The following is a 230,686-nucleotide window of genomic DNA, read 5'->3' as shown; positions in this document are numbered from 1 at the left end:
CCACCAGGACCGGGCCGACAGCGCCGCGGGCGCGTCGAGGACCCGCAGCCACAGGGCGTCGCGGACCGGCCCGCTGGTCACCGCGCGTTCGTCGACCAGCAACCAGGGCAGCGGGTCGTCCAGGGGACGGTCGGCCAGCTCGACGGAACGGACCAGGTCGGTCGAGGCGAGGGTCTCGAGGATCCCGCAGTACGCCTCCGGGGTCGCGGCGAGCAGCTGCGGCACGACCATTCGCGCGTTGCTCACCTCGTGGTCCCAGGCGGGGATCCCCTCGCTCAGCGCGTAGCCGTCCGGTTCGCCGTCCTCGTCGCGGTGCAGCACGACCCGGGTGGCGGCCGGGAACCCCCCGGGCCGGGTCGTGTGCTGCCACCAGGCCCGTGACCGGCTCAGTCCGCCGGCCCGTCCGCGCCGGGTCCGCTCCTGCACCGCGCGCAGCTCCGCCCCGACCTCGCCGGGCTCGTGCAGCTCGACGGTCCCGCCCACCGGGGCGTCCTCGCGGAAGCGGACGCGCGGCGAGGCCAGCGTGAGGGGGGCCGACCGCGTCGCGGGCCCGAAGCCGAACCGGGCGTAGATCCCCGCCTCGGCCGCGAACAGCGCCGAGACCGCGACCCCGCGGTCGCGGGCCGCGGCCAGGTCGGCCCGCATCATCGTCGTGAGGATCCCGCGACGGCGGTGCGTCGCGGCCACGGTGACGGCCGAGACCGCGTTCACCGGCAGCGCGGAGCCGCCCGGGAGGGTCAGGTCGGTGTCGAAGGAGCGGAAGGTCGCGACCGTCCGCCCGCCGTCCAGGATCCGGCTGAGCCGGTCGCCCGCCATCAACCGGGACAGGGTCGCGATCTCCTCCGGCGTCCCCAGCGTCTGCAGGAACGTCCGGTCGGCGGCGTGCCGGAACGCGGTCACCGCCTCGCGGTCGGTCGGGTCGAGCGGTTCGGGGCGGAGGGAGCCGGTGGTGCGCACCGCCGGAACGCTACCGGCCCGGCCCGGTGCCCGGTCCGCGCTCGTTACCCTGCACCTCGTGACGGTGGCCGTGCGCGTGATCCCCTGCCTCGACGTCGACGCCGGTCGGGTGGTCAAGGGCGTCAACTTCGCCGACCTCCGCGACGCGGGCGACCCGGTCGAGCTCGCCCGCCGCTACGACGCCGAGGGCGCCGACGAGCTGACCTTCCTGGACGTGACCGCCTCCAGCGGGTCCCGCGAGACGACCTACGACGTGGTCGCCCGCACCGCCGAGCAGGTGTTCATCCCCCTCACCGTCGGCGGCGGGGTGCGCAGCGTCGAGGACGTCGCCCGGCTGCTGCGCGCCGGGGCCGACAAGGTCGGGGTGAACACGGCCGCCATCGCGCGTCCCGAGCTGATCTCCGAGATCGCCGACCGGTTCGGCGCCCAGGTGCTGGTCCTGTCGGTGGACGCCCGGCGCACCCGCCCGGGGGAGCCGACCACGGCCTCGGGCTACGAGGTCACCACCCACGGCGGTCGCCGGGGCACCGGTCTCGACGCCGTGGAGTGGGCGGCACGGGCGTGCGAGCTGGGCGCGGGGGAGGTGCTGCTCAACTCCATGGACGCCGACGGCACCAAGGCCGGCTTCGACCTGGAGATGCTCACCGCGGTGCGTGGTCGGGTGACCGTGCCGCTCATCGCCTCCGGCGGGGCCGGGGCCGTCGAGCACTTCCCGCCCGCGGTCGCGGCCGGGGCCGACGCGGTCCTGGCCGCCAGCGTCTTCCACTTCCAGCAGCTGACCATCGGTCAGGTCAAGGACGCGCTGCGGGCGGGCGGCACGCCCGTCCGTTGAGCCCGGGCCAGCCCGGGCCGGGCCGCGGGCTCAGGCGGTGAAGCGGGCCAGGGTCGCGGGCGAGCCGTCGATCTCCACCCTCGCCCGCTCCCGGCGCCCGAACGCGTGCAGCAGCAGCTCCAGCGGTTCACCGGTGATCGAGACGGCGTCGGCCCCGCGCTTCACGACCACCCGCGGACCCTGCGGGACGACGAGCACCACCCCGGTCGGGGACTTCCGGTAGGAGAGCCGCCCGAGCCGGCTCACCGTGCGCCACAGGGCCTGCTGCTGACCGCGCGGCAGCTCGCGCGGCTCGGCCGCACCCGCCCCGCGGCGGACGTCCTCGTGGTGGACCGTGAACTCGGCGAGGTCCACGAGCTCCGCGACCGGGCCGAACCGGGCCGGTGACCACGCGGGCGGTCCACTGCGCACGAGGTCGACCAGGTCGTCGAAGGGCAGGCCCGCCGGCTTCTCGCGCAGCCGTCCGGCCCGGCGGGCCAGGTGCACGAGCAGGTCGCGGACCGTCCACCCCTCGCACAACGTGGGGGCGTCGGGGCCGGTGGAGCGGGCGGTCTCGCAGAGGGCGGCGCGCTCGCCGGCGACGAAGGTCGGCATGGGCGCGATGCTCGCACGGACCGGGAGGCGGCACCGGTCGGGGCACCGGCGCCCGCCCCGGATGGAAGGATCGGCGGGTGCCCGAGCCCGAACCCGCCTCCGAACCCGCCCCCGAGACCGTCCCGACCCTCGACCCCGCGCTCGCCGACCGGCTCAAGCGCGACGCGGCCGGGTTGGTGTGCGCGGTCGTCCAGCAGCACGACACCCGTGAGGTGCTCATGGTGGCCTGGATGGACGACGAGGCGCTGGCCGCGACCCTCACGACCGGACGGGCCACCTACTTCAGCCGCAGCCGCCGCTCGCTGTGGCGCAAGGGCGACACGTCGGGCCACGTGCAGTGGGTCAAGCGCGCCTCGCTGGACTGCGACGGCGACGCCCTGCTGCTCGAGGTCGACCAGGTCGGCGCCGCCTGCCACACGGGGGAGCGCACCTGCTTCGTCGCCGACCCGCTGCCCGCCGTCGTGGGCGCCCCGGCATGACCCGCTCGGCACCGGGTCGGGAGCGGGCGGTGCTGCTCCTGCTCGGTCTCGCCGGAGCGGTCGTCACGCTCGCGGCGGGCGCGCCGGTGTGGGTGCGCGCCCAGGTCCGTACCGCGGTCGGGGTGGCCGAGGTCGTCGCCGACGGCCGGTCGGCCGCACCCGTGGCCACGGCCCTCGGGCTGGTCGGGCTCGCGGCCGTGCTCGCGAGCCTGATCGGACGCCGGTTCGCCCGGACCGTCGCGGCGCTGCTGCTGCTGGCCGCGGGCGCGGGCGTCGTCACCGCGAGCGCGCGGGTCCCCGGTGAGGCCGCCGCGGCCGTCGCGGGGCCGGCCCGTCAGGCCGCCTCGGTCACCTCCGCCGAGATCTCCGGGCTCCGGGTCGCGCCCTGGCCGTGGGTGTCGGCCGGGGGTGGGGTGCTGCTGGTGCTCGCGGGGACGGGCGTCGTGCTCCGCTCCCGCCGCTGGGCGACCCCAGCACGGGCGAGCCGGTTCGAGCGCGACGCCGCTATCGTCCGGGCGGCCGGGCCGGGTGCCGGCCCCACGGCCGCCGAGGACCCGGCCGCGACCTGGGACGAGCTCAGTCGGGGCAGCGACCCCACCCGCTGACCTCACCCGTCCCGTGCCTGGCCCCACCGGGCCGGTACGGTGGACGTCGTAGCAGGTCCGGCGGTGGTTCCCCCCGCCGGTCGGGGAGCAGAACCGAGGAGCGTCCAGCCGTGAGCAGCCAGTCCACCAGCGGTTCCAGCACCAGCCACGCCGGCTCGAACGGTCCCGGCTCGAACGCGCAGGCCGTCGGTGACGGCCCGGACGGGCACGGCCACGACGAGCTCGGCCACGGCCACAGCATCGCCGCCTGGGCGGGCGTGACCACCTGCCTGGTCGGTTTCCTGATCCTCTCCCTCGCGGTCGTGTTCCCCAGCCTGACCTGGGGGATCATCGGCGGCGTCGTGATCGTCGCCTCGATGGTCGTGGGCGGCGTGCTGGCCAAGATGGGCTACGGCGTCAAGGGCAAGAACACCCGCTGAGCCGCCCGGCCCGCCGGGCCTCGCCGTCCGCCCCGGGCGGTCCCCGCGGTCATGGTCGCCCCGAACCCGGGGCTAGCATCGACGCCGTGACGGTGCTCGACGACATCCTGGCCGGGGTCCGCGAAGACATGGCGGCCCGCCGCGAACGCACCTCCCTGGAGGAGCTGAAGGAGCGCGCCCACCGGCAGGTGCCGGCCAAAGACGCGATCCCGCTGCTGCGGCCCCGCGAGGAGGAGCAGCGCGGCGTCAAGGTCATCGCCGAGGTCAAGCGCAAGAGCCCCTCCAAGGGCGAGCTGGCCGACATCCCCGACCCGGCGGCCCTCGCGGCCCAGTACGAGGCCGGCGGCGCGAGCGTCATCAGCGTCCTGACCGAGCAGCGGCGGTTCGGCGGCAGCCTGGAGGACCTGCGGGCCGTGCGCTGCGCGGTGGACGTCCCGGTGCTGCGCAAGGACTTCGTGGTCTCCAGCTACCAGCTCTGGGAGGCCCGGGCCTGGGGCGCCGACGTGGTGCTCCTCATCGTGGCCGCCCTGGAGCAGGACGCGCTGGTCTCGCTCATCGAGCGCACCCACTCGCTGGGCATGACCGCCCTGGTCGAGGTGCACGACGCCGAGGAGATCGAGCGGGCCCTGGCCGCCGAGGCCCGCGTCATCGGCGTCAACAACCGCAACCTGAAGACCCTCGAGGTCGACACGAACACCTTCCACGCACTCGCGCCGCTCATCCCCGACCACGTGATCCGGGTCGCGGAGTCCGGCGTCTCCGGGCCGCGCGAGGTCGTCGACTACGCCCGCTCGGGCGCCGACGCCGTCCTGGTCGGCGAGAGCCTGGTCAAGGGGGCCGACCCCCGCCGGGCCGTGGCCGACCTCGTGGCCGCCGGGGCCCACCCGGCCGTGCAAGCCGTCCGTCCCTGAGTCTGGAGAGCCACCGTGACCACCCCGACCGCCCCCTCCCTGCAGGACGAGCGCGGCCCCTACTTCGGCGCCTTCGGCGGCCGCTTCGTCCCCGAGGCGCTCGTGGCGGCCCTCGACGAGATCGACGCCGCCCATCGGGCGGCGATGGCCGACGAGGGGTTCCTGGCCGAGCTGGCCGAACTGCACCGCACCTACTCGGGCCGCCCCAGCATCATCACCGAGGTCCCCCGCTTCGCCGCCGAGGCCGGCCCCCGGGCCGCCCGCGTCCTGCTCAAGCGCGAGGACCTCAACCACACCGGCTCGCACAAGATCAACAACGTGCTCGGCCAGGCGCTGCTGACCCGGCGGATGGGCAAGAAGCGCGTCATCGCCGAGACCGGCGCCGGTCAGCACGGGGTCGCCACCGCCACCGCGGCCGCCCTGATGGGGCTGGAGTGCGTCATCTACATGGGCGAGGAGGACACCCGGCGCCAGGCGCTGAACGTCGCCCGGATGCGTCTGCTCGGCGCCACCGTGGTCCCGGTGACCGCGGGCAGCCGCACGCTCAAGGACGCCGTCAACGAGGCGTTCCGCGACTGGGTGGCCACCGTCGACGACACCCACTACATCTTCGGGACGGTCGCCGGACCGCACCCCTTCCCGGTCCTGGTCCGCGACTACCAGCGGATCATCGGGCTGGAGGCGCGCGAGCAGGTCCAGGCCCTCACGGGGCGCCTGCCCGACGCGGTCTGCGCCTGCGTCGGCGGCGGGTCGAACGCCATCGGGATCTTCCACGCGTTCCTCGACGACGCCGACGTCGCCCTCTACGGCTTCGAGGCCGGCGGCGACGGCATCGAGACCGGGCGGCACGCCTCCTCGATCAGCGGCGGCGGTACCGGGGTCTTCCAGGGCGCCCGCAGCTACGTGCTGCAGGACGAGGACGGCCAGACGGTCGAGTCGCACTCGATCTCGGCCGGGCTGGACTACCCCGGCGTCGGCCCCGAGCACGCCTGGTTGGGGGCCTCGCACCGCGCCGAGTACCGCTCGATCACCGACGCCCAGGCCATGGACGCCTTCCGTCGTCTGTGCCGGACCGAGGGGATCATCCCCGCGATCGAGAGCGCCCACGCCCTCGCCGGGGCCCTCGGGGTCGCCCGCGAGCTGGGCCCCGAGGGCCTGGTGCTCGTCAACCTGTCCGGGCGCGGCGACAAGGACGTCGACACCGCCGCGCGCTGGTTCGGCCTGGTCAGCGACGCCGACCTGGTCGCCTCGGAGGTCGAACGGGTCTCCGAGCCCCCCGCAGAGACCGAGGCGTCCGGATGGTGAGCACCGTGCCCGAGAACGACACGACCGCGAACGGGACCGGGCGACCCGCCCGCCGCACGGCCGGGCAGGCGGTCGACGCCGCCCGCGCCGAGGGCCGGGCCGCGCTGGTCGCCTACCTGCCGGTCGGTTTCCCCGACGTCGCGACCTCGGTCGAGGCGGCCCGGGCGGCCGTCGACGGCGGCGCCGACATCATCGAGCTCGGACTGCCCTACTCCGACCCGACCATGGACGGCCCGACCATCCAGCAGGCCGTGGACGTGGCCCGCGCGCGGGGCACCCGGCCGACCGACGTGCTGCGCGCCGTCGAGGCCGTCGCGGCCACGGGGGCCGCCACCCTGGTCATGACCTACTGGCCGCCGGTGGACCGCTACGGCGTGGCCCGTTTCGCCGCCGACCTGGCCGACGCCGGGGGCGCGGGGCTCATCACCCCCGACCTCATCCCCGACGAGGCGGCCGAATGGGTCGCCGCCGCCGACGAGCGCGACCTCGACAAGGTCTTCCTCGTCGCCCCCAGCTCCACCGAGAAGCGTCTGGCGATGACCTCGGCCGCCTCCCGCGGTTTCGTCTACGCGGCCTCGCTGATGGGGGTCACCGGTGCCCGGGCCAGCGTCGGGGCCGGGGCCCGCGGGCTGGTCGAGCGCACCCGCGCCGCCGGGGCGGAGCGCGTCTGCGTGGGTCTCGGCGTGTCCACCCCGGAGCAGGCCGGCGAGGTCGCCGCCTACGCCGACGGGGTCATCGTCGGCTCGGCCTTCGTGGCGCGGATGCTCGAGGCCGACGACCCGGCCGCCGGGGTGCGTGCGGTGGGCGAGCTCGCCGCCCGCCTCTCGGCCGGGATCCGGGACCGCTGATGGCGAAGAGGTCGCGCTCGGGCAACCCGGCGGTCGCGAACCAGCAGCAGGCGCAGGCGGTCGACGCCCGCGAGGCCCGGGCGGCCAAGGCCGCCGCCCTGCGCCAGCGGGAGAAGGCGGCCGAGCGCCGCCGCAAGGTCACGCTGATCACGGTCGCGACGCTCGTCGTGGTCGCCCTGGTCGCGGTCGTCACCGTGCTGATCGTGCAGAACCGCGGCGGCGACGCGGGCGACGGGGCCGCCCCCGCGGCGGCCGCCTCCACCGACGGCGGCATGGTCCTGCCCGGCAGTCCCGCCGCGGGCGCCGCCCCCACGCTCGACGTGTGGCTGGACTACCAGTGCCCGGTCTGCAAGCGCTTCGAGGAGACCGGGGGCGACGCCTACGTCGAACTGGCCTCCTCGGGTTCGGCCCGCGTGGTCGTGCACACCCTGACCTTCCTGGACGACCGCTTCGGCAACGAGGCCTCGCAGATGGCCGCCGAGGGGGCCGCGGCCGCCAGCGAGCAGGGTCGGCTGGCCGAGTACACCAAGGTGGTCTACGCCAACCAGCCCGCCGAGGAGGGGACCGGCTACACGCTGGACCAGCTCGAGGACTACGCCCGGCAGGCGCAGGTCCCCGACCTGGCGAAGTGGCGCTCGCAGGTCCAGGACCGGGTCTTCGAGGCCTACGTGGACCGGGTCGAGGCGACGATGGACGCGCAGGGCGTCCAGGGCACGCCCACCGTCCGGGTCACCCCGGCCGGGGGCGGTGAGCCGACCACGATCCCCTCCGACCAGCTGCTGTCGGCGCAGGCCCCGGACAACCTGCGGCAGGCCGTCGCGGCCGCGGGCGGCACCGTCACCGGCGGGGCCACGGGCACGGCGGCCACACCGACCCCGTCGGCGTCGTGATCACGGCCCTGGCCGGGACGATCCCGAGCCCGACCGTCGCCGTCTGGCACCTGGGCCCGCTGCCCGTGCGCGCCTACGCGCTGTGCATCATCGCGGGCATCGTCGTGGGGGTCTGGCTGACCGAGCGGCGCTGGCGGGCCCGGGGCGGGCGCCCCGACGTGACGCTGGACATCGTCACCTGGGCGGTCCCGCTCGGGGTCGTGGGGGCGCGGCTCTACCACGTGATCTCCTCGCCCCAGGCCTACTTCGGCGAGGGTGGGGACCCCTGGCGCGCCTTCGCGATCTGGGACGGCGGGCTGGGCATCTGGGGGGCGATCGCGCTCGGCGCGCTCGGTGCCTGGATCGGGGCGCGTCGCGCCGGGGTGCGGCTGTCGGCGTTCGCCGACGCCATCGCGCCCGGCCTGCTGATCGCCCAGGCGCTCGGCCGCTGGGGCAACTGGTTCAACAACGAGCTCTACGGGCGGCCCACCGACGTCCCCTGGGGCCTGACCATCCACCAGTGGGACGGATCGGAGGGGCGGGCGGTGCTCGACGCCGCCGGCAACCCGGTCGTCCGGGGCGTCTTCCAGCCCACGTTCCTCTACGAGTCCCTGTGGTGCCTGGCGGTCGCCGCCGTCCTGATCGTGCTCGACCGGCGGCTGCGGCTGCACCGGGGGCAGGTCATGGCCCTCTACGTCGGGCTGTACTGCCTGGGCCGGTTCTTCTTCGAGCTGCTCCGCTCCGACACCGCGACCCTGATCCTCGGCCTGCGGGTCAACACCTGGGTCAGCGGCCTCGTCCTGGTCGCCGGCTTCGTGGCCTTCGTGGTCTCCCGGCGCCGTCACGGGGCGCGGACGGGGGATCTTCCGCTGCCGATGGACGAACTCGTGCTCCCGGGGCGGTTATCCTCGGACTCGTCCCCGGACGCCCACGAGCGCGACGGGGGCGACGCCGGTCCGACCGAATCACCCACGGTGAGCGGGACGGAACGGTCCGCCGATGAGAGTGCCAGGAGATCCCCGGGTTCGTCGGAGTAGTCACGTGACGTACGTGACGTCCTTGTGATGCCCAGGTGAACATCACGAGGTCCTGACCGCATTACAGTGAGCGCAGTCGCGGGCCGCCGTCGCCCCGCGGCTTCCCGTGAGACCCCTCTGTCCACCGAGGTCGTCGCGATCTCCCCCCGAGGACGGTGCACCCGATGTCGCAAGCCCCTGAGGTGATTCCCTCGCCCACGCAGCCGTTGTTCTCCAGCCTTCCGGCCAAGCAGGGTCTCTACGACCCCAGCCAGGAGAAGGACGCCTGCGGTGTCGCCTTCGTCGCCACCATGCGGGGCGAACCCGGCCACGACATCGTCGAGCACGCGCTGACCGCGCTGCGCAACCTCGACCACCGCGGTGCGGTGGGGGCCGAGACGAACACGGGCGACGGCGCCGGGATCCTCACCCAGCTGCCCGACGCCTTCTTCCGCGGCGTCGTCGACTTCGAGCTGCCCGCGGCCGGGTCCTACGCGGCCGGGTTCGCGTTCCTGCCCCTCGACGAGACCGAGCGGGCCGAGACCGTGGCCGGGATCGAGCGCCTCGCCGCCGAGGAGTCCCTCGAGGTGCTGGGGTGGCGCGACGTGCCGGCCACCGTCGACCTCGTCGGCAGCCAGGCGCGCGCCTGCATGCCGCACTTCGCCCAGCTCTTCGTCGCGGGCGCCGGTGAGGGCGCCGGGGCGAGCGGGTTGGACCTCGACCGCCGGGTCTACCCGCTGCGCAAGCGGGCCGAGCGCGACCTGGGCGTCTACTTCCCGTCGCTGTCGGCGCGGACGATCGTCTACAAGGGGATGCTGACCACCGGGCAGCTCGAGCCGTTCTTCCCCGACCTGTCCGACCGCCGTTTCGCGACCGAGCTCGCGATCGTCCACTCGCGCTTCTCGACCAACACGTTCCCGAGCTGGCCGCTGGCCCACCCCTTCCGGACCATCGCCCACAACGGCGAGATCAACACGGTCAAGGGCAACCGGAACTGGATGACCGCGCGCGAGTCGACCATGAGCACGCCGCTCATCCCGGGCGACGTGCAGCGGCTGGCGCCGATCAACGGCACCACCGGGTCGGACTCGGCCAGCTTCGACGAGGTCCTGGAGCTGCTGCACCTCGCCGGCCGCTCGCTGCCGCACGCCGTGCTGATGATGATCCCGGAGGCCTGGGAGAACCACACCGAGATGGACCCGGCCCGCCGGGCCTTCTACGAGTTCCACTCGATGTTCTCCGAGGCCTGGGACGGTCCGGCCAACCTCGTCTTCACCGACGGCACCGTCATCGGCGGGGTCCTCGACCGCAACGGCCTGCGCCCCTCGCGCTACTGGGTGACCGACGAGGGTCTCGTCGTGCTGGCCTCCGAGGTCGGCGTGCTCGACCTCGACCCGGCCTCGGTGGTGCAGCGCGGCCGGGTGCAGCCCGGACGGATGTTCCTCGTGGACACCGCGCGCGGCCGGATCATCGACGACGAGGAGATCAAGTCCGAGCTCGCCGCCCGGCAGCCCTACGCGGAGTGGCTCAAGGAGGTCGTGCACCTCGCCGACCTGCCTCCGCGCGAGCACATCGTGCACACCCACGCCTCCGTGGCCCGTCGTCAGCAGACCTTCGGCTACACCGAGGAGGAGCTGCGGCTCATCCTCGCGCCGATGGCCCGCGCCGCGGCCGAGCCGATCGGGTCGATGGGCTCCGACACCCCCCTGGCGGTGCTCTCCGAGCGTCCCCGGCTGCTCTTCGACTACTTCTCCCAGCTGTTCGCGCAGGTGACCAACCCGCCGCTGGACGCGATCCGCGAGGAGCTGGTGACCTCGCTGGTCACCATCGCGGGCCCGCAGCAGAACTTCCTGGGGGAGAGCCCCCAGCACTGCCACCAGCTGGTGCTGCCCTTCCCGGTCATCGACAACGACGAGCTGGCCAAGATCGTCCACGTCGACCGGGACCGGCGGAACCCGGGCCGCACCACCCACACCGTCCGCGGGCTCTACCGCCTCGCCGGGGGCGGGGCCGAGCTCGCCCGGCGGATCGAGGAGATCCGCGCCGAGGTGTCGCGCGCGATCGCCGACGGCGCGGTCTTCGTCGTGCTGTCCGACCGCGACTCGACCGCCGACCTGGCGCCCATCCCCTCGCTGCTGCTCACCTCCGCGGTCCACCACCACCTCGTGCGCCAGAAGCTGCGTTCGCAGGTCGGGCTGATCGTCGAGGCCGGGGACGTGCGCGAGGTGCACCACGTCGCGCTGCTGATCGGCTACGGCGCCGCCGCGATCAACCCCTACCTGGCCATGGAGACCGTCGAGGACCTGGTCCGCGACGGCGTCATCGCCGGGGTCGACGCGCACACCGCGGTCAAGAACCTCATCAAGGCGCTCGGCAAGGGCGTCCTGAAGGTCATGTCCAAGATGGGCATCTCGACCGTGGCCTCCTACCGCGGGGCCCAGGTCTTCGAGGCCATCGGGCTCTCGCAGACCCTGGTCGACGAGTACTTCACCGCGACCACCTCCCGCCTCGGCGGCGTCGGCCTGGACGTCCTGGCCGAGGAGGTGGCCCGTCGCCACCGCGTGGCCTACCCGGCCGAGGGCCAGGAGCGCGCCCACCGCCGGCTGGAGACGGGCGGGGAGTACCAGTGGCGTCGCGAGGGCGAGCCGCACCTCTTCGACCCGGAGACGGTGTTCCGGCTGCAGCACTCGACGCGCACGCGCAACGAGCAGGTCTACCGGCAGTACACCGCGCGGGTGGACGAGCAGTCCGAGCGGCTGATGACGCTGCGCGGCCTGATGACCCTCAAGAAGGGGGTGCGCGAGCCGGTCCCGGTCGACGAGGTCGAGCCGGTCTCGGAGATCGTCAAGCGCTTCTCCACCGGGGCGATGAGCTACGGGTCGATCTCGCAGGAGGCCCACGAGGTGCTGGCCGTGGCGATGAACCGCCTCGGTGCGCGCTCGAACTCCGGCGAGGGCGGCGAAGACGTCGAGCGCCTCTACGACCCCGAGCGCACCTCGAAGGTCAAGCAGATCGCCTCGGGGCGGTTCGGCGTCACGAGCAACTACCTGACGTCGGCCACCGACCTGCAGATCAAGGTCGCCCAGGGGGCCAAGCCCGGTGAGGGCGGGCAGCTGCCCGGCCACAAGGTGTACCCGAACATCGCCAAGACCCGGCACTCCACGCCGGGCGTCGGGCTCATCTCCCCGCCGCCGCACCACGACATCTACTCCATCGAGGACCTGGCCCAGCTGATCCACGACCTCAAGAACTCCAACCCCGCGGCGCGCGTGCACGTCAAGCTCGTGTCCGAGATCGGGGTCGGGACGGTCGCGACGGGCGTGTCCAAGGCCAAGGCCGACGTGGTGCTGATCTCCGGGCACGACGGCGGGACCGGTGCGGCCCCGCTGACCTCGCTCAAGCACGCCGGGGGACCCTGGGAGCTCGGCCTGGCCGAGACCCAGCAGACCCTGGTCCTCAACGGGTTGCGCGACCGCATCTCGGTGCAGGTGGACGGCCAGCTCAAGACCGGACGCGACGTCGTCATCGCGGCGCTGCTCGGCGCCGAGGAGTTCGGTTTCGCGACCGCGCCGCTCGTCGTGGCCGGTTGCATCATGATGCGCGTCTGCCAGCTGGACACCTGTCCGGTCGGCGTCGCCACCCAGAACCCCGAGCTGCGGGCCCGGTTCACCGGGCAGGCCGAATTCCTGGTGAACTTCTTCGAGTTCCTGGCCCAGGAGGTGCGGGAGTACCTCGCCTCCCTCGGGTTCCGCTCGCTGGAGGAGGCCATCGGCCACGTCGAGCTGCTCGACTCCCGGCGGGCCGTGGCGCACTGGAAGGCCTCCGGGCTGGACCTCGCCCCGATCCTGCACGCCGTCGAGGCGCCCGACGGTTCGGCGCTGCGCTGCACCCAGACCCAGGACCACGGGCTGGAGAAGGCGCTGGACCACGTCCTCATCGAGCGGGCGGCCGACGCGCTGGAGCGCGGGGAAAAGGTGGCCTTCGAGGTGCCGATCCGCAACGTCAACCGCACCGTCGGGACGCTGCTCGGCCACGAGGTCACCAAGCGCTACGGCGAGGCCGGTCTGCCCGAGGGCACGATCGACGTGACCCTCACCGGGTCCGGCGGGCAGTCCCTCGGGGCCTTCCTGCCCCGCGGCGTCACGCTGCGCCTGCACGGCGACACCAACGACTACGTCGGCAAGGGGTTGTCGGGCGGCACCATCGTGGCCCGGCCCGACCGGTCCGCGGTCGGCAAGGACCGCGACATCGTCGCCGGCAACGTCATCGGCTACGGCGCGACGTCGGGACGGATGTTCCTGCGCGGCGAGGTCGGCGAACGGTTCTGCGTGCGCAACTCCGGGGCCACCGCCGTGGTCGAGGGCGTGGGCGACCACGCGCTGGAGTACATGACCGGGGGCGAGGTCGTCATCCTCGGCCGGGCCGGGCGCAACATCGCCGCGGGCATGTCCGGTGGTCTGGCCCACGTGCTGGACCTCAAGGAGCACCGCGTCAACCGCGACATGGTCGACCTCGTCGAGCTCGACGACGAGACCGCCGCGCGCGTGCACGACCTGCTGCTGGCCCACCGCGAGCACACCGACTCCCCGGTCGCGGCCAAGCTGCTGGCCGACTGGGGGGCGGCGCGCGCCCGCTTCACCACGATCGTCCCGCGCGACTACCGCCGCGTGCTGGAGGTCCGGGCCAAGGCCGTCGCCGAGGGTCTGGAGCCGGACTCCGCGACGGTGCTCGAACGCATCATGGAGGTTTCTCATGGTTGACCCCCGCGGTTTCCTCAGCGTGCGCGAGCGCGAACTCCCGCCGCGCCGCCCGGTCCCGCTGCGGCTCATGGACTGGCGCGAGGTCTACGAGGCGCAGGACGCCGAACAGCTCAAGCGCCAGGCCGGACGCTGCATGGACTGCGGCATCCCCTTCTGCCACAACGCCTGTCCGCTCGGGAACCTGATCCCGGAGTGGAACGACCTGGTGGCCCGGGGCGACCTGCGCGACGCGGCCGAGCGTCTGCACGCCACGAACAACTTCCCGGAGTTCACGGGCAAGCTGTGCCCGGCGCCGTGCGAGTCGGCCTGCGTGCTGGGCATCAACCAGCCGCCGGTGACGATCAAGCAGGTCGAGGTCCAGATCGCCGAGGCCGCGGCCGAGCAGGGGTGGCTGACCCCGCGTCCGCCGGAGCGGCTGACCGGCAAGACCGTCGCCGTGGTCGGCTCGGGCCCCGCCGGGCTCGCGGCCGCCCAGCAGCTCACCCGGGCCGGTCACACCGTCGCCGTCTACGAGCGCGACGACAAGATCGGCGGGCTGATGCGCTACGGCATCCCCGAGTTCAAGATGGAGCGCGCCGTCCTCGACCGCCGGCTCGCCCAGATGTCGGCCGAGGGCACCCGCTTCCGGGCCGGGGTGGACATCGGCACCGACATCACCGGGGAGCAGCTGCGCGACCGCTACGACGCCGTCGTCGTCGCCACCGGGGCGACCCAGTGGCGCGAGGTGGACCTCCCCGGGCGCGAGTACGCGGGCATCCACCAGGCCATGCGCTACCTGCCCCCGACCAACCGCATCGCGGTGGGCGAGGAGCGCCCGGAGGACTACATCGACGCCGAGGGCCTCGACGTCGTCGTCATCGGCGGCGGGGACACCGGGTCGGACTGCTACGGCACCGCGCTGCGCCAGGGTGCCCGGTCGGTGACCCAGCTCGACATCTACCCGGCCGCGCCGGGCGAGCGCTCCGAGGAGCACCCCTGGCCGACCGTGCCCAAGGTGTTCTCGGTGTCCTCCTCGCACGAGGAGGGCGGGACCCGGAAGTTCTCCGCCTCGACCAAGGAGTTCGTCGCCGACGAGTCCGGCCACGTCACGGGCCTGCGCCTGGTCGAGGTCGAGAAGATCGACGGCCGGTGGACCCCGATCGAGGGCACCGAGCACGACATCCCGGCCCAGCTGGTGCTGCTGGCCATCGGGTTCAGCGGTCCCGAGGCCGGGGACCTGGTGGGGCAGTTCGGTCTGGGCACGGACTCGCGCACCCGGTTCGTGCGCGACCCGGGGTACGCGACCTCCGTCCCCGGGGTCTTCGTCGCCGGGGACGCCGGGCGCGGTCAGTCGCTCATCGTGTGGGCGATCGCCGAGGGGCGCGCCTGCGCCGCCGCCGTCGACACCTACCTGATGGGGGAGACCAACCTGCCCTCGCCCATCCGCGCCGACGCGGTGCCGCTGACCGCCTGAGGTCGGTCCCGCCCGACCCCGCCGTCCGACCCGCCGTCCACCCCGCCCGACCCCCGTCCCCCCGCGCCGTCCGCGCGGCGGGGGTGGGGGTCGGCGCACGTCGGGGGTCCGGGACGCAATAGGGTCGGAGTCATGCGGAGAGCAAAGATCGTCTGCACCTTGGGGCCCGCCGTGGCCGGTCCCGAGCAGCTGCGGGCGTTGGTGGACGCGGGCATGGACCTCGCGCGGATGAACCTCAGTCACGGCTCCCACGACGACCACCGGGCCAACTTCGAGAACGTGCGCCAGGCCGGCGAGGCCTCCGGGCGCTCGGTCGGCATCCTGGCCGACCTGCAGGGTCCGAAGATCCGGCTCGGGCGGTTCGCGGCGGGCCCGCACGACCTCGCGGTGGGGGACACCTTCACCATCACCACCGAGGACGTGGTCGGGACCAAGGAGCTGTGCTCGACGACCTACAAGGGCCTGCCCGGCGACGTCGCGGCGGGCGACCGGATCCTCATCGACGACGGCAAGGTGTCCCTCGACGTCGTCTCGGTGGACGGCCCCCGGGTCACCACGACCGTGACCGTGCCCGGTCCGGTCTCCAACAACAAGGGCATCAACCTGCCCGGGGTCGCCGTCAGCGTGCCGGCCCTGAGCGAGAAGGACATCGAGGACCTGCGCTTCGCGCTGCAGCTCGGGGTGGACCTCGTCGCGCTGTCGTTCGTGCGCAACGCCGCCGACGCCGCCGACGTGCACCGGATCATGGACGAGGAGGGGATCACCGTCCCCATCATCGCCAAGATCGAGAAGCCCCAGGCCGTCGAGAACCTCCGCGAGATCATCGCCGCCTTCGACGGGATCATGGTCGCCCGCGGTGACCTGGGCGTCGAGCTGCCGCTCGAGGAGGTCCCGCTCGTGCAGAAGCGGGCGATCGAGATCGCCCGCCGTCAGGCCAAGCCGGTCATCGTCGCGACCCAGATGCTGGAGTCGATGATCACCTCGCCGCGCCCGACGCGCGCCGAGGCCTCCGACTGCGCGAACGCCGTGCTCGACGGGGCCGACGCGCTCATGCTCTCGGGCGAGACCTCCGTCGGGGCGTTCCCCTTCGAGGCCGTGCGGACCATGGCCCGGATCATCGAGTCCACCGAGTCGCACGGGCTCGAGCGCATCCCGCCGCTCGGCACCGTCCCGCACACCAAGGGCGGCGCGGTCACCCTGGCCGCGGCCGAGATCGGTGCGCAGCTCGGGGCGAGCCTGCTCGTCACGTTCACTCAGTCCGGCGACTCGGCCCGGCGCCTCTCGCGGCTGCGCTCGCCGATCCCCTTGCTGGCGTTCACGCCCGAGGAGACGACGCGGCGCCGCCTGGCCATCAGCTGGGGGGTGGAACCGCAGTACGCGCCGTTCATCTCCACCACCGACGAGATGGTCAAGGCCGTCGACGCCCGCCTCATCGAGATGGGTCGCTGCAGCATCGGTGACCTCGTCGTCATCGTCGCCGGGGCCCCGCCCGGGATCGTCGGTTCGACCAACGCCGTCCGGGTCCACCGGATCGGTGACGCGACGGCCGGGGTCTCCAGCGCCTACGCCTGATCGCCGCGAGTCCTGACCGGAACGACGGAGGGGGCGGACCGCGAACGGTCCGCCCCCTCCGTCGTCCTCGTCGGACCGCCGGTTCCCGCGGACGCAACGAGCACAAGAGTGCCCTGGGTGGGATTCGAACCCACACTGGATCGAGTTTGAGTCGATTGCCTCTGCCGGTTGGGCTACCAGGGCGTGGGACTACCCTAGCGAAGTCGCGACGGTGCTCCGCCCCCGGTCCCGACACGTTGATCTGCCCGCTGAAGCAACTCCCCAGCCCTAGGATGCCCCCCGTGACCAACCCTGCCGACACCGCCGCGTCCGCCCCGAAGACCGCCCGCCGGGTGGTCGTCGCGGAGGACGAGGCGATCATCCGTCTCGACATCGTGGAGATGCTCCGCGAGGCCGGCTACGACGTCGTCGGCGAAGCCTCCAACGGTGAGGACGCCGTCGCCCTCGCCGAGGAGCACAAGCCCGACCTCGTGGTCATGGACATCAAGATGCCCGTGCTGGACGGGATCTCGGCCGCCGAGCGCATCGTCCGCGCCCGGATCGCGCCCGTCGTGCTGCTCACCGCGTTCAGCCAGGCCGAGCTCGTGGAGCGCGCCCGCGACGCCGGGGCGATGGCCTACGTGGTGAAACCCTTCACCTCCGCCGACCTGCTCCCCGCGGTCGAGATCGCGGTGAGCCGCCACCAGCAGATCGTCCAGCTCGAGGACGAGGTCGCCGACCTCGCCGACCGGTTCGAGACCCGCAAGCTGGTCGACCGGGCCAAGTCCAAGCTGCAGACCGAGTTCGGGATGACCGAGCCCGAGGCGTTCCGCTGGATCCAGAAGACCTCGATGGACAAGCGCCTGACCATGCGCGAGGTGGCCAACACCGTCATCTCGGCGGGCAGCGACCGCGGCTGAACCGGGGTCGGACGAGGAGGGCGGGAGCGATCGGCTCCCGCCCTCCTCGCGTCCGGGCGGAACTCACGATCTGTTCAGTCGTGGTGCCCTTCGTTGGGCGAAGTGGTTGACCGAGGTACCCGTACAGGTAACGACGCGATGAAGAGACGCGTCGGATGCACACATTTCGTGCGTTCGTCGCCTACTGTTCGACCCGACCCGTCGAAACCGGACGGGGTCCGTGGGGCATCCGTACCCGCGCCGTCAGCCCAGGAGGACCGTCTTGCGTTCCATGGTCAAGTTCGCGACCCCCGTCGTCGCGGCCGCCTTCGTCCTCGCCGCGTGCGGCGGTACCACCGACAGCACCGGTGGCGACTCCGGCAGCACCGAGGCCGGCGGCTGCCCCGAGGGCCTCTCCATCGGTTTCGTCGGTGCCCTCACCGGCCCCGACGCCAACCTCGGGGTCAACATCTCCAACGGCGCCCAGCTGGCCGTGGACGAGCACAACGCCGAGTCCGGCGCCTGCCAGGTGACGCTCAAGCCGTTCGACACCCAGGGTTCGCCCGACCAGGCCACGGGTCTGGCCACCCAGGCCATCAACGACGCCAAGGTCGTCGGCATCGTCGGCCCCGCCTTCTCCGGTGAGTCCCAGGTCGCCGACCCGCTGTTCAACGAGGCCGGCCTGGTCTCGATCACCCCCTCCGCCACGAACCCGACGCTGTCGGAGCAGGGCTGGAAGACGTTCTTCCGCGTCCTCGGCAACGACGCCACCCAGGGTCCGGCCGCCGCCAAGTACATCCAGGACACGGTCAAGGCCACCAAGGTCTTCGTCGTCGACGACGCGAGCACCTACGGCAAGGGGCTGGCCGACATCGTCCGCTCCAGCCTCGGCTCGGCCAAGATCGGTGACGACACCGTCCAGAAGGGCCAGACCGACTTCTCCGGGACCGTCGCGGCGATCCGTGCCTCCGGCGCCGACGCGGTCTTCTTCGGCGGGTACTACGCCGAGGCCGGTCTGCTGCTCCGCCAGATGCGCGAGTCCGGGCTGACCACCACGTTCGTCACCGACGACGGGGCCAAGGACGACGGGCTGATCGAGGCGGCCGGCGCGAACAACGCCGAGGGCACCATCATCACCTGCCCGTGCCTGCCGCCGGAGGAGGCCGAGGGTTCCTTCGCCGAGGACTACGAGGCGAAGTACAAGACGGCCCCCGCCACGTACTCCGCCGAGGGCTACGACGCGGCGACGATCCTGCTCAAGGGGATCGCCGACGGCAAGACCACCCGCGAGGGGCTGCTGGAGTGGACCGCGGGCTACGACGAGCCGGGTGTGACCAAGCAGCTGAAGTTCAACGACAAGGGCGAGCCGGCCGACGTGGTCGTCTGGGCCTACAAGGTCGAGGGTGGCAAGATCGTCACCGACCAGTCGATCAGCGCTTCCTGATCCACCCCGGTCCGGCCGGGACGCGAGCAGCGTCCCGGCCGGATTGCTGTCCGCCCCCTGTTCCTTCGATCGACGGTGGTTCGCTTGAACGTCTCTCTCGAGACCGCCATCGACCTGACCTTCTCGGGTCTGGTCGTGGGCGCCATCTACGGGCTCTTCGCCCTGGGCTACACGCTCGTCTACGGCGTGCTCCGCCTCATCAACTTCGCCCACTCCGAGGTCTTCATGTGGGGCAGCTTCGCCGCGGTCTGGGTGATGCTCGCCTTCCACGTGACCGGCCCGACCGGGGTCCTCGCGGCCATCGGCCTGCTGCTGGTCGCCCTCGTCGTCGCCATGCTCACCAGCGGCGGCATCGCCCTGCTGCTGGAACGCGTGGCCTACCGCCGGTTGCGGGAGAAGAACGCCCCGCCGCTGGTCGCCCTCATCTCGGCCATCGGGGCCTCCTTCGTCCTCGCCGAGGTCATCGGTCTGCGCGACAAGATCGCCGGCTGGGTCGGTCTCGACGGGGTGCTGGCGCCCTACGTCGTCCAGGCCCGCGAGAACACCCCGTTCTACAACCCGCTGCCCTCCGGCGTGCTGTTCGAGATCGCCGGTTTCGGCATCCGCTCGACCCAGCTGATCATCCTCGTCGCCGCCCTGCTGATGATGGTCGGCCTCGACCAGTTCGTCCGCCGCTCGCGCCTCGGCCGCGGGGTCCGTGCGGTGTCGATGGATCCCGAGGCCGCCGCCCTCATGGGGGTCAACAAGGACCGCGTCATCCAGCTCACCTTCCTGCTCGGCGGGTTGATGGCCGGGGCCGCGTCGGTGCTCTACCTCATGCACATCCCGGTCACCAAGTACAGCGTCGGGTTCCTCCTCGGGCTCAAGGCGTTCACCGCCGCCGTCCTCGGCGGGATCGGGAACATCCGGGGGGCGCTGCTCGGCGGGTTGATCCTCGGGGTGGCCGAGAACTGGGCCACCCCGTTCTTCGGCACGCAGTGGAAGGACGTCGTGTCCTTCGTGCTCCTCATCGTCATCCTGCTCTTCCGGCCCACCGGGCTGCTGGGCGAATCTCTCGGGAAGGCCCGCGCATGAGCACCGCCGCGAAGTCCGCCCCCGCGCCCGCGAAGCGCTCGCTGGGCGACCGCTGGGCCGAGCTGCCCAAACCCGCCAAGATCGTCGTCTGGGTCGCGGTCGCCCTGCTGTTCTACGCGCTGCCGCTGCTGAACCCGCCGTTCCTCTCCACGCCCGACTCCGACTTCGGGTCGGTCATGTTCACCGTGGCCGCCTACGGCCTGGTCGCCCTCGGGCTGAACATCGTGCTGGGCTACGCCGGTCTGCTCGACCTCGGTTACGTCGGGTTCTACGCCATCGGTGCCTACACGGTCGCGGTCTTCGGGTCCCTGCACGGGCAGTACCCGTTCTGGCTGCTGATCATCCTGGCCGTCACGATCTCGACGGCCTCGGGCCTCCTGCTCGGGGCGCCGACCCTGCGGGTGCGCGGGGACTACCTGGCCATCGTCACCCTCGGGTTCGGCGAGATCATCCGGCTCATCGCGCTGAACTCCGACTGGCTGAACGGGTCCCGCGGCATCACCGGGGTCCCGCGTCCGCCGAGCGTCTCGCTGTTCGACGTCCCGTCGCTGTCCTGGAACGGTCTCGTCGCCACGGTCGACCTGGGCAAGACGTCGACGTTCATGGAGTTCGGGCTGCTCGACGGCGTCCCGTACTACTGGCTCGCGCTCAGCGTCATCATCCTCATCCTGGTCGGCGACATCCTGCTGCAGGACAGCCGGGTCGGCCGGGCCTGGGAGGCCACCCGCGAGGACGAGGAGGCGGCCGAGCTGAACGGGGTCCCCACGTTCCGCTACAAGCTGCTCGCCTTCGCCATGGGGGCGTTCATCGGCGGGCTCTCCGGCGCCCTGTTCGCCGCCCGCCAGGGGGTCGTCAACCCGGAGTCGTTCATCGTCCAGCTCTCCATGCTGTTCCTCGCCGCGGTCGTCGTCGGCGGCCAGGGCAACCGCTGGGGCGTCCTCGTCGGGGCCGTGGTCGTCGCCTACCTCCCGGAGCGGTTCCGCGGGGTCGACGAGTTCCGCGTCCTGGTGTTCGGGGTGCTGCTGCTCCTGCTGGCGAACTTCCGCCCGCAGGGTCTGCTGCCGCCGCGCCGGGCCCGCCGGGCCAAGAAGGCGACGCAACAACTGCGCGCCCTGGAAGGGCAGGAGGACAAGGGCCTTGTCTGAGACCACGACCGACGAGCGCAGCGCCCGCCCCGGGGAACCGGGTCGCGCCCTGCTGCAGATGCAGAACGTCACCCTGCGCTTCGGGGGGGTCGTCGCCCTCAACGACGTCTCGTTCGAGATCCGCCAGGGTGAGATCCTCGGGTTGATCGGGCCGAACGGGGCGGGCAAGACGACCTGCTTCAACGCCCTGACCGGGGTGTACCAGCCGACCGAGGGACAGGTCGTCTTCGACGGCACCCCGCTCGGGCGGCGCAAGCGGTTCCAGATCAACCGGCTCGGGATCGCCCGCACCTTCCAGAACATCCGGCTGTTCCAGAACATGACGGCCCGCGAGAACGTCCTGGTGGGGGCGGACAGCCACCACCGGGCCGGGGTCGTGCAGTCGCTGTTCCGGCTCCCTCGCCACCGTCGCGAGACGCGGGAGGGCAACGCGCTGGCCGACGAGCTGCTGGAGCTCATGGACCTCGGCCACCGGGCCGACGACCTGGCCCGCAACCTCTCCTACGGGGAGCAGCGGCGGTTGGAGATCGCCCGGGCCCTGGCCACGAAACCCAAACTCCTCTGCCTGGACGAGCCCGCCGCGGGGTTCAACCCGGTCGAGAAGCAGCGGCTGATGGACCTCATCCGCAGGGTGCGCGACCTCGGCAACACGGTCCTGCTCATCGAGCACGACATGAAGCTGGTCATGGGCGTCACCGACCGGATCGTCGTGCTGGAGTTCGGCAAGAAGATCGCCGAGGGCCTGCCGGCGGAGATCCGCGACAACCCCGCCGTCATCGCCGCGTACCTGGGCGTCGACGACGCCTCCGAGGAGGAACTCTGATGGTGGCCAGGACGCTGGGCGAGGACCAGCTCGTCGTCGAGGACCTCTCGGTCAACTACGGCCGGATCGAGGCCATCCGGGGGGTCTCGTTCCGGGTCCCCGAACGGGGGATCGCGACCCTCATCGGGGCCAACGGGGCGGGCAAGACCACGACCCTCAAGACCATCTCGGGGCTGCGTGCCGTGCGCACCGGCCGGATCCTGTTCGAGGGGGAGGACATCACCGACATCCCCTCCTACAAGCTGGTCAAGCGCGGCCTCTGCCAGGCGCCCGAGGGGCGGGGGACCTTCGTCGGCATGACCGTCGAGGAGAACCTCGACATGGGGGCCTACACCCGCGCCGACCGCAAGACCAAGGGCTACCGCGACGACCTGGACCGGGTCTTCTCGCTGTTCCCGCGGTTGAAGGAACGCCGGTCGCAGTACGCGGGGACGATGTCCGGCGGGGAGCAGCAGATGCTGGCCATCGGCCGGGCGCTCATGTCGCGGCCCCGGGTGCTCCTGCTGGACGAGCCGTCGATGGGGCTCGCGCCCAAGCTCATCCAGCAGATCTTCTCGATCATCGTGGAGATCAACAACCAGGGCACGACGGTGCTGCTGGTGGAGCAGAACGCGCTGCAGGCCCTGCGCACCGCCGACCACGCCTACGTGCTGGAGACCGGTGAGGTGGTGCGCTCCGGCCCCGCCGACGAGCTCGCCGCGGACGACTCGATCCGGGCCGCCTACCTGGGCGGCGACGTCTGATCACGTCACCCGGACGGGCGCCCGCGGGCGTCTTCCGTCACGGCCGGGCCTCCGCTATCTTTCGGGCAGGTCACGAGGGTGATCTCCCGGGGCGGGGGCCCGGTCCTTTTCGACGAGGAGGACGGCTGTGGCGCGTGCCGCCATCGAGGTGCGGGTGACGGCGCCCGAGGATCTCGACCTGCTGATGGGGCTGTACGCCTCGGCCCGCGTGGACACCACCCAGCTGCGCGCCTCGGTCGACGTCGTGCGGGCCCGCCTGGAGCGGGCGATGCGGGCCGGGCAGGTCCAGGTGCTGATGGCCACGCTGGGTGGGGAACCCGTCGGCTACGCCCTCCTCAGCCACGGTCCGCTGCTGCCGCTCGGCGACGCCGACGGCCCGAGCGTCGAGCACGTGCACGTCGTCCCCGCGCACCGGCGCCGGGGCATCGGCCGGGCGCTGCTCCGCCGGGCGCTGACCCTGGCCGAGGCCGAGGGCGCCGACCAGCTCGCCTGCACCGTCCTGCCGACCGACCGTGACTACACCCGGTTCGTGGCCCGGCTCGGGTTCGCCCCGGTCGTCGTCCGGCGCGCGGTCTCGCTGGCGACCCTGCGGCGCAAGCTCGCGGTCGAGGGGTCGGCCGGCGACGTGCTGGCCCGTCGACGCTCCCTGCGGGCCCGGCTGGCCCGGTCGACCGCCGAGACCGGGGAGCTCCCGGTGATCCGGCCGGAGCAGTCCGCCCGACCCGACCGCGTCGCCGCCTCCTGACCCGGGGAAAACCCCAGGATCTCCCGTCGTCCCTGTCCGCGGGGGACCGACCGTCCTAGGCTCGGGCGACCGATCGGTCCCTCGGGAAGGACGGCCATGCACGTTCCGCGATCCGGCTCCGCCGCAGCGTCCCCCGCACCGTCTTCCGCGCCGTCTTCCGCGCCGTCACCGCTGGACCCCGACGACGACCTGCCCGCCGACGCCGAGGTCGACGCGCTCGTCGTCGGGTCGGGGTTCGGGGCGGCGGTGGCCGCCCTGCGCCTGGCCGAGGCCGGGCACTCGGTGGCCGTGCTGGAACGTGGGTTCGCCTACCCGCCCGGTGACTTCCCGCGCGCCCCGCACGAGTTCGGCCGCAACCTCTGGGACCCCAGCGAGGGGTTGCTGGGCCTCTTCGACGTCTGGTCGTTCCGGCGGATGGACGCCGTCGTCGCCAGCGGGCTCGGCGGGGGCAGCCTCGTCTACGCCAACGTGCTGCTGGAGCTCGAGGAGGAGTTCTTCACCACCGGGGCCGGCCGCGACTGGCCGGTCGGGGCGGGCGAGCTCGCCCCCGGGTACCGTCGCGCCCGCGAGATGCTCGGCGGGACGCCGTTCCCCTACGGCACGGCCCCCGCCCCCACGGGACCGATCCTCAAGGTCCACGCCATGCAGCGGGCGGCCGCCCGGCTCGGGACCACCGCCCTGACCCCCGACCTCGCGGTCAGCTTCGGCGAGGGGCGCGGCCGCCCGCTGCCGGTCGACCCGTGGAACGTCCACGGCATCCCCCGCCGCAGCTGCACGCTGTGCGGCGAGTGCGACGTCGGCTGCAACCAGGGCAGCAAGAACAGCCTCGACCACACCTACCTCTCCCGGGCCCGCGAGCACGGGGCACGGTTGCTGACCGGGCACGAGGTCCGTCGCCTCGACCGGGACGGAGGCCGCTGGCGCGTCGGCTACGTCCGTCGTCGGCGCGGGGCGGACGACGGTTCCGGCGCCCCGACCCCGGCCGACCCCGGCCGCACCGCGGGCAGCGTGCGCGCGCGGATCGTCGTGCTCGGGGCCGGCAGCCTGGGCTCGACGTACCTCCTGCTCGCGAACCGTTGCGGCCTGCCGGGTCTCAGCGCCCGCCTCGGTCACGGGTTCTCCGGCAACGGGGACTTCCTCGGGTTCCTGACCAGCCGCGACCCGGGGTTCCGGGCCTCCCGGGGACCGGTCATCACCTCGGCCATCCCGGTCCGCGGACCGGCGGGCGACGGGGGCCCGGGCGCGGAGTTCTGGGTGCAGGACGGGGGGTTCCCGGGGTTCCTGGACTGGATCGCCGAGAACGCCCTGCCCCTGCGCCCCGCCGCCCGGTTGGTGCGGTTGTTCGCCAGCCGGCGCTGGCAGGACCTGCGCGGGGTCCGGCCCGCCCAGGTCAGCGGGCAGCTCGCGCGACTGCTCGGCCCGGGGCAGCGGGCCGCCGGGATCCTGCCGCTGCTCACCATGGGCCGCGACACCCCTTCGGGTCGGCTGGGCCTGCGCGACGGTTACCTGGACCTGGACTGGTCCCCGGCGCAGTCGCGGGAGTACTTCGCCGAGGTGCGCCGGACGCTGCGCCGGCTCGCGGTCGCCATCGACGCCGAGTACCACGACAGCATCTCGACCTTCCTCAGCCGGTCCGTCACCGTGCACCCCCTCGGCGGGTGCGGCATGGGCCGCGACCCGGGCACGGGGGTCGTGGACGAGCGCGGTGAGGTGTTCGGCCATCCCGGGCTCTTCGTGGCCGACGGGGCCGTCCTGCCCGGGCCGGTGGGTCCGAACCCGTCACTGACCATCGCGGCCCTCGCGGAACTGTTCAGCGGGCGCATGCGCGAGCGGCTCGCCACGAGTCCGGCGGTGGCGGCGTGAGCGGGCCCCGCCGGTCCCTGGTGCTGGCCGGGGGCGGGATGAAGGTGGCCGCGCAGGCCGGGGCCCTGCAGGTGCTGCTGGACGAGGCCGGGCTCGAGTTCGAGCACGCCGACGGCACCAGCGGCGGGGTCCTCAACCTGCTGCTCTGGGCTCAGGGCTTCTCCGGTCGCCGCATCGCCGACGTGTGGCGCCGGCACCGGCCGCTGGCCACGCTGTCGGTGTCCCCGGCGGCGCTGCTGGGTCCGCTCGGCACCTCGGTGCTCACCCTGGGCGCCCTGCGCCGCGTGGTCCGCGGCTGGGGCGTCGATCTCGCCGCGCTGCAGCACGAGGCCCCGGGGACCCGGGCCCGCGCCGCGACGGTCACCCTCCTCGACGTGGGGGCGCAGCGTGCGGTCAGCCGGGTCCTGGCCGACCTCTCCGAGGAGGAGGTCTTCGCGGCGCTGGCCCTGCCGGTGTTCTTCCCCCCGGTCCGCCACCGCGGGCGGCTGCTGGCCGACGCGGTCTGGGCCACCGACGCGAACCTCTTCGCGGGCATCGACCGCGGGGCCGAGGAACTCTGGGTCGTGTGGACGGTGTCGGGACGCGGGGACTGGGGTCGCGGCTGGGTCGGGGGGTACTTCGCCGCTCTGGAGGCGGCGGCCACCACGCGCCTCGAGGCGGACCTGGCCCGGATCGAGCGGAACAACGCGGCGGTGCGTTCCGGGGCCGGCGGGGAGTTCGGGCGCGAGATCCGCGTGCACGTCCTGCGGTTGGAGGTTCCCGTGCACTACCTGTTCACCGTGCGGGCGGGCGCCTTCCCGTCGGCCGTCGAGCAGGGGGTGCGGGAGGCGCGGGCCTGGTGCCGCGACCTCGGCCTGCTGGACCGGCCCGCGGCCGCGGTCCTGCCGCCCGCCGTGCGCCGGGGGGCGATGCTGGAGTTCGCCGAGGTGATGAGCGGCTCCATCGCGTTCGCGGGGTCGCCGCAACGGTTCCCGCTGTCGCTGCACCTCGACGTCACCGTGCCCGACGTCGACGCCTGGGTCCGTGACGAGCAGCACCCGGTCGAGCTGCGGGGGACCGTCCGCTGCGAGGCGCTGGGCGGGGAGCGGCCCGTGCACCGCGGCCGGATTCGGCTGCTGCACCCGGTCACCGGTCCCGACGGGCGTCGACGGCTGGGGATGACCTACGAGATCGACCTCGCCGACCTGACCGGCCGGCTGCTGCACCTGCACGGGCACAAGACGATCCGGGACGACCCGGGGCCGGACCTGTGGGACGACACCACCCGGCTCGCCGTCACGCTGCGGTCGGGCCGGCGGGACGATCCCGAGCCCGGGCCGACGACCGCCGCGGGGGAGCTGCGGCTGACCCCGGGGGCCTTCCTCCGGATCCTCTCGAGCTTCCGGCCCCGCGGGGCGCCCCGGGACGCGGCGACCGCCCTGCCCCGGTTCGTCCGGACCTTCCTCGGGGAGCTCGCGGCCGAGTACCTCCCCCCGACCCCGCGTGAACGCGGGGTGCGCCTCAGCGGTCGGCGAGGACGCGCGCGAGCTGCGTCCGGCGGTTGACCCCGAGCTTCCGGAACACGTTGCCCAGGTGGTACTCCACGGTCTTCACGGAGAGGAACATGCGGGTCGCGACCTCGGCGTTCGAGGCGCCCCCGGCCACGACCATCGCCACCTGCAGCTCCTGGGTCGTCAACGCCGCGGCCGCCCGTTCGGTGCGGGCCAGGCGGATCCCGGTGGCCCGCAGCTCCTGCCGGGCCCGCTCGGCCCACGCGCGGGCCCCGAGCTGCTCGAAGGTGGCGAGCGCCGACTGCAACGGGGGACGGGCCTCGGCCCGGCGCCCGCGTCGGCGCAGGAACTCCCCGTGGTCCAGGCGGGTCCGCGCGGCCTCGAAGGGGACGGGGCTCTGGGCGTGCCACTCGTTGGCCCGCACGAACTCCGCCTCGGCGAGCACCGGGTCGTCGGTGGCGAGCAGGGCCCGGCCGCGCGCGGCCAGCGCGGCGGCGAGCGGACGGCGCGAGGCGCCCGCCTCGGTGCGCAGCAGCTCCACCGTGTCGCGGGCCTCGTCGTGGCGGCCGGCCCGGACCTGGGCCTCCAGCAGGTCTCCCGCCCACGGCAGCAGCGGGGTCTCGCCGAAACCGCCGGCCCGGGCCCCCCGGGCCACCTCGCCCAGCACGGCCAGGGCGGTCTCGTCGTCGTGCTCGGCCAGGGCCAGCACGCCCAGGGCGGATCCGGCCAGCGCCCGGACGGTCAGCAGCCCGGCGGGATCACCGAGCGCCAGCCCCGCGAAGTGCCGGGTCTCGGTGGCCTCGCCCCGTAGCGCGTGGACCCGGGCCAGGGTGGCCCAGCTGTGCGGGAGCTCGGTCAACCACCCGGTGTCCTCGGCCAGTCGGACCGCCTCGCTGGCCTCGGCGAGCGCCCGGTCCCAGTCCCCGGTCCAGAGCGCCAGCTGGGCCGAGCGCGACAACCGGAAGGGCAGCAGTCCCGCGGCCCCCTCGGCGCGGGCGGCCCCGATGGAGGGGTCGAGCAGGGCCCGCGCGGTCCCGAACTCCTCCAGCCCCAGGTGGGCCAGGGCGGCCACCAGGTGCACGTGGTCCACCTCGACGGGGTCGGCCCCGGCCAGCCCGGGCTGCGCGGTCCGCAACCGGGCGGCCGCCTCCTCGGGACGCCCGGCGGCCACGAGCACCAGGGCCCGGACGGCGAGCACCTGCACGTCGTCCCGGTCCGCCGCCCGCAGGTGCTCCTCGGCGGCGGCGGTCAGGTCCACCGCGCGGGCGAGCTCGCCGAGGTTGCCGCTGCTCAGCCCGGCGTTGGCCAGCATCTTGGCCCCCAGCAGCGGGTCCTCGCGGGCCACGCGGGTCCCGAGGTCGGCCAGGGTGTCCCGGCCGGTCCGGGCCTGCCCGCGCCACATCTCCACCCGGCACTGGTGGTAGAGCCCCGCGACGGCCAACCCCTCGTCGGTGCTGCGCCGCAACGCCTGCCGGGACAGCCGGGCCGCGCGTTCGGGTGCCCCCGCGACCTGGGCGGCGTCGGCCGCCGCCAGCAGGTCGCGCGCCTCCTCGTCGCCGGGTGGGGCGAACTCGGCGGCCCGTTCCAGCAACCGCGAGGCGCTCGCGTGCGCCGCGCGGTGCAACGCGGCCCGCGCCGCCCCTCGCAGCACGGCGGCGAGCTCGGGGTCGCGCCCGTGGCCCGCGGCGGCGAGGTGGCCGGCGACCCGGTCGAGCCGGTGCGGGTCCTGCTCGGGGCCCAGCGGGACCGGGCCTCGCAGGGCCCGGGCGACGACCCCGTGCGCGGCCCGCCGCTGCGCGGAGGTCGCCCGTGCGTGCACCGCGGCCCGCAGCAACGGGTGCCGGAAGCGCAGGTGCGGTCCGCGGGTGAGGACGAGTCCGGCCTCCTCGGCCGGGTCCAGCGCGTCCTCGGCGAGCCCCGCCTCCTCGAGCGAGGCCCGCAGCAGGTCGGGCGGGGCGGGGTCGAGGACGGCGAGCAGGCGCAGGGCGGCGCGGGTCGCGGGCGGCAGGGCGGTGAGCTGGCGGCCGAAGGCCCGGGCGACCAGTTCCCCGACGGGAACGGGTTCCTCGGTGTCGGCCCATTCCTCCAGTTCCCGCGCGGTCTGGGTGCGGGCGATCTCCAGCAGCGCCAACGGGTTCCCGTCGGTGCCCTCCAGCAGGCGGTCCACCGCGGGGGGCGTGGGGTCGGCCCCGGCCCGGTGCAGCAGCTCCCGGGCGGCGTCGGCGGGCAGGCCCCCGACGACGACGGTCGCGGCGTCGCGCAGGGCCAGGGGGACCTCGTCGGTCCGGACCGCCCACAGCGTCACCACGCCCTCGACGTCGAGGCGGCGGGTGGCGAAGGCCAGCGCGTCCAGGCTGAACCCGTCGACCCACTGCGCGTCGTCGACCAGCAGGAGCAGCGGGGCGGTCTCGGCCGCGGCCGCGATCACCCCCAGCGTCCCGGCCAGCACGCCGAAGCGGTCCCCGCGCCCGGCGGAGGGCCCCGGGCCGAGCGCCAGGGCGGCCCGCAGCGCCTCCGCCTGCGGGGCGGGCAGGCGGCCGAGGAGGGGCAGCAGCGGTCGGACGACGTCGGCCAGGGCGGCCCACGGCACGTCGGACTCGGCCTCCACGCCGCCGACCGCGAGCACGCGGAAACCTCGACGCGCCCCCTCCGCGGCGGCGTCGTCGAGCAGGGAGCTCTTGCCGATCCCGGCGTCGCCGAGCAGGACCAGGGACCCGCTGGTCCCGCCGGTCGCCAGGTCCAGCAGGCGGTGCGTGCGTGCGGTGACATCGCCTCGCCCGAGGAGCACGCACGCAACGTAGCGAGGCCGGCGGCCGGTGTCACGCCTCGACCGGAACCCGGACCGTGGCCGGAGCCCTCGCGTCTCCCGGGGGTCTCCTCGGGTTTCCCGGGGTTCGCACCGGGGTTCCTCCCGGGGCGGCGCCGGGGCGGCGGCGGGCACCGTGCGGGGATGACCCCGCCTCCCCTGGACCCCCGGCTGCGGCACCCGGCCGAGCGGCCGCGCTTCGTGCTGGCCCTCCTCTCGGCCGCCCTCGCCGTCGCGAGCTACCTCCTGGGCGTCCTCGTCGTGCACGGGTGGGTGGTCGTGCTCCTGCTCACCGCCGGCCTGCTCGGACTCGGCCTGAGCGGTTGGGCCACCTTCCACCTCACCCGGGTGCGTTCCCTCGGGGCCGGGGTGCGGGTCGGTCCGGAGAGCCTGCCCGAGCTGCACGCGGCCGTCGAGGAGGTGCGCGACCGGTTGGGGGTGCGCGAGGACGTGCCCGTCGTCGTCCTGCCGGACGCGCCGTCGGAGGTGCTGCTCACCAGCTGCTTCGGGCGACGTCTGGTCCTGGTCAAGGGTCCGGCGGTGGGCGCGGCCCTGGCCGACCCGGCCCGGCGCGGGGAACTGCTGCACCTGCTCGCGCGCCCGCTGGGGCAGGTGGCGGCCCGGCAGACCCGCGCCGAACCCCTGCTGCCGCTGCTGGAGGCGCTCGGTCTGCTGCCCGGCCTGAACCTGCTGATCCTCCCGTGGCGACGGGCCCTGCTGCTCAGCGGCGACCGCATCGCCCTGGTCGGGTGCGGAGACCCGACCGCCGGGATCGCGGCCGCGCGCACGTGGCTCGTGGGTCAGGAACTCGGCCCCCGCCTGCGGTCGGCGGGGCTCGACACCCAGGTCGCGGCGGCCGGTCGGCACCCGCTGCTGCGGGTGCTCGAGCTGTTCTCCGCCGCCCCCCACCCGAGCACGCGCTACGCCGAGCTCGTGCGTTTCGCCCGGGGCGGTCCTGACCCCCGTCCCCCGCGCCGGGGCACCCCGGTGCTCGCCCTCCTCGCCGTCCCGCTGGCGCTGCTCGGCGGGGCCGGGCTGGCCGTCCCGGTGGCCGACGCGGTCGCCCCCGCCCCGACCCGGCGGGACCTGGCCGGGGTGGCGCCCGTCCCGCGCGACGGGGTCTGCGTCCCCACCGACGTCTCCCGGTTCAGCGGGCGAGCGCTCGCCGTCCGCAGGTGCACGGGCCCGGACCCGCTGCACCCGGAGACCGAGGTGGCGCTGCTGCCCGACCGGACGGCCCTCGACGCCGAACTGGACGACTGGCGGGCCTGGGGAGCGGATTCCTGCCCCGGTCGCCCGAGCAGCGTCTGGCCCGACGACCGGCCGGGGGAACCGCCCCGCGGTCGCGTGCTCTGCGCGACCGACGAGGACGGCACGGCCTGGCTGGTGTGGAGCGAGACCGGGGCGAACGTGCTGGGGGTCTCCTTCTCGACCGGCCACGACGAGTCCGGCCTCTCCGCGTGGTGGTCGCGCCACGGTCCGGCCACGGATCCCGGGGTTTCCCCGGGGGCGCCGGCCACGACCCCGGCGGCACCGTTCTTCCCGGGCCGGCAGGGGGTCGGTCCCGGCAGGCAGGAGGACGAGATGAGCGACGACGAGCAGGAGGTCCGGGCCCGGCTGGCCTGGTTGTCCGCGGCCGGGACCGAGGCCGGCACCCACCTGGTCGAGCAGGCCCTGCTGGGCCACACCCGGGAGGTGTCGTCGTGACCACCGCGGCGGCGGTCCTGGAGATCGCACGGGGCCAGCTCGGCGTGCGGGAGGAACCGGCCGGTTCCAACCGGGTCCGCTACGGCGACTGGTACGGCGTCACCGGACCGTGGTGCGCGATGTTCGTGTCCTGGTGCACGTTCACCGCCGGGGTGCCGTTGCCGGCGAGCACCGCCAAGGGTTTCGCGTGGACCCCAGCGGGCGCCGCCTGGTTCCGGTCCCTCGGACGCTGGACCGCGGACCCGGCCCCGGGGCACGTGGTGTTCTTCGACTTCCCCGCCGACGACGTCGACCGGATCTCCCACGTCGGACTCGTCGAGTCGGTGGAGGCCGACGGGACCCTCGTCACGATCGAGGGCAACACCGACGCCGCCGGCGGACGGACCGGTGGGCAGGTCCTGCGCCGCCGGCGCCGGTCCGGCGTCGTGGGTTTCGGGGTCCCGCCCTACTCCGACTCCGGCTTCGTCGGCGGGGACCCCGTCCCGGTCGCACCCGCCGCCGCCCGCCCCACGCTCCCCGGTCTCCTCGTCCGGGGTTCCCGGGGCCGCCAGGTCCGCATGCTGCAGGCCCGCCTGGTCCAGCTCGGGCACGGACCCCTCGACGTCGACGGCGACCTCGGCCCCCGCACGGCGTCCGCCGTCCGGGCGTTCCAGTCCGCCGCGGGTCTGGACCCCGACGGGGTCGTCGGCCCGTCGACCTGGTCGGCCCTCTGGGCCGGTTGACGGTCCCGGGCCTCCCGCGATCCGGGGAGAACCCGATCCCCATCCATCCATCAGTTCATCCATCCGCGACCCGCTCCCCTGGAGGACGTCATGGCCGACGTGGCCCCCGCAATCCTGGTCAACTCCGTCCTGGGCAAGATCCAGGACGTCCTGCTCAACGGCGACGGGGACGTCGTCCCGCGCAGCGACGACCACTACCTCGCCGTGCTCAACGTGGGGATCCCCATGGACCCCGCCGACTTCGACTACGCCCGGGAGGGTTTCTCGGGCGTGTACCGCCGCAACGTCGACGAGCAGGACCTCGTCGCCTCCACCGGCCCGCAACCCGCGGCGGCGGCCCCCGCCGAGGAGGGTCCGTCGGTGGAGCAGCAGCTCGCCGCGGACGCCCTGCGCAAGTACATGAGCGCGGAGAACTTCGCCACCCTCGTCGACCTGGTCCCCGACACCTCGGGGATCATCGACAACGGGCGGATCACCGTCTGGAACCCCGAGGCCCGGGTCTCCCGCGTCTACGCGACGGCCCTGCAGCACAGCCAGGTGTACGACAACGAACCCGACGCCGAGACGGCGGCCAAGGTCGACCGGTGGCGCTCCAAGCTGGTGACGACGCGCAAGGAGAAGGACGTCGTCACCGAGGAGGAGGTCGAGGTCACCGAGGACGCCCCGCTGGTGAAGGCCTACAACGAGAAGATGACCGCCTACCTGGGTGCGGCCATGGAGTACAACAACACCCGGATCGCCGCCCTCGGCGGCCAGGACCAGGAGGCCGTGCACCGGATGGCGGTCAACGGACCGCTCATGCAGCTCAGGCTGCGGCAGGCGATGGCCGACTGGTCCGGGGCCGGTCACAAGGGCGACTACGAGCGGCTGACCGCGGCCATCCAGTCGGTCGAGGAACGCGCCTTCGTCCTGCTGAAGCAGCGCTACAAGGAGGACTTCCTGCGCAGCATGCTCACCAACCCCTCGACGAACACGAACTTCCCCTGGAGCGCGCCCGCCTCTTCGGCGTTCGCCTCGTCGGACTCGGGGTGGACGGAGTTCTACTTCAACTCCAGCTCCTTCGAGAGCAACCACACGTTCCGGTCGCGGTCGACCAAGGCGGGCGGTGGTTTCAGCGTCGGTGCGTTCACGGTCGGCGGCGGGGGACAGGTGACGCACCAGGAGTTCGACCGGACCTTCGAGTCGACCCGCTTCTCGATGAGCTGCAAGCTGGCCCGGGTGCCCATCTCCCGTCCCTGGCTGGCCCTGGACTACCTGCTGAGTTCCTTCTGGCGTTTCGACGCGAACAACGCCGTGCTCGCCGGGCGGATGGTCAGCGACGGACGCCGCCCCCCGGAGGGCCTCATGCCGGCCATCACGACCGACTGCATCTTCGTCAAGGACCTCAGCCTGGACTTCGGGGAGGGCAACAGCGCCCTGCGCTCGGAGTTCGACAAGGCGTCGGGGGGCGGGGGTTTCTCGTTCGGCCCGTTCTCGTTCGGGGCCAGGCACACCGCGACGGAGTCCTCCTGGCACCGGGAGGGGTCGCACCAGGATCAGGGCGTGAAGATCGACGGCCTGCAGCTGCTCGGCTTCATGTGCTACATGCTGCCGCAGAGCCCGAACCCGGACCCGGCCATCACGGCCTGGGTCTGAGCGTCGTGGGAACCCGGGCCGCGGTCGCCCTGCTCGACCGCGTCGCGGCCACCGCGCAGCGCCTGCTCGGCAAGGAGTGCTACCTCGCCACCTCGCCGAGCAGCACCCCGCTGGCCGAGGAGCACCTGGCCGTCCTGGCCGACCCGACCCGGGCGTTCAGTTCGCCGGAGGCCGTCGAGGCCGCGGTGGTCCTCTCCACCGTCGTGGACCGCATCCAGGACGGTGACCGGGTCCAGGACTGGCGCTCGGGGGCCTTCCTCTCCGACGTCTGGCCGGGGCTGCTGGCCAACGTCGAGTTCGCGAACGCGACCACGCCGGAGGGCGCCGCCGCCGTCGAACGGGCGGAGAAGGTGCTCTTCCTCGACGCGGCCGTCGGGGTGCCGACGCCGGCGTACGCGCAGCTCCTCGCCGAGCGGAGGGCCCTCCTCGTCGACGAGACGCGCCTGACGAACGTCCTGGCGGAACTCACGAGGGCGGCACCGGGCGAGACCGTCCAGAAGGAGGACCTCCGGGACGCGCTCACGGCGGCGATCGCCGGTCGCCGGCAACTCCTGGACGCACTCGAGGCGGCATCGGGACTGGGGGCCGCCGAACGGGCCTACCTCCACGAGAGCGGGGGCGGGATCCCACCCCGCTGCCGGCAGGCCGCGGCGATGCTGGGTCAGCCCTTCGGCGAACTCACCTCAGTGATCAGCCAGCAGACCCATCTCCAGGCGATCTTCCGGCCCTCCCGGCTGCAGGAGGCGGACTGGGTCCGGGTCCGCGTCTGCCGGGCCGACGTCGAGGCGGCCGCGGAGGGATCACCGCTGCTGCCTCCGTTGTCGTTGGCCGACGACGTGGAGCTCGACGACGCGGCCGTCGACACGCTGACCTGCGAGGTGCAGGTGCTGGGCGTCGAGCGACCCTGGATGTGGGAACAGTTGCTGGGCGCGCGGAACTGGCGCTGGCAGGTGGCCGAGAACCCGGTCTCCGACGGGGCCGATCCGCCGACCGGGACCGTCCCGGCCTACGTGGTCGGGGTCGTCGTGGTCCGCAACCTGGAGATCACCGGGCGGCAGGCGCTCGTCCCCGACTCGGCCCGGGAGGGGGTCCGGTTGGGGCCCTGGGGTTTCCGCGCCGCCGAGGCGCGTCTCGGTCACCTCCGGTGGCGCGAGCTCGTCCCGGGGCAGCGTCCGGACGCCGGTCGCCGGGTGCTCCCGGCCCGCCCGGCCCCGGTCGACCCCCCGGACCCGCGCCTGGTCGCGGAGCTGCGGGAACGCTGGTCCCGGCGCCGGCCCGACCTCGTCACCGCCGCGACGGCGGCCACCGTGCTGGACGCGGGTGGGGAACCCGTCCGGCAGAGCCCCGTCCGCGTCGTCTCGCCGGAGGGGAGCGAGACGGTGCGGACGACCACGGCGGGGGGTGGGTTGCTCCTGGAGGCCGGGGCCCGGGTGCTGCCCGCCCTGGTCGAGCCCGCCCTCCGATCCGGACGGGTCGTGGGCCCCCGCGACCCGGGTGCACTGCTGGACGTGATCCGGGGACCCCGGGGGCCCTGGGGACCCAGGGGTCCCTGGGTCCCGGGGGGGCCCTGGGTCCCCGAGGACGTCGTCCGGCCCCGGCCACCGCGCATCCCCACGGCCCCGCTCACGGTGCGGACGTCGCTGGTCTCCTCGGACGGGACGGTCCGGGTCCTGGACGCCACCGCCCGGGTGCTCGTCCAGCGGCTGGACGCGTCCGGCCCGGTCACCGTCGCCGAGCAGGACACGACCGGGCCCGAACTGGTGCTCCCGCTGCCGGCCGGTCGCTACCGGGTCTCGGTGCACTGCCCGGTCTACGACGTGGAGTCGGGGGAGGTCACCGAGGTCGTCCTCGACCCGGCCGACCCGGCCGGGGCGACGGTCGGTGTCGTCCTGCGGGCCCGCACCGTCCTGCGCAGCGCCGAGACCCTCGTCGTCGGCGTCCTCTGCCGCCGCGTCCCGCGCAGCCCCGACCCGCACCCGGACGCGACGTTCCGCTAGCGGTCCTTCCCGTTCCCGTCCCCGTCACCGGTCCCGTCACCGGTCCCGTCACCGGTCCCGTCACCCGTCCCGTCACCCGTCCCGTCACCCGCAGGAGGAGTCATGTCCACGCCCGTCCCCGTCCCGCTGTCCCCGCCGGCCGGAACCACCCCGGGTGCACCGTTCGCCGCCACGGTGCGCAGCCGCCGCCCGACCCGGAAGTGGTGGGTCACCCAGATCACCGCGCTGGCCGCCCTGGCCACGCTCGTCGTCACCACCGGGGCCTGGGGCACCGAGGCCTCGGTGGCCACCATCGGGCTGCTCTCGCAGGCCCTCGTCTCCTACCTGGTCCCCAACGCCGCGACGCCGGGCGGGGTCCCCGAACGGGTGCTGACGGCCACCGGCGGTCGCTGAGTCCCGGCGGACCGACGGACGCCGACGGACGCCGACGGACCCCGACGGACCCCGACGGACCCCGACGGACCCCGACGGACCCCGACGGACCCCGACGGACCCCGACGGACCCCGACGGACCCGGCCGCTCCACCAGCGGCCGGGTCCCGTGTCGAAGGGCGCGGCTAGCCTGGCCCGCGTGACACCCCCCGCCGCGACCCGCTCCGCCACCACGCGCTCCACCGCTCCCGCCGCGGCCCCCGCCACCCGGCCCCGGCTGCTGCTGGTCGACGGGCACTCGCTGGCCTACCGGGCGTTCTTCGCGCTGCCGGTCGAGAACTTCAACACCCGGACCGGCCAGCCGACCAACGCGGTGTACGGGTTCACGGCGATGCTCATCAACGTCCTGCGCGACGAGGACCCGACCCACGTGGCCGTCGCCTTCGACGTGTCGCGGCAGACGTTCCGGTCGACGGAGTACAGCGAGTACAAGGCCAACCGCTCCAGCAGCCCCGACGAGTTCCGCGGCCAGGTCGGGCTGGTCAAGGAGATCCTCCAGGCCTTGCGGATCCCCATGGTCGAGAAGGAGGGGTACGAGGCCGACGACGTCATCGCCACCCTCACCACGCAGGCGACCGCCCTCGGGTACGAGGTGCTGATCTCCTCCGGGGACCGCGACGCCCTGCAGCTCGTCGGCCCCGACGTCACCGTCCTCTACCCGCGCAAGGGGGTCTCCGACCTGGCCCGGATGACCCCGGAGGCCGTGCAGGAGAAGTACGGCGTCGAGCCCGAGCGCTACCCCGACCTCGCCGCGCTGGTCGGCGAGACCAGCGACAACCTGCCCGGGGTGCCCGGTGTCGGACCGAAGACCGCCGCGAAGTGGATCGGTCTCTACGACGGGCTGGACGGGGTCATCGGCAACGCCGACCTCATCAAGGGCAAGGCCGGTGACAGCCTGCGCGAGCACCTCGACGGGGTGATCCGCAACCGCCGCCTCAACGCGCTCGTGCGCGACCTCGAGCTGCCGCTCGCCCCCGAGGACCTGTTCCGCCGTCCGTGGGACCGCGAGGAGGTTCACACGGTCTTCGACGGGCTGGAGTTCCGGGTGCTGCGCGAGCGGCTGTTCGAGACGCTCACCTCCGCCGAGCCGGAGGCCGAGGGCGGGTTCGGCGTCGAGGGCGGCGTCCTTTCCGACGGCGAGGTCGGCCCCTGGCTGGAGGAGCACGCCCGCGGCCGGACCGGTGTGCACGTCAGCGGGACCTGGGGGCGGGGCGGCGGGGACGCGACCGGCCTCGCGCTCGCCTCGTCCGACGGCGCCGCCGCCTGGCTCGACCCGGCGACGCTCGCCGAGGCCGACGAGCAGGCGCTCGCGGCCTGGCTGGCCGACCCGGGGCGGCCCAAGATCGGTCACGACGTGAAGGGCCCGGCCCACGCGCTGGCCGCCCGGGGCTGGGAGCTGAACGGGGTCGTCGTCGACACGGCGCTCGCCGCCTACCTCTGCCGCCCCGACCAGCGCAGCTACGACCTCGCCGACCTGGCCCTGCGCCACCTGAAGCGCGAGCTGCGCGTCGAGGGGCCGGCGGCGGCCGACCCGGTCGACGAGCAGCTGACCCTCGACGGGTCCGACGGGCCGATCGGCGGGGGTGACCTGCAGCGCGCCCAGGACGGCATGGTCCGCGCCCTGGCCATGGTCGAGCTGGCCGACGTCCTGGCCACCGAGCTCGAGGCCCGCAACGGCGCCGAGCTGCTGCGCGACGTCGAGCTCCCCCTGGTCGGGGTGCTGATGCGCCAGGAGCGGGTCGGGATCGCCGTCGACGGCGAGCTGCTCGCCGCGCTGGAGGCCCACTTCGCCGAACGGGTCGCGCAGGCCCAGCGGCTGGCCTACGAGGTCATCGGCACCGAGATCAACCTCGGGTCCCCGAAGCAGCTGCAGACGGTGCTCTTCGAGCAGCTGGAGATGCCCAAGACCAAGCGGACCAAGACGGGGTGGACGACGGACGCCGACGCCCTCGCGGCGTTGTTCGTCAAGACCGAGCACCCGTTCCTGCAGCACCTGCTGGAGCACCGGGACGCGTCCCGGCTGCGGCAGACCGTCGAGGGGCTGCAGAAGTCCGTCGCCGAGGACGGCCGGATCCACACCACCTACCAGCAGATGATCGCGGCGACGGGACGACTCTCCTCGACCGACCCCAACCTGCAGAACATCCCGATCCGCACCGACGAGGGCCGCCGGATCCGCGAGGCGTTCGTCGTCGGTCCGGGCTACGAGAGCCTGCTCACGGCCGACTACTCCCAGATCGAGATGCGGATCATGGCGCACCTCTCGGCCGACGAGGGGCTGATCGCCGCGTTCACCTCGGGGGAGGACCTGCACCGCTTCGTCGGGTCCCGGGTCTTCGGGGTCGCACCCGCCGAGGTGACCCCCGCGATGCGGGCCAAGATCAAGGCCATGTCCTACGGGCTGGCCTACGGGCTCAGCGCGTTCGGCCTGTCCAACCAGCTCAAGATCTCCACCGAGGAGGCCAAGGGCCTCATGGAGGACTACTTCGAACGGTTCGGCGGAGTGCGCGACTACCTGCAGGGCGTGGTGGCCGAGGCCCGGACCGCCGGGTACACCGAGACGATCCTCGGCCGGCGTCGCTACCTGCCGGACCTCACCAGCGACAACCGCCAGCGCCGCGAGATGGCCGAGCGGATGGCGCTCAACGCGCCCATCCAGGGTTCGGCCGCCGACATCATCAAGGTCGCCATGCTCGACCTCGACCAGGGGTTGCGGGAGTCCGGTCTGCGCTCCCGGCTGCTGCTGCAGGTGCACGACGAGCTCGTGCTCGAGGTCGCCCCGGGGGAGCGGGAGGAGCTCGAGGCCCTCGTGCGGCGCACGATGGCCGGGGCCGCGGACCTGGCCGTCCCGCTCGACGTCTCGGTCGGGGCGGGCCGCTCCTGGCACGAGGCGGGGCACTGAGCACGGGGCCGGGCGCGGGGGCGGGCGGGTCGTCGGGCGCGGGCTTCGCGCCCGTCGGCTACCAGCGCGTCGGGGCCGCCGAGACCGTGGCCGCGCAGCGGTCCTGGTGGGACGCCGAGGCGGGGGACTACCGCCGCGAGCACGGCGCGTTCCTCGGCGACGGCGAGGCCGGCTCCGACTTCGTCTGGGGGCCGGACGGGATGCGGGAGGCCGACGTCCACCTGCTGGGCGAGGTCGCGGGCCGCCGGGTGCTGGAGATCGGAGCCGGGTCCGGGCAGTGCGCCCGCTGGTTGCGCACCCAGGGGGCGGAGGTCCTCGCGACGGACCTGTCCCTCGGGATGCTGCGCGAGGGCGTCCTGGTCGACGAGGCGGCGGGGGTGCGCACCCCGATGCTGCAGTGCGACGCCCGGCGGCTGCCCTTCGCCGACGCCACGTTCGACGTGGTGTGCACCTCCTACGGGGCTCTGCCCTTCGTGGCCGACGCCGGCGCGGTGCTGGCCGAGGTGGCCCGGGTCCTGCGACCGGGCGGACGGTTCGCGGCGAGCGTCCCGCACCCCGTGCGGTGGACGCTGCCGGACTCCCCGGGGCCGGAGGGGTTGACCGTCCAGCTGTCCTACTTCGACCGCCGGGCCTACGTGGAGCGCGACGAGCAGGGCGTCGTCAGCTACGCCGAGCACCACCGGACGGTCGGGGACTGGGTGCGGCTGCTGGTCGGGGCCGGTCTCGTGGTCCGCGACCTGGTGGAACCCGAGTGGTACGCCGGGGAGGCGGTGTGGGGCGGCTGGAGCCGTCTGCGCGGCGAGCTGCTCCCCGGGACGTTGATCCTCGTCGCCGACCGTGGCGCTTTGCCCGGGCCCTCGGGCAACGAGTAGGCTGGGCCCGCGAGCGGTGCGTGTCCTGGAAATCCGGGTGGATGCCCGCCCGTGACCCCCGGACCACCGGTGGGTCCCCTTCGACTGTCCCTGACGGAGCCCCTACCTCCATGACCACCACCACGACCGCACCGGCGAGCACGACTCCCCAGATCGCGATCAACGACATCGGATCCGCTGAGGACTTCCTCGCCGCGGTCGATGCCACCATCAAGTACTTCAACGACGGTGACATCGTCTCCGGCACCATCGTCAAGGTCGACCGGGACGAGGTCCTCCTCGACATCGGGTACAAGACCGAGGGTGTCATCCCCTCCCGCGAGCTCTCCATCAAGCACGACGTCGACCCCAACGAGGTCGTCGGCGTCGGCGACGAGGTCGAGGCTCTGGTCCTCCAGAAGGAGGACAAGGAAGGCCGTCTGATCCTGTCCAAGAAGCGGGCTCAGTACGAGCGCGCCTGGGGCACGATCGAGGCCAAGAAGGACGCCGACGAGGTCGTCGAGGGCACCGTCATCGAGGTCGTCAAGGGTGGGCTCATCCTGGACATCGGCCTGCGCGGCTTCCTCCCCGCCTCCCTGGTCGAGATGCGTCGCGTGCGCGACCTGCAGCCCTACGTGGGCCAGAAGATCGAGGCCAAGATCATCGAGCTGGACAAGAACCGCAACAACGTGGTCCTGTCCCGCCGGGCGTGGCTCGAGCAGACCCAGTCCGCGGTCCGCCAGAACTTCCTCACCACCCTGCAGAAGGGCCAGGTGCGGTCCGGCGTCGTCTCCTCGATCGTCAACTTCGGTGCGTTCGTCGACCTCGGCGGCGTCGACGGTCTGGTCCACGTCTCCGAGCTGTCCTGGAAGCACATCGACCACCCCTCCGAGGTCGTCGAGGTCGGCCAGGAGGTCACCGTCGAGGTGCTGGACGTCGACATGGACCGCGAGCGCGTCTCGCTGTCGCTGAAGGCGACCCAGGAAGACCCGTGGCAGCAGTTCGCCCGGACCCACGCGATCGGTCAGGTCGTGCCCGGGAAGGTCACCAAGCTCGTCCCGTTCGGTGCGTTCGTGCGCGTCGACGACGGCATCGAGGGCCTGGTCCACATCTCCGAGCTGGCCGAGCGTCACGTCGAGGTGCCCGAGCAGGTCGTCCAGGTCAACAGCGACATCTTCGTCAAGGTCATCGACATCGACCTCGAGCGTCGCCGGATCTCGCTCTCGCTCAAGCAGGCCACCGAGTCGCTGGCCGCGCTGGGCGAGGAGTTCGACCCGTCGCTCTACGGCATGGCGGCGGACTACGACGAGCAGGGGAACTACAAGTACCCCGACGGGTTCGACCCGGAGACCAACGAGTGGCTCGAGGGCTACGAGTCGCAGCGCGAGGAGTGGGAGGCGCAGTACGCGCTGGCCCACGAGCGCTGGGAGGCCCACCGCAAGCAGGTCGCGGAGGCCGCCGAGGCCGAGGCGAAGGCGGAGGCCGAGGGCACCAGCACCCCGGCCGCGGCGAGCAGCAGCTCCAGCAGCTCCTCGTCCTCCACCCCGTCCTCGTACACCTCCGAGGCGCCCGAGGCCGGTGGCACGCTGGCCTCCGACGAGGCCCTCGCCGCCCTGCGCGAGAAGCTGACCGGCGGCAACTGAGCCGTCCGCACCACCTGACGAAGGCCCCCACCGCGCGAGCGGTGGGGGCCTTCGTGTCGTCGCGGCCGGTCTCAGCGCGGCGGCGGGCCGGTGCTGGCCCGGACCACCAGCGTCGGATGGATGGCCCCGGGTTCGACGACCCGGTCGTGCAACCGGCTGAGCAGCAGGCGGACGCAGCGACGCCCGACCTCCTCGAAGTCTTGGTGGACCGTGGTCAGCGGGGGGTTCAGGAAGGCCGCCTCGGGCACGTCGTCGTAACCGACCACGCTGACGTCGGCGGGGACGCTCCGTCCGGCCTCGGCCAGCGCCCGGACGACCCCGATCGCCATGTGGTCGTTGGCCACGAAGACCGCGGTGGCCTCCGCGGGGAGCACGCTGCCCGCGGCGTGGCCCGAGGCGGCCGACCAGTCCCCGCGCAGCGGGGCGGGGACGTGCCGGAACCGCTCCACGAGGGCGGTCCGCCACCCGGTCGCGCGGGCCCGGGACTCCGCCCAGTCCCGCGGTCCGGCCACGTGGTGGACGGTCGGGTGACCGAGGTCGAGCAGGTGGTGGACGACGTCGCGGGCGGCCGCGACCTCGTGCCAGTACTCGTCGGCGTCGCCGGCCCCGTCCAGTCCGGGGGCGAGCACGCACGGGAAACCGGGGGCGAGCGCGTCGAAGGCCGCCTGCGAGGCGTCCTCGGGGACGACCGCGACGACCCCCTCGGCGCCGGTGTCCTGCAGCTCGGCCAGGGCCTCGTCGACGCTGCGCGCGGTGATCTCGGTGAGCATCACGAGGGTCACCGAGTACCCCGCGGCCCGGGCCGCCTCCTGCACCCCGGCCAGCGTGCGGGCGGGACCGTAGAGGGCCGATCCGGCGGCGACGACGCCGATCCGGTGCGAGCGGCGGGTGACGAGGGCCCGGGCGGCCGCGTTGGGCCGGTACCCGAGCTCGGCGATGGCGCGTTCGACCCGTTCCTTGGTGCGCCGGGCGACGCCGGGGGATCCGCGCACGACGCGCGAGACGGTCTGCTGGGAGACCCCCGCGAGTTCCGCGACGTCGGCCAGCACGGGGAGTCGCGTCTCGGAGGTGTCCGAGGGCGCGCCGATCGGAGGATCGGGCCGCATGGCGGAGTTCCTGCCTGTGGGGCCCCCGACCGACGGCGGGCGGGGACGCTGGATGGGTGCGGGCGGGGGTTGTCGGACCCGGACCACCGACCCGGCTGCAGCGTAACCCCTCCGGGACGGGGACGGGATGCCCTCCACCGTTCAGCCGAACGCCGGGTCACGATCAGGTCGCGGTCAGCCCGGCGTGCTTGACGGCGCGAGTTGGCAACGTTAACAATGCTGAGAGTCGGACCACTGCTGGTGCCGGCGCGGGACGAGGGAGCCCGTGCGGCGCAGCGCAATCCAGCCCAGGACGGGCGAAACCCCCATCGTCAGGACGTCGAGTCGAGGCGTCCTGCAGTCACGAGCTCACAGAGGAGTTCTCATCGTGATGAAGCGTCGTAGTGCCCTGGCCGTCTTCGGAGCCGGCCTCGCCCTGACCCTCGCCGCCTGCGGCGGGGGCGGTGCCGGGACGGGTCCCGCCGAGGGGCAGGGCGAGAGCAAGGCCCCCGACGAGGTGACCGTCGGGGTGGCCATGCCGACCCAGACCTCCGAGCGCTGGATCGCGGACGGTGACAACGTCAAGAAGCAGCTCGAGGACCTGGGCTACAAGGTCGACCTGCAGTACGCCGGGGACGACATCCCCACCCAGCAGCAGCAGCTCGACCAGATGATCACCAAGGGCGACGACATCCTCATCGTCGCCGCCATCGACGGCACCGCGCTCAGCTCGCAGCTGGCCAACGCCGCGGCGCAGAACATCAAGGTCATCTCCTACGACCGCCTGATCCGCGACTCGGAGAACGTGGACTTCTACGTCTCCTTCGACAACGAGAACGTCGGTGTGCAGCAGGGCACCTCGCTGCTGCAGGGCCTCGGCCTGCTCGACGCGCAGGGCCAGGAGACCGACGTCGCCGGCCCGTTCAACGTCGAGATGTTCGCCGGTTCGCTGGACGACAACAACGCCGGGTTCTTCTGGAAGGGCGCCCAGAGCGTCATCCAGCCCTTCATCGACTCGGGCAAGATCGTCGTGAAGTCCGGTCAGACCAGCATCGACCAGGCCGCGACCCTGCGCTGGCAGCAGTCGGTGGCGCAGGAGCGCATGGAGAACCTGCTCACCTCCACCTACAACGACGGCAGCTCCGTCGACGGCGTCCTGTCGCCCTACGACGGCATCTCCCGCGGCATCATCACCGCCCTGCAGAACAACGGGTACGGCAACGGGGGCAAGAAGCTCCCGATCGTCACCGGGCAGGACGCCGAGATCGCCTCGGTCAAGCTCATCAACGACGGGGTCCAGTACTCGACCATCTTCAAGGACACCCGCAACCTCGCCGGTGAGGCGGTCAAGGCGGCGCAGGCGATCCTCGAGGGCAAGGAACCCGAGGCCAACGACACCGAGACCTACAACAACGGCAAGAAGGTCGTGCCGAGCTACCTCCTCGAGTCGGTCATCGTGACCAAGGAGAACATCACGACCGCGCTCGTCGACACGAAGTACTACACCCAGGCCCAGGTCGACGCCGGCCAGGCCTGACCCGGTCCCGTCGTCCCGGTGCCCGCCCGCTCCCCGGAGCGGACGGGCACCGGGCGCCCGGGCCGGTTCCCCCGGCCCGGACCGTCCGTCCACGAAATCGGTTGGAGAGGGACAGCGCGTCGATGACCGCGAACATCCTGGAAATGCGTTCCATCAGCAAGAGCTTCCCCGGCGTGAAGGCGCTGTCGGACGTGTCGCTCTCGGTCCGCCGCGGTGAGGTGCACGCGATCTGCGGGGAGAACGGTGCGGGGAAGTCCACCCTCATGAAGGTGCTGTCGGGGGTCTACCCGGTGGGCACCTACGAGGGCGAGATCCACTTCGACGGACAGCTGGGCCAGTTCGCCGGCATCGCCGACTCCGAGCGGGCCGGGATCGCCATCATCCACCAGGAGCTGGCGCTCGTCCCGTTCCTGTCCGTCGCCGAGAACCTGTTCCTGGGCAACGAGATCAAGGGTCGTTCGGGGCTCATCGACTGGCACCGCACCAACGGTGAGGCGGCCAGGCTGCTCGAACGCGTCGGCCTCGACGAGAACCCGACCACCCCCATCGGGCAGCTCGGGGTGGGCAAGCAGCAGCTGGTCGAGATCGCCAAGGCGTTGAGCAAGGACGTCAAGCTCCTCATCCTGGACGAGCCGACCGCGGCCCTCAACGACACCGACTCCGCGCACCTGCTCGGGTTGCTGCGGATGCTGCAGGACGAGGGCATGACCAGCATCATGATCTCGCACAAGCTGAACGAGATCGAGGCCATCGCCGACTCGACCACCATCATCCGCGACGGTCGCACCATCGAGACCCTGGACATGCGCGCCGACGCGGTCACCGAGGAACGCATCATCCGCGGGATGGTCGGCCGCGACCTGGACAGCCGGTTCCCCGAGCGCGAGTCGCACCCGGGCGAGGAGGTCCTGCGCATCGAGAACTGGACCGTCGAGCACCCCGTGCAGGACCGGCGCGTCGTCGACGGGGCCAGCCTGGACGTGCGCGCCGGGGAGGTCGTCGGCATCGCCGGGCTCATGGGGGCCGGGCGCACCGAACTCGCGATGAGCGTCTTCGGTCGTTCCTACGGCCGCTACGTCGAGGGTCAGATCTTCAAGCGCGGGAAGCCCATCCAGGCGCGTTCGGTGCGCGAGGCGGTCAAGCACGGTCTCGCCTACGCCACCGAGGACCGCAAGAAGTACGGCCTGAACCTGATCGACGACATCAAGCGCAACGTCTCCGCTGCCGCGCTCGGAAAACTGACCTCCGGCGGGTTCGTCAACGCCAACGAGGAGATCCGGGTCGCCGAGGAGTCCAAGCGCTCCATGAACATCAAGGCCCCGACCGTCGCGGCGATCACCGGGAAACTCTCCGGTGGGAACCAGCAGAAGGTCGTCCTCAGCAAGTGGATCTACTCCGACCCCGACGTGCTGATCCTCGACGAGCCCACCCGCGGCATCGACGTGGGGGCGAAGTACGAGATCTACACCATCATCAACCGGCTGGTGGCCGGCGGGAAGGCCGTCATCGTCATCTCTTCGGAGCTGCCCGAGCTGCTGGGGATCTGCGACCGCATCTACGCCCTGTCGGCCGGGCGCATCACGGGTCAGCTCCCCATCGCCGAGGCGACGCAGGAGAGCCTGATGACGCTGATGACGAAGGACCGGAGCCGGAACCCCTCCGCCGACCCGCACCCCGAGAACCCGACCGAGACCCAGACGCAGGAGCACCCCGCATGAGCGGCACGACCTCGACGGCGCCCACGAGCGCCCCGCCGACCCCCCGGACCGGCAGCGCCAACCCCCTCGTCGCGATCCGCAACAACCTGCGCGAGAGCGGCATCTACATCGCGTTCGTGGTCGTCGTGCTGCTGTTCGCGGTCCTCACCGACGGGGTGTCGCTGAGCCCCGGCAACATCACGAACATCGTCTCGCAGTACTCCTACATCCTGGTGCTGGCCATCGGGATGCTCATCGTCATCGTCGCCGGGCACATCGACCTGTCGGTCGGGTCGGTCGTGGCGCTCACCGGTGCGGTCTCCGCCCAACTGGTCATCGGCAACGGGCAGCCCTGGTGGGTCGGCGTGCTGGCCGCCCTCGGGGTCGGCCTGGTCATCGGTGTCTGGCAAGGTTTCTGGGTCGCGTTCATCGGGATCCCGGCGTTCATCGTCACCCTGGCCGGGATGCTGCTGTTCCGCGGTCTGACCCAGTACGTGCTGAACAACGTCTCGCTGTCGCCGTTCCCGGAGCAGTACACGACCATCGCCACCGGGTACCTCAACGGGCTGTTCGGCGGGTATGGCTACGACGCCTTCACGCTGTTCATCGGGGCGTTCGCCGTCGTCGGTTTCGTGGCGACCCAGCTGCGCACGCGGCTCGCCAAGATCCGCTACCAGCAGGTCGTCGAGGCCATGCCGCTGTTCATCCTCAAGCTGGTGCTGGTCGGGCTCGTGGTCATGGCCTTCGCCTGGCAGCTCGCCCACAGCCGCGGTCTGCCGATCGTCCTCATCATCCTCGGCGTCCTGATCCTGGTGTACAGCGTCGTCATGCGCTCGACCGTGTTCGGTCGCCAGGTGTACGCGATCGGGGGCAACCTCTCGGCCGCCCTGCTCTCCGGCGTGAACGTGCGCTGGGTGAACTTCTGGATCTTCGTCAACATGGGGTTCCTGGCCGCGGTCGCCGGTGTGATCTTCTCCTCGCGGTCCAACACGGCCCAGCCGGGCGCCGGCAACTCCTTCGAGCTCGACGCCATCGCCGCCGCCTTCATCGGTGGTGCGGCCGTGACCGGTGGGGTCGGCAAGGTCCAGGGCGCGATCATTGGTGGTCTGCTGGTCGGTGTCATCTCCAACGGGATGCAGCTGCTCGGGGTCAACCAGTCCCTGCAGTCGGTCATCAAGGGCCTGGTCCTCCTCCTCGCCGTCGCGTTCGACGTCTACAACAAGCGGCGCGGCGGGGTTCGCTGACCCCTTCCCCCTGCTGCGGCCCGGGCCCCGTCGAGTTCTCTCGGCGGGGCCCGGGCCGTTCGTCGTCCCTGGTGCGTCGAATGGTGTCGGAGGAGCGTCTCGCCCTGGCGGCGGCGAGAACGGCTCACCGCGGAGGCCGACGGGTGCTCGCGGCCGTCGAGCGTGGCGGGGACGGGCGCGACGAGGCGGGAGAGAGGCGCGTCCGGCGGGTCGTGCCCGGGGTGGCGGTCGCCTGAGTCAGATCGAGTACGTGGACGAACCCGGGGGAGCCGGCCGAACCGTGGTGGGGCGAGTACCTGCTCGTCCGGCAAGGGCCCGGGGAGGAGTGGAAGATCTCACCGTTCCTCCCCGACGCCCGGCCCCTCGCGGGTCGGACCCCGCTCCCGGCCTGCCCCTCGGCCTCGCACGACCCCGGGGCCGGTCCGGTCGTCCTGCCGGCCTGCCTGCTCGACGCCGACCCCGACCGGGGGGCCGAGTTGGTGCCGACCCGCCGCTCTGCGTGAGCTCGACGGGTGCTGGCCGGTCCCGTGAGCCGGGCCCCGGTAGGGTCCCGCCGTGCTGCGGATCGGGTTGACGGGCGGGATCGGGGCGGGCAAGTCGACGGTGGCGCGGCTGCTGGTCGAGCGCGGCGCGGTCCTGGTCGACGCCGACGTCCTGGCCCGGGAGGTCGTGGAGCCGGGCACGTCCGGGTTGGCCGAGATCGTCGCGGCCTTCGGGCCCGAGGTCGCCCCCGGCGGCCGGTTGGACCGGCCCGCCCTGGGGCGCCGCGTCTTCGGCGACCCGGAGGCGCGGGCCCGGTTGAACGCGATCGTGCACCCGCGGGTGGCGGCCCGGCGCGACGAGATCGTCGCGGGACTGCCCGCCGACGCGATCGTGGTCGAGGACATCCCCCTGCTGGTCGAGACCGGGCAGGCGGGGCGGTTCGCGGTCGTCGTCGTGGTCGAGGCCCCGGTCGAGGAGCGGGTACGGCGCCTGGTCGAGGGGCGCGGGATGACCGAGGAGGAGGCCCGGTCCCGGATCGCGGCGCAGGCCGAGGACGCCGAGCGCCGGGCCGCGGCCGATGTCGTCCTGCCCAACCCCCGGCGCGAGCCCGGGGCGCCCGACCCCCTGCCCGGACTGGTCGCCGACCTCTGGGAGCAGCGGCTGCGCCCCCTGGAGCTCGCTGCCCGGGCTCATGTCGGAGGCGAGTCCTAGAGTCGCCAGCATGCGGCCGACGACAGACATCCAGCGGCGAGTGGCGCCCTTCCAGGTGGTCTCGGAGTTCTCTCCCTCCGGCGACCAGCCGAGCGCGATCGCCGAGCTCGCCCGTCGGGTGAACGGCGGCGAGCAGGACGTGGTGCTCCTCGGGGCGACCGGGACGGGGAAGTCGGCGACCACCGCCTGGCTCATCGAGCAGGTCCAGCGCCCCACCCTGGTGATGGCCCCGAACAAGACGTTGGCCGCCCAGCTGGCCAACGAGTTCCGGGAGCTGCTGCCGAACAACGCCGTCGAGTACTTCGTGTCGTACTACGACTACTACCAGCCCGAGGCCTACGTGCCGCAGTCCGACACCTACATCGAGAAGGACTCGGCGATCAACGAGGAGGTCGAGCGGCTGCGGCACTCGGCCACCAACTCGTTGCTGACCCGCCGCGACGTCGTCGTGGTCGCCACGGTGTCCTGCATCTACGGCCTCGGCACGCCCCAGGAGTACGTCGACCGCATGGTCACCCTGCAGGTGGGGGAGACGATGGACCGCGACGAGCTGCTGCGCCGGTTCGTCGGCATGCAGTACACGCGCAACGACCTGTCCTTCACCCGGGGCACCTTCCGGGCCCGCGGTGACACGGTCGAGATCATCCCCATGTACGAGGAGCACGCCATCCGCGTCGAGTTCTTCGGCGACGAGATCGAGCGGCTCTACACGCTGGACCCGCTGACCGGGGAGGTGCTGCGCGAGGAGCAGTACATCTACATCTTCCCGGCCTCGCACTACGTCGCCGGGACCGAACGGCTGGAGCGGGCGGTCGGGACGATCGAGGCCGAGCTGGCGGAGCGGCTGGAGGAGCTGGAGAAGCAGAACAAGCTGCTCGAGGCCCAGCGGTTGCGCATGCGCACGACCTACGACATCGAGATGCTCCGCGAGGTCGGGGCCTGCTCGGGGGTGGAGAACTACTCCCGGCACTTCGACGCGCGCGAACCCGGGTCGGCGTCGAACACGTTGCTGGACTACTTCCCCGAGGACTTCCTGCTGGTCATCGACGAGTCCCACGTGACCGTCCCGCAGATCGGGGGCATGTACGAGGGCGACATGTCGCGCAAGCGGACCCTGGTCGACCACGGGTTCCGGCTGCCCTCGGCGATGGACAACCGGCCGCTGCGCTGGGAGGAGTTCCTCGAGCGGGTCGGGCAGACCGTCTACCTCTCCGCGACCCCGGGGGACTACGAACTCTCCCGCGGCGACGGGGTGGTCGAGCAGATCATCCGCCCGACCGGACTGGTCGACCCGGAGGTCGTCGTCAAACCCACCAAGGGGCAGATCGACGACCTGCTGCACGAGATCCGCGAACGCACGGCCAAGGACGAGCGCATTCTCGTCACCACCCTGACCAAGAAGATGGCCGAGGACCTCACCGACTACTTCCTGGACCAGGGGGTGCGGGTGCGCTACCTGCACTCCGAGGTCGACACGCTGCGCCGGGTCGAGCTGCTGCGCGAGCTCCGGCAGGGTGACTACGACGTCCTGGTCGGGATCAACCTGCTGCGGGAGGGCCTGGACCTGCCCGAGGTGTCGCTCGTCGCCATCCTCGACGCCGACAAGGAGGGGTTCCTCCGCTCGGCCAAGTCGTTGATCCAGACCATCGGGCGTGCGGCCCGCAACGTGTCGGGCCAGGTGCACATGTACGCCGACACGATCACCCCGTCGATGGCCCAGGCGATCGAGGAGACCAACCGGCGTCGCGAGAAGCAGATCGCCTACAACCGCGAACGCGGCGTGGACCCGAAGCCCCTGCGCAAGCGGATCGCGGACATCACCGACCAGATCGCCCGGGAGGACGCCGACACCGCCGAGCTGCTCGCGGCCACCCAGGGCGGCAGCGGGCGGGCCCAGTCGCGCGGCAAGCCCGCGACCGGGACGGGCAGTCGCAGCTCCAAGGGTCGGGCCGGCAAGACGGGGGGCGGCGCCCCGGCGCCCCGTTCGGGTCGGGCCGCCGGGTTCGAAGGAGCCCCGGCGGGCGAGGCGGAGCGCGCCGCGCGGTCCTCGCTGCCCCAGGCCGACCTGGCCGACCTGATCCAGCAGCTGTCCGACCAGATGCACTCGGCCGCGGCCGAGCTGCAGTTCGAGCTCGCGGCCCGGTTGCGCGACGAGATCGGCGACCTCAAGAAGGAGCTGCGGGGGATGCGGGCCGCCCAAGGCGTGTGAGGCGCGGCTGAGTCGACCCTGAGAGCCGCGACCGACCGGACGGCCACGATCACCGGTCGCCGTGGTCAGACTGGGGCCCATGCCGAGCCCGACCCGAACGCCGGGTCCCGTCCCCCCGTGCGCCGAGAGGCTCGACCTCCCGCCGCAGCGGTCCTCGACCGCCCGCCGTGACGCGCTCGTCCTCGGCGTGCTCGCCACCGTGGTCGCCGGGTTCCTCGCCTGGCGGCCCTCGGCCTGGTACGACGAGGCCGCGACAGCTCTCGCGGTGCAGGCCGGGTGGGGAGACCTGGGCGGCATGCTGCGCGAGGTCGACCTCGTGCACGCCCTCTACTACGTGCTGCTGCGGCCCTGGGCCGCCGTCGTCGGGGTGGAGCCGTTCGCCCTGCGGATCCCGAGCGCGATCGGCGTCGGGGTGGCCGTCGCCGGGACGGTCCTGCTCGGGCACCGGTTGGGCGGTCGCCGGCTGGCGCTGACGGCCGGGATCGCGCTGCTCGTGCTGCCCCGGGTCACCTGGGCCGGCACGGAGGCCCGTTCCTACGCGTGGGCGCTGGCCCTGGCGGTGCTCTGGACGTGGGCCTTCCTCCGCGCGCTGGACGGCCGCTCGTCGGGCCGCACGGCCCGGAGGGACTGGACGCTCTGGGGCGTGCTCGGGGCGCTCTCGATCGTCTGCTTCCTCTACACCGCGCTGCTGCTGCCCGCGCAGCTGGTGACGCTGCTCCTGCTGCGTCGGCGCCCCGGACGGGCCGCCCTCGTCGCGGCAGGAGCGCTCGGGGCCTTCACGCTCCTCTTCGGTGCCCTGGTGGCGACCCAGTCGGCGCAGGTCTACTGGCTGCCCCGGATCGACGCGGCCATCGCCCGCATGGTCGTGGCCGACCAGTTCTTCCTGGGGGCCAAGCTGGTCGGGGTGCTCGGGTGGGCCGTGGCCGGCGTGGGCGGGGTGCTGGGTCTGCTGGCCCTGCGGGGGCGGCGCCCGTCCGCCGCCCACGGCCCCGACGAGGGTGCGACCGCCACGGCGACCGTGGCGTCCGTCGCCCTGCCCTGGCTGCTCGTGCCGTTGCTGGTCCTGGTCGCGGTCTCCGTGGTCGAACCGCGCTACTACCCCCGCTACCTGACGTTCACGGCCCCGGCCTTCGCGCTGCTGCTGGCGCTGGCGCTGCAGCGGCTGCGGGCGCCGGTGCTGGTCGCGGCGGGGGTGGCGGCCGGGGTGCTGCTGGCCCCCGGCTACCTCGCCCAGCGGCAGGTCGTCGCCAAGGAGGCCTCCGACTGGGCCCTCGTCGTCGACCACCTCCGGGCGGTGACGCGTCCCGGCGACGTGGTCCTCTACGGCCCGTTGGACGTGTTCCCGGGCGACACCCGCGCCCTGGGCGACTCCTACCCGGACGCCGTCGCCGACCTGTCCGACCCGACCCGGCTCCCGAGCCGGACCGGGCTGTGGCCCGACACCGCCCCGTTGCGCGCCGAGGACCTCTCCGGGACGGGGACGGTGTGGGTGGTCCGGGCCGTCGGCGAACCCCTCGACGAGGACGCCGCCGATGCCCGGACCCTGCGCGCGGCCGGCTTCCGGGAGACCTCCGACTGGGCCGGGCCGGCCACCACCGTCGAGCGCTGGACCCGGACGGGCGGCTGAAGCCCTCAGACGGCGAGGTCGACGGCCTCGTCCTGCTCGGGGCACAGCGGGACCGGGGACACCGAACCCGTGGCGGTCAGGTGACCGAGCAGGACCTCGCTGATCTCGCGCAGCTGCCGGGTCTGCTCGGGGCTCAGCCGGTCGAACAGCGTCTCGCGGACGGTGCTGACGTGGGCGGGGGCCGCGGCCTCCAGCGCCGCCAGCCCCGCGTCGGTCAGGACCGCCTCGAACCCGCGCCCGTCGCTCTCGCAGGCCTCCCGGCGGATCCAGCCCTCGGCCTCCAGCCGGGCCGCGGCGTGCGAGGTCCGGCTGCGCGAGGACAGCGAGGTCTCGGCCAGGGCGCTCATCCGCAGGCGTCGCCCCGGGGCCTCGGAGAGGCGCACGAGCATCTCGTAGTAGGTGAAGACGAGTCCCGACTCCTGCTGCATCCGGCGCTCCACGCGTTCCAGCACGAGCCGCGTCGAGGCGAGCCAGGTGCGCCACACCCGCTGCTCCTCGGCGTCCAGCCAGCGCACCGCTCCCGGTCCCGCCGTTCTCCCACCCGGGTTCTCCACCATGCTAGAAGGGTACTGAGCGTGACGGGGGTGGTGCGCCGACCCGCCCGAGGGCCGGGAGGTCGCGACGGCGGGGGGCGACGGGGGGTGGGCCCTGGTCCAGGGCCCGCGATCTCGGCGGGTCATGTCGGAGGGGGCACCTACTGTGGTGCCGTGGCCTCTCGCACGTCCTCCCGTCCCCCTGCCTCGACCTCGACGTCCCGTTCCCGGGCCGCCCGCAGCGCGCCCGCGGCGGCTCCGTCCTCGGGGAACCTCGTCGTCCGTGGTGCCCGCGAGCACAACCTGAAGGACGTCTCGGTCGAGCTGCCCCGCGACTCCCTCGTCGTCTTCACCGGGCTGTCGGGCTCGGGGAAGTCCTCCCTCGCCTTCGACACGATCTTCGCCGAGGGGCAGCGGCGCTACGTCGAGTCCCTGTCGGCCTACGCCCGGCAGTTCCTGGGCCAGATGGACAAGCCCGACGTCGACTTCATCGAGGGGCTCTCGCCCGCGGTCTCGATCGACCAGAAGTCCACCTCGCGCAACCCCCGCTCGACGGTCGGGACGATCACCGAGGTCTACGACTACCTGCGCCTGCTGTTCGCCCGCGCCGGTCGGCCGCACTGCCCGGTCTGCGACGAGCCGGTGGGTCGGCAGACGCCGCAGCAGATCGTCGACCAGCTCCTGGAGCTCGCCCCGGGCACCCGCTTCCAGGTCCTGGCCCCGGTGGTCCGCGAGCGCAAGGGTGAGTACGCCGACCTGTTCCGGGAGCTGCAGAGCAAGGGGTTCGCCCGCGCCCGGGTCGACGGTGACGTCGTCTCGCTGGAGTCCCCGCCTATCCTGCAGAAACGGCTCAAGCACACCATCGAGGTCGTGGTCGACCGTCTCGTCGCCAAGGAAGGGGTGAAGCGGCGGCTGACCGACTCGGTCGAAACCGCGCTGGGGCTCTCCGGCGGTCTGCTCGTCGCCGACCTCGTGGACGTCGAGGGCCCCGAGGGGGAGCGGCGCTTCTCCGAGGCGATGGCCTGCCCCAACGAGCACCCGCTCGACATCGACGAGATCGAACCCCGCTCGTTCTCCTTCAACTCCCCGTTCGGGGCCTGCCCCGAGTGCACCGGGATCGGCACCCAGCTCGAGGTCGACCCGGACCTCGTCGTCCCCGACGAGGACCTGACCCTCGCCGAGGGCGCCGTGGCCCCGTGGACGCAGGGGTCGGCCGACTACTTCCAGCGGTTGCTGGTGGCGCTCGCCGACGACCTCTCCTTCGGCATGGACACCCCGTGGCGGGCCCTGCCGAAGCGGGCCCGCGACGCGATCCTGCACGGCAAGGACCACGAGGTCCACGTCCGCTACCGCAACCGGTGGGGGCGCGAGCGGCAGTACTCCACCGGTTTCGAGGGCGTGGTGCCGTTCGTGAAGCGTCGGCACGCCGAGACCGACTCGGAGTGGAGCAAGGAACGCTTCGAGGGCTACATGCGCGAGACGCCCTGCCCGGTCTGCCGGGGCGCGCGCCTCAAGCCGTCGTCGCTGGCCGTCCGGGTGGGCGACCGCTCCATCTCCGACATCTGCGGACTGCCGATCGACGAGTGCGCCCGGTTCCTCGACACGCTGACCCTGTCGGCGCGGGAGAAGAAGATCGCGGCGCAGGTCCTCAAGGAGATCCAGGCCCGGCTGGGCTTCCTCCTCGACGTGGGGCTGGACTACCTGTCCCTGGACCGTCCGGCGGGGACGCTGTCGGGCGGCGAGGCCCAGCGCATCCGGCTGGCCACACAGATCGGCTCGGGCCTGGTCGGGGTCCTCTACGTGCTGGACGAGCCCAGCATCGGGCTGCACCAGCGCGACAACCGCCGCCTCATCGACACGCTCACCCGGCTGCGCGACCTGGGCAACACCCTCATCGTCGTCGAGCACGACGAGGACACCGTCCGCATCGCCGACCACATCGTCGACTTCGGCCCCGGGGCGGGGGAGCGCGGCGGCGAGGTCGTGCACTCGGGCGACCTCGCCGGGCTGCTGAGCAACCCCCGCTCGCTGACCGGCCGCTACCTCTCGGGCGAGCTGGCCATCGAGGTGCCCGAGCAGCGTCGGGCGCTGGACCCGGCCCGCAAGCTGGTCGTCACCGGGGCCCGGGAGCACAACCTCAAGGACGTCACCGTCGAGTTCCCCCTCGGCACGCTGTGCGCGGTCACCGGGGTGTCGGGGTCGGGCAAGTCGACCCTGGTCAACGACATCCTCTACACCGTCCTGGCCAACCGGTTGAACGGGGCGCGCCGGGTCCCCGGCCGGCACAAGTCGGTGACCGGGCTGGAGAACCTCGACAAGGTCGTGCACGTCGACCAGAGCCCCATCGGGCGCACCCCGCGCTCCAACCCGGCGACCTACACCGGCGTCTTCGACCACATCCGTAAGCTGTTCGCCTCCGCGCCGGAGTCGAAGCTGCGCGGCTACCAGCCGGGCCGGTTCTCCTTCAACGTCAAGGGCGGGCGCTGCGAGGCGTGCTCCGGTGACGGCACGCTCAAGATCGAGATGAACTTTCTTCCGGACGTCTACGTGCCGTGCGAGGTCTGCCACGGGGCGCGCTACAACCGCGAGACCCTCGAGGTGCACTTCAAGGGCAAGACCATCGCCCAGGTGCTGGACATGCCGATCGAGGAGGCCGCCGACTTCTTCGCCGCGGTGCCGGCCATCTCGCGGTTCATGACCACGCTCACCGAGGTGGGTCTGGGCTACGTCCGGCTGGGGCAGCCGGCCACCACCCTGTCCGGGGGCGAGGCGCAGCGCGTGAAGCTGGCCTCGGAGCTGCAGCGCCGATCCAACGGACGGACCGTCTACGTGCTGGACGAGCCGACAACCGGCCTGCACTTCGAGGACATCCGCAAGCTGCTCGGCGTGGTGCAGGGGTTGGTCGACAAGGGCAACAGCGTCCTGGTGATCGAGCACAACCTCGACGTGATCAAATGCGCCGACTGGATCGTCGACATGGGCCCCGAGGGCGGCGGCGGCGGGGGCACCGTCGTGGCCGCCGGGACGCCGGAGGACATCGCGGCCCACCCGGACAGCTACACCGGCACGTTTCTGCGCGAGCTGCTGGGGACGGCCACGACCCCGTCGCGGCGGCGGCGGGCCAAGGCCGGCTGACCGTCGCCCTGCGGCCCACCCCGGAACTCGGGGTGGGTCGTCGGTGACGCAGTGAACCGGTTGCCGCCGAACGGGTCTCACCTCAGCGTGAGCACAGCTCGCGTGTGCGTGAAACCTCGTGCGCCGTCCGGTTGTTCGGGCCCCGGCGCCGGGGGACGCGGTGCCAGACTCCCGGCGACGACCTCCTCCGTGGTCTCCTCCGCGCGTGCGCGCGGCCCGGGGTCGTCGGAGAGGACCAGCCCGGTGCACCGGACCCACGCGTTCCCCGCCGCCCCCGACGCCACCCCGTCGGCGGCGACCTCCGACCCGGTGGTGACCCCCGACCCGGTGGAGGTCCCGGCGCACGCGCTGGCCGCCGCCGCCCGCGGCGCACGCTGGTTGCGACGCTCGGGCATCCAGAGCCCGTCCGGCGGCTACCACTCGTGGTTCGACCGGGAGCAGGACGCCTACCCGTTCGAGTACTCCGAGGTCACCGGTTACCTGGTCACCTACGCCGCCTGGCTCGCGGCGGGAGCGGGCGACATCCTCCCCGACGCGATCGAGGACGGCGAGGGTCCCCACGCGGGGGCGACGGTCCTCGACGACGCCGACCGCGCCGTCCACTGGCTCGCCACCGCGGTGCAGCCCGAGCCCGGTGCGTTCCGGTGCCTGGAGGCCTCGGCCGCCGTCGGGCGCTTCCAGGGCAAGGCGGACCGGCTCTACACGTTCGACGCGGGGATCATCCTGCAGGGCCTCGTCGCCCACCACGTCGCGACCGGTTCCGAGCCGGCCCGGCGCACCGCCGTGGACACCGGCGAGTGGTTGCTGCGCCACGTCGACGCCGCGGGGGTCGTGCAGCCGTGGCCGTCGGCCCCCGGGGTGACCGACTGGCCCGACGTGCCCGGTGACTGGTCCACCCGGCCGGGCGTCCATCACGCCAAGATCGGCATCGGGCTCGCCGCCCTGGGTGAGCTGACCGGGGACGGACGGTTCACCGCCGCGGCCGTGGCCGTCTGCGAGGACGCCCTGCGCCACCAGCTGCCCTCCGGCCGGTTCGTCACCAACCCGGCGTCCGACCCCGTCCCGGGGTCCACCAACATCCACCCGCACTGCTACGCGGCCGAGGCGCTCTGGTCGGTCGGGCACGCCACCGGGCGCGCGGACCTCGTCGCCGCCTCCGAACGGGCCACGCTGTGGTTGCTGGCCGCGACCGACGCCACCGGTCACCCCCTGCGGCGCTGGACCTCCGAGGTCGACGTCGTCCGGCACCCGCGGGTCGACGGGGTGGCGCAGGCCCTGCGCCTCGCCGCCCTGCACGGGCTGGGCGGTACGGCGGCGGCCCGTCGCCTGCTGGGCACCGTGCTGGCGCACCAGGTCGAGGACCCGACCGAAGTCCGCGTCCACGGCGGGTTCGCGTTCGGCGCCGGCACGGCCGGGGAACCGCTGGTGCACGCCAACGTCTGGGTCACGGCCTTCGCGGTGCAGGCCCTGGTGCTCGCCGTGCGGGGCGGGGCCGACCCCCAGGGCCCCGTCCTCGACTGGCGACACCTGGTCTGAGCGGCGGGGACGGAACGGGACGGGACGGGACAGGACAGGGGGGGCGAGGAACGGCATGGCACGGGTGCTGCTGCTGATGACCCGACCGCTGGCGGGGGCCGGCGGTCGCGGGATGGTCCTGCAGACCATCATCGACTCGATCACGGGTGCCGGGCACGAGGTGGTGTGCGCCGTGGTGGGCGGTCCGGCCGACCCGGCCGCGATCCCCGGGGTGCGAGCGGTCCACCGGTTGCCCGACGTCCGGCTCCACGAGGTCCTGCTCGGGGCCCGGGCGCGCCGCCGGGGGCTGCGTTCGTTCAACGAGCGGTTGTACTCCTCCGACCGCGTCACGCGGGCGGTCCGCGCCATCGCCCGCCGTGAGCACGTCGACGCCGTCGTCGCCGACGGGGTGCGGCTCGCGGCCTACGCCGAGGACACCGGGCTGCCCTGGTTCGTGGACCTCGACGACCTGCTCTCGGCCCGCTACGAGCTGTGGCAGGACCACGACCTCGACCTGCACCAGCTGCTCGGGCACCGCCGACCGACGAACCGCCTCCTGGCCGCGCTGCTGCGCCGGGTCCGGGTCCGCCGCCTCCTCGCCGTCGAGGCCCGCCGCCTGCGCGACCGGGAGGTCGAGATCGCGCGGCGCGCCGACGGGGTGTCGTTGGTCTCGCCCACCGAGGCGGCCACGCTCGCGGAGCGGGCCGGTGTCGAGGTGCTGGCGCTGCCGATGGCCGTCGCCGCCGACCGGGTGCGCGTCTGGCCCGCACCCCGTTCCCCGGGGACGCCGGAGAGCGTCGGGGGACCGGCGCCGGACCGGCGCCTGGCCTTCCCGGGCAGCCTGACCGCCTTCGCCAACGAGGAGGCGGTGACCTGGTGGGTCACCGAGCTGGAACCGGCGTTGCGTCGTCGCGGACTCGGCGGATGGCAGCTGCACGTCTACGGTGTCGTGCCCCCCGAGGCCCGCGAGCGGGTCGAGGCGCAGGACCGGACCGGCTCCGTCGTGCTGCGCGGCGCCTTCAGCCGGGAGGACCTGCACGCCGAGCTCGTCGGGCACTCGTTCCTCCTCGCCCCCCAGCGCGAGGCGCTGGGGCTGACCGTCAAGGTCGTGGAGGCCGCCGTCCTCGGGCTCGTCCCCGTCACCACCCCGCAGGGAGCCTCGGGGATGGGCGTCGAGCACGGTCGCGAGCTGCTGCTGTTCTCCGACGGGGACGAGCTCGCCGACGTCCTGACCACCGTGGAGCGGTGGACGGCCCACGAGCCCGCGGAGATCGCGGACCTGGCCGGTCGAGCGCGGGCCTGGGCCACCGCGGACTACTCGCCCGCGACGCTGCAGCGCCGCTGGGCCGACGTGGTGGCCCGGCTCACCCGTCCCGGCCGCCCGACCCGCCCCACCTGCCCCACCCGCCCCACCCGACTCACCCGCCCCACGCCCGTCGACGACGGCGGGTCCGACCGACTGGACCTGATCCGATGAGCGCCGCTGCCCCCGAGGCCACCCCCGCCCGAACCGCCGCCCGGCGCCCGGTCGTCGTCATCGGCGCGGGCCCGGCCGGGCTGGCCGCCGCCGAGCACCTGCTCGACCACGGCCAGCAGGTCGTGGTCCTCGACGGGGCCCCGGTGGTCGGGGGGCTGTCCCGGTCGATCCCGCTGTGGGGCGACCACTTCGACCTGGGGCCGCACAGCTTCTACTCCTCGGCCCACCCGGAGTCGGTCCGGCGCTGGCTGGACCTGGCCCAGGGGCGGGTCGACCGGACCGTGGCCCGCCGCAAGGCGGTCTGGCGGGGACGGGTCGTGGACCTGCCCCCCTCGCCCGGTGAGGTCCTCGCCGTGGCGGGGCCGGTGGCGGCCGGGCGGTTCGCGACCTCCCGGGTCCGGGCCCGCGCCGCGAACCGCCTCGGCCTCGCCCCCGCGCCGGGGTCGGCCTACGACGCCCTCACCGCCCGGCACGGTCGCGCGGTGGTCGAGGAACTCTTCGTTCCCTACTGCCGCAAGTACCTCGGGGTGCACCCGGTCGACCTGTCGGTGGGGTTCGCCGAACGCCTGCTCGGTACCCGGACGAGTTTCTCCGGGCCCGTCGAGCTGCTCATGCCCCGCGGGGGCACGGGGTCGGTCTGGGAGGAGCTGGCCCGGCGGTTGCGGGCGCGGGGTGCGGAGATCCTGCTGTCCACGCCGGTGACCGGCCTCGTCGCCGACGCCGAGGTGGGGCGGGTCGAGGCGGTGACGGCCCGGACGAGCTCGGGCGGGACGGTCTCCGACCTCCGCATCGACTGCCGGGCGGTCGTCGCCAGCGTCCCGCCGCCCCTGCTGCTGCGGTGGCTGCCGGGGACGACCGTGCCCGCGGGCACCGGCGCCGTCCCCCTGCGCAGCCGGGACACGATCCTGGTGCACCTGCGGACGTCCGGGCCGGTGGGGCAGGACGCGCACTACGTCACCGCCTACGACGAGGGGGTCCGGACCGGGCGCCTCACCAACACCCGGGTGTGGCGGCCCGAGGCGTTCCGGGACCGACCGGACACCGTCCTGTGCGCGGAGTTCTGGAGCTCCGGGGACGACGACCTGGCCGATCTGGACGACGCCGGGCTGACCCGGCTGGCCGTCGCCGAGCTCGCGGCCTTCGGGGTCGACCGGCGCGTGGTCGTCGAGGACGCCGACGTGCTCCGGCTGCCGCGCAGCGTGCCCGTCCTCGGCCGCGGGGTGGAGGCGGTCCGGGCCGCGCTGGACGCGCAGCTGGACCGGTTCACCAACCTGGCCCGGATCGGGCGGCACGGCACCCATTCCTGGGACGGCCAGGAGGACTCCCTGCTCACCGGGCGCAGCATCGGAGCGCACGTGCTGGAGGTCGCGCCGTGAGCAGGTGATCGTGGCCGTGCCCTACGCTCCGGCGGTGGTCTCGCTCCGGCACCGTCGCGACGGCGGCCTCGACGTGGGTCGGGCCCGCGCCCGGATCTCCGCCTACGTCTACGGCAACATCACCGTCCTGGCGGCCGTGGTCGCGGCGACCCCGCACACGCTCGAACGGTGGGACGGGGTCGTGGCCGTGCTCGCGACGGCCGTCGCCACGCTGCTCGCCCACGTGATCGCGGAGTCCGTCGCGCACCAGGTGGGGCCCCGGGCCCGGCACGAGCTGCGCGACGCGACGCCCATCGCGACCTCCGGGGGCCTGCCGGCCGCGGTGCTGGCCCTGGGGACCCTCGGGGTCCTGGCCCCGGCGACGGCCCAGCTCCTCGCCGCCCTCGTCGCCGTGCTCCGGCTGGCCGGGGTCGGGGTGGTCGTGGAGCGCCTCTCGGGCCGTCCCCCGTCGGTCGCGGCCCTGTGGGGCGGGATCGGGCTGGCCGTGGTCGGGGCGGTCGTCGCCGTCCTCAAGACGGTGCTGACCCACTGACCGCGGGCCCGCCCCACCCGGACCTCAGCGCCGGGCGCCGACCAGGTCGCGCACCCTCTCGACGATCACCCGGCTGGCCGACCCGTCGCCGTAGGGGGAGTCGAGGGCCGTCAGGGCCGCCGGGTCCTCGGCCAGGGCGGTGCGGATCTCCTCGGCCAGACCGATCCCGGCCGGGACGAGCGAGGCGAACGTCCCCAGCACCTCGGGCCGCTCGGTGGACCGGCGGACCACGACGAGCCGCTTCTTGAGGACGCTGACCTCCTCCTGGACCCCGCCGGAGTCGGACACGACCAGCCGGGCCGCCTCCTCCAGGGCCAGGAACTCCGCGGGCGGCTGGGGCGGGACGACGGTGAGGCCCGCGACGAGCTCGCCCAGTCCGTCCTCGCGCAACCGGTGCAGGGTGCGGGGGTGCGCCGGGAAGACCACCGGCAACCCGGCCGCCGCGGCGGCGTCGCGCACCTCGGTGAGGACGGTCCGCAGGACGGCCGGGTCGTCGGCGTTCTCCGGGCGGTGCACCGTCAGCAGGAGGAACCCCGCCGTCAGGCCGAGCCCCGCGAGGAACTCCCGCGCCCGGTCCGGGGTCGGACGCAGGTGCAGCACCGACTCGACCACCGTGTTGCCGGTGAGCAGGATCCGGTCCGCGGGGATGCCCTCGTCGCGCAGGTGGGCCACGGAGGTCGCGGTGGGGGCGCAGCAGAGGTCGGCCAGGTGGTCGATGAGGACCCGGTTGTGCTCCTCGGGCATCCGCCGGTCGAAGCTGCGCAACCCGGCCTCGACGTGCACCACGGGCAGGTCGCGGGCGTTGCCGGCCAGCGCGCCGGCGAGCGCGGCCGTCGTGTCGCCCTGCACGACCACGGCCGCGGGCCGGTGCACGGTGAACACCGCGTCGAGGGCCTCGACGGCGGCGCCGAGCTGGGCCCCGCGGGAGGTGCCGCCGACCCCGAGGGCGAGGGGTTCGGTGCCGAACCCCAGCTCGGCGGTCACGTCGGCCCACATCGCGGCGTCGTAGTGCTGCCCCGTGTGCACGACCAGGGCCTCGGACCCGAGCCGGCGGATGATCTCGGCCAGCTTGATGGCCTCGGGTCGGGTGCCGAGGACCACGGCCACCCGGCCACCGGCCGCCGGCCCCGCCGGCCCCGCCGGGGGGTGCGCGGCGGTGCGCTGCTGGGCGGGGACGAGCGGGGCGCGCAGGGCCGGGGCGGCGTCGGGCACGAGGGTCACGGGAGGCGACGGTAGGGAGGAGAGCCGTGCCTCGGGGGCCGGATCCGGTGAGTCTCACACGGCTGCGCACCCGTTCTGTCGCACCGTGAACGGCGGTGAGCGCAGGGTCGAACACTGACGCCGGGGGAGGTCGTACGGGCGGTGCGCGCGCGGTCGCGCAGGGGTGCCACGGGCCTCGGGGCGTCCGTGTCGGGACCTCGACATAGCCTCGACCCGTGCCCGATCCCGCCACCTACCGTCCCCGGCCCGGGGAGATCCCGGTCGAGCCCGGGGTCTACCGCTTCCGCGACCCGCAGGGGCGGGTCGTCTACGTGGGCAAGGCCAAGAGCCTGCGGGCCCGGCTGTCGAACTACTTCCAGGACGTCTCGGCCCTGCACCCCCGCACCCTGGCGATGGTCACCACCGCCGCCAGCGTGGAGTGGACGACGGTGGCCACCGAGGTCGAGGCCCTGCAGCTGGAGTACTCCTGGATCAAGGAGTTCGACCCGCGGTTCAACGTCAAGTACCGCGACGACAAGTCCTACCCCTACCTCGCGGTGACCATGGGCGAGGACGTGCCCCGCGTGCAGGTGATGCGCGGGGCCAAGCGCAAGGGCACCCGCTACTTCGGCCCGTACACGCACGCCTGGGCCATCCGCGAGACCGTCGACCTGCTGCTGCGGGTGTTCCCGGTGCGGACCTGCTCGGCGGGGGTCTTCAAGCGGGCCGGACAGGTCGGGCGACCGTGCCTGCTGGGCTACATCGACAAGTGCTCCGCACCCTGCGTGGGGCGGATCTCGGTCGAGGAGCACCGGGCCCTGGCCGAGGACTTCTGCGACTTCATGGGCGGGCAGACCGCCCGGTTCGTCCGGGGCACCGAGAAGCAGATGAAGGCGGCCGCCGCCGAGCTGGACTTCGAGCGGGCGGCGCGGCTGCGCGACGACCTGGGCGCCCTGCAACGGGCGCTGGAGAAGTCCGCCGTCGTCCTGCCCGACGCCACCGACGCCGACGTCTTCGCCATCGCCGACGACGAGCTCGAGGCCGCCGTGCAGGTGTTCCACGTCCGCGGCGGGCGGGTGCGCGGCCAGCGCGGCTGGGTCGTCGAGAAGGTCGAGGACGTGGCCCTGCCCGAGCTGGTCGAGCAGCTCCTGCTGCAGGTCTACGGCGGGGAGAGCGGGGAGGGCGTGCCGCGCGAGGTCCTCGTGCCCGAGCTGCCGGCCAGCTCCGAGGCCGACGTCGAGGACTGGCTGTCCGAGCTGCGCGGGTCCCGCGTGGACCTGCGGGTGCCGCAGCGCGGCGACAAGCGGGCGCTGATGGACACGGTGCGGCGCAACGCGTCGCAGGCCCTCGTCCTGCACAAGACCCGGCGCGCGGGGGACCTGACCACCCGGTCGCAGGCGCTCGCCGACATCCAGGAGGCGCTCGGGCTGGACGAGGCCCCCCTGCGGATCGAGTGCTACGACGTCAGCCACATCCAGGGCACCGACGTCGTCGCCTCGATGGTCGTCTTCGAGGACGGGGTGGCCAAGAAGGCCGACTACCGCAAGTTCAACGTGCGCGGGGACGACGGGGTCGACGACACCGCGGCCATGCGCGAGGTCCTCATGCGCCGCTTCCGGCGGATGCGCCCCGACGAGCAGCTGCAGGCCCCGGCCGTCCCGGGCGGCGGGGAGGTGCCGGCCGGCATCGACCCCGACACCGGACGACCCCGCCGCTTCGCCTACACGCCCAACCTCGTCGTGGTCGACGGGGGGCTCCCGCAGGTGGAGGCCGCGGCCCGGGCGCTCGCCGACGTGGGCGTGGTCGACGTCGCCGTGTGCGGTCTGGCCAAGCGACTCGAGGAGGTCTGGCTGCCCGGCGAGCCCTACCCGCTGGTCCTGCCGCGGACCTCGCAGGGCCTCTACCTGCTGCAGCGCGTCCGGGACGAGGCGCACCGCTTCGCCATCACCCACCACCGGGCCCGCCGCAGCAAGGGCATGACCGCGAGCGCGCTCGACGCGGTCCCGGGGCTGGGCCAGACCCGCCGGGCGGCACTGCTCAAGCACTTCGGCTCGGTGAAGCGCCTGCGTGCGGCCAGCGTCGAGGAGGTCGCCGAGGTGCCCGGCGTCGGCCCGGCGACCGCCGCGGCCGTCGTGGCCGCCCTGGCCGACGGGCGGACCGACGGCGGGGTCGTGGTGAACACCGCCACGGGGGAGATCCTCGAGTGAGTCCCGCCACGACCCGACAGGACCTGACCAAGACGCTGTGTCAGATTGCATGTGCGCTGAGTGCGCATCTGGCTGCCGGACCCCGTCGGCGGCTGGCAGGATGACGCCCGTGGAGAAACCCGGCGCCGACCACGAGCCCCTCGACGCCGCCGGGGGCGGGACACCCGCGCCGGGTCGCGGGGCCCCGGCCGACCCGGCCCACCCGGCGACACCGCCCAAGCGACCCGAACTGCTCATCATCACCGGCATGTCGGGTGCCGGCCGGTCCACGACGGGCAAGGCCCTGGAGGACCTCGGCTGGTACGTGGTCGACAACCTGCCGCCGCAGATGCTGGAGCCGCTCGCCGAGCTGACCGCCCGCGCCGGTCAGTCCGCGGCGCACGTCGCCGTCGTCCTCGACGTGCGCGGACGCTCCTTCTTCGCCGAGCTGACCGGGGCGCTGGCCGCGCTCGACACCCGGCACCTGTCCCCGCGCGTCCTGTTCCTCGACGCCACCGACCAGGTGCTCGTGCGGCGCTTCGAGTCCGTCCGCCGCCCGCACCCCCTGCAGGGCGACGACCGCATCGTGGACGGGATCGCCCGCGAGCGCGCCCTCACCGGCGACCTGCGCTCGCGCGCCGACGTCGTCGTCGACTCCTCCTCCCTCAACGTGCACCAGCTCGGGCAGCTGGTCTCGTCGTTGTTCGAGGGGGAGCAGGGGGAGAGCCTGCGGGTCACCGTGATGAGCTTCGGCTTCAAGTACGGGACCCCCGCCGACGCCGAGCACGTCGCCGACGTCCGTTTCATCCCCAACCCGCACTGGGAGCCCGAGCTGCGTCCGCTGACCGGTCGCGACCAGCCCGTGTCCGAGTACGTGCTGGCCGCCGAGGGGGCGCAGGACTTCCTGGGCAACTACGTCAAGGCGCTGGAACCGGTGCTGGCCGGCTACCGGCGCGAGAACAAGCGCTACGCCACGATCGCGTTCGGCTGCACCGGTGGCAAGCACCGTTCGGTCGCCATGGCCGAGGAGCTGGGGCACCGTCTCGACGCCGCCGGGATCCCCCACCGGGTCCTGCACCGCGACCTCGGGCGGGAGTGAGCTCCGTGCCCGCCCCCGCCCCGACCCCCGCCCCACCGCCCCGACCCGGGCCCGCGTCCCTGCCGACGGGGCCGATCCCGGTCGTCGGGTACCGCCCGCCCACGGCCGTCCCCTTCACCGCCCCCGCCGTGGTCGCCTTCGGCGGCGGGCACGGGCTGTCCTCGTCGTTGTCGGCGCTGCGGCACCTGACCGACCGGCTCACCGCCGTCGTGACCGTCGCCGACGACGGGGGGTCCTCCGGCCGGCTGCGGCGCGACCTCGGGGTGCTGCCCCCGGGCGACCTGCGGATGGCCCTCTCCGCCCTGTGCGACGACTCCGAGTGGGGCCGGACCTGGCGCGACGTGCTGCAGCACCGCTTCGCCGGTTCCTCCGGTCCCCGCCCCGGGGTCCCCGACGACGGCGAGCCCGAGGGTCTGCGGGGCCACGCCACGGGCAACCTGCTCATCGCCACCCTCTGGGAGCTGCTGGGCGACGAGGTCGCCGGCCTGGACTGGGTGGGCCGCCTGCTCGGGGCCCGCGGCCGCGTCCTGCCCATGGCCGCGGTCCCGCTCGACATCGAGGCCGACGTGGTCGGGCTCGGCGGGGTCACGCCCGCCGACGAACCCGTCGCCGTCCGGGGACAGGTCGCGGTCGCCTCGACCACCGGCCGGGTCGTCGGCGTCCGCCTCGTCCCCGAGGACCCCCCGGTGCGCCAGGAGGTCCTGGACGCCGTGGCCGAGGCCGACTGGGTCGTCCTCGGCCCGGGGTCGTGGTTCACCAGCGTCCTGCCCCACCTCATGGTCCCGGCGCTCGCGGGGGCCCTGCAGGCCACGTCGGCCCGGCGCTGCCTCACCCTCAACCTGGCCGGGCAGCCGGGGGAGACCGACGGCTTCGCGGCCGAGGACTACCTCGAGGTGCTGGCCGCCCACGCCCCGGGTCTGCGGGTGGACGCCGTGATCGCCGACCCCGTCGCCGTGGGTGACCCGGAGACGCTCGCCGAGGTCGCGGCGGGCCTCGGCGCGCACGTCCTGCTGCGGCAGGTGTCGGTGGGTGACGGAACCCCCCGGCACGACCCGCTGCGCCTCGCCGCGGCTTACCGTGACGTCTTCAGCCAGGCCTGGGGAGACGTCGAGCACCCCGCCGGACCCGACCCCAGCCACGGAGCGCGCCGATGAACCAGGGCACCTACCCTCACCTCGACCGCGGCACCGGGTTGCGGGTGGAGCACCACCCCGAGGTGCGGCGCGACGACCTGCCCGAGGTGCGCCGCACCCCGTCCGGCCCGGCGCGCGAGGACCTCCGGGTCGAGGTCCGCCCGCCGGCCCGCGCGGTCCGGCCGCCCGCCGGACCGGGCGGCCCGGGGGCCCGTCCCGCGGCCCCCACCGAGAGCCCGACCGCGTTCCGAGGAGGCAGGCCCATGGCGATGACGGCGGCGGTCAAGGACGAGCTGAGCCGGCTGCCCGCGTCGACCACCGCGGCCCGCAAGGCCGAGGTGTCGGTGATGCTGCGCTTCGCGGGCGGGCTGCACATCGTCTCCGGACGCATCGTCATCGAGGCCGAGCTCGACTCCGCCTCCATCGCCCGGCGGCTGCGCCGCGACATCGCCGACGTGTTCGGCCAGACCGGGGACCTCCTGGTGATGCAGGCGGGCGGGCTGCGCCGGGGGACCCGCTACGTGCTGCGCGTCGCCCGCGAGGGGGAGTCGTTGGCCCGCCAGACCGGGCTGCTCGACACCCGCGGGCGACCGGTCCGCGGACTCCCGGCGCACATCGTCTCCTCGACCGCGGCCATCGCGGAAGCCGCCTGGCGCGGCGCGTTCCTGGCCCGGGGCTCGCTGACCGAGCCCGGGCGTTCGGCGGCGCTGGAGGTCACCTGCCCCGGTCCCGAGGCGGCGCTGGCCCTGGTCGGGGCCGCCCGGCGGCTCGACCTGCAGGCCAAGGCCCGCGAGGTCCGCGGGGTCGACCGGGTCGTCATCCGCGACGGCGACGCGATCAGCGCGCTGCTCACCCGGCTCGGGGCGCACGACGCGATGATGACCTGGGAGGAGCGGCGGATGCGCCGCGAGGTCCGGGCCACCGCCAACCGTCTCGCCAACTTCGACGACGCCAACCTGCGCCGCTCGGCGAGGGCCGCGGTCGCCGCGGGGGCCCGGGTGGAGCGGGCGCTGGAGCTGCTGGGCGACGACGTGCCCGACCACCTGCTGCAGGCGGGGCGGCTGCGCCTGGAGCACAAGCAGGCCAGCCTGGAGGAGCTCGGGGCACTGGCCGACCCGCCGATGACCAAGGACGCCATCGCCGGGCGCATCCGCCGGCTGCTCGGGATGGCCGACAAGCGCGCCCAGGAGCTGGGGCTGCCCGGGACCGAGTCGGGGCTCACCGCGGACATGCTCGACGCCTGAGGGGCGGGCCGGCCCCCGGACGGGGACGGGGCTGCGCGAATCTGCCGAGGTGTGCGCGACTGTGCGCACCTCACCCGCCGAGCACGCGCAGTTCGCCGGGAATCCCTTGTGGCGACGCCCGGCGCGCCTAGGGTCGGTCGTGACGCCGCGCGAACCAGCGGCCGCCCCGCCCGGCACCGCGAGTGCCGTTGAGGAGGAGAACAGCTTTGACCACGCGTGTGGGCATCAACGGATTCGGTCGCATCGGCCGCAACTTCTTCCGCGCCGCCCTGGCCTCCGGCGCCGACCTCGAGATCGTCGCCGTCAACGACCTGACCGGCGCCAAGACCCTCGCCCACCTGCTCAAGCACGACTCCGTGCTGGGCAAGCTGTCCGAGGACGTCTCGGTCGGCGAGGACGGCATCACCGTCGGCGGGCGCACCATCAAGGTCCTGGCCGAGCGCAACCCCGCCGACCTGCCCTGGGGCGAGCTGGGCGTCGACGTGGTCATCGAGTCCACCGGGTTCTTCACCGACGGCGAGAAGGCCAAGGCCCACATCGCCGGCGGCGCCAAGAAGGTCATCGTCTCCGCCCCGGCCACCAACAACGACGTCACCGTCGTCATGGGGGTCAACGAGTCCGAGTACGACGCGGCGAAGCACACGATCATCTCCAACGCGTCCTGCACCACCAACTGCCTCGCGCCGCTGGCCAAGGTGCTCAACGACGAGTTCGGCATCGTCCGTGGGCTGATGACCACCATCCACGCCTACACCGCCGACCAGAACCTGCAGGACGGCCCGCACAGCGACCTCCGTCGCGCCCGCGCCGCCGCGCTCAACATGGTCCCGACCTCCACCGGTGCGGCCAAGGCCATCGGCCTGGTGCTCCCCGAGCTCAAGGGCAAGCTGGACGGCTACGCCGTGCGCGTGCCGGTCCCGACCGGCTCGGCCACCGACCTCACCGTCACCCTGGGCAAGGAGGTGACGGTCGAGGAGGTCAACGCCGCCTACAAGGCCGCCGCCGAGGGCCCGCTCAAGGGCTACCTGACCTACTCCGACGAGCCGCTGGTCTCCAGCGACATCGTCACCGACCCCTCCTCCTGCATCTTCGACTCCGGCCTGACCAAGGTCATCGGGGACCAGGTCAAGGTCGTCGGCTGGTACGACAACGAGTGGGGCTACTCCAACCGCCTCGTCGACCTGACGACCCTCGTGGGCTCCTCGCTCTGACGGTTCGCCATACTCCGGCCCGGGGACCTCGTGCAGAGGTCCCCGGGCCGACCCATGCACAGCCCAGTGGCTAAGGAGCGCACGTTGCAGACGATCGACGATCTCGAGGCCCGGCTGGACGGACTGCGCGGCAAGCGCGTCCTGGTCCGCAGCGACCTGAACGTCCCCCTGGACTCCTCCGGCGAGACCCCCCGGATCACCGACGACGGCCGCGTCCGGGCCTCGGTGCCCACCCTGCGCCGCCTGCTCGACGCCGGTGCCCGCGTCATCGTGGTCAGCCACCTCGGCCGGCCCAAGGGCACGCCCGAGGCGAAGTACTCCCTCGCCCCCGTGCACGCCCGGCTCGCCGAGCTGCTCGCCCCGACCACCGTGCACTTCTGCCCCGAGACCGTGGGCGAGCAGGCCCGGGCCGCCGTCCAGGCGCTCGGCGAGGGCGAGGTCCTGCTGCTCGAGAACCTCCGATTCAACGCCGGGGAGACGAGCAAGGACGACGGCGAGCGCGGGGCGTTCGCCGACGAGCTGGCCGACCTCGCCGAGGCCTACGTCGCCGACGGGTTCGGCGCGGTGCACCGCAAGCACGCCAGCGTCTACGACGTCGCGCGCCGCCTGCCGCACGCCATGGGGACGCTGGTCGCGGCCGAGGTCGAGGTGCTGCGCCGGCTGACCAGCACCCCCGAGCGGCCCTACGCGGTCGTGCTCGGCGGGTCCAAGGTCTCCGACAAGCTCGGGGTCATCGACAACCTGCTGGGCTCGCTGCTCACCTCCGGCGACCGCCTGCTGGTCGGCGGCGGCATGGTCTTCACCTTCCTCAAGGCCGCCGGGCACGAGGTCGGCAAGAGCCTGCTGGAGGCCGACCAGCTCGACCGTGTCCGCGGGTACATGCAGACCGCGCAGGACAAGGGGATCCAGCTCGTCCTGCCCACCGACGTCGTCGCCGCGACCGCCTTCGCGGCCGACGCCGAGCACGACGTCGTGCCCGCCGACGCGATCCCGGCCGACCGCCTCGGCCTCGACATCGGTCCCGACTCCGCCCAGGCCTTCGCGACCGCGCTCGCCGAGGCCCGCACCGTGTTCTGGAACGGCCCGATGGGGGTCTTCGAGATGGAGCCCTACGCGGGGGGGACCCGCGCGGTGGCCCAGGCCCTGGCCGACTCCGACGCGTTCAGCGTGGTCGGCGGCGGGGACTCCGCCGCGGCGGTGCGCACCCTCGGCTTCGCCGACTCCGCGTTCGGGCACATCTCGACCGGCGGCGGCGCCAGCCTGGAGTTCCTCGAGGGCAAGCACCTCCCGGGCCTCGACGTGCTCGAGGACTGACCGACCCGGACGACCGACCCACCCGCAGTCAGGACGGAGAACCACCGATGGCCCGCACCCCGCTCATCGCCGGGAACTGGAAGATGGTCCTGGACCACCAGTCCGGCACCCTGCTGGTCCAGAAGCTCGACTGGACCCTCAAGGACGCCAAGCACGACCACGACGCCGTCGAGGTCGTCGTGCTGCCCTCGCACACCTCGCTGCGCACGGTGCAGACGCTCATCGAAGGCGACAAGCTCGACATCAAGCTGGGCGCGCAGGACGTCTCCGCGCACGAGTCCGGTGCCTACACCGGTGAGGTGTCGGCCGCGCAGCTCGCCAAGCTCGGCGTCGGCTACGTGGCGATCGGGCACTCCGAGCGTCGCCAGTACCACGGCGAGACCGACGAGCTGGTCAAGGCCAAGACGGCCAAGGCGCTCGAGCACGGTCTCGTCCCGATCGTCTGCGTCGGGGAGGCCCTCGACGTGCGCAAGGCCGGGGAGCACGTGCCGTTCACGGTCGGGCAGGTCACCGCCGCGCTGGAGGGGCTGAGCGCCGCCCAGGTCGCGGGTCTGGTGCTGGCCTACGAGCCGGTGTGGGCCATCGGGACCGGCGAGGTCGCCACCCCCGAAGACGCCCAGGAGGTCTGCGCCGCCATCCGCGCCGCGGTCGCCGGGCAGTTCGACGCCGCCACGGCCGAGGCCGTGCGGGTGCTCTACGGCGGCTCGGTGAAGCCCGCCAGCATCGCCTCGATCATGGCCCAGCCCGACGTCGACGGGGCCCTGGTCGGCGGGGCGAGCACTGACGCGGCGGACTTCGCCGCCATCGTGCGCTTCCGCGACCACCCTGCCTGAGACGCGCGTCCCGCCGTCCCTCCCCGGTCGACGGGGAGGGACGGCGTGCGGAGGGTGAGCGGATGTCCCCGTCGGCCGTCGTCGATGGCTTACCCTGATCGAGCCCCGAACCGCCCTACCCGGAGGACTGTGTGTCCGTTCTGCGCATCGTGCTGCAGGTGCTGCTCGCGATCTCGAGCCTGTTCCTGACGCTGCTGATCCTGCTGCACAAGGGCAAGGGCGGGGGGTTGTCCGACATGTTCGGGGGCGGGGTGACCACGAGCCTGTCGGGATCGAGCATGGCCGAACGGAACCTCAACCGGTTCACGGTCGGCATCGCCCTGGTCTGGACGGTCTGCATCGTCCTGCTCGGCCTCGTCGAGCGCTTCACCAACGAGTTCTGAACCGGCCCGCAGGGCTCGGACGAGGGGAGAACTGATCGTGGCAGGTGGCAACGCCATTCGCGGGAGCCGGGTCGGCGCCGGACCGATGGGGGAGGCGGAACGGGGCGACCACGCCCCGCGGGTCCGCATCTCCTACTGGTGCGCCAACGGGCACGAGACCCGACCGAGTTTCGCCGAGGAGTCCGGGGTCGAGCCGCCGGAGCAGTGGGACTGCCCGCGCTGCGGGTTCCCGGCCGGGACCGACCAGAAGAACCCGCCGGCCCCGCCGCGCAACGAGCCCTACAAGACCCACCTGGCGTACGTGAAGGAACGGCGTTCGGACACCGACGGCGAGGCGATTCTCAACGAGGCCCTGGCCAGCCTGCGGGCCCGCGGCCTGATCCGCTGAGCCCGACCCCCTGACGGCACGAGACGGCCCCGACCTCCGCAGAGGTCGGGGCCGTCTCGTCGTGGGTCCTCGTCGTGGGTCCTCGTCGTCGGTCCTCGTCGTGGGTCCTCGTCGTGGTTCAGGCCTCGTCCAGGTCCGCGGCCGCCGCGGCGTCGAGCAGCCATAGCGTCTCCAGGCTCCCGTGCACCCCGGCCGCCGGCGTGCTCGACGGGTCGTCCCCGCCCACCCCGCGGGCGACGGCCGGGGCCTTCTCGCCCCCGGCGGCCACGAGCCAGACTCGGCGGGCCCGGTGCAGCGCACCGAAGGTGAAGGACAACCGGGTCGGCGGCGGCTTGGGGGAGTCGCGGATCGCGACCACGCTCGACTCGTCGCGGGCGAGCCCCTCGTGGCCGGGGAACAGCGAGGCCACGTGCCCGTCGGGACCCATCCCGAGGAGCAGAACGTCGAACTCCGGCGTCTCGGCGCCCTCGCCCTGCGCGGCCAGCTCGGCGGCGTAGCGGGCGGCGGCCGCGCCGGGGTCGTCGCCGTCCACGCCGTCGCTGGCCGGCGGCTCGTGGACGGTCGCCGGGTCCAGCGGGAGCGCGTCGAGCAGCGCCTCGCGGGCCTGGGTGGCGTTGCGGTCCGGATCGCCGGCCGGCAGGAAGCGCTCGTCGCTCCACCACAGGTGCACCCGGGACCAGTCCACCGTGCTCCGGGCCGGGGAGTCCGCGACCGCCGCGAGCGCGGCGACGCCGATGCTGCCCCCGGTGAGGCTGACGTGCGCCCGCCCCCGCTCGGCGATGGCGTCGGCGAGGGTGGTGAGCAGCCGAGCGGCCACGGCGACGGCGAGCGCCTCCTTGTCCGGGGCGACGACCACCCGCGCCGCCGGCCGGCTCACGAGCCCGCCCGCGACCGCGACCCGCGCGCGCCGGCGCCGGTGGTGGCGGTGCTCTTCGTCGCGGTCTTGGTGGCGGACTTCTTCGCCGGCGCGGACGTCTTCGCGGCGGACTTCGTGGCCGTCTTCTTCGTGGCCGTCGTCTTGGTGGCTGTCTTCTTCGCGGCGGTCTTCTTCGTGGCGGGGGCGGACTCCTCGGCCGCGGGCTCGGGGGTCCGGGCCGTCGGTTCCTCGGGGCGGGCCCGCTTGACCGCCCGGGAGGTCCGGGCGGCCTGCTTGAGCGCCTCGGCCTGCTCGCGGGCCGCGACGGCCGGGGAGTTCAGCTTCCCGGCCTTCTGGGCGGCGGCGGCCGAGACCGGCTCCCCGACCAGGGCCATGCCCCGCGACAGCGTCTCGCCGTAGACCTCGTCGGGGTCCAGGCGTCGCAGCTCCTCGGTGATGCAGTCGGGCAGGGAGCGCCGGGCCAGGGCGATCCGGCGGTCCGGTTGCCCGGGCTGGCTCAACGTCGCCACCGACTCGTCCGGGCGCACGATCTGCACGGCCCCCGACTTGCGCTCCAACCGGACGCTCTGGACCCCGCGCCCGCGCGCGGTGCGCACGCGGGTCACCGGGGCCTTGAGCATCCACCCGAGCCAGGCCGCGAGCAGGTCGGTGCTGGGGGAGTCGGCCGAACCGGCGACGGTGATCTGGGTGACCGGCTCGTAGGGCGGCTGGTCCAGGGCGGCCGCGAGCAGCGCCCGCCAGTTGGTCAACCGGGTCCAGGCCAGATCGGTGTCGCCCTCCTGGTAGCTCGCGGCCCGGGCGAGCAGCGAGCGGTGCGGGGAGCGGGACGCGGCGGCGTCGGTGATGCGCCGCTGGGCGATCCGGGAGATCGGGTCCTTCTGCAGGTCGTCGGGGGCCTCGCCGACCCACCACGCGACGATCGGCGCGTCGGGCAGCAGCAGCGAGACGACCGTGGTCTCGCCGTGCTCCACCAGCGGCCCGTAGAGGCGCAGGACGACGACCTCGCTCGCTCCGGCGTCGCCGCCGATGCGGATCTGGGCGTCGAGCCGGGCCGCACCGCGCTTGTTCCCCCGGGCCAGCACGAGGACCCGGCAGGGGTGCTCGCGGGAGGCCTCGTTGGCCGCGGTGATGGCGTTCTCGGCGCGGGCGTCGTCGGTGACGACGACCAGGGTCAGCACGCGGCCGAGGGCGACCGCGCCGCCGGAGTCGCGCAGGTCGACCAGGGCCTTGTTGATGGCGCTGGTGCTGGTGCTGGGCAGGTCGATGATCATCGGAGCGTCCTCGCGGTCTCGGTGGGCCGGGTCACGGGCGTCGCCAGGAGCGGCCGGTGCGGGCGAGCATGGCGTCGGCCGAGGCCGGGCCCCAGGTGCCGGAGGCGTACGGCTCGGGCTGGCCGGAACGGGCCCAGTGGGCGGTGATCGGGTCGAGGATCTTCCAGGACAGCTCGACCTCCTCGTGCCGCGGGAACAGCGGCGGGTCGCCGAGCAGGACGTCCAGGATGAGCCGCTCGTAGGCCTCGGGGGAGGACTCGGTGAAGGCGTGCCCGTAGCCGAAGTCCATGGTCACGTCGCGCACCTCCATCGCGGTGCCCGGGACCTTGGAGCCGAACCGCATGGTGACGCCCTCGTCCGGCTGCACCCGGATCACCAGGGCGTTCTGCCCCAGTTCCTCGGTCGCGGTCGAGGAGAACGGCAGGTGCGGGGCGCGCTTGAAGACGATCGCGATCTCGGTGACGCGTCGCCCCAGTCGCTTCCCGGCCCGCAGGTAGAACGGGACCCCGGCCCAGCGGCGGGTGTCGACCTCGAGCTGGATCGCGGCGAAGGTCTCGGTGATCGAGTCCTGGGGGATGCCGTCCTCGTCGAGGTATCCCTTCACGAAGTCCGAACCCTGCCAGCCGGCGGCGTACTGACCGCGGGCGGTGGCCTGCGACAGGTCCGCCGGCAGGCGCACCGCGGAGAGCACCTTGGCCTTCTCGGCCTGCAGGTTCTCGGCCTCGAACGAGATGGGCTCCTCCATGGCCGTGAGGGCCATGAGTTGCAGGAGGTGGTTCTGGATGACGTCGCGGGCGGCGCCGATCCCGTCGTAGTACCCGGCCCGTCCGCCGATGCCGATGTCCTCGGCCATCGTGATCTGCACGTGGTCGACGTGGTTGGCGTTCCAGAGCGGTTCGAACATCTCGTTGGCGAAACGCAGCGCCAGGATGTTCTGGACCGTCTCCTTGCCCAGGTAGTGGTCGATGCGGAAGACCGAGTCGGGCGGGAAGACCTGCTCGACGACCTCGTTCAGCTCCCGGGCCGACCTCAGGTCGTGGCCGAAGGGTTTCTCGATCACGACGCGCCGCCACTGGTCGCCGTGCTGGGCGCTCAACCCGCTGCGGGCCAGCTGCTTGGCGACGACCGGGAAGAAGCGGGGCGGGATGGACATGTAGAACGCGTGGTTGCCGCCCGTGCCGCGCACCCGGTCGAGATCGGCCACCGTGGCGGCGAGCTTGTCGAACGCGTCGTCGTCGTCGAAGTCACCGGGGACGAACCGGAAACCCTCGGCGAGCTGCGCCCACACCGACTCGCGGAACGGGGTGCGGGCGTGCTGGCGCACCGAGTCGTAGACGACCTTGCCGAAGTCCTGGTCGGCCCAGTCCCGGCGGGCGAAACCGGTCAGCGCGAACCCCGGCGGGAGCAGGCCGCGGTTGGCCAGGTCGTAGATGGCCGGCATGAGTTTCTTGCGGGCCAGGTCGCCGGTGACGCCGAACATGACCAGGCCGCAGGGACCGGCGATCCGGGGCAGCCGTCGGTCGCGGGGGTCGCGCAACGGGTTGTCGCTGCGCAGCACGCGGGTGGGACTCATCCGTCTCCCTGAGCGAAGAGGGCCTCGGCACGGTTTCGAGGTCCGGTTGGTGATCGAGCCCGACCGTACACGCGTGCGGTCGGGGAGGCGGGGCGACGCCCCCGGTCGGGGTGCGCCCCGCAACGACGACGACGGCGGCCCGCCGGGCCCGGACGGGCCCGGCGGGACCGCCGTCGGTCGGCCGCTCGCGCGGCCGGTCCTGCTGGGTGCTGCTGGGTGCTGCTGGGTGCTGCCGGGTGCTGGCGGGTCGCGTCAGCTCACTCGGCGTCGCGCTGGGTCCGGGCCCGCTCGAGCTCGTCGGTGACGGTCTGCAGCAGCTCGCCCCAGCTCTTCTCGAACTTGTCGACGCCCTCGCGCTCGAGCTTCTCCACGACCTCGGTGTAGGAGATCCCGAGGCGCTCCAGCTCGTCCAGCACCTGCTGGGACTCCCCGTAGCTGCCGCGGATGGTGTCCCCGTTCGGCTCGGCGTGGTCGATCGTGGCGTCGAGGGTCTTGCCCGGCATGGTGTTGACCGTGTCGGGTGCGACCAGCTCGGTCACGTACAGGGTGTCGGGCAGGTTCGGGTCCTTGACCCCCGTCGAGGCCCACAGCGCGCGCTGCGGACGGGCCCCGGCCTCCTTCAGCACCTGCCAGCGCGGGGTCGCGAAGACCTCCTCGTAGGCCTGGTAGGCCAGCCGCGCGTTGGCCAGACCGGCCTTGGAGCGCAGGGCCTTGGCCTCCTCGGTGCCGACCTCGTCCAGGCGGGCGTCGACCTCGGAGTCCACCCGCGAGACGAAGAACGAGGCCACGGAGTGGATGGTCGAGAGGTCGTGGCCGTTCTGCTTGGCCTGCTCCAGACCGGTGAGGAAGGCCTGCATGACCGCGCGGTAGCGGTCGAGGGAGAAGATCAGGGTCACGTTGACGCTGATGCCCTCGCTCAGGGCGGTGCTGATGGCCCCGAGACCCTCGACGGTCGCCGGGATCTTGATGAGCAGGTTCTCGCGCGAGACCGCCTGCCAGAGCGAGCGGGCCGACTCCTCGGTGCCCGCGGTGTCGTGGGCCAACCGCGGGTCGACCTCGAGGGAGACGCGACCGTCGACCCCGTCGGTGCGGTCGTAGACCGGCTTGAAGATGTCGCAGGCGCGCCGAACGTCCTCGGTGGTGATCTCGAAGACGGCCTTGTCGGTGTCGGCGCCCGCGGCGACCAGCTCGCCGACCTGCTCGGAGTAGCTGTCGCCCTTGGCCAGGGCCGAGGCGAAGATCGTCGGGTTCGAGGTGACCCCGAGGACGCCCTTCCCGACCAGCCGCTCCAGCTCGCCGGAGGTGATGAGTTCACGGGAGAGGTCGTCGAGCCAGACCGAGACTCCCAGGGAGTGCAGTTCCTGCAGCGTGCTCATGAGTGCTCCGTCTCGATTGTCGTTCGTGGTGCCGCGATCGGGGGCCCGGACCCCCGACCGCCCGGACGGGGCGGTCGGGGGAGGGGCGGGTCAGGACAGGCCGGCCAGGCTCTCGTGGGCGGCGGCCACCACGACCTCGTCGGTCAGGCCGAACTCGCGGTAGAGGTCCTGGTAGTCGGCGGAGGCGCCGAAGTGCTCGAGACCGACGACGCGACCCGCGTCGCCCACCAGGTCGTGCCACCCCTGCGCGATGCCGGCCTCGACCGAGACGCGGGCCTTGACCTGCGGGAGCAGGACGGTGTCGCGGTAGGACTGCGGCTGCGCGTCGAACCACTCGCGGCAGGGCAGCGAGACCACGCGGGTCGGGACGCCCTGCTCCTCGAGCTTCTCCGCCGCGGCCACGGCGATCTGCACCTCGGACCCGGTCCCGATGAGGATGACCTTCGGGGTCGCGGTCGAGGCCTCGACCAGCACGTACCCCCCCTTGGCCACGCCATCGGCCGCGCCGTAGCGCGGCTGGGAGCGGTCGAAGGTCGGCAGGTTCTGCCGCGACAGCGCCAGCCCGGCGGGACGGTCGGTGTTCTCCAGGATGGTCTTCCAGGCCCACGCGGTCTCGTTGGCGTCGCCGGGACGGACGACGTCCAGCCCCGGGATGGCGCGCAGCGCGGCGAGGTGCTCGATCGGCTGGTGGGTCGGGCCGTCCTCGCCCAGACCGATGGAGTCGTGGGTCCACACGTAGGTCACCGGCAGCTTCATGATGGCCGCGAGCCGGACCGCGGGGCGCATGTAGTCGCTGAAGACCAGGAAGGTGCCGCCGTAGGGGCGGGTGCCGCCGTGCAGGGCGATGCCGTTCAGGATCGAGCCCATCGCGTGCTCGCGGATCCCGAAGTGCAGGACGCGACCGTAGGGGTTGCCCTGCCACATCTTGGTGTTGCGGCTCTCGGGCAGCATCGAGGGCTCGCCCTTGAGCGAGGTGAGGTTGGACTCGGCCAGGTCGGCCGAACCGCCCCAGAGCTCGGGCAGGCTCGCGGCCAGCGCGTTGAGGACCTCGCCGCCGGCCTTGCGGGTCGCGACGGCCTTGCCGGCCTCGAACTCGGGCAGCGCCTTCTCCCACCCGGCGGGCAGGGTGCGGGTGCGGAGGCGGTCGAACAGGTCGGCCCGCTCACCCGCGGCCGCGCGCCACGCGTCGAAGCCCTCCTGCCAGGCCTCCTTGGCCGCCGCTCCGCGGTCACGGGACTCCCGCGCGAAGGCGAGGACCTCGTCGGCCACGGCGAAGTCGGCCTCGGGGTCGAACCCGAGCACCTCCTTGGTGGCCCTGACCTCGTCGGCGCCCAGCGCCGAGCCGTGCGACTTGCCCGTGTTCTGCAGGTTCGGGGCCGGCCAGGCGATGGTCGTGCGCAGAACGATGATCGAGGGACGGGTGGTCTCGGCCTTGGCCGCCTCGACCGCGGCGTGCAGACCTTCGACGTCCTCGGAGTAGGGGCCCTCCCCGCCGTTGGTCCAGTCCAGCGTCTGCACGTGCCAGCCGTAGGACTCGTAGCGCTTCTGGGTGTCCTCGCCGAGGGCGATGGCGGTGTCGTCCTCGATCGAGATGTGGTTCGCGTCGTAGATGACGACGAGGTTGCCGAGCTCCTGCACCCCGGCGATGGCCGAGGCCTCGGAGGTCACGCCCTCCTGGATGTCGCCGTCGGAGGCCAGCACGTAGACGTGGTGGTCGAACGGGCTGGTCCCGGGGGCGGCCTCGGGGTCGAGCAGGCCGCGCTCACGACGGGCGGCCATGGCCATCCCGACGGCGGAGGCCAGCCCCTGGCCCAGCGGCCCGGTGGTCATCTCCACGCCCGCGGTGTGGCCGTGCTCGGGGTGGCCCGGGGTCTTCGAGCCCCACTTGCGCAGGGCCTTGAGGTCGTCCAGCTCCAGGCCGTAGCCGTTCAGGTAGAGCTGCACGTAGAGGGTCAGGCTGGAGTGCCCGCAGGACAGGACGAACCGGTCGCGACCGGCCCAGTCCGGGTCGGCGGGGTCGTGCCGCATGACCTTCTGGAAGAGCAGGTGCGCGACCGGCGCGAGGCTCATCGCGGTACCGGGGTGACCGTTGCCGGCGCGCTGGACGGAGTCCATCGCGAGCACCCTCGCGGTGTCCACCGTCTTGTTGTCCAGGTCGTTCCACTCCAGGGCCTGCGAGCTCACGTGTCTCCTCCCGTGCGGCCCGGGCCGCCCACGGGTGCGGGCGGACGACCGGGTCCGATCTCTTCGACTGGCTGCTGCGTCGGGTTGCCGGCGGCGACCGGCCGCGACGACCGGGCGGTGCACCGAGGGGCGGGTCCGAGGGCGTCGTGGGGATCGCCCTCCGGGGGCGGTGCGGCCGATCCTTCCGGCCGGAGGACCCGGCCCGTCTGCGCGACCCCGTTCGTGCGACCCCGTCTGTGCGACGCCGCGCCGGGAACCTGACCCTCCGACCCTACTCCGCACCCCCACGGCCGCAGCTCGGGCTGCTCATCTGTGCGGGGGCACGACGGTGATCGCGTCGAGGCGGTAACGGGGTCGTCCGCGCCGCGCCCCGGGGGGCGTCCGCCGGGACGTGAGGGTCGCCACGCCCGTCCTCGCGCGCGCCCGACAACGACACGTCGTAGCAGCGGCGTAGGATCAGGCCTGCCCCATGTCGCCTCTTCCCGAGGACACTGTGACCGTCGTCGATCCGCGTCTCACCCACGCCACCGCGCACTCCGGCGCCTCCGGGCTCCTCCGGAGTCGACGGGGGGGCCGTCGGCGACCCCCCCGCTTCCCGCGGGTCGCGGCGTACGTGGCCCTCACCAAGCCCCGGATCGTCGAGCTCCTGCTCATCACGACCGTGCCGGTGATGGTGTTCGCGGCCGGGGGCCTGCCCTCGATCGGGCTCCTGGTGGCCACGTTCGTCGGCGGTGCGTTCGCGGCGGGGTCGGCCAACACCTTGAACTGCTACTTCGACCGGGACATCGACGCGCTGATGAAGCGCACGGCGAACCGGCCCCTGGTCACCGGGGAGATCACCCCCCGCGCAGCGCTGGTCTTCGCGGCCGCCCTGGGGCTGGCCTCGGTCGCGCTGTTCCTCGCGTTCGTGAACCCGCTGTCGGCGGCGCTCGCGGTCGGGGCGATCGTGCTCTACGTCGTCGGGTACACGTTGCTGCTCAAGCGACGCACCTCCCAGAACATCGTCTGGGGCGGGGTCGCCGGGTGCATGCAGGTCCTCATCGGGTGGACCGCGGTGCGCGGCGAGCTGGACTGGGCCCCCTTCGTCCTGTTCGGCGTGATCTTCCTCTGGACGCCGCCGCACTACTGGCCGCTCTCGGTGCGCTACCGCGAGGACTACGCCAACGCGGGGGTCCCCATGCTCCCGGTCGTGGCCCGGCCGACGACCGTGACGCGGCAGATCGTGCTCTACACCATCGCCATGGTGGCCTGCTCGCTGCTGCTGGTCCCCGTGGGCGGGGCCGGCGCCCTGTACGGGGTCGCGGCCCTGCTCCTCGGGCTCGGCTTCCTGGGCCAGACCGTGGCCCTGCACCGGCGGGCCCGGCGCTTCGAGGCGGAGACCGGCGGGCGCGACGCCGGCACCGCCGAGCAGCTGCAGAAGATCTCGCCCATGGGCGTCTTCCACGGCTCCATCACCTACCTGACGCTGCTCTCGGCGGCCGTCCTCCTCGACCCGTTCCTGCACCTGCCGTTCTGAGTCCTGCTCAGGCCGGGCGGCGCCGGGCGGCGAGCGCCTGGGTGCCGGCGGCGAGCGCCGTGACGACCCCGGCCAGCAGCCACTGCAGGAACGGTAGGAAGACCAGCAGCAGCACGGCGGTCGAGGACCCGCTGCGCAGCATGTCGCCCAGGGCCCAGACCGTGAGGACGGCGAGCACCGGGGCACCGGAGGCCACCGCCCACGTCCCGGCCGGCCAGAACCGGCGGGTGAGCACGGTGACGGCGGCCATGGCCGCGAAGGGCAGCAGGCCCCACCCCAGGAGAGCAGACCGGGCAGCAGGGACGCCAGCACCAGGGGGATCTCCTCCGGCACCGGTGGGGGTCCGTCGAGGACGAGCGGCCCCACGCTCAGCCAGAGCACGACTCCCAGGGTCGTCGCGGCGGCGACGACGGTGGGCAGCAGCAGCACCGTGGTGAGCCTGCGTCGGGCAGGCCCCGGAAGGCGGGGCGGGTCGACCGGATCGGACGCGGACATCCGTCGATCGTCGCCCGCCGCCCTCGTCGTCCGCGTCGTCCGCGGGAGCCGGACGGGTGAGGTTCAGGCGTGGACGCGGGTCTCCCGGTCGGCGGGAGCGGCGACCGGCCGGGTCATCGCGGTGAGCACCCGGACCATGGCGACCACGAGCACGCAGGCCCCGGCCATGTGCACCGCGACCAGGACCCAGGGCAGCCCCGTGAAGTACTGCGTGTAGCCGACCAGGCCCTGGGCCAGGGTGGCGACCAGCAGGACCACCGAGGCCCGGCGGGCCCGCGGCGGGGCCGAGGGCAGCACGCGCAGGGCCACGACCAGGCCGATCACCAGGCCGGTGAAGCCCATGACGAGGTCGGCGTGCAACCAGCTCACGGTGCGCGGGTCGAGCATGAACCGGGCCGGTTCCTCGGCGTCGCCGGAGTGGGGACCGGCGCCGGTGACCACGGTGCCCACCACGAGCACGGCCCCCAGCAGCGCCGCGGCCAGCCACGCGGCCCCCCGCACCTCGCGGCGGACCCCGGCCTCGCGCGGCCCCGCCGGTTCCCGGCCCCGGGTCCAGAGCACCGTCGCCGCGCTGACCAGCAGCATCGACACGAGGAAGTGCGTCATCACGATGCCGGGGTGCAGGTCCATGTGGACGGTGATGCCCCCGATGACCGCCTGCACGAGGATGCCGCCGATGACCAGGGCCGCCCACTTGACGAGGTCGAAGCGGCCGGACCGGACGACCGCCACCAGGCAGGCCAGGGCGACGAGACCGACGAGGCCGGTGAGGGTGCGGTTGCCGAACTCGATGTACTTGTGGAAGCCCTCGGCCTGCTCGACCGTCGGGGTGTAGGACCCGGGGACGCACTGGGGCCAGGTGGGGCAGCCGAGACCGGACCCGGTGAGCCGCACGACGCCCCCGGTCACCACGATGAGGCACTCGACGACGACGTTGAGGAAGAGCAACCGGGAGGTCCAGGCCCCCACGGGGGCGGGCCGACGACGTCCGGCGGGGGCGGGGGCGAGGCTCGGTCCGGCGGTGACGCTCACCCGTCCATCGTAGGCGGGCGGTCCGGCTGCCCCGTCCGCGCCGCCCCTCACTCCCAGCGGAACCAGCGGGCGCAGGCGGCGCCGGCGGCGAGGGTCCACAGCAGCAGGACGAGCAGCGGCAGCGGGCGGAACTCCCCGTGGGCCAGCGCCCCCCGCAGCGCCTCCCCGAGGGCTCCCGAGGGCAGCACCGCGGCCAGCCAGGGGACCGGCGAGGGGAGCACGAGCCCCCCGCCGGCCAGCAGCAGGACCCAGACGAGGTTCGCCCCGGCGAGGGTGGCCTCGGCCCGCAGCGTCCCGGCCAGCAGCAGACCGAGCGCGGTGAAGGCCGCCGCGCCGAGCAGCACGGGCGGGACGGCGAGGGCCACGCCGGCGCCGTCGGGACGCCAGCCGAGACCCAGGGCCACCCCGCCGAGCACGACCACCTGCACGACGAGCAGCAGCAGCACCGCGCCGATCTTGCCGGCGAGCAGGCCCGGTCGACCCAGTGGCGTCGTCGCCAGCAGCCGCAGGACCCCGTTGCGGCGGTCGAACCCCGTCGCGATCGCCTGCCCCGTGAACGCGGTCGAGACGACGGCCAGGGCCAGCACCCCGGCCAGCGCCAGCGCGGGCCGGTCGCCCTCGCCCAGCGAGACGGAGGTCACGCGGTTCGCCGCGACGAGCAGCAGCACGGGGATGACCAGGGTGAGCAGCAGCTGCTCGCCGTTGCGCAGCGCGACGAGCGCCTCCAGCCGCGCCTGGCGCCAGGCCCGGGAGAGCCCGGGGGCGGCGGTCCCGGCGGGGCGCAGGTCGAGCCGCGGGACCTCCGCACGCCCGGCGGGACCGGTGGGGGAGCCCGGGGCGGTGGGGGAGGCGGGGTCCGCAGGGGTCGCGGGCGTCGCGGGGGTCGTCACGAGCGGCTCACCGCAGGTGGCGGCCGGTCAGGTCCAGGAACACGTCCTCGAGGGTACGGCGCTGCACGCCCAGGCCCTGGGGCAGCTCGTCGTGGCCCGCGCACCAGGCGCTGACCGTGGCCGCGACCTGGGGGTCGGCGGGGACGCCGGCCACGACGTAGCGGCCCGGTTCGGGCTCGCCGACCTCGGCGCCCGTCGGCAGGGCCAGCTCCAGCGTGGCCCGGGGCAGCCCCGGACGGGCGGTGAAGGTCAGGACCGCCGGGCCGCCCGTCAGCTCCGCGGGCGTGCCGGTGGCCACCGTGCGGCCGTGGTCGACGACGACGACGTCGTCGGCGAGCCGCTCGGCCTCCTCCATCAGGTGCGTGGTGAGCACGACGGCGACCCCGGCGGCCCGGGCCTCGCGCACCACGTCCCAGACGGCGAGGCGGGCCTGCGGGTCCAGCCCGGCGCTCGGTTCGTCGAGGAAGACCAGTTCGGGACGCCCGACCAGGGCGCAGGCCAGCGCGAGGCGCTGCCGCTGCCCGCCGGAGAGCCGGCGGACCCGGGTGCGGGCGAAGCTGCGCAGCCCCAGCCGGTCGGCCAGCGCCCCGACGTCGAGCGGGTCGGTGTGCAGCCCGGCCACGTGCCGCAGCGCCTCCAGCGCCCCCACCCCCGTGGGCAGTCCCCCGTCCTGCAGCATCACGCCCACGCGCGGCCGCAGCGCGGTGGTGTCGCGCGCGGGGTCGAGACCGAGGACGCGGACGGTCCCGGAGTCGGCGCGGCGCAGCCCCTCGCAGATCGCGACGGTGGTCGTCTTGCCCGCGCCGTTGGGGCCGAGCAGGGCCGTGACGCGACCGCGGGCGGCGGAGAAGGTCAGCCCGTCCAGCACGGTCGTGCCCTGGTAGGCCAGACGGAGGTCCTGCACGAGCACGGCGGCCCCGCCCGGGTCGTCACCGCGCCGCCGGGCGGCGGGACCGGTGGCCGCCGGGGGCGTCGGGGGAGCGGGGCGGCCTGCGGGCACCGGGCAATCCTAGGGCGGGGCGGCCCCCCGGCCCGCCCGGCCCGGCCGCGGTGACCCTCCCCTGTGGCGGTCGTCACGGACCCCCGACCGGGCCAGGCGTCCGCGAATTAGCTAACATTGATGTTGTGGAATTAGTGAGGGGAACCTCACCTGCCGGTCAGGCCAAGCCCCAGGCCGGGGGTGAGCACGAGGAGCGGACCCGCCACCGGGTGCGCACCGCCGTCGCCGAGCTCGGCCCGGTGACCGCGGCCGCGCTGGCCGAGGTCCTCGGTCTCACCGGTCCGGCCGTCCGTCGCCACCTGGACGCCATGACCGCCGACGGCGTCGTGGAGCCGCGCGACCCCGCCCCGGGTCGCTCGCGGGGGCGGGGCCGCCCGGCGCGGGAGTACGTGGTGGCCGCGGGCGGGCACGACGGCCTGCCCGCCGGCTACGACGCCCTGGCGGTGGACGCCCTCGCCTACCTGGCCCGTCGGCACGGTTCGGCCGCCGTCCTCGACTTCGCCGAGGAACGTCTGCAGGCGTTCGAGGAGCACCTGCGGGCCGCGGTGGCCGAGGTCGAGCGGGCCGGTGGCGGGCCCGAGCAGCGGGTGGCCGCCGTCGCGGCGGCGCTGGCCGACCTCGGCTACGCGGCGTCGGCCCGCCCGGCCGGGGCGGGAACACCGCTGGCGGGCACCCAGTTGTGCCAGGGGCACTGCCCGGTCCACAAGGTGGCCGAGGAGTTCCCCGAGCTGTGCGAGGCCGAGGGCCGCGTCTTCGAGCGGGTGCTGGGCACCCGGGTGCAGCGCCTGGCGACGTTGGCCCACGGGGACCACGTCTGCACGACCTTCGTGCCCCACCAACCCGACGACCCCGAGGACGACCCGGCCGCACCGCGCGACCGGACCCGACTTCCCCTGCTCCCCACCGGGACCGGGGACGAGCACGACGACGGAAGGATCACGCCATGACGAGTGCACCCGAGACCCTGACGGTGCCGGGCGAGGCGCCCGAGTTCGCCGGCCCGCCCGAGCTGGAGGGCATGGGCCGCTACCAGTACGGCTGGGCCGACTCCGACTCCGCCGGGGAGACCGCGCGCCGCGGGCTGTCCGAGGACGTCGTGCGCGACATCTCCGCCAAGAAGAACGAGCCCGAGTGGATGCTCGCCCTGCGGCTCAAGGCGCTGCGCCTGTTCGACCGCAAGCCGATGCCGAACTGGGGTTCGGACCTGACCGGCATCGACTTCCAGAACATCAAGTACTTCGTGCGGTCCACGGAGAAGCAGGCCACCAGCTGGGACGACCTGCCCGAGGACATCAAGAACACCTACGACCGGCTCGGCATCCCCGAGGCGGAAAAGCAGCGTCTGATCGCGGGCGTCGCGGCGCAGTACGAGTCCGAGGTCGTCTACCACCAGATCCGCGAGGACCTGGAGGAGAAGGGTGTCATCTTCGTCGACACCGACACCGGCCTGCGCGAGCACGAGGAGCTCTTCAAGGAGTACTTCGGGACCGTCATCCCCGTCGGGGACAACAAGTTCGCCTCGCTGAACACCGCTGTGTGGTCCGGCGGCTCGTTCATCTACGTGCCCAAGGGCGTCCACGTCGACATCCCGCTGCAGGCCTACTTCCGGATCAACACCGAGAACATGGGCCAGTTCGAGCGGACGCTGATCATCGCGGACGAGGACTCCTACGTCCACTACGTGGAGGGGTGCACCGCGCCCATCTACCAGTCGGACTCGCTGCACTCCGCGGTCGTCGAGATCGTCGTGAAGAAGAACGCCCGCGTGCGGTACACGACCATCCAGAACTGGTCGAACAACGTCTACAACCTGGTGACCAAGCGGGCCACGGCCGCCGAGGGCGCCACCATGGAGTGGATCGACGGCAACATCGGCTCCAAGGTCACCATGAAGTACCCGGCCGTCTACCTGATGGGCGAGCACGCCAAGGGCGAGACCCTGTCCATCGCGATGGCCGGTGAGGGCCAGCACCAGGACGCGGGCGCCAAGATGGTCCACGCCGCCCCGCACACCGCGAGCTCGATCGTCTCCAAGTCGATCGCCCGCGGCGGGGGCCGGACCTCCTACCGGGGCCTCATCCAGGTCCTCGAGGGCGCCCACCACTCGGCCTCGACGGTGCGCTGCGACGCCCTCCTGGTCGACACGATCTCCCGTTCGGACACCTACCCCTACAACGACATCCGCGAGGACGACGTCGTGATGGGGCACGAGGCGACCGTCTCCAAGGTGTCCGACGACCAGCTCTTCTACCTCATGAGCCGGGGCATGGCCGAGGACGAGGCCATGGCCATGATCGTGCGCGGGTTCATCGAGCCCGTCGCGCGCGAGCTGCCCATGGAGTACGCGCTGGAACTGAACCGCCTGATCGAGCTGCAGATGGAAGGTGCCGTCGGCTGATGACCGTGCTGGAACAGGGGTTCGACAACCCCGCAAGCCCCACCCCGGGGGCGAAGGCCCACTCCCACGGGGCGGGGGTCGTGCCGGAGGCCAGCCGCGCCGAACGCCGGACCTCGTTCTCGGTCGCGGACTTCCCCGTCCCGACCGGGCGCGAGGAGGAGTGGAAGTTCTCGCCGCTGCGCGACCTCGCGCCGCTGTTCGAGGACGCCGCGGCCGGTTCGCCGACCGTCAGCGTGTCCGCCCCCGACGGGGTCGAGCACCGCACCGGGACCCCGGCCGAGATCGACGCCGGCACGGCGTTCGTGCCCGGTGACCGGGCCGCGGCCGCGGGCTGGGCCTCGACCACCGAGGCCCACCTGGTGTCCGTCCCGGCCGAGCTGGAGCTCGACGCCCCCGTCGTGGTGACGCTGCGCGGCAGCGCCGACGAGCTGACCTCCGGCCACGTCGTGATCGAGGCCGGCCACCACGCCAGGGGTCTCGTCGTCCTCGCCCACCAGGGCTCGGGGCGCCACCGCGGCAACGTCGAGGTCCGCACCGGTGACGGGGCCGAGATCACCGTCGTCTCGCTGCAGGAGTGGGAGCCCGACGCGGTCCAGGTGGCCCAGCACGACGTGCGGGTCGGGCGCGACGCGACCGTCAAGCACATCGCCGTCTCCCTCGGCGGCAAGGCCGTGCGCCTCTCGGTGAACGTGACCTACGCCGGTCCCGGCGGGTCGGCCACCGTCCTCGGCGTCTACTTCGCCGACGCCGCGCAGCACCTGGAGCACCGGCAGTTCATCGACCACGAGGCCCCGAACTGCACCAGCTACGTCGAGTACAAGGGCGCGCTGCAGGGCGACTCGGCCCACGCCGTCTGGATCGGTGACGTCCTCATCCGCGCCGCGGCCGAGGGCACCGAGACCTACGAGCTGAACCGCAACCTCGTCCTGACCGACGGGGCGCGGGCCGACTCCGTGCCGAACCTCGAGATCGAGACCGGCGAGATCGTCGGCGCCGGGCACGCCTCGGCCACCGGGCGTTTCGACGACGAGCAGCTGTTCTACCTGCAGGCCCGCGGGATCCCCGAGGACGAGGCGCGCCGCCTGGTCGTGCGCGGGTTCTTCGCCGACATCGTCGACAAGATCGGCGTCCCGGAGATCTCCGAGCGGCTCATGGCCACCATCGAGGCCGAGCTGGCCGCGGGTTCCGCCCCGGCCGCCACCCCCATCGCTTCCACGTTCGAGGAGAACTGAATGTCCACCCTGGAGATCCGCGACCTCCACGTCACGGTCGACGAGGCCGACGGCGGCACCAAGGAGATCCTGCGCGGGGTCGACCTCACCATCGCCTCCGGCGAGGTGCACGCGATCATGGGCCCCAACGGGTCGGGCAAGTCGACGTTGGCCTACTCGATCGCCGGGCACCCCAAGTACACCGTGACCGGCGGGTCGGTGACCCTCGACGGGGCCGACGTGCTGGAGATGTCGGTGGACGAGCGGGCCCGGGCCGGCCTGTTCCTGGCCATGCAGTACCCGGTCGAGGTCCCCGGCGTGACGGTCTCGAACTTCCTGCGCACCGCGAAGACGGCCATCGACGGCGAGGCGCCCAAGCTGCGCACGTGGGTCAAGGACGTCAAGCAGGCCATGGACGGGCTGCGCATGGACCCGAGCTTCGCCGAGCGCAACGTGAACGAGCACTTCTCCGGCGGTGAGAAGAAGCGTCACGAGATCCTGCAGATGGAGCTGCTCAAGCCGAAGTTCGCCGTCCTCGACGAGACCGACTCCGGCCTCGACGTCGACGCGCTGAAGATCGTGTCCGAGGGCGTCAACCGGGCCCTCGCCGGCGGTCAGAACCCCGGCGTCCTGCTGATCACGCACTACACGCGGATCCTGCGCTACATCAAGCCCGACTTCGTGCACGTCTTCGTCGACGGTCGCGTCGCCGAGCAGGGCGGTCCGGAACTGGCCGACTCCCTCGAGGAGACCGGGTACGACCGCTTCCTGGCCAAGGCCTGAGCGGGGCGCGGGGATGACCGAGACCGCGACGCCCGCCCCCGGCGGCCCCACCCCGGCCGAGGTGGCCGAGGTCGAGGAGGCCCTCAAGGACGTCATGGACCCCGAACTGGGGATCAACGTCGTCGACCTGGGCCTCATCTACGGCCTGACCGTGACCCCGGACAACGTCGCCGTCATCGACATGACGCTGACCAGCGCGGCCTGCCCGCTGACCGACGTCATCGAGGACCAGACGGCCCAGGCGCTGCTCGACGTGGTCGCCGACCACCGGATCAACTGGGTCTGGATGCCGCCGTGGGGTCCCGAGAAGATCACCGACGACGGCCGTGACCAGCTGCGGGCGCTGGGGTTCAACGTCTGAGCCCCGGCCCCGCTCCGGCGGACGATCGAAGGCCCGCCCCCTCACCGGGGGGCGGGCCTTCGTCGTTCGTGGCGTGGTGGGTGGGGTGTTCCGTGGGGGTCAGTACCGGAAGGTGGAGACCAGGTCGCGCAGCTCCGTGGCGACGCTGGAGACCTTCCCGACGGTGGTGGACTCGACGGAGCCGTGACCGAGGTCGTGGCCGGTAGAGGCGACCTCGTGGACGTTGCGGACCATCTCGGCGGTGGTGACCGACTGCTCCTCGACGGCGGCGGCGATGGTGGTCTGCAAGGCGTCGATGCGGGCGATGACCTCGGAGATCTCGCTGATCGCCTCGGTGGCGGCGGCGGTGTCGGACTGGGTCGCGGAGACGCGGGAGGTGATGTCCTCGGTCGCCCGCGCGGTCTGCTGGGCCAGTTCCTTCACCTCACCGGCGACGACGGCGAAACCCTTGCCGGCGTCGCCGGCGCGGGCGGCCTCGATGGTGGCGTTGAGGGCCAGCAGGTTGGTCTGCTCGGCGATGGAGGTGATGAGGCGGACCACGTCACCGATCTCGCGGCTGGAGGTGTCGAGGCGGCGCAGGGTGTCGTCGGTGGCCTGGGTGACGGTGACGGCCTGGGCGGCGACGGCGGAGGCGTCGGCGGTCGAGGTGGAGATCTCACGGATGGCGGCGGTCATCTCCTCGCCGGCGGCGGCGACGGTGCCCATGTTGGCGGTGAGGGCCATGGAGGTATCGGCCAGCGTGCCGGAGTGCCCGACGATCTGGGCGAGGACCTGGCCGAGGCGTTCGGTGCTGCGGTCCAGGGCCTGACCCATCTCGGCCAGGTCGTCGCGGCCGGTGAGGGCGACGCGCTGGTCGAGGCGCCCGTCGGCGAGGCCGGTGACGACCTCACGGATGCGACCCAACGGACCGGTGATGCTGCGGGCCAGCAGGACGCAGGCCCCGACCCCGAGGAGGAGGGCGACGAGGGCGACACCCGCGGACAGCTCGATGGCGCGCTGCGCGGCGGCGCTGCCGGCGTCGGCGGCCGCGTCGGCGGCGGCGCTGTCGGCGTCGGAGGCCTTGAGCAGGTCGGCCTGCAGCTCCTCGCGCAGCGGACCGGCCTTCTCGGCCCGCTTGGCGGAGAACGCGCGGACGTCGCCGGCCAGCGGGACCAGCTCGTCGCGGGCCGCGCGGTACTGGGTCACGTCGTCGGCCATCTCGGCGACGGCCGCGGCGCCGATGGCCGGGTCGTGCTTGCGCCATTCGGCGAAGGCGCTGTCGAGGGAGGCGTCGTCGGCGGCCATGGCCGCCTGCACCTTGGCGGTCGCGTCGGCGTCACCGGCGGCGAGGGGGAGGTCGCTGAGGCTCTTGGTGATGCGGGTGAAGTAGAAGTTGACCTGCCCGACCGACTTCACGGCCAGCAGCTCCTTGCTGTAGAGGCTCTGCAGCCGCTGCGCCCCGGCGTTGAGCTGCACCGCCGAGAAGACGCTCAGCCCCGCCATCAGGGCGAGCACCAGGCCGAAGGCCACCGCCAGCTTCGACACGACCCGCAGGTCGTTGAGTCGGGACATCCGTTTCCCACGCTTCCGTACCGCCCCGACCGCTTCGAGGCCCCGCGTACTTCTTCGGCAGGCCGCGCGATCTCTTGAGCCGGTGGTCGGCCCCGCTCGGGGCCCCGGGGTCCCCCGCGCGGACCGTAGGATGGTTCCTCGTGTCCTGCCGCCCCGCCCTCCTGCCGTCCGTCGTGCGACCCGGGAAGCGGGGGACCCGCGCGTGATCGTCGCGAGCGACGTCGAGCTGCGGGCCGGTGCCCGGCTGCTCATGGCCGACGTGACCTTCCGGGTCGCGGCGGGGGACCGGATCGGGCTGGTCGGGCGCAACGGCGCCGGCAAGACGACCCTGACCAAGGTCCTCGCCGGTGAGGGCCAGCCCGCCGCCGGGCAGGTCAGCCGTTCCGGGGAGATCGGGTACCTGCCGCAGGACCCCCGCGCCGGCGACCCCGAGATGCTCGCCCGCGACCGGATCCTGTCCGCGCGCGGGTTGGACGACGTGGTCACCCGGCTGCGTCGGGCCGAGACCGAGATGGCCAGCGAGGACCCGAAGGTCCGCGACCGGGCCATGGACCGCTACGCCAAGCTGGACGCGCGGTTCGTGGCCATGGGTGGCTACACCGCCGAGAGCGAGGCCGCCCGCATCTGCCACAACCTCAACCTGCCCGACCGCATTCTCGACCAGCCGCTCAAGACGCTCTCGGGCGGGCAGCGCCGCCGGGTCGAGCTGGCCCGCATCCTGTTCTCGCAGAGCGAGACCCTGCTGCTGGACGAGCCGACCAACCACCTCGACGCCGACTCGATCACCTGGCTGCGCGAGCACCTGCGCAACTACGGCGGTGGTCTCGTGGTCATCAGCCACGACGTGGAGCTGCTCGAGGTCGTGGTCAACCGGGTGTTCCACCTCGACGCCAACCGGGCCCGGATCGACCTCTACAACGTGGGCTGGAAGAACTACCTGAAGCAGCGCGACACCGACGAGAAGCGGCGGCAGCGCGAACGGGCCAACGCCGAGAAGAAGGCCGGGGCGCTGCTCGCCCAGGCCGACAAGATGCGGGCCAAGGCCACCAAGGCGGTGGCCGCGCAGAACATGGCCAAGCGGGCCGAGCGGCTCATGGGCGGGCTGGAGGAGGTGCGGGTCCAGGACAAGGTCGCCAAGCTGAGGTTCCCGACCCCGGCCCCCTGCGGGAAGACCCCGCTCATGGCCGAGGGGCTGTCCAAGTCCTACGGGTCGTTAGAGATCTTCACGAGCGTGGACCTGGCCATCGACCGCGGGTCGCGCGTGGTGGTGCTCGGGCTCAACGGGGCCGGCAAGACCACCCTGCTGCGGATGCTCGGCGGGGTCGAGCGGCCCGACTCCGGCCGGCTCGTCCCCGGCCACGGGCTGAAGATCGGCTACTACGCCCAGGAGCACGAGACGCTGGACCACGACCGCACGGTCCTGGAGAACATGCGCTCGGCGGCCCCCGACCTCGACGACACCCGGGTGCGGACCACGCTGGGCTCCTTCCTCTTCTCCGGCGAGGACGTGGACAAGCCGGCGGGGGTCCTCTCCGGCGGGGAGAAGACGCGGCTGGCCCTGGCCACGCTCGTCGTCTCCAGCGCCAACGTCCTGCTGCTGGACGAGCCCACGAACAACCTCGACCCGGCCAGCCGCGCCGAGATCCTGGACGCGCTGGCCCACTTCGAGGGGGCGGTCGTCCTGGTCACGCACGACGAGGGGGCCGTCGAGGCGCTCAACCCGGAGCGGGTCGTCCTGCTCCCCGACGGGGTCGAGGACCTCTGGAACGCGGAGTACGCCGAGCTCGTGTCGCTGGCCTGATCGCGATCGGATGAGAGATGTCCGATAGTTTGCTGAACGCACCACGTTCGAGTGGTGCGTTGGCGAAGGTGTGGTGACCATGGTGCCCACACCCACACGAGGAGGTCGGAATGACCGAGGCAACCAAGAGGGGCGCGCGCCTGACGGGCGCCGAGCGTGACGAGTTGGCGTCGACGCTGTCCCAGGGATATTCCGAGGGCAAGAGCATCCGTGCGCTGGCCGAGGAGAGTGGGCGGTCCTACGGGTTCGTCCACCGCATCCTGAGCGAGAGCGACGTTTCGCTGCGCAGCCGCGGCGGCGCGACCCGCGGAAGGGCCAAGACCGAGGGCTGACCTCGGGCTGATCTCGACCGACCGAGGTCGGCGGGCAACGCGGCTGGAGCCCCAGGCCCGTGCCCGTCCGCTCAGGCCCAGGGGCCGGGGAGCCGACGGGGGCGTCCCAGGCGCCGGGTTGCGAAGCCGCAGCCCGAGCACCACGTCGCATGACGTGCCACATGACTTCGCGAGGCACACGCAGCATCACCCGCACCAGTACCGCGCGGTCGCAGAGATCGCGGCGTCGAGCAGAGTGCTCGCCCCAGGTCGGGACGGTGTCGTCCCAATGCCCGTCCCGTCCTAGAGCACTCGATCCTGCCCCCCGTCGACGGTCAGGGCCGTCCCGGTGATGAACGACGCGGCCGGGGAGATGAGGAACACCGCGGCCCGGGCGAACTCCTCCGGCTGCCCCCGGCGCCGGAGCGGGACGGCGTCGAGGGTGCTGTCCGCGCCCTCGTCGGCGAAGAAGTCGGCGTCGACCCCGCCGTCGTCCACCGCACCGCAGAGCACGCTGTTGACGCGGACCCCGCGTGGCCCCAGCTCGTCGGCCAGCGTCTTGCCGGCCATGCTCAGCCCCGGCCGGAGGCCGTTGGCCACCCCGGCCCCGCCGACCGGGGAGTGCACGGTCGAGGCCAGGGTAAGCACGATCGAGGCACCCTCGCCCGTGGCGATCCGGCCCACCGTGCGGGCCAGCCGGACCGGGGCCAGCAGGCCCCGTTCGAAGTTCTCCCGCCACAGCGTGTCCGGGGCCTCGGCCAGCGTCGACGCCTCGGGGGCGTCACCACCCCCGCAGGAGATGATCGCGCCGTCGAGCCGTCCGAAGCGGGCGTTGGCCGCGGCGACCAGGCGGGTCTCGGTACCGGCGTCGGTGAGATCGCCCGGCACCAGCAGCATGCGATCGCGTTCCCCGATGCTGGGGGCCAGTTCGGCGAGCTGGTCCTCGTCGGCATCGGTGAGCACCAGGAGCGCCCCCTCGTCGGCCAACGTGCGCGCGCAGGTCGATCCCAGCAGCGACGTGACGTTGGAGACGAGGTACACGCGGTCGCCGAGGCCCAGGTCCATAGGGCCAGTGTTGCGCAGAGTTGCTGGTGATACACACAGCATCACAGGGCGGGTCCGTCCGGTTCGCCCGTCCGGCCCAGATCAGGACCGCCGGGCCGCTTCCGCCTCGGCGTCCTCGGCCTCCTCGTCGCTGCCCGGACGGACCAGGTCGCGCCGGCGCGGGCGTGGCGCCCGTGCCTCCCGCCGTCGCCGCCCGTCCGGTCCGGCCCCGTCCGGGGCCGTGCGGTCCGCCGCGGCGTCGTCGTCGGTGAGGTCCGCGGCGGGTCCGGGGTCCGGACCGTCCCCCGCGGGGACGGCGCCCAGCGCGCGCTGCTCGAGCTCGCGTCGACCGGCCACCACCCAGACCACCAGCGCCGTGAGCGCGAAGCCGTACCACTGGACCGTGTAGGCGAGGTGCGGTCCCTCGTCCACGTCGGGACGGACCTCCGGTCGCGGAGCGTCCCCGGCGGGCCCGGGGGACTCCGCGGCGAGGACCGCGTACCCCCCCAGCAGGGGCGCCGGGCCGGGCGAGACGGTCTGCAGCGCCGAGCGGACCGCCTGCTCCGCGACGGCCGGGACCTGCCCGGTGGGGGCGGCACCGCGCCGGGGCTCCTCCCACGGGCGGAGTCGGGCCACGACCTCGACGGCACCGCCCGGCGGGGCCGGGACGCTGTCGGGGCGCTCGCTGCCGGACCCGGCGGGGATCCACCCGCGGTCCACCATCAGCCGGGCCCCGCCGTCGAGGACCAGCGGGACCAGCACGTCGTACCCGGCGGTGTCGTCGCGGGGACGGTTGCGGACCAGCAGGGTGCCGGCCTGGTCGTAGGTGCCGCGCACCCGGACCGGGGTCCAGGCCTCGCCCGGGGCGAGCGGGGAGCCGTCCTCGTCCAGCACGGCGGCGAGGTCGGTGGGAGAGCGGTCGTAGTTCTGCACCAGGGGGGCGTTGCGGGCCAGCCGTTCGGCCCGACGGTGCCACTGCCACTGCCCGAGCAGCACGCAGACCACCGCGACCAGGACGGCGAGGGCCAACCCCTTGCGCCACCGGTCCTCGCGCAGCAGGGCGAGGACGGCCCGCGGGCCGCGGTCGGGGCCCGCCCTCACCGGGGCAGGTCGGCGGCGTCGACGACCTCCCGCAGGAAGCCACGCGCGGAGAGGAACCGGCTGAGGTGCTCGCGGTGCGCCGCGCAGGCCAGCCACGTCTTGCGCCGCTCGGGGGTGTGCAGGGCGGGGTTGTTCCACCGCAGGCCGAAGTCGGCCGGGGCCGGGCACCCCTTGGCGCTGCAGACCAGGTCCGAGGGCGGTTCGTGCCGTTCCGGTTCGGCGAGCGGGGCCGCGGAGGTGTCCACGGCAGGAGTCTCGCACCGTCCGGGGGTCACCGGTCAGTCCCCGGGGTGGTGGATCCCGGTGATCCTGGCCTCGATCGCCGGCATCTCGCGGGCCTCCCGGGGGATCGCGGCGTCCGGCGGCGGCGGTGCGGCCTGGCCGAGGTCGAAGCTCTCCGGGGCAGGGCCCGAGCGCTCCCGCCCCGCGTTGGCCAGCACGACCGCCACGTAGGGCAGGAAGACCGCGCCGACCGCGAAGATCCAGCGCGTCCAGTGGTCGAGGAACACGAAGGTGACGAAGCATCCCGTGCGGATGAGCATCGAGATGGTGTAGCGACGGAAGCGGCCGCTGAGGTCCTCCGCGTGCGCGGTGGGAGCGCTGGTGATGCGGTAGATCTCCTCGCCACCGCGGGAGGGGTGGTGGTGCGTGGAGGGCGAACTCACGCGTTCAACGGTACGCCCGGAATGCCGGTCCGGACGGGTGGGCGACCCACCTCCGGTGTGGTCTGCGGCACGTCCGACCGGTTCCCCGGGGCGGGGCGCGGGGCCGGACGGGGCCCGGAGCGGGTGCCGGGCTCCGCGAGCGGGCGTCGATGCGTTAGCTTTCGTCCCCGTGCCCGCCGCTGAATCCCAGACCGATCCCGCCGTGACGGACCCGTCGTCGCCCGCCAGGACACCGCGCAGCGTGCTGGTCACGGGGGGCAACCGGGGGATCGGGCTGGCCGTGGCCCGCGCGTTCGCCGCCCGGGGTGACCGGGTCGCGGTGACGTCGCGCTCCGGCGAGGCCCCCGAGGGCCTCTTCGCCGTCGCCGCCGACGTGACCGACTCCGCCTCGCTCGACGCGGCCTTCAGCGCCGTCGAGGCCGAGCAGGGGCCCGTCGAGGTGCTGGTGGCCAACGCCGGCATCACCAAGGACCAGCTGCTGATGCGGATGTCCGAGGACGACTTCGACGCGGTGATCGACACCAACCTGGCCGGGGCCTGGCGCTGCGCCCGCCGGGCCACCAAGAACATGATGCGGGCCAAGCACGGGCGGATCGTGTTCGTCTCCAGCGTCGTCGGGCTCTACGGCTCGCCCGGGCAGTCCAACTACGCCGCGTCCAAGGCCGGCCTGGTCGGGCTGGCCCGGTCCGTCGCGCGGGAGCTCGGCGGGCGGGGCATCACCGCCAACGTCGTGGCCCCCGGCTTCATCGAGACCGAGATGACCCGGGTGCTGCCCGAGGCGACCCAGGCCGACTACCGCTCGCGCATCCCGGCGGGCTCCTTCGGTGCCGTCGAGGACGTCGCCCGCGCCGTCCTCTTCCTCGCCGACAACGGCTACGTCAACGGGGCCGTGCTGCCCGTCGACGGCGGCCTCGGCATGGGGCACTGACCCCTCCCGCTCCACCCCGCGCGACCCCCGAACCACCCGCAGCGAGACGAAGGAACTGACCCCATGGGCCTGCTCGACGGCAAGCGACTGCTCGTCACCGGTGTGCTGACCGACCGCTCGATCGCCTTCGGCGTCGCGCGCATCGCCCAGGAGGAGGGCGCGGAGGTCGTGCTGTCGTCCTTCGGCCGGCAGATGAAGATCACCCAGACCATCTCCCGGCGGCTGCCCAAGCCCGCCCCGGTGATCGAGCTCGACGTGACCAGCGCCGAGCACCTCGCCGCCCTGCCCGAGCGGGTCCGCGAGCACGTCGACGGCCTCGACGGCGTCCTGCACTCCATCGGCTTCGCCCCGAAGGACGCCCTGGGCGGCAACTTCCTCAACACCGAGTGGGAGTCCGTGGCCACCGCGGTCCAGGTCTCGGCGTTCTCGCTGAAGTCGCTGTCGGTCGCCGCGCTGCCGCTGATGGGCAAGGGCGGTTCGGTCGTCGGGCTCACCTTCGACGCCACCGTGGCCTGGCCGGTCTACGACTGGATGGGCGTGGCGAAGGCCGCGTTCGAGTCGACCGCGCGCTACCTCGCGCGCGACCTCGGCCCCCAGGGGATCCGGGTCAACGTCGTCTCGGCCGGCCCGCTGCGCACCACGGCCGCGACCTCGATCCCTGGTTTCGAGACCCTGGAGAGCACCTGGGGCGACCGCTCCCCGCTCGGCTGGGACGTGGCCGACACCGAGCCGCCGGCCCGGGCCGCGCTGGCCCTGATGTCGGACTGGTTCCCGGCCACCACCGGCGAGATGATCCACGTGGACGGCGGGTTCCACGCCATGGGTGCCTGAGTGCCCCCGCACGACGGCGGCGGGCCGCCCACCCCCTCGGGTGGGCGGCAGCTGCTGCTGCTGGCCGGGCTGATGATCGCGCTGGTCGCGGTGCTGATCGGCGTCTCGTACTGGGCCGCCGCCCGCGGGTGAGCCCGGTCCGCGCCGACCCGGGGGTGCGGCGTCACCCGCGCGGGCGCAGCACGTAGGCCGTGTAGCCGTAATCGGCCCCGTGGCGGGCCCGCACCTCGATCTCGGCGCCCACCTCGGCCAGGACGCCGGCGTCGACCCCCTCCGCCCGCAGCTGGGTCAGCCGCCGGGCCAGGGGCTCGTAGTAGGCCGCCCAGTCCGTCTCGGGCAGGACGTAGCCGGCCGCCACGGTGAACCCCGCCCCCTGCGCGGCGGCCACGTTCTGGGCCGTCGTCCGCATGGCCGGGTAGCCCGCGTCCCAGAACGCCCGGGCCTCCGGCGAGGGGTCCGGGACCAACCACTCGGCCTCGGTCAGCACCAGGGTCCCGCCGGGACGCAGCAGCGGTCCCCAGGCGGCGAGCGCCGCGTCGAACCCCATGACGTAGGCCGACCCCTCCGCCCACACGAGGTCCACCGAGGCCGGGGCGAGGGGGAGGGCGTCCATGGAGGCGCGCAGCGGCTCCACCCGGTCGCCGACACCGGCCGCGCGGGCCCGCTCCCGCAAGCGTTCCAGGAAGGGCGGGTGCAGGTCCACCGCCACCACCCGCCCGCCGGTGAGCCGGGCCAGGGGGACGGCCGAGGGCCCCGTCCCGCAGCCCACGTCGACCACGCGCGGCTCGTCGGGCAGGGGCCCGACCAGCCGCAGCAGCAGCGCGGTGGTGGCCTCCGACCCCGGCGCCTCCCGGGGCAGGTCCTCGTGCGCCCGCCAGAACACCGCGGCCCGGTCGTCGGTGACGTCCATCCCCCCACCCTGGCCCGGGCCGGCCCCCGTATCGACGGGTTTTCCGGCCCCGGCGTCGGTCAGGACCGGAAGGGGCCCTCGAGCCGGGCCCACTGCAGGAGCATGATCGTCTTCCCGTCGACGATCTCGCCGTCACGCACCATCCGCAGGGCCTCGTCCACGTCGATCTCGCAGACCTCGATGTCCTCCCCCTCGGCGGCCACGCCGCCGCCCGGTCCGGTCCGGTCGGCGGCGGTGTAGGGCGCGGCGTAGAAGTGCAGCCGCTCGGTGACCGACCCCGGGCTCATGAAGGCGTCGAACACGGGGGTCACCGCGCCGACGCACACCCCCAGCTCCTCCGCGGTCTCCCGCCGGACCGCGGTCTCCGGATCGTCCTCGTCCAGCAGCCCCGCCGCGGCCTCGACGAGCATCCCGTCCGGATGGCCGTTGACGTAGGCGGGGAAGCGGAACTGCCGGCTCAGCAGCACGGTCCGCCGGGCCACGTCGTGCAGCAGGATCGTGGCGCCGTTGCCGCGGTCGTAGGTCTCGCGGGTCTGCCGGGTCCAGCGACCGTCGCGGCCCCGCAGGTCGAAGGTGGTGCGGCGCAGCACGTGCCACCCCTCAGACGTGAGCTCGACCTCGCGCACCCGGACGTCGGGGTTGCGGGTGAGGTCGCGTCCGGCGCGGTCCAGCCCGGTCCGGCCGCGGTGGTCCGGGACGTCGACCCCGGGGCGGGGCGACGCGGGCGGGGTGGTCGGGCCGGGGGTGGGCGGGGGCGGGGTGGTGGTCACGTCCCCACGGTAGGGCAGAACGTGCAACAATCGTCAAGACCGTGCAGAAACAAGATGGGACCCCCGGGTCCGACGAGGAGGGGCGATGCTCGCCGCCGAACGCCGCGACCTGCTGCTCGCCCGGTTGCGGCGCGACGGGCGGGTCGTGGCCCGCGACCTCGCGGCAGAGCTGGGGCTCTCCGAGGACAGCATCCGGCGGGACCTGCGCGACCTGGCCGCCACCGGGGCCTGCCAGAGGGTTTACGGGGGAGCGGTGCTGGCCTCGGCCGCACTGGCCGACCACCGGGCCCGCGACGGCGTCGAACCGGACAGCAAGCGGGCGGTGGCCCGGGTCGCGGCGGGTCTGCTGCGTCCCGGGTGCGTGGCCCTGCTCGACGGCGGGACCACGACGCGCGCGGTGGTCCGGGCGCTGGACCCCGACCTCGCGTGCACGGTCGTCACCCACAGCCCGGTGCTGGCCGTCGACCTGCTCGAGCACCCGCGGGTCGAGGTGCTGCTCCTCGGCGGCCGGCTGTTCCGGCACTCGGCGGTGACCTGCGGGGCGGCGGCGGTCGAGGCGGCGGCCACGATCGCCGCCGACGTCTTCCTGCTCGGCGTCACCGGCGTGCACCCGGAGCACGCGACCACCACCGGCGACCCCGAGGAGGCGGCGATGAAGCGGGCCCTGGCCGCCCGGGCCGCCGAGACCTGGGTCCTCGCCAGCCGGGAGAAGCTCGGGGCCGTCTCGCCGTGGACCGTGCTGCCCTGGGAGCGGGTCACGGGGGTGGTGACCGACGGCGCACCGTCGGGGACGACGGACCGCCTCCGGGCGCGCGGCGTCACCGTCCTCGGCCCGGCCGACCGGGCCTGAGCGCGCACACCGTCCCACCCCGTCCCACCCCGTCCCACCCCGTCCCGAACGGGCAGGCTCAGGCGCCGGTGAGCAGGTCCTCGGCCAGGTCGGCGTCCTCGACGTCCTCGCGGGTGATGCCGAGCAGGGGCAGCACCGCGTCCAGGTAGGGCAGGTTGAGCGCCGCGTCGGCCTGCTCGCGCACCACGGGTTTGGCGTTGAACGCGATCCCGAGACCCGCCGCCCCGATCATGTCGAGGTCGTTGGCCCCGTCGCCGATGGCCACCGTGCGGTGCAGGGGGAGCCCCTCCGCGGCCGCGAACTCGCGCAGGGCGCCGGCCTTGGCCGCCCGGTCCACGACCGGCCCGAGCACGCGGCCGGTCAGCCGGCCGTGGACGACCTGCAGCCGGTTGGCACGGGCGTGCGCGATGCCCAGGCTCGCGGCCAGCGGCCCGACCACCTCGAGGAAGCCCCCCGAGACCAGGGCCAGGGTGAAACCGAGCTGGTGCAGGGTCCGGACCAGGGTGCGCGCCCCCGGCGTCAGCCGGACCGCCTCGCGCACCTCCTCGATGACGGCGACGTCGAGCCCCTCCAGGCAGGCCACCCGCTCGCGTAACGAGGCGGCGAAGTCGAGCTCGCCGCGCATGGCCCGCTCGGTGACCTCCCGGACCTCCTGCTCGCGCCCGGCGTGGGCCGCGAGCAGCTCGATGACCTCCTGGCGGATGAGGGTGGAGTCCACGTCCATGACCACCAGTCGCCGCCCCATCCGGGCCAGGCCGCCGGGGGAGACGGCCGCGTCGACGCCGTGGGTGGCCGCGACCACGGCCAGGGCGCGGCGCAGGTCCAGCAGCTGCTCGGGGCTGCCGTCGGTCGAGACGTCGAGCTCCACGCTGGTCACCGGCTGCGCCGACATGCGCCGGATGCGGTCGACGTTGGCCCCCCGGTCGGCGAGGACGGTGGTGATCCGGGCCAGGGCCGCCGGTCGCAGGGGCGCACCCAGCAGGGTGACGTGCAGGCGACGAGGCCGACGGGGCGGCTCCTCCCCGGAGCGGCGGCAGGTGACCTGCGCGCCGGTGGCCGCGGCCACCCGGGCGGCGGCCGCCTCGACCGCCAGGACCAGCGCGTCGGGGTCGGTCCGGGGGTCGGTCCGGGGGTCGGTCCCGGCGTCGGGGTCGAGGTCGAGCAGCACGGCGAGGGTGAGCCGGCCCCCGACCACGACCTGCTCGACGTCCAGCACCGGCGCCCCGGTCGGGGCCAGCTCGCCGAACAAGGCCGAGGACAGGCCCGGGCGGTCCTCGGCGGTCAGGGTGACGAGGACGCTCGGACGGGCGGCGGCAGGCACGTCGTCAGACGCTACCGCCCGACCCGGCGCGCACGAACGCCGTCCAGGCCGGGTCGGCCGACTCCAGGACGCGCAGCACGTTCTCACCGCCGAGGAGACGGAGGTCGGCCTCGGACCAGCCGCGGCGCCGGAGCTCGGCGAACAGCACGGGGTAGGCGGCGACGTCGGGCAGGTCCCGGGGCATGTCGGGGCTGCCGTCGTAGTCGCCGCCGATCCCGACCCCGCTCACCCCGGCGACCGAGCAGAGGTGCTCGACGTGGTCGGCGACCGTGGACGCGTCCACGCGGGGGGCGGGCCCGCTGCGACCCGTCCGGGACCAGACGTGGTGCTCGCGGGAGAGGAAGTCGGGGACGAAGGTGACCTGGTAGACCCCGCCGCCCTCGGCGACGCGGCGGACCACGTCGTCGGGCAGGTTGCGCGGGTGCGGGTTCAGGGCTCCCGCGCAGGAGTGGCTGACGATCACCGGCGCCCGGCTCACGTCGAGGGCGTCGTGGGCGGTCGCCACCGAGACGTGGGCGAGGTCGACGAGGACCCCGATCCGGTTCAGTTCGGCCACGACTTCGCGGCCGAACGGACTCAGCCCGCCGTGGGTGGGCTCACCCGTGGCCGAGTCCGCCCAGTCGTGGCTCGCGGTCCAGGTGAGGGTCAGGTAGCGGACCCCGAGCCGGGCGTAGGCGCGCAGGACCGCCAGGGAGTTCTCGATCTGGTGCCCGCCCTCGACCCCGAGCAACGACGCGATCCGCCCGGCGGCGATCGCCGCGCGGGTCTCGGCCGCCGTCCGGGTCAGGCGCAGCGTCTCCGGGTGGCGCGCGGCCATCCGGTGCACGACGTCGATCTGCTCCAGCGTGGCGGTGACGACCTCGGGGCCGGAGACGACCGAGTCCACCCAGACCGACCAGAACTGCGCGGCCACACCTCCCGCCCGCAACCGGGGGAGGTCGGTCTGCGCCTCCTCGGGCGGGAGGCCGGAGTCCAGACCCTCCACCGAGGAGGCGCGGCGGGTGCGCAGCGTCCAGGGCAGGTCGTTGTGCCCGTCGACCACCGCGACGGGAACCGGGTCGGACAACTCCCTCAGGCGTTCTTCTCGTCGCGCCAGTCCAACCACGCCCGCAGCGGGGACAGGTCGTAGTCGGGCCCGGACACCGACACCGTGACCAGCCGGGTGCCCACCTCGTGCAGGGCCTCGCCCACCACGGCCGGGTCGTCGGTCAACGAGACGCCCGCGGACCGCTCGATCTCGCCCGGGTCGCGTCCGATCTCGGCGCAGCGCTGGTCGAGCACGGAGTGCTTGTGGGCGATGGTCCCGGCGTCGCCGAACCCGTGCCAGATGTCGGCGTGCCGGGCCACCATGCGCAACGTCTTCTGCTCCCCGCCCCCGCCGATGAGGACGGGGATGTGACGGGTGGGGGTGGGGTTCAGGGCGGCGAACCGCTTCTCGATGCGGGGCAGCGCCTCGGCGAGGCGGTCCAGGCGCCCGCCGGCGGTCCCGAACTCGTAGCCGTAGGCGTCGTAGTCCTTCTCGAACCAGCCGGACCCGATCCCCAGGATCAACCGTCCGGTCCCCGTGTCGTGCGCGGAGATGTGGTCGACCGTGCGGGCCATGTCGGCCAGCAGGTCGGGGTTGCGGTAGGAGTTGCAGGTCACCAGGGCGCCGATCTCGATGCGGCTGGTGGCCTCCGCCCAGGCGGCGAGCACCGTCCAGCACTCGAAGTTGACGCCCTCGGGGTCGCCGGACAACGGGTAGAAGTGGTCCCAGTTGAACGCGACGTCGGCGCCCAGCTCCTCCACCGCGGCCGCGGCCCGACGCAGGCCCGGGTAGTCGGTGTGCTGCGGCTGCAGCTGCACGCCGATGCGCACACGGTGGGTCCCGCTCACGGCCGCAGCACCTGACCCTTGCCGACCACGGTGATGCCCGACTCGGTCACGGTGAACCCGCGGGCGCGGTCCTCCTCCGGGTCCACCCCGACCCGGGCGTCCTCGGGGATGTCGACGTACTTGTCGATGATGGCCCGCTGCACGACCGCGTGCCGTCCGACCGTCACCCCGTCCAGCAGCACCGACTCGCTCACGTGCGACCAGGAGTCGAGGCGGCAGTTCGGCGAGACGACCGACTTCTCCACCAGCGCACCGGAGACCACGACGCCGCCGGAGATGATGGAGTTCACGGCGTGGCCGTAGGTGCCCTGCCAGCCGTGCACGAACTTGGCCGGCGGGTAGAAGTCCTGGGCGGCGATGATCGGCCAGTCGTAGTTGTAGAGGTTGAAGACCGGCATGACCGAGATGAGGTCCTGCTGCGCCTCGTAGTAGGAGTCCAGCGTCCCCACGTCGCGCCAGTAGGCGCGGTCGCGGTCGGTGGCCCCGGGGACCTCGTTGTCCTTGAAGTCGTAGACGGCCGCGGCCCCGCGCGAGACGAAGTCGGGGACGATGTCGCCGCCCATGTCGTGCTTGGAGTCCTCGTCCTCGGCGTCGCGGGTCACCGCGTCGACCAGGGCGTCGGTGTTGAAGACGTAGTTGCCCATCGAGGCGAGCACCTGGTCGGGCGCGTCGTCGAGACCCTTGGGGTGCTGGGGTTTCTCCAGGAACTCCGCGATCTTCGTCGAGCCGGGTTCGGTCTGGATGACCCCGAACTGGTCGGCCAACGAGATCGGCTGACGGATCGCCGCGACCGTGCACTCCGCACCGGAGGCGATGTGCGCCTCGACCATCTGGTGGAAGTCCATGCGGTACACGTGGTCGGCGCCGACCACGACGACGATGTCGGGCCGCTCGTCGCTGATGAGGTTCATCGACTGGTAGATCGCGTCGGCCGAACCCAGGTACCAGCGTTTCCCGACGCGCTGCTGGGCCGGGACGCTCGCGATGTAGGAGCCGAACAGGTTCGACATCCGCCACGACTGCGAGATGTGCCGGTCGAGGCTGTGGGACTTGTACTGGGTGAGCACCACGATCTTGCGGTACCCGGCGTTCACCAGGTTGGAGAGCGCGAAGTCGATCAGGCGGTAGGTCCCACCGAAGGGCACCGCGGGTTTGGCGCGGTCGGCGGTCAGCGGCATCAGCCGCTTGCCCTCCCCACCGGCGAGGACGATTGCGAGGACGTTCGGTGCGGCTGCCACGAGCCGAACACTAGGACCCCCGACGTGTGCTGCACCACAGGCTCCCCGGAATGGGGGAGACGGTCCCCACCTGCGGTTCCGCTCGTGCCCGGATGGGGCCCGGATCACGTCCGGGTGCGCCCGGTCCGCCGTTGCGTCCCCCCGTGCTCCGCGCCGGGCGGCGCCCGTCGGTCCCGGGGCGCTCCCCCCGCGCGGACGAGCCGGGGATCTCGTGTCCGGGGTGCGGAGTAGGTTGGCGCCCGCCCGACCCCGCCCCACCCGAGAACGACCAGGGAGCAACGATGCGCGTCGACCTGCTGACCAAGGAGTACCCGCCGGAGATCTACGGCGGGGCCGGTGTGCACGTCGCCGAGCTCGTCGCCGCGCTGCGCTCCCTCGCGGGGGGCCCCGAGGTCCAGGTCCGCTGCTTCGGCGCCCCGCGCGAGGAGGCCGGCGCGACCGCCTACCCCGAGCCGGAGACGCTGGCCGGGGCCAACGCCGCCCTGCGGACCCTGGGGGTCGACCTGGCGATCGCGGCCGACACCGCCGGGACCGACCTGGTCCACTCCCACACCTGGTACGCCAACCTCGCCGGGCACCTGGCCTCGCTGCTGCACGGCGTCCCGCACATCGTCAGCGCCCACAGCCTGGAACCGTTGCGGCCGTGGAAGGCCGAGCAGCTCGGTGGCGGGTACGCCGTCAGCTCCTGGGCCGAGAAGACCGCCTACGAGGCGGCCGCGGCGGTCATCGCCGTCAGCGCGGGGATGCGCGCCGACATCCTGCGCAGCTACCCGGCGCTGGACCCGGCGCGCGTCCACGTCGTGCACAACGGCATCGACGCCGCGCGCTGGACCCCCGTCGAGGGCCGGGACCTGGTGCGGGCCAACGGGGTCGACCCGGACCGCCCCAGCGTGGTCTTCGTCGGGCGGATCACCCGGCAGAAGGGGTTGCCGCACCTGCTGCGGGCCTGCGCCCAGCTGCCGCCCGAGGTCCAGGTCGTGCTCTGCGCCGGGGCCCCCGACACCCCGGAGATCGCCGCCGAGGTGGCCGGGCTGACCGCCGAGCTGCAGCAGCAGCGCGACGGCGTCGTGTGGCTGCAGCGGCACCTCTCCCGCGAGGAGCTTCTGCAGCATCTGTCCCAGGCGACGGTGTTCGTCTGCCCCTCGGTCTACGAGCCCCTCGGCATCGTCAACCTCGAGGCCATGGCCTGCGGTGCGGCCGTGGTCGGGACCGCGACCGGCGGCATCCCCGAGGTCGTCGCCGACGGCGAGACCGGGTGGCTGGTCCCCATCGAGCAGGTCACCGACGGCACGGGCGCCCCGGTCGACCCCGACCGGTTCGTGGCCGACCTGGCCGCCGCGCTCACCGAGGCGACCTCCGACCCCGACCGGGCGCGCGCCTTCGGGGCGGCCGGGCGCACCCGCGCGGTCGAGCACTTCTCCTGGGACGCCATCGCCGAGCGGACGCTGGAGGTCTACCGCTCGGTGCTGTGAGCCCCGCGGGGCCACCCGGACCGGTCTCGGGAGTCGGGATCTCGACGACGGTGCCAGAGTCGGGCGGGTGCCCCGCATCACCGCCGTCCATCCGGTCCTGCCGGCCCACCGGCACGAGCAGGCCGACATCGCCGAGGCCCTCGTCGGGCTGATGACGTCGGGGCCGGGGGAGGCCGAGCTGCTGCGCCGGGTGCACGCCGCCTGCGGGGTGCGGACCCGTCACCTGGCCCGGCCGCTGGCCGACTACACGCGCCGGTCCGGCTTCGACGCGGCCCAGCAGGCCTACCCGGAGCTGGCGACCGGGCTGGGGGTCCGCGCGCTGGAGGGCGCGCTGGACCGGGCCGGTGTGGGACCGGCCGACGTGGGGTTGCTGCTGTTCACCACGGTCACCGGGGTCGGGGCGCCCTCGGTCGACGCGACCGTCGCCGCGCGGGCGGGACTGACCCCGCACGTCCTGCGCTGGCCCTCCTTCGGACTGGGCTGCGCCGCGGGGGCGGGCGGTCTGGCGCTCGCCGCGGACTGGGCCCGGTCCCGTCCGGACGGGGTCGCGGTCGTGCTCGCCGTCGAGCTCTGCTCCCTCACCGTGCGGACGGAGCACCCGGAACGGGCCGACGTGGTCGCCGCGGGACTCTTCGGCGACGGCGCGGCCGCCGCGGTCGTCGTCGGTGACGACCGCGCCGCGGGGCACCCCGGCCACGACGTCCTCGCCGCCCGTTCGCACCTCTACCCCGAGGAGACGGCCGCGCTCGGTTTCGAGCTGTCCGCGGCCGGTTTCCGGATCGTGCTCTCGCCCCGCATGCCCGGCCTCGTCCGCGACCGGCTCGCCCCCGACCTCGCCGCCTGGCTGCGCGACCGCGGCGAGGACGTCCCCGCGGACTGGGTCGTGCACTCCGGCGGGCCCGCCGTCATCGACGCCTACGAGGACGGCCTGGGGCTGGCCCGCGGCCGGTTGGACCCCTCCCGGCAGACCCTGGCCGAGGTCGGCAACCTCAGCTCCGCGGCCGTGCTGCACACCCTGGCCGCGGGCTGGGACCGGCCGCACGGCAGCGGGGACCGGACGGTGCTGGCCGCCGTGGGGCCCGGGATCAGCGCGCAGTCCCTCGTCCTGGGCTGGAGCGCGTCGTGAGCGTCACCTGGTTCACCGTCCTGGTGCTGGCCACCGGGCTGGAGCGGGTCGCCGAGCTGGTGGTGTCGACCCGCAACGCGCGCTGGGCGTTCGCCCGCGGCGGGCGGGAGACCGGCCGGGGCCACTTCGGGCCGATGGTCGCCCTGCACACGGGGTTGCTGCTCGCCTGCCTGGTCGAGGTCCACCTGGCCGGGCGCGCCTTCGTCCCGGCGCTGGGCTGGCCCGCGCTCGCCCTGGTCGTCCTCGCCCAGGCCCTGCGCTGGTGGTGCATCGCCACCCTCGGACGGCAGTGGAACACCCGGGTCGTCGTCGTGCCCGGGGCCCCCACGGTCACCCGCGGCCCCTACCGGCTGCGGTGGTTGCGGCACCCCAACTACGTGGCCGTCGTGCTGGAGGGGGTCGCCCTGCCCCTGGTGCACGGCTGCTGGGTCACGGCGGTCGTCTTCACCGTCCTCAACGCCGTGCTGCTGCTGGGGTTCCGGATCCCGACCGAGGAACGGGCGCTGCGGGGGCTCAGCCCCGCCGCAACCGGGCCCGGACGCCCGGGGCGCTGAGGACTGCCACCGCCGCCCCCACCGCGACCCCGAGGACGGTCTCCAGCAGCCGGGCCAGCAGCAGGGAGCCGACCGGTTGCGGTGCGGCGAGCTGCCCCAGCAGCAGCGCCAGCGGCGTGATCGCCACCATGGCCAGGCCGTAGTGACGCACCACCAGCAGCTCGGTGGCCGCCTGCAGCGCCACGACCACGGCGACGATCGCGACCGGGGGCAGGTCGGCGGCCAGCAGCCCGGCCGCCACCGCGAGCCCGACGACCGTCCCGGCGACCCGCAGCAGACCCCGGCTCAGCTGGGCCGCCAGCCGGGGGACCGCCAGGGGGACGACCGCCGCGACCATGGCCCAGGACGGGTGGCTCGTCCCGGTCCGCTCCGCCACCGGGACGGCCAGCGCCCCGGCCAGGGCCACCGCGGTCGCCACCCGCACCGCGTGCGCCCGGCGCTCGCGGGGGCCGGAGGACGGGGCCCGGGCGGGGGCGGGGGCCCGCACCCCGCGCCGACGCACCTCCAGCACGCCGAGCAGCACCGACACGGCCGCCACCGCGGTGACCGACCCGGCCGCGGCCAGCACCTGGGGGGCCCCGGCGGGGACGCCGGCGATCGCCCCGGCGGGGACCGAGGCCGCGGTCGTCGCGGCGAACACGGCGAACATCGGCCCCGGGGGCACCCAGCCGAGCCGGTCGGAGAGCCAGCCCGCCGCGAGCGCCCAGAGCACGCCGACCAGGACCAGCAGGAGCCCCGGCGAGCCGCCCGCGGCGGCGAGGGCACCGGTGGCGACCGCGGCGGAGAGGACCACCCCGGCCACCGCCTGCACCCGCCACCGCCCGGCACTGGGCCGCGCCCCGCCGTAGACGGCCGCGAAGGCCCCGAACACCGCGTAGCCGGCCAGCGCCAGGGAGTCCGTGAGCAGCAGCAGCGCCAGCGGCAGCAGCACGCAGAGGCTCGTGCGCAGCGCCGCGGGCCCGGAACCGGGCGCCGCCCGCACCGTCACCAGGCCCTCGGCGAGGGCTCGCCAGCCCGTGGTCACGCCGGACCGGGGACGTTCACCGCCGTCACCAGCGCGCGCCGGGCGACCGTCCCGACCTCGCGCAGGGCTCGGGTGCGGGCCCCGGCCTCGTGGCCGGTGAGTGCGGCCCCGTCGTCCTCCACGGCGAGCTCGACGATGGCCAGCACCTGCGCGGCGCTGGCCAGCACCCGGGCCGCCCGCGGCGGGGTCGAGGGGGGCAGGGTGTCGGGGGCCAGGGCCCCGGCGCGGACCTCCTCGATGCGCCGGGCGGCGTCCTCGCGCCAGCGGGCGACGTCGAGGTCGGCCAGCACCCGGGCCGCCGTGGCCAGCGCGGTGCGCAGCTCGCGCTCGGACTCGGCCAGCGAGGAGGACTCGGGCGCCCGGCGCGGGGCGGCCACGGCCGCCGTCCAGGTCACGTCCACGCCGGGTTCCAGCTCCGAACCGAAGGACCGGACCTCCGGGATGAGGGCCCACCGCGCGGGCGTCGCGGCCAGCTCGACGACGACGCACTCCTCGGCCTGCAGCGCGGCGATGTTCACGGCGGCCGGGCCGGGCAGCCCGCTGGGGTCACCGGGCACGGGCAGCGCCAGCAGCACCTGACCGGGGGCCGACTCGGCCAGGGCTGCCAGCAGCACGGTCAGGTCGTCGGGTCGCAACCGGGGCAGGGCCGGCAGACCGTCCACGTCGGCGGGCCAGGCCACCGTGTGCGGCTGGTCGTGACCCTGCACCGCGGCGAGGGCGGTGGTGAGGTCGGCCCGCCCGGCGAGGACGGCCGAGCCCCAGGCGGCCAGCCGGACGGAGCGGGGGAGGTCGAGCACGCCGTCGACCCTAGGGCCTTCCGCGCCCGGTCCCCGCCCGGTTCCCACCTTCCCGCGGCGCCCCCGTGGCGCCCTCCGGACCCGCGGCCCGGGCCCTGGCGGGAGCCGGCCCCCGGCTGGTTAGGGTTGCCGCCCATGAGCCCTGCCGCGCCGCTCGCCGACCGTGACGTCCTGGACCTCGAGGCGGTCACCGTCCGGCGCGGGACGAGCGTGCTGCTCGACGCGGTCGACCTGCAGGTCGGCTCGGGGCAGCGCTGGGTCGTGCTCGGACCGAACGGGGCCGGCAAGTCGACCCTGGTCGGGGTCGCCGCCGCCCGGCTGTTCCCGACCACCGGCACGGTCGGCATCCTCGGCGAGCGCCTGGGCCGGGTGGACGTGTTCGAGCTGCGGCCCCGGATCGGGCTCGCCTCCACGACCCTGGCCGGGCAGGTCCCGGGCCACGAACGGGTGCTCGACGTGGTCGTCACGGCGGCCTACGGCGTGACCGGCCGCTGGCGGGAGCGCTACGAGGACGCCGACGTCGACCGGGCCCGGCACCTGCTGGACCTGCTGGGGGTGGGGGCCCTGGGCACGCGGGCGTTCGGGACGCTCAGCGACGGTGAGCGCAAGCGCACCCAGATCGCCCGGGCGCTGATGACCGACCCGGAGCTGCTGCTGCTCGACGAACCGGCCGGCGGGTTGGACCTGGGCGGGCGCGAGGACCTGCTGCGGCGGCTGACCGCGCTGGCCGCCGACGCCGACGCGCCGACCAGCGTGATGGTCACCCACCACGTCGAGGAGATCCCGGTCGGGACGACCCATGCGCTGCTGCTGCGCGAGGGGCGGGTCGTGGCCGCGGGGGAGGCGCCGAAGGTGCTCAGCTCCAAGCGGTTGAGCGAGACGTTCGGGTTGTCCCTGCGCCTGGAGCGCCGCGGCGACCGGTTCTCCGCCCGCGCGGTCTGAGCCTGGCGGGCGCCGGGCCCCGCCGGTCCGGGCCCGGGCTCAGGGCCAGAGCAGCGTCTGCGTGTAGCCGCGCCCGTCGGGGCGTTCGTCGTAGCGCAGCCGCAGGTGGCGCCGGGCCGGGTGGGACTGCCAGAACTCGACCCGCGAGGCGCGCACGCCCCAGGTCCGCCAGGTGGGGGCGACCATGGCCGGGTCGGCGGTGATGAGGTCCTTGACCTCGTCGATCTCGGCCTGCACGTCCATGGTGGCCTCGACGGGGTCGGACTGCCGGGCGTGCAGCGAGGCCGTGCGCGCCGCCTCGCCCCGCTCGCGGAAGTCGCGGGCCGTCCGCTCCGGGGTGCCGGAGAGGACCTGGCCGCGGACCCGGACCTGCCGACCGCGGCTCGGCCAGTAGAAGACGAGGGCGGCCACCGGGGAGAGGTCGAGCTGACGGCCCTTGGGGCTGGTGGCCCCGCCCGCGACCCAGAAGGCCCCGGCGTCGAGGTCCTTGAGGGACATGGTGCGGGCGTCGGGACGGCCTCCGGCGTCCACCGTGGACAGCACGACGGCCTGGGGTTCGGGTTCCCCGGCCTGCGCGGCCTCGACGATCCAGTCCCAGAACAGGCGCAGCGGGTCGGGGTCGGCGGAGGCCGGGTCGAAGGGCGGGGTGGTGGACCGCAGCAGGGGCAGGCCCCGCAACCACGACCGGGCCGGTTCGCCGGGGACGGGAGCGGGCACAGCACTCACAGCGGAGAATCTAGGGCATCGGTCACGGGAGCGGTCGCCGGTGCTCAGGGGGTGCCGTCGGCGATCCGCTGGACCAGCTGCACGTACCAGTCGGCGTGGTTGTAGCGGAACAGGGCCCGGGCCTCGCCGTCCCGGCCGGTCCCGGCGCCGTTGGCGCACAGGTAGGCCGCCGCGGTGAACACGGCGTCGGCGGGATCCTGGACGTCCGTACGACCGTCGCCGTCCCCGTCGACGGCGTAGGCCGCGAAGGTCGCCGGCATGAACTGCATCGGTCCGCGGGCCCCGGCCGAGGACGGTCCGACGGTGCGACCGTGCCCGCTCTCGACCTGCCCGACGGCGGAGAGGAGCTGACGGCGCATCCCCGGGCAGGTGGGGGCGGCCGCGGCGTACAGGGCGGCGTAGTCGGCGGGCACGGCCCGCACCCCCACGCCGGCGACGCTGCCGGCGGCGGCCCGCTGGCTGCGGTCGGCGGCGGCCTCGGCCCGGGCGAGGGCCTGCGCCGCCGCCGCCCGTTCGCGGGCCACCCGTTCGTCCGCGGCCAGCCGGGTCCCCAGCCCGTCCAGCTCCGCGGCCCGCGCCCGGGCTGCGGCGAGGTCGTCGGCCAGGGTCGAGGCGGCGGCCGCGGTCTCGCGCAGCGCGCTGATCCGGGCCAGGGCCTCGGCCTCGGCGGCGTCGGCCGCCCCGCGGGCTTCGGTCAGGGACCGTTCGGCGGCCGCGGTGGTCTCCTGGTCGCGCCGCAGCGCCGAGCGCTGCACGACGGCACGGGCCGAGGCCTCGCCGAGCGGGTCGGAGCCGGCGAGGACTGCGCCGAGGGCGCTGTCCCGCAGGGCGCCGCCGGCCCCGGCCATGTAGAGGCGGCGGACCTGCCGGGCGCTGTCCCGGGTGGCCTGCGAGCGCGCCCGGAGCCGTCCGTCGAGGGAGAGGGTGGCGTCCACGTCGAGCGAGACCGCCTCCTCGACCGCGCGTCGACCGGCGGCCAGCTGCACGTCGAGGTCGGCCGCGGCCCGGGCGGCCCGGTCGGCCGCGGCCCGGGCCTCGGTGGCGGCCGCGCGGGCCTCGGCGGCCGTGGTCGGGGTGGCCGTGGTCGGGGTGGCCGTGGGGACGCCTGCGGGGGTGCCGGAGGAGGTGGCCGCCGCGCTCGGCGGGGCCGGGGGCGCGACGGCGTCCGCCGGAGCGGGCGCGAGGAGGGTCGCGACCAGGACCGACGCGAGCAGCCCGCCGCGGACCAGGACCCGGCCCGTCCCCGCGGACCCGACGGGTCCGGTCCCGGGGCGCCGGAGCCGGCGCGAGGTCATCACCTCGTGGTGGTCGGATCGTCCGGGCCCGCGCTTGAGTCCGCGGGGTTGGCGAACCATGATCGTCCTGCCCCCCGTCGGGGGGACGTTCCTCGATATGCCTTAACTGAGGGTAGGCGTCAGTATGCTGCGTGAAGCGGTGATCAGGGGCGACGCTGCCCTCGGGGGCTCGGCGAGCGGGGAGACCACGTGGACGTGACGGCGAGGGTGGGCTGGCGTCGGCGGATCGACGCCCTGCTGGCGCAGCCGGCCGCGTTCTCCCTGGCGCTGCAACCGGTCGTGGACGTCGCCGCCCGGCGCGTCGCAGGCTACGAGGCGCTCGGTCGCTTCGGGGTCGCGATCGAGGGCCGCCGCCGCGGCCCGGGGGAGTGGTTCGCGGCCGCGGCCCACCTCGGGCGGGCGGCCGAGCTCGACGCACTGGTCCTGCAATCGGTGCTGCAGGAACGGGTCCGCCTCCCGCACGGCACGTTCCTCACCGTCAACGTCACCCCGGACGCCCTGCTCACCCCTGCCTTCGTCGCGCAGCTGCTGGCGGGCGAGCGGCGGGGTCTGGTGCTGGAGGTCACCGAGCACGCCGAGGTCGACTCCGCCGACCTGGTCGGTCCGCTCGACGCCTGGCGCGACCGCGGCGGTCTGGTGGCCCTCGACGACGTCGGGGCCGGGCACTCGGGGCTGCTGCGGCTCGCGCTGACGCGACCGGACCTGATCAAGATCGACCTGCAGCTCATCCGCGGGCTGGAGTCGGACCTGATGAAGCGCTCCGTCGTGCAGCTGGTGGGCGAGTGCGCGGCCCGGCTCGACGCCTGGGTCGTGGCCGAGGGTGTCGAGACCGTGGCCGAGCTCGACGTGCTGCGGACGATGGGGGTGCCCCTCGTCCAGGGCTTCCTGCTGGCCCGACCGCGCGGCGGGTTCGCCCGGCTCGATCCCGGCGCCGCGGCCCTGCTCGCCGGCTCGGACCGGTCCACCCCCGGTCCCCGCACCGCCGACGAACCGGGACCGACCGGCCCGGTGAGTCCGGTGAGCCGGTTGGCCCGTCGGCCCCGGACCACGCTCGACCTGGCGGTCGCCCATGCGGTCGCCGAGGTCGAGGGCTGCACCACCGTCGTCCTCGACGACCGCGACGTGCCGGTCGCGGTCGTGCTCCCCGACGTCACCGGTTCGCGCGCCGTCACCGAACTGACCTGCGTGGACCCCGGGACGCGGGTGGGCGACGTCGCCGTGCGCGCGGTCTCGCGCCCCACCGGTCGGCGCTTCGACCCCGTCGTCTGCACCGACGAGACGGGTCGGTTCGTCGGCCTGGTCGGGGTCGAGGACCTCGTCATCGACCTGGCCGCCGCCCAGGTCCCGGTGGAGCACCCCCCGGTGCCCCGCCCCGAGGTCCTCCATCCCCAGGTCGCCCACCCCCAGGTCACCCACCCCCAGGTCGCGCACCCTCAAGGAGTCGGCGCATGAAGGCCTTCCGCTGCGGGGACGTCGTCCCCGGCTGCGACGCGAGCTTCCAGGCCTCCGACGAGGCGGGCGTCCTCGCCTCGGTCGCCGCGCACGCCCGCGACGACCACGGGCTGACCGACCTGCCCGCCGACCTCGTCGCCGCGGTGCGCGCCGGCATCCACGAGGTCCCCGAGGACGGCGCCGCCTGAACCGGACGGGTCTGGTGCCCGGCCCGCCGGGGGAGCAGGATCGGCGGATGCGCCCCGTGCACCGCGAACCGTGCGGACCCGGTCAGGAATCGGTCTGGGACTACCCGCGGCCCCCGCGCGTGGAGGTGGCCCGCCGGCGGGTGCGGGTGGCCGACCGCGACGGAACCCTGCTGGGCGAGGCCCCGGCCGGCAGCGGCAGGGCCTGGCGGGTGCTGGAGACGTCGCACCCGCCCACCTACTACCTGGCCCGGTCGGTGGTCGACCCGCGCCGGGTGCGGGCCAACGACGACCGAAGCTGGTGCGAGTTCAAGGGCGAGGCGGTCTACCACGACGTCCTCGACGCGCAGGGCCGCGTCCTGCTGCCCTCGGCGGCCTGGACCTACCCGTTGCCGCACGCCGACTACGCCCCGCTGGCCGGGGCGTTCGCGTTCTACCCGGGACGCCTCGTCTGCCACCTCGACGACGAGCTGGTCCGACCGCAGGCCGGGGGTTTCTACGGCGGCTGGATCACCGACGACGTCGTCGGGCCGTTCAAGGGCGAGCACGGCACCCACGGGTGGTGAGCCCGGGCGCCACGGCGGCGCGCGGCGGGTTCGCGGGTGGTGGCGCGCCGCCCTAGCGTCGGCCCCATGAGCATGGACATGGTCGGGCGCACCTCGATGTGGAGCGCCATGTCGGCGCAGGAGGAGCGTCGTTTCGACCGCGAGACCGTGCGCCGGATCCTGGCCATGGCCCGTGACCGGCGCTGGTGGCTCACCGCCTTCGTCGTGGGCAGCGTCGTGGTCTCCGTGCTCGCCGTCGCCACCCCGGTGCTGGCCGGTCGGGTCGTCGAGGCGATCTCGCGCGACGACGGTCGGACGGTGACGATCCTGGCCCTGCTGATCGCCGCGGTCGCGCTGGCCGAGGCCGGCGTGGGGCTGCTCGTGCGCTGGCTGTCCTCCCGGCTGGGGGAGGACCTGATCCTGGACCTGCGCACGCGCGTCTTCGACCACGTCCAGCGGATGCCGGTCGCGTTCTTCACCCGCACCCGCACCGGGGCGTTGGTGAGTCGGCTGAACAACGACGTCCTCGGGGCCCAGCGGGCGTTCTCGGGGACCCTGTCCGGGGTGGTCAGCAACGTCGTCGCGGTGGTCCTCACCGGAGTGGTGATGGCCTCGATCTCCTGGCAGATCACGCTCATGGCCCTGGTGCTGCTGCCGGTCTTCGTCCTGCCCGCCCGTCGGATGGGGCGGCGCCTGGCCCAGCTCTCGCGCACCCAGGCGCAGCTCAACGCGGCGATGACCACCCAGAGCACGGAACGGTTCTCGGCCCCCGGGGCGACCCTGGTGAAACTGTTCGGGCGACCGGCGGAGGAGTCGCGCGCCTTCGCCGAGGCCGCCCGCCGGGTGCGCGACATCGGGGTGCGCAGCTCGATGCTGCAGTCGGTGTTCCTGACCGCGCTGACCCTGGTCTCCGCCCTCGCACTGGCCCTCGTCTACGGCGTGGGCGGGGCGGCCGCCGTCGCCGGTCGTCTCGACACCGGCGACATCGTCACCCTGGCGCTCATGCTGACCCGGCTCTACGCGCCGCTGACGGCGCTGGCCGGCGCCCGGGTCGACATCATGAGCGCGCTGGTCAGCTTCCAGCGGGTCTTCGAGGTGCTGGACCTCGTCCCGCTGGTCCGGGAGAAGCCCGGGGCGCTCGCCCTGCCCGACGAGCCGGTGACGGTCGAGTTCCGGCACGTGGACTTCGCCTACCCGGCCGCCTCGGAGGTGTCGCTGGCCTCGCTGGAGGACGTCGCCCGGCTCGACGCCCGCGGCGGGGAGCCCGTCCTGCACGACGTCTCCTTCACGGTCGCGCCCGGGCGGGTCGTCGCGCTGGTGGGATCCTCGGGCGCGGGCAAGTCGACGATCGCGGCCCTGCTGTCGCGGCTGTACGACGTGAACGGCGGCGCCGTCCTGGTGGGCGGCCACGACGTGCGCGACGTCACCGCGGAGTCGTTGCGTCGCACCGTCGGGGTGGTCACCCAGGACGGGCACCTGTTCCACGAGTCGTTGCGCTCCAACCTGCGGCTGGCCCGGCCGGAGGCCACCGACGAGGAGCTGCTCGACGCCCTCCGCCGGGCCCGGCTCGGACCGCTGGTGGAGTCGCTGCCCGAGGGGTTGGACACCGTCGTCGGCGAGCGCGGGTACCGGTTCTCCGGCGGGGAGCGGCAGCGGCTGACCATCGCGCGGTTGCTGCTGGCCCGCCCGAGCGTGGTGGTGCTGGACGAGGCCACCGCCTCGCTGGACTCCGGCTCCGAGGCCGCCGTCCAGGCCGCGCTCGACGAGGCGCTCGCCGGGCGCACGGCCCTGGTCATCGCCCACCGGCTCTCCACCGTCCGCGACGCCGACGAGATCCTGGTCCTCGAGGGCGGACGGATCGTCGAGCGCGGGACCCACGACGAGCTGACCGCCGCCGGCGGTCGCTACGCCGAGCTGCACCGCCTGCAGTTCCGCCCCTCCGCCTCCACCCCCACCCCCACCCCCGCCTCCACCGCGCCCACCGTGATCAAGGAATCGGCGGAGCGCTGAGGTTCGTCGCGGCCCCCATCCCCGCCGTGATCAAGGAATTCCGGACCGGCGATTCCTTGATCACGGGGGGCGGGTCGGTCAGGGAAGGGTGGCGGTGAGGGTGCGGCAGACGTCGGTCAGTGCGGTGAGGTCGGCGGGGTCGGCGTCGGCGAGCTGGCGGGCGATCCCGGCGGCGTGCCGCCCGCCGATCTCCCGCTGACGGCGGGCGCCGTCTTCGGTGAGGACGACGAGCACGCCGCGGCCGTCCTGCGGGTCGGCCTCGCGCCGCAGCAGCCCCCGCTGCGCCAGCCGGTCGACGAGCCGGCTCAGCGAGGGTTGCGGGAGCAGCACGGAGGCCGACAGCTCACCGAGTCGGGCCCGCTGCTGCGGGCACCGGCCGAGCGTCCAGAGCACGTCGTAACCGCGCAACCCCTCCGCTCCCCACACGTCCTCGGCCTCGAAGCGCCGCAGCAGCGTGGACTGCAGCCGGAACAGCGCCTCCCAGGCCTCGACCGCGGCGGCGGTGCGGCCCGGTTCAGGCACTCAGGCTCGTCGGGGCCACCGTGTCCAGCCCGGCCCGGGCGGCGACGCGGGAGGCGTGGCCGGGGGGGTCGGAGGGGACGTGGGCGGGTCGGCGCGCCTCGAACTCCTTGCGCAGCACCGGGACCACCTCACCGCCCAGCAGGTCCAGCTGTTCCAGCACGGTCTTCAGGGGCAGACCGGCGTGGTCGATCAGGAACAGCTGGCGCTGGTAGTCGCCGAAGAACTCCTGGAACGTCAGCGTCTTCTCGACCACCTGCTCCGGGGTCCCGACGGTCAGCGGCGTCTGCGCGGTGAAGTCCTCCAGCGAGGGCCCGTGCCCGTAGACCGGGGCGTTGTCGAAGTAGGGCCGGAACTCCCGGACGGCGTCCTGGGAGTTCTTGCGCATGAACACCTGCCCGCCCAGGCCGACGATCGCCTGCTCCGGGGCGCCGTGCCCGTAGTGGGCCCACCGCTGCCGGTAGAGCTCGATGAGGCGGATGTAGTGCTCCTTCGGCCAGAAGATGTTGTTGGCGAAGTAGCCGTCCCCGAAGTACGCCGCGATCTCGGCCACCTGCGGGGTCCGGATCGAGCCGTGCCAGACGAACGGCGCGACGCCGTCGAGCGGGCGCGGGGTCGAGGTGAACGACTGCAGGGGCGTACGGAACTGCCCCTCCCAGGTCACGACCTCCTCGTCCCAGAGCCGGCGCAGCAGCTGGTAGTTCTCCACGGTCAGCTCGACGCTCTTGGCGATGTCCTGGCCGAACCACGGGTAGACCGGCCCGGTGTTGCCGCGCCCGAGCATGAGGTCCACCCGGCCGTCGGCCAGGTGCTGCAGCATCGCGTAGTCCTCGGCGATCTTCACCGGGTCGTTCGTGGTGATGAGGGTGGTCGAGGTGGACAGCGTGATGCGCGAGGTCCGGGCCGCGACGTAGCCGAGCATCGTCGTCGGCGAGGAGGGCACGAACGGCGGGTTGTGGTGCTCACCGGTCGCGAACACGTCCAGGCCGACGGCCTCGGCGTGCTCGGCGATGGTGACCATCGCCTTGATCCGCTCCGCCTCGGTGGGGGTGCGCCCGGTGGTCGGGTCGGGGGTGACGTCGCCGACGGTGAAGATCCCGAACTGCATGACCGCTCCTCGTCTCAGGTCCATGCATCTGCATGTACCTGACCCAAGCTAGCGGAGCCCGGGATCTATTCCAACTCTCAACCACCCTGCCGGTCGGTGCCGGCCCCGGCGCGGGCCCGACCCGGGTCGGCCAGCCGCGAACGCCGGTAGCCGTAGGCCAGGTAGACGACCATCCCGATGGCCATCCAGATGCCGAGCCGGATCCAGCTGTCCAGGGGCAGGAACCCCATCAGCGCGATGCTCAGGACCGCCGCCAGCACCGGCAGCACCGGCACGCCCGGCATCCGGAACGCCCGGGGGAGGTCGGGACGGTTGCGGCGCAGCACGATGACGCCGATCGAGACCAGGACGAAGGCGAACAGCGTCCCGATGTTGACCATGTGGGCGAGATCCCCGATCGGCACCAGCGCGGCGACGACGGCGACGACCACGCCGGTGACCGCGGTGATCCGCACCGGCACCCCGCTGCGCTCGCTGACCCGGGAGAACCATGGCGGGATCAGCCCGTCGCGGCTCATCGCGAACAGCACGCGGTTCTGCCCGAGCATCAGGATCATCATCACCGTCAGCAGCCCCACGACCGAGCCCACGCTGATGAGGGTCGCGACCACGCCGGCGCCCACCTGACGGAACGCGTCGGCCAGCGGGGCCTGGATGCTGATCTGGTCGTAGCGGACCATCCCGGTGATGACGAGGGAGACCAGCACGTAGAGCAGCGTGCAGATCGCCAGGGACCCGAAGATCCCGCGGGGCAGGTCGCGCTGGGGGTTCTTCGTCTCCTCGGCCGCGGTGGCCACGATGTCGAAGCCGATGAAGGCGAAGAACACCAGGGCGGCGGCCACGAAGATGCCGCCCACCCCGAAGGTCCCGAGCGGGACCCCGAGGTCGGCCCAGAGCGAGGGGGCGGCCTCGCCGGAACCGGCGCTGGGGGCGCCGTTCGGCGGGACGAAGGGCGACCAGTTCGCGAGCTTCACGAAGAACAGCCCGGCGACGATGACGATCCCGACGACGGTGAGCTTGATGGCCACGACGACGGTGTTGAAGCGGGCCGAGGTCTTGGTGCCCAGGCACAGCACCGCGGTGAGCAGCAGGATGATCGTGAACGCGATGAGGTTCGGCGAGGTCGGCGAGGGCTCGTCGGAGTACAACCAGGCCGGCAGCTCCAGCCCCAGGGTCTGCGACAGCAGGTCGGCGGCGTAGCCGGACCAGCCGACCGCGACGGTGGCGGCACCGAGCGCCAGTTCCAGGATGAGGTCCCAGCCGATCATCCAGGCGACCACCTCACCGAGGCTGGCGTAGGAGAACGTGTAGGCCGACCCCGCGACGGGCACGGTCGAGGCGAACTCTGCGTAGCAGAGCGCGGCCAGCGCGCACACCACGCCGGCGACCACGAACGACAGCGCCACGGCGGGCCCGGCCCGCGTCCCGGCGGCCTCCCCGGTCAGGACGAAGATGCCCGTCCCGATGATGACCCCGACCCCGAAGACCGTGAGGTCCCAGGCCCCCAGGGACTTGCGGAGACGGTGCCCCGGTTCGTCGGTGGTCGCGATCGCGTCCTCGACGCTCTTGGTGCGGAACATGCCCATGGCCTTCTGCCCCCGTCTGCTCGCCTGCGGTGCGCAGCGGAACCTAGTCCTCTCAGGCCGTGCGGGCCACCCGGATGATCTTGCGGCGCAGCCAGACCCGCCGGGCCCCGCCCTGGTAGAGGACCACCCGGGCGAGTTCCCAGCGCCCGTACTCGGCGTGCTCGGTGAGCAGTCGGCGCACGTCGGAACGGGAGGTCTCCCGGCCCAGGGTGACGACCCGGTACTCGAAGGCGGGGTCGGGCCCGGGGACGGGCGAGCCGGGGTTGGCGGGATCGGGGACGCGCTGCACGGGAACCATCGGTGCCATTGTCACCCCGCTCCGCTACGGTCGTCCCATGACGCCCGATCCGCGTGCTGCACTGGCGCGCCTCGTGGCGGCGCTCGAGGCCCACCTCGACGTCGCGTCCAACCGTCGTGGCGAGGCCGACCCCGCCGTGGCGGCCGCCTACCAACGCGTCGCGGAGGCCTTCGAGGTCTACGACGAGGCCCTCTACAACGCCTTCGACGAGGTCACCCCCTTCGTGCTCTACGACGACGTGGAGGACGACCGCGAGGACGACGACGACGACGAGGACGACGAGGACGACGAGGACCTCGACGACGACGACGAGTCCGAGGACGAGGACGAGGACGACGACGAGGACCCCGCCTCGCGACGCTGAGGCGTCCGCGGCGGAGGCTGGTGCGGACGCTTCCGCGTCCTCCGGTGAGGACATCGTGAGGGATCGGCCACACCCTCGCCCGGGCGGCTCCGTCCGGCCCTGCGGAGGTCCCTCCCCCCGCTAGGGTCCGGCTCGTGCTCACCCTGCGTCCCGCACCCGCCACCTTTTTCGCACCCCCGGTGCCCGACGTCGCCGCCCGCCTCCGCCGACCCGAGCGCGCGGGGGTCGGGGCATGAGCATGAGCTGGTTCGACGCCGCGGTCCTGGGCCTCGTGCAGGGCCTCACCGAGTTCCTGCCCATCTCCTCCAGCGGTCACCTCGCCGTCGTCGGCACCCTCATCGGCAGCAGCGACCCCGGCGCCGCGTTCACCGCGATCGCGCAGCTCGGGACCGAGGCCGCCGTCCTCATCTACTTCCGCCGCGACATCGCCCGGATCATCACCGCCTGGGTGAACGCCCTGCGCGGGCGGATCCCCCGCAACGACCCCGACGCCCGCATGGGCTGGCTGGTCATCCTCGGCACCATCCCGATCAGCGTCCTCGGCCTCGTGTTCAAGGACGCGATCGAGGGCGGGCTGCGCGGGTTCCTGGTCATCGGCACGACCCTCTGGGTGTTCGCCCTGCTGCTCGGACTGGCCGACCGGTTCGGGCGCAAGGAACGCACGCTCGACCAGCTGTCGTGGGGGCACGGGCTGCTGTTCGGCCTGGCCCAGTCCATGGCCCTCATCCCGGGGGTGTCCCGTTCGGGCGGCACCATCACGATGGGGCTGCTGCTGGGCTACACCCGGGAGGCCGCGGCGCGCTTCTCGTTCCTGCTGGCCGTCCCCGCGGTCGTGCTCTCGGGCTTCTACCAGCTCTTCGACGAGATCGGTTCGGGCGCGCAGGTGCCGTGGGTGGCGACCGGGATCGCGACCGTCGTCGCGTTCGTCGTCGGGTACGCCGTCATCGCCTGGCTCATGCGGTTCATCTCCACCCACAGCTACACGGTGTTCGTCGTCTACCGCCTCGTGGCGGCGGCGGCGGTGTACGCGCTGGTCGCGTTCGGGGCGCTGCCCGCGCTGAACGCCAGCGGGTTCTGAGTCTCGACCGCGCGTCCCGCGCCCGACCGCAGGGCGACCGGCCGCAGGGCATGATGACGCCGTGATGATCGAGGGGGTCCGCCGCGCCGACGGCTCCCCCTTGGACGTCACCGTCGAGGGCCGCGGGCCCGGGCTCGTGCTGGTGCACGGCGCCCGCGCCGCGGCCGACTACGCCAAGGTCGCCGACCGGTTCGCGCAGCGCTTCACCGTCCACCGCTACGACCGCGAGGAGCTCGGCGGCGGGGGAGCGCGCTACGCGGTCGCCGACGACGTGGCCCTGCTCGGTCGGGTGCTGCAGGCCACCGGCGCCCGGCTCGTCCTCGGCCACGGCCTCGGGGGGCTGATCGCCCTGCTCGCCGCCGGGGGGCTGCTGGAACGCAGCATCGACCGGGTCGCGGTCTACGACGCCGTCCTGCCGTTGGACGGGTCGGTCCCCGAGGAGGCGCTGGAGCAGGCCGCGCGGGCGCTGGCCACCGGCCAGTCCGACCTCGCCCTGGCCCACCTCGACCGCCACCTGCGCTCGGGGTCGCGGACCCCGTTCGCCCGCTCCGAACGGGTCCAGCGCCTCCTCGGGCAGATGCTGGCCCGCACCGACTGGGGTCGTTCCACCGCCGCGCGGCTGCCGCAGGTGCTGGCCGAGACCCGCGCCGGGTTGCAGCTGAACTCGCCCGCCGAGGCCTACGCCGGGCTGCCGGCCCGGGCGCTGCTGCTGGCCGGGGAACGCAGCCCCGAGCACTTCGTCGCCGCCGCCCGCGAGCTGGCCAACTCCGTGCCCGCGGCCACGGCCCTCGTCGCGGCCGGCTGCGGGCACGACTCGCTGCTGCGCGCCGCCCGCAAGGTCGTCGACCCGCTGCAACAGTTCCTCGGCGGCGACACGCTGTTCTGAGCACCCCCGGGGAGCACGTCCGGGACCCGTCGCGCCGCTACCCCCCGAGCCGGTCCAGGAACGCCGTCCAGGCCGGGGCGAGCAGCCCGGCGAGGCGGGCGTAGCCGGCCGCGCGGGGGTGGGCGCCGTCGTCGGCGGCGACCTCGGCCCGCCACACCGGGTCGACCCGGAGGGCGTCCAGCACCGCCGCGTAGGGCACCCCGTGGGTGGCGCAGACCTGCGCGAAGGCCGCGTCGAGGACGGCCGTGCGATCGTTGTGGGCCTCCTCGGCGACCGCGGGCGGCCCGGCCACCAGCACCGCCCAGCCGAGCCCGTCCGCCTCCCGCAGCAGCGCGTCGAGGTTCGCCGCCGAGCGCGCCGGCGGCACCCGGACCCCGGCGGCCGTCGGCACCGCGGTGGTGTCGTTGACCCCGAAGGAGACGACCACCCCGCCCCGGACGCCCGCGGGCAACCGGGCGACGCACTCGGCCCGCCATCGCGCGAGCACGTCGGCGCTCGTGTCGCGCCGGACGCCGAGCGGGTACGTCGTGCTCGGCCGACCCGCCGCGTGGGCGCCCGCCGCGAGCCGTCCGAACCAGCCGAGGTGCTCGGGGTCGCCGACGCCCGCGACGAAGGAGTCCCCGACCGCGCACACCCGCACGTCGGGCCCGTCACCCCCGGCCGCGCTCACAACCACCCCGACCGCTTGAACGCCCGGTACAGCAGCGAGCACGCCGTCACCATCAGCGCCAGGCAGGCGAAGTAGCCGTAGTGCCACTTCAGCTCCGGCATGTTGTCGAAGTTCATGCCGTAGACCCCCGCGATCAGGGTGGGCAGCGCGAACATCGCGGCCCAGGCCGAGATCCGGCGCATGTCGTCGTTCTGCTGCACCGACACCTGGGCCAGGTGGGCGCTGAGGATGTCGGTCAGCAACCGGTCGTAACCCTCCACGTGCTCGACCGTGCGGACCAGGTGGTCCAGGACGTCGCGCAGCACGAACAGGGCGTGGTCGTCGGGGTCGCTGCCGTCGCGGTTCACCAGCTCCCGCAACGGATCCACCAGCGGCGCCGCCGCCCGGCGCACCTCCAGCACCTCCCGTTTCAGGGAGTAGATGCGTTGCGCGTCGGAGGTGCGGGCGGGGGAGAAGACCTGCTCCTCCATCTCCTCCACGTCCTGCTCCAGCTCCGCGTCGATCGCCACGTAGCCGTCCACCACGTGGTCCATCACCGCGTGCAGCACCGCCCGCGGGCCCCGCCGCAACCGTCCGCGGCCCGCGTCGCCCTCCAGCTCGCGCCGCACCCCGCGCAACGAGCCCACCTCGCCCCGACGCACCGTCACCACGAAGTGCGGACCGACGAACAGCATGATCTCCCCGGTCTCCACCGCCGAGGTCGCGTCGTCGTACTCCAAGACCTTGAGCACGACGAACACGCTGTCGCCGTAGCGCTCCACCTTGGGGCGCTGGTGCCCGACCACGGCGTCCTCCACCGCGAGGCGGTGCAGCCGCAGGTCCCCGGCCACCTCGTCGAACTCCGCCCGCGTCGGGTCCTTCATCCCGATCCAGACGAAGTCGCCGTCCCCGGGCAGGCAGGCCGTCAGGGCCGCGTCGAGGTCGGAGACCTCCCGGCGCTCGCCGTCGATGTAGTGCGCCACGTCCACGATCACCCGAGCAGTCTGCCCGCGTCGCCCCGCCTCTGCCGCCCGCCGGACCGGGGCGCCGGCCGGAGGCGACGTAGGCTTCCGCGGGTGCCGACCCTCCTGCTCGTGCGACACGGGCGCAGCACCGCCAACACCTCCGGGGTCCTCGCCGGGTGGACCCCGGGCGTCGCCCTCGACGACACCGGCCGGGCGCAGGCCGACGCGCTCGGCGCCCGGCTCGCCGCGCTGCCGCTGGTCACCGCGGTCGTCTCCCCGCTGCAGCGCTGCCGCGAGACCGCCGACCGGCTGCTCGCCTCCGGCGAGCACCGCCCCGTCCCCGTCGTCGACGACCGGCTGGGGGAGGCGCACTACGGGTCCTGGACCGGCGCGCAGATCAGCAAGCTGACCAAGGAACCGTTGTGGCGCACCGTGCAGGCGCACCCCTCGGCGGCCATCTTCCCCGGCGCCGACCCCGAGGGCCGTCCCGGCGAGGGGCTGGCGGCCATGCAGGCCCGCTCCGTGGCCGCGGTCCGCGAGCACGACGCCCGGGTCGCGGCCGAGCACGGGCCCGACGCCCTCTGGCTGGCCGTCTCCCACGGCGACGTCATCAAGGGGATCCTCGCCGACGCCCTCGGCCTGCACCTCGACCAGTTCCAGCGGATCACCGCCGACCCCTGCTCGGTCTCGGTCGTCCGCTACGCGCCGCTGCGCCCCTTCGTGCTGCGGATGAACGACTGCGGGGGCGACCTCGGCGGTCTCGTCCCCCCGAAGAAGCGGCGTCGGCGCGCGCCCGGCGCCGCAGCCGTCCCCGCGGTCGACGCCTCGGACGCCGTCGTCGGCGGTGGCGCGTAGGGTCACGACCATGCCCGTGCACGACTACGACCCCCCGGAACGCTTCGTGGCCGGCACCGTCGGCGAACCCGGTTCCCGCACGTTCTTCCTGCAGGCCCGGCGCGGGACCCGGATGACCACCGTCGCGCTGGAGAAGGCCCAGGTCGCCGCCCTCGCCGAACGGGTCGCGGAGCTGCTGGACGAGGTCGTGCGCCGCAGCGGCGGCCAGGCCCCCGTCCCGGCGCTGGCCACCACCGGCAGCGAGGACACCGCGCCCCTGGAGACCCCCATCGAGGAGGAGTTCCGGGTCGGCACCATGAGCCTGGCCTGGGACGGCGAGCGCGACGTCGTCGTCATCGAGTGCTTCGAGGTCGACGAGGACGGGGACGGACCCGAGGAGGAGGTCCTCGGTTCGCCCGACCCCTCCCGGGCCGTCCTGCGCGTCTCCCTCGACGGGGTCGGCGCCCGCGCCTTCACCACCCGGGCGCTGGCCCTCGTCGCGGCCGGCCGTCCGCCCTGCCCGTTCTGCACCAACCCCCTGGACGCCACCGGCCACATCTGCCCACGCGCGAACGGGTACCGGCGCTGACCCCGCCCTCCGGGGGACCCGGCTCCGGTGGCGTCTTCGCCGGGGTCGAGGAGCAGGAGGCGCTGGCCCGCCTCGCCGGCGGCGAGCTGGAGGTCCGCGGTCGACTCGTCGACGCCTCCAACGCGACCCTCTACGCGGTGGTCCACGACGCGGAGGGCCGCGAGCTGCCCTGCGTCTACAAGCCCGTCGCCGGGGAGCGACCCCTGTGGGACTTCCCCGACGACACCCTGGCCCGCCGCGAGGTGGCCGCCTACGTCGTCTCCGCCGCCACCGGCTTCGACGTCGTGCCCCCCACCGTCTTCCGCGACGGACCGGCCGGCGAGGGCAGCGTGCAGCTCTGGTTGAGCCCCCTCGGATCCGACCCCGGTCCCGACCCCGCGGACGGGACCGCCACCGACGAGGAGGAGGACGCGGGGGAGGACGTCGAGGAGATCCCGCTGCCCACCCCCGGTGCCGACCTCATCGACATCCTCAGCCCCCGCCGCGTCCCCGAGGGCTGGCTCACCGTCCTGCACGCCGAGGACGGCCGCGGCCGCCCCGTGGTCCTCGCCCACGCCGACGACGAACGCCTGCGCCGCATCGCGCTGCTCGACGCCGTGGTCAACAACGCCGACCGCAAGGGCGGGCACGTCCTGCCCGGCCGCGACGGCGGCGTCCACGGCGTCGACCACGGGCTGACCTTCCACGTCGAGCCCAAGCTCCGGACCGTGCTGTGGGGCTGGGCCGGGCACCGCCTGAGCGGGTCCGAGCGCGACGTCCTCACCCGGCTGGCCGACGCCCTGCAGGGCGAGCTCGGCGAGCAGCTGAGCGCCCTGCTCGCCGTCGAGGAGGTCGTGGCCACCCTGGAACGCGTCCAGCACCTCCTGGACACCGACCGCCTGCCCCGCCCCCACCGCGGCAACCCGCTGCCCTGGCCGCCCTTCTGAGGGTCGACCCCCCACCGACGGGTACGTTGACCCCGTGCGTTCCTGGCCCGCCCCCGCCCCGTCCACCCTGCCCGGCGAGGGCCTCCTCCCCGGTCGCGGACCGCGGGTCGTCCTGCACGACACCGCGACGGGGCAGCGGCACCCCACCGGCCCCCAGGACGTCGCGGGCGAGGCCACCCTCTACGTCTGCGGGATCACCCCCTACGACGCGACCCACCTCGGCCACGCCAACACCTACGTCGCCTTCGACCTGCTCGGACGGGCCTGGCGCGACGCCGGGCACCGCGTCCGGTACGTCCAGAACGTCACCGACGTCGACGACCCCCTGCTGGAACGGGCCACCGCCACCGGCGTCGACTGGCAGGAGCTCGCCGCCTCCCAGGTCCAGCTGTTCCGCGACGACATGACGGCGCTCGCGGTCGTCCCGCCGGAGCAGTACCTCGGCGTGGTCGAGGCCGTCGACCTGGTCGCCCAGGGCGTGCGGGACCTGCTCGCCGCCGGTGCCGCCTACCGGGTCGCGGGCCGGGAGGGCGAGCCCGACGGCGACGTGTACTTCGCCATCGGGTCCGACCCGGCGTTCGGTCAGGTGTCGGGCTACGACGAGGCGACCATGCTGCGGTTGTCGGCCGAACGCGGGGGCGACCCCGACCGCCCGGGCAAGCAGCACCCCCTGGACCCGTTGCTGTGGCGGGTGGAACGGCCCGGGGAACCGGCCTGGGACGCCGACGTCCTCGGCCGCGGCCGGCCCGGCTGGCACATCGAGTGCACGGCGATCGCGTTGCAGCACCTGGGGATGCCGATCGACGTCCAGGCCGGGGGCAGCGACCTGGTGTTCCCCCACCACGAGATGGGGGCCGCGCACGCCGACCTCCTGCGCCCGGACGCGCAGCCGTTCGCCCGGGTCTACGCGCACTCGGGGATGGTCGCTCTCGACGGCGAGAAGATGAGCAAGTCCAGGGGCAACCTGGTCCTGGTCTCGAAGCTCCTCGCCGCCGGGGAGGACGCGGCCGTCGTCCGGCTGGCGATCGTGGCCCACCACTGGCGCGCCGACTGGGAGTGGACCGACGCCGTCCTGGGCGAGGCCCGCGACCGGTTCGCGACCTGGCGTCGCGCGTTCGCCGCGCCGGCCGGTCCCGACGGGGCCGCGGTGCTGGCCGCGGTCCGGGCGCGGCTGGCCGACGACCTCGACGCCCCGGCCGCGATCGCGGCGGTCGACGCCTGGGCCGCCGCCGCCCTGGCCGGCTCCGGTGACGACGGGGGGGCGCCGGACCTGGTGCGCCGCACCGTGCTCGGGTTGCTGGGGGTCGCGGTGCCGGTCGAGGACCGGGAGGGCTGAGCCGTGCCCGCGCCCGGGACGCCGTTGCGTCGACTGGGTTTTCTCACCATGGGGACCTTCGACCCGGCCGACCCCGGACCGGGGCACGCCTTCACGCTCGACCTCATGGTCCTCGGCGAGGAGCTGGGTCTGGACTCCGTCTGGTTGCGCCACCGGCACCTGCAACCGGGCATCTCCTCGCCGACGGCGATCCTGGCCGCGGCCACCCAGCGGACGTCGCGGATCGAGCTGGGGACGGCCGTCACCCCGCTGGGGTGGGAGAACCCGCTGCGGCTGGCGGAGGACCTGGGCACCGTCGACGTGCTCAGCGGCGGCCGGCTCAACCCCGGGTTCTCGACCGGACGGCCCATGAACTTCGAGGCCTACCGCGACGCGTTGTACCCGGGCACGGCCGACGCCGAGGAGTTCGGCTACGAGCGGATGGAACGGCTGCTGCGGGCCCTGGCCGGTGAGCAGGTCTCGACGCTGACCGGGACCCGGGGCGTCGAGGTGTTCTCGCCCCGGGTGGAACCGCACGCGCCGGGGCTGCTGCGCCGCACCTGGTTCGGGGCGGGCAGCACCCGCTCGGCGGTGTGGGCCGGCGAGCACGGGCTGAACCTGCTGTCCTCCTCGATCGTCAAGGCCGAACCGCTGGAACCGGGTGGTCCCGAGGTCACGGACTTCGCGACCGTGCAGGCCGCGCAGGTGGGCGCGTTCCGGGCCGCGCACCCGGCCGGGGCGGCGGCCCGGGCCTCGCAGGGACTCGTGGTCGTGCCGACCGACTCGGCCACCGCGGCGCAGCGTTCCGCCTACGCCGCCTACGCCGAGGCGCGCCTGCCCCGGACCCGCGCACCGCAGGGACCCGCCCGGATGATGTTCGCCCCCGACCTGGTGGGTCCGGCCGAGCGGATCGCCGAGGAGCTCTACGCCCACGCCGGGTTCCGCGCGGTCGACGAGGTGGTCTTCGCCCTGCCGTTCGCGTTCCAGCCCGAGGACTACCGGCAGATCCTCACCGACCTGGCCACCCGGCTCGGGCCCCTGCTGGGCTGGGAACCCCGGGAACCCCGGGAAACCCAGACGTAACCGGGCGGGGTGCTCCACCGAAACCCGTCGACGGTTCACTGTCGCTCAACGACGTCTCCCCGCGGGAGGCGGTGACCCGGGTCGCCGCCGCGCCGGGGCCGCGTCTCCCGTCCCGACGACAGTGAGCAGGTACCCGTGGACACCGGAAGCACCGCTTGGATCCTGGCCTCGTCGATGGCCGTCAGCCTCATGGTCCCCGGCCTCGCCCTGTTCTACGGGGGCATGACCGCGGCCCGCAGCACGCTGAACATGATGATGATGGTCTTCGGCGCGGTCGCCGTGACCGGTGTCCTCTGGATCCTCTACGGCTACTCCGCGGTGTTCGGGAACTCCTACGGCGGCGTCGGGATCCTCGGCGACGTCACCGAGTACCTCGGCCTCGGCCAGCTGCTCGTGGAACAGCCCGACCTGACCCTGCCGCCCGCTCTCGTCGCGGCGTTCCAGGCCCTGTTCGCGGCCATCACCGTGGCCCTCGTCGCCGGGGCCGTCGCCGACCGCATGAAGTTCGGGGCGTGGATGGTGTTCGCCGGGTTCTGGGTGAGCCTGGTCTACCTCCCCGTGGCGCACTGGGTGTTCGCGTTCGACGCCGCCGACGGTTCGGTCGTCGGGGGCTGGATCGCCAACCGCCTGGGGGCCATCGACTTCGCCGGGGGCACCGCCGTCCACATCAACGCCGGGATCGCCGGGCTGGCCCTCGTGCTCGTGCTCGGCCGGCGCACGTCGTGGCCGCGTCCGTCCCGTCCGCACAACCTGCCCGCGACCGTCCTCGGCGCCGGGATCCTCTGGTTCGGCTGGTTCGGGTTCAACGGTGGTTCGGCCCTGGCCGCCGGCAACGCCGCCTCGGTCGTGTTCCTCAACACCTTCGGTGCCACCTGCGCCGCGCTGCTCGCCTGGCTCGTCGTGGAGAAGCTCCGCGACGGCCATGCCACCACGCTGGGGGCCGCCTCCGGGGCCATCGCCGGGCTCGTCGCCATCACGCCCTCCTGCGGGGCCGTGTCGCCGGTCGGCGCGCTGCTCGTCGGTCTGGTGGCCGGTGCGGTGTGCCCGCTCGCCGTCGGTCTCAAGCACCGCTTCGGCTACGACGACGCCCTCGACGTCGTCGGCGTGCACCTGGTCGGCGGCGTGATCGGCACCCTGCTGATCGGGCTGCTGGCCACCGACGCCGCGCCGAACGGACGCGCCGGGCTGTTCTACGGCGGCGGGTTCGGCCTGCTCGGGGTGCAGGCCGTCGCCGCGGGCGCGGTCATGGCCTACTCCTTCGTGGTGACGCTGCTGCTCGCCCTCGTGCTCAAGGCGGTCATGGGGCTGCGCGTCACCGAGGCGGCCGAGGTGCAGGGCGTCGACGTGGCCGTGCACGCCGAGAGCGCCTACGACCTCGCCGCGGGCAGCCCCGTCGGCGGTGGTTCCCTGCCGCACCCGATCGCGACGGCCGCCCCCCGCCGGGGCAGCGCCTCGACCCCGGTCGTGGAGACCGTCCTGGACTGACCCCGGCGGGCGCGTCCGGCTGGGCGCGTCCCCTCGGCGCGTCCGTCCGGGCGCCACCCGGGAGCGGGCAGGATGGCTCCATGAGCGACCTGACGCCGGGCGAACCCTGGGTGGAGCCGCAGCGCATCGAGCTCGACCCCGTGCCGTTGGCGGTCCTGCGGGCCGAGCGGGCCACCCTGGCCGACCTGCCCCGGCTGTTCGACACGGGCTACCGGCGCCTGGGGGCGCTGCCCGCGGCGGGGGTGGAGCTCGCCGGACCCGCCGTGGCCGTCTACCGCGGCGATCCCCAGGGCGTGTTCGACCTCGAGATCGGGTTCCCGCTGCAGGTCCCGCTCGAGCGGGCGCTGCCCGGCGCCGCGGGGGAGAGCGACGTGGTCGCCTCGGTGCTCCCGGCCGGTCCGGCCGTGGCGGTCTCGCACCTGGGCGGTTACGAGGGGCTGGGGGCGGCCTGGGTCCGGTTGCTGGAGAAGTCCGGGGCCGAACCCGCCGGGACTTTCGTCGAGGTCTACGTGAGCGACCCGTCGCAGCCCGGGACGCCGCGCACCGACCTGCTGCTGCCGCTCGGCCGACCGGGCGGCGCGTCGCGGCCCGACGGGGGGACGAGGGTTCGTCCACCCGGGTGATCAACCTCGGGTAAGGTCAGGCTTCGCTTCCCCGCGACCGGTGGGAGCTCCCCGACCGAGGAGACCTGTCCCGTGCGCGCGCCCCTCCGGCCCCTCCGGCCCCTGCGGTCGACCACCCTGCTGCCCGCGGCCGCCCTCGGGCTCGGCCTCGCTCTCGGTGGCTGCGGCGCCTCCGAACCCGTCCCCGCCGCGACCGCGACGCCGGCCGAGGCGGGGCAGGGCAGCACGCGGTACCCGCTCACCCTGGACAACTGCGGCCAGACGGTGACGTTCGACGCGGCCCCGCAGCGGGTGGTCTCCCTCGACCAGGGGTCCACCGAGATCCTGCTCTCCCTCGGGTTGGCCGACCGGGTGGTCGGGACGGCGTCCTGGACCGACCCGGTGCTCCCGGCGCTGGAGGCGGCGAACGCGGACGTGCCACGCCTGGCCGACAACGCGCCCACCTACGAGGTCGTGCTGGACACCGACCCCGGGTTCGTCACCGCCTCCTTCGGGCGGCACTACAAGACCGGTGGGGTGGCCGAACGCGCCCGGTTCGCCGAGAGCGGGATCGAGTCCTACCTGTCGCCGACCGACTGCGACCACGGCGTGAGCATCAACGGGGGCGGGGGGAAGCGCTCCACACCCCTGACCATGGACGCCGTCTACGTCGAGATCCGCGAACTGGCCGAGATCTTCGACGTGCGCGACCGCGGTGAGCAGCTCGTCGCGGACCTGGAGCAGCGCCGTCAGGCGGCCCTGGCCACGATCGACGCCTCCGACCGCACGGTCGCGTTCTGGTTCGCCGACACGAAGACCCCCTACGTCGCCGGGGGGACGGGGGCCCCGCACGCCCTGGCCGTCGACGCCGGGGTGGAGAACGTCTTCGACGACCTGCGCGACGACTGGACGGCCGTCGGGTGGGAGACCGTGGTCGAGCGCGACCCGGAGTTCCTCGTCCTGGGCGACCTCGCCCGCGACCGGTTCCCCGGCGACCGGTTGGCCGACAAGGAGGAGTTCCTCCGCACCGACCCGCTGACCGCCACGATGACCGCGGTGCGCGAGCAGCACTACGTCGCTCTGCACGGGGCGGAGATGAACCCGTCCATCCGGGCCGTCGACGGGTTGGAGAAACTCGCCGCGGGGTTGTCGACGACCGGGGCATGAGCACCCTGCGATCCCTACCCGCCCGGGGGAACGGCCGGGCGGCCCCCCGTGCGCCCCGGCGGGGCCGGGCGCGCGCCGTCCTCGTGCCCGTGGCCGCCCTGGTGGTCCTCGTCGTCTCGGTGGTCGCGGCGACGACGCTGGGCCCGGCCGACGTCTCGGCGGTCAACGTGCGCGACGTCCTGACCAACCACCTCGGGTTCACCGACATCCCGGTGCGGGTCTCCGAGGACGCGATCGTCTGGAACGAGCGGTTGCCGCGCGCCCTGGTGGCGGCCTGCGTGGGCGCCGGCCTCGGGGTGTCGGGGGCGATCCTGCAGTCGTTGCTGCGCAACCCGTTGGCCGACCCGTTCGTGCTCGGGATCTCCTCGGGTGCCTCCACCGGGGCGGTGCTGGTCGGGTTCCTCGGGCTGGGGGCGGGGGTCCTGGGCCTGTCCGGGGGTGCTTTCCTGGGTGCCCTCGTGGCCTTCGGCACGGTGCTGCTGCTGGACCGGTTGGTCGGCGGGCACGGTGACCGGGTGATCCTCGCCGGGGTCGCGAGCACCCAGCTGTTCTCGGCCCTGACCTCCTTGGCGATCTTCGCCTTCGCCGACTCCGACGAGAGCCGGGGCGTCCTGTTCTGGTTGCTCGGCTCGCTGGAGGGGGTGCGTTGGGACGACGTCGTGCTCTGCGCCGTGGCGGTGGTCCTGGCCCTGGCGGTCTGCCTGCTGCGGGCCCGCGAGCTGGACGCCTTCGCCTTCGGCGACGCCGTCGCCGCGACCCTGGGCATCGACGTCGCCCGGGTCCGGGCCCTGCTGCTCGTGGTGACCGCGCTGGTGACGGCCGTCCTGGTCAGTGTCGCCGGGGCGGTGGGTTTCGTCGGTCTGGTCCTGCCGCACGCGGCGCGCTTCCTGGTCGGGCCCCTGCACACCCGGCTGCTGCCCACGACCGCCGCGCTCGGCGCGGTGTTCATGGTGTGGGTCGACGCCGGGTCCCGGGTCGCCTTCGCCCCGACCCCGCTGCCGGTCGGGGTGGGGACGGCGCTGGTCGGCGTCCCGGCGTTCGTCGCCCTGCTGCTGCGCGGCTCGGCCCGAAGCCGGTTCGCGAGGGGCACGGCATGACCCTGGACGCACGCACGGTCAGCTGGGACCGGGGCGGTCGCCTCGTGGTCGACGGGGTGAGCCTGGCCCCGGCGCCGGGGGAGACGGTGGGGCTGCTCGGCCCCAACGGGTCGGGCAAGTCCTCGCTGCTGCGGCTGCTGGACGGGGTCGTGCGGCCCACGGCCGGGGTCGTCGCCCTGGACGGCCGCGACCTGACCCGGGTGCCGCGCCGGGAGGTGGCCCGAGCCGTCGCCGTCGTCGGTCAGCACGCCGCCACCGAGGTCGACCTGACCGTGCGCGAGGTCGTCGAGCTCGGACGGCTCCCGCACCGGACCTCCTTCGGCGGCGACCGCGCGGCCGACGAGGCCGCGGTGGCCGAGGCGCTGGCCCGCACCGGACTGACCGACAAGGCCGAGCAGCTGTGGCGCCGGTTGTCCGGCGGTGAGCAGCAGCGGGCCCACATCGCCCGGGCGCTGGCCCAGCAGCCGCGGGAGCTGCTCCTGGACGAACCGACCAACCACCTCGACATCCGCCACCAGCTCGACGTCCTGGACCTGGTCACGCGGCTCCCGGTGACCACCGTCGTCGCGCTGCACGACCTGAACCTGGCCGCGATGTTCTGCGACACCGTGCTGGTCCTGCGGGCCGGGCGGGCGGTCGCGGCGGGGACCCCCGCCGCGGTCCTCACCCCCGAGCTCATCGCCGACGTCTACGGGGTCGCCGCCGAGGTCGGTCACGACGCCGAGGGTCGGCCGAGCATCCGTTACCGGGTGGGCGTGCGGGTCTGAGCGGGGCTCAGGGGGAGGGGCGCAGCGTGCTCGGCCCCCCGGCCAGCACCGCCGCCGCCAGCGCCCGCGAGGCGGGACGGTCGGCGGTGCGCGGGTTGGTGAGCAGCACGAGGTCGATCGTGCCGAGCTCGGGCAACCGGTGCTTCTCACCGAGGGCCACGAGCTGCACCGGGACCAACGAGGCGGCCAGGCAGGAGATCCCGATCCCGGCCGCGACCGCGGCGATCAGTCCGTTCACCCCCCGGCACACGCAGGCCGAGCGGTAACCGAGGCCGGCCCGTCCCAGCGCGGTGTGCATGGCCTGGGCCGAGATCGACTCCTTGGGGTAGGCCGCCAGCGGGACCGGCTGCCCGAGGTCGAGGCGGGTGGTGGGCGTCCCCACCCAGACCAACCGTTCCCGTTTCACCAGCGTCCCCTCGCCGGACCCGCTGGGACGCTTGCCGATGAAGATGTCCAACCGGTCGTTGCCCAGGCGCCGGTGCAGCGTCCCGGACTGGTCCACCGTGAGTTCCAGGTCCACCCGCGGGTTCTCGGCCCGGAAGTCGCGCAGGATCTGCGGAAGCCGGGTCAGGGCCAGGTCGTCGGACATCCCGATCCGCAACCGCCCGACGGGGCGGACCCCGGAGAAGTAGGCGCTCGCCTCGGCGTGCGCGGTGAGGATCGTCCGGGCGAACCCGATCATCGCCTCGCCGTCCGGGGTCAGGTCGACGGTGTGCGTGTCCCGTTGCACGAGAACCCGTCCGACGCTGCTCTCGAGTTTCTTGAGGTGCTGGCTCACCGTCGACTGACGCACCCCGAGCCGCGCCGCGGCCTGGGTGAAGCTGTGGGTCTGGGCCAGGGTCAGGAACGTGCGCAGCTGGACCGGGTCGTAGCCGGCGCTCGCCACCGACGGGTCGACGGTCATCCGGTTCCTCCCGCCTCGCTCCGGGCTATCGCGGAACACGATAGCTGATAAGTCGGTCATCACGTCGATGAGTTGCCCGGGACAACCGATAGTGGAAGGGCACCCCGCACCACGAGAGGACCCGTGTGACCCCGCCGGCCCCCGCCGAGACCCATCCCGACGCCCTCCCGCCCCTCCCCGCCACCGCCCCCCCGAGCCGCGGACCGCGACGCACCTTCGCCGCCCTGGAGGTCCCGAACTTCCGGACCTACGCCGTCGGGCAGGCGTTCGCCAACACCGGCGTCTGGCTGCAGAACATCGCCCTGGACTGGCTGGTGCTGCAGCTGACCGGCAGCGCCACCGCGGTCGGCATCACGATGGCCTGCCAGTTCCTGCCGATCATGCTGCTGGGGATGCACGGCGGCGCCCTCGCCGACCGCCTGCCCAAGCGCCGGGTCCTGATGCTCACCCAGGTGCTCAACGCCGGGTTGGCGGCGACACTGGCGGTCCTCACCCTCTCCGGGGCGATCACCCCGACCCTGATCTACCTCCTGGCCCTGGCCGCGGGGACGGTGCTGGCCCTGGACAACCCGACCCGGCAGGCGTTCGTCGGCGAGGTGGTCCCGGCCGAGCACCTGCGCAACGCGGTCGCGCTGAACGCCGCGGTGTTCCAGAGCACCCGGCTCGTCGGCCCCGCCCTGGCCGGGGTCCTCATCGCCACGGCCGGCACCGGGTACGCCTTCGCCATCAACGCGGTCCTCATGCTGGTCCCAGTGATCACGCTCTCGCTGATGCGGGTGGAGGAGCTGCTGCCCGCGGCCCGGGTGGAGCACGCCGAGCGCAAGGTGTCCGCGGCCCTGCGGCACATCGCCGAACGGCCCCACGTGGCCCGCACGATCGTCCTGGTCGGGGTGTTCGGCACGTTCGGTCTGAACTTCCCGGTGGTCCTCACCGCGATGGCGGCCGACACCTTCGGCGGGGACGCGAGCCTCTACGGCTTCTTCAACCTGGTGCTCGCCGTCGGGTCCATCCTCGGGGCGCTGCTGGCCGGGTCCCGGCAGCACACCCGGGTCCGGCTGATCCTCGCCCTGGCCGCGGTGTTCGGCCTGTCGCAGACGCTGGCCGCGTTCGCCCCCGGCGTCGCGTGGTTCTGCGTCGCCCTGCTGGTCATGGGGGTCAGCAACCTCGCCTTCCAGGCGATGGCGAACTCCTCGGTGCAGCTCTGGGTCGAACCCCCCTACCGCGGCCGGGTCATGGGCCTCTACATGCTGGTGTTCATGGGCGGGACCCCGATCGGCGCGCCGCTGGTCGGCTGGGCCGTCGAGGAGTTCGGCGTGCGGGCCGGGATGGCCGCGTGCGGCGCGATCCCGCTCGCCGTCGCCCTCGGTCTCGGCGTCGTCCTCACCGTCCGGGCCCTGCGCGACGCGCGTCCCGCGGCCCCGGAGCTCGTCGCGGCCTGAGCCGGGCCGGACTCAGGGGGTGGGCGGAGAGACGCGTCGTGCCCAGGCGGCGGTACGAGGATCGTGGTTCCTGGTCATCCACCACTCCTCGAGGTTGGCGCGTAGGGTGAGGACGAAGGCGTCGTGCGCCATCCGGGGGTCGAGCATCGACGGGGACAGGGGCAGTCGCACCTGCCAGCGCTCCGTCGCGGCCGCCGGGTCCGCGGCGGCGCGGACGTGCAGCACGAGCAGCCCGGAGTCGACGTCCCCGCCCGGCAGGAGGTCCAGCCGCTCGACCGTGAGTCGATGACGGTCGCTCGGCACCAGCGGGCGACTCAGCTCGGTGGCGAGCGTGTCGGGATCGCAGGGGAGAGACGACACGTTTCCCCCCGTCAGATGTTCTGGTAGACGGGGCAGTCGGTTCGGTAAGTCGAGGTGGCGGCGCTCTCGGTGATCGCCGGCTGAGCGGCCGTGGTCGACTCAGTTACCTCGTAGGCCGTGATGATGCCCTGGGGGGAGACGCCAGAACCGTGAAGGGCGCCGCCGTTGTAGATCACCCGGAACAGCTCATGACAGGTGCCGAAGCCTGTGCGGCCGGGATGCCGGTCCAAAGGCTCAACAGGGTCACCGCAGCGCTCATCACGGTCAGCCGTCGGATACGCATGTGCGCTGCCTCTCTGGAGGTCGATGATTGCCCCGAAGCATCACATGTCGGTGCGGCGAGATCAACAACCCAATCTGATGCCCGCACAGGTGGCGAGCCGGGCACCGGTGCGGCGGCTACTGTCGGTGCTGCTGCAGCTGCGACTGGACGACCGAGCTCAGGTGCTGCAACTGGTTCGGGCCGAGCTGACGGACCTCGCCCTCCAGCCGCCGCACGACGTGCGGGTCCTCGAGCATGCGCTCGGAACTCTGCAGCAGCACCGTGCCGGCGCCGGTGAAGTCGTACTGCCGTTCCTCGCCCGAGCGGGTCCCGAACAGCGCCCCGCGGGCCGCGCCCAGGAAGTGCCCCATCCACCCGGCGTCGAAGTGCTGGGAGGGGGCGGGGCAGTCGGCCCAGCCGACCAGGGCCTCGGGGTCGACCCGGACCGGGGGTTCCACGAAGATCACCGGGCCCGAGGAACTGGCCAGGAACTTGCCCGTCCCGATGAGGGTCAGGAACCCCGGGATGATCGACTCCTTCAGCTCCAGGGTCGCGTCGAAGGCCAGCAGGTTCGCGGCCCGGACGGTGAGGTTCCCCTCGTCGAGGTCGTAGGAGTTGATGTCGTACCCCCGGTCACCGAGGATCACGTGCCCCTGGCCGTTGGCCACCACCCAGTCCCGGCTGTACAGCGGGGAGGAGAACCGGGAGGCGACCATGCCCGCGACCGAGGACGCGGTGAGCGGTTCGAACCGGATCGTCCCCCCGCCCGCGGCGTAGTAGGCGATCATCGACCCGGTCTGCATGAACAGCGGCCCGGTCAGCCGGACGCAGTAGGCGTAGGCGTTGTCGGGCAGGTTGTCGTGGTCGGGCAGGGTGCGCGGGTCCAGCGGCTGCGGCGGGTTGGCGGTGGCGTTCATCCTCGGACCCCTCAGAGTTTCTTCTCGGACGCCTGCACGTAGACCGTGCCCACGCCGGACACCTTGAGCTGCACCGCTTCCCCGGACCCTCGCCCGACGGCGTCACGCCAGGAGACGTTGGTGGAGACGTCCAGGCGCAGGTCGCCGACGTGGGCGACGTAGGCCTGCGGGTCGACGACGATCTGCTGCGCCCCGCCCACCGGGAGGGCGAACGTTCCGCCGTGGGAGAGCACCGCGACCGAACCGCGCCCGGACAGCTGCGTGGTGAACAGTCCCTGGCCGGTGACCGCGCCGCGGACCGCGCCGCGCAGCCCGCCCTGCTGGCCGAGGAACACCACCGAGGAGGACAGGTTCGCGTCGTGGGCCAGCAGTCGGTCGGCCTCGACGGAGACGGCCTGGGAACCGTCGAGGTCGATGACCGTCACGTGGTGGCCGCGGAAACCGTAGTGCACGGTCCCGGAACCCTCGGCGACCATGAGCGGCACCGCCTCGCCCTGCATCCCGCGGGCCAGGGCCGCGGCGATCCCCCCGCCGTACCCGCCGCCGCCGGGGCCGGAGGACACGGGGGAGAAGGCGATCCGTCCGGACGTGGCGAGCATCGCCCCGCGTCGGGCCAGGACCTCCCCGCCCGGTCGCACGTCGACGCTCACGACCTTGGACGTGACTTTCGTGAAGGCCATCAGCGTTCCTCCGGCTGGATGTAGACGACGCCCTCGCCCTCGAAGCGCAACGAGAACGCCTCCCCGGAACTCTCCCCGACGAGGTTTCGCCAGGACACGTCGGTGACGAAGGACTGCCGGACGTCGCCGACGCAGCCGATGTAGGCGTCGGGGTCCACCACCAGCGGGCAGTCCGGCCCCACCCGCAGCGCGATCGGTGGACCGCCGAGGGAGATCAGCGCGGCGGGGCCGTGGCCGGTGACCGTCGTCGTGAACAGGCCCTGGCCGCTGGAGGCGCCCTGCAGACCGGTGAAGGTGACGTCGGTGCGCAGCCCGGCCGAGAGCGCCAGGATCGCCTCCGACTCCGCCTTCAGCGTCTGCCCGGCGAGGTCCAGGACGAGGACGTAGCCCGCGTCGACGGCGAAGTGCACCGTCCCGCGACCGCTCACGTCCATGAGGGACAACGACTCCCCGGTCACCCGCTGCTTGAGCGCGGCGCGCAGCCCGCCCCCGCCGCCCATGCCCGCGCTCTTGAAGGCGACGTCGCCCTCGTAGGCCACCATCGACCCGCTCGCCGCGCGCACGGCGGAGTCCTTGCCCCCGTCCAGCTCGACCACGAGCACCCGGGGGGTCTGCAACCGCCACGCCATGCCGGTCACCGTAGCGGGGGGTTCGGGGCCCCGGTCCAGGGACCCGGTTCCAGCACCTTGGGCGGCGGTCCGTAGGGGTTGGGCCCGCCGACGGTGTCCTGCACGTGGAAGACCAGCAGCACGATCCCGCCGAAGGGCACCGCCCCGAGCAGCACCCACCAGCCCGAGCGGCCGACGTCGTGCAGCCGGCGCACGCTGACCGCCAGGGAGGGCAGCGCCAGGGCCAGCAGCACGAGGATCATGACGAGGTAGATGCCGCCCGCCACCACGACGCCGGCGCCGCCGAGGGACCCGCTGTCCTGACCCGTCGCCGCCTGCACCCCGGCGGTCAGCGCGAGCACCAGCATCAGCAGGACGACGAAGGCGAAGGAGAAGACGAGCACGGCGAACTGGAACCACCAGTACTCCGAGCGGCGGGCCCGCCCGGAGAACCGGGCGTACTGGCGCAGGCAGGATCGGACGGCCTCGACGGGTCCCATGGTTCTCCTCGCGCTCGGCGCCGCACCGGGTGCGCGGACCGCTCGAACGGCTCGAGCATGATCGGGCCGCCCCCGCGTCGTCGCGGCGGGGCGGGTCGGGTCACCCGTTCGCCGGATCGAGCCGCACGGGAGGGACGGCTCAGCCGCGGCGGGGCGGGTCCTCCCGGCGGCGCAGGTAGCGCTCGAACTCCCGGGCGATCGCGTCGCCGGTGGCCTCGGGCAGCTCGGCGGTGTCCTTGGCCTGCTCCAGCTGCTGCACGTACTCGGCGATCTCGGCGTCCTCGCCGGCGAGCTCGTCCACCCCTCGCTCCCAGGCGCGCGCGTCCTCGGGCAGGTCCTCCAGCGGGATCGCGACCTCGAGCAGTTCCTCGACGCGGTGCAGCAGGGCCAGCGTGCCCTTCGGCGAGGGCGGCTGGCCGACGTAGTGCGGCACCGAGGCCCACAGCGACAGCGACGGGATGCCCGCCCGGGCGACGGCGTCCTGGACCACGCCGACGATGCCGGTGGGCCCCTCGTACCGGGAGGGTTCCAGCGCCAGGCGCCCGGCCAGCTCGGTGTCGTCGGTGGATCCGGTCACCGGCAGCGGACGGGTGTGCGGCACGTCGGCCAGCAGCGCGCCCAGGGTCAGCACCAGCGAGGCGTCGTGCGCCTGCGCGTGCTGCACCAGTTCCTGCGTGTAGGTGCGCCAGCGCATCGAGGGTTCGACCCCGCGGACCAGCAGCAGGTCGCGCGGCGCGTCGGGCAGGCGCACGTAGGAAAGCCGGGTGGTCGGCCAGGTCAGCTGCCGGTGCCCGTCCTCGTCGAAGTGCACGGTCGGACGGTTGACCTGGAAGTCGTGGTACTCCTCCGGGTCGAACTCGGCCAGCTCGGTGGCGTCGAAGACCCGGTGCAGGTGGGCGATCGCGGTGCTGGCGGCCTCCCCGGCGTCGTTCCAACCCTCGAACGCGGCCAGCACCACCGGGTGGCGCAGCCCGACCGGAGCCGGTCCGGCGGCGGGGTTCGGGGTGGGCGAGGGTTCGTCGGGCACCGCTCCAGCCTACGGTCCCCGACCCCGCCCGCCCCTCCCGCGACCCTCCGTGCGTCCCCGCCCGACGGCCGCGGACTCGCGCGGGGACGCCCGCGGGCAGTCCCTAGACTTCGCCGACGATGAACACCCTCACGCCCCGCGGGGACGCCGAGCCGCCCGCCGAGCCGCCCGCCGAGCCGCCCGCCGATGCCCGTCCGCTGCCGGCCGCGGTCCTCTGGGACATGGACGGCACGATCGTCGACAGCGAACCGGACTGGATCGCCGCCGAGACCGAGCTGCTGGCCCGGCACGGCGTCGGGTGGTCGCACGAGCAGGCCCTGGCCCTCGTCGGGTCCGCGCTGCCGGACTCCGGGCGCGTCCTGGCCGCCGAGCTCGCCGCCGTCGGGGTCGTGGTCGACCCCGTCGACATCATCGAGGAGCTCGTCACCGCGGTCGCCGCCCGCACCGCCGCGGCCGTGGTGTGGCGCCCCGGCGCGCTGGACCTGCTGCGGGCCGTGCACGCCGCGGGCATCCCCTGCGCGCTGGTCACGATGTCGTTCCGCCGGCAGGCGCAGGTCGTCGCCGACCGCGTGCCCGGCACCTTCTCCGTCCTGGTGACCGGTGACGAGGTGAGCCGGGGTAAACCGGACCCCGAGCCCTACCTGCGGGCCGCCGAGCTGCTCGGCGTCCCGGCGCAGGACTGCGTCGCCGTCGAGGACTCCCTCACGGGACTGGCCTCGGCGGAGGCCGCCGGGTGCGTCGTGCTCGCCTGCCCGCACCTCGTCGAGATCCCCGCCGCCCCCCGCCGCAACCGGGTGGCCTCGCTGGCCGACGTGGACCTCGACCTGCTGGGCCGGATGGTGAACGGGGACCTGGTCGACCGGCTGACCTGACCCGGGTGGGGAACGGGGAAGGGGCCGAACGTGTCCCCCGTTCGGGGGACAGGCCGATCACCGACGGATCGCCACCCCCTCCTACACTCGTGGAGTGGTACCGACGAGCACCCGCGACACCGCCCCGGCCCGCCGCCCCGGCATCCCGCTGGGCCGACCGTTCGGGGTGCCGCTGTTCCTGGCGCCGTCCTGGTTCCTCTTCGCGGGCGTCATCGTCCTGATCTTCGGACCGATCGTGGAGACCCGGATCCCCGGTCCCACGACCGACCCCGCCACCGCCGCCACCGCCTACGCCGTCGCCTTCGGCTACGCCGTCCTGCTCCTCGTCTCGGTCCTCCTGCACGAGATCGCCCACGCCGTCGCCGCCCGGGCCGTGGGCATGCGGGTCGCCGGCATCGTCCTCAACGTGTGGGGCGGGCACACCTCCTTCCGTGAGGACGTCAGCAGCCCCGGACGCAGCCTGCTCATCGCCGTCGTCGGCCCGATCACCAACGGCCTCATCGCGCTGCTGGCCTACCGGGTCGCGGCGGGTGCGTCGGCCGGGCCCAACGACCCGGGCACCCTCGGCATCGGCGGCCTGCTGCTCGGCGCGCTCGCCCTGTCCAACCTGCTGCTGTGCATCTTCAACCTGCTCCCGGGCCTGCCCCTCGACGGCGGGCACGCGCTGGAGGCCCTGGTCTGGAAGATCCGCGGGGACCGCCTCGCCGGAACCGTCGCCGCCGCCTGGACCGGCCGGGTCCTCGCCGTCGCCGTCCTCGCCCTGGCGATCCTGCTGCCCTGGCTGCGCGGCGGTCAGCCCTCGTTCACCAGCGTCATCTGGGCCGGGCTCGTCGGGGCGCTGCTGTGGCAGGGCGCCTCCGCCTCGCTGGCCTGGGCCGGGCAGGCCCGCCGCGTCCCCCACCTGTCGGCCCGCACCCTGCAACGACCCGCCATCGCCGTCGCCTCCGGGGCCAGCGTCGAGGAGGTCGTCCGCTCCGCGCGGGCCGCCATCGACGCCGGGGCCACCCGCGGCGGGGACGGCGACCTGGAGGTCGTCCTGGTCACCGACGCCGGGGTGCCCGTCGCGGTCGTCGACACCGCCGCCCTGCGCCGCATCCCCGCCGAACGGCGCGGCGAGGTCGGCATCGGCGCCGCCGCCCGCGCCCTGCCCCCGCGCGCCTGGGTCCCCGAGGACCTCGCTGGGGAGGAACTGCTCGCCACCCTCACCGCCCGACCCGGCGAGCACGTCGTCATCGGCGGCGGCGGGCGCGTCGTCGGCCTCCTGCACACCGGCGACGTCGTCGCCGCAGTCACCCGCCGCTGATCGGGGGACCCCGCCCGGGCGGGTAGCGTCAGGCCCCCGGGCCGAGCGCCCGACCGACCCCCGATCGAAGGACAGCTCCGTTGACGACGACCCCCGCCGCCCCCACCACCACCCCCACCGGGGCGGGAACCCGGCGCGGAGCGCTGCGCGCCGGTGAACGGGTGCAGCTCACCGACCCGCGGGGCCGCCGGCACACCATCACCCTCACCCCCGGCCAGGAGTTCCACACCCACCGCGGCCGGTTCACCCACGACGACCTCATCGGTCGCCCCGACGGCACCGTCGTCACCAACACCGCGGGCATCGAGTACCTCGTCCTGCGCCCCCTGCTCGCCGACTTCGTGCTCTCCATGCCCCGCGGTGCCGCCGTGGTCTACCCCAAGGACTCCGGCCAGATCGTGCAGATGGCCGACATCTTCCCCGGCGCCACCGTCATCGAGGCCGGTGTCGGCTCCGGCGCCCTCACCATGTCGCTGCTGCGCGCCGTCGGCGACGGCGGGCGGGTCCTCTCCTTCGAACGCCGCGACGACTTCGCCGCCGTCGCCCGCGGCAACGTCGAGACCTTCTTCGGCGAGCCGCACCCCGCCTGGACCCTCACCGTCGGCGACCTCGTCGAGGCCCTCCCCGCCGCCGGCCTGGACTCCGCGGCCGGCACCGGGGCCGACCGGGCCGTCCTCGACATGCTCGCCCCCTGGGAGTGCCTCGACGCCGTGGCCGCGGCCCTGGCCCCCGGCGGGGTGCTCATCTGCTACGTCGCCACCGCCACCCAGCTGTCCCGGGTCGCCGAGACCGCCCGCGCCTCGCAGGCCTGGACCGAACCCGAGGCCTGGGAGTCCATGGTCCGCGGTTGGCACCTCGAGGGCCTCGCCGTCCGCCCCGACCACCGCATGGTCGCCCACACCGGTTTCCTCATCACCATGCGCCGCCTCGCCGACGGCGTCCGCCCCCCGCTGCGCAAGCGCCGGCCCGCCCCCGGCGCCTACGGCGAGGACTTCCAGGCCTCCGCGGCCGCCCAGGGCGCCGGCGACACCTCGCCCACCCCCGGTGAGGAGCGGCCGGCGGGGGAGCAGGACTACGGCGTCCGGCCCGTCTCCGACAAGAAGGTCCGCCGGGCCGTCCGGGACGCCGCCGCCGGGGCCGACGCCTCGCGCGCCGCCACCGACCTCGCCGCCGACGGGACGGAGCGGGGATGATCGACCGGCTCCCCGGCCGCACCGTGCCGCTGGGGGGCGTGCGGGGGATGAGCGTCACCCGGTGGTTGCCGCACCGGGGACTGCCGACCGTGGGGCCGTGGTGCTTCCTCGACCGCATCGGACCCCAGGAGGTCGACATGCGCGTCCTCCCGCACCCGCACACCGGCCTCGCCACCGTCACCTGGCCGCTGGCCGGCCGCATCCACCACCGCGACTCCCTCGGCACCGACGTGGTGGTCCGCCCCGGCGAGCTCAACCTCATGACGGCCGGGCGCGGCGTGTCCCACTCCGAGTTCTCCCTGGGCGAGCGGCCCCTGCAGCACGCCGTCCAGCTCTGGCTGGCCACCCCACCCGAGACCGACGACCGTCCGGCCCGCTTCGAGCAGTGCCGCGACCTCCCCGTCCTCGACCGACCGGGCCTGCGCGCCCACGTCCTGCTCGGGACCCTCGACGACGTCCACTCACCGGCCACCTCGCCCACCCCCGGGGCGCTCGCCGCCCAGGTCGAGCTCGCCCCCGGGGGCCGCGCCGACCTCCTCCTCGCCCCGACCGACGAGCACGCACTGCTCCTCCTCGACGGCGACGCCGAGCTCGAGGGGCAGCCCCTGAGCACCGACGACCTGCACGTCCTCGTCCCCGGACGGGGCGGTGCGGCGCTCGCCAGCCACGCCGGGGGACGGGTGCTGCTGATCGGGGGGCCGCCCTGGCGCGAGGACCTGGTCATGTTCTGGAACTTCGTCGGCCGCAGCCACGAGGCGGTGGCCGCCGCCCGGGCCGACTGGGAGGCGCAGGCCACGAGCGGCGACGGGCGGTTCGGGACCGTGCCGGGCCACGGCCGGGCGGAGCGCATCCCGGCCCCGCCGCTGCCGCCGGTCCGGCTCACGCCGCGGCGGCGGGCGGGACACCCGGGGACCGAGGGGCGGGCCGCTCCGCCGGCGATGAGCTGAGATCGGACGACGCCGGGGGCTTGTCACAGACCACGCAACGTGTTCGCATGTTCGGCACACAGGTAGCGCTCAGGTGCTGCCTGCCCGTTCGCCGTCGAGCAAGGGAGCCGAGCCGTGCAGCGTCCCCCCACCGATCCCCGCACCTCCGGGGCCGTCCGCGCCCCCCGCCGTCGGGGTCGCCGGTCCCGTCGGGCGCTGACCCCGGCACTCGTGCTGGCCCTCGGTCTGGCGACCCCCGGGGCCGTCGCCGTCGCCGCCCCCGACGCCGCCCCCACGCCGGCCCGGGCCGCGACGGTCGACCTCCCCGCCCCGGCGGTGACCGGCGGGCTGACGACCGGGTTCGAGGCGTCGGGCGGGTCGGCCTGGACGACCCTGGAGCAGGAGCAGGCCTTCCTCGCCGCCCTCGACGAGACCAGTCCCCGCCTGCGCGTGGAGGAGATCGGACGGACCGCGCAGGACCGGCCGCTGCAGCTGCTCGTGCTGGGCGCGAGCACGGCCCCCGACGCCGCCACCGTCGCCCGGGGCAGCTCGGTCCTGTTCACCTGCACCCAGCACGGCGACGAGCCGAGCGGGCGCGACGCCTGCCTCTCGCTGGCCCGCGACCTGGCCACCACGTCCGACCCGGCGACGCTGGAGCTGTTGCGGCGCAGCACCGTCCTCATCGTCCCGACGGTCAACCCCGACGGCGTGGCCGCCGACACCCGGCAGAACTCCGAGGGCGTCGACATCAACCGCGACCACCTGCAGCTGCAGACCGTCGAGGCGCAGACCCTGGCCCGGGTCCTGCGCGACCTGCGCCCCGACATCGTCCACGACCTGCACGAGTACGGACCTACGCCTGACGTCTACGACCGCGACTTCATCGCCCTGTGGCCGCGCAACCGCAACGTGGACGACCGGGTCCAGGACCTCTCCCGGGTGCTCACCGAGCAGGCCGTCCTCCCCGCCGTCGACCGGGGCGGGTTCTCCACCGGCATCTACGGCTACCGCTACGACCGCAACGGCGACGTCTACGCCCAGGCCGCGGGCGACGGCCAGGAACGGATCCTGCGCAACACCGTGGGGCTCAAGCACAGCCTGGGGATCCTGGTCGAGGCCTCCAACGGCCCGGCCGACGAGCGCGAGGCCGCCAACCCGGCGCTGCTGAACCAGCGCCGCTGGGCGACCCAGGTGCTCGGGGCGCGGGCCGCGCTCGGCCTGCTCGCCGAGCAGCGTTCGGAGATCGCCGACGCGACCGCCGCCTCCGCGGCCCGCGCGGCCGACGGGGTCGACCTGGTGGCCTACGCGGGGGCGGACAACGAGCTGCCCGCGCCCGACGAGGTCGACCTGGCCCCGCCCTGCGGGTACCTGCTGAGCGCCGAGCAGGCCGCCCGGGTCGCGCTCCAGCTCGACCTGCACGGGTTGCGCACGGAACCGGGCGGGAGCACCACCGGTGCCGCCGAGGGTGACGTCCTCGTCCCCACCGACCAGCCCGGCCGCGTCCTCGCCTCGCTCCTGCTCGACCCGCAGGCGCAGTACGGCCTGTTCCCGGCCGAGACGCCCGAGGGCGACCCCACCGGCGACACCACCCGCCCCGTCGCCTGCGACTGACCCACCCCACCCCCATCCCGACCCCCGACCCCCGACCCCCGACCCCGACCCCGACCCAGCTCATCCCGCCCTCTTCACCCCGCCCTCCTCACCCACCCGTGATCAAGGGATTCCTCCGGGTCCTGCCCCAAGGACGTGCGAGACGGGGGAGGAAAATTCCTTGATCACGGGGGGGATGGGGGTCGGGCGGGGGCGGGTGGCCGAGCCCGGGTGGGGTTCGGTGGGGGGTCAGCGGGGGGTGGCCGCCGCCGGCGGGGGAGGGTCCTGGTGGTCCGGGTGGGAGGCCGAGCCGGGGTCGAGACCCTCACCCTCGGCCAGCCGCTTGTCGAAGGTGACCCGCACCAGCTCGAACCCCTTCAACCGGGCGGCCTTGGCCTGCCCGGCGTAGGCGCGCTCGTCGGCCTCGGTGAGCTCGACCGCGTCGGTCAGCGGGGTGAGCAGGGCCCGGGGGTAGAGGCGGTTGACCCGCACGACGTCGCCCTCGACCGCCAGCACCACCGCGACCGAGGCCACGTACAGGAAGGCCAGCAGCCCGAGGACCAGGGCGAAGATGAAGTTGGTGTCGCTGGCCCGGCGCATCACCTCGTCGACCAGGTTGCCGCCGAAGTTCTGCAGCAGCAGCCAGATCACGGCCGCGAAGATCCCCCCGGGCACGACCTGCGCGAACCGGGGCCGGTGGGCCGCGGCGAGGCGGAAGGCGACGCTGAACGCCAGGGCGGTGAAGACCGCCGCCGCCGCGCGGCTCAGACCGTTGAGCACCGTCTCCCAGGTGCCGGTCGCGCCCAGCCAGCGCCCCACGTCGGCGCTGATCGCGGACAGGATCGTCGTCCCCAGCACGAACAGGCCGGCCGTGACGATGAGCAGCAGGCTGCGCAACCGGGCCTGGATCGGGTTGGGCCGCTCGTTGCGGGGGATCGCCCAGGCGATGTTGACCGCGTTCTGCAGGGCCAGCCCCACCCCGAGGGCCCCGTAGAGCGCCCCGAGGGATCCGATCACGATCCCCAGCGCCCCCCCGCCCAGCCGCTCCGGTTCCTCGAGCTGGGTCCCGATGACCGGGAACTGCCCGAGCGCCGAGGAGATGACCGCGTCCTGGGCCCGGGGATCGTCGGCCAGCACGTAGCCGAGCACGGTCGACATGAGCAGCAGCAGGGGGAACAGCGACACGAACGCGTAGTAGGTGATCAGCGCGGCCAGGTACCCGCCCTGGTCGTCGAAGAACTTGTAGAGCACCGACAGCGGGTAGCTGACCCCCCGGTGCCGACGTTGGAAGGCATCGGTCGCCGAGATCACGGACACGAGGCCCTACCTTAAGGAGCCCCCGGCCCCTGTGCCGGTCGGCCCACGACCTCGGCGACGACCTCGGCGATGATGCCGGTGACGCCCGCCCAGACCGCGGAGGTGGGGTCGATCACGTCGAAGTGGTCGGCCTCCTCCTCGACCACGTGGACGCGGTCACCCGCCGCCCGTGCGGCCCGCGCCCAGGAGCGGGAGACGTCGAGCAGGTCCGGGTCGTCGCGGGTGCCGCAGACCACCACCGTCTCGGCGCCCAGGGGGAGGCGGTGGCGCGGGGAGGACTCCCGGTAGACGTCCGGGAGCTCGGCCGGGGGGCCACCCAGGGCGAGCGGCACCGCCCCGTTGCCCAGCCCGCGCTCGTGCCCGACGACCAGGTCGAGCACGCCGGCCAGGGACACGGTCAGCCGGGGGACCGGCCCCCCGGACCGGACCAGGTCGGCGGCGAGCCGGGTGACGAGCTGGCCGCCCGCCGAGTGCCCGACCAGGACGACCCGGTCCGGGTCGATCGGCGCGCCCGCGGCCACCGCCCGGGCCAGCGCCGCGTGACCGGCGGCGACGTCGGCGGCGGTGCCCGCCCACCCCGCGTCGGGTTCGCCGACCGCGTGCGGACGGCGGTACTCCAGGTTCCAGGAGGCCCACCCGCGCGCGAGCGCGTCGAGCGCCAGCGGCTCCATCAGGTCGTTCTCCCACTGCGGGCGCCAGTACCCGCCGTGCACCAGGACGAGCACCGGGACGGGGTGGCGCGTCGAGGCGCCGGGCGGCAGACGCAGCTCGGCCCGCTGGTCCGGGTGGTCCCCGTAGTTCACGACCTCGGCGGGGGAACGCTCGGCCACGTCGAGGGCCGCGACCGCGGCGGCCAGGCCGGCGATCCCCCGGCCCCGGACGTGCCGGGCCAGCCGGGGGTCGCGGTCCGGGGCGCTCAGGGTGGCGTCCACGCGCACGAGCCGACCCGCGCCGGGGGCGGGTCGACCGACGGGGTCGGGCCCACCGGCCGGGTCGGTCGGGTCGGGCGGGCCGAGCAGGTCGGCCACCGCGACCTCCGGGCCCGGCCAGAGCACCCGTGACGACGTCCCGGCCCGGTCGCGGGCCCAGGCCGTGAGCTCCGCGAGGTCCGCGGCGACCCGCAGGTCCACCGCCCGCCCGCAGGCCGCGGCCGCGCGCGCGAGGATCTCCCGCGCGGTGCGCTCGTCGTCGAGCACCCCCGGCCCTGCGAGGACCGCGACACCGCTCTCCGGGGCGGGCACGTCAGACCCCGATCTCGGTGCGCACCGCGAAGAGTTCGGGGAAGAAGGTCAGCTGCAGCGCCTTGGCCAGGAAGGAGGCGCCGCTGGAGCCACCCGTGCCGTGCTTGAACCCGATCGTGCGCTCGACGGTCTTGAGGTGGCGGAACCGCCACAGCTGGAAGTTGTCCTCGAGGTCGACGAGCTCCTCGCAGGCCTCGTACTCCTCCCAGTAGGTCCTGGCCTCGGAGTAGATCGTCGAGAACACCGCGGTGATCCGCGGGTCCGGCGTGTGTGCCTTCGTCACGTCACGCTCGAGGACGTCGCCGGGCACAGGGTGCCCGCGCCGGGCCAGCAGGCGCAGGAACTCGTCGTAGAGGCTGGGCGCGGCGAGCAGACCGGCCAGCTCGGCGTGCACGGCCTCGTCGTGGGCGAACACGGCCAGCATGTCCGCGTTCTTGTTGCCCAGCAGGAACTCCACCGCCCGGTACTGGTGGCTCTGGAACCCCGAGGAGTTGGCCAGGAACCCCCGGAACTGCGAGTACTCCGTCGGGGTCAGCGTCGCCAGCACCGACCACTGCTCGGTCAGGGTGCGCTGGATGTGCTTGACCCGGGCGATGTTCTTCAGCGCGACCTTGAGGTCGTCCTCGCGCAGGGCGGTGCAGGCCGAGCGGAGCTCGTGCAGCACCAGCTTGAGCCACAGCTCGGAGGTCTGGTGCTGGATGATGAAGAGCATCTCGTCGTGGTGCTCGGGTGCCGACAGCGGGTGCTGGGCCCCGAGGAGCTCGGGCAGGTGCAGGTAGGAGCCGTAGGACATCCGGTCGCGGAAGTCGGTGCGCACGCCGTCCTCGACGGCCCGGGTGTTGCCCGCGACCCCCTCGGGCGCCGCGATCCCCTGGGGCGCCGCGATCCCATCGGGCCCCGCCGGGCTCATCGGGCGTCCCGTTCGGCGAGCAGCTGCTGCAGGGCCTGCACCCCGGCCAGCGTCTCGGCGAAGGACGTCGACAGCGGGGCGAGCCCGATCCGGATCCCGTCGGGGTGGCGGAAGTCCGGCAGCACGCCCCGCGCCCACAACGCGTCGTTGACGGCCTGGAAGTCGTGCCGGCGCACGGTCACGTGCCCGCCGCGGGCGTCGGGGTCGCGCGGGGTGGCCACCTCGACCCCGGCGGGGGCGAGCAGCTCGTCCACGGCGTCCAGGCAGAACGCGGTGAGGGCCTGCGACTTCGCCCGGACGGCCGGCATCCCCACCTCCTCCAGCACGTCGAGGAACGCGCGCAGCGGGACCATGGCCAGGATCGGGGGCGTGCCGCTGACCAGCCCGCGGGCGCCCGCGGCCGGTTCGTAGCCCTGGCCCATCGCGAACGGCTGGGCGTGGCCCATCCAGCCCTGCACGGGCTGGTGCAGCCGCCCGTGGTGGCGCGAGGCCAGGTAGCCGAAGGCCGGGGCTCCCGGACCGCCGTTGAGGTACTTGTAGGTGCAGCCGACGGCCAGGTCGACCCCCCACCCGTCGAGGTCGAGCTCGACGGAACCGACCGAGTGGCTGAGGTCGAAGAGGGCCAGCGCGCCGGCCTCGTGGGCCGCGGCGGTGATCGCGGCGGCGTCGGCCAGGTGCCCGGAGCGGTAGGCGACGTGGCTGAAGGTGACCAGGGCCGTGCGGGGTCCCAGCAGGGGCCGGACCTGCTCCACGGTGATGCCCGCCGCGGGGTCGGTCTCGACCCAGCGCAACCGAGCGCCGCGCTCGGCCGCGATCCCCTCCAGGACGAAGCGGTCGGTGGGGAAGTTGTCGGTGTCGCAGACGATCTCGTCGCGGCCCTGGGCCAGCCCGGCGTCGAGCGCGGCCCGGACCAGCTTGTAGAAGAGCACCGTGGTCGAGTCGGCCACCACGGTCTGCCCGGGGGCCGCGCCCAGGCAGACCCGGCCGAGCTGGTCGCCCACGACCTCGGGCCAGGCCATCCAACCGTCGCTCCACCCCTGGATCAGCCGCCCGCCCCACTGCTGCTCGACGAAGGCCGACAGCGCCGCCGCCGAGGCCCGCAGCGGCCGGCCGAGGGAGTTGCCGTCCAGGTAGGCGCTCACCCCGGGGGCGGCCTCCAGCAGGAAGTCGGTCCTCCGGGCGGCGAGCGGGTCGGCGGCGTCGAGCTCGGCCGCCCGTCGCGCGAGGTCGCCGGGCCGGGGGGCGTCGGGCGCGGGGTCGGGGGTGGCCGTCGTGGTCATGCCCAGACCGTAGGGCAGGGCTCCGACACGACCCCGGGGGAGTGCCCGACACGCTCGTCCCGGTGATCGCCCGTGCGCCACGCCCCGCGCGGGTTAGGGTCGAATGCATCCACCGCCCGCCGGGTGACCGGCCGGACACGAGGGAGATGCGCCCATGGTCGACGAGTCCCGCCCCGAGCAGCACCGCCCTGAGCACCGACGCTTCGGGTCGCACCCCGAACGCGACCCGCGCCACCTCGCCCTGCTCGAGGAGCAGCTGAGCGTGGCCCGCACGCGGTTGTCCCAGGTCAACACCCAGAACGACCGGTTGGCCGCCACCTTGCGCGAGGCCCGCGACCAGATCGTCTCGCTCAAGGCCGAGGTGGACCGGCTGGGGCAGCCCCCCGCCCAGTTCGCCACGTTCCTGGAGGCCGTGGGCGAGGGGACCGCCGACGTGATGAGCGCCGGACGGCGGATGCGGGTGGCGGTCAGCCCCTCGGTGGACCTGGACTCCCTGCAGCCCGGTCAGGACCTCATGGTCAACGAGGCGATGAACGTGGTCGCCGCCCTGGCCTTCGAGCGGGTCGGGGAGCTGGCCAGCGTCAAGGAGATCCTCGGCGACGGGCGCGCGCTCATCCTGGCCCGCGCCGACGAGGAACGCGTCGTCCGCCTCGCCGGGCCCCTCATGGACGGACCGTTGCGGGTGGGGGACTCCCTCATGGTCGACCCCCGCTCCGGGTTCGCCTTCGAACGCATCCCCAAGGCCGAGGTCGAGGAGCTGGTCCTCGAAGAGGTCCCCGACATCGACTACACCGACATCGGGGGGCTCGGGCCGCAGATCGAGGCGATCCGCGACGCCGTCGAACTGCCCTTCCTGCACGCCGACCTGTTCCGCGAGCACGGGTTGCGCCCGCCCAAGGGGATCCTGCTGTACGGCCCGCCCGGCTGCGGCAAGACGCTCATCGCCAAGGCGGTCGCGAACTCGCTGGCCAAGAAGGTCGCCTCGATGCGCGGGGAGAGCCACGCCAAGAGCTACTTCCTCAACATCAAGGGCCCCGAGCTGCTCAACAAGTACGTCGGGGAGACCGAGCGGCACATCCGGCTGATCTTCGCCCGGGCCCGGGAGAAGGCCTCGACGGGCACCCCGGTCGTCGTGTTCTTCGACGAGATGGAGTCGTTGTTCCGCACCCGCGGCTCCGGGGTCAGCTCCGACGTCGAGACGACCATCGTCCCGCAGCTGCTGAGCGAGCTGGACGGCGTGGAACGGCTCGAGAACGTCATCGTCATCGGGGCCTCCAACCGCGAGGACATGATCGACCCGGCCATCCTCCGCCCCGGTCGTCTGGACGTGAAGATCAAGATCGAACGCCCCGACGCCGAGAGCGCCCGGGAGATCTTCGCCAAGTACCTGACCCCGGACCTGCCCCTGCACGCCGACGACCTGGCGGTGCACGGGGAACCGCAGCCGACCGTCGACGCGATGATCCAGGCCACGGTGGAACGCATGTACACCGAGAGCCCCGAGAACGAGTTCCTCGAGGTGACCTACGCCGGGGGCGACAAGGAGGTCCTGTACTACAAGGACTTCAACTCCGGCGCGATGATCCAGAACATCGTCGACCGGGCCAAGAAGATGGCGATCAAGGACCTGCTCACGCTGCAGCAGCGGGGTCTGCGGGTCGACCACCTGATGAGTGCGTGCGTGGACGAGTTCAAGGAGAACGAGGACCTGCCCAACACCACCAATCCCGACGACTGGGCGCGGATCTCGGGCAAGAAGGGCGAACGGATCGTCTTCATCCGCACGCTCATGCAGGGCAAGAAGGGGACGGAGGCGGGTCGTTCCATCGACACCGTCGCCAACACCGGCCAGTACCTCTGACGGTCACCGGTCCCCACCCCGACCGACCCGGACCGACCCGCACCGACCCGTCCGGACGCCCCGGCCCCCGCAGCTCGCGGGGGGCCGGGGCGTCGGACGTCGTGGCGGTCCCGGTGGGTCAGCGACGGGCGGTGGGCCACGGCGCCCCCAGCGCCCCGGGAACCCCGCGCAGCGCCCGCCCCAGCGGCGTCGACACCGCGACCGCCCCCACGAACAGCACCGCCGGCCCGATCCAGGACCAGACCTCCGGCGCGTCGTCCAACGCCTGGCCGGGCGAGCCCAGGGCCCAGGCCAGCCCGGTCAGCAGCCCGGCCAGGACCATCTGGTGGGTGACGTAGACCCCCAGGGTGTCCCGACCGGCCGCGGCCAGGGCGCGACCGACGGCGGACTCCGCGATCCGCGCCGCCAGGACCAGCCCGCCCACCACCGTGACCGCCCCGACCACGAGCCGCACCACCGGTAGCGCGGCGGCGCCCGTCAGCGTCGTGACCACCGCGGCGGCGGCGCCCGCCATCACCCAGAGCGCCGTCGTCGCCCCCCGGGGGCGGGGGTCGAGGAACCGCCGGGGCAGGTCGGCCAGCCGCAGACCCGCGGCGAAGAACACGAACAGCATGATCATGTCGTTCCAGACGAACGACCACGGCACCAGCGGCCCCGAGGCCATCGCCGAGCTCAGCGCGCCCGACACGATCAGCAGCCAGACCGTCGGCACGGGACGCAGCGCCCGGCCGAGGGCCACGAAGACCGCCAGCGCGAGCAGGTACCAGATGCTGGTCACCGGCAGCCACAGCGTCGTGCGGGCCCAGGCCTGCACGTCCTCGCCGAAACCGATCATCGGCAGGGGCACCAGGGCCAGGACGACGAACGCGATCGTCGACCACAGCAGGTACAGCCACAGGTTGGTGCCGATCCGGCCCGGCAGCAGCTCCCGCCAGGGCCGCCGCACCGCGCGCTCCGCGAGCATCCCCGAGAGGAAGAAGAACAGCGGCAGCCGCACCAGTCGCAGCGACTCGTTGACCACGGTCCACACCTCGGCGCCGAGCCCGCGGCCCAGGTGCAGGTCCACGGTGTGGTCCACCGCGTGGTGCAGCACGACCAGCAGGATCGCCGCGCCGCGGGCGGTGTCCACCCAGCCGAGCCGACCGCTCCCGCGGCGGACCCGGGGCTCGGGGCGGGGGTCGGTGGCGGGTGCGCCGGTCGTGGACAGGAGAACTCCTCAGCCGTTCAACGATCGTCGGGGACCCCCGGATCGTTCCACCAGTCCGGCCACGCGGCGAGCAGGGCCCGGGTGTCCGGGACGAACGCCCACCCCGGATCGGCCAACCGCTCCCGGACCCGCACCGCCGGTTCCCACCACACCTCGGCGACCTCGCTGGGCTGGGCCCGCAGCTCCGTCCCGGGCGCGACCCAGGCCTCGTAGGCGAAGGCCAGGTAGTGGGTGACGTCGTCGCGGTACCAGCGCCGCAGCACGGGCCGCAGCGGCGTCAGGAGCACCCCGGCGCCGACCCCCAGCTCCTCGGCGAGCTCCCGGGCGGCGGCCGCGTCCGGATCCTCCCCGGCGCACACCACACCCCCGGCCACCGCGTCGTGCGCCCCCGGGTAGACGTCCTTGGTCGTGGTCCGCCGGTGCACCGCGACCCGCCCGGCACCGTCGCGCAGCAGGACCGCGGTCGCGGCGTGGGGGAGGTTCCCCGCCCGGACCCGGGCCCGCGGCTGCACGTCGACCACGACCGCCCCCGCCCTCACCGGGGCCCGCGGGTCGAGCACGGGCACCAGCTCCGCGCCCGCGCCGGCCGTCCCGTCCGCCGTCGTGCCCCCGCGCCCCATCCGCCGACCGTACCCAGGCGCCCCCACCCATCGGCGGAGGCCACCAAGGTCAGGTCCGCTTAGGGTGCGGAAATGCGCGCCGTTCCCGGGACCCTCCGCCTGCCCGCCGGCAGGCCCCGACCCGCCGGTCGGCCCCGCCCCACCGCCCTGCTCGCCGGGCTGCTGCTGGGAGCCCTGCTGGCCGGCTGCACCTCCGACGCCGGCGAGGAGGTCCGCACCGCGACCGTCACCCGCGGCGAGGTCCGCGAGATCGTCCAGGCCGCCGGCACCGTCCAGCCCCGCGCCCAGGCCGAGGTCAGCGCCGGGGCCAGCGGCACCGTCGCCACCCTGGAGGTCGGCGACGGCCAGGAGGTGACCGCCGGGCAGGTCCTGCTGCGCATCGACTCCCCCCAGGCCGTCGAGCAGCTCGAGCAGGCCCGCGCCGCCGACGCCCGCGCCGCCGGGTCCGGCAGCGGGGGAGGCGTCTCCACCGGCGAGCTCCGCCGCCGCCAGGCCGACGCCGACCGGGACGCCGAGGAACGCTTCCGCACCGCCGAGGAGCAGGCCCGCGCCCTCACCGACCCCGCCCAGCGCGACCAGGCCCTCGCGACCGTCGAGTCCGCCCGCACCCAGTACCGCCTCCTGCAGGCCCAGAACGAGGCCCTCCTCGCCCAGGTCAGCAACGGACTGGAGGGCATCGACACCGCGCTGCGCTCGCTGTCCGACGCCCAACGCGTCCAGACCCGCGCCGCCGTCGCCGTCGCCCAGGCCGCCGTCGACTCCCTCACCGTCACCGCACCCATCGCCGGACGCGTCTCCCTGGCCCCCGCCTCCGGCACCAGCGGCGGCACCCAGCTGCCCGCCGGCGCCTCCGACCTCCTCGCCGGCTCCGGCCTGCAGATCCCCGAGGGCGCCCTCGGCGGCGGCGGCAGCAGCGGGTCCGACGCCCCCGTCCTCACCACCGGCACCCCCGTCAGCAGCGGCACCCGGCTGCTCACCGTCATCGACGCCTCGACCCTCACCCTCACCGCCGACGTCGACGAGACCGACGTCCTCAGCGTCACCCCCGGCACCCCCGCCGAGGTCACCATCGACGCCGTCCAGGGCGCCCGCTACACCGGCACCGTCACCACCGTCGACCCCAGCCCCACCTCCACCGGCGGGGGCGGCGTCACCTACACCGCCCGGCTCAGCTACGACGGGGGCACCCTCGCCGACGGCACCCCCGCCCCCGCCCCGCTGCCCGGCATGAGCGCCCTCGTCGCCCTCGTCGTCGACCGCGCCGAGAACACCCTGCGCGTGCCCGCCTCCGCCGTCGTCCGCGCCGCCGGCGGCACCGGGGACGCCGTCTGGGTCGACGACGGCGGCACCGCCCGGCTGCGCCCCGTCACCGTCGGCCTCCGCGGCGAGGACACCGTCCAGATCGACACCGGCCTGCAGGCCGACGAGCGCGTCGTCGTCGACGGCCAGGACGCCCTCACCGACGGCGAAGCCCTCCCGTGAGCACCCCCACGCCCGGCGCCGCCATCGAGGCCGTGGACGTGACCCGCAGCTACGACCTCGGCGGCACCGTCGTCGACGCCCTGCGCGGCGTCAGCTTCACCGTCTCCGACGGCGAGTACGCCGCCATCGTCGGCCCCTCCGGCTCCGGCAAGTCCACCCTCATGCACCTGCTCGGATGCCTCGACCGCCCCACCTCCGGCGTCCTGCGCGTCGGCGGCCGCGACATCGGCGACCTCTCCGACACCGACCTCGCCGCCCTGCGCAACGCCGAGATCGGCTTCGTCTTCCAGTCCTTCCAGCTGCTGCCCCGGCAGAGCGCCATGGCCAACGTCATGCTCCCCCTCGTCTACGCCGGCACCCCCCGCGCCGAACGGCACGACCGGGCCGAGGCCGCCCTGCGCGCCGTCAACCTCGGCCACCGCCTCGACCACCGCCCCAACCAGATGTCCGGCGGCGAGCAGCAACGCGTCGCCATCGCCCGCGCCCTCGTCTCCCGCCCCCGGATCCTGCTCGCCGACGAACCCACCGGGAACCTCGACACCCGCAACGGCGCCGAGGTCATGCGCATCCTCGAGGAGCTCAACGCCGAACGCGGCGTCGCGGTCGTCCTCGTCACCCACGACGACGAGGTCGCCGGCCGCGCCCGCCGCCAGGTCCGCGTCCGCGACGGCCTCGTCGAGTCCGACAGCGCCGCCCCCACCCCCCGCCACGCCGCGGAGGAGACCGCGTGAACGTCCTCGAGTCGTTCCGCGTCGCCCTCGACGCGCTGCGCGCCAACCGGTTGCGCTCCCTGCTCACCATGATCGGCGTCATCATCGGCATCGCCGCCGTCATCGTCGTCGTCTCCATCGGCGCCGGCGCCCGCCAGCAGATCGAGTCCCAGGTCGAAGGCCTCGGCTCCAACCTCATCCTTGTCGTCCCCGGCCGCTTCGACACCGCCAACCCCGGCCAGGGCGGCCCCTCCATCTCCCCGATGACCCTCGACGACGCCCAGGCCCTCGAACGCGTCGTGGGCTCCGAGGACGCCGTCACCGCCCGGGTCAGCTCCGCCGCCGAGGTCCGCGCCGGCTCCCGCGAGGCCTTCATCACCGTCCAGGGCTCCGACCAGAACCTCCCCGAGGTGTTCAACCGCCCCGTCGCCGAGGGCGAGTTCTTCACCTCCGCCGACGTCGACACCCGGCGCCGCGTCGCCGTCATCGGCTCCCGCACCGCCGAGGTCCTGTTCGGCCAGGGCGACCCCCTCGGCCGCCAGATCACCGTCTCCGGCACCCGCTTCCGCGTCGTCGGCGTCCTCGCCGAGCAGGGGGAGAGCTTCGGCGTCAGCCAGGACAACGAGGTGCACCTGCCCATCACCGTCGCCCAACGCCTCTTCGGCGTCGACCGCGTCGACGCCTACGCGGTCAAGGCCCCGAGCTCCGCCGACGTCCCGGCGCTCGCCGAACGGCTGTGGCGGGCGATGAAGGACCAGCACCCCGACCAGGAGTTCAGCGCGGTCACCCAGACCCAGATCCTCGGGGTGATCGGCGACATCCTCGGCCTGCTGACCGGGGTGCTGGCGGCCATCGCGGGCATCTCGTTGCTGGTCGGCGGGGTCGGGGTGTCCAACATCATGCTGGTCTCGGTGCGAGAACGGACCCGCGAGATCGGCCTGCGCAAGGCCCTCGGCGCCCGCCAGCGCGACATCCTCGTGCAGTTCCTCGTCGAGGCCGTCGTGCTGACCAGCGTCGGGGGACTGCTCGGCATCGCGATCGGCGTCGGCGGGTCGTTGCTGATCAACCAGGTCTCCCCGTTGCCCGCGGCGATCGAGTGGTGGAGCCCGGTGGTCGCCTTCGTGGTCTCGGCGGCGGTCGGCATCTTCTTCGGCGTGTTCCCGGCGCGGCGGGCCGGACGGCTCGACCCGGTCGTCGCCCTGCGCACCGACTGACGACGGGCGCCCCGTAGGGTCGTTCGGGTGAGTGTTCGCCGGGTCACAGGGCTCGAGACCGAGTACGGCATCTCGGTGCCGGGCGATCCCGGGGCCAACCCGATGCTGCTCAGCGCCCAGGTGGTCAACGCCTACGCCCAGGGCGGGCCGGGGACGCTGGGGAAGGGGTTGCGGGCCCGCTGGGACTACGAGGACGAGGCCCCGCTGCGCGACGCGCGCGGCTACGAGATCGAACGGTCCCGGGCCCACCCCGACCAGCTGACCGACGAGCCCGGCCGGCGGGCGTCGGCGCGCGACGGCGGTGACCCGCGACGGCGGGCCACCCCCAACGCCTCCGACGTGGCCTCGGCCGAGGTCGAGGACCCGACCATGGCCAACGTCATCCTGACCAACGGGGCCCGGCTCTACGTCGACCACGCCCACCCGGAGTACTCCTCCCCGGAGACGTTGACCCCGCGCGAGGCGGTCCGCTTCGACAAGGCGGGCGACCGGATCGTGCTGGAGTCGATGCGCCGGATCGCGGCGAGCCCCGGCCTGCAGCCGGTCACGCTGTACAAGAACAACACCGACGGCAAGGGCGCCTCCTACGGCACCCACGAGAACTACCTGATGAAGCGCTCGACGCCGTTCTCCTCGGTCGTGCGCCACCTCATCCCGTTCTTCGTCTCCCGGCAGGTGTTCACCGGGGCGGGCCGGGTCGGCATCGGTCAGGACTCGACCCGCCCAGGGTTCCAGGTCTCGCAGCGGGCGGACTTCTTCGAGGTCGAGGTCGGCCTGGAGACGACCATGAAGCGGCCGATCATCAACACCCGCGACGAGCCGCACGCCAGCGCCGACAAGTACCGCCGCCTGCACGTCATCGTCGGCGACGCGACGCTCTGCGAGGTCGCGACACTGCTCAAGGTCGGCACCACCTCCCTGGTGCTGGCCATGCTCGAGGACGGCTGGCTGGAGGACTCCCCGGCCGGGGACCTGCTGCTCTCGGAACCGGTGCGCGCACTGCACGAGGTCTCCCACGACCCGGGGCTGACCCGGCTCGTCCGGCTGCGCGACGGTCGTCGTCTCAGCGCCCTGGACCTGCAGGAGGTCTACCTGGAGGCCGCCCGCGCCTACGTCGCGCGCGACGGTGCCGAGCCGGACACCGACACCGCCGAGGTGCTGCGGCGCTGGGGCGCGGTGCTGGACACGCTGCGCCGGGACGTGTTCGCGGCCGCGCGCGAGCTGGACTGGGTGGCCAAGCTGCGCCTGCTCGAGGGGTACCGCTCGCGCGACGGCCTGGACTGGGACAACGCGCGGCTGCAGGCGATCGACCTGCAGTGGTCGGACCTGCGCCCGGAGAAGGGCCTCTACCACCGCCTCGCCGAGCGGGGCCAGGTCGAGCGCTTGCTGACCGACGCCGAGATCGCCGAGGCCGTCGACCACCCGCCGGTCGACACGCGCGCCTACTTCCGCGGCGAGTGCCTGGCCCGCTACGGACCGCGGGTGGCGGCCGCGAGCTGGGACTCGGTGATCTTCGACGTGCCCGGCCGGGGGGCCCTGCAGCGGGTGCCGACCCTGGAACCGTTGCGCGGCACGCGCGCCCACGTGGGGGCCCTGCTCGACCGCTGCCGCAGCGCCGAGGAACTGGTCGACGCGCTCACCGGGGGGTGAGTCTCGGCGGGTGGGTCCGGGGGGTGGGTCCCGGGGCGGTGGATCCGTGCGGGGCGCGCCTGGCGATCTCTCGCGCCGCGCGGGGGCCGCGGGGTTATGGTGACCGGACCGGGCCGGCACGGCCCGCAGCCAGAAATGGGGGTAGCCCGGATGCCTGGACACGAGCAGCAGCGACCGAGCCGTCGCGAGGACGAGCCCGACGAGGCGCCCGCCATCCCGACGCAGAAGAGCGCGCAGACGCGCGACGAGGACGTGGACTCCCTGCTGGACGAGATCGACGAGGTCCTGGAGAGCAACTCCGAGGAGTTCGTCCGCAGCTTCGTGCAGAAGGGCGGGCAGTGACGCCCTGCGCGCACCCCTGACCCGACGCCGCCCGCCCCCCTCCACGGGGGGCGGGCGGTTCTGCGTGCCCGCCGCGTGATCGGCCCGGCGTGGTCGGAGCGGCCCGTGTCGGGGCCCCCGGGTAGGGTCGCGAAGGTGAGCCTGGACCCCTTCGGACGTCTCCCCGCGGCGTACTTCACGCCGGGGTCGTCGTCCTTCAGCGACTTCGTCCGCGAGCACGCTCCCGACGTCCTGCCGGGCGCGCGCCGGACCCCGGCCGGGGGTGCCCTGCCGACCGGCGGCCCCGGGGCCGGGCAGCCGCCGCACGCCACGACGATCGTGTCCATCGTCTGCGCGGGCGGGGTGGTCATGGCCGGTGACCGCCGGGCCACCGCCGGGCCGATGATCGCCCAGCGCGACATCGAGAAGGTCTTCCCGGCCGACCAGCACTCCTGCGTGGGGATCGCCGGGACGGCCGGGCTGGCGTTGGAGATGGTCCGCCTCTTCCAGGTCGAGCTCGAGCACTTCGAGAAGCTCGAGGGCACCCTGATGTCCTTCGAGGGCAAGGCGAACCGGCTCTCGGCCATGATCCGCAACAACCTGGGCCTGGCCATGCAGGGCCTCGCGGTCGTGCCCCTCTTCGCCGGGTTCGACCTCGACGAGGGACGCGGCCGGATCGTCGGCTACGACGTGACCGGGGGTCGCTACGAGGAGCAGGACCACCACGCCGTCGGCTCGGGGTCGGTGTTCGCCCGCGGCGCGCTGAAGAAGCTGTACCGGCCCGGGCTGGACGCCGCGGAGGCGATCCGGGTCGCGGTCGAGGCGCTGTGGGACGCGGCCGACGACGACTCCGCGACCGGCGGGCCGGACCTGCTGCGCCGGATCTGGCCGGTCGTCGCGGTCGTCACCGCCGACGGGTACCAGCGGGTTCCCGAGGCGGAGCTGGGCACGGTCGTGGAGGCGGTGGTGGCCCGGCGCACCGGGAACCCCGGGGGACGTCTGGACGGGGGTGAGCTGCGATGAGCATGCCGTTCTACGTCTCGCCCGAGCAGCTGATGAAGGACAAGGCCGACTACGCGCGCAAGGGGATCGCCCGCGGTCGCGCGGTCGTGGTCGTCGCCCACGCGGCCGGCATCCTCTTCGCCTCCGAGAACGCCTCCCGGGCGCTGCACAAGGTCTCCGAGATCTACGACCGCGTCGCCTTCGCCGCCGTCGGCAAGTACAACGAGTTCGAGAACCTGCGGGTCGCGGGCGTCCGCTACGCCGACCTGCGCGGCTACTCCTACGACCGTTCCGACGTGACCGCCCGGGGTCTGGCCAACGCCTACGCGCAGACCCTCGGGGCGATCTTCACGACCGAGTCCAAGCCCTACGAGGTCGAGCTGGTCGTCGCCGAGGTCGGGCAGCAGGAGGGCTCCGACCAGATCTACCGCCTCACCTACGACGGCTCGGTGGCCGATGAGCACGGCTGGGTCGCCATGGGCGGCTCGGCCGAGCAGATCGCGGCCAAGTTGCGCGACCGCTGGTCGCCCGGGCTCTCCACCGAGGAGGCCCTGCGCCTCGCGGTCGAGGCCCTGGGCTCCGACCAGGCGGGGGAGAACGGCGCCCCCGGTCGGGTCCGTAGCATCTCCCCGGAGAACCTCGAGGTCGCCCTGCTCGACCGGACGCGCGAGGGCCGGACGTTCCGCCGGCTCACCGCCCCCGTGCTCTCCCGCATGCTCGCCGCGCCGGAGGCCCCCGCGACCGAGGGGTGAGCCGCGGCGCGTTCCGACCGCCGTGCGCCCGTGCGTGTGCCTAAGGTGAGCAGATGGAGCGCCGAATCTTCGGACTGGAGACCGAGTTCGGGGTCACGTGCGCCTTCGAGGGGCAGCGCAAGCTGTCCCCGGACGAGGTGGCCCGGTACCTGTTCCGCAAGGTCGTCTCCTGGGGCAGGTCCAGCAACGTCTTCCTGCGCAACGGCGCCCGGCTCTACCTCGACGTCGGTTCGCACCCCGAGTACGCGACCGCCGAGTGCGACGACGTGCGCCAGCTCGTGGTCCACGACCGGGCGGGGGAGCGCACCCTGGAGGGGCTGCTGACCGACGCCGAGCGGCGCCTGGAGGAGGAGGGCATCTCCGGGGAGGTCTTCCTCTTCAAGAACAACACCGACTCGGCGGGCAACTCCTACGGCTGCCACGAGAACTACCTCGTCTCCCGGCACGGGGAGTTCGGGCGGCTCTCCGACGTCCTGATCCCGTTCTTGGTCAGCCGCCAGCTCATCTGCGGGGCGGGCAAGGTCGTGCAGACCCCGCGGGGGGCGGTCTACTCGCTCTCGCAGCGGGCCGACCACATCTGGGAGGGCGTCTCCTCGGCGACGACCCGCTCGCGCCCCATCATCAACACCCGCGACGAGCCGCACGCCGACGCCGAGCGCTACCGGCGCCTGCACGTCATCGTCGGCGACTCCAACATGTCCGAGACGACCACCATGCTCAAGGTCGGCGCCACCGACCTCGTGCTGCGGATGGTCGAGGAGGGCGTCGTCCTGCGCGAGATGACGATGGAGAACCCGATCCGGGCGATCCGGGAGATCAGCCACGACCTCACCGGACGCAAGCCGGTCCGCCTCGCCAACGGGCGGGAGGCCTCGGCCCTGGAGATTCAGGGCGAGTACCTCATGAAGGCCAAGGAGTTCGTCGAGGACCGCGGCCTGCACACCCCGACCGTGAAGCGGGTCCTCGACCTCTGGGAGCGGGCGCTGCGCGCGGTCGAGAGCGACGACCTCTCCCTGGTCGACCGCGAGGTCGACTGGGTCATCAAGCGCAAGCTGCTCGACCGCTACATGGCCAAGCACGACCTCCCGCTGACCTCGGCCCGCATCGCCCGGCTCGACCTCGCCTATCACGACATCCACCGGGGCCGGGGGCTGCACTACCTGCTCGCCAACCGCGGGATGGTCGAGCGGGTCTGCTCCGACATCGAGGTGTTCGAGGCGCTCAGCGTCCCGCCGCAGACCACCCGGGCCAAGCTGCGCGGGGACTTCGTGCGCGCCGCGCAGGAGAAGCGCCGCGACTTCACCGTGGACTGGGTGCACCTCAAGCTCAACGACCAGGCCCAGCGCACCGTGCTCTGCAAGGACCCGTTCAAATCGGTCGACGATCGCGTGGAACGGCTCATCGACTCCATGTGACCGGCCGGGTCCGGCGGTGACAGGCCGCACCCAGCCTGCGCCGTTAGGGTGGCCGAGATCGCCGTCGTCCCCGAAAGGTTCCTCGTGTCCCGCCGTCGTGCCGCCCTGTCCGTCGCCGCCGCCGCGGCCCTCGCCCTGACGCTGGGTTCGTGCGCGTCCGAACCGGACCAGACCCCTCAGGAGTCGGCGTCCTCGGCCAGTTCCTCGGCGACGTCGGCGGCCACCGAGGTCACCGCCGCCCCCGTCGACGACAGCCTGGCGGTCACGGTGAGCGGGGCGGCCGGCGCGGCGCCGGAGACCCAGATCACCACCCCGCTGTCGGTCGAGAAGACGGTGAAGAAGGTCGTCACCGCCGGGACCGGACCCGAGGTGACCCTCGACGACACCGTGACGTTCAACTACGCGCTCTACGGCGGCAGCGACGGTCAGCAGGTCGACTCCAGCTACGACGGCCCGACCCGGCCGCGGTTCGCGATGAGCCAGATCACCCGGGGGATCGCCTCGGGGTTCGTCGGCAGCAAGGTCGGCGACCGCGTCGTGGTCGCGATCAGCCCCACCGACGGGTTCGGCACCTCGGCCACCAACTTCGGCGAGCAGTACGACGCGAACACCACGTTCGTGCTGGTGGCCGACATCATCGCGGCCGAGAAGACCCGCACGGCGGCCGACGGCGCGCCCGTGACCGACGTCCCGGCCGACCTCCCCAAGGTCACGCTGACCGACGACCGGCCGACGGGCTTCGACGTCTCCGGGATCTCCGAGGCGGTCAAGGCGCCCGCCGACACCATCGCCCAGGACCTGCTCACCGGTACCGGCCCGGTCGTCGCGTCCGGGCAGACGGTGGTCATGCAGTATGTCGGCGCGACCATCGACGGCAAGGTCTTCGAGAGCTCCTGGGAGACCCAGCCCTTCACCACCGTCATCGGTGCCGGTCGCGTCATCCAGGGCTGGGACAAGGGGCTCGTCGGCAAGACCGTCGGCAGCCGCGTCCTGCTCGTCATCCCGGCCGACCAGGCCTACGGCACCGACGCCTCCAGCGGCCGCCCGACCGGCACCCTGATCTTCGTCGTCGACATCCTCGACGCCTACTGACCGACCGCCGACCCGTCGGCGGAGCCGGACCACGACCACACCCGAGCAGAGGACTCTTCGTGACCGATCGCAGCAAGCCCGAGATCGACTTCCCCGAGGGCGAGCCGCCCACCGAGCTCCAGATCACCGACGAGGTCGTGGGGGAGGGGACCGAGGCCACCCCCGGCCGGACCGTCTCCGCGCACTACGTGGGCGTGGCCTTCAGCACCGGTGAGGAGTTCGACGCCTCCTGGAACCGTGGCCAGCCGCTGGACTTCCCGCTCGGGGCCGGCATGGTCATCCGGGGTTGGGACGAGGGGATCGTGGGCATGAAGGTCGGCGGCCGCCGCAAGATCGTCATCCCGCCGCACCTGGGGTACGGCGACCGCGGGGCGGGCGCCGTCATCAAGCCGGGCGAGACCCTGATCTTCGTGGTCGACCTGGTCGACGTCAGCTGAACCAGAGAGGGCCGGCCCGGATCGGGCCGGCCTTTCTCCGGTGCGCTTGACTTGTATTAGGTTAACGAGCCGTAAGTCTCCACACGGAGAACTGCACCCACAGACGAACCACGCCCCGACGGACAGGCGTCCCACGCGCATCACCTCGACGGGCACGGGACGGGACCGGGGCCGAAACAGGGACGGAACAGGAGGGGGCGGCGTCCGGGGCGGGGGGACCCTCAGCCGAGCAGCGCCGCGGCGTGCAGCCCCGCGGTCCCGGCGGCGACGAACGCGGCCCGGTCCTCGGCGAGCCCCCGACCCATGGTGGAGAGCCGGACCGGGCTCGCGGCCAGCGCGTCGTCCAGGCCGGTCACGTCGACCTCGACGACCCGGTGCCGGGCGGGGGAGCGGGAAAGGTCGGCGGCCTGCCGACGGACCCCGTCCCAGAACTCCCCCGGGGAGTCCGGCACGACGACGTCGCACGGGGTCAGCGCGACCCGCCCGATCGCGGTCAGGGTGTGGTGGGAGACGCCGCGGTGCCGCAGCCGGGCGTCGGCCTCGGAGACCCGCAGGGCCGCGACCGGTCGTCCGCGCAGCACCCCCGCGGCGTTGACGGCCTCACCGGCCGCGACCCCGGAGAAGCCCCACCGCGACCCCGTGCCGAGGTTGCCGGGCCCCTGGGCGACGACGGCCACGTCGGCCCCCACGACCAGGCGGGCGGCCAACAACCCGGTGTGCAGCGTGGCGGCCTCGAGGTCGCCCCCGAAGCTCTGCCCGGTGGAGATGCACGCAGCCAGCGCCCCCGCGTCGCGCAGGCCGGCGACGGCCCGGGAGAACGCGGCCGGCAACGCCCCGCCGTCGCTGAGGACGTAGGCGATCCGCGCACCGGGAGCCCGCAGCCGGATCCCGGCCACGACCGCGGGCAGCGCCGAGTGCAGGTCGGCCACGACCACCGGCATCCCGCCCAGGTCGTCGGCGTCGGCGAGGGTCGCGTGGTGCTCGGACTCCTGCTCGTCGACCCCGAGGACCATGGCCTGCAGCGGCGTGTAGCGGGCCTTGACCAGGTGCCCGGGGCCGGCGACCGGATCGGCGGGGAGCCGGTCGGGCAGGGCGACGACGAGGGCGTACCCCCCGGTGCCCAGCCCGCGGGCCAGCGCCGAGGTGTTCAGCAGGACCCGGTCACCGGGGGCAGGTCGCCCCACGAGGTCGGGGAAGGCCAGCGCCCGGACCGTCGTGCCCCGTTCCGCAGGCGGGGCAGCGTCGTCCAGCCGGGCCGAGCACTCGACCGCCCCCGGCCAGCCGACCCGGACCTCCGTCACGACCGCCGAGCGCCACCGCACGGCGGGAACGGTGGTCGTCGCGGGGTCCGGGAGCATCCGGGAACCCTAGTGCGCGGCGTCGCCCCGGGCGCCGGGCGGGCAGGTTGTACAGGCCGCCGACCCCGGCCCGGCGCACGGCGGTGTGCAGCAGCAGGGGCAGGACCACGGCCGGGGGCACCCAGAGCAGCGGCAGCCACGCCGAGGGCGTGCTCAGCGCGACGGCGGCCACCGCGGTCAGCCCCCCGACCACCCACTCGTGGGTGAGGTAGACGGGCAGGGTGCGCCGGCCCAGCCAGCCGGAGCCGGCGGCCAGTCGGGCCGTCGTCGGGACGGCGACCAGCAGCGCGGCCAGGGCCAGCCCCCCGGCGATGGCGAGGACGCTGATCGGCAGCTGCAGCGCTGGGTGGGCGAAGGTCCCGCGGGCGTCCTGGACGAGGACCACCCCGGCCACCACGACCACGAGGGCGAGGAGTTCGCCGGGGGCCCGGGAGAACGCGGCCAGCACCGTCCGCTTGAGGCACCAACCGAGGAGGAAGAAGACGAAGCACCGGGCCATCTGGTGCCAGGCATAGTTGGGCAGCAGCGCGAGCAGGCCTAGGTTCTCGGCCAGGGACAGCAGCGCGGCCGGGGCCAGCAGCCACGGGGCCCGACGTCCGGGCAGCCGGGCCAGCACGGTGAAGAGGCCGATCGCGTAGAGGTACCAGAGGCCGGTGACCGGCAGCAGCGGCGTCCACACCAAGGGTGCGAGGGTCGCGGTCTCGGCCGGGTTGAGGGTCTGCGGGACGAGGGAGAACCAGACGAAGCGCAGCAGCGACCAGACCAGGAACAACCAGCCCAGCAGAGCCAGCCGGTGCCGGAGGACCTCGCGCCAGGGGCGTCGGGCCGCCGAGGCGGCCAGCACCCCCGACACGGCGAAGAAGAGCGGCATCCGCAGCACGACGAGCTCGTCGTTGACGACGCGCCAGGCGGGGGGCAGGAGGTGGGCCGCGTCCACGAAGATCACCGAGTGGTGCAGGACCACCAGCAGGATGGCCAGGCCGCGAGCGACGTCCAGGAAGGGCGCCCGCCCCCCGGCGCCACCCCCGCCCGGTGACGCAGGGCGGGGGGAAGCGGACGGCACGTCACCATCATCGGCCACAAGGGCGGGTGCCCGGAGCCGTCGCGGGGTAAGTTCGGTCACCGATGAGCAGTGACGGCAGGACCGCGCGGCGCACCGAGCGCCAGCTCAACCTGGTCATCGCGCTGTCCTCCACCCGGCGCTGGCTCACCAAGGAGCAGATCCGCACCGCCGTCCCCCAGTACGCGGACTGCGCCACCACCTCGGCCTTCGAGCGGATGTTCGAGCGCGACAAGGAGGACCTGCGCGAGCTCGGGGTGCCGCTGATGACCGGCGGGGAGGACCCCCTGTTCGGCGACGAGGCGGGCTACCGCATCGACCGCGACGCCTACGCCCTCCCCGAGATCACGTTCACCCCGGGGGAGCTGGCCGTCCTCTCCCTGGCCAGCCGGGTCTGGCAGCAGGCGTCCCTGGCCGGCCCCGCCACGCGCGCCCTGGTCAAGCTGCGCAGCCTCGGCGTGGAACCGGACGAGGGTTCGTTGGTCGGTCTGGAGCCGCGGGTGCGGACGTCCGAACCCGCCTTCGACGCGCTGTACACCGCGGCCCGGGACCGGGTGGCGGTGAGCTTCGACTACCGCCGGTCCGGGGCGGAGCCGGGCACCCGCACGGTCGAGCCCTGGGCCGTCGTCTCCTGGCACGGGCGCTGGTACCTCCTCGGCCACGACCGCGACCGGCAGGCCCCGCGCGTCTTCCGGCTGTCCCGGGTCGTCTCGGGCGTGCGTCGGGTGGGACGCCCGGGCGCCTACGCGGTGCCGGCCGACCTCGACGCCCGCGCCGTGGTGGCCGGGTCGGTGGGGGAGCGCGTCTCGCGCCCGGCCCGGGTGCGCCTGCGTGCCGGGGCCGGTCTGGCCCTGCGCCGCCGAGGCCGGTCGGTGGCCGCCGCCGAGCCGCTGCCGGCGGGCTGGGACCTGCTCGAGGTCGAGGTCGGTGACACCGAGCCGGCGGCCGACGAGCTGGCCTCGTTCGGCGCCGACGTCGTCGTGCTCGACCCGCCGGACCTGCGCGAGGCGGTCCTCCGACGGCTGCGGGGGGTGCTGTGAAGACCCCGACCGAACGGTTGTCGCGGCTGCTCGCGATGGTCCCCTACCTGCTCCGGCACCAGGGCATCGAGCTGGAGGAGGCCGCCGAGCACTTCGGCATCTCGACCGCGGACCTCATCCGGGACCTGGAGCTGCTGTTCGTCTGCGGGACGCCGGGGCACCTGCCCGACGACCTCATCGACGCCCGCTGGGAGACCGGCCGGGTCTACCTCTCCAACGCCGAGGCCATCGCCCGGCCGGCCCGGCTCGCCGTGGACGAGGCGGTGGCGCTGCTCGTCGGGTTGCGGACCCTCGCCGACGTCCCCGGTCTGCACGACCGCGACTCCTTGGACGGGGCGCTGGCCAAGCTGTCCGAGGCGGCGGGCGAGGCGGCCCGCGGCGCCGAGGTCGTCGCCGTCGACGTCCGGCCCGCCGACCCCGACGGGCTCGCCGGACCGATCGCCGCGCTGCGGACCGCGCTGCGCGACAACCGTCGCGTCCGGCTCACGTACCTCGTCCCGGCCCGCGACGAACGGACGGTGCGCGACGTCGACCCGATGCGGCTGCTGACGGTCGAGGGGCGCTGGTACCTGGAGGCGTGGTGCCACCGCGCCGAGGGCGTCCGGCTGTTCCGCGCCGACCGGATCGAGGCGGCCGAGGTCCTCGACGCCGACGGCACCCCACCGCCCCAGGCCGTCCCCCGCGACGTCGACGCGGCCCTGTTCGCCGCGAGCCCCGGGGACACGGTCGTCGTCCTCGACCTCGCGCCGCAGGCGACCTGGGTGGGGGAGTACTACCCCGTGGAGTCCGTGGAGAAGGCCCCCGAGGGGGCCTGGGCCCCGGCCGTGCAGCGGGTCCGGCTCCGGGCGGCCGACACCCGCTGGGTCCGTCGGCTCCTGCTGCGCCTGGGCGACGGGGCGCGCGTCGTGCAGCCCGCCGCGCTGGCCCTGGAGGTCCGGGAGGCGGCCACGGCCGCCCTCGCCGGCTACGGGCTCCCGGCGACCCCCGAGGGGGGAGCGGCGGAGGGTGCTCGACCGTCACCCTGATGGCCGAGCGTGGTGGTTCAAGACTTGTCAACCCCGTGCCGAAGGTTTGGGGGTCGGGCGGCGACAACGCCGCCCAGGAACCACGAGAGGTAACCCGATGACCACGATCAAGGCCTCCTGCCCCTGCTGCGGCGACGTCGAACTGACCCCCAAGCAGGTCCGCCTCGTCGTGTGCTCGGCCAAGGACCGTTCCTACTACGCCTTCGACTGCGCCAAGTGCGGCGACGAGGTCCGTAAGCCCGCCGGCGAGGACGTCGTGGCCCTGCTGGTCTCCGGGGGCGTCAAGGTCGAGCGCTGGATCATCCCGGCCGAGGCCATGGAGGAGAAGCTGGGCGGCACCATCGCCTGGGACGACGTCCTCGACTTCGCCCTCGTGCTCGACTCCTGCGACGACCTGGCCGGCCTGGCCGCCCGGGGGCTGAGCTCCTCCCGCTGACCCGGGCGACCCCGCGGTTCCGCACAGGGAACTCGCAGGCGATCCCCACCTCGAAGGGCACCCCGACCGGTTACGGTCTGCGGGTGCCTTCGTGGTTCCGGCGCTCTTCCGACGCTTCTCACGGACGGCGGCGGGGCAGCCGGACCGCCACGGGCACCCCCGGCGACGCCCCGCCGCGGTGGCCCGACCGGCCCACCGTCGGGGGCGGGGTCGTTGGTCGGGCCCCGAGCTCGACGTACGATGCCGGGGCAACGTCAACCACGGAGGTCGATCCATCATGGGCGCACTGAAGCCCTGGCACATCATCGTGCTCGTCGTCGTGCTGCTCCTGCTGTTCGGCGCCAAGCGACTCCCCGACGCGGCTCGGGGTCTCGGCCGTTCGCTGCGCATCTTCAAGAGCGAGGTCAAGGAGATGCAGAACGACGACGACAACCCCGAGGGCACCCGCCAGACGCCCTCGCTCACCACGTCGATCGACAACGACCGCGTCAACGGCACGGTCAACGGCACGGTCAACGGCACCGGCACCCACGTCTCCGACCCGACCGGCACCCGCCGCGACGTCTGAGTCGTCCCCGGCGTCCGAACCCGCGGCGTCGATCCCGTCGACCGAAGAACCGAGGTAGCGAGAGCGGTGGCCCAGGCCCGCGTCCGTCGGAGACGCCTCAAGGACCCCGAGGGGCGCATGCCCCTGATGGAGCACCTGGACGAGCTGCGCAAGCGGCTCTTCCGGGCGGCCGTCGGGGTCGTGCTCGGTGCCATCGCCGGATGGTTCCTGTGGGCCGACTACGTCCTGCCCGCCCTGATCGCGCCCATGCAGGCGTTCGGGACCGCTGGTGCCCTGAACTACGACAGCGTGATCGGTCCCATCGAGATCCAGCTCAAGGGATCGCTCTGGGTCGGGGTCATCGCCTCCAGCCCCATCTGGGTCTATCAGATCTGGGCGTTCATCACCCCGGGGCTGACCACGAAGGAGAAGCGGTACTCCATCGGCTTCGTGACGGCCGGGGTACCGCTCTTCCTGGCCGGGGTGGCCCTCGCCTACACGGTGCTGCCGCAGACCTTCAAGTTCGTGGCCGAGTTCAGCACCGAGGGCGCGACGAACTACATCACCGCCTCGTCCTACCTCTCGTTCATCATGCGGCTGCTGCTGGCCTTCGGGATCGCCTTCCTGGTCCCGGTCATCTTCGTCGCCCTGAACTTCGCCGGGCTGCTCAAGGCCCGCCACCTGCTCGCCTCGTGGCGCATCGTGGTGTTCCTGTGCTTCCTGTTCGCGGCCGTCTTCACGCCCACCCCGGACGCGCTGACGATGATCATCATGGCCCTGCCGATGATCGTGCTGTTCGCGATCGCGACGCTGATCTGCTTCCTGAACGACAAGCGGCGCGCCCGCAACAACCCGACCGAGGACTACTCGGCCCTCGACGACGACGCGGCCAGTCCGCTCTGAGGTGACCATCGGGTTGCTGGTCAACCCCGCAGCGGGGCGGGGGGCCGGTCGACGCGCGGGCGAGCGGGTCCGGGCCGAGGTCCGGGCCGGCGGTCACACCGTGCTCGACCTCAGCGGCGGGGACCTGGCCACCGCGACCGCACGGGTGCGTGCGAACGCGGACGAGCTGGACGCGCTCGTCGTGGTCGGCGGGGACGGTCTGGTCCACGCGGCCGTGCAGGCCGTCGCCGACACCGGGGTCGCCCTGGGGATCGTGGCCGCCGGGACCGGCAACGACATCGCCCGTGGGCTCGACCTGCCGCTCGGTGCGCCCGAGCGGGGGACCGCGCTGGTCCTCGAGGCCCTCGCCGCCGGCCGGGTCCGCGAGCTCGACGCCGTCCGGGTCGGGTCCGACGATCCCGGCGTCGGGCCGTTCTGGTACGTCTCCGCCCTCGCCTCGGGGGTGGACGCGCTGGTCAACGAACGGGCCAACCGCTGGCGCTTCCCCCGGGGGCCGGCCCGCTACACGCTGGCCGCCGTGCGCGAGCTCGTGACCGTGCGGCCCCTGCCGCTGCGGCTCGTCCTCGACCCGGGCCCCCACGAGCACGTCGTCGAGCAGGACGTCCTGCTGGTGGCCCTGGCCAACACCCGGTCCTACGGCGGCGGCCTCACCATGGCGCCCGGTGCCGATCCCACCGACGGGGTGCTGCAGGTCGTGGTGGTCGACGCGCTGTCCGGCCCGGCCGCCCTGCGGGTGCTGCCCCGGGTGCGGTCCGGGGGACACCTGAACCATCCCGCGGTCCACGTGCACCGGGCGCGGCGGGTGCGGCTGGAACCGGGCGAGGACACGGCCGTCCTGCGCCGCGGCGAGCGCCCTGCCCGACGACCGCTGCCGCACGCCGACGGGGAGCCGTTGGCGCCGCTGCCGTTGACCTGCGAGGTCGTCCGCGGGGCGTTGCGCGTCCTGGCCTGAGGCGAGGCGAGGAGCCGGGGCCGGGGTCCATGACGTACTGTCGCGAGCATGGCGAGCCCTGCCGAACGTTATGCCGCGGCGCGCCGTCGCACCGAGCTCTCCCGCACGCAGCTGGCGGCCTTCGCGGCGACGCTGGGGTTCGAGCTCGACCCCTTCCAGGTGCAGGGGTGCACCGCGCTGGAGGCCGGACGCGGCGTCCTGGTCGCCGCCCCGACCGGGGCGGGCAAGACCGTGGTGGGCGAGTTCGCGGTGCACCTGGCCCTGCAGCAGCGCCGCAAGGCGTTCTACACGACGCCGATCAAGGCCCTCTCCAACCAGAAGTACGCCGAGCTGCTGGCCCGCCACGGTCCCGCCTCCGTCGGGCTGCTCACCGGCGACAACGTGGTCAACGCCGAGGCGCCCGTCGTCGTCATGACGACCGAGGTGCTGCGCAACATGCTCTACGCGGGGTCCCCGCTGCTCGCCGGGCTGGGCTACGTGGTCATGGACGAGGTCCACTACCTGGCCGACCGCTTCCGTGGGGCGGTGTGGGAGGAGGTGATCATCCACCTGCCCTCCGACGTCCTGGTCGCCTCGCTGTCGGCGACGGTCAGCAACGCCGAGGAGTTCGGGGCCTGGCTGGGGACGGTCCGTGGGGACACCGAGGTCGTGGTCTCCGAGCACCGCCCGGTCCCGCTGTGGCAGCACCTGGCGGTCGGCGCGCGCCTCTACGACCTGTTCACCGACATCGACGGCGACCCGCTGGAGGGCGACGAGGGGTCGCTCGTCCCCGGAGCCGTCGTCAACCCCGAGCTGGTGGCCATGTCCCGGCAGCAGCTGCGGGCCGACCGGCTGGCCCACACCGCCCCGCGCGGGCGCCGCCGGGGGGCCCCGCCGCCGCGCGGGTCCGGTCGGGCGGGGGCACCCCGGGCCGGCACCCCGCGGGCCTCCCGGGCGCAGATCCTCGACGCCCTGGACGCGGCCGACCTGCTGCCGGCGATCACCTTCATCTTCAGCCGGGCCGGGTGCGACGCGGCGGTCCAGCAGTGCGTGGCCTGGGGCCTGCAGCTGACCACGCCCGAGGAGCGGGCCGAGATCCGCCGGACGGTCGAGCTGCGCTGCAACGACATCCCGAGCTCCGACCTCGCCGTGCTGGGCTACTGGGAGTGGCTCGACGGCCTCGAGCGCGGGCTGGCCGCCCACCACGCCGGGCTGCTGCCGGTCTTCAAGGAGACCGTGGAGCACCTGTTCGCGGCCGGGCTGGTCAAGGCGGTCTTCGCGACCGAGACCCTGGCCCTCGGGGTGAACATGCCGGCCCGCTCGGTGGTCCTGGAGAAGCTCACCAAGTGGAACGGGCAGACCCACGTCGACGTGACCCCGGGGGAGTACACCCAGCTCACCGGGCGCGCCGGTCGCCGCGGCATCGACGTCGAGGGCCACGCCGTCGTGCTGTGGGGGCCCGGGACGGACCCCGAGTCGGTGGCCGGGCTGGCCTCGCGCCGCACCTTCCCGCTGCGCTCCAGCTTCCGTCCGACCTACAACATGGCGGTCAACCTCGTCGAGCAGGTGGGGCGGGAACGGGCGCGCGACATCCTGGAGACGTCTTTCGCGCAGTTCCAGGCGGACCGCGCGGTGGTGGGCCAGGCCCAGCAGATCAAGGAGCACCGCGAGGGGCTGCAGGGCTACGTCGAGGCGATGACCTGCCACCTCGGGGACTTCCGGGAGTACTTCGCGCTGCGCCAGCAGATCACCGCGCGGGAGAAGGAGCTGACCCGGCTCGGGGCCGCGCAGCGTCGGCAGGACTCCCGGGCCGCCGTCGAGACCCTGCGCAGCGGCGACGTCGTGCGGCTGCCCGGGGGCCGTCGCGCGGCGTTCGCGGTCGTGCTGGACCTGGTGGAGGGCAAGGGGTTCGAGGGTCCCTCGCCGCGCGTGCTGACCCAGGACCGGCAGGTCCGGACCATCGACGCGCACGACTTCACGACCCCGCCGGACCCGCTGACCCGGGTGCGGGTCCCGAAGAACTTCCAGTGGCGCCAGCCGCAGGCGCGCCGGGACCTCGCCAGTTCCCTGCGCAACGCGCTGGCCGAGATCGGCGGTGGCGACCTGCCCCCGGGCCGGCGGCGGGCTGCCGGCGGCGGCCAGGACGACGTCGTGCTGACCCGGTTGCGGGCCGAGCTGCGCGCCCATCCCTGCCACGGCTGCTCCGACCGGGAGGAGCACGCCCGGTGGGCGGTGCGCGAGGCCAAGCTGCGCTCGGAGACCGAGCAGCTCACGGCCCGGGTCGAGAACCGCACCGGGACCATCGCCCGCACGTTCGACCGGGTCTGCGACCTGCTGGCCGAGCTGGGCTACCTCACCCCCGACGGTCAGGCCGTCACCGAGTGGGGGCGCACGCTGCGCCGGATCAACGCCGAGACCGACCTGCTGGTCGCGCAGTGCCTGCGCCACGGCGCCTGGACCGGGTTGGACGCGGCCCAGCTCGCCGCGGCGGTGTCGGTGCTGGTCAACGAGTCGCGCCGGGACGAGGGCGGGGGCGAGCGCCGGACGCCCCGGGTGGTCGAGCACGCGCTGGAGACCACGGTGCGGCTGTGGAGCGACCTGACCGACCGCGAGGAGGCGCACAAGGTGCCGCAGACGCGGGAACCGGACGACGGCCTGGTCGAGGCGGTCCGGCACTGGGCCGCGGGACGGCGGCTCGACGCCGTGCTGCGCGACGCCGACCTGGCCGCGGGGGACTTCGTGCGCCGGTGCAAGCAGCTGATCGACCTGCTGGACCAGATCGGCGCCGCCGCCCTCGACCCCGCGGTCCGTTCGGCCGCCCGGGAGGCGGTCGAGCTGGTCCGGCGCGGGGTGGTCGCGCACACGACCCTGACCTGACCGACCTGACCTGACCTCGCCGGCCCGGCCGGTGCCTCAGGGCGTCCCGGCGACCGCGGTGAGGACGCGCTCGACGCTGGACTGCAGGCCCCACCGGTGCACGAGCTCCCCGAGCCGGTCGAGGTCGGCCGGGGTCCGGGGCAGCGCGTCGGTCTCGACCCCGCCGTAGCGCACGAGCGGCGCGTCGCGGACGCAGTGCACGACGGTGGGGGCCGCGTCGAGGTAGGGGCCGGCACCGAGCAGCTTCGTGCGCTGCCCGGGGCTGAGGTCGGCGCCCGGGTCGGCGGCGGCCGCCCGCAGGGTGGCGAGGTCGCCGAAGCGGCCGACGAGGCCCGCGGCGGTCTTCTCCCCGATGCCCGCGACCCCGGGCAGGCCGTCGGAGGGGTCCCCGCGCAGGATGGCGAGGTCGGCGTAGCCCGCCCCGGTGCCGACGCCGTACTTCGCGGCCAGCCAGGCCTGGTCGACGGTCTCGGCCCGGCGCACGCCCTTGCCGACGTAGAGGACGCGGATCCCGGCGGCGTCGTCGACGAGCTGGAACAGGTCGCGGTCACCGGTGACGACGTCGACCTCCGTCCCCGGGGTCGTCCGGGCCTGCTCGGCCAGCGTGGCCAGGACGTCGTCGGCCTCGTGACCGGGCGCCCCGACCCGGGCGATGCCGAGCGCGGCCAGGACCTCGACGATGACGTCCACCTGCGGCAGCAGCGCGTCCGGCGCCTCCTCCCCGCCGTCCGGGGCGAGCCGGTGGGTCTTGTAGGAGGGGAGGGCGGCGACCCGGAAGGCCGGGCGCCAGTCGTCGTCCCAGGCGGCGACGAGCCGGGTCGGCCGCCGGGTCGTGACGAGGTGGGCGATGGAGTCCAGGAAGCCGCGGACGGCGTTGACCGGGGTGCCGTCGGGGGCGGTGACCGAGGACGGGACCCCGTGGAAGGCCCGGAAGTACAGCGACGCGGAGTCCAGCAGGAGCAGCCGGTCCGCGGGCGGCCCCTCGGCCGGGGCGTCGCCGGGGGACGTCGGGAGGTCGCCGGAGCGCATGCGGGGCATCCTTGCACCCTGCGTCGGAGGTCCGGGGGACCGATCGGGTGATGCCGACGGGCGGCTGCCGACGCAGGCTGATGGGGTAGTCAGGCAGCTGTTCTCAGGGTGAGGGGATCTCGATCATGACGATTGTCCGACGCACGTTCCGCAACCGTTCCGCCGGTCTGACCGTGGCCGCGGCCGCGGCGCTGGCGCTGACCCTCGGCGGGTGCACGTCCGGCTCGGACGGCGACGCGGGGGCCGCGCCGTCGGCCTCGGTGACCTCGCCGTCCACCGAGCTGTCCGCCTTCCAGGTCGTGCAGGCCTCGGCCCAGCAGTCCAAGGAGGCCGGCAGCGCCAAGTTCGCGCTGACGATGACCACCGACGCCGGCGGGCAGTCCCAGGACATCACCGGTGAGGGGGCCTTCACCGACGCCGGTGCCTTCGAGATGACGATGTCGCTGCCGGCCGAGGTGGGCGGATCCCTGCAGCTGCGCCTGGTCGACGGCGTCATGTACCTCTCCGGGGCCCCGCTGACCGGTGAGGGCCAGTGGATGAAGATGCCGCTCGACGGCATGGCCGGGGCGGGGCTGAACACCGCGCAGATGGACCCGAGCGCCCAGCTGGAGCAGCTGCAGGCCGTCGCCGACGACGTGAAGGAGGTCGAGCCGACCACCGTCCGCGGGGTCCAGGCCCGGGGCTTCTCCGGCACGATCGACCCGCAGAAGGCCTACGACCTGCTGCCGCCCGAGCAGCAGAACCCCGAGGCCGAGAAGGCCCTGCAGGAGTCCGGCGTCACCTCGGTGCCCTTCACCCTCTACGTGGACGACCAGAACCGTCCCGTGCGCATGACCCAGGAGGTGTCCTCCGCCGGGGCCGCCGGGGAGATGAAGGTGAACATCAGCATGGACTTCTACGACTGGGGCTCCGACGTGCAGGTCCAGGCCCCCGACGCGGCGTCGGTGATCGAGGCGCCGGCCGGACTCGCCGGGGCCGGTCAGGGCGCCTGAGCGGGAGATGAGCGCGGGGCGGCGGTTCTACCGCAACGGGATCGTCTACTCCGCCCAGGACCCGTTCGCCACGGCCATGGTGGTCGAGGGCGGACGGGTCGCCTGGGTGGGGCCGGACGCGGGAGCGGGGCCGTGGGTGCAGCCCGACGACGAGGTGGTCGATCTCGCCGGGCGCCTGGTCACCCCCGTCTTCGTGGACCTGCTCGCCGCCCCCGGGGACGCGGCCGGCGCGGCCGGGGTGCTCGCCCCGGCGGCCGGGCCGGTCGACCCCTCCTCGCTCCTCGTGGTCGACCCCGACGCGGGCGACCTCGTCGATCCGGCCGGCCTGGCCGACCGGGGGCGGGGTGTCCTGGCGGTGCCCGCCCGGCACCACCGCGACCCGGTGGACCTCGCCGCCCTCGCCGCGGCCGGGGTCGTCCTGGCGCTGTCCTCGGGTCGGGGTGCGCCCCTCTCGCCCTGGGCCGTCCTGCGCGCAGCCGTCTTCCCCGACGGGCACCCGGAGCGGGGGGTGTCGGCCCGGGCGGCCTTCCTGGCCCACACGCGTGGTCCGCGTCGGCTGGCGGCGACCACGGGCACGGTGCTGGAGCCCGGGGGCGACGGGGGTCAGGGCGGGCTGTCGGCCGGCGCCGGCGCGAGCTACGCGGTCTGGGACGTGGACGAGCTGCTGGTGCAGACCCCGGACCGGCGGGTGGCCGCCTGGAGCACCGATGCGCGGGCCGGAACCCCGGTGCTGCCCGACCTCGCCCCCGGGGCCGAGCTCCCGGTGTGCCGCCGCACCGCGATCGGCGGACGTGTGACGTACGACACTCTGAGCGACGCGTGAGGACTTTCCGTAGCTAGTTGATCACGGAACGACACGCCGCACGACACGCCGGGGACCTCGTCGCCAACCGGTTCCCGGGCCACCCCGCTGACCTGTGGCGATGCGCATCGCCACAGGTCAGCGCCCGGTTGACAGTCGGGGGCAGCTCGATAGCGTCGTCCTGCAGCTCACGTACGAGACCGGCCGACGGGGTCCCGCCCGGCATCGCAGCCGCACCACCTGCGACGTCGACGAGGCCCCCACGCCGGAGGTGGGCGAGGCCGGGCCCGCGCGCCCTTAGACAACGGCGCGACCCTCGATGCCATCGGGGGCCGCGACGGCACGAGGGGCGCCACGGGCCCGGCCTGCATCTCGTCGCCGCTCGCGCCCCCTTCCACCGGTCCATCGGTCGAGCGACGCGTCCGTCCGGGCCGCCCGGCCGACGTAACCTGCGGGGGTGCCCGCCCTGACCTCCCCGCCCCGGCTGCTGCCCGGACTCCTGCTGGCCGCCGTCGGCGGAGCGGCCCTGTGGTCGGCCTTCCCCGGTTCGGTCTCGGCCGCGGGCTGGTGGGCCGCGGCCCCGCTCGGCGTGGCCCTGCTGGTCGTGGCGAGCGCTGGGGCCCGCGCCCGCCGGGGCGCCCTGCTCGGGTTCGTGTTCGGCTTCGTCTTCCTCTTCCCGCACCTGCACTGGTCGGGCATCTACGTGGGCCTGCTCCCGTGGACCGCCCTGGCGGTGGTCTCGGCCGCGTTCTACGGCGTCTACGGGGCGTTCCTGCCGCGGTTGCTGCGGTCGCGGCTCGGACTGGGGCCGGTGGCGGTCGCGGCGGGCTGGGTGGCGCTGGAGGCGGCCCGCGCCCGGTTCCCCTTCGGGGGGTTCCCGTGGGGCAAGGTGGCCTTCTCGCAGGCGGACGCCCCGACGCTGGGGCTCGCGGCGCTGGGGGGTTCGGCCGCGGTCTCGTTCGTGACCGTGCTGGCGGGGGCACTGCTGGGGTGGGGGCTGCTGGCGCTGCGCCGGGTCCCGGCCCCGCCGGACGCCGCCCGGGGGGCGGGCCGGCTGCGGGCCTTCGCCGTCGCCGCGGTGCTGGCGGTGCTGGTCGGCGCGGTCGGGGCGCTCGTGCCGCGCCCGAGCGCGGCCGAGGACGGGACGCGTCGCATCGCCGCGGTGCAGGGCAACGTGCCCGAGGCCGGCCTGGAGTTCAACGCGGAACGCCGGGCGGTCCTGGACAACCACGCGAACGCGACGCTGGAGCTCGCGCGGGCGGTCCGGGAGGGCCGGGCGGCGCAGCCGGACCTGGTGCTCTGGCCGGAGAACTCCTCCGACATCGACCCGCTGCGCAACCCCGACGCGGCGGCCGTCATCGAGCAGGCCACCGACGCCATCGACGCCCCGGTCCTGGTGGGGGCCGTGCTGGAGGAGCCCGCACCGGACCTGTCCAACGCCGGGTTGGTGTCGCTGCCGGGGGAGGGGCTGTCGGGGGCCACGGTGGAGAACCTGCGCCGCTACGTGAAGCACCGCCCGGCGCCCTTCGGCGAGTTCATGCCCTACCGGTCGTTCTTCCGGATCTTCAGCGACAAGGTCGACCTGGTCCGCCACGACTTCGTCCACGGCAGCGGCCCGAGCGTGGTCGAGATGGACGGGGTCCGGGTCGGCGACGTCATCTGCTTCGAGGTGGCCTTCGACGACCTGCCGGTGCAGGCGGTCCGCGACGGGGCCGAGATGATCGTCGTGCAGACCAACAACGCGACCTTCGGCTTCAGCGACGAGGCGGTGCAGCAGCTGGCCATGTCGCGGCTGCGGGCCGTCGAGACCGGGCGCAGCGTGGTGCAGATCTCGACGGTGGGGGTCAGTTCGATCATCACCCCCGACGGCCGGGCGACGGAGTCGAGCCGGTTGTTCACCCGCGCGGTCCTGCAGGGTGAGGTGCCGCTGCGCACGTCGACGACGTGGGCCGTGCGCCTGGGGTCGGCACCGGAACTCGGGCTGTGCGTCCTCGCGTTGGTCCTGGTGGGGACCGCGCGCCGCGGCCCCCGGACCGGTCGTCGGCGGGGGCCCGCCGGGCCGCCCGTCCCCGCCCGCCAACCGGAGGTCGTCCCGTGAGGTCGCGCGCACCCTGGATCCTGCTCGGACTGCTGGTGCTGCTGGGGGTCGAGATCTGGCTGCTGACCGTGCTGGCCGACCTGATCGGGGTCGTCGGCGTGGTGGCGCTGCTCGTGCTGGAGACCGCGGCCGGGATCCTGGTGCTGCGCCGGGCCGGGCGGTCCGGTCTGGCCGCGCTGCGGGAGGTCTCCGCGCAGGCGCCGGGGTCCCCGGCGGCGCGACGGACCTCGCGGGGCGTCGGCGACGCGCTGCTGGTCGGCGCGGCCGGAGTGCTGCTGGTCCTGCCGGGCTTGGTGGGCGACGTGCTGGCCCTGCTCTTCCTGTTCCCGCCGACGCGTCGGGCGTTGACCGCGCTGGGGGCCCGGTGGGCCCGTCGGCGGGTCGAGCGGGCGGTGCGCGAGGGACGGGCGACGGTCCTCGTCGACGGGCGCCCGGTCACGCCGGGGCCGGACGCACGACGGCCCCGCCACGGGGGTGGCGGGGCCGCTCCTGCCGATCGTCGTGACGACCGCCGTGACGACGTCGTCGAGGGCGAGGTCCTTCCCCCGCGCGAGGTGAGCGACGGTCGCTGACCGTCACGGCCCCGGCGGGGGCTGGGGACCTCAGGCGCTCTGCTTCACCGTGCGCCGACGCAGCAGCTCGAGCCGCTCGTCGAGCAGGGTCTCGAGTTCGGCGATGGTCCGACGTTCCAGGAGCATGTCCCAGTGCGTCCGGGGCGGTTTGACCGCCTTCTTCTCCGGCGCGTCGGTGTCGGCCCGCAGGGCCTCGGCACCGCAGCGGCACTCCCACAGCGGAGGCACCTCCGCCTCCAACGACATCGGCACGACGACCGTGTGATCGTTGGGGCAGTGGTAGGTGATCTGCTGACGTTCCGCCGGCTCGACGCCGGATTCACTCTCGAGACTGGCCGATCCGAGGCGGGAGCCCCGGAGGTTTCGCTCGCTCATCTGAACTCCCTACCGTCCTCTCCCGACGACTGAGGGGGAAAGGACTCTGCTAGCGGAACGTCGGTACGGGGCCCGCTGTTCCGGCATCCTGCCTCCGGCTTGTGGAGGTCATGTGTGCGGACCGATCAAGCTGTGTCACTGAGTGTGACCACCCTGGGCCTGTCTCGCACCTTCGGTGACGTCCACCCGTCGGAGCAGGACGGCGCCCACGACGAAGAAGGCCAGCAGGGCCAGGATGGCCGGCCGGTAGGAGCCGGTCAGCTGGGCCACCAGCCCGAAGATCAGGGTCCCCAGCCAGCTCGTCCCGCGCTCCCCGGCCTGGTACAGGCTGAAGTACTCCGCCTCGGCACCGACCGGGACCAGTCGCGAGTACATCGAGCGGGCGAGGGCCTGCGTCCCGCCGAGCACCAGTCCGATGAGCACGGCGAGCAGCAGCCAGGTGGTGAACGCCCCGCGCGGCACGCCGAAGGCGGCCAGCACGGTGACCGACCACAGCACCAGACCGACCAGCACGGTGTTCTTGGCCCCGAAGCGGCCCGCCGCCCGACCGAACAGCAGGGCCCCGACGAAGGCGACGGCCTGGACCAGCAGGATCGTGGTGACCAGTTGCGACGTGCTGAACCCGAGCTCCTCGGCCCCGTAGATGCTGGCCGCGGCGATGACGGTCTGGATCCCGTCGTTGAAGATCAGGTAGGCGAGCAGGAAGCGCAGCACCTGCGGGTAGCGGCGCAGCCCCTTCAGCGTCGTGAGGAGCTGCCGGAACGGGGCGCCGGGCCCGCGTCCGGCCACCCGGCTGTCCGCCACCGGGTCGCGACGGGGCAGCGTGCGCAGCCCGGCGAGCGCGACGAGGGTGAAGACGCCCCACCAGATCCCGGCCGAGGCGAGCGACACCTGCACGGCCTGCCCGGCGTCGAGGCCGAGGGCGCCGGGGAAGGTCACCAGCGCCAGGTTGAGCGCCAGCAGGAGGAACCCGCCCAGGTACCCCAGGGCCCACCCCCGCGAGGACGTGCGGTCCCGGTCCTCGGGCGGGGACACGTCGCAGAGCAACGCGTCGTAGACGACGAGCGAGCAGACGAGCGACGCGGTGGCCACCAGGGCCAGCAGCACCCCCAGCTGCCAGCGGTCACCCCCGATCGCCGCCATCGCGGTGGCCGCGACCGCCCCGATCCCCGCGAACACGCCCAGCCAGCGGTGGCGGTGGGTGCTGCGGTCGACGAGGGCCCCGACCAGCGGCAGGAGCAGCGCCGACAGCAGCGTGGCCGCGGTGATCGTGTAGAGGGCCAGGGACCCGGCGGCGACCGGCACACCCAGCACCGACAGCGGGGTCCGGCAGACCTCGCCCTCGGCGAGCCCCGGGCAGGCCGCCCGTCGGGCGACCACCGTCAGGTAGGGCGCGAACAGGACGGTCTGGGTGGTGGTCACGTAGGCCGAGTTGGCCCAGTCGTAGACGTACCAGCTGCGCCGCGCCCGACGCAGCGGGTCGGCGGGACCGGCCGCCGAGGGGACCGGGGGCGCGGGGGGTGGGACCGGGGTCACGGCTCGATGCTGCCGGACCCGCGACCCCGGCGGGTCACGACGGGCCGGGACCACCCCGACGGAGGAGTTCGGCGCGGGCCAGGTCGGCCCGGTCGGTGATGACCGCGTCGACGCCGAGGTCGAGCAGGGCGCTCATCTGGACCGGGTCGTCGATGGTCCAGCAGTGCACCTGGGCCCCGCCGGCGTGGACGAGCTCGACGAGCCGTTCGGTGACGACGGGGACCGACATGCCGAGGACGTGCGTGCGGACCGGGATCTGCAGGGCGTCGGCCCCGGCCAGGGCGGCCCGGACCCCGAAGCGGCTGCCCGCGCGGGCCGCGGCGAGCACGGCGGCGACGCGCGCGCTGCCGACCGAGGTCGCGACCCGTCCGGCGGAGGAGTGCGCGGCGGTCACGACCGCCTGCCGCACCCGCTCGGAGAAGGACGTGATGAGCAGGCGTTCGGCGCTGCGGGTGCGGCGGACGACCTCGGCCAACGGCTCGACGGCCTCGGCCACCTTGCAGTCGACGTTGATCCTCAGCTGCGGGAACGCCGCCAGGACCTCCTCGAAACGGGGCACGGCCTCCCGTCCGCCGATCCGGGCCCGGGCGACCCGGTCCCAGGAGGTCTCGGCCAGCAGACCGACGGAGTCGGTGACGCGGTCGAGCCGGTCGTCGTGGAAGGCGACGAGGACGCCGTCTGCGGTGCAGCGCACGTCGGTCTCGACGTGGGTGAGACCGAGGTCGGCGGCCGCGGCGAAGGCGGCCAGCGAGTTCTCCCGGCCGTCCAGGGAGAACCCCCGGTGGGCCATCGCGAACGGGGTGCCGACCGCGCAGAAGGGGTGCCGGGGCGGCGGCCAGGCGGCGCCCCCGTGGCCCCCGGAGGGCCCCATCAGCCGGAGTACTCCCAGTGCCAGGGCTCGAAGGGCCCCTTGCCGCCCTGGTCGGCCCAGCTCGGGTGGATCCAGCCGAACACGGCCGAGTTGCGCTTCATCCAGAGGAACTGGGCCGAGCCGTAGCTCTGCACCCCGCACCCGAGGTCCACGGCGATGCCGAGACCGTGGCGGGAGGTGCCGGGGGTGGCGGCCAGGCTGGGCTTGCGCTTCTTGACGTCGATCTGCTCGGCCAGCGTCCGGTAGGAGTCGGTGACGCACAGGGGACGCCCGAACTGCTGCTGGTAGGCCTGGCTGAGCTGGTTGAACGCGTTGGCCGCGTCGGCCCGCAGCACGTGCGAGCTGGTCCCGTAGAGGGGGCAGAGCGCCGAGCGCGGGATCATCCCGTTCGGGTAGCCGGAGGTGGAGGAGCCCTTGCAGTCCCCGACGGTGCCGGTGACGCCGCCCGAGATCCCGACGCTCGAGCGCGACTGCGCCGCGAGCCGGGCGAGCTCCGCGGCCCGCTCGGCGGCGAGCTGGGAGGCCTTCTGGGAGTCGGCGTCGGCGCCGGCGGCCGCGCTGGCCTGCAGGGCCGCGAGCGCCGCGACCTGGGTCCGCTGCTCGGCGACGAGGCGGTCGGACTCCTGCTTGGCGGCGGTGGCGGCCTCGGCCTGGGTGCGCGCCTCGGTCGCGGCCGCCGCCGCGCGCTCGGTCGCGTCGACCTGGACGATCTTGGCCTGCTCGTACTCGTTGACGGCGTTGGTGCGCCCGTCGCCGATGCGCTTGACCGAGGCCAGGGCGCTGGCCGCGTCGTCGGTGTTGCCCTCCTGCAGGACGCTGACGAGGCCGGAGTACTCCTGCAGCGTGCCGCCGCCGCGGTAGGCCTGCGAGGCCCACTGGCCCATCTCGACCTTGCCGCGGGCCAGGGTCTCCTCGGCCACCCGCAGCCGTTCCTGCTGGGTCGCCTCCTCGGTCTCGGCGGCCTGGCGGGCCTCCACGGCCTGCTGGTAGCGCTCGAGGGCCGCGTTGGCCTGCGCGGCGAGGGCGTCGAGCTGGGCCTCGGCCCCGGTGAGCTGGGCCTGGGCGGCGTCGGCCGCGGCGCGGGAGGCGGCGGCCGCCTGTCGGGCGGCCTCGACCTCCTCGGGCGAGGGGGCGGCCACGAAGGCCGAGGGAGCGGTGAGGGGGGCGGTGAGGGGGGCGGCGGAGGCCGCGGCGACCGGGCCGACGACGGCTCCTCCGAGGGCCAGACCGAGCGAGAGGCCGGCCGTCCCGACCACCGCGGAGGTGGCGAGGAGGGCGGAACGCAGGCGCCGGTGAGGTCGCGTGGAGGGCTGCAAGTCGGTTACGTCCAGGTCGTTCGGGGGCGGCGGGCCCGGGTCGGATGGTGGAGGTTCTCGGCAGCCCTGGCGGGGGCTCGGTGTCGGGAAGTGCTTCGACAGTACCTGTCGGTACCTCGGCAGTTGAAGGTCCGACATCCAGGTGTGGACAGCTTTTGTGAGGTGAATCACGTCACAAGCCGTCAATCAACCGTTCGGATGAGTTCCACGACTCACCCGACCGGCCTACACCGGAAGGAGGGGAGCGGTCCCCCGGCCGGGGGCGTCCGTCCTGGCCTGGCACCCTGCCGGGGTGCCCCCGTCCGCCCGTCCCGAGCCCGCGGACCCCGCTCACCCGCCCGGCGACCGGTTCGGCGACCGGCTCGGGGCCGGCCCCTCGGAGCGGACGCTGGCGACGGTCGCCGGGGCCGCGGCCAACGACGCGGGGGGTCTCGACCCCGCCCTGCTCGCCGGTTTCCTGCCCGACGTGTGCGAGGCGGTCCAGGCCCGTCGACGGCTGCCCGGGTCCCGCATGGACGGCTACCGCCGGACGGGGGAGGAGGCGGCCCTCGCCGGGGTGGCGCTGCGGTCCCTGCTCGACCTGTACCTCTCGGCGGCCTGGCGGTTGTGGCGGACCCTGCCCGTCGTGCGCGACGCGGCCCGTGATCCCGACGGGGTGGTCCGGGCCGGTGAGGTGGTGCTGCGGGCGGCCGACGACGCCGTCGCCGCGATCACCGAGGGCTACCAGCAGGCCCGTCGCCGGGTCGTCCGACAGGAGGAGAGCGAGCGCCGCGAGTTCGTCGACGCGCTGCTCGCGGGCAGTTCCGACGTGCCCGGTCTCCTCGGCCGGGCCCAGCGCTACGGGCTGGACCTGGAGGCGCCGCACGCCGTCGCCGTCGTGCGGACCGGGGCGGGGACGTCGGCGGTGGACCTGCTGCCGTCGGTGGAACGGGTCCTGCTCGACGCCCACGTCGGGACGGGCGGGCTGGTGGCCACGAAGGACGGGGCGCTGGTCGTGGTGTTCGCCGCGCCCGAGGCGGCCGCGAACGGTCGCCTGCAGGAGCGACTCGTGCGGGCGTTGGACGCCCCGCAGCGCAGCGGGTGGCGGGCGGGGCTCTCCCGGGCCCGCAGCGGCCCGGCCGGGGTGGTCGCCTCCTACGACGAGGCCCGTCGGGCGGTGGACCTGGCCCGGCGCCTGGACCTGCCCCCGGGGGTGGCCGAGGCGGCGGACCTGCTGGTCTTCGACGTGCTGCTGCGTGACCGGGCCGCGGCGGCCGACCTGGTGGAGTCGACGTTGGGCGGGTTGCGCGAGGCGCGCGGGGGAGCGGGGCCCTACCTGCAGACGCTGGACGTGTACCTCCGCAGCGGGGGCAACGCCACCGAGACGGGCCGCCGGCTGCACCTGTCGGTGCGGGCCGTGACGTACCGGCTGGCGCGCGTCCGGGCCCTGACCGGCATCGATCCGGGGGGTGCGGCCGACGCCTTCGCGCTGCAGGCCGCGGTCACGGCGGCACGGGCGCTGGGGTGGCCCGACCGCACGGAGATCGTCGACGACTGAGGCGAGGACAGGACGGGAACCTCGTCACCCTCCCCTTCGTTGCCGGGTTCCGGCAACGTAACGCCGCGAAGTTCTCCCGTTCCGACCAGGACGGAGGCGCCTCGCGGCGGTCACGATGGTCGGGACCCGAACTTTTCCGAGCCCCTCAGGAGACCCCTCGTGGACGTCGTACCTCTCTGGGCGTGGATCGCGCTGGCGGCGGTCATCCTCGTCATGCTGGCGATCGACCTCTTCTCCCACCGCGGAGCCCACGTCATCGAATTCAAGGAAGCCGCGATCTGGAGCGCCGTGTGGGTCGGCGTGGCCATCATCTTCGGCGTCATCATCTTCCTGACCCGGGGTGTGGACCACGGTGTCGACTACACGACCGCCTGGTTGCTGGAGAAGAGTCTCTCCGTCGACAACCTCTTCGTCTTCGCGCTGATCTTCGGGTACTTCAAGGTGCCCCGGGAGTACCAGCACCGGGTGCTGTTCTTCGGTGTCCTCGGCGCCCTGGTGTTCCGCGGCATCTTCCTGGGCCTCGGCGTCGCGATCGTCGAGCGGTTCACCGCGGTTTTGTTCGTCTTCGGCGCGATCCTGCTGTGGTCGGCGGTCAAGATGCTCAAGGACGACGACGAGGACGTGGACCCGAACAAGAACTTCGGCGTCCGGCTGATCCGCAAGATCATCCCGCTGAAGGACGAGTACCACGGCCAGAAGTTCTTCATCAAGGAGGCCGGCAAGCGCTTCGGCACCCCGCTGCTGGCCGTCGTCGCCGCCATCGAGGCGGCCGACCTGATCTTCGCGGTCGACAGCGTCCCCGCCGTCCTGGCGGTCACCTCCGACCCCTACATCGTCTACTCGTCCAACGCCTTCGCGATCCTGGGGCTGCGCGCCCTGTACTTCATGCTCTCGGGGCTGCTGGAGCGCTTCCACCTGCTGAGCAAGGCGCTGGCGTTCATCCTGGCCTTCATCGGCGTGAAGCTGTTCTTCCAGGCCGGGCACGAGGTCATCAGCGAGTCGATCCCGCACATCCCGAGCTGGATCAGCCTGTGCGTGATCGTGATAGCCCTGACGTTGGCGATCGTCCTCAGCCTGCGCAACCCGCAACCGGCCGAGGAGAAGCACGACGACGGGGTCCAGGTGGGCGGGCCCCGCGAGGAGGAGGTGCCGTCGTTGGTCAAGGACCCGGTCGACAGCGGCGACCGCCCCGACCGGCACTGATCCACCCCGCGCCACCCAGCACGACCCAGCGAGGGCCGCGTCCGATCCGGGCGCGGCCCTCGCCGCGTCCCGGACCGGCCGTGGAGCGGTCCCGCCGGATCAGCCGGGCCACCGCGGCCAGTGCCGGCCCGTGGCGGCGACCGTGACCGGGTCCGCCTGCTGGAGCGCGTCGAGGACGGCGGCGCGCACCACCTCGGCGGCGGCCGCCTGCACCCGGACGAGGGCCGCGACCCGCCCGTCCCGGTCGGTCGGGAGCGGGACCGCGCCGGTGGCCAGGGCGAAGACGGTGTCGCCGTCCAGCAGGGTGTGCACGGGGTCCAGGGCGCGGGCCAGGCCGGCGTGCGCCGCGGTCGCGGTGCGCGAGGTCTCGGCCGGGTCGAGCGCGGCGTCGGTGGCCACGACGACGAGCGTGGTGTTCAACGCCGTGGCTCCCGAGGGTCCCGCCGACCCGTCCGGCTCCACGGGCGCGGCGGATCGGGCGCCGGCCACCGGGTGCCCGGCGGCGTTCACCACCACGAGCGCCGCGACGGTGAGGAGGCCCGTCGCGTCGTCGGTCAGCCGCGACGCGGACGTCCCCACCCCGCCCTTCCACCGGCCCGCGACCACGGCCCCGGTGCCGGCGCCGACCGTGCCCCGGGCCACGACGACCCCGTCCGGTCCCTCGGCGGCCCGGGCCGCGGCGTAGCCGTCGGCCTCCGTGGGGTGGGCCCGGAAGTCGCCGCCCCGCCCGAGGTCGAAGATCGCCGCGGCGGGCACGATGGGCACCACCTCTCCGGGGCCCGTGCCGACCCGGTACCCCCGGTCCAGCTCGGCCAACCGCCGCTGCACGCCGTGGGCGGTCGCGAGACCGTAGGCGCTGCCCCCGGTCAGCACGATCGCGTCGACGGTCGGGACGAGCGTGGTCGGATCCAGCGCATCCGTCTCGTGGGTGCCCGGCCCGCCGCCGCGGACGTCGACCCCGCCGACGGTGCCCACCGGGGGGATGACCACGGTCACCCCGGTGAGCCGTCCCCCGCCGTGGTGGGTGACCTGTCCGACCCGCAGGCCGGTGACGTCGGTGAGGGATCCCGGGCTCATCCGGTCAGTCTGGGCCGGGTCGGGCATAGTGGCGCGGGTGCCGCTCCCGCCCGCACCCCCGTCCCCGAGCGCATCCCCGTCGCTGCGGGCGGCCGTGGTGCTGCGGCCCGCGATGATCGCCTACGCCGCCAACTGCGGCCTCGGTCTCGCAGTAGCCTCCGGGCGGGTGCACCTCGGCGGGTTCCGGTGGGTCCACCACGCGCTCTACGTCCTCACGGTCACGACGACGGGACTCGGCGCCCTGGCCCTGCTGCAGCGTCGCGACCGCGCCCTGCTGCGGCTGCTGCCGGTGGCCCTGCCGCTGGCCCTGGTGCCGCGGGTCCCGGCTCGCAGCCGCGGGCACGTGCTGGTGGCGTTGTCCGCGGCTCCCTTCTACGCGGCGGCCTGCCGCAGCGGGCGGGGGAGGTAGGCGTGGAACTGCTCGAGGCGATCCGGCGGCGTCGTACCACCAACGGCTCCTTCCGACCCGACCCGGTGCGCGCGGAGCACCAACGGTTGCTGGTCGAGGTCGCGGGCCGGGCCCCCTCGCAGCTGAACTCCCAACCCTGGCGGTTCGTCCTGGTCGAGGACCCGGCCCGCATCGCCGAGGTGGCCCGCATCAGCGGGGAGTCCATGACGACCGCGATGCGCTCGGGGGCGTTCTTCCGTCGGTACCGGCGCTGGTTCCGGTTCTCGCCGGAGGAGATGGCGGTCGAACGCAGCGGCATGCTCTTCGACCGGTTGCCGCCGGCGCTGCGACCGTTCCGCCGGTTGGTGTTCACCCCGTTCGGGCAGCAGACGATGAACGCGCTACGGGTGCCCCAACGCCTCGGGGCGGACAACCGGGATCTCGTCGCCGGTTCCCCCCTGCTGCTGGCCGTGCTGCTCGACCGGGCCGAGCACCGGCCGGGGGAGCTCTCGGCCTTCTACTCCCTGTTCAGCATGGGAGCGGCGATGGAGAACGTCTGGCTGACCACCGTGGAACTCGGTCTCGGGATCCAGTTCGTGTCCTTCCCGATGGAGGTCCCCGGTCGCTGGGCGGAGCTGGAACGGTTGTTCGCCGTCCCCGACGACCTGGAACTCATGGCGGTGTACCGCATCGGGTACCTGCCCGAGCACGCCCGCCGTCCCAGCATCGACTGGTCCAGCTCGCAGCGGCGGCTGCCCTCGCAGTACGTGTTCCGCGACTCCTGCGCCACCCCGCAGGAGGGCTGGGACGACCCCGGGGACCCGTTGCCGCCCGAGCCGACCGGGGCTCCGTGAGCACCGACGACCCCGCGGGGCCGGTGGACGTCCTGGTGGTCGGGGCGGGTCCCACCGGCTTGCTGCTGGCCGCCGAGCTGCGCCTGGCCGGGGCCCGGGTCCTCGTCCTGGAACGCGACCGGGAACCCTCGCCGGTCGTGCGTTCCCTCGGCCTGCACGTCCGCAGCATCGAGATCATGGACATGCGGGGTCTGCTGGAGGGGTTTCTCGCCGCGGGTAGGGTCGTGCGGGCCGGGGGTTTCTTCGCGGGGTTGTCGACGCAGTGGCCCGACGACCTGGACACCTCCCACGGGTACGTCCTGGCGATCCCGCAGCCGCGCACCGAGCAGTTGCTGACCACCCACGCGGAGTCCCTCGGGGTCGAGATCCGTCGCGGGGTCGAGGTGGTCGGGCTGGAGCAGGACGCCGACGGGGTGCGCGTCGAGCTCGCCGGGGGAGACCGGGTGCGGGCCGGTCATCTGGTGGGGTGCGACGGCGGACGCAGCCGGATCCGTCGCCTCGTCGGGACCGCGTTCCCGGGTGAGCCGACGCGGGTCGAGACCCTGATCGCCGAGCTCGAGGTCGCGATGCCGGCCGAGGAGGTCGCCGAACGGGTGGTCGCCGTGCGGCGCACCGAGAAGCGTTTCGGCGTGGGCCCGGTGGGCGGGGGGCTGTTCCGGGTCGTCGTGCCCGCCGCCGGGGTCGCGGCCCGGGGGGCGCCCGGCCCCGACCTGGCCGAACTGCGCGCGCAGCTGCTGGCCGTGGCCGGCACCGACTTCGGCGTCCACTCCCCGCGCTGGACCTCCCGGTTCGGTGACGCCACCCGGCTGGCCGAGCGGTACCGGACCGGGCGGGTGCTGCTGGCCGGCGACGCCGCGCACGTCCATCCGCCCACGGGCGGGCAGGGGCTGAACCTCGGCCTCCAGGACGCGCTGAACCTGGGGTGGAAACTGGCCGCGGCCGCCGCCGGCACCGCCCCGGAGGGCCTGCTCGACAGCTACCACGCCGAACGCCATCCGGTCGCGGCCGACGTCCTCTCCCTGACCCGGGCCCAGTCGGAACTCCTGTCCACCGAGCCCGGTCCGCAGGCGGTGCGACGACTGCTGACCGAACTGGTCGACCTCCCCGAGGTCAACCGGACCCTCGTCGAGAAGATCACCGCGATCGGGGTCCGCTACGACCTCGGCGACCCCCACCCCCTGGTCGGGCGGCGGTTGCGGGACCTCCCGCTGGAGCGGGGGACCCTCTACGCCGAGTTCCGCACCGGGGGCGGTCTGCTGCTCGACCGCGACGCGCGGTTCTCGTCGTCCGCCGCGCCCTGGGGCGGACGGGTGCGGACCGTGGCCGCTCCCGGCCCGGTACCGGGGGTCGGGCCGTCCGCGGGGGTCCTCCTGCGCCCCGACGGGCACGTGGCCTGGGTGGGGGAGGACCCCGACGGACTGCGCCCGGCCCTGCTCAGGTGGTTCGGTCCACCGGGCCGCTGACCTCCGGGGCCTCCGGGTCGATCACGCTCCGGTGCCCGCTGCGGGCGAGGTCGTCGGCGACCGCCCGCGCGGTCGCCGCGTCCGCCACGTCGAGGACAGCCACCACCCCGGCGTCGACCAGCAGCCGCAGCACCTCGGTGGTCCGCCGCCACGCCTCGCGCCGGTCGGCGGCCGATTCGTGCAGGTCCTCCAGCAGACCGTGGCGCAGGTTCGCGGCTGCGACCACGTAGCCGTCGCGACCCTCCGCCCGCACCCCGTCGGCCAGGGTCTCGGCGGGCACCGGCGCGTCGGCGGTGAGCAGGACGGCCACGCCGCCGCGGTCGCCACCCGCCGGGGCGATCCAACCGCCGGCGGCGGTGGTCGTGCCCCGCCGCCGCGGCACCGCACGACGCACCACGCCGGCGGCGACGGTGTCGTGGGTGTGCGCCTCGATGAGGACGAACGCCCCCATGTCCCGGTTCTCGACGTACGGCTCCACCACCAGGTCCGTCGCGGTGCGCACGGTGATCTCGCCGATGTCGTTGAGCTGCAACGACTCCGGTCGCTCGTGCTCGGAGAGGGTGCCCGGGTCGAGCCGGTCGTGCAGGGCGGTGACCTCGGCCCGCACCGTACGGGTCGTGTGCTTCAGCAGCAGGGTCTGCCCGACCCGCAGGGGTTCGGTGGCCATCCAGCACACCTGGGCGCGCAGCTCCCGGGTGACGACCGGGCCGGCCCCGGGGGAGACCAGGACCTCGCCGCGGCCGACGTCGACCTCGTCGGCCAGCTCCACGGTCACCGAGAGCCCGGCGACGGCGACGTCACGGTCGTCGTCGAGCGTGTCCAGCGCGGTGATGCGGGTGCGTGCCCCCGAGGGCAGGGCGAGCACCTCGTCACCCACCCGCAGGGTGCCCGCGGCCATCCGTCCCGTGTAGGTGCGCCCGCGACCGGCCACCGGTCGCGACACCCACTGCACCGGCAGCCGCAGCCGTCCGGCTCCGTGGTCCGGCGGGGCGACCTCGACGGTGTCGAGGTGCTCCAGCAAGGTGGGGCCCTCGTAGAAGTCGGTGAGGGTCGAGCGCCGCGCGACGTTGTCGCCGTCCTTCGCGGCGATGGGGACGACCAGCATCGGCACGCCGAGCTTGGCGGCCACCTCGTCCAGCTCGCGGCGCACGGCGTGGAACCGGTCGGCGTCGAAGTCGACGAGATCCATCTTGTTGACGGCCGCCACCAGGTGCGGGACCCCGAGCAGCGTCGCGATCCGGGCGTGGCGACGCGTCTGGTCGAGCACCCCCGCGCGCACGTCGACCAGCAGCATCGCCAGGTGCGCGTTCGAGGTTCCGGTCACCATGTTCCGCGTGTAGCGCTCGTGGCCCGGGGTGTCGGCCAGGACGTAGTTGCGCCGCGCGGTGGAGAAGAACCGGTAGGCGACGTCGATGGTGATCCCCTGCTCCCGTTCGGCCCGCAGCCCGTCGGAGAGCGCCGCCAGGTCGGGGCCCCCGGGCCCGTCGACGGCAGCGAGGTGGTCGGTCGGCAGCGATCCGGTGTCCAGCAGCAACCGGCCGATCAGGGTCGACTTGCCGTCGTCGACCGAACCGGCCGTGGACATCCGCAGTAGTTCCCGCATCAGAAGTACCCCTCCCGTTTGCGGTCCTCCATGGCCGCCGCCGAGGTGCGGTCGTCGGCCCGGGTCTGCCCGCGTTCGCTGACCGTGACCGCGCTGATCTCCTCGATGACCGCGTCGAGGGTTCTCGCCGTGGACCGCACGGCCCCGGTGATGGTGAGGTCGCCGACCGTCCGGTACCGCACCGACAACCGCTGCACGGTCTCGGCGGGGCCCGGGGTGACGAACTCGGACACCGCGAGCAGCATCCCGTCGCGCTCGACCACGTCGCGCTCGTGGGCGAAGTAGATCTCGGGCAGTTCGAGGTCCTCGGCGCGGATGTAGCGCCAGACGTCCAGCTCGGTCCAGTTGCTGAGGGGGAACACCCGGACGTGCTCGCCGCGGTGGATCACTCCGTTGTAGAGCGACCACGGTTCCGGGCGCTGGTGGCGGGGGTCCCACTGGCCGTCGGCGTCGCGGAAGGAGAACACGCGTTCCTTCGCCCGGGCCCGTTCCTCGTCGCGGCGCGCCCCGCCGAAGGCGGCGTCGAAACCGCCCGCCGCCAGTGCGTCGAGCAGCGTGCGCGTCTGCAACCGGTTCCGGGAGGCGTTCGGGCCGTCCTCGCGGACCCGGCCGCGGTCGATGCTCTCCTGGACGCTCGCCACGACGAGCCGGTGCCCGCCCTCGGCCACCCGCCGGTCGCGGTAGTCGAGGACCTCGGCGAAGTTGTGACCCGTGTCGACGTGCAGGACCGGGAACGGCACGGGGGCCGGGCGGAACGCCTTCTCGGCCAGCCGCAGCAGCACGATCGAGTCCTTGCCGCCGCTGAACAGCAGGACCGGCCGTTCGAACTCGGCGGCGACCTCGCGGATGATGTGGACGGCCTCGGCCTCCAGCGCGCGCAGTTCGTCGACCCGCAGGTCCGGCGTCCCGTCCACCCCGTCGGCCACGGGCGCGGTCTCGGCCAGGGCGGTCACAGGTGGATCCCGCACTCGGTCTTGGCGGTCCCCGCCCATCGGCCCGAACGGGGGTCGGCACCCGGTGCGACCCGTGCCGTGCAGGGACGGCACCCGATGGAGGGGTAGCCGTCGTGCAGCAGGGGGTTGACCAGGACGCCGTTGTCCACGGCGTAGTCGACCAGTTCGTCGAAGCTCCACGCGGCCAACGGGTTCAGCTTCACCAGGCCGTGCCGCTCGTCGAACGTCACCAGGGGGGTGGCCGCCCGGGTGGGGGCCTCGTCGCGGCGGACCCCGGTCACCCAGGCCTCGTACCCGCGCAGCGTCGAGGCCAGCGGATCCATCTTGCGCATCCGGCAGCAGGCGGCCGGGTCCCGGTCGTGCAACCGCGCCCCGAACCGTTCGTCCTGCTCGGCGACGGTCAGTTCCGGCAGCACGTCGACGATGCGCACGGGCATCGTCGCCTCGACCGCGTCGCGCGTGCCCAGGGTCTCCGGGAAGTGGTACCCGGTCTGCAGGAAGAGGACGTCCACACCGGGAGCCGCCTGCGCGACGAGGTGGGGCAGGACGGCGTCGGCCATGCTGCAGGCGACGGCCAGGGTTCCCGGGAACGCGTCCGCGGCCCAGGCGAGGAGTTCCTCGGCCCCGACCTCACCGAGCGCACGCCCCTCCTCGACCAGCGCGCGCAGGTCCGCCTCGGGGCGCAGCTCGCGCCGGCGGGGGGTTTCCAGGTCGATCATCGCAGGGCCTCCTCGTCGCTGCGGTGGGCCCAGGAGGCGAACGTCTCGACTCCCTCGGCCGTGGTCGTGCGGGTGTCGAGGTAGCGACGGACGACGGTCTCGACGTACTCGGACAACCCGTCGGCGGTGACCTTCAACCCGCGCACCGTGCGCCCCAGGCCGGGTTCGGCCCGGTCGCTGGAGGCCAGCCCGCCGCCCAGGTGGACCTGGAAACCCGGAACCTGGTTGCCGTCACCGTCCTGGACGAGCTGACCCTTCAACCCGATGTCGGCGGTCTGGATCCGGGCGCAGGAGTTCGGGCACCCGTTGACGTGCAGCGTGATCGGCGTGTCCAGGTCGAGGTCGGCCAACCGGCGTTCGAGATCGCTGATCGCCTCGGCCGCGGTGGCCTTGGTCTCCACGATCGCGAGCTTGCAGTACTCGATGCCGGTGCAGGCGATCGTGGTCCGTCGGAACGGGGACGGGTTCGCGGTCATCCCGAGTTCCTCGGCGCCGGTCAGCAGGACGTCCAGCCGCTCGGGGTCCACGTCGAGCACGACGACCTTCTGGTGCGGGGTCAACCGGACCCGTCGCGACCCCGCGGACTCGGCCAGGTCGGCCAACCGCTGCAGCGTGCTGCCACTGACCCGTCCGACGGTGGGCGCGAGCCCCACGTAGCGACGACCGTCCTTCTGCTCGTGCACGCCGACGTGGTCCCCGCGCCCGACCGGGACCGGCGGGGGTGGGCCGTCGGGCAGTTCCCGGTGCAGGTACTCGGTCTGCAGGACCTCGCGGAACCGCTCCGGGCCCCAGTCGGCCATCAGGTACTTCAACCGCGCCTTGTTCCGCAGCCGCCGGTAGCCGTAGTCGCGGAAGATCCGGACGACGGCCAGCCACACCTCGGCCGCCTCGGCCGGGGCGACGAAGGTCCCCAGCCGGCGGGCCAGGTGCGCCGAGGTCGAGAGCCCGCCGCCGACCCACAGGTCGTACCCGGGGCCGAGCTCGGGGTGGACGACCCCGACCAGGGAGATGTCGTTGATCTCGTGCACGACGTCCTGGCTCGGGTGGCCCGTGACCGCCGACTTGAACTTGCGCGGCAGGTTCGCGAGTTCCGGGTCGCCGATGAACCGGGTCACGATCTCCTCGATGACCGGGGTGGGGTCGAGGATCTCCTCGGCCGCGATCCCGGCGACGGGCGAACCCAGCACCACGCGCGGGCAGTCCCCGCAGGCCTCGGTGGTCTGCAGGCCGACGGCCTCCAGCCGCCGCCAGATCTCGGGGACGTCCTCGACCCGCACCCAGTGCAGCTGCACGTTCTGCCGGTCGGTCAGGTCGGCGGAGTCCCGGCCGAACTCGGTGGAGATCTCCCCGACGACCCGCAGCTGCTCGGTGCTCAGCGCGCCGCCGTCGACGCGGACCCGCAGCATGAAGTACTCGTCGGACAGTTCGGTCGAGGTCAGCTGGGCCGTGCGCCCGCCGTCGATGCCGGGCCGACGTTGCGTGTAGAGGCCCCACCAGCGGAACCGGCCGTTGAGGTCGTCGGGGTCGATCGAGGCGAAGCCCTCGCGGGAGTAGACCTGCTCGATCCGTTCCCGGACGTTCAGACCCGAGTCGGCCTGCTTGAACTCCTCGTTGTGGTTGAGCGGCGCGGTGCCGTCGACCGACCACTGACCGTTGCTGCGCGCGGCGCGGGGACGGGCGGGGGCGGTGCGGGCGGGGACCGATGTCACGGATGAACCTCAGAGGGGATCGGTCCCCGGTGGGGACCTCAGCGGCAGGGGGGATGAGCGACGGGAACGGCGGGATCCGTTGCGGGGAACGGGGCGGGGGACGTGGCGGCGGACGCACGGCAGCACCCGGCGGTCTGCATCCGCATCAGGTCGAGGTGCAGCCGCGCGACGAGGCGCAGTCCGGTGGTCGGCATCGGGGCCAGGCTAGATCACCCGGGGACCGGGCGGGGCCGGTCGGGGCACGGGACGGGTCCGGGGCAACGGTCGACACCTCCGCGGTCAGCGCTTGCCCGGATCGGACGACCCGGGCCCGGTCATCACCCGGGGCACCCCGCCGCGGAGGAGGGTTGCCGACCAGCAAGCCGGGGCTGAACGCTGGTGCTCGTGACCGGGGGTGACGTTAGGCGGTGGCCCGGGACCGGGTCAACCGGGACGGGTCAACCGGGACGGGTCACACCTTGAGGCGGTACCAGACGGTCTTGCCGGTGTCGGTCGGGGAGACTCCCCAGTCGTCGCTGATGACGTCCACGAGTCGCATCCCCCGGCCGCTCTCGTCGTCGGGGGCGGCGTTGCGGGGCTGCGGTTCGCGGGCGGCCGAGTCGCTGACCTCGACGGTGAGCCCCGACCCGTCCCGGCAGCGCACGGCCACCGTGATCGGCGGCAGGCCGTAGCGGACGCCGTTGGTGACGAGCTCGGAGACGAGCAGCTCCGCGTCCTCCAGGACGGCGGAGGCGTGCACCGGGCAGACCGCCTCGCGGAGGAAGCGACGGGCCGCCGACACCGCACGGGCGTCGAGGGGGAGGGCCAGCTCCACGTCGGGAGTCACGTCGCACACATGCCGATCATGGCAGCGACGTCGGATCCCGCGCGGTGGATCGTGTCCCGGTGACGGGTGGTGACCCTGGGGCGAGATCGCGGCCGTCGGGACGCGGGTCGGGGAGGGTTCCGGGACCGTATCGGGGAGGATGGGCCCGGCAGCAGCCCTGGCTCGACGCCAGAGCACCACGGCGTCAGGAGGTCGGAGCGTGCCGGAGGAGAGGACGAGGCCCCCCGGGCCCCCCGGGCCCCCCGGGCCCCCCGGGCCCCCCGGGCCCCCCGGGTCCGAAGGGTCCGGGACACCCGTCGACGGCGCGGCGCGGTCGGCGACCGTCCGCCGTTGGCTGGAGGGTCTGCGGGGGGAGTCCGGCGCCGACGCCGTCGCGGCCCACCTGGACCGCCTGGCCGAGCTCACCGCGGGTCTGCTCTCCGCGTCCGCGGCCCGCATCGTCCTCGTCGGCCCGGAGCACCGGGTCGTGGGTGCCGCCGGTACCGGGGTCGGTGTCAGGGTCGGAGTCGAGGCCGGGGCGGGAGCGACGGACGGATGGCTCGCAGCCCGGGAGGCGCGGGTCGTCGCCACGGATCACCCGCTGGCGCTGCCCGATGCTTCCGACACCGCGGATCCGACCGGGCCGGGGAGCGCGGCGGCGGCCTTCCTGGGCGTCCCGCTGCGGGCCCCGGACGGATCGGTGGTCGGGGTCGTCGGGGTGGTCGACGCGCAGGCCCGGACCTGGACCGCGCAGGACAGGCACCGCCTGACGCTGGTCGCGGCGGCGGCCGCCGACGAGCTGGAGCTCGCCGCGGTGCGCCTGGACCTGGCGACGAGCCGGACGCTGGGCCAGCTGACCGTGGAGGCGGCCGAGCTCGGCACGTTCGACCTGGACCTCCTCACCGGCGAGCTGGTGCTCAACGACCGGTTGCTGGAGCTGTCCGGCCTCACCCCGGAGACGTTCGGCGGGGACGCCGAGGACGTCTACGCCCACATCCATCCCGCCGACCGCGAGGCGACCGTGGCCGCCGTGGAGGAGGCCTGCCGGGCGGGCGGCGACTACCGCTCCGAGTACCGGATCGCCGGCCTCGACGGCATCGACCGCTGGATCGCCGCCCGGGGGGCCGCGCTCGTCGACCCGCACGGGACCCCCGTGCGCCTGCTGGGCGCGGCCTACGACATCACCGGCCTGCGGGCCACCTCGACCCGCTCGGAGCAGATCCTCGACACGATGGCCGTGGGGTACCTGTCGATGGACCGCGAGTGGCGCATCGGGTACGTCAACGCGCAGGCCGTCCATGCGCTCGGCCGCCCGCGCGAGGAGCTGGTCGGGCAGGTCATCTGGGACCTGTTCCCCGGCACGGTGGGCACCGAGTTCGAGGAGGGGTACCGGCGGGCCGCGCGGACCGGGCGGCCGGTGTCCTTCGACGCCTACTACCCGGAGCCGTTGAACGCCTGGTACGAGGTCCGCGCCACCCCGGAGGCCGACGGCGTGGCCCTCTACTTCCTGGACATCACCGAGCGCAAGAAGGCCCAGGCGGCGGCCGAGTCGGCGGCCGCCCGGGCCCAGCTGCTCGCCGCGATCGGCGCGGAGCTCACGGGGACGGTCGACGCGGAGACGGCCGTCGGGCACCTCGCCCAACTGGTCATCCCGGCGCTGGGCGACTGGTGCCTGGTCAGCGTGGTCGACGACGTCGCCGCGCTCCCCGGAGGAGCCGGGGTGGGGTCGGCCGGCGACGAGGCCGGCATGAGCCGGTTGCGCCGCGGGGTGCGCGACGTGGGGTCCTGGCACCGCGACGAGGACCGGCGCGAGGTCCTGTCCCGGTACGCCGCCGTCCGCCTGGACGAGCTGGGCGACGAGGCGTTCGTCTGGCGGGCGCTGCGCGAAGGGCGTCCGGTCCTCGTGCCCGACGCCACCCGCTCGCTGACCGCCTACCTGACGTCGGACGGTCAGGGTCGACAGCTCCTGGCCGAGCTCGCCCCGGCGTCGGGGGCGATCTTCCCGCTGCGGGGGCGGGGGCGGACGGTCGGTCTGCTCAGCGTCTTCTCCGGGCCCGACCGTCCCGCGCTCGGGGCGGAGGACCTGGCCACGGCGGCCCAGGTCGCCGACCGCGCCGGGCTGGCCCTGGACGCCGCCCGGTCCTACCGCCAGCAGCGCGACCTGGCCGAGGGGCTGCAGCGCGCGTTGCTCTCGGCCCCGCCCGAACCCGACCACAGCCAGATCGTGGTGCGGTACTCCCCGGCCGCCGAGGCCGCCCAGGTGGGCGGGGACTGGTACGACGCCTTCCTGCAGCCCGGCGGGGCCACGGTCCTCGTCATCGGCGACGTCATCGGTCACGACACCCAGGCGGCGGCGGCGATGAGCCAGGTCCGCACCCTGGTCCGCGGGTTCGGGGCCCTCGCCGACGAGAGCCCGGCGCAGATCCTCGCCAAGACCGACCGCGTGCTGGCCAACCTCCAGGTCGAGACCACGGCGACGGCCGTCCTCGCCCGCCTGGAGCAGACGCCGGACGATCTGCGGGCCGGTGTCACCCGCGTCCGGTGGTCCAACGCCGGGCACCCGCCGGCGATGGTCGTCACCCCGGACGGTCGGGTCGCCGCGCTGACGGGGGGCGACGCGGACCTCCTGCTGGGGGTCGTGCCCGAGACCGGGCGCCGCGACCACGAGGCCGTCGTGCGGCGGGGTTCGACCGTCCTGCTGTACACCGACGGGCTCGTCGAACGCCGCGACCAGTCCCTCGCCGAGGGGCTGGACCGGTTGCAGCGCACGCTCGCCGACGTCGCGGCCGGCCGACCGGACCTCGACACCCTCGTCGACGAGACGCTGGCCCGGATGCTGCCGGGGGTCGCGGAGGACGACGTGGCCGTCGTCGCGGTGCGCCTGCACCCCCAGGACCGGCCCCGGCCGGCCGTGGCCGGGCCGCGGCGGGTCCCGCCGCACGTGCCGGCCGATCCGACGATCCCGGCGGACGACGACGGCGGGTGAGGCGCTCCCCGCGGGGGGAGCGGGGCGCGATCAGGAAGGCGGAGCGCCGAACCCGGCGGCGCGCAGGACGCCTCGCCCCTCCGGCGACGTGACGTACCGGACGAACTCCCGGCCGAGGTCGGCCTCGGCGGAATCCTTCAGGGTCGCGACGGGGTAGGTGTTCACGGCCCGGGCCGACTCCGGGAACGGGACCCCGGTGACCGCGCTCCCGGCCGCGGTGACGTCGGTGACGTAGACGAGGCCGGCGTCGGCCTCGCCCGAGGTGACCCGGGCCAGGACGTCGGTGACGGAGTTCTCCTCGCTCACCGGGGTCAGGTCGATCCCGGCGGCCTCCTCGACCTTCGTGGTCGCGGCCCCGCAGGGGACCTGCTCGGCGCAGACGACGACGTCGAGCCCGGGACGGGCGAGGTCGGCCAGGGACGTGATCCCCTCGGGATTGCCGGGGGCGGTGGCGATCTCGAGGACGTTGGTGGCGAAGGCCACCGGTTCCCCGGCGGTCAGGCCGGCGTCGCCGACCTTGGCCATGTTCTTCTGGTCGGCGGCGGCGAACACGTCGGCCGGCGCCCCCTGCAGGATCTGGGCGGCCAGGTCGGAGGACCCGGCGAAGCTGAAGGTGACCGTCGTCCCGGGATGGGCCGCCTCGAACTGCCGACCGAGTTCGGTGAAGGTCGTGCTGAGCGAGGCGGCCGCGAAGACGGTCAGCTCGTGCTCCTTCGCCTCCGACGGGGAGGCGGGCGGTGCGGAGGCGTCGGCGCACCCGGCCAGCAGGAGACCGGCGGTGGCCAGCAGGCCCAGGCGGCACAGGAGCACCCGGTCAGTCTATCCGCAGCCTCGGTCGGACTGCTGTTGGCCGGTCCGCGTTCGCGGGCCGGGAGCGGGGTCTCCCGCGCTCCTGCGGAGTCGCCGACGACCGGTCGTCCCGGCCGCGGCCGCGTCGACGGCCGCCGCGACCGGGGAGCGGGGACCCTCGGCGAGCCGGGCCAGGGCCACGGTGATCTCGACCCGCGGCGCCTCGAGCACGGCGACCCGCAGACCGGGGCGGGCGCGGGCCTCGAGGGCGGGGACCACGGCCACCCACCGGCCGGCACGGCCGAGGTCCACCAGGGCCTCGACGGAGTCCGCCTCGACCCGCGGGGTGAGGCGCAGCCCGTGGTCGGCGAACGCGGCGTCGAGGTCGCGCCGGGCCTGCATGGTGGGGGAGAGCAGGGCGAGCGGGAGCTCCGCGAGGTCGGTGCCCGAGATCGTCCCGACGCCCTCGAACCGCTCCGGGAGGCCGACCGCCACGAGCCGGTCGCGCGACAACGGGGTCAGGGCGAGATCGGTCGCGTCCACCGGGTGCACCAGGCCTGCGTCGAGGTCGTAGGCCCGCAGCCCGGCGAGGATCTGCTCGGTGGCGAGCCCGGTGCGGATCTCCACGCGCAGCAGCGGGTGGGCGTCGATGAGTTCCGTGACGAGGTCGGCGGCGTGCGGCACCGCGGAAGGGATCACCCCCAGGCGCAGGGTGGTCGAGAGCTCGGCGCGGGCGAGGTCGAGCTCGTCGCGGAGGTGCCGGTGGTCGGCCAGCATCCGGCGGGCCCAGAGCAGGACGAGATCCCCCTCGGGGGTCAACCCCTCGAACGCGCGACCGCGCCGCACCAGCGGGACCCGGAGTTCCACCTCGAGTTTGCGGATCGCCTCGGACAGACCGGAGGGCGAGACGTGGCAGGCGGCCGCCGCCCGGCCGAAGTGCTGCTCGCGGGCGACCGCGACGAAGTACTCCAGCTGCGTGAGCAGCACGGTCCCCCCTCTCGCAGAATCCGTTCCCGGGCCCGTCCGGCCCGGCCCTGTCCGTCACGTCCGACGGACGGTCGGGCCCGGCTGGTCGTCATCCAACCAGCCGGGCCCGGTGGGGGAGTCAGCCCCGGGCGGCGTAGGAGTGGGCACCGGTCCCGGCGTAGGCCCCGCCCTCGACGATGAGGTACTCCGGGCGCTGGGGACGTCCGGCGAACCAGGCCTCGAGGATCTCCCGGGTCCCGGCGGCGTAGCGGGCCTGCGAGGGCAGCGAGGTCCCGGACGTGTGCGGCGTCATCGCGTGGTTCGGCATGGTGCGCCACGGGTGGTCGGCCGGTGCGGGCTGCGGGAACCACACGTCGCCGGCGTACCCGGCGAGGCGACCGCTCTCCAGCGCCCGCACGATCGCGTCGCGGTCGGCGATCGCCGCGCGGGCCGGGTTCACCACGTAGGCCCCCCGGCGCATGGTCGCCAGGAGTTCGTCGTCGAGGAGTCCCTGCGTGTGCTCGGTCAACGGCGCGTGCACGGTGAGCACGTCGATGTCGCGCACGAGGGAACGGATGTCGTCGTGGAAAGTCAGGCCGTACCGCTGCTCGTACTCCGCGGGGAGCCGGTGCGGGTCGGTGTAGTGCAACCGGACCCCGAACGGGGCCAGCCGTTCGATCACCGCGCGCCCGATCCGGCCGGCGGCGAAGATTCCGACGTCCATCCCCTCGAGGTCGTAGGACCGCTGCGCCGCGTCGGCGATGTTCCAGCCGCCGTCGCGGACGATCTGGTGCTGGGGGAGGAAGTCGCGGACGAGGGCCAGCACCTGCATGACGGTGTGCTCGGCCACGCCGATGCTGTTGCTGTAGGTCACCTCGGCGACGGTGATCCCCCGCTCGATGGCCGTGGGCAGGTCGACGTGGTCGCTGCCGATGCCGGCGGTGATGGCCAGCGCCAGCCGCGGCGCCTTGGCGATGCGTTCCGGGGTGAGGTAGGCGGGCCAGAACGGCTGGGAGATGATGACGTCGGCGTCGACGAGTTCGCGCTCGAACTCCGAGTCGGGGCCGTCCTTGTCGCTGGTGACGACGAGGGTGTGCCCGGCCTTCTCCAGGTACGACCGCAACCCGAGTTCACCCGACACCGACCCGAGCAGTTCACCGGGGGTGAAGTCGACGGCCTCCGGGGTCGGCAGGGTCTGACCATTGGGATAGGCGTCGATCCGGGGGAGCGTGTCGCGGGCGTACCGGGGCGGGTAGCCCGCGACGGGGTCGGGGTAGAGAACCAGGAGCACCTTGGCCATGACGGACGACCTCTCTGTCGGATCCCCGCCGGGCGGCGGTGCCCGTCAGTCTCGGGACGGGCCCGCGGCCGGGTCCATCACGTGGTTCCGCACGGCTGATCGGTGGCACCGCACACGGATGATCGTTCGAGTTCTCCCGGGAGCCTCTTGTCCGGGTGTTCGATTCTGCGGCAGGATGGACGCCGTGACGAGGGGGTGGGCGTCGGAATGGATGTGGATAGCGTTGCGCGGCAACGTATCTCGTGACATTCGTGGACATTGACGGGACGGGCCCGGGGGAGTTCTCCGAGGTGGTCGACGGGACGCCGTGCGCGTGCCCGGACTGCTCCTGCGCGAACCGGGCCGACGCCGAGGTCGGACCCGTCTGCGCGTGCTGCCTGGTCGACTGCCCGGACGTGCACGGTGCGGACGGGCGACACCTCTGGGTCGGGGCGCGTCCGGACGGTGACGGCTGGCGGCTGGAGGTCGACGGCGTCGGCAGCACCCGGTGCGACACCGTTGACGACGCCCAGTCCGCGGCGCGCGGCCTCCTGGTCGAGGCGGGCCGGGACGACGCGCTCACCGCGACCGTACGAAGGATCCGACCGGATCGTTCCAGGCTGCGGCCGCGACCCGGGGGATCCCGTCAGCGAGTCCGACGGCGTCGTCCGGGATCGCCTTAATGACATAATGTCGATTATCGGCGGGTTACACCATGATGCGCAGCTGCCAGTTCTCGTGCGGGAGCGGAAGCGTGCCGCCCAGGCGACTGGAGTGAGATGGTGAGATGGTCAGATGGACGGTGTGATCTGGGTCGTGCGGGCTGGCGAGAAGGCCCGCTTCGCGCAGGAATTCCTCCAAGAGAGGCACATTGCAGTTGGTTTTCGCGACGTCGCGAGCGACGACGTCTCGGGGATGTCCGAGGCGGATCTGCGCGCGCGAGTAGTCGATGCAAGGCAGCGCAACGCGACCGGGCAGCTGATCTCTTTCGCGTTGCGCATGAGCGCCGGGGACCTGGTCGTCACCCCGCGGCTGCAGCTGTCGCGGGACTATCTGGTGGGGCGGGTCGGCGCTTATGAGCATCACCCTGAGGACCCCGCCTCTGGGCCGCACCGGCGGCGAGTGACGTGGTTAGGGACTTTCGACCACGACACCGTCGGGGAGGCGGTCCTGAACAGTCTCGGGGCCATCCAGACCGTGTTCCGGCCCACTGCGGTCGAGGCCGAGCTGCGATCGGTGCTGACACGGCTCCGACCACTGCCGGCTGGAGCCGAGCCGCCGACCCCCAGGGACTCAGCGACCACGTCGCCGACCGGCGTCGCCTCCTCTGCTGCGCCGACCGTGACCTCAGCGGTCTGGGCCCCATCCCTCGATGGCCCGGTCGCGCCCGCGAAGGTCACGGCGACCCGAGGACTTGCGCGGGCGGACTTGGACGTCTCTCTGGACGAGGTAGGCCGGACGAGGATCACGTGCCACCACCCGGCGTTGGTGATGGACCAGGTCCCCCGGCACATCGATCCCGGCACGGAGTGGGACGGCTCCCCCGGGGTGTACGTCCTGACGGGCACCGATCTCGCGCACGCCGCAGTGCGCACGGGCATCGAGCGGACGCTGACCACCACTCTGATCGTGAAGCCGTGGGCGTACGTGGGCCTCAGTGAGGACTTCCGTGGTCGGCTGTCCTCCCATCGGGCCACCAAACCGGAGTGGCGCCGGGCGCTGCTGGTGCGCAGCGGTGCGCACCCCTTCTCCAGCGACGACATCCGCTACCTGGAGCTCGCGATACACCAGGCTCTCGATGCCACCGAAGAGGTGACGCTGGCGCAGGCCACCCCGCGGGGAAACCTTTCGGCTCAGCCCCGGAACACCGCTTTGCTGGACGCCTGCGCAGCAACCGTGGTCAGCGTGCTCCGGCTCACCGGCACACTGATCTGAGGGCGCGTGGCGGACTGCGTGGCCGGGCGATGCTCAGCGCGACGGCCGGCCGTGGCCACGACTCCTGGCGACGGTGCGGATCGGGTCGGCGAAGTTGTGCTCGTCAGCGCCGCGCCCGCTGAACTCATGGGCGACCTTCAGCGGGCCGCGCCCGCACGTCGTAGACGAGTTCGGCGAACTGGCCGGCCTGTCGCACCTCGCGCAGGTGCAACCGCTCCGCGGTGATGGTCCTCGGCAGCAACGGACGCCCGGAGGTCAGCGTCACCGGAGCCACGCTCACCTGGATCTCGTCGAGCCGACCGGCGTCGGCGAACTGGCCGGCGAGGTCACCCCCACCGACCACCCAGACGTCGCGTCCCACCGCGGCCGCCTCGATCTCCGCCCAGTGCTCGGCGACCGTTCCGGACACCAGTCGCACGTCGGCCCCCGCCGGTCGCGGCAGGTCCCGTCGGGTGAACACGAACGTCGGGCGGTCGCCGTAGAACTCCCGCCAGCGGTGCGGCTGGGCCAGCAAATCCTCGTGGCGCAGCACCCACTCGTAGGTGGTCGACCCCTCCACCAGCACCCCGGTCCGGGCCATCAGGGCGGCGAATCCGGCCGAGGTCCCCGAGGCGGCCTCGTCGGCACCGGGCACCGCGAACAGCCAGTCCAGCGAGTCCTCCTCGGTGGCCAGGAAACCGTTCAGCGTCGAGGCGGTGTAGTACACGACCGTGGTCATGCCGACATCATCCTCGCCGGGCACGACCGCCACCAGCCCCGGGTGCTGCACCCCGGAGAACGCATAACCGCAAGTATGCGGAGTTCGTGTCCCGCTCCCCCACGCGACTCCAGATCCACGAGAAGCGTTGTGCTGCAACGCGTTTGCTTGACACGACTCCCCCGTCGTCCTACGCTGGGTGCATGACTCCCCCGTCCCGCGGGGTCCCGGCGGTGATCACCGCGAGCACCCCCCTCCCCGCCGCCCTCCACGGTTACGAGATCGCCCGGCTCCCCCGCAAGGAATCCCCGCACACCACCGCCGCCCGCTCCCGCGACGTGGCGGCGCTGCTCCCCCGGCTCGCCCTGGCGACCGGTTCGACGGACCTGTCCGTCGCCGATCTCGCGGTGCGGACGCTGCGCAGCGCCTTCGCGGACTTCGCCCGCGACCACGCGCGTAGTTCGATCGCCCGCTGCTGGTCGACGTGGAACGGGTTCTGCTCGTTCCTGGTCGCCGAGGAGGCGTTGCCCGGCAACCCCATGGACGGGGTCCAACGCCCGCGCCCGGTCCGTCCGGCCCCGAAACCCCTGCGCGGGGAGTCGACTACGGAACTCCTGCTGACCTCGGTGGCCGTGGCGCGTCACGGCGCCCGCGACCCCTGGCCCGAGCGCGACCTCGCGGTCGTGGCCACGCTCCTGGTGTGCGGTCTGCGCAGCGCGGAGCTGCTGGGGCTGACCGTCGGGGATCTCGCCGGGGCCCGCGGTGAACGTCGGTTGCGGGTGTGCGGGAAGGGCAACGCCGAACGCAGCGTCCCGGTGGGCGACGTGCTCGACGACGTGCTCGCCCGCTACCTGACCTCACGCGCGGCGCGGTTCCCCCGCCGCGGGTCGCTGCCCTGGGACGCCGCGATGTTCGTCGACGTCCGCGGCCGCCGGATGAGTCGCGACCAGCTGCAGTACCTGGTGCGCACCGCCTACCGGGCGGCCGGTGTCCACGACCGGGTGGCCCGGGGCGCCTCCGTGCACGCGCTCCGGCACACCTTCGCGACCCAGGTCGTCGCCGCGGGAGCCAGTGCGGTCGAGGTCATGCGCCTGCTCGGGCACCAGTCCTTGACCACCTCGCAGCAGTACGTCGACGCCGGGGCGCAGGAACTGCGCACCGCTGCGGCGGGCAGTGCGGGTTACGCCGTCCTGCGCCGCGCCGCGGGGGCCTGAGCCGGTTCCGGTCGCGGATGGGTCCGCGGCGCGCCCAGCATCGTCGTGACCACGACGGTGACGACGCTGCCGGCCGCGATGAGCGAGGTCAGCACTACGAGCTGGAAGCGGGCCGCCTCCAGCGGGGAGGCCCCCGCCAGCAGCGCCCCGACGAACGCGCCCGGCAGCGTCACCAGCCCTGTCGTCCGGGTCTGGTCCAGCACCGGCACCAGCGACTCCCGGACCGCTCCCCGGGCGATGTCCACCACCGCCCGGCGCGGGGTGGCCCCCAGCGACAGCCAGGCCTCCACCTCGTCCGCGCGCGAGCGTAGACCGGCGAGCAGGTGCCGCCCGGCCAGGGTCGCTGCGGTCATCGAGCCGCCCAGGACGATCCCGCCCAGGGCGATGACGTAACGCGCCTCGAACGGCAGCATCCCGACCAGGAAGACGACCAGGAGGACGACCGTCGCGCCCGCCGCGCAGGCGCACGCCACCGCCCGGGAAGCGGCGCGGACCCCGGCGATGCCGGCGATGCGGTGCCCGGCCGTCCAGACCGCGGTCGCCAGCATCACCGCCAGGACGGCGGCCGCGGCGAGGGGGGCGTGGTCCAGGACGCCACCGAGCACGGCTCCGACCGCGGCCAGCTGCGCCGCGCCCCGGGCCACGGCGAGGGCCGGGCCGGCCCCCAGCCGGACCCCGGCGACCCGCAGCACCCCGGCCGACACCAGCAGCAGGGCGAGGACGCCCAGCAGCGTCGGGAGCAGGCCACCCGGTCCGCTCACGGCCGAGGCGTGGTCCTCGCCCCGCTCACCAGCGGTCGTGCACGTGCTCGGCGACGAGGTCGGCGTAGACCTCCGCCACCGCGTCGAGTTGGCTGGGGTCGGGGGCCGGCAGGTCCGCCGCGGCCGCGTTGGCGCGCGCCTGCTCGGGGTTGCGGGCCCCCGGGATCACCACGCTCACGCCCGGCTGCTCGACGATCCAGCGCAGCGTGAACGCGGCCGAGGGGGTCTCGCCGGCGATCGCCGCGATCCGGCGGGCGGCCAGCACCCCCACGTCGAACGGCACCCCCGCGAAGGTCTCGCCGACGTCGAAGGCCTCACCGTGCCGGTTGAAGGTGCGGTGGTCGTCCGCGGCGAACGTGGTGCTCTCGTCGTAGCGACCCGAGAGCAGGCCCGAGGCCAGCGGCACCCGCACGACGACCCCGACCCCGGCCTCCGCGGCGGCGGGCAGGAACTCCTCGACCGGCTTGCGCCGCAACGGGTTGAGGATGATCTGGACGCTGGCGACGTTCGGCCGGGCCACCGCCTGCAACCCCTCCTCGACGGTTTCGACCGAGACCCCGTAGGCGCGGGTCCGGCCCTCCTGGACCAGGGTGTCCAGCGCGTCGTAGACCGCGTCGGTGGTGAGGACCGGCGGCGGCGGGCAGTGCAGCTGCACCAGGTCCAGGGTCTCCACACCGAGGTTTTCGCGACTCCGGTCGTTCCAGCGCCGGAACGCGTCGAGGGTGTACTGCGCCGCCTCGTGCGGCTGGGCCCGCCGTCCCATCTTGGTCGCGACGACCAGGCCGGCGTCGGGACGCTCGGCGAGCAGCCGGCCGACGAGTTCCTCGCTGCGACCGTCCCCGTAGACGTCGGCGGTGTCGAAGAACGTGACCCCGGCGTCGGCGGCCGCGACCAACGTGGCCAGGGCGTCGTCCTCGGCGACCGTGCCCCAGCCGGCGCCGATCTGCCAGCACCCCATCCCGACGACCCCGACCGTGCGACCCGTCCTGCCCAGCGTCCTCGTCTGCATGCCGCGAGCCTACGTTCGGCGGAACCCGGGGGCGCGGTCAGGCGCTGGCGACGAACCGTCGCAGCACCCGGACCCCGAACTCCAGCGCGTCCACCGGCACGCGTTCGTCCACGCCGTGGAACATGCCGGCGAAGTCCATCCCCGCGGGCAGCCGCAAGGGGGCGAAACCGTAGCCGCGGATGCCCAGCCGGGCGAAGGACTTGTTGTCGGTGCCGCCGGAGAGGCAGTACGGGAGGACACCGGCTCCCGGGTCCTCGGCCTCCAGGGCAGCGCGCATCCGGTCCACCAACGGGGCGGCGAACTCCGTCTCGAGCGCGGTGTCGACGTGGACCTCCTCGACGTCCACCCGTTCCCCGGCCAGTTCGCGGATCGTCGCGAGGAGTTCCTCCTGCCGTCCGGGCAGGAAACGGCAGTCGACCAGGGCGCTGGCCGAGCCGGGGATCACGTTGTGCTTGTAGCCGGCCTGCAGCTGGGTCGGGTTCGAGGTGTTCTGCAGGGTGGCCCCGACCCAGCGGGCCGTGGTCCCGAGCCGGGCCAGCAGCGCCGAGGGGTCGCGCTCGTCGAAGGGGACGCCGGTGATCTCGGAGACCCCGTCGAGGAACTGCCGGACGGTCGGGGTGTACTCCAGCGGCCACTCGTGCGCCCCGATCCGGGCGACGGCCGCGCAGAGCCGGGTCACCGCGTTGTCGGTGCCCACCTGCGACCCGTGGCCGGCCCGGCCGTGCGCCACCAGCCGGAGCCAGGCGATCCCCTTCTCGGCGGTCTGCAGCAGGTAGGTCCGGTGCCCGTCGACGTCGACCGAGAAACCGCCGACCTCGCTGACCGCCTCGGTGACGCCCTCGAACAGCTCCGGTCGGTTGTCCACCAGCCACCGGGCCCCCTGGGGTCCGCCGGCCTCCTCGTCGGCCAGGAAGGCGACGACGAGATCGCGCGGCGGGCGCCGACCGCTGCTCACCAGTTCCCGGACGACCGCGAGCAGCATCGCGTCCATGTCCTTCATGTCGACCGCGCCGCGGCCCCACAGGCAGCCGTCGGCCAGTTCGCCGGAGAACGGGTCGACCTTCCAGTCCGCGGCCTGGGCCGGGACGACGTCGAGGTGCCCGTGCAGCAGCAGGGCACCGCGCTCGGCCGTCCCCCGCTCCTCCCCCGGGATCCGCACGACGACGTTGCCGCGCCGGGGGAAACCCTCGACGTAGAGCGGGTCGAGACCGACCTCGGTGAGCTTCGCCATGACGTGCTCGGCCGCCTCGCGCTCCCCCGGCCCCGACCCGTCGCCGTAGTTCGACGTGTCGATGCGCAGCAGGTCGCGGCACAGGTCCACGACCTCGGCCTCGGCGTCGGTCGGGGTGGGGCCGGTGCCCTGGCTCACGGTGTCGGACGTCACGCGCGCCACGGTAGTAGCCGCGCTCGGTGGTCGCCGGTCCGCCGGGTACGGTCGGGGCCGTGGAGACCGTGCGTCCGCGCCCGCTGGTGGGCGTCAGCCTCAAGATGTACTTCAGCTACGAGGGGACCCGTACCTGGCTGAGCCAGGTCCGGGAGATGGCCGACGACCTCGGCGACGTCGGGGTCGACCTCTTCGTGGTCCCCGACTTCCTGACGATCGGCCTCGCCCTGGACGTGCTGCGCGGCAGCGGCGTCGTGGTGGGGGCGCAGGACGCCTCCTGGGAGGACTACGGCGCCCTGACCGGGGAGGTGTCCCCGGCGATGCTCGCCGACATCGGGTGCCGCTACGTCGAGATCGGCCACGCGGAACGACGCAAGATGTTCGCCGAGGACGACATCGTCACCGCCCGCAAGGCGGCCGCGGCGGCCCGCAACGGTCTGGTCCCCCTGATCTGCGTGGGCGAGACGGTGTGGACCGATTCCGCCGACGCCGCCCGGGTCACCGTCGAGCAGGTCGAGATGGCGCTGGAGGAGGTTCCCACCGACGCCGAGGTGATCATCGCCTACGAACCGATCTGGGCGATCGGGCAGCAGGAACCCGCCTCGGCCGAGCACGTCGTGGCCGTGACCACCCGCATCCGCGCCGCCCTGGCCCGTCGCAGCGGCACCAGCCGGGTGATCTACGGCGGCAGCGCCGGTCCCGGGCTGTACGGGAAGGTCGCCGACGGGGTCGACGGGTTGTTCCTCGGGCGATTCGCCCACGACGTCGCGAACTTCCGTTCCGTGGTGGGCGAGGTCCTGGCCGGTCGCTGACCCCGTTCAGCGCGGCCGTTCCGCGCCGAGCCCGAGGCGGCGCGCCGAGGCCGTGAACCCGTCGGCCCCCGCCCGGGCGTCCTCCGGCGCGGCGGCGCTGCGGACCGTGGCGGCCAGTGCGGGGGGCCCGAGCCGCACGGCCCGCGCCGCCGCCTCCAGGACCCCCCGCACCCGTGGGGTGTCGAGCACCGGCAGGGAGCCGCGCGGACCGTCCAGCGCCAGGCAGCCCACGACCCGCGAGCTCGGCCCGGAGTCGTCCACCAGGGGCAGCGCCACGACGACGGCGTACCGCCCCGCCAGCCGCTCGGCCTCGGTCGGAGCGAGCCCCCACCCGGCCGGGTCGACGACCGGACCCGCCGCGGGGTCGGACAGGTCGACCGCCACGACCTCGCCCCGCTCGACGGCCCGCCCGATCACGCCCTTGCCCGGGGTCCAGACCACCTGGCTCGTCCCCGGTCGACGCGCCGCCCGCACCCGGTGCAGCCGCTCCAGCCGCGCGCCCCGCCCGGGGCGGTGCCGCAGCGCGTAGGCGGCCAGGGCCAGCTCGCGCGCGTCCAGCCCGGTCGCGTCGACGACCGCCCACACCGCGGCGGTGAGGATGCCGTCGAGCACCTCCTTCTCCGCCCCCTTCCGGCGCTGCCGGAAGGAGTCGACGGCGGCCCAGGTGGTCGAGACCGCGGCCAGGACCGCGGCCAGCACGATGAGGACCGTCAACGGGGTCGGGCGCGGCGACCACAGGTCGGCGCCCTCCAGCCCCAGCAGGATCGCGACCACGGCGGCCAGCACCGCCAACCCGATCCGCGTGCCCAACGCCGCCACCGCGACCCCTCCGTCCCCAGCCCTGCCCCGCCGCCCGGTCCGGCGGTGACGTCACGGGGAAGCCTAGGGAGGTCCTCCGACACGGCCCGGCCCTAGGGTGCTCGGGTGGTGGGCATCAACCCGGTGGGCATCAAGGACGTCGCGCGCGAGGCCGGCGTCTCGGTGGGCACGGTCAGCAACGTGCTGAACCGGCCCGACAAGGTGACACCCGCCGTGCGGGAACAGGTCGAGGCCACGATCCGCCGGCTCGGCTACGTCCGCAACGAGTCCGCCCGGCAGCTGCGGGCGGGGTCCTCCCGGACCATCGCCCTCGTCGTCCTGGACGTCGCGAACCCGTTCTTCGCCGACGTCATCTCCGGGGCCGAGGAGGCGGCGGAGGACGTCGGCGCCCTCGTCGTGGTCGCCAACAGCGCCGGCGACCCGGGTCGGGAGGCCCGGCACCTGGCCCGACTGGAGGCCCAGCAGGTCATGGGGGTCCTGCTCTCGCCCGTCCGCACGCAGACCTCGGAGGAGGTCGACGGGATCGACCTGCGGAGCACCCCCGTGGTCCTCGTGGACCGCGGGACCGCCTCGTCCCGGGCCCCGTCGGTGGCCGTGGACGACGTGCGCGGGGGGGAGCTCGCCGGGGCGCACCTGCGGGCGCGGGGCCACACGTCGATCGCCTTCGTCGGCGGTCCGGAGCACCTGGCCCAGGTGCGGGACCGGCTCGCGGGGTTGCGGCTGGCCGCCCACGGCGGTGCGCGCGTCGAGGTCCTGACCGTGCCCGACCTCTCCATCCGGGCCGGCAGCGCGGCGGCGGCGCAGCTGTTCGCGACGTGGCCCGGGCGCGAGGGACGGCCGACCGCGGTGTTCTGCGCGAACGACCTGCTAGCCCTCGGGGTGCTCAACGAGTGCATCCGTCGCGGGGTGCGGGTCCCGGACGACCTCGCGATCGTCGGCTACGACGACATCAGTTTCGCGGGGACGGCGGCCGTCCCCCTGACGTCGGTGCGGCAGCCCCGCGAGCAGCTCGGCCGGACGGCGGTGGAGTTGCTGCTGGAGACCGTGGCCGACCCCGGTGGCGGCCGCCGCCGGCACGTCCTCTTCACCCCGGACCTGGTCGAGCGCGAGTCCTCCCGCCGCACCGGCTGACCTCTCCCGCCGCGGCAACACGGCTCGTCCGGTCACCGGGGCATCGCGGCGATGTAACGATTCATCTGACCCTTGACGGCGTCCGGACGACCGGCCTAAGGTCCTCGTGAATCCATTCAAACGGTTCGACGACACCGCGTCTTCATCGACGAAGACCTTCCCCTGGAGGCGATGTGGCCCCACCGACCCCCGTGCTGGCGATGCGCGACGTCAGCAAGTCCTACGGCGCCGTCGCCGCCCTGCGCGACGTGCAGCTCGAGCTCCGGGCCGGCGAGGCCCACGCCCTCGTGGGCGAGAACGGCGCCGGGAAGTCGACCCTCGTGAAGGTCCTGGCCGGCGTGCACCGACCCGACACCGGCACGGTCACCCTGGACGGCGCCGAGCTCGAGCTCTCCTCCCCCGCGGACGCCCGGGCGGCGGGGATCGCCGTGATCTACCAGGAGCCGACGCTGTTCCCGGACCTGTCGGTGGCGGAGAACATCTTCATCGGCCGCCAGCCGACCCGGGGTGCGGGGCTCATCGACGCCGCCGCGATGGAGGCCGAGGCCCGGGCCCTGTTCACCCGGCTCGGCGCCCCGCTGGACCCGGCCCGCCCGGCCCGGGGTCTGTCCATCGCCGACCAGCAGCTGGTCGAGATCGCCAAGGCGATCTCGTTGCAGGCCAGGGTCATCGTCATGGACGAACCGACCGCGGCACTCTCCGGGAACGAGGTCGCCCGGTTGTTCGGGGTCGCCCGCGGTCTGGTCGAGAACGGGGCCGCGGTCCTGTTCATCAGCCACCGCTTCGAGGAGATCACCGAACTCTGCCAGCGGGTCACCGTCATGCGCGACGGCAGCTGGGTGTCCACCGACCTCATGGCCGACCTGACCGTCGAGGAGATCGTCCGCCGCATGGTGGGCCGGGAGGTGACGAGCCTGTTCCCCAAGCAGGACGTCGAACCCGGCGACGTGGTGCTCGAGGTCGAGGGGCTGACGCGCGCGGGCTGGTTCCGCGACGTGTCGTTCTCGGTGCGGGCCGGGGAGATCGTGGCCCTGGCCGGCCTCGTCGGCGCCGGACGCTCGGAGGTGGTCCAGGCGGTGTTCGGGGTCGACCGGGCCGACGCCGGTCGGGTCCGGGTGCTGGGCCGGGAACTCCGGCTGGGATCACCGCGGGCCGCGATGGCCGCCGGGATCGCCCTGGTCCCCGAGGACCGACGCCAGCAGGGACTCGTCCTGGAACTCTCGATCGAACGGAACGCGACGTTGCCGCGCGCGAAGGCGCTGTCCCGCTTCGGGTTGCTGCTCGGGCGGGCGGAACGGAACTCCGCGGCCAGCTGGACCGCGCGGCTGCAGACGAAGTTCCACCGCCTCGGCGACCCGGTCGGAACCCTGTCCGGCGGGAACCAGCAGAAGGTCGTGCTGGCCAAGTGGTTGGCCACCGGGCCCCGCGTCCTCATCGTCGACGAACCCACCCGCGGCATCGACGTCGGGACGAAGGCCGAGGTGCACCGGTTGATCAGCGGACTGGCCGCCGACGGGATCGCCGTCGTCATGGTCTCCTCCGAACTGCCCGAGGTGCTGGGCATGGCCGACCGGGTCCTGGTCATGCACGAGGGACGGATCACCGCCGACATCGCCCGGGCCGACGCCGACGAGCGTTCGGTGATGCTGGCCGCCACCGGCCAGACCGGTGACGCGAACCCGGGGGCCGCCGCGTGAGCACCACCACCGCGCCGGCGCCGACCACCGCCCCCCGGCGGGCACCCTCGGCCGTGGAGCGCGTCCTGCGGGCGCGCAGTCTCGGGATCCTCCTCGCCCTGGTCGCCCTCGTCGCCGTCACGGCCCTCGCCAACGACCGGTTCCTCTCGGCCCAGTCCGTGCGCGACATCGTCCTCAGCACCGCGATCCTCGCCGTGCTGGCCGTCGGGCAGACCGTCGTGATCGTCACCCGCAGCATCGACCTCTCGGTCGGATCGGTCCTGGGGTTGTCGGCCTACGCGGCCGGATCGCTGCTGCAGTCGGCTCCCGGGACCCCGGTGGTGCTCGCCGTGGCGCTGGGCATGGCCGTGGGGGCCGTGTGCGGGGTGGTGAACGCCGTCCTGGTGCGCTTCGGCGGCGTCCCGGCCCTCGTCGTCACCCTGGGAACCCTGTACATCTTCCGCGGGATCGCGTTCTTCTGGGCCGGGGGGCAGCAGATCAACGCCGACGAACTCCCCCGGCACTTCCTCGCCTTCGGGACCGCCGACGTCCTCGGTCTGCCCGTGCTCGCCCTCATCGCGGTGGCCGTGGTCGTCGGCGCCGGGATCGTCCTGGGCCGCTACCGGGCCGGGCGCGACCTCTACGCCATCGGGTCCAACCCCGAGGCCGCCGTCCTCGCCGGGATCCCCGTGGGGAAGCGGCTGCTCGTCGCCTTCGTCACCAGCGGGGCCCTGGCCGGGTTGGCCGGGGTGCTCTTCGCGGCCCGGTTCGGGACCGTGGACGCCGCCGCCGGCACGGGGTACGAGCTCAACGTCGTGGCCGCGGCGGTCGTCGGCGGCGTGGTCGTCGCCGGGGGCAGCGGCACCGTCTGGGGCGCCGCGCTCGGGGCGCTCCTGCTCACCGTCATCGGCAGCGCCCTGCCGGTGCTCGGGATCGACCAGTTCTGGCAGCAGGCGATCGTCGGCGCCCTGATCCTGCTCGCGATCAGCACCGACCGGGTGCTGACCGCCCGTCTCGCCGCCCAGTTGCGCAGGAGGAGTTCCCATGGCCGTTGAGGTCCCGACCCAGGCTGCGACGCAGACCGACCCGGTGGCCCGCCGCGCGGGGTTCGTCGGCCGGCTCGCCTCGTGGGAGGTGGTGATCGCCGTCCTGACGATCCTCGTCCTGGTCGTCGCCGCCGCCGTGGTGCCCGGGTTCGGCGGGGCGGGCAACGCCACGTTCCTGGTGCTCGACATCGCCCCGGTCCTGCTGATCGCGCTGCCGATGACGCTGGTGGTGATGACCGGCGAGATCGACCTGTCGGTGGCCAGCATCGTCGGGCTCACCAGCGCCACCATGGGTTCCCTCTGGGTCCAGGGGTTGACCATCGAGACGATCATCCCGCTCTGCATCGTCCTGGGGGCCGTGCTCGGCTGCGTCAACGGGTTCTTCACCACCGTGGTCGGGCTGCCGTCGCTGGCGGTCACCATCGGGACGCTCGCCCTGTTCCGCGGGCTGGCCTACGTGGTGCTGGGCGACGACGCGGTGGCCGACTTCCCCTTCACGTACAGCGGCTGGGTCACCGGCGGGATCGGCGGGGGCCCGGTGCCGAACCTGCTGCTGCCGCTGGTGATCGCGGTGGTCGCGTTCACCGTGGTGCTGCACGCGACCCCGACCGGACGCGGGATCGTCGCCACCGGGGCCTCCGAGACCGCCGCCCGGTTCGCGGGCCTCTCCACCCGGCGCACGAAGTTCTTCCTCTTCGTGGTCTCGGGAGCGGTGTCGGGGTTGGTGGGGGTCCTCTGGACCCTGCGCTACTCCAGCGCCCGGGCCGACAACGCCGCCGGTCTCGAACTGGCCGTGGTGGCCGCCGTCCTGCTCGGCGGCGTCTCGATCTTCGGCGGGAAGGGGACGCTGCCCGGGGTGGTGGCGGCCGTGGTCCTCCTCGCCGGCCTGCAGAACGCCCTGCGCCTGCTGAACGTGTCCAACGAGGCCCTGACCGTCGTCACCGGGAGCCTGCTCATCGTCTCGGTGCTCGCCCCGAACCTGGTCCGGGCCGCCCGCGGCCGGACCGCCCGCCGACGTCCACCCCGACGGGTGTGACCGAGAACCCCCCAGCCGCCTCCCGACCGTCCGGGAGACCGGACCCCTCGAACACCCCCGCCGACGCCGACGTCGACGGGACCGGTGCCGCCCCGGTGGCCGATGGAAGGAATCCGATGTCCCTGCTCCGCACCCGTTCCCGCAGCCTGCTCCTCGTGGGTGGCCTGGGGGTCGCCCTGACCCTCAGCAGCTGCAGCGGCGGAACCACCCGTGAGAACCAGAACGACGCGGCCGCCCCGGCGGCCACCAGCACGGCGACCGCCGACCCGTCGGCGACGATCCCCGAGGGACTGAAGATCGCGTTCCTGCCCAAGCAGCTGAACAACCCCTACACCGATATCGAGGTGGGCGGGGGCAAGGAGGGGGTCGAGGAGCTCAAGGGTTCCTACAGCCTGGTCGGACCCAACGACGCCAGCGCCTCCAGCCAGGTGAGCTACATCAACACCCTCATCCAGCAGCAGCAGGACGTCATCAACATCGCCGCCAACGACCCCAACGCCGTCTGCCCCTCGCTGAACCAGGCGCGGCAGGCCGGCATCAAGGTCGTGTCCTTCGACTCCGACGCCGACGCGAGCTGCCGCGACGTCTTCGTCAACCAGGCGACCACCGAGGGCATCGGTCAGACCCTGGCCGAGCAGGCGCTCAAGGAGTCCGGGGGCAGCGGCCAGGTCGCGGTCCTGTCGGCCACCGCGAACGCCACGAACCAGAACGCGTGGATCGCGGTCATGCAGGAGGAGCTGAAGAAGCCCGAGTATTCCGGGATCCAGCTCGTCGAGGTGGCCTACGGCGACGACGACGACCAGAAGTCGTTCCAGCAGACGCAGGCGCTGCTGCAGAAGTACCCCGACCTCAAGGCCATCGTCTCGCCCACCACCGTCGGCATCGCGGCGGCCGCCCGCTACATCTCCACCAGCAGCTACAAGGGCAAGGTCGCCGTGACCGGTCTCGGGACCCCGAACCAGATGCGCGAGTACGTCAAGGACGGCACGGTCGAGGAGTTCGCGCTGTGGAACCCGGCGGACATCGGCTACCTCGCCGCCTACGCGGGGGCCGCGCTCCAGGCCGGGCAGATCACCGGCAAGGAGGGTGAGACGTTCACCGCGGGCCGGCTCGGGGAGTACACGATCGGCGCCTCCGGGGAGATCGTCCTCGGGCCGCCGACCACCTTCGACGCCGCCAACATCGACCAGTTCAACTTCTGATCCCGTCCCCTCCGTCGGCGGCGCCGGTCGCCGACGGGGGGACGGCCTCCCGGGAGGTTCCCGCATGACCCGTCACTGCTTCACCCTGCAGGTCGACCCGCGCCGGCTCGAGGAGTACCGAAAGGCGCACGCCGCGGTGTGGCCCGAGATGCTCGAGGCCCTCCGCGACGCGGGCTGGGGGCACTACACGCTCCACCTGCGCGAGGACGGCCTGCTGGTCGGCGTCGTCGAGACCGACGACCTGGGACGCGCGCAGGCCGCCATGGAGGCCACCGACGTGAACGCCCGCTGGCAGGCGGCGATGGCCGGTCTGTTCGCCGACCTTCCCGACGGGCGGCCGGACCGGGCCCTCGAGGTCCTCCCCACCATCTTCGACATCGACGCCCAGCTGGCCGCGGCCGGGCGGCAAGGAGCCCGACCATGACCACCACCACCGCGACCTCCGGGTCGTCGGCGAGCAACCGCCGCGACGCCGCCCTGGTCGCCCTGCGCGCGCAGACGATCGAGCTGCCGAGCTGGGCGTTCGGGAACTCCGGGACCCGGTTCAAGGTGTTCTCCACACCCGGGGTCCCCCGCGACCCCTACGAGAAGATCAGCGACGCCGCCCAGGTCCACCGCTTCACCGGGGCGGCCCCGCGGGTCAGCCTGCACATCCCCTGGGACCTCGTCGACGACTTCGGCAAGCTGGCCGCGCACGCCGCCGACGAGGGCGTGGCGATCGGGGCGATCAACTCCAACGTGTTCCAGGACGACGACTACCGGCTCGGCTCGCTGTGCAACCCCGACCCGCGGGTGCGGGCGAAGGCGGTCCGCCACCACCTGGACTGCCTCGACGTGATGCGCCAGACCGGGTCGCGCGACCTCAAGGTCTGGCTGGCCGACGGGTTGAACTACCCCGGCCAGGACGACCTGCGGGCCCGCCAGGACCGCCTGGCCGAGGGGTTGCGACAGATCTACGCCGAGCTCGACCCGGGGATGCGGCTGCTGCTGGAGTACAAGTTCTTCGAACCCGCCTTCTACGCGACCGACGTCCCCGACTGGGGCACCTCGTTGCTGCACTGCCTGGCCCTGGGTCCGCAGGCCGAGGTCGTCCTGGACACCGGGCACCACGCCCCCGGCACGAACATCGAGTTCGTCGTCGCGCAGCTCCTGCGGGCGGGGCGCCTGGGTGCCTTCGACTTCAACAGCCGGTTCTACGCCGACGACGACCTCATCGTGGGGGCCGCCGACCCGTTCCAGCTCTTCCGCATCATGAACGAGATCGTCCGGGCCGACGCGCTGCGGCCGGACTCCGGGGTCAACTTCATGCTCGACCAGTGCCACAACATCGAGCCGAAGATCCCGGGGCAGATCCGTTCGGTGACCAACGTGCAGGAGGCGACCGCCAAGGCCCTGCTGGTCGACCGCGAGGCCCTGGCGGCGGCGCAGGCGGCCGGGGACGTGCTCGGGGCGAACGGGGTCCTGATGGACGCCTACAACACCGACGTGCGCCCGCTGCTGGTGGAACTGCGGGAGGCGCAGGGACTGCCGGCCGACCCCTACGCGGCCTACGCCGGCAGCGGCTACGCCGAGCGCATCGCCGCCGACCGGGTCGGTGGCCACCAGGCCGGCTGGGGGGCCTGAGATGTCCGACCCTGAGGTGTCCGACGCCCTCCTGCCCCCCGTCCGTCGGCGGGCCCCCCGGGTGGGGCTCGTCGCGGGGGGCCTTGGGACGTACTGGCCGCAGTTCCCCGACCTCCTGCCGCAGCTGCAGGAGTCCGCCCGCTACGTCTCCACCCGGTTGCAGGAGTTCGACGCCGAGGTCGTCGACGTCGGTTTCGTCTCCGACGCCCGGGAGGGGGCGGCCGCGGCAGAACGGTTGCGGCGGGCCGACTGCGACCTGATCGTCCTGTTCCTCACCACCTACCTCACGTCCTCGATGGTCCTGCCGATCGCCCAGCGGTCGGGCTCCCCGGTCCTCGTGATCGACCTGCAACCCTCGGAGCGGATGGACCACGCGACCTTCGACACCGGGGCCTGGCTCGCCTACTGCGGGCAGTGCCCGGTCCCCGAGGTGGGCAACGTGTTCCGCCGGGCGGGCATCCCGTTCCGCTCGGTCTCGGGGTGGCTGCGGCAGGAGTCGGCCTGGGAACGCATCGGACGCTGGGTCACCGCGGCCGGCGTGCGGGCGGCCCTGCGGCACGCCCGCCACGGCCTGATGGGGCACGTCTACCCCGGGATGCTCGACGTCTCGACCGACCTGACGCTGCTGCCCTCCACCTTCGGCTCCCACGTCGAGGTCCTCGAGTTCGACGACCTCCGCCAGCGGGTGGAGGCCATCACCGAGGACGAGACGCAGGCCCGGGTCGACCTGGCCCGGCAGGTGTTCTCCGTGGACGCCAGCGTGGAGGACGCCGACTTCCGCTGGGGCGCCACGGTCTCGGTCGCCCTCGACCGGTTGGTCGACGACTTCGCCCTCGACACCCTCGCCTACTACCACCGCGGGCTCGACGGCGAGCAGCACGAACGGCTGGGTGCCGGGATGATCCTCGGCGCCTCGCTGCTCACGGCCCGCGGGGTGCCGACCACCGGGGAGTACGAGCTGCGCACGACCGTCGCCCAGCTCGTCACCCAGGTCAGCGGAGCGGGGGGTTCGTTCACCGAGATCCAGGCCCTGGACTTCGTCGACGGGGTGGTCGAGATGGGTCACGACGGCCCGGCCCACCTGCAGGTCAGTTCCGCCCGCCCGCTCCTGCGCGGGCTGGGGGTCTTCCACGGCAAGCGCGGGTGGGGGGTCAGCGTCGAGTTCGACGTCCGGCCCGGCCCGGTGACCCTGCTGGGACTCGGGCAGGACGCCGACGGCACCCTGGCCCTCACCGCCTCGGAGGGGACGGTCGTCCCCGGACCGCTGCTCGCCATCGGGAACACCACCAGCCGGGTCGACTTCGAGCGCGACCCCGGAGAATGGGTCGACGCCTGGAGCGGCACGGGGGTCGGGCACCACTGGTCCCTGTCCGTCGGCCACCGGGCCGCCGACTACCGGGCGACCGCCGACCTCCTCGGCCTCCCCTTCCGCCAGGTCTGAATCCCGCCCCCGATCGAAGGACCCCCGTCCCGTGAACCCCACCGCCACCGTCGTCGACGACCTCATCGCCCGCTCGAACCGGCTGGGCTCCGACCCCGAGAACACCAACTACGCCGGGGGGAACACCTCGGCCAAGGGCAGCGGGACCGACCCCGTCACCGGCGAACCCGTCGACCTGCTGTGGGTCAAGGGATCCGGCGGGGACCTCGGCACCCTCACCGAGGCTGGTCTGGCGGTCCTGCGACTGGACCGGTTGCGGGCGATGACCGCGGTCTACCCCGGGGTGGACCGCGAGGACGAGATGGTGGCGGCCTTCGACTACGCCCTGCACGGTCGCGGCGGGGCGGCCCCGTCGATCGACACGGCCATGCACGGCCTGGTCGGGGCCGCGCACGTCGACCACCTCCACCCCGACTCCGGGATCGCACTGGCCACCGCGGCCGACGGCCCGGAGCTGGCCGCGCGGATCTTCGGGGAGAAGGTGGTCTGGGTGCCCTGGCGGCGCCCCGGTTTCCAGCTCGGCCTCGACATCGCTGCGGTCCGCGACGCCAACCCCGGGGCGGTCGGCTGCATCCTCGGCGGGCACGGCATCACCGCCTGGGGCGAGACCTCGGCCGAGGCGGAGGAGAACTCCCTGTTCATCATCCGCACCGCCCAGGCCTGGATCACCGCGCACGGGCGGCCCGATCCGTTCGGGGCGCTGCGACCCGGTCACGAGGCGTTGCCCGAGGAGGAACGCCGCGCCCGGGCCGTCGCGCTCGCCCCGACGATCCGCGGTCTGGCCTCCCACGACCGCCCGATGGTGGGGCACTTCACCGACGACCCCCGCGTGCTGGAGTTCCTGTCCCGCGAGGCCGCGCCCCGGCTGGCCGCGCTCGGCACCTCCTGCCCCGACCACTTCCTGCGGACCAAGGTCAAGCCGATGCTCCTGGACCTGCCGACCTCCGCGACCGTCGAGGACCAGATCGCCCGGCTGCGCGAACTCCACGTCGCCTACCGCAAGGACTACCGGGCCTACTACGACCGCCACGCGACCACCGAAGGACCCGACGCCTCCCCCGCGATGCGGGGGGCCGACCCGGCCATCGTCCTCGTCCCCGGGGTCGGGATGTTCTCCTACGGCGCCACCAAGCAGACGGCCCGGGTGGCGGGCGAGTTCTACCTCAACGCCATCAACGTCATGCGCGGGGCCGAGGCCGTCTCCACCTACGCCCCCATCGAGGAGTCGGAGAAGTTCCGGATCGAGTACTGGGCCCTGGAGGAGGCCAAGCTCGCCCGGCTGCCCGAGCCCAAGAGCCACGCCACCCGCATCGCGCTGGTGACCGGCGCCGCGTCCGGGATCGGCAAGGCCGTCGCGACCCGCCTCGCCGCCGAGGGCGCCTGCGTCGTCATCGCCGACCTGGACCTCGACAAGGCCCGCGCCGCGGCCGCGGAACTCGGCAGCAGCGACGTCGCCGTCGGGATCCGGGCCGACGTCACCGACGAGGCCGCCGTCCAGGCCGCGGTCGAGGCGACCGTCCTCGCCTTCGGCGGCATCGACCTCGTCGTGAACAACGCCGGGCTGTCGTTGTCGAAACCGTTGCTGGAGACCACCGCGCAGGACTGGGACCTGCAGCACGACGTCATGGCCAAGGGGTCGTTCCTGGTGTCCAAGGCCGCCGCCCGGCCGTTGATCGAGCAGGGTCTCGGCGGCGACGTCGTCTACATCTCCTCCAAGAACGCCGTCTTCGCCGGGCCCAACAACATCGCCTACTCCGCCACCAAGGCCGACCAGGCCCACCAGGTCCGGTTGCTGGCCGTGGAACTCGGCGAGCACGGGGTCAAGGTCAACGGCATCAACCCCGACGGGGTCGTCCGCGGCTCGGGAATCTTCGCCGCCGGCTGGGGCGCCAACCGGGCCAAGACCTACGGCATCGACGAGGGCGACCTCGGCGCGTTCTACGCCCAGCGCACCATCCTCAAGCGCGAGGTGCTCCCCGAGAACGTCGCCAACGCCGTGGCCGCGATCACCGGACCGGACTTCAGCCACACCACCGGCCTGCACGTCCCCGTCGACGCCGGCGTCGCCGCCGCGTTCCTGCGATGAGCAGTTTCGCGGCCGTCGACCTGGGTGCCACCAGCGGGCGGGTCGTCGTCGGGACCGTGGTCGACGGCTCGCTCCGGATGGAACCGGTCGCCCGGTTCGAGAACACGCCGGTGCGGCTCCCGGACGGCTGGCACACCGACGTCCTCGCGCTGTACGCGGCCGCCCTGGCCGGGGTGGGCCGCGCCTCGCGCGAGGTGCCCGACCTCGAGTCGCTGGCCGTCGACTCCTGGGCCGTCGACCACGGTCTGCTCCGCGGGGGGCGGCTGCTCGGCAACCCCTACCACTACCGCGACGACCGGACCGCCGCCGCGGTCGAGGACGTTCACGCGCGGATCGGTGCGGCGGAGCTGTTCTCGCGCAACGGTCTGCAGCACCAGCCGTTCAACACGGTGTTCCAGCTCGTGGCCTCCGCACGGGTCGGCGACCTGGCCCTGGCCGACCGGGTCCTGCTGCTGCCCGACCTGTTCGGGTTCTGGACGACCGGCCACGAGGTCGCCGAGATCACCAACGCCTCCACCACGGGGTTGCTCCCGGTTGCCCGACCCGGCCGGGCCGACGACTGGGACCGGGAGCTGCTGGCCACCCTGGACCTGCCCGGGTCCGTCCTGCCCGAGCTGGTGGCCCCGGGGACGTCCCTGGGGGCGGTCCGCGACGACGTGGCGACGGAGTTCGGGATCTCCGGGGCGGTGACGGTCACCGCCGTCGGGTCGCACGACACGGCCTCGGCCGTCGTCGCGGTCCCGTTGGGGGTCGGCGAGGGTGCCGGGGACGCCGCCTACCTGTCCTGCGGGACGTGGTCGCTGATCGGGGCGGAACTGGACTCCCCCGTGCTCTCCGAGGAGGCCCGGTGCGCGGAGTTCACCAACGAACGCGGCGTGGACGGGCGCACCCGGTTCCTCAAGAACGTCATGGGGCTGTGGTTGGTCTCGGAGACCCTGCGCACCTGGGCCAAGCAGGGTCGGCCCGCCGACCTCAACACCCTGCTGGAGCAGGCCGCCGCCGTCGAGGGCCCCGTGCCGGTCTTCGACGTCAACGACCCGCGACTGCTCGCCCCCGGGGACATGCCCGCCCGGATCGCCGAGCTGCTCGGGGAGCAGGGCGACCCTGTTCCGACGGACCCGGCCCTCCTGGTCCGCTGCATCCTGCAGAGCCTGGCCCGGGCCTACGCCTCCGCCCTGCACGACGTGGACCGGTTGACCGGTCGACGCACGCGCACCCTGCACCTGGTCGGGGGCGGGGCCCGCAACACGTTGCTGTGCCGGCTCACCGCCGAGGCCGTCGGCATCGACGTCGTGGCCGGCCCGGTCGAGGCGACCGCGATCGGCAACCTGCTCGTCCAGGCCCGCACCCACGGGCTCCTGAGCGGCGACCTGGAGGCCCTGCGTAGGGTCGTCGCCCGGTCCTTCCCGCCGCGCGTGCACCGCGCCGGCGCCACCACGAACCGAGGGTGAACGAGATGGTCAAGCGTCAGGTCCCGCGCCCCGTGGACCTCCTGGAGTACCTGCGGTTCAAGCCGCCCACGTTCGACCGGCGGGCCCGTCGGCTCGCCGACGCTCTCACCGTGGCGGACCTGCGGTCGATCGCGAAGCGGCGGACCCCGCGCGCGGCCTTCGACTACACCGACGGCTCGGCCGAGGCCGAGATCTCGATCACCCGTGCCCGGCAGGCGTTCGCCGACGTGGAGTTCCACCCGCGGGTGCTGCGCGACGTCAGCCACGTCGACACGAGCGCCACCGTGCTCGGGGGTCGTTCGGAACTCCCGTTCGGGATCGCGCCCACCGGGTTCACCCGGCTCATGCAGACCGAGGGCGAGACGGCCGGGGCGGGCGCGGCCGGCGCCGCCGGGATCCCGTTCACGCTCTCCACCCTGGGGACGACGTCCATCGAGGACGTCAAGGCCGCGAACCCGACGGGCCGCAACTGGTTCCAGCTCTACGTCATGCGGCAGCGCGAGATCTCCTACGCCCTGGTGGAGCGCGCCGCGCAGGCCGGGTTCGAGACGTTGTTCTTCACCGTCGACACCCCCGTCGCCGGGGCCCGTCTGCGGGACAAGCGCAACGGGTTCTCGATCCCGCCGCAGCTGACCCTCGGGACGGTCGTCGACGCGATCCCCCGCCCCTGGTGGTGGTACGACTTCCTCACCACCCCGAAGCTCGAGTTCGCCTCGCTGTCGGCGACCGGCGGCACCGTCGGCGACCTGCTGGACATGGCGATGGACCCCTCGATCAGTTTCGAGGACCTGGAGATCATCCGGGGGTTGTGGCCCGGGAAGATCGCGATCAAGGGCGTCCAGAGCGTCGCCGACGCCCGCGCGTTCGCCGACGCCGGGGTCGACGCGATCGTGCTGTCCAACCACGGCGGCCGCCAGCTCGACCGCGCCCCGATCCCCTTCCACCTGCTCCCCGACGTCGTGCGCGAGGTCGGGAACGACGTCGAGGTCATGATCGACACCGGGATCATGAACGGCGCCGACGTCGTCGCCTCGATCGCCCTCGGCGCCCGGTTCACCCTGGTCGGGCGGGCCTACCTCTACGGGTTGATGGCCGGGGGCCGCGCCGGGGTCGACCGCATGATCGCGATCCTCTCCGAGGAGATCGTGCGGACCATGAAACTGCTCGGCGCCCACAGCCTGGAGGAGCTCACCCCCGAGCACGTCACCCAGTTGGAACGGCTGGTCCCCCGCGCCCGCGCCTGACCGTGGTCACTCCCCCGTGAGGACCACCCGGTTCCCGTCGGGGTCGGCGAGGACGAGGATGCGGAAGGCGGAGGCCGGCTGCGGCCCGTCGTGCCCGACCCCGGCCGCGGTCAGGCGGTCGGCCTCGGCGTCGAGGTCCGTCACCTCCAGGACCACCGTCGAATGCCCGGCCCGCTCCGGCTCGCGCCAGACCTGGACCCCGAACGCAACGTCGGGATGCCACTCCAGCAGGCCCGGCATCGGCCGGGCCTGCGGCGGGCCGTCGAAGAGGGTCGCGTACCAACCCTCGCACGCGTCGAGGTCGGTCACGGTGGCCTGGGCGAGGAGCCGTCGGATGCTCATGACGTGGTGACCGGCCGTCGTTGCGGAACTGAGCGCTCCTCAGGTCACGGTCATGTCGCCGGTCCGGACCTCCTCCCCCGGCCCGTACCGCAGCAGGACGGCCGTCCCGCCCGTCGTGGGCGGTTCCAGCAGCCGCAGCCCCAGCGCGGGCCCGTCGTCGGGGAATAACCGCTTCCCCCGCCCGAGGACGATCGGGTGGACCCAGAGGTTCAGCACGTCGAAGAGCCCGCGGGCGACCAGGGTCCGGGCCAGTTCGGCGCTGCCGACGACGTGGACGTTCGCGTGCCGCTCCCGCAGACCCGCGACCTCGGCGTCCAGGTCCGCGCCGAGCAGCGTCGAGTCCGCCCAGTCCAGACGCGGTCGGCCGCGGGAGGCGACGTACTTGGGGATGCGGTTGAACGTCCCCGCGATCAGCTCCGCGTCGTCCTGGCGGGGCCAGTAGGCAGCGAAGATGTCGTAGGTCCGCCGGCCCAGCAGCAGCGCGTCCATCTCCCGCACCCCGGCGGTCACCTGCTCCCCCACCGCCTCGTCGAACAGCGGTGCCTGCCACCCGCCCCACGCGAAACCGTCGCTCGGGTCCTCCTCCGGCCCGCCCGGGGCCTGGACCACGCCGTCCAGGGTGCTGAACAGGTCGATGACGATGCGTCCGCTCATGCCGGGGAGACCCGGCAGGCGTCAGGAACTCATCGGCCGCCGGGTCGAACGCACGGGGCGGACGTCGATCGCGGCGACACCGGCACCGGCCGCCGCCTGCAAGCCCTCGTCGGTGTCCTCGTAGGCCACCGCCCGGTCGGCGGGAACGCCGAGCCGGCGCAGGGCTTCCCGGTACAGGTCGGGGGCCGGTTTGCCGTGGGCGGCGTCCTCGCGCGCGACGACGACGTCGAAGAGGTGGTCGAGGCCCAGGTGCCGCAGCCCGGCGAGCAACGTGGTGCGACCACCTCCGCTGACCACGGCCAACCGACGCCGACCGTGCTGCGCCCGCGCCAGATCGGCGACCGGCCGCACCTCGCGGACCTCGCCCAGGCGGGCCAGGTAGTGACGGTCGCGGTCGGCGCAGAACCGGATCTCGTCCACCTCGAGGCCCTGTTCGAGGGCGGCGACCCGGACTGCCTCCACGGCGGAGAGCCCGGCGTGCCGGACGAACCAGTCTGGTGAGACCTCGCCCCCGTAGGGCTGCACGGCAGCGGAGAAGGCCGCCGCGTTCGCGGCGGTGCTGTCGGCGAGCGTGCCGTCCCAGTCGAACAGGAGGCAACCGGCCCCCGCCGGCGGTTCCAGGACGAGGAGTGGGTCGGACGACCGCGGCACAGGGTCACCTCCGGTTCGGGGAGCGGGAACGTTGCCGCTTTTACCGCTTCGGCACCGGTCGCCCGGCGGTCGGCTCGGGAGCGACGAAGGCCCTGACCCGCAGAAACTGCTGGTCAGGGCCTGATCGTTCGGTGTCCGAGGGGGGACTTGAACCCCCACCCACTATACGTGGACTAGCACCTCAAGCTAGCGCGTCTGCCTATTCCGCCACCCGGACATCTGCTGCGCCGTACCCCTTGCGAGGCGGTCACAACGGGGAAAACCGTAGCACGGAGCGGGGGTCGTCCCGCACCGCCGCGGCGTCGGTCCTCGTGGCGGGGGCGGGTGGGGGACCGGAGATCAGGGCCGGGGACGGGAACGCGGGGGGTCGGGGCGCCGTTGACCGGTCAAGCGCTACTCCCCCGCTCGGCCCCGGGTCCGCGTCGCGGGCCCGGTGACCGGAGAACCAGGTACGTCGGGCGGGGGGGTGAACGGGAGCTAACCTTGAGCAGCGCCGCGACAGCACACGGGCGCCCGATTCGGACTCATCCCGGGTGGGGCGTACCACCACAGGACTGGGGAAGACGTTGACGGAGACCGGGACGACGAAGCGGTACGGGGACACCTTCGGGAACTCCACGTTCCGACCCGCCAACGCAGCGATGCTCTCGATCACGCACCTCGAGGCGCCCGTGGTCATCCCCTCCTCCCACTTCGACGACGTCCTGGCCGACACCCTGACCCGCCTGCGGCTGCGGCCGGGGCTGCTGGAGAAGATCGCCGGGGTCAAGGAGCGTCGCTGGTGGCCGGACGGGGCCGACGCGTCGCAGGCCGCCGCCGAGACCGGGCTCAAAGCACTCTCCGAGGCCGGGGTCGACCCCTCCGAGGTCGGGCTGCTGATCAGCACCACCGTCACCCGCCCCCACCTCGAGCCGGCGCTGGCCACGGCCGTCCACCACGCGATGGACCTGCCGACCCACGCCCTCAACTTCGACATCACCAACGCCTGCCTGGCCTGGGTCAACGCCGTCCAGGTCGCCGCGGCCATGATCGACGCGGGCGCGATCCGCTACGCGGTGGTCCTCGGGTCGGAGGACGTCCGGTCCATGCACGAGGGCACGATCACCCGGCTGCAGCGCGAGGACGTGACCCGCAAGGACTTCCTCGACCAGTTCGCGACCATGACCCTCGGCTGCGGTGCCGCGGCCGCCGTCCTCGGCCCGGCCGACGCCCACCCGGAGGCCCATCGCATCCTCGGCGGGGTGGCCCGGGCGGGGACCGAGCACCACGAGCTCTGCATCGGCGACGCCCACCACATGCGCACCGACGCCAAGCTCATGCTGACCGAGGGCATCGAGATCGTCGCCGACGCCTTCAAGGGTGGCGACGAGCAGTGGGGCTGGTCGGAGGCCGACCGCTTCGTCATCCACCAGATCTCGCGCGTGCACACCGAGACCGTCGTCGAGCGCCTCGGCCTCGACCCGGCCAAGGTGCCGCTGACCTTCCCCCGCTGGGGCAACGTCGGCCCGATCTCGTTGCCGATGACCCTGGCCGCCACCGCGCCGGAGCTCACCCGCGGCGACCGTGTCATCGCCATGGGTGTGGGGTCCGGCCTGAACTCGGCCATGCTCGAACTGGCCTGGTGAGCGGCGAACTACCCCTCTGTCCGAGCGGGCTGATAGACCTCCGGTCGTGACGTCGCGTTCCCGCACCGCCCCCGCCCAGCTCCCGCCGCCTGGTCTCCCCGGTCTGGACCCGGGCTGGTCACGCCTGGTGCGGGCGGTCGACGCCCACGGTGTCGAACGCACCTGGCACGTCCTGGACACCCGCGCCGGCTCGGACGAGACCGCGCCGCGCGCCACGATCGTCTGCGTCCACGGCAACCCCACCTGGTCCTACCTCTGGCGCGACCTGCTGCGCGCCGGTTCCGCGGTCGGCTACCGCGTGATCGCCCTCGACCACCTCGAGATGGGCTTCTCCGAGCGCACAGGTCTGCACCGTCGCCTGGCCGACCGGGTGGCTGAGCTGGACGCCGTGGTCGCCGCCCTGCAGGTCTCGGGCGAGACCGTCGTGGTCGGGCACGACTGGGGTGGGGTCGTCGCCTCGGCCTGGGCCACGTCGCCGCACGCCGCCCCGCTCGAGGTCACCTCGCTGGTCCTCACCAACACGGGCGTGACGCTGCCCACCGACGCCGCCGCACCCGGCCCCGTCCGGTTGGCGCGGACCCCGGGGGTCCTGCCGCTGGTCACCAGCCGGACCGAGGCGTTCCTGCGCACGACGCTGGCCATCGCCCGCCCGGCTCTGGCCGACGACGTGGCGGCCGCCTACCGGGCGCCCTACCTGAGCGTGGAGCGTCGGCTCGGCATCGAGGACTTCGTGGCCGACATCCCGGTCGGGGCCGGGCACCCGACCCGCCCGGTGTTCGAGGCCGCGGCCGAGCGGCTCGGCCGGTTCGACCGGCCAACGCTGCTGCTCTGGGGTCCGAACGACCCGGTCTTCGGCGAGAAGTTCCTGCGCGACCTGCGCGGGCGACTCCCCGGGGCCGACGTCCACCGCTTCGCCGAGGCGGGCCACCTCGTGGTCGAGGACGCCGACGTCGCCGGGACCGTGCTGCGCTGGCTCGACCGGCGCACCGACACCGGTGCCCCCGAGGGCCACGACGACGACGTCGCCCCCATCGACCTGTGGTCGCAGCTCCTGCAGCGCAAGGACTCCGACGAGCCCGCGGTGGTCGAGGTGCAGCCGGACGGGTCGGCCCGCCGGATCGGCTGGTCCCTGCTGGCCCGCCGGGTCGACGAGATCGCCGCCGGGTTGCTGGCTCAAGGGGTCCGGCCCGGTCAGCGCATCTCCCTGCTCGTCCCGCCCGGCGCCGACCTGACCGCGGTGGTCTACGCGACGCTGCGGATCGGGGCCGTGGGGGTCGTCGCCGACGCCGGCCTGGGCGTCCGGGGGCTCACCCGAGCGGTCACGTCCAGCGGGGTCGACGCCGTGATCGGCGTGCCCAAGGCGTTGGCCGCCGCCCGCGCGCTGCGCTGGCCGGGCCGGCGGATCGCCGCGGGCCCGGTGCCCGACGCCGTCCTGCGGGCCGTGGGAGCGAGCACGACCGTCTCCGACCTCGCCCGCACGGGGGCCCGCCGCCTGGCCGAGGGGGCCGTGCTCCCGCCGGCGCCGGGCCCGGAGGCGCAGGCGGTCGTCCTCTTCACCTCCGGGTCCACCGGCCCGGCCAAGGGGGTCGTCTACAACCACGAGCAGCTGGCGCGGCTGGCCCAGGCCATGGGCGCCACCATCCGGATCGGACCCGGCGCGGGGCTGGTCTCGGCCTTCGCCCCGTTCGCCCTGCTCGGCCCGGCGCTGGGGGCGACGTGCGTCGTCCCGGCCATGGACGTGACCCGGCCCTCGACCCTCACCGCCCGGGCGCTGGCCGCCGCGGTCGCGGCCAGCGGTTCGACCTCGGTGTTCCTCTCCCCCGCCGCTCTGGTCAACGTCCTCGCCACCGAGGACGACCTCGACCCGGCCGACCGCCGGGCCCTGGGCGAGGTCGAGGTGCTGCTCTCGGCGGGCGCTCCCGTCCCGACCCCGTTGCTGCAGCGCGTGGCCCGGCTCATGCCCAAGGCCGACCCGCGGACCCCCTACGGCGCGACCGAGGTCCTGCCGGCCACCGACGTGGGCCTGAGCGACATCCTCGAGGCCGGCCTCGGCGAGGGGATCTGCGTGGGGCGGCCGGTGGCCGGGACCACGGTCGCCATCGCCCCCCTGGACGACGCCGGGGTGCCCGGGGCCGACCTCGTCACCACGCCCGGCGTGACCGGTGAGGTCGTGGTCGGCGGCGCCCACGTGAAGGACCACTACGACCAGCTCTGGCTGACCCAGGCCGACAGCGTCGCCGTGGGGTCGGTGGCCGGCCCGGACGGCGGGCCCCGCGCCCGGCGCTGGCACCGCACCGGGGACGTCGGTCACCTGGACGACGAAGGCCGGGTCTGGATCGAGGGGCGTCTGGCCCACGTCGTCCGGACGCCGGCCG

206 protein-coding genes, 2 tRNA genes and 1 riboswitch (2 of these 209 cut by a window edge) are annotated in these 230,686 nt (G+C 73.9%); of the genes, 132 read left to right on the top strand and 76 right to left on the bottom strand.

Annotated features, from left to right (window positions below):
• Positions 1-957 carry the 5' portion of a GNAT family N-acetyltransferase gene (locus ACFFKU_RS12915; RefSeq protein ID WP_380138505.1) on the bottom strand. Its footprint begins 309 nt before the window's first position, so only the first 957 of its 1,266 coding nucleotides appear in the window; its start codon is at positions 955-957; the stop codon falls past the left edge of the window.
• A gap of 58 nt (positions 958-1,015) precedes the next feature.
• Here ACFFKU_RS12915 and hisF point away from each other — a divergent pair, with 58 nt between their 5' ends.
• Positions 1,016-1,789, top strand: coding sequence for an imidazole glycerol phosphate synthase subunit HisF (gene hisF / locus ACFFKU_RS12910; RefSeq protein WP_380138503.1), 774 nt, complete (start codon positions 1,016-1,018; stop codon positions 1,787-1,789).
• Between the two features lie 30 nt (positions 1,790-1,819).
• On the opposite strand, the gene ACFFKU_RS12905 is transcribed toward hisF, so the two are convergent.
• The gene (locus ACFFKU_RS12905; RefSeq protein WP_380138502.1) at positions 1,820-2,383 is read right to left on the bottom strand and encodes a maleylpyruvate isomerase family mycothiol-dependent enzyme; all 564 of its coding nucleotides are present in this window, start codon (positions 2,381-2,383) and stop codon (positions 1,820-1,822) included.
• Positions 2,384-2,460: 77 nt separating this feature from the next.
• Here ACFFKU_RS12905 and hisI point away from each other — a divergent pair, with 77 nt between their 5' ends.
• From hisI to pyk, 11 genes are all read left to right on the top strand, one after another.
• A complete protein-coding gene (gene hisI / locus ACFFKU_RS12900; protein WP_380138500.1) occupies positions 2,461-2,862 on the top strand; it encodes a phosphoribosyl-AMP cyclohydrolase in 402 nt (133 codons plus the stop codon).
• Positions 2,859-3,467, top strand: a complete 609-nt coding sequence (locus ACFFKU_RS12895) for a Trp biosynthesis-associated membrane protein (RefSeq protein WP_380138498.1) — start codon at positions 2,859-2,861, stop codon at positions 3,465-3,467. Before hisI ends, ACFFKU_RS12895 begins: the two co-directional genes overlap by 4 nt.
• 110 nt (positions 3,468-3,577) lie before the next feature.
• The gene (locus tag ACFFKU_RS12890; protein WP_380138496.1) at positions 3,578-3,886 is read left to right on the top strand and encodes an HGxxPAAW family protein; all 309 of its coding nucleotides are present in this window, start codon (positions 3,578-3,580) and stop codon (positions 3,884-3,886) included.
• A gap of 86 nt (positions 3,887-3,972) precedes the next feature.
• A complete protein-coding gene (trpC, locus tag ACFFKU_RS12885; protein ID WP_380138494.1) occupies positions 3,973-4,797 on the top strand; it encodes an indole-3-glycerol phosphate synthase TrpC in 825 nt (274 codons plus the stop codon).
• A gap of 15 nt (positions 4,798-4,812) precedes the next feature.
• Positions 4,813-6,102 carry a tryptophan synthase subunit beta gene (trpB, locus tag ACFFKU_RS12880; RefSeq protein WP_380138493.1) on the top strand — a complete coding sequence of 430 codons (1,290 nt, stop codon included), beginning with the start codon at positions 4,813-4,815 and terminating at the stop codon, positions 6,100-6,102.
• On the top strand, positions 6,096-6,950 hold the full coding sequence (gene trpA / locus ACFFKU_RS12875) for a tryptophan synthase subunit alpha (protein WP_432499535.1): 855 nt from the start codon (positions 6,096-6,098) through the stop codon (positions 6,948-6,950). Before trpB ends, trpA begins: the two co-directional genes overlap by 7 nt.
• Positions 6,950-7,840: a DsbA family protein gene (locus ACFFKU_RS12870; protein WP_380138490.1), complete on the top strand. Its 891-nt coding sequence runs from the start codon at positions 6,950-6,952 to the stop codon at positions 7,838-7,840. The genes trpA and ACFFKU_RS12870 overlap by 1 nt, the downstream gene beginning before the upstream one ends.
• Complete coding sequence (gene lgt, locus ACFFKU_RS12865) at positions 7,840-8,856, top strand: prolipoprotein diacylglyceryl transferase (RefSeq protein ID WP_380138713.1); 1,017 nt, start codon at positions 7,840-7,842, stop codon at positions 8,854-8,856. The genes ACFFKU_RS12870 and lgt overlap by 1 nt, the downstream gene beginning before the upstream one ends.
• Before the next feature lie 164 nt (positions 8,857-9,020).
• The gene (gltB, locus tag ACFFKU_RS12860; protein ID WP_380138488.1) at positions 9,021-13,595 is read left to right on the top strand and encodes a glutamate synthase large subunit; all 4,575 of its coding nucleotides are present in this window, start codon (positions 9,021-9,023) and stop codon (positions 13,593-13,595) included.
• Complete coding sequence (locus ACFFKU_RS12855) at positions 13,588-15,048, top strand: glutamate synthase subunit beta (protein WP_380138487.1); 1,461 nt, start codon at positions 13,588-13,590, stop codon at positions 15,046-15,048. The genes gltB and ACFFKU_RS12855 overlap by 8 nt, the downstream gene beginning before the upstream one ends.
• 132 nt (positions 15,049-15,180) lie before the next feature.
• The gene (gene pyk / locus ACFFKU_RS12850) at positions 15,181-16,620 is read left to right on the top strand and encodes a pyruvate kinase (RefSeq protein WP_380138486.1); all 1,440 of its coding nucleotides are present in this window, start codon (positions 15,181-15,183) and stop codon (positions 16,618-16,620) included.
• 109 nt (positions 16,621-16,729) lie between these two features.
• Here pyk and ACFFKU_RS12845 read toward each other — a convergent pair.
• Positions 16,730-16,803 (bottom strand) — tRNA-Leu (locus ACFFKU_RS12845).
• An 89-nt stretch (positions 16,804-16,892) separates the two neighbouring features.
• On the opposite strand from ACFFKU_RS12845, the gene ACFFKU_RS12840 reads away from it, so the two are divergent.
• The 9 genes from ACFFKU_RS12840 (at position 16,893) to ACFFKU_RS12800 (ending at position 26,879) form a co-directional block, all read left to right on the top strand.
• A complete protein-coding gene (locus tag ACFFKU_RS12840; protein ID WP_380138485.1) occupies positions 16,893-17,519 on the top strand; it encodes an ANTAR domain-containing response regulator in 627 nt (208 codons plus the stop codon).
• Positions 17,520-17,790: 271 nt separating this feature from the next.
• Positions 17,791-18,942, top strand: a complete 1,152-nt coding sequence (locus ACFFKU_RS12835) for a branched-chain amino acid ABC transporter substrate-binding protein (RefSeq protein WP_380138711.1) — start codon at positions 17,791-17,793, stop codon at positions 18,940-18,942.
• Positions 18,943-19,026: 84 nt separating this feature from the next.
• Positions 19,027-20,016, top strand: a complete 990-nt coding sequence (locus ACFFKU_RS12830; protein WP_380138484.1) for a branched-chain amino acid ABC transporter permease — start codon at positions 19,027-19,029, stop codon at positions 20,014-20,016.
• Complete coding sequence (locus tag ACFFKU_RS12825; protein WP_380138483.1) at positions 20,013-21,161, top strand: branched-chain amino acid ABC transporter permease; 1,149 nt, start codon at positions 20,013-20,015, stop codon at positions 21,159-21,161. Before ACFFKU_RS12830 ends, ACFFKU_RS12825 begins: the two co-directional genes overlap by 4 nt.
• Positions 21,154-21,984: an ABC transporter ATP-binding protein gene (locus ACFFKU_RS12820; protein ID WP_380138482.1), complete on the top strand. Its 831-nt coding sequence runs from the start codon at positions 21,154-21,156 to the stop codon at positions 21,982-21,984. The genes ACFFKU_RS12825 and ACFFKU_RS12820 overlap by 8 nt, the downstream gene beginning before the upstream one ends.
• A complete protein-coding gene (locus ACFFKU_RS12815) occupies positions 21,984-22,727 on the top strand; it encodes an ABC transporter ATP-binding protein (RefSeq protein WP_380138481.1) in 744 nt (247 codons plus the stop codon). Before ACFFKU_RS12820 ends, ACFFKU_RS12815 begins: the two co-directional genes overlap by 1 nt.
• Before the next feature lie 127 nt (positions 22,728-22,854).
• A complete protein-coding gene (locus ACFFKU_RS12810; RefSeq protein ID WP_380138480.1) occupies positions 22,855-23,472 on the top strand; it encodes a GNAT family N-acetyltransferase in 618 nt (205 codons plus the stop codon).
• 96 nt (positions 23,473-23,568) lie between these two features.
• Entirely contained in the window at positions 23,569-25,335 is a 1,767-nt protein-coding gene (locus ACFFKU_RS12805; RefSeq protein ID WP_380138478.1) for a GMC oxidoreductase, read from the top strand.
• A complete protein-coding gene (locus ACFFKU_RS12800) occupies positions 25,332-26,879 on the top strand; it encodes a patatin-like phospholipase family protein (RefSeq protein ID WP_380138476.1) in 1,548 nt (515 codons plus the stop codon). The genes ACFFKU_RS12805 and ACFFKU_RS12800 overlap by 4 nt, the downstream gene beginning before the upstream one ends.
• On the opposite strand, the gene ACFFKU_RS12795 is transcribed toward ACFFKU_RS12800, so the two are convergent.
• A complete protein-coding gene (locus ACFFKU_RS12795; protein ID WP_380138474.1) occupies positions 26,836-29,613 on the bottom strand; it encodes a helix-turn-helix transcriptional regulator in 2,778 nt (925 codons plus the stop codon). The two genes, ACFFKU_RS12800 and ACFFKU_RS12795, sit on opposite strands and share 44 nt — an antisense overlap.
• Before the next feature lie 162 nt (positions 29,614-29,775).
• Here ACFFKU_RS12795 and ACFFKU_RS12790 point away from each other — a divergent pair, with 162 nt between their 5' ends.
• The 8 genes from ACFFKU_RS12790 to rpsA all read left to right on the top strand — a co-directional run bounded on the left by ACFFKU_RS12790 (position 29,776) and on the right by rpsA (position 41,520).
• Positions 29,776-31,338, top strand: a complete 1,563-nt coding sequence (locus ACFFKU_RS12790; protein WP_380138472.1) for a M48 family metalloprotease — start codon at positions 29,776-29,778, stop codon at positions 31,336-31,338.
• Entirely contained in the window at positions 31,335-32,060 is a 726-nt protein-coding gene (locus tag ACFFKU_RS12785; RefSeq protein ID WP_380138470.1) for a peptidoglycan-binding protein, read from the top strand. The genes ACFFKU_RS12790 and ACFFKU_RS12785 overlap by 4 nt, the downstream gene beginning before the upstream one ends.
• A 90-nt stretch (positions 32,061-32,150) precedes the next feature.
• Positions 32,151-33,695 (top strand): hypothetical protein, encoded by a 1,545-nt coding sequence (locus ACFFKU_RS12780; RefSeq protein ID WP_380138468.1) that lies wholly within the window; start codon positions 32,151-32,153, stop codon positions 33,693-33,695.
• A 5-nt stretch (positions 33,696-33,700) separates the two neighbouring features.
• Positions 33,701-35,692: a hypothetical protein gene (locus ACFFKU_RS12775; protein ID WP_380138466.1), complete on the top strand. Its 1,992-nt coding sequence runs from the start codon at positions 33,701-33,703 to the stop codon at positions 35,690-35,692.
• Positions 35,693-35,794: 102 nt separating this feature from the next.
• A complete protein-coding gene (locus tag ACFFKU_RS12765) occupies positions 35,795-36,085 on the top strand; it encodes a hypothetical protein (protein ID WP_380138730.1) in 291 nt (96 codons plus the stop codon).
• A 178-nt stretch (positions 36,086-36,263) separates the two neighbouring features.
• Positions 36,264-39,026 (top strand): DNA polymerase I, encoded by a 2,763-nt coding sequence (gene polA, locus ACFFKU_RS12760; RefSeq protein ID WP_380138462.1) that lies wholly within the window; start codon positions 36,264-36,266, stop codon positions 39,024-39,026.
• 86 nt (positions 39,027-39,112) lie between these two features.
• Positions 39,113-39,898, top strand: a complete 786-nt coding sequence (locus ACFFKU_RS12755; protein WP_380138460.1) for a class I SAM-dependent methyltransferase — start codon at positions 39,113-39,115, stop codon at positions 39,896-39,898.
• 110 nt (positions 39,899-40,008) lie between these two features.
• A complete protein-coding gene (rpsA, locus tag ACFFKU_RS12750; protein WP_380138458.1) occupies positions 40,009-41,520 on the top strand; it encodes a 30S ribosomal protein S1 in 1,512 nt (503 codons plus the stop codon).
• Between the two features lie 71 nt (positions 41,521-41,591).
• On the opposite strand, the gene ACFFKU_RS12745 is transcribed toward rpsA, so the two are convergent.
• Positions 41,592-42,626 carry a LacI family DNA-binding transcriptional regulator gene (locus ACFFKU_RS12745; RefSeq protein ID WP_380138456.1) on the bottom strand — a complete coding sequence of 345 codons (1,035 nt, stop codon included), beginning with the start codon at positions 42,624-42,626 and terminating at the stop codon, positions 41,592-41,594.
• 370 nt (positions 42,627-42,996) lie between these two features.
• On the opposite strand from ACFFKU_RS12745, the gene chvE reads away from it, so the two are divergent.
• The 6 genes from chvE (at position 42,997) to ACFFKU_RS12715 (ending at position 52,113) form a co-directional block, all read left to right on the top strand.
• Positions 42,997-44,142: a multiple monosaccharide ABC transporter substrate-binding protein gene (chvE, locus tag ACFFKU_RS12740; RefSeq protein ID WP_380138454.1), complete on the top strand. Its 1,146-nt coding sequence runs from the start codon at positions 42,997-42,999 to the stop codon at positions 44,140-44,142.
• 122 nt (positions 44,143-44,264) lie between these two features.
• Entirely contained in the window at positions 44,265-45,860 is a 1,596-nt protein-coding gene (gene mmsA, locus ACFFKU_RS12735) for a multiple monosaccharide ABC transporter ATP-binding protein (RefSeq protein WP_380138453.1), read from the top strand.
• Positions 45,857-47,083, top strand: a complete 1,227-nt coding sequence (gene mmsB / locus ACFFKU_RS12730) for a multiple monosaccharide ABC transporter permease (RefSeq protein ID WP_380138451.1) — start codon at positions 45,857-45,859, stop codon at positions 47,081-47,083. The genes mmsA and mmsB overlap by 4 nt, the downstream gene beginning before the upstream one ends.
• Positions 47,084-47,638: 555 nt before the next feature.
• Complete coding sequence (gene coaE, locus ACFFKU_RS12725) at positions 47,639-48,277, top strand: dephospho-CoA kinase (protein ID WP_380138449.1); 639 nt, start codon at positions 47,639-47,641, stop codon at positions 48,275-48,277.
• Positions 48,278-48,287: 10 nt separating this feature from the next.
• On the top strand, positions 48,288-50,486 hold the full coding sequence (gene uvrB, locus ACFFKU_RS12720) for an excinuclease ABC subunit UvrB (RefSeq protein ID WP_380138447.1): 2,199 nt from the start codon (positions 48,288-48,290) through the stop codon (positions 50,484-50,486).
• A 79-nt stretch (positions 50,487-50,565) separates the two neighbouring features.
• Positions 50,566-52,113, top strand: a complete 1,548-nt coding sequence (locus tag ACFFKU_RS12715) for a glycosyltransferase family 39 protein (RefSeq protein ID WP_380138445.1) — start codon at positions 50,566-50,568, stop codon at positions 52,111-52,113.
• A gap of 5 nt (positions 52,114-52,118) precedes the next feature.
• On the opposite strand, the gene ACFFKU_RS12710 is transcribed toward ACFFKU_RS12715, so the two are convergent.
• The gene (locus ACFFKU_RS12710) at positions 52,119-52,670 is read right to left on the bottom strand and encodes a MarR family winged helix-turn-helix transcriptional regulator (RefSeq protein ID WP_380138443.1); all 552 of its coding nucleotides are present in this window, start codon (positions 52,668-52,670) and stop codon (positions 52,119-52,121) included.
• 150 nt (positions 52,671-52,820) lie between these two features.
• Here ACFFKU_RS12710 and uvrA point away from each other — a divergent pair, with 150 nt between their 5' ends.
• The 5 genes from uvrA to ACFFKU_RS12685 all read left to right on the top strand — a co-directional run bounded on the left by uvrA (position 52,821) and on the right by ACFFKU_RS12685 (position 60,681).
• Positions 52,821-55,781: an excinuclease ABC subunit UvrA gene (uvrA, locus tag ACFFKU_RS12705; RefSeq protein WP_380138441.1), complete on the top strand. Its 2,961-nt coding sequence runs from the start codon at positions 52,821-52,823 to the stop codon at positions 55,779-55,781.
• A 243-nt stretch (positions 55,782-56,024) separates the two neighbouring features.
• Complete coding sequence (locus tag ACFFKU_RS12700; protein WP_380138439.1) at positions 56,025-57,317, top strand: hypothetical protein; 1,293 nt, start codon at positions 56,025-56,027, stop codon at positions 57,315-57,317.
• A 55-nt stretch (positions 57,318-57,372) separates the two neighbouring features.
• Positions 57,373-58,773 (top strand): glycosyltransferase, encoded by a 1,401-nt coding sequence (locus ACFFKU_RS12695; RefSeq protein WP_380138437.1) that lies wholly within the window; start codon positions 57,373-57,375, stop codon positions 58,771-58,773.
• A complete protein-coding gene (locus ACFFKU_RS12690; protein ID WP_380138435.1) occupies positions 58,770-60,149 on the top strand; it encodes an FAD-dependent oxidoreductase in 1,380 nt (459 codons plus the stop codon). Before ACFFKU_RS12695 ends, ACFFKU_RS12690 begins: the two co-directional genes overlap by 4 nt.
• A 34-nt stretch (positions 60,150-60,183) precedes the next feature.
• Complete coding sequence (locus ACFFKU_RS12685) at positions 60,184-60,681, top strand: hypothetical protein (RefSeq protein WP_380138433.1); 498 nt, start codon at positions 60,184-60,186, stop codon at positions 60,679-60,681.
• A gap of 24 nt (positions 60,682-60,705) precedes the next feature.
• On the opposite strand, the gene wecB is transcribed toward ACFFKU_RS12685, so the two are convergent.
• On the bottom strand, positions 60,706-61,788 hold the full coding sequence (gene wecB / locus ACFFKU_RS12680; protein ID WP_432499541.1) for a non-hydrolyzing UDP-N-acetylglucosamine 2-epimerase: 1,083 nt from the start codon (positions 61,786-61,788) through the stop codon (positions 60,706-60,708).
• A 329-nt stretch (positions 61,789-62,117) separates the two neighbouring features.
• On the opposite strand from wecB, the gene uvrC reads away from it, so the two are divergent.
• From uvrC to ACFFKU_RS12635, 9 genes are all read left to right on the top strand, one after another.
• A complete protein-coding gene (gene uvrC, locus ACFFKU_RS12675; protein WP_380138429.1) occupies positions 62,118-64,088 on the top strand; it encodes an excinuclease ABC subunit UvrC in 1,971 nt (656 codons plus the stop codon).
• Between the two features lie 100 nt (positions 64,089-64,188).
• Entirely contained in the window at positions 64,189-65,166 is a 978-nt protein-coding gene (gene rapZ / locus ACFFKU_RS12670; RefSeq protein ID WP_380138427.1) for an RNase adapter RapZ, read from the top strand.
• A gap of 74 nt (positions 65,167-65,240) precedes the next feature.
• Entirely contained in the window at positions 65,241-66,320 is a 1,080-nt protein-coding gene (locus tag ACFFKU_RS12665) for a gluconeogenesis factor YvcK family protein (protein ID WP_380138709.1), read from the top strand.
• Positions 66,321-66,562: 242 nt separating this feature from the next.
• Complete coding sequence (gene whiA, locus ACFFKU_RS12660) at positions 66,563-67,543, top strand: DNA-binding protein WhiA (protein ID WP_380138707.1); 981 nt, start codon at positions 66,563-66,565, stop codon at positions 67,541-67,543.
• Between the two features lie 206 nt (positions 67,544-67,749).
• On the top strand, positions 67,750-68,754 hold the full coding sequence (gene gap, locus ACFFKU_RS12655) for a type I glyceraldehyde-3-phosphate dehydrogenase (RefSeq protein ID WP_380138426.1): 1,005 nt from the start codon (positions 67,750-67,752) through the stop codon (positions 68,752-68,754).
• Between the two features lie 84 nt (positions 68,755-68,838).
• Positions 68,839-70,068 (top strand): phosphoglycerate kinase, encoded by a 1,230-nt coding sequence (locus ACFFKU_RS12650; protein ID WP_380138424.1) that lies wholly within the window; start codon positions 68,839-68,841, stop codon positions 70,066-70,068.
• 47 nt (positions 70,069-70,115) lie between these two features.
• Positions 70,116-70,901, top strand: a complete 786-nt coding sequence (tpiA, locus tag ACFFKU_RS12645; protein WP_380138422.1) for a triose-phosphate isomerase — start codon at positions 70,116-70,118, stop codon at positions 70,899-70,901.
• 131 nt (positions 70,902-71,032) lie between these two features.
• Positions 71,033-71,284: a preprotein translocase subunit SecG gene (gene secG, locus ACFFKU_RS12640; protein WP_167581876.1), complete on the top strand. Its 252-nt coding sequence runs from the start codon at positions 71,033-71,035 to the stop codon at positions 71,282-71,284.
• A gap of 37 nt (positions 71,285-71,321) precedes the next feature.
• Positions 71,322-71,672, top strand: a complete 351-nt coding sequence (locus tag ACFFKU_RS12635; RefSeq protein WP_380138420.1) for an RNA polymerase-binding protein RbpA — start codon at positions 71,322-71,324, stop codon at positions 71,670-71,672.
• Positions 71,673-71,790: 118 nt separating this feature from the next.
• Here the strand turns inward: ACFFKU_RS12635 and pgl are convergent, their stop codons facing one another.
• The 5 genes from pgl to tkt form a co-directional block, all read right to left on the bottom strand.
• On the bottom strand, positions 71,791-72,549 hold the full coding sequence (gene pgl / locus ACFFKU_RS12630) for a 6-phosphogluconolactonase (RefSeq protein ID WP_380138418.1): 759 nt from the start codon (positions 72,547-72,549) through the stop codon (positions 71,791-71,793).
• On the bottom strand, positions 72,546-73,820 hold the full coding sequence (locus tag ACFFKU_RS12625; protein ID WP_380138416.1) for a glucose-6-phosphate dehydrogenase assembly protein OpcA: 1,275 nt from the start codon (positions 73,818-73,820) through the stop codon (positions 72,546-72,548). Before ACFFKU_RS12625 ends, pgl begins: the two co-directional genes overlap by 4 nt.
• Positions 73,821-73,851: 31 nt before the next feature.
• Positions 73,852-75,393, bottom strand: a complete 1,542-nt coding sequence (gene zwf / locus ACFFKU_RS12620; protein WP_380138414.1) for a glucose-6-phosphate dehydrogenase — start codon at positions 75,391-75,393, stop codon at positions 73,852-73,854.
• Between the two features lie 257 nt (positions 75,394-75,650).
• A complete protein-coding gene (tal, locus tag ACFFKU_RS12615) occupies positions 75,651-76,769 on the bottom strand; it encodes a transaldolase (RefSeq protein WP_380138412.1) in 1,119 nt (372 codons plus the stop codon).
• Between the two features lie 90 nt (positions 76,770-76,859).
• Complete coding sequence (gene tkt, locus ACFFKU_RS12610; RefSeq protein WP_380138410.1) at positions 76,860-78,953, bottom strand: transketolase; 2,094 nt, start codon at positions 78,951-78,953, stop codon at positions 76,860-76,862.
• A gap of 493 nt (positions 78,954-79,446) precedes the next feature.
• Between tkt and ACFFKU_RS12605 the strand changes: the two genes are divergently transcribed.
• The gene (locus ACFFKU_RS12605) at positions 79,447-80,469 is read left to right on the top strand and encodes a heme o synthase (protein WP_380138408.1); all 1,023 of its coding nucleotides are present in this window, start codon (positions 79,447-79,449) and stop codon (positions 80,467-80,469) included.
• Between the two features lie 7 nt (positions 80,470-80,476).
• Here the strand turns inward: ACFFKU_RS12605 and ACFFKU_RS12600 are convergent, their stop codons facing one another.
• The 4 genes from ACFFKU_RS12600 to ACFFKU_RS12585 form a co-directional block, all read right to left on the bottom strand.
• Positions 80,477-80,719, bottom strand: a complete 243-nt coding sequence (locus tag ACFFKU_RS12600) for a hypothetical protein (protein ID WP_380138407.1) — start codon at positions 80,717-80,719, stop codon at positions 80,477-80,479.
• A gap of 308 nt (positions 80,720-81,027) precedes the next feature.
• On the bottom strand, positions 81,028-81,996 hold the full coding sequence (locus ACFFKU_RS12595; RefSeq protein WP_380138405.1) for a COX15/CtaA family protein: 969 nt from the start codon (positions 81,994-81,996) through the stop codon (positions 81,028-81,030).
• 47 nt (positions 81,997-82,043) lie between these two features.
• Positions 82,044-82,781, bottom strand: coding sequence for an ABC transporter permease (locus ACFFKU_RS12590; RefSeq protein WP_380138705.1), 738 nt, complete (start codon positions 82,779-82,781; stop codon positions 82,044-82,046).
• A gap of 112 nt (positions 82,782-82,893) precedes the next feature.
• Positions 82,894-83,886, bottom strand: a complete 993-nt coding sequence (locus tag ACFFKU_RS12585) for an ABC transporter ATP-binding protein (protein ID WP_380138404.1) — start codon at positions 83,884-83,886, stop codon at positions 82,894-82,896.
• Between the two features lie 125 nt (positions 83,887-84,011).
• On the opposite strand from ACFFKU_RS12585, the gene ACFFKU_RS12580 reads away from it, so the two are divergent.
• The 5 genes from ACFFKU_RS12580 (at position 84,012) to ACFFKU_RS12560 (ending at position 88,639) form a co-directional block, all read left to right on the top strand.
• Complete coding sequence (locus tag ACFFKU_RS12580; RefSeq protein WP_380138402.1) at positions 84,012-84,833, top strand: helix-turn-helix transcriptional regulator; 822 nt, start codon at positions 84,012-84,014, stop codon at positions 84,831-84,833.
• A gap of 71 nt (positions 84,834-84,904) precedes the next feature.
• Positions 84,905-86,284: a Fe-S cluster assembly protein SufB gene (sufB, locus tag ACFFKU_RS12575; protein WP_380138703.1), complete on the top strand. Its 1,380-nt coding sequence runs from the start codon at positions 84,905-84,907 to the stop codon at positions 86,282-86,284.
• The gene (sufD, locus tag ACFFKU_RS12570) at positions 86,284-87,516 is read left to right on the top strand and encodes a Fe-S cluster assembly protein SufD (protein ID WP_380138400.1); all 1,233 of its coding nucleotides are present in this window, start codon (positions 86,284-86,286) and stop codon (positions 87,514-87,516) included. The genes sufB and sufD overlap by 1 nt, the downstream gene beginning before the upstream one ends.
• Complete coding sequence (sufC, locus tag ACFFKU_RS12565; protein ID WP_380138399.1) at positions 87,517-88,278, top strand: Fe-S cluster assembly ATPase SufC; 762 nt, start codon at positions 87,517-87,519, stop codon at positions 88,276-88,278.
• Between the two features lie 13 nt (positions 88,279-88,291).
• The gene (locus ACFFKU_RS12560; RefSeq protein ID WP_380138397.1) at positions 88,292-88,639 is read left to right on the top strand and encodes a metal-sulfur cluster assembly factor; all 348 of its coding nucleotides are present in this window, start codon (positions 88,292-88,294) and stop codon (positions 88,637-88,639) included.
• Positions 88,640-88,738: 99 nt separating this feature from the next.
• On the opposite strand, the gene ACFFKU_RS12555 is transcribed toward ACFFKU_RS12560, so the two are convergent.
• On the bottom strand, positions 88,739-90,190 hold the full coding sequence (locus ACFFKU_RS12555) for a methyl-accepting chemotaxis protein (protein ID WP_380138395.1): 1,452 nt from the start codon (positions 90,188-90,190) through the stop codon (positions 88,739-88,741).
• A gap of 202 nt (positions 90,191-90,392) precedes the next feature.
• Between ACFFKU_RS12555 and abc-f the strand changes: the two genes are divergently transcribed.
• The gene (abc-f, locus tag ACFFKU_RS12550; protein ID WP_380138393.1) at positions 90,393-91,991 is read left to right on the top strand and encodes a ribosomal protection-like ABC-F family protein; all 1,599 of its coding nucleotides are present in this window, start codon (positions 90,393-90,395) and stop codon (positions 91,989-91,991) included.
• Positions 91,992-92,101: 110 nt separating this feature from the next.
• Positions 92,102-92,323, top strand: a complete 222-nt coding sequence (locus tag ACFFKU_RS12545; protein WP_380138392.1) for a helix-turn-helix domain-containing protein — start codon at positions 92,102-92,104, stop codon at positions 92,321-92,323.
• Positions 92,324-92,605: 282 nt separating this feature from the next.
• Here ACFFKU_RS12545 and ACFFKU_RS12540 read toward each other — a convergent pair whose 3' ends face one another.
• The 4 genes from ACFFKU_RS12540 to ACFFKU_RS12525 all read right to left on the bottom strand — a co-directional run bounded on the left by ACFFKU_RS12540 (position 92,606) and on the right by ACFFKU_RS12525 (position 95,112).
• Entirely contained in the window at positions 92,606-93,367 is a 762-nt protein-coding gene (locus tag ACFFKU_RS12540) for an SDR family NAD(P)-dependent oxidoreductase (RefSeq protein ID WP_380138390.1), read from the bottom strand.
• An 81-nt stretch (positions 93,368-93,448) separates the two neighbouring features.
• The gene (locus ACFFKU_RS12535) at positions 93,449-94,447 is read right to left on the bottom strand and encodes an SURF1 family cytochrome oxidase biogenesis protein (RefSeq protein WP_380138389.1); all 999 of its coding nucleotides are present in this window, start codon (positions 94,445-94,447) and stop codon (positions 93,449-93,451) included.
• Complete coding sequence (locus ACFFKU_RS12530) at positions 94,444-94,692, bottom strand: hypothetical protein (protein WP_380138387.1); 249 nt, start codon at positions 94,690-94,692, stop codon at positions 94,444-94,446. The genes ACFFKU_RS12535 and ACFFKU_RS12530 overlap by 4 nt, the downstream gene beginning before the upstream one ends.
• A 33-nt stretch (positions 94,693-94,725) precedes the next feature.
• Positions 94,726-95,112: a DUF3099 domain-containing protein gene (locus ACFFKU_RS12525; RefSeq protein WP_380138386.1), complete on the bottom strand. Its 387-nt coding sequence runs from the start codon at positions 95,110-95,112 to the stop codon at positions 94,726-94,728.
• A gap of 169 nt (positions 95,113-95,281) precedes the next feature.
• Between ACFFKU_RS12525 and fabG the strand changes: the two genes are divergently transcribed.
• The 3 genes from fabG (at position 95,282) to ACFFKU_RS12510 (ending at position 97,003) form a co-directional block, all read left to right on the top strand.
• Positions 95,282-96,040, top strand: coding sequence for a 3-oxoacyl-ACP reductase FabG (fabG, locus tag ACFFKU_RS12520; protein ID WP_380138384.1), 759 nt, complete (start codon positions 95,282-95,284; stop codon positions 96,038-96,040).
• A 63-nt stretch (positions 96,041-96,103) separates the two neighbouring features.
• Positions 96,104-96,871, top strand: coding sequence for an enoyl-ACP reductase FabI (gene fabI / locus ACFFKU_RS12515; protein ID WP_380138382.1), 768 nt, complete (start codon positions 96,104-96,106; stop codon positions 96,869-96,871).
• Complete coding sequence (locus ACFFKU_RS12510; RefSeq protein ID WP_380138381.1) at positions 96,872-97,003, top strand: hypothetical protein; 132 nt, start codon at positions 96,872-96,874, stop codon at positions 97,001-97,003.
• Positions 97,004-97,034: 31 nt separating this feature from the next.
• Here ACFFKU_RS12510 and ACFFKU_RS12505 read toward each other — a convergent pair whose 3' ends face one another.
• Both ACFFKU_RS12505 and ACFFKU_RS12500 read right to left on the bottom strand, forming a co-directional pair.
• Positions 97,035-97,781, bottom strand: a complete 747-nt coding sequence (locus ACFFKU_RS12505; RefSeq protein WP_380138379.1) for an SAM-dependent methyltransferase — start codon at positions 97,779-97,781, stop codon at positions 97,035-97,037.
• 59 nt (positions 97,782-97,840) lie between these two features.
• Positions 97,841-98,551, bottom strand: coding sequence for an NUDIX domain-containing protein (locus ACFFKU_RS12500; RefSeq protein WP_380138377.1), 711 nt, complete (start codon positions 98,549-98,551; stop codon positions 97,841-97,843).
• An 85-nt stretch (positions 98,552-98,636) separates the two neighbouring features.
• On the opposite strand from ACFFKU_RS12500, the gene ACFFKU_RS12495 reads away from it, so the two are divergent.
• Complete coding sequence (locus tag ACFFKU_RS12495) at positions 98,637-99,401, top strand: DeoR/GlpR family DNA-binding transcription regulator (RefSeq protein ID WP_380138376.1); 765 nt, start codon at positions 98,637-98,639, stop codon at positions 99,399-99,401.
• Positions 99,402-99,459: 58 nt separating this feature from the next.
• Here ACFFKU_RS12495 and serB read toward each other — a convergent pair whose 3' ends face one another.
• From serB to glgC, 4 genes are read right to left on the bottom strand one after another with little or no spacing between them, the layout of a single operon-like run.
• Complete coding sequence (gene serB / locus ACFFKU_RS12490; protein ID WP_380138374.1) at positions 99,460-100,722, bottom strand: phosphoserine phosphatase SerB; 1,263 nt, start codon at positions 100,720-100,722, stop codon at positions 99,460-99,462.
• Between the two features lie 4 nt (positions 100,723-100,726).
• Positions 100,727-101,788, bottom strand: a complete 1,062-nt coding sequence (locus ACFFKU_RS12485) for a dipeptidase (protein ID WP_380138373.1) — start codon at positions 101,786-101,788, stop codon at positions 100,727-100,729.
• A 5-nt stretch (positions 101,789-101,793) separates the two neighbouring features.
• On the bottom strand, positions 101,794-102,597 hold the full coding sequence (locus ACFFKU_RS12480; protein ID WP_380138371.1) for an LLM class F420-dependent oxidoreductase: 804 nt from the start codon (positions 102,595-102,597) through the stop codon (positions 101,794-101,796).
• Positions 102,594-103,835, bottom strand: coding sequence for a glucose-1-phosphate adenylyltransferase (glgC, locus tag ACFFKU_RS12475; RefSeq protein ID WP_380138369.1), 1,242 nt, complete (start codon positions 103,833-103,835; stop codon positions 102,594-102,596). The genes ACFFKU_RS12480 and glgC overlap by 4 nt, the downstream gene beginning before the upstream one ends.
• Positions 103,836-104,116: 281 nt before the next feature.
• On the opposite strand from glgC, the gene glgA reads away from it, so the two are divergent.
• From glgA to ACFFKU_RS12460, 3 genes are all read left to right on the top strand, one after another.
• The gene (gene glgA / locus ACFFKU_RS12470; protein WP_380138367.1) at positions 104,117-105,307 is read left to right on the top strand and encodes a glycogen synthase; all 1,191 of its coding nucleotides are present in this window, start codon (positions 104,117-104,119) and stop codon (positions 105,305-105,307) included.
• Positions 105,308-105,374: 67 nt separating this feature from the next.
• Positions 105,375-106,433, top strand: coding sequence for a type III polyketide synthase (locus ACFFKU_RS12465; RefSeq protein WP_380138366.1), 1,059 nt, complete (start codon positions 105,375-105,377; stop codon positions 106,431-106,433).
• Positions 106,430-106,987 (top strand): isoprenylcysteine carboxyl methyltransferase family protein, encoded by a 558-nt coding sequence (locus ACFFKU_RS12460; RefSeq protein WP_380138364.1) that lies wholly within the window; start codon positions 106,430-106,432, stop codon positions 106,985-106,987. The genes ACFFKU_RS12465 and ACFFKU_RS12460 overlap by 4 nt, the downstream gene beginning before the upstream one ends.
• On the opposite strand, the gene ACFFKU_RS12455 is transcribed toward ACFFKU_RS12460, so the two are convergent.
• Together ACFFKU_RS12455 and ACFFKU_RS12450 are read right to left on the bottom strand one after the other, a co-directional pair.
• Complete coding sequence (locus ACFFKU_RS12455; protein WP_380138362.1) at positions 106,947-108,011, bottom strand: FUSC family protein; 1,065 nt, start codon at positions 108,009-108,011, stop codon at positions 106,947-106,949. The genes ACFFKU_RS12460 and ACFFKU_RS12455 overlap by 41 nt on opposite strands.
• Positions 108,008-108,808: an Rv1486c family protein gene (locus ACFFKU_RS12450; protein ID WP_380138360.1), complete on the bottom strand. Its 801-nt coding sequence runs from the start codon at positions 108,806-108,808 to the stop codon at positions 108,008-108,010. The genes ACFFKU_RS12455 and ACFFKU_RS12450 overlap by 4 nt, the downstream gene beginning before the upstream one ends.
• 135 nt (positions 108,809-108,943) lie before the next feature.
• Here ACFFKU_RS12450 and ACFFKU_RS12445 point away from each other — a divergent pair, with 135 nt between their 5' ends.
• A complete protein-coding gene (locus tag ACFFKU_RS12445; RefSeq protein ID WP_380138359.1) occupies positions 108,944-109,750 on the top strand; it encodes an ABC transporter ATP-binding protein in 807 nt (268 codons plus the stop codon).
• 39 nt (positions 109,751-109,789) lie between these two features.
• On the opposite strand, the gene ACFFKU_RS12440 is transcribed toward ACFFKU_RS12445, so the two are convergent.
• Both ACFFKU_RS12440 and ACFFKU_RS12435 read right to left on the bottom strand, forming a co-directional pair.
• The gene (locus ACFFKU_RS12440) at positions 109,790-110,476 is read right to left on the bottom strand and encodes a pyridoxine/pyridoxamine 5'-phosphate oxidase (RefSeq protein WP_380138357.1); all 687 of its coding nucleotides are present in this window, start codon (positions 110,474-110,476) and stop codon (positions 109,790-109,792) included.
• 44 nt (positions 110,477-110,520) lie between these two features.
• Positions 110,521-111,771: a lytic transglycosylase domain-containing protein gene (locus ACFFKU_RS12435; RefSeq protein WP_380138355.1), complete on the bottom strand. Its 1,251-nt coding sequence runs from the start codon at positions 111,769-111,771 to the stop codon at positions 110,521-110,523.
• A 189-nt stretch (positions 111,772-111,960) separates the two neighbouring features.
• Here ACFFKU_RS12435 and ACFFKU_RS12430 point away from each other — a divergent pair, with 189 nt between their 5' ends.
• The 4 genes from ACFFKU_RS12430 (at position 111,961) to ACFFKU_RS12415 (ending at position 115,963) form a co-directional block, all read left to right on the top strand.
• Positions 111,961-113,223: an EAL domain-containing protein gene (locus ACFFKU_RS12430; RefSeq protein ID WP_380138353.1), complete on the top strand. Its 1,263-nt coding sequence runs from the start codon at positions 111,961-111,963 to the stop codon at positions 113,221-113,223.
• Positions 113,220-113,411, top strand: a complete 192-nt coding sequence (locus ACFFKU_RS12425; RefSeq protein ID WP_380138352.1) for a DUF1059 domain-containing protein — start codon at positions 113,220-113,222, stop codon at positions 113,409-113,411. Before ACFFKU_RS12430 ends, ACFFKU_RS12425 begins: the two co-directional genes overlap by 4 nt.
• A 47-nt stretch (positions 113,412-113,458) precedes the next feature.
• Complete coding sequence (locus ACFFKU_RS12420; RefSeq protein WP_380138350.1) at positions 113,459-113,974, top strand: DUF427 domain-containing protein; 516 nt, start codon at positions 113,459-113,461, stop codon at positions 113,972-113,974.
• 66 nt (positions 113,975-114,040) lie between these two features.
• Positions 114,041-115,963 (top strand): ABC transporter ATP-binding protein, encoded by a 1,923-nt coding sequence (locus tag ACFFKU_RS12415; RefSeq protein ID WP_380138348.1) that lies wholly within the window; start codon positions 114,041-114,043, stop codon positions 115,961-115,963.
• 78 nt (positions 115,964-116,041) lie between these two features.
• Here ACFFKU_RS12415 and ACFFKU_RS12410 read toward each other — a convergent pair whose 3' ends face one another.
• The 4 genes from ACFFKU_RS12410 to ACFFKU_RS12395 all read right to left on the bottom strand — a co-directional run bounded on the left by ACFFKU_RS12410 (position 116,042) and on the right by ACFFKU_RS12395 (position 119,474).
• A complete protein-coding gene (locus ACFFKU_RS12410) occupies positions 116,042-116,485 on the bottom strand; it encodes a MarR family winged helix-turn-helix transcriptional regulator (RefSeq protein ID WP_380138346.1) in 444 nt (147 codons plus the stop codon).
• Positions 116,478-117,590: an LLM class flavin-dependent oxidoreductase gene (locus ACFFKU_RS12405; RefSeq protein WP_380138344.1), complete on the bottom strand. Its 1,113-nt coding sequence runs from the start codon at positions 117,588-117,590 to the stop codon at positions 116,478-116,480. The genes ACFFKU_RS12410 and ACFFKU_RS12405 overlap by 8 nt, the downstream gene beginning before the upstream one ends.
• Before the next feature lie 77 nt (positions 117,591-117,667).
• The gene (locus tag ACFFKU_RS12400; RefSeq protein ID WP_380138343.1) at positions 117,668-119,176 is read right to left on the bottom strand and encodes an amino acid permease; all 1,509 of its coding nucleotides are present in this window, start codon (positions 119,174-119,176) and stop codon (positions 117,668-117,670) included.
• A 52-nt stretch (positions 119,177-119,228) separates the two neighbouring features.
• Positions 119,229-119,474: a DUF5703 family protein gene (locus ACFFKU_RS12395; protein WP_380138341.1), complete on the bottom strand. Its 246-nt coding sequence runs from the start codon at positions 119,472-119,474 to the stop codon at positions 119,229-119,231.
• Between the two features lie 37 nt (positions 119,475-119,511).
• Here ACFFKU_RS12395 and ACFFKU_RS12390 point away from each other — a divergent pair, with 37 nt between their 5' ends.
• The 3 genes from ACFFKU_RS12390 to ACFFKU_RS12380 all read left to right on the top strand — a co-directional run bounded on the left by ACFFKU_RS12390 (position 119,512) and on the right by ACFFKU_RS12380 (position 121,802).
• Positions 119,512-119,838 carry a primosomal protein gene (locus tag ACFFKU_RS12390; protein WP_380138339.1) on the top strand — a complete coding sequence of 109 codons (327 nt, stop codon included), beginning with the start codon at positions 119,512-119,514 and terminating at the stop codon, positions 119,836-119,838.
• Between the two features lie 238 nt (positions 119,839-120,076).
• Positions 120,077-120,916 (top strand): undecaprenyl-diphosphate phosphatase, encoded by an 840-nt coding sequence (locus ACFFKU_RS12385; protein WP_380138702.1) that lies wholly within the window; start codon positions 120,077-120,079, stop codon positions 120,914-120,916.
• A gap of 64 nt (positions 120,917-120,980) precedes the next feature.
• The gene (locus ACFFKU_RS12380; protein ID WP_380138700.1) at positions 120,981-121,802 is read left to right on the top strand and encodes an alpha/beta fold hydrolase; all 822 of its coding nucleotides are present in this window, start codon (positions 120,981-120,983) and stop codon (positions 121,800-121,802) included.
• A 37-nt stretch (positions 121,803-121,839) separates the two neighbouring features.
• On the opposite strand, the gene ACFFKU_RS12375 is transcribed toward ACFFKU_RS12380, so the two are convergent.
• Complete coding sequence (locus tag ACFFKU_RS12375; RefSeq protein ID WP_380138337.1) at positions 121,840-122,472, bottom strand: GDSL-type esterase/lipase family protein; 633 nt, start codon at positions 122,470-122,472, stop codon at positions 121,840-121,842.
• Complete coding sequence (gene corA, locus ACFFKU_RS12370) at positions 122,469-123,446, bottom strand: magnesium/cobalt transporter CorA (protein WP_380138336.1); 978 nt, start codon at positions 123,444-123,446, stop codon at positions 122,469-122,471. Before corA ends, ACFFKU_RS12375 begins: the two co-directional genes overlap by 4 nt.
• 81 nt (positions 123,447-123,527) lie before the next feature.
• Here corA and ACFFKU_RS12365 point away from each other — a divergent pair, with 81 nt between their 5' ends.
• The 10 genes from ACFFKU_RS12365 (at position 123,528) to ACFFKU_RS12320 (ending at position 133,281) form a co-directional block, all read left to right on the top strand.
• Positions 123,528-124,271, top strand: a complete 744-nt coding sequence (locus ACFFKU_RS12365; protein WP_380138335.1) for a histidine phosphatase family protein — start codon at positions 123,528-123,530, stop codon at positions 124,269-124,271.
• Between the two features lie 10 nt (positions 124,272-124,281).
• Positions 124,282-124,839 carry an Rv2134c family protein gene (locus ACFFKU_RS12360; RefSeq protein WP_380138333.1) on the top strand — a complete coding sequence of 186 codons (558 nt, stop codon included), beginning with the start codon at positions 124,282-124,284 and terminating at the stop codon, positions 124,837-124,839.
• A gap of 62 nt (positions 124,840-124,901) precedes the next feature.
• Complete coding sequence (locus tag ACFFKU_RS12355; RefSeq protein ID WP_380138698.1) at positions 124,902-125,765, top strand: Rv2133c family protein; 864 nt, start codon at positions 124,902-124,904, stop codon at positions 125,763-125,765.
• 34 nt (positions 125,766-125,799) lie between these two features.
• Complete coding sequence (gene mshC / locus ACFFKU_RS12350; RefSeq protein WP_380138332.1) at positions 125,800-127,101, top strand: cysteine--1-D-myo-inosityl 2-amino-2-deoxy-alpha-D-glucopyranoside ligase; 1,302 nt, start codon at positions 125,800-125,802, stop codon at positions 127,099-127,101.
• Positions 127,102-127,104: 3 nt separating this feature from the next.
• Positions 127,105-128,163, top strand: a complete 1,059-nt coding sequence (locus ACFFKU_RS12345; protein ID WP_380138331.1) for an LLM class flavin-dependent oxidoreductase — start codon at positions 127,105-127,107, stop codon at positions 128,161-128,163.
• A 135-nt stretch (positions 128,164-128,298) separates the two neighbouring features.
• The gene (locus ACFFKU_RS12340) at positions 128,299-129,648 is read left to right on the top strand and encodes an ammonium transporter (RefSeq protein ID WP_380138329.1); all 1,350 of its coding nucleotides are present in this window, start codon (positions 128,299-128,301) and stop codon (positions 129,646-129,648) included.
• A gap of 80 nt (positions 129,649-129,728) precedes the next feature.
• Complete coding sequence (locus tag ACFFKU_RS12335; RefSeq protein WP_380138327.1) at positions 129,729-130,271, top strand: GyrI-like domain-containing protein; 543 nt, start codon at positions 129,729-129,731, stop codon at positions 130,269-130,271.
• Positions 130,272-130,388: 117 nt separating this feature from the next.
• The gene (locus tag ACFFKU_RS12330) at positions 130,389-131,417 is read left to right on the top strand and encodes an ABC transporter substrate-binding protein (RefSeq protein ID WP_490054852.1); all 1,029 of its coding nucleotides are present in this window, start codon (positions 130,389-130,391) and stop codon (positions 131,415-131,417) included.
• Positions 131,414-132,514 carry a FecCD family ABC transporter permease gene (locus ACFFKU_RS12325; RefSeq protein ID WP_380138326.1) on the top strand — a complete coding sequence of 367 codons (1,101 nt, stop codon included), beginning with the start codon at positions 131,414-131,416 and terminating at the stop codon, positions 132,512-132,514. Before ACFFKU_RS12330 ends, ACFFKU_RS12325 begins: the two co-directional genes overlap by 4 nt.
• Positions 132,511-133,281: an ABC transporter ATP-binding protein gene (locus ACFFKU_RS12320; RefSeq protein WP_380138324.1), complete on the top strand. Its 771-nt coding sequence runs from the start codon at positions 132,511-132,513 to the stop codon at positions 133,279-133,281. The genes ACFFKU_RS12325 and ACFFKU_RS12320 overlap by 4 nt, the downstream gene beginning before the upstream one ends.
• A gap of 7 nt (positions 133,282-133,288) precedes the next feature.
• Here the strand turns inward: ACFFKU_RS12320 and ACFFKU_RS12315 are convergent, their stop codons facing one another.
• The gene (locus tag ACFFKU_RS12315) at positions 133,289-134,185 is read right to left on the bottom strand and encodes a LysR family transcriptional regulator (RefSeq protein WP_380138322.1); all 897 of its coding nucleotides are present in this window, start codon (positions 134,183-134,185) and stop codon (positions 133,289-133,291) included.
• Between the two features lie 125 nt (positions 134,186-134,310).
• Between ACFFKU_RS12315 and ACFFKU_RS12310 the strand changes: the two genes are divergently transcribed.
• Complete coding sequence (locus tag ACFFKU_RS12310; protein ID WP_380138321.1) at positions 134,311-135,624, top strand: MFS transporter; 1,314 nt, start codon at positions 134,311-134,313, stop codon at positions 135,622-135,624.
• A gap of 12 nt (positions 135,625-135,636) precedes the next feature.
• On the opposite strand, the gene ACFFKU_RS12305 is transcribed toward ACFFKU_RS12310, so the two are convergent.
• The 7 genes from ACFFKU_RS12305 to ACFFKU_RS12275 form a co-directional block, all read right to left on the bottom strand.
• Positions 135,637-135,984: a hypothetical protein gene (locus ACFFKU_RS12305; protein WP_380138319.1), complete on the bottom strand. Its 348-nt coding sequence runs from the start codon at positions 135,982-135,984 to the stop codon at positions 135,637-135,639.
• An 11-nt stretch (positions 135,985-135,995) separates the two neighbouring features.
• Positions 135,996-136,160 carry a hypothetical protein gene (locus ACFFKU_RS12300; protein ID WP_380138317.1) on the bottom strand — a complete coding sequence of 55 codons (165 nt, stop codon included), beginning with the start codon at positions 136,158-136,160 and terminating at the stop codon, positions 135,996-135,998.
• Between the two features lie 223 nt (positions 136,161-136,383).
• Complete coding sequence (locus ACFFKU_RS12295) at positions 136,384-137,163, bottom strand: AIM24 family protein (protein ID WP_380138315.1); 780 nt, start codon at positions 137,161-137,163, stop codon at positions 136,384-136,386.
• Between the two features lie 11 nt (positions 137,164-137,174).
• Positions 137,175-137,843: an AIM24 family protein gene (locus ACFFKU_RS12290; RefSeq protein ID WP_380138313.1), complete on the bottom strand. Its 669-nt coding sequence runs from the start codon at positions 137,841-137,843 to the stop codon at positions 137,175-137,177.
• Complete coding sequence (locus ACFFKU_RS12285; RefSeq protein ID WP_380138311.1) at positions 137,843-138,472, bottom strand: AIM24 family protein; 630 nt, start codon at positions 138,470-138,472, stop codon at positions 137,843-137,845. Before ACFFKU_RS12285 ends, ACFFKU_RS12290 begins: the two co-directional genes overlap by 1 nt.
• Before the next feature lie 5 nt (positions 138,473-138,477).
• Positions 138,478-138,951 carry a DUF805 domain-containing protein gene (locus ACFFKU_RS12280; protein WP_380138309.1) on the bottom strand — a complete coding sequence of 158 codons (474 nt, stop codon included), beginning with the start codon at positions 138,949-138,951 and terminating at the stop codon, positions 138,478-138,480.
• A gap of 139 nt (positions 138,952-139,090) precedes the next feature.
• Positions 139,091-139,921, bottom strand: coding sequence for a PAC2 family protein (locus ACFFKU_RS12275; protein ID WP_380138696.1), 831 nt, complete (start codon positions 139,919-139,921; stop codon positions 139,091-139,093).
• A gap of 176 nt (positions 139,922-140,097) precedes the next feature.
• On the opposite strand from ACFFKU_RS12275, the gene ACFFKU_RS12270 reads away from it, so the two are divergent.
• From ACFFKU_RS12270 to ACFFKU_RS12250, 5 genes are all read left to right on the top strand, one after another.
• Positions 140,098-140,850, top strand: a complete 753-nt coding sequence (locus ACFFKU_RS12270; protein WP_380138307.1) for an HAD family hydrolase — start codon at positions 140,098-140,100, stop codon at positions 140,848-140,850.
• 94 nt (positions 140,851-140,944) lie between these two features.
• A complete protein-coding gene (locus tag ACFFKU_RS12265) occupies positions 140,945-142,153 on the top strand; it encodes a site-2 protease family protein (RefSeq protein WP_380138306.1) in 1,209 nt (402 codons plus the stop codon).
• Between the two features lie 80 nt (positions 142,154-142,233).
• The gene (locus ACFFKU_RS12260) at positions 142,234-143,346 is read left to right on the top strand and encodes a tRNA (adenine-N1)-methyltransferase (RefSeq protein ID WP_380138305.1); all 1,113 of its coding nucleotides are present in this window, start codon (positions 142,234-142,236) and stop codon (positions 143,344-143,346) included.
• On the top strand, positions 143,343-144,293 hold the full coding sequence (locus tag ACFFKU_RS12255; RefSeq protein WP_380138303.1) for a pirin family protein: 951 nt from the start codon (positions 143,343-143,345) through the stop codon (positions 144,291-144,293). Before ACFFKU_RS12260 ends, ACFFKU_RS12255 begins: the two co-directional genes overlap by 4 nt.
• Before the next feature lie 114 nt (positions 144,294-144,407).
• Positions 144,408-145,883 (top strand): M14 family metallopeptidase, encoded by a 1,476-nt coding sequence (locus ACFFKU_RS12250; RefSeq protein ID WP_380138302.1) that lies wholly within the window; start codon positions 144,408-144,410, stop codon positions 145,881-145,883.
• A 228-nt stretch (positions 145,884-146,111) separates the two neighbouring features.
• Here ACFFKU_RS12250 and ACFFKU_RS12245 read toward each other — a convergent pair whose 3' ends face one another.
• The 4 genes from ACFFKU_RS12245 to ACFFKU_RS12230 are packed head-to-tail and all read right to left on the bottom strand — an operon-like array spanning position 146,112 to position 150,610.
• Complete coding sequence (locus ACFFKU_RS12245; protein ID WP_380138300.1) at positions 146,112-147,179, bottom strand: YihY/virulence factor BrkB family protein; 1,068 nt, start codon at positions 147,177-147,179, stop codon at positions 146,112-146,114.
• Positions 147,180-147,190: 11 nt separating this feature from the next.
• Positions 147,191-148,420, bottom strand: coding sequence for an alpha/beta hydrolase (locus tag ACFFKU_RS12240; RefSeq protein ID WP_380138298.1), 1,230 nt, complete (start codon positions 148,418-148,420; stop codon positions 147,191-147,193).
• A 1-nt stretch (position 148,421) separates the two neighbouring features.
• Positions 148,422-149,330, bottom strand: a complete 909-nt coding sequence (gene kynA / locus ACFFKU_RS12235) for a tryptophan 2,3-dioxygenase (protein WP_380138296.1) — start codon at positions 149,328-149,330, stop codon at positions 148,422-148,424.
• Positions 149,327-150,610, bottom strand: coding sequence for a kynureninase (locus tag ACFFKU_RS12230; protein ID WP_380138294.1), 1,284 nt, complete (start codon positions 150,608-150,610; stop codon positions 149,327-149,329). The genes kynA and ACFFKU_RS12230 overlap by 4 nt, the downstream gene beginning before the upstream one ends.
• Before the next feature lie 154 nt (positions 150,611-150,764).
• Here ACFFKU_RS12230 and arc point away from each other — a divergent pair, with 154 nt between their 5' ends.
• The gene (arc, locus tag ACFFKU_RS12225; protein ID WP_432499755.1) at positions 150,765-152,471 is read left to right on the top strand and encodes a proteasome ATPase; all 1,707 of its coding nucleotides are present in this window, start codon (positions 150,765-150,767) and stop codon (positions 152,469-152,471) included.
• A 118-nt stretch (positions 152,472-152,589) separates the two neighbouring features.
• Here the strand turns inward: arc and ACFFKU_RS12220 are convergent, their stop codons facing one another.
• Positions 152,590-153,600, bottom strand: coding sequence for an acyltransferase family protein (locus ACFFKU_RS12220; protein ID WP_380138292.1), 1,011 nt, complete (start codon positions 153,598-153,600; stop codon positions 152,590-152,592).
• Between the two features lie 95 nt (positions 153,601-153,695).
• Positions 153,696-154,298, bottom strand: coding sequence for an NUDIX domain-containing protein (locus ACFFKU_RS12215; RefSeq protein WP_380138290.1), 603 nt, complete (start codon positions 154,296-154,298; stop codon positions 153,696-153,698).
• 72 nt (positions 154,299-154,370) lie between these two features.
• Here ACFFKU_RS12215 and ACFFKU_RS12210 point away from each other — a divergent pair, with 72 nt between their 5' ends.
• From ACFFKU_RS12210 to ACFFKU_RS12165, 10 genes are all read left to right on the top strand, one after another.
• Positions 154,371-155,780, top strand: coding sequence for an efflux RND transporter periplasmic adaptor subunit (locus tag ACFFKU_RS12210; RefSeq protein WP_380138288.1), 1,410 nt, complete (start codon positions 154,371-154,373; stop codon positions 155,778-155,780).
• On the top strand, positions 155,777-156,511 hold the full coding sequence (locus ACFFKU_RS12205) for an ABC transporter ATP-binding protein (protein ID WP_380138286.1): 735 nt from the start codon (positions 155,777-155,779) through the stop codon (positions 156,509-156,511). Before ACFFKU_RS12210 ends, ACFFKU_RS12205 begins: the two co-directional genes overlap by 4 nt.
• Positions 156,508-157,704, top strand: coding sequence for an ABC transporter permease (locus ACFFKU_RS12200; protein WP_380138284.1), 1,197 nt, complete (start codon positions 156,508-156,510; stop codon positions 157,702-157,704). Before ACFFKU_RS12205 ends, ACFFKU_RS12200 begins: the two co-directional genes overlap by 4 nt.
• 27 nt (positions 157,705-157,731) lie before the next feature.
• On the top strand, positions 157,732-159,354 hold the full coding sequence (gene dop, locus ACFFKU_RS12195; protein WP_380138282.1) for a depupylase/deamidase Dop: 1,623 nt from the start codon (positions 157,732-157,734) through the stop codon (positions 159,352-159,354).
• A gap of 150 nt (positions 159,355-159,504) precedes the next feature.
• Positions 159,505-159,696 (top strand): ubiquitin-like protein Pup, encoded by a 192-nt coding sequence (locus ACFFKU_RS12190; protein ID WP_380138280.1) that lies wholly within the window; start codon positions 159,505-159,507, stop codon positions 159,694-159,696.
• A 135-nt stretch (positions 159,697-159,831) separates the two neighbouring features.
• Positions 159,832-160,698, top strand: coding sequence for a proteasome subunit beta (prcB, locus tag ACFFKU_RS12185; protein ID WP_380138278.1), 867 nt, complete (start codon positions 159,832-159,834; stop codon positions 160,696-160,698).
• Positions 160,695-161,429 carry a proteasome subunit alpha gene (prcA, locus tag ACFFKU_RS12180; protein WP_380138276.1) on the top strand — a complete coding sequence of 245 codons (735 nt, stop codon included), beginning with the start codon at positions 160,695-160,697 and terminating at the stop codon, positions 161,427-161,429. Before prcB ends, prcA begins: the two co-directional genes overlap by 4 nt.
• A 53-nt stretch (positions 161,430-161,482) precedes the next feature.
• Positions 161,483-162,844, top strand: a complete 1,362-nt coding sequence (gene pafA, locus ACFFKU_RS12175; RefSeq protein WP_380138274.1) for a Pup--protein ligase — start codon at positions 161,483-161,485, stop codon at positions 162,842-162,844.
• Positions 162,845-162,892: 48 nt separating this feature from the next.
• Positions 162,893-163,936, top strand: coding sequence for an FKBP-type peptidyl-prolyl cis-trans isomerase (locus ACFFKU_RS12170; RefSeq protein ID WP_380138272.1), 1,044 nt, complete (start codon positions 162,893-162,895; stop codon positions 163,934-163,936).
• A 59-nt stretch (positions 163,937-163,995) separates the two neighbouring features.
• Positions 163,996-164,373 carry an FKBP-type peptidyl-prolyl cis-trans isomerase gene (locus ACFFKU_RS12165; protein WP_380138270.1) on the top strand — a complete coding sequence of 126 codons (378 nt, stop codon included), beginning with the start codon at positions 163,996-163,998 and terminating at the stop codon, positions 164,371-164,373.
• 221 nt (positions 164,374-164,594) lie between these two features.
• On the opposite strand, the gene ACFFKU_RS12160 is transcribed toward ACFFKU_RS12165, so the two are convergent.
• A complete protein-coding gene (locus tag ACFFKU_RS12160; protein WP_380138268.1) occupies positions 164,595-165,557 on the bottom strand; it encodes a DUF3866 family protein in 963 nt (320 codons plus the stop codon).
• Positions 165,535-166,794, bottom strand: coding sequence for an acyltransferase family protein (locus ACFFKU_RS12155; protein WP_380138267.1), 1,260 nt, complete (start codon positions 166,792-166,794; stop codon positions 165,535-165,537). Before ACFFKU_RS12155 ends, ACFFKU_RS12160 begins: the two co-directional genes overlap by 23 nt.
• Before the next feature lie 62 nt (positions 166,795-166,856).
• Between ACFFKU_RS12155 and ACFFKU_RS12150 the strand changes: the two genes are divergently transcribed.
• The 7 genes from ACFFKU_RS12150 (at position 166,857) to ACFFKU_RS12120 (ending at position 174,550) form a co-directional block, all read left to right on the top strand.
• The gene (locus tag ACFFKU_RS12150) at positions 166,857-167,831 is read left to right on the top strand and encodes a helix-turn-helix transcriptional regulator (protein ID WP_380138265.1); all 975 of its coding nucleotides are present in this window, start codon (positions 166,857-166,859) and stop codon (positions 167,829-167,831) included.
• Positions 167,828-168,856, top strand: a complete 1,029-nt coding sequence (locus ACFFKU_RS12145) for a helix-turn-helix transcriptional regulator (protein ID WP_380138263.1) — start codon at positions 167,828-167,830, stop codon at positions 168,854-168,856. The genes ACFFKU_RS12150 and ACFFKU_RS12145 overlap by 4 nt, the downstream gene beginning before the upstream one ends.
• A gap of 97 nt (positions 168,857-168,953) precedes the next feature.
• The gene (locus tag ACFFKU_RS12140; RefSeq protein ID WP_380138261.1) at positions 168,954-169,292 is read left to right on the top strand and encodes a hypothetical protein; all 339 of its coding nucleotides are present in this window, start codon (positions 168,954-168,956) and stop codon (positions 169,290-169,292) included.
• Positions 169,293-169,569: 277 nt separating this feature from the next.
• Positions 169,570-169,860: a Sec-independent protein translocase subunit TatA gene (gene tatA, locus ACFFKU_RS12135; protein ID WP_380138259.1), complete on the top strand. Its 291-nt coding sequence runs from the start codon at positions 169,570-169,572 to the stop codon at positions 169,858-169,860.
• A gap of 117 nt (positions 169,861-169,977) precedes the next feature.
• A complete protein-coding gene (gene tatC / locus ACFFKU_RS12130) occupies positions 169,978-170,742 on the top strand; it encodes a twin-arginine translocase subunit TatC (protein WP_380138257.1) in 765 nt (254 codons plus the stop codon).
• A gap of 1 nt (position 170,743) precedes the next feature.
• Positions 170,744-171,694 (top strand): diacylglycerol/lipid kinase family protein, encoded by a 951-nt coding sequence (locus tag ACFFKU_RS12125; protein ID WP_380138255.1) that lies wholly within the window; start codon positions 170,744-170,746, stop codon positions 171,692-171,694.
• A gap of 48 nt (positions 171,695-171,742) precedes the next feature.
• Positions 171,743-174,550: a DEAD/DEAH box helicase gene (locus tag ACFFKU_RS12120; protein ID WP_380138253.1), complete on the top strand. Its 2,808-nt coding sequence runs from the start codon at positions 171,743-171,745 to the stop codon at positions 174,548-174,550.
• Between the two features lie 36 nt (positions 174,551-174,586).
• Here ACFFKU_RS12120 and ACFFKU_RS12115 read toward each other — a convergent pair whose 3' ends face one another.
• Entirely contained in the window at positions 174,587-175,588 is a 1,002-nt protein-coding gene (locus ACFFKU_RS12115) for a 5'-3' exonuclease (RefSeq protein WP_380138251.1), read from the bottom strand.
• Positions 175,589-175,704: 116 nt separating this feature from the next.
• Here ACFFKU_RS12115 and ACFFKU_RS12110 point away from each other — a divergent pair, with 116 nt between their 5' ends.
• The 4 genes from ACFFKU_RS12110 to ACFFKU_RS12095 all read left to right on the top strand — a co-directional run bounded on the left by ACFFKU_RS12110 (position 175,705) and on the right by ACFFKU_RS12095 (position 180,043).
• On the top strand, positions 175,705-176,571 hold the full coding sequence (locus tag ACFFKU_RS12110; protein ID WP_380138249.1) for an SCO4651 family lipoprotein: 867 nt from the start codon (positions 175,705-175,707) through the stop codon (positions 176,569-176,571).
• Between the two features lie 7 nt (positions 176,572-176,578).
• A complete protein-coding gene (locus tag ACFFKU_RS12105) occupies positions 176,579-177,394 on the top strand; it encodes a hypothetical protein (RefSeq protein ID WP_380138247.1) in 816 nt (271 codons plus the stop codon).
• A 436-nt stretch (positions 177,395-177,830) separates the two neighbouring features.
• Positions 177,831-179,471: an apolipoprotein N-acyltransferase gene (lnt, locus tag ACFFKU_RS12100; protein ID WP_380138245.1), complete on the top strand. Its 1,641-nt coding sequence runs from the start codon at positions 177,831-177,833 to the stop codon at positions 179,469-179,471.
• On the top strand, positions 179,468-180,043 hold the full coding sequence (locus ACFFKU_RS12095) for an FxsA family protein (protein WP_380138243.1): 576 nt from the start codon (positions 179,468-179,470) through the stop codon (positions 180,041-180,043). Before lnt ends, ACFFKU_RS12095 begins: the two co-directional genes overlap by 4 nt.
• 30 nt (positions 180,044-180,073) lie before the next feature.
• Here ACFFKU_RS12095 and ACFFKU_RS12090 read toward each other — a convergent pair whose 3' ends face one another.
• The 4 genes from ACFFKU_RS12090 to ACFFKU_RS12075 form a co-directional block, all read right to left on the bottom strand.
• A complete protein-coding gene (locus ACFFKU_RS12090) occupies positions 180,074-180,418 on the bottom strand; it encodes an RNA polymerase-binding protein RbpA (RefSeq protein ID WP_380138242.1) in 345 nt (114 codons plus the stop codon).
• A gap of 135 nt (positions 180,419-180,553) precedes the next feature.
• Positions 180,554-181,954 (bottom strand): MFS transporter, encoded by a 1,401-nt coding sequence (locus ACFFKU_RS12085; protein WP_380138240.1) that lies wholly within the window; start codon positions 181,952-181,954, stop codon positions 180,554-180,556.
• A gap of 34 nt (positions 181,955-181,988) precedes the next feature.
• Positions 181,989-182,825, bottom strand: coding sequence for a glycerophosphodiester phosphodiesterase family protein (locus ACFFKU_RS12080; protein ID WP_380138239.1), 837 nt, complete (start codon positions 182,823-182,825; stop codon positions 181,989-181,991).
• Complete coding sequence (locus ACFFKU_RS12075; RefSeq protein ID WP_380138237.1) at positions 182,825-184,141, bottom strand: D-alanyl-D-alanine carboxypeptidase family protein; 1,317 nt, start codon at positions 184,139-184,141, stop codon at positions 182,825-182,827. Before ACFFKU_RS12075 ends, ACFFKU_RS12080 begins: the two co-directional genes overlap by 1 nt.
• A gap of 292 nt (positions 184,142-184,433) precedes the next feature.
• On the opposite strand from ACFFKU_RS12075, the gene ACFFKU_RS12070 reads away from it, so the two are divergent.
• Complete coding sequence (locus tag ACFFKU_RS12070; RefSeq protein WP_380138235.1) at positions 184,434-185,678, top strand: PucR family transcriptional regulator; 1,245 nt, start codon at positions 184,434-184,436, stop codon at positions 185,676-185,678.
• A 213-nt stretch (positions 185,679-185,891) separates the two neighbouring features.
• Positions 185,892-186,881: a TerC family protein gene (locus tag ACFFKU_RS12065; protein ID WP_380138695.1), complete on the top strand. Its 990-nt coding sequence runs from the start codon at positions 185,892-185,894 to the stop codon at positions 186,879-186,881.
• 99 nt (positions 186,882-186,980) lie between these two features.
• Here the strand turns inward: ACFFKU_RS12065 and ACFFKU_RS12060 are convergent, their stop codons facing one another.
• Positions 186,981-187,958: a P1 family peptidase gene (locus ACFFKU_RS12060; RefSeq protein WP_380138233.1), complete on the bottom strand. Its 978-nt coding sequence runs from the start codon at positions 187,956-187,958 to the stop codon at positions 186,981-186,983.
• 37 nt (positions 187,959-187,995) lie between these two features.
• Between ACFFKU_RS12060 and ACFFKU_RS12055 the strand changes: the two genes are divergently transcribed.
• From ACFFKU_RS12055 to ACFFKU_RS12045, 3 genes are read left to right on the top strand one after another with little or no spacing between them, the layout of a single operon-like run.
• Entirely contained in the window at positions 187,996-188,367 is a 372-nt protein-coding gene (locus ACFFKU_RS12055) for a hypothetical protein (protein ID WP_380138231.1), read from the top strand.
• A 2-nt stretch (positions 188,368-188,369) separates the two neighbouring features.
• Positions 188,370-189,200, top strand: coding sequence for a nitroreductase family protein (locus ACFFKU_RS12050; RefSeq protein WP_380138229.1), 831 nt, complete (start codon positions 188,370-188,372; stop codon positions 189,198-189,200).
• Positions 189,197-190,663: an FAD-dependent monooxygenase gene (locus ACFFKU_RS12045; protein ID WP_380138227.1), complete on the top strand. Its 1,467-nt coding sequence runs from the start codon at positions 189,197-189,199 to the stop codon at positions 190,661-190,663. Before ACFFKU_RS12050 ends, ACFFKU_RS12045 begins: the two co-directional genes overlap by 4 nt.
• Here the strand turns inward: ACFFKU_RS12045 and ACFFKU_RS12040 are convergent.
• The 5 genes from ACFFKU_RS12040 to ACFFKU_RS12020 form a co-directional block, all read right to left on the bottom strand.
• Positions 190,635-192,248 carry a GTP-binding protein gene (locus ACFFKU_RS12040; protein WP_380138226.1) on the bottom strand — a complete coding sequence of 538 codons (1,614 nt, stop codon included), beginning with the start codon at positions 192,246-192,248 and terminating at the stop codon, positions 190,635-190,637. The genes ACFFKU_RS12045 and ACFFKU_RS12040 overlap by 29 nt on opposite strands.
• 17 nt (positions 192,249-192,265) lie before the next feature.
• Positions 192,266-193,219 (bottom strand): sulfate adenylyltransferase subunit CysD, encoded by a 954-nt coding sequence (cysD, locus tag ACFFKU_RS12035; RefSeq protein WP_380138225.1) that lies wholly within the window; start codon positions 193,217-193,219, stop codon positions 192,266-192,268.
• Positions 193,216-193,938 carry a phosphoadenylyl-sulfate reductase gene (locus tag ACFFKU_RS12030; protein WP_380138223.1) on the bottom strand — a complete coding sequence of 241 codons (723 nt, stop codon included), beginning with the start codon at positions 193,936-193,938 and terminating at the stop codon, positions 193,216-193,218. The genes cysD and ACFFKU_RS12030 overlap by 4 nt, the downstream gene beginning before the upstream one ends.
• Positions 193,935-195,647, bottom strand: coding sequence for a nitrite/sulfite reductase (locus tag ACFFKU_RS12025; RefSeq protein ID WP_380138221.1), 1,713 nt, complete (start codon positions 195,645-195,647; stop codon positions 193,935-193,937). Before ACFFKU_RS12025 ends, ACFFKU_RS12030 begins: the two co-directional genes overlap by 4 nt.
• A gap of 277 nt (positions 195,648-195,924) precedes the next feature.
• A riboswitch (SAM riboswitch) is annotated at positions 195,925-196,037 on the bottom strand.
• Between the two features lie 61 nt (positions 196,038-196,098).
• Positions 196,099-196,482 (bottom strand): ATP-binding protein, encoded by a 384-nt coding sequence (locus ACFFKU_RS12020; RefSeq protein WP_380138219.1) that lies wholly within the window; start codon positions 196,480-196,482, stop codon positions 196,099-196,101.
• Positions 196,483-196,672: 190 nt separating this feature from the next.
• Here ACFFKU_RS12020 and ACFFKU_RS12015 point away from each other — a divergent pair, with 190 nt between their 5' ends.
• A complete protein-coding gene (locus tag ACFFKU_RS12015) occupies positions 196,673-199,438 on the top strand; it encodes a SpoIIE family protein phosphatase (RefSeq protein WP_380138217.1) in 2,766 nt (921 codons plus the stop codon).
• Positions 199,439-199,468: 30 nt separating this feature from the next.
• Here the strand turns inward: ACFFKU_RS12015 and modA are convergent, their stop codons facing one another.
• From modA to ACFFKU_RS12000, 3 genes are all read right to left on the bottom strand, one after another.
• The gene (modA, locus tag ACFFKU_RS12010; RefSeq protein WP_380138215.1) at positions 199,469-200,248 is read right to left on the bottom strand and encodes a molybdate ABC transporter substrate-binding protein; all 780 of its coding nucleotides are present in this window, start codon (positions 200,246-200,248) and stop codon (positions 199,469-199,471) included.
• 9 nt (positions 200,249-200,257) lie between these two features.
• Positions 200,258-201,214 carry a LysR family transcriptional regulator gene (locus ACFFKU_RS12005; RefSeq protein WP_380138213.1) on the bottom strand — a complete coding sequence of 319 codons (957 nt, stop codon included), beginning with the start codon at positions 201,212-201,214 and terminating at the stop codon, positions 200,258-200,260.
• 118 nt (positions 201,215-201,332) lie between these two features.
• Complete coding sequence (locus tag ACFFKU_RS12000; protein ID WP_380138211.1) at positions 201,333-202,493, bottom strand: NAD-dependent formate dehydrogenase; 1,161 nt, start codon at positions 202,491-202,493, stop codon at positions 201,333-201,335.
• Between the two features lie 774 nt (positions 202,494-203,267).
• Here ACFFKU_RS12000 and ACFFKU_RS11995 point away from each other — a divergent pair.
• Positions 203,268-204,407: a DUF8426 domain-containing protein gene (locus ACFFKU_RS11995; protein WP_380138209.1), complete on the top strand. Its 1,140-nt coding sequence runs from the start codon at positions 203,268-203,270 to the stop codon at positions 204,405-204,407.
• A 124-nt stretch (positions 204,408-204,531) separates the two neighbouring features.
• Here ACFFKU_RS11995 and ACFFKU_RS11990 read toward each other — a convergent pair whose 3' ends face one another.
• Positions 204,532-205,125, bottom strand: coding sequence for a dihydrofolate reductase family protein (locus ACFFKU_RS11990; RefSeq protein ID WP_380138207.1), 594 nt, complete (start codon positions 205,123-205,125; stop codon positions 204,532-204,534).
• A gap of 182 nt (positions 205,126-205,307) precedes the next feature.
• Here ACFFKU_RS11990 and ACFFKU_RS11985 point away from each other — a divergent pair, with 182 nt between their 5' ends.
• Positions 205,308-206,318, top strand: coding sequence for a tyrosine-type recombinase/integrase (locus ACFFKU_RS11985; RefSeq protein ID WP_380138206.1), 1,011 nt, complete (start codon positions 205,308-205,310; stop codon positions 206,316-206,318).
• Here ACFFKU_RS11985 and ACFFKU_RS11980 read toward each other — a convergent pair.
• Genes ACFFKU_RS11980 through ACFFKU_RS11970 form a run of 3 tightly spaced genes read right to left on the bottom strand, consistent with a single transcriptional unit; the run spans position 206,285 to position 209,472 of the window.
• Entirely contained in the window at positions 206,285-207,079 is a 795-nt protein-coding gene (locus ACFFKU_RS11980) for an ABC transporter permease (RefSeq protein WP_380138205.1), read from the bottom strand. The two genes, ACFFKU_RS11985 and ACFFKU_RS11980, sit on opposite strands and share 34 nt — an antisense overlap.
• 25 nt (positions 207,080-207,104) lie before the next feature.
• A complete protein-coding gene (locus tag ACFFKU_RS11975) occupies positions 207,105-208,088 on the bottom strand; it encodes an aldo/keto reductase (RefSeq protein ID WP_380138204.1) in 984 nt (327 codons plus the stop codon).
• Between the two features lie 37 nt (positions 208,089-208,125).
• Positions 208,126-209,472: a M20/M25/M40 family metallo-hydrolase gene (locus ACFFKU_RS11970; protein ID WP_380138203.1), complete on the bottom strand. Its 1,347-nt coding sequence runs from the start codon at positions 209,470-209,472 to the stop codon at positions 208,126-208,128.
• Positions 209,473-209,531: 59 nt separating this feature from the next.
• Here ACFFKU_RS11970 and ACFFKU_RS11965 point away from each other — a divergent pair, with 59 nt between their 5' ends.
• Complete coding sequence (locus ACFFKU_RS11965; RefSeq protein ID WP_380138202.1) at positions 209,532-210,284, top strand: triose-phosphate isomerase family protein; 753 nt, start codon at positions 209,532-209,534, stop codon at positions 210,282-210,284.
• Between the two features lie 6 nt (positions 210,285-210,290).
• Here the strand turns inward: ACFFKU_RS11965 and ACFFKU_RS11960 are convergent, their stop codons facing one another.
• Entirely contained in the window at positions 210,291-211,103 is an 813-nt protein-coding gene (locus ACFFKU_RS11960; RefSeq protein WP_380138201.1) for a hypothetical protein, read from the bottom strand.
• Positions 211,104-211,208: 105 nt separating this feature from the next.
• Between ACFFKU_RS11960 and ACFFKU_RS11955 the strand changes: the two genes are divergently transcribed.
• The 11 genes from ACFFKU_RS11955 (at position 211,209) to ACFFKU_RS11905 (ending at position 225,039) form a co-directional block, all read left to right on the top strand.
• A complete protein-coding gene (locus tag ACFFKU_RS11955; protein ID WP_380138200.1) occupies positions 211,209-212,234 on the top strand; it encodes a LacI family DNA-binding transcriptional regulator in 1,026 nt (341 codons plus the stop codon).
• Between the two features lie 200 nt (positions 212,235-212,434).
• Positions 212,435-213,931: a sugar ABC transporter ATP-binding protein gene (locus tag ACFFKU_RS11950; RefSeq protein ID WP_380138694.1), complete on the top strand. Its 1,497-nt coding sequence runs from the start codon at positions 212,435-212,437 to the stop codon at positions 213,929-213,931.
• On the top strand, positions 213,928-214,965 hold the full coding sequence (locus tag ACFFKU_RS11945; protein WP_380138199.1) for an ABC transporter permease: 1,038 nt from the start codon (positions 213,928-213,930) through the stop codon (positions 214,963-214,965). The genes ACFFKU_RS11950 and ACFFKU_RS11945 overlap by 4 nt, the downstream gene beginning before the upstream one ends.
• The gene (locus ACFFKU_RS11940) at positions 214,955-215,992 is read left to right on the top strand and encodes an ABC transporter permease (RefSeq protein ID WP_380138198.1); all 1,038 of its coding nucleotides are present in this window, start codon (positions 214,955-214,957) and stop codon (positions 215,990-215,992) included. The genes ACFFKU_RS11945 and ACFFKU_RS11940 overlap by 11 nt, the downstream gene beginning before the upstream one ends.
• A 116-nt stretch (positions 215,993-216,108) precedes the next feature.
• Entirely contained in the window at positions 216,109-217,194 is a 1,086-nt protein-coding gene (gene rhaS / locus ACFFKU_RS11935) for a rhamnose ABC transporter substrate-binding protein (protein WP_380138197.1), read from the top strand.
• 64 nt (positions 217,195-217,258) lie between these two features.
• Positions 217,259-217,618: an L-rhamnose mutarotase gene (locus ACFFKU_RS11930; protein ID WP_380138195.1), complete on the top strand. Its 360-nt coding sequence runs from the start codon at positions 217,259-217,261 to the stop codon at positions 217,616-217,618.
• Entirely contained in the window at positions 217,615-218,817 is a 1,203-nt protein-coding gene (gene rhaI / locus ACFFKU_RS11925; RefSeq protein ID WP_380138194.1) for an L-rhamnose isomerase, read from the top strand. The genes ACFFKU_RS11930 and rhaI overlap by 4 nt, the downstream gene beginning before the upstream one ends.
• Position 218,818: 1 nt before the next feature.
• Positions 218,819-220,258: an arabinose isomerase gene (locus tag ACFFKU_RS11920; RefSeq protein ID WP_380138192.1), complete on the top strand. Its 1,440-nt coding sequence runs from the start codon at positions 218,819-218,821 to the stop codon at positions 220,256-220,258.
• Between the two features lie 31 nt (positions 220,259-220,289).
• A complete protein-coding gene (locus ACFFKU_RS11915) occupies positions 220,290-222,344 on the top strand; it encodes a bifunctional aldolase/short-chain dehydrogenase (RefSeq protein ID WP_380138190.1) in 2,055 nt (684 codons plus the stop codon).
• Positions 222,341-223,795 (top strand): rhamnulokinase, encoded by a 1,455-nt coding sequence (locus tag ACFFKU_RS11910; protein WP_380138189.1) that lies wholly within the window; start codon positions 222,341-222,343, stop codon positions 223,793-223,795. Before ACFFKU_RS11915 ends, ACFFKU_RS11910 begins: the two co-directional genes overlap by 4 nt.
• A gap of 5 nt (positions 223,796-223,800) precedes the next feature.
• A complete protein-coding gene (locus ACFFKU_RS11905; protein WP_380138692.1) occupies positions 223,801-225,039 on the top strand; it encodes an alpha-hydroxy acid oxidase in 1,239 nt (412 codons plus the stop codon).
• Positions 225,040-225,045: 6 nt separating this feature from the next.
• Here the strand turns inward: ACFFKU_RS11905 and ACFFKU_RS11900 are convergent, their stop codons facing one another.
• The 4 genes from ACFFKU_RS11900 to ACFFKU_RS11885 form a co-directional block, all read right to left on the bottom strand.
• On the bottom strand, positions 225,046-225,381 hold the full coding sequence (locus tag ACFFKU_RS11900) for a VOC family protein (protein ID WP_380138188.1): 336 nt from the start codon (positions 225,379-225,381) through the stop codon (positions 225,046-225,048).
• A 39-nt stretch (positions 225,382-225,420) separates the two neighbouring features.
• Complete coding sequence (locus ACFFKU_RS11895; RefSeq protein WP_380138186.1) at positions 225,421-226,035, bottom strand: dihydrofolate reductase family protein; 615 nt, start codon at positions 226,033-226,035, stop codon at positions 225,421-225,423.
• Positions 226,036-226,056: 21 nt separating this feature from the next.
• Positions 226,057-226,686, bottom strand: coding sequence for an HAD family hydrolase (locus ACFFKU_RS11890; protein ID WP_380138185.1), 630 nt, complete (start codon positions 226,684-226,686; stop codon positions 226,057-226,059).
• Positions 226,687-226,818: 132 nt separating this feature from the next.
• A tRNA-Leu gene (locus ACFFKU_RS11885) sits at positions 226,819-226,903 on the bottom strand.
• A 349-nt stretch (positions 226,904-227,252) separates the two neighbouring features.
• On the opposite strand from ACFFKU_RS11885, the gene ACFFKU_RS11880 reads away from it, so the two are divergent.
• Positions 227,253-228,311, top strand: coding sequence for a 3-oxoacyl-ACP synthase III (locus ACFFKU_RS11880; RefSeq protein WP_380138184.1), 1,059 nt, complete (start codon positions 227,253-227,255; stop codon positions 228,309-228,311).
• A gap of 46 nt (positions 228,312-228,357) precedes the next feature.
• On the top strand, positions 228,358-230,686 hold the 5' portion of the coding sequence (locus ACFFKU_RS11875) for an alpha/beta fold hydrolase (protein WP_380138183.1). 362 nt of this gene lie beyond the right edge of the window; only the first 2,329 of its 2,691 coding nucleotides appear in the window; its start codon is at positions 228,358-228,360; the stop codon falls past the right edge of the window.

Source organism: Kineococcus gynurae (genome assembly GCF_042433995.1).
In the GTDB taxonomy this organism is placed as follows: domain Bacteria; phylum Actinomycetota; class Actinomycetes; order Actinomycetales; family Kineococcaceae; genus Kineococcus; species Kineococcus gynurae.
This window is presented reverse-complemented; position numbering and strand designations above follow the sequence as displayed.

Coding starts and splice junctions, on each gene's coding strand:
- ACFFKU_RS12905 (WP_380138502.1), bottom strand. CDS start 2,383: ATGCCGACCTTCGTCGCCGGCGAGCGCGCCGCCCTCTGCGAGACCGCC.
- ACFFKU_RS12895 (WP_380138498.1), top strand. CDS start 2,859: ATGACCCGCTCGGCACCGGGTCGGGAGCGGGCGGTGCTGCTCCTGCTC.
- trpA (WP_432499535.1), top strand. CDS start 6,096: ATGGTGAGCACCGTGCCCGAGAACGACACGACCGCGAACGGGACCGGG.
- ACFFKU_RS12870 (WP_380138490.1), top strand. CDS start 6,950: ATGGCGAAGAGGTCGCGCTCGGGCAACCCGGCGGTCGCGAACCAGCAG.
- gltB (WP_380138488.1), top strand. CDS start 9,021: ATGTCGCAAGCCCCTGAGGTGATTCCCTCGCCCACGCAGCCGTTGTTC.
- ACFFKU_RS12855 (WP_380138487.1), top strand. CDS start 13,588: ATGGTTGACCCCCGCGGTTTCCTCAGCGTGCGCGAGCGCGAACTCCCG.
- pyk (WP_380138486.1), top strand. CDS start 15,181: ATGCGGAGAGCAAAGATCGTCTGCACCTTGGGGCCCGCCGTGGCCGGT.
- ACFFKU_RS12840 (WP_380138485.1), top strand. CDS start 16,893: ATGCCCCCCGTGACCAACCCTGCCGACACCGCCGCGTCCGCCCCGAAG.
- ACFFKU_RS12835 (WP_380138711.1), top strand. CDS start 17,791: ATGGTCAAGTTCGCGACCCCCGTCGTCGCGGCCGCCTTCGTCCTCGCC.
- ACFFKU_RS12825 (WP_380138483.1), top strand. CDS start 20,013: ATGAGCACCGCCGCGAAGTCCGCCCCCGCGCCCGCGAAGCGCTCGCTG.
- ACFFKU_RS12815 (WP_380138481.1), top strand. CDS start 21,984: ATGGTGGCCAGGACGCTGGGCGAGGACCAGCTCGTCGTCGAGGACCTC.
- ACFFKU_RS12805 (WP_380138478.1), top strand. CDS start 23,569: ATGCACGTTCCGCGATCCGGCTCCGCCGCAGCGTCCCCCGCACCGTCT.
- ACFFKU_RS12790 (WP_380138472.1), top strand. CDS start 29,776: ATGACCCCGCCTCCCCTGGACCCCCGGCTGCGGCACCCGGCCGAGCGG.
- ACFFKU_RS12780 (WP_380138468.1), top strand. CDS start 32,151: ATGGCCGACGTGGCCCCCGCAATCCTGGTCAACTCCGTCCTGGGCAAG.
- ACFFKU_RS12765 (WP_380138730.1), top strand. CDS start 35,795: ATGTCCACGCCCGTCCCCGTCCCGCTGTCCCCGCCGGCCGGAACCACC.
- rpsA (WP_380138458.1), top strand. CDS start 40,009: ATGACCACCACCACGACCGCACCGGCGAGCACGACTCCCCAGATCGCG.
- ACFFKU_RS12745 (WP_380138456.1), bottom strand. CDS start 42,626: ATGCGGCCCGATCCTCCGATCGGCGCGCCCTCGGACACCTCCGAGACG.
- chvE (WP_380138454.1), top strand. CDS start 42,997: ATGAAGCGTCGTAGTGCCCTGGCCGTCTTCGGAGCCGGCCTCGCCCTG.
- mmsA (WP_380138453.1), top strand. CDS start 44,265: ATGACCGCGAACATCCTGGAAATGCGTTCCATCAGCAAGAGCTTCCCC.
- mmsB (WP_380138451.1), top strand. CDS start 45,857: ATGAGCGGCACGACCTCGACGGCGCCCACGAGCGCCCCGCCGACCCCC.
- uvrB (WP_380138447.1), top strand. CDS start 48,288: ATGCGGCCGACGACAGACATCCAGCGGCGAGTGGCGCCCTTCCAGGTG.
- ACFFKU_RS12715 (WP_380138445.1), top strand. CDS start 50,566: ATGCCGAGCCCGACCCGAACGCCGGGTCCCGTCCCCCCGTGCGCCGAG.
- ACFFKU_RS12710 (WP_380138443.1), bottom strand. CDS start 52,670: ATGGTGGAGAACCCGGGTGGGAGAACGGCGGGACCGGGAGCGGTGCGC.
- ACFFKU_RS12695 (WP_380138437.1), top strand. CDS start 57,373: ATGGCACGGGTGCTGCTGCTGATGACCCGACCGCTGGCGGGGGCCGGC.
- ACFFKU_RS12690 (WP_380138435.1), top strand. CDS start 58,770: ATGAGCGCCGCTGCCCCCGAGGCCACCCCCGCCCGAACCGCCGCCCGG.
- rapZ (WP_380138427.1), top strand. CDS start 64,189: ATGACGCCCGTGGAGAAACCCGGCGCCGACCACGAGCCCCTCGACGCC.
- whiA (WP_380138707.1), top strand. CDS start 66,563: ATGGCGATGACGGCGGCGGTCAAGGACGAGCTGAGCCGGCTGCCCGCG.
- tpiA (WP_380138422.1), top strand. CDS start 70,116: ATGGCCCGCACCCCGCTCATCGCCGGGAACTGGAAGATGGTCCTGGAC.
- ACFFKU_RS12625 (WP_380138416.1), bottom strand. CDS start 73,820: ATGATCATCGACCTGCCCAGCACCAGCACCAGCGCCATCAACAAGGCC.
- zwf (WP_380138414.1), bottom strand. CDS start 75,393: ATGAGTCCCACCCGCGTGCTGCGCAGCGACAACCCGTTGCGCGACCCC.
- tal (WP_380138412.1), bottom strand. CDS start 76,769: ATGAGCACGCTGCAGGAACTGCACTCCCTGGGAGTCTCGGTCTGGCTC.
- ACFFKU_RS12600 (WP_380138407.1), bottom strand. CDS start 80,719: ATGGCCGCCGTCACCGTGCTCACCCGCCGGTTCTGGCCGGCCGGGACG.
- sufB (WP_380138703.1), top strand. CDS start 84,905: ATGGGCCGCTACCAGTACGGCTGGGCCGACTCCGACTCCGCCGGGGAG.
- sufD (WP_380138400.1), top strand. CDS start 86,284: ATGACCGTGCTGGAACAGGGGTTCGACAACCCCGCAAGCCCCACCCCG.
- sufC (WP_380138399.1), top strand. CDS start 87,517: ATGTCCACCCTGGAGATCCGCGACCTCCACGTCACGGTCGACGAGGCC.
- ACFFKU_RS12560 (WP_380138397.1), top strand. CDS start 88,292: ATGACCGAGACCGCGACGCCCGCCCCCGGCGGCCCCACCCCGGCCGAG.
- ACFFKU_RS12555 (WP_380138395.1), bottom strand. CDS start 90,190: ATGTCCCGACTCAACGACCTGCGGGTCGTGTCGAAGCTGGCGGTGGCC.
- ACFFKU_RS12545 (WP_380138392.1), top strand. CDS start 92,102: ATGACCGAGGCAACCAAGAGGGGCGCGCGCCTGACGGGCGCCGAGCGT.
- ACFFKU_RS12540 (WP_380138390.1), bottom strand. CDS start 93,367: ATGGACCTGGGCCTCGGCGACCGCGTGTACCTCGTCTCCAACGTCACG.
- fabI (WP_380138382.1), top strand. CDS start 96,104: ATGGGCCTGCTCGACGGCAAGCGACTGCTCGTCACCGGTGTGCTGACC.
- ACFFKU_RS12505 (WP_380138379.1), bottom strand. CDS start 97,781: ATGGACGTCACCGACGACCGGGCCGCGGTGTTCTGGCGGGCGCACGAG.
- ACFFKU_RS12495 (WP_380138376.1), top strand. CDS start 98,637: ATGCTCGCCGCCGAACGCCGCGACCTGCTGCTCGCCCGGTTGCGGCGC.
- glgA (WP_380138367.1), top strand. CDS start 104,117: ATGCGCGTCGACCTGCTGACCAAGGAGTACCCGCCGGAGATCTACGGC.
- ACFFKU_RS12445 (WP_380138359.1), top strand. CDS start 108,944: ATGAGCCCTGCCGCGCCGCTCGCCGACCGTGACGTCCTGGACCTCGAG.
- ACFFKU_RS12435 (WP_380138355.1), bottom strand. CDS start 111,771: ATGACCTCGCGCCGGCTCCGGCGCCCCGGGACCGGACCCGTCGGGTCC.
- ACFFKU_RS12425 (WP_380138352.1), top strand. CDS start 113,220: ATGAAGGCCTTCCGCTGCGGGGACGTCGTCCCCGGCTGCGACGCGAGC.
- ACFFKU_RS12420 (WP_380138350.1), top strand. CDS start 113,459: ATGCGCCCCGTGCACCGCGAACCGTGCGGACCCGGTCAGGAATCGGTC.
- ACFFKU_RS12415 (WP_380138348.1), top strand. CDS start 114,041: ATGAGCATGGACATGGTCGGGCGCACCTCGATGTGGAGCGCCATGTCG.
- ACFFKU_RS12405 (WP_380138344.1), bottom strand. CDS start 117,590: ATGCAGTTCGGGATCTTCACCGTCGGCGACGTCACCCCCGACCCGACC.
- ACFFKU_RS12400 (WP_380138343.1), bottom strand. CDS start 119,176: ATGGGCATGTTCCGCACCAAGAGCGTCGAGGACGCGATCGCGACCACC.
- ACFFKU_RS12395 (WP_380138341.1), bottom strand. CDS start 119,474: ATGGTTCCCGTGCAGCGCGTCCCCGATCCCGCCAACCCCGGCTCGCCC.
- ACFFKU_RS12390 (WP_380138339.1), top strand. CDS start 119,512: ATGACGCCCGATCCGCGTGCTGCACTGGCGCGCCTCGTGGCGGCGCTC.
- ACFFKU_RS12385 (WP_380138702.1), top strand. CDS start 120,077: ATGAGCTGGTTCGACGCCGCGGTCCTGGGCCTCGTGCAGGGCCTCACC.
- ACFFKU_RS12380 (WP_380138700.1), top strand. CDS start 120,981: ATGATCGAGGGGGTCCGCCGCGCCGACGGCTCCCCCTTGGACGTCACC.
- ACFFKU_RS12360 (WP_380138333.1), top strand. CDS start 124,282: ATGCCCGTGCACGACTACGACCCCCCGGAACGCTTCGTGGCCGGCACC.
- ACFFKU_RS12335 (WP_380138327.1), top strand. CDS start 129,729: ATGAGCGACCTGACGCCGGGCGAACCCTGGGTGGAGCCGCAGCGCATC.
- ACFFKU_RS12325 (WP_380138326.1), top strand. CDS start 131,414: ATGAGCACCCTGCGATCCCTACCCGCCCGGGGGAACGGCCGGGCGGCC.
- ACFFKU_RS12320 (WP_380138324.1), top strand. CDS start 132,511: ATGACCCTGGACGCACGCACGGTCAGCTGGGACCGGGGCGGTCGCCTC.
- ACFFKU_RS12315 (WP_380138322.1), bottom strand. CDS start 134,185: ATGACCGTCGACCCGTCGGTGGCGAGCGCCGGCTACGACCCGGTCCAG.
- ACFFKU_RS12295 (WP_380138315.1), bottom strand. CDS start 137,163: ATGAACGCCACCGCCAACCCGCCGCAGCCGCTGGACCCGCGCACCCTG.
- ACFFKU_RS12290 (WP_380138313.1), bottom strand. CDS start 137,843: ATGGCCTTCACGAAAGTCACGTCCAAGGTCGTGAGCGTCGACGTGCGA.
- ACFFKU_RS12285 (WP_380138311.1), bottom strand. CDS start 138,472: ATGGCGTGGCGGTTGCAGACCCCCCGGGTGCTCGTGGTCGAGCTGGAC.
- ACFFKU_RS12280 (WP_380138309.1), bottom strand. CDS start 138,951: ATGGGACCCGTCGAGGCCGTCCGATCCTGCCTGCGCCAGTACGCCCGG.
- ACFFKU_RS12270 (WP_380138307.1), top strand. CDS start 140,098: ATGAACACCCTCACGCCCCGCGGGGACGCCGAGCCGCCCGCCGAGCCG.
- ACFFKU_RS12255 (WP_380138303.1), top strand. CDS start 143,343: ATGATCGACCGGCTCCCCGGCCGCACCGTGCCGCTGGGGGGCGTGCGG.
- kynA (WP_380138296.1), bottom strand. CDS start 149,330: ATGAGCCCGGCGGGGCCCGATGGGATCGCGGCGCCCCAGGGGATCGCG.
- ACFFKU_RS12230 (WP_380138294.1), bottom strand. CDS start 150,610: ATGACCACGACGGCCACCCCCGACCCCGCGCCCGACGCCCCCCGGCCC.
- arc (WP_432499755.1), top strand. CDS start 150,765: ATGGTCGACGAGTCCCGCCCCGAGCAGCACCGCCCTGAGCACCGACGC.
- ACFFKU_RS12215 (WP_380138290.1), bottom strand. CDS start 154,298: ATGGGGCGCGGGGGCACGACGGCGGACGGGACGGCCGGCGCGGGCGCG.
- ACFFKU_RS12210 (WP_380138288.1), top strand. CDS start 154,371: ATGCGCGCCGTTCCCGGGACCCTCCGCCTGCCCGCCGGCAGGCCCCGA.
- ACFFKU_RS12190 (WP_380138280.1), top strand. CDS start 159,505: ATGCCTGGACACGAGCAGCAGCGACCGAGCCGTCGCGAGGACGAGCCC.
- prcA (WP_380138276.1), top strand. CDS start 160,695: ATGAGCATGCCGTTCTACGTCTCGCCCGAGCAGCTGATGAAGGACAAG.
- pafA (WP_380138274.1), top strand. CDS start 161,483: ATGGAGCGCCGAATCTTCGGACTGGAGACCGAGTTCGGGGTCACGTGC.
- ACFFKU_RS12150 (WP_380138265.1), top strand. CDS start 166,857: ATGAGCAGTGACGGCAGGACCGCGCGGCGCACCGAGCGCCAGCTCAAC.
- ACFFKU_RS12140 (WP_380138261.1), top strand. CDS start 168,954: ATGACCACGATCAAGGCCTCCTGCCCCTGCTGCGGCGACGTCGAACTG.
- tatA (WP_380138259.1), top strand. CDS start 169,570: ATGGGCGCACTGAAGCCCTGGCACATCATCGTGCTCGTCGTCGTGCTG.
- tatC (WP_380138257.1), top strand. CDS start 169,978: ATGCCCCTGATGGAGCACCTGGACGAGCTGCGCAAGCGGCTCTTCCGG.
- ACFFKU_RS12120 (WP_380138253.1), top strand. CDS start 171,743: ATGGCGAGCCCTGCCGAACGTTATGCCGCGGCGCGCCGTCGCACCGAG.
- ACFFKU_RS12115 (WP_380138251.1), bottom strand. CDS start 175,588: ATGCCCCGCATGCGCTCCGGCGACCTCCCGACGTCCCCCGGCGACGCC.
- ACFFKU_RS12110 (WP_380138249.1), top strand. CDS start 175,705: ATGACGATTGTCCGACGCACGTTCCGCAACCGTTCCGCCGGTCTGACC.
- ACFFKU_RS12105 (WP_380138247.1), top strand. CDS start 176,579: ATGAGCGCGGGGCGGCGGTTCTACCGCAACGGGATCGTCTACTCCGCC.
- ACFFKU_RS12090 (WP_380138242.1), bottom strand. CDS start 180,418: ATGAGCGAGCGAAACCTCCGGGGCTCCCGCCTCGGATCGGCCAGTCTC.
- ACFFKU_RS12080 (WP_380138239.1), bottom strand. CDS start 182,825: ATGGGGCCCTCCGGGGGCCACGGGGGCGCCGCCTGGCCGCCGCCCCGG.
- ACFFKU_RS12065 (WP_380138695.1), top strand. CDS start 185,892: ATGCTGGCGATCGACCTCTTCTCCCACCGCGGAGCCCACGTCATCGAA.
- ACFFKU_RS12060 (WP_380138233.1), bottom strand. CDS start 187,958: ATGAGCCCGGGATCCCTCACCGACGTCACCGGCCTGCGGGTCGGACAG.
- ACFFKU_RS12040 (WP_380138226.1), bottom strand. CDS start 192,248: ATGTCCACGGCCGGTTCGGTCGACGACGGCAAGTCGACCCTGATCGGC.
- ACFFKU_RS12030 (WP_380138223.1), bottom strand. CDS start 193,938: ATGATCGACCTGGAAACCCCCCGCCGGCGCGAGCTGCGCCCCGAGGCG.
- ACFFKU_RS12000 (WP_380138211.1), bottom strand. CDS start 202,493: ATGGCCAAGGTGCTCCTGGTTCTCTACCCCGACCCCGTCGCGGGCTAC.
- ACFFKU_RS11995 (WP_380138209.1), top strand. CDS start 203,268: ATGGACGGTGTGATCTGGGTCGTGCGGGCTGGCGAGAAGGCCCGCTTC.
- ACFFKU_RS11990 (WP_380138207.1), bottom strand. CDS start 205,125: ATGACCACGGTCGTGTACTACACCGCCTCGACGCTGAACGGTTTCCTG.
- ACFFKU_RS11985 (WP_380138206.1), top strand. CDS start 205,308: ATGACTCCCCCGTCCCGCGGGGTCCCGGCGGTGATCACCGCGAGCACC.
- ACFFKU_RS11975 (WP_380138204.1), bottom strand. CDS start 208,088: ATGCAGACGAGGACGCTGGGCAGGACGGGTCGCACGGTCGGGGTCGTC.
- ACFFKU_RS11950 (WP_380138694.1), top strand. CDS start 212,435: ATGCGCGACGTCAGCAAGTCCTACGGCGCCGTCGCCGCCCTGCGCGAC.
- ACFFKU_RS11940 (WP_380138198.1), top strand. CDS start 214,955: ATGGCCGTTGAGGTCCCGACCCAGGCTGCGACGCAGACCGACCCGGTG.
- rhaS (WP_380138197.1), top strand. CDS start 216,109: ATGTCCCTGCTCCGCACCCGTTCCCGCAGCCTGCTCCTCGTGGGTGGC.
- ACFFKU_RS11930 (WP_380138195.1), top strand. CDS start 217,259: ATGACCCGTCACTGCTTCACCCTGCAGGTCGACCCGCGCCGGCTCGAG.
- rhaI (WP_380138194.1), top strand. CDS start 217,615: ATGACCACCACCACCGCGACCTCCGGGTCGTCGGCGAGCAACCGCCGC.
- ACFFKU_RS11920 (WP_380138192.1), top strand. CDS start 218,819: ATGTCCGACCCTGAGGTGTCCGACGCCCTCCTGCCCCCCGTCCGTCGG.
- ACFFKU_RS11910 (WP_380138189.1), top strand. CDS start 222,341: ATGAGCAGTTTCGCGGCCGTCGACCTGGGTGCCACCAGCGGGCGGGTC.
- ACFFKU_RS11905 (WP_380138692.1), top strand. CDS start 223,801: ATGGTCAAGCGTCAGGTCCCGCGCCCCGTGGACCTCCTGGAGTACCTG.
- ACFFKU_RS11900 (WP_380138188.1), bottom strand. CDS start 225,381: ATGAGCATCCGACGGCTCCTCGCCCAGGCCACCGTGACCGACCTCGAC.
- ACFFKU_RS11895 (WP_380138186.1), bottom strand. CDS start 226,035: ATGAGCGGACGCATCGTCATCGACCTGTTCAGCACCCTGGACGGCGTG.